Source organism: Alteribacillus bidgolensis (assembly GCF_002886255.1).
In the GTDB taxonomy this organism is placed as follows: domain Bacteria; phylum Bacillota; class Bacilli; order Bacillales; family Marinococcaceae; genus Alteribacillus; species Alteribacillus bidgolensis.
In genome coordinates this window covers 173,015-360,369 of record NZ_NJAU01000003.1, presented here as the reverse complement: position 1 = coordinate 360,369, position 187,355 = coordinate 173,015, and the positions used below count along the sequence as shown (strand labels likewise).

Genomic DNA, 187,355 nt, shown 5'->3' with positions numbered 1-187,355 from the left:
TTGCTGATACCGAGTATTTGTGACGGTTGTTTCGGATCACATCTACTTTCGTCCCATGATCAGCGCGGCCTGCTTTAAAATATCATTCTCCATGGCAAGTTTTTGGTTCTCTTTCCGTAGTCGGATCAGTTCTTCCTGTTCGGGTGTGCGGTTGTCTTTCTCTTCAAAGGAACCAGTGGCCTGGGATTGGCGAACCCACTTATCAAAGGCAGATGGCGTCAACTCGTATTCTTTGATCATTTCAGCTCTGGGTTTTCCTGAAGCGTGCAGCTGGACGATTTGTTCTTTGAATTCTTTCGTAAAGCTTCTTCTTGCTCGTCTAGTCATATTCATTCTCCTCAACGTTTATTTGATCTAAGTCTATATGAAGAAATAATCCTTCTTTATCGATCCATCTCTGTAGTAATAAATGATAACCCAGTATAACAAGGGGAAGGTAATGTTTTTACTTTTACGAATGGATGGAAGGATGGATCTTTTTGCTGTTACCTGGCAAAGTCTCTAAAAAAATTTAAAAATTCATGCCTATTTTTTTTTTAATAAAAGCCCCATTTATTCTTTTGTTGAATAGGGTAGAACGGAAGGACCAAAAGAGGGAATCTCCTAAAAAATGAGAAGTAACTTTATGATTTCTTTTTACCAAAAGGGCTGAACAAATAAAAAAACAATGAAGAAAACGACGAACTACCCCTCTAAAGGTATTATGGCACAACTATTAATTTTATAAGTCGGGGGTATTAAAATGGATAATTTCAAAAAAGAACTCCAAGATTTGAGTGTTAACGAGTTTAAGGGAAGTAATGTGAGATCATGCGAAAATCAAGGCCCGTACATTTCACCATACAGTGGAGGCCACTGCCATCACTGCCATCACTGTCATCACTGTCATCACTGCCACCACTGTCACCACTGTCATCACTGTCATCACTGCCACCACTGTCATCACTGTCATCACTGCCATTGTTAAGGTGACAAAAAGTAAAAACGATCGTTTTTCAAAGAGAAGAGTCAGCCCCTGCATAAGTGCAGGGGTTTATCTCTGCTCAAATGATGAAAGTGGACAAACATGCAGTACATAAGATAGTGGAGGTGAGGTTTAGACTTAAGAATTATATTCATGGGTTAGGAGGAACGGAATGACAAATTTGGCCCCTTCTATGCGTCTAAAAGTGAAAAGGGACACTTTTTTCATCCCTGATTCAAATGATAGTGTGTATTTTCGAAATAACTCATGTTCGTTCCGTATAGAAGGGAGGACGATCAATCAGTGGGTTGAAAAACTCTTACCCATGTTCAATGGAGAACACACACTGGAGGACTTAACGAACGGATTATCGGTTGAGCATCGAGACCAGATATATAAGATCGCTGAACTGTTGTACCAAAATGGATTTGTACGGGATGTAAGTAAAGACCTTCCCCACCAAATGCCAGAACAGGTACTAAAAAAGTATGCTTTTCAAATTGAATTCTTGGAAAATGTAAGCGATTCAGGTGCACATCGTTTTGAGTCCTATCGTCAGGCTAAAGTGTTGGCTATCGGATCTGGCCCCTTTTTTGTTTCGTTGATAGCGGCATTGTTAGAATCTGGATTACCTAAAATCCATATGTTGATGATGAAGTCGGTACCAACAAATCGGCAGCGTTTGGAGGAATTGGCGGCTTATGCCAGTAAAACAGATCCACAGGTCGAGCTGGAGGAGGTTAGTCTAGGGTCAGAGAGCATAGACTCATTGCGGGAGGTTTTACGACCGTTTGATTGGATTTTGTACACCTCACAAGAGGGGGATATCGATGAATTACGTATTCTTCACACGTTTTGTAGAGAAGAGAAGAAAGTTTTACTTCCTGCCATCGTTCTACAGCAGGTTGGTTTAGCGGGTCCGTCGGTTCATCCAGATTCTGAAGGATGCTGGGAATCAGCATGGCGTCGACTACATCATTCTGCACTTTCTCAAGATTCGCAGTCATATGGCTCTTCATCAACAGCAGTAGCAACATTGGCCAATGTCATCGTATTTGAATTGTTCAAAAAGGTAACAGGTGTAGCAGAATCAGTACGAAATAATCAATTTTACTTACTGAATTTAGAAACGTTAGAAGGAAATTGGCATTCCTTTATTCCTCATCCATTGATAACCGAAACGTCAGCTAAACGGGTTCAGGATCCCGATCTGCTACTTGAACGACATTCAGGCAGAAATGAGTCGAGTGGATTGCTTTCCTACTTTAGTTCATTAACTTCCGAAATATCGGGGATTTTTCATATTTGGGAGGAGGGGGAGTTGAAGCAGCTTCCATTAGCTCAATGCCGCGTCCAGGTAGCTGACGCTTTGTCGGAAGGGCCGACTCCGCTTTTGACGGATATCACATGCACAGGTATGACGCATGAGGAAGCACGTCGGGAAGCGGGATTGGCCGGAATTGAAGCATATGTTTCACGAATGACCGAATTGCCCATTACGTCCCCTCAAAAAGAAGTAAATATCACGGTAGATTCACAGGAATTTGTGGGTGTGGGAGCGGGGGAAACGGTTGCAGAAGGCATAGCTCGTGGGTTGCAAAAGTGTTTGACCGAGGAGCTGGAAAAACAACGGGTGAATCAAAAACTTCGGGTTTTTCGTTTCCAATTAAATAAAGTAGAAGATGAACAGTGTCTATTTTATTTACAGGCCCTAACCACGATGAAAGGAGCACCGAAGCTCGGGATGGGAGAGGAAATGTGCGGTTTCCCTGTGGTTTGGGTTGGTACAGGAGAACACTGGTATAGCAGTGTAGGGTTGAATGTAACAATGGCATTACGGAAGGCGCTGCAACAAGCACTGTCGACGGAACAAAACAAAGCAGCATACCTCGAGACAAAAGAGTTAAAAAAGACTTCCGTTCTTTTGGAAGAAAAGGACTCGAAAAGTCTTGTCATACCAGCATGTGAAGAGACGCCCTCACGGGAGATGTTAAAGTCCGCTATGCAGGTCTTAAAATACCACCACAAGCAGCTGTTGGTCTTAGATCTAGCGCTGGAACCATTTTTGAAAAAACAACTGGCAGGTGTATTTGGTGTGTTGTTTCAAAAGGAGGAATCGAAGTGAGTGCTGTCGTGGTGATTGTTGGAGAAGGATTGTTGGCCAATTTCGTGTGCGGAGAACTGTCTTCCCAATACCAGGTCATTCGTTATACCGATTTGAAAGAAGAAATACCAGACACTACAGATTTAGCTTTGGTATTGCATGATGCCTGGCACCCCTCTGTTCACTGTGAGGCGGAAGAGGTGTTTCAATCGGCTGACATTCCTTGGCTGCGAGGGTTTGTTTCATTGGGCGAAGGTGTCATCGGACCACTGGTTCGTCAGGGTATGCCGGGATGCTCCCAGTGTGCGGACTTACGGCGCCTTATGGCAGGAATCGATAGGAAGGAGATGCGGGGACTGAAACAGAGACTGGCGTCTCACGGGGGAATCCCACATGATGCTTGGGCATCGCGTACGGGTCTTTTGCATATGGTTCACGTCATTGTGGCAGAGTCACAGAGAGTGCTGCAAGGTGAACGTCCTCACTTGGAAGGACGAATATTTTTTATCAACCTAAAAACATTAAAGAGCTCACGACACTTCTTCCTCCCCAACCCGCTATGTACGGTTTGTGGCCAATGGCCTAATCATTCATCCATAAATGTCCGAATTTCACTTCAACCAATTCCGAAGGTAAGCGAAGATGTCTACCGCAGCCGTTCGATCGATGAATTGAAAGAAGTATTAGTGAACGATTATCTAGATGATCGGACTGGTATTTTAAATCAGCAAATGCTTGATCTCTCATCACTTTTTGCTGATGCAGGTGTAAACCTGCCGTTATTTTCAGGTGATGTGGGAACAGGGGGGCGGACTCATTCCTATGAGGAAAGCGAGGTGACGGCTATTTTGGAGGGATTGGAGCGATACTCCGGTTTAGCCCCCCGTGGTGGGAAACTACCAGTTATCCAAGATAGCTTCAACAATCTCTCCGATCAGGCGCTCCATCCTGTCGAAGTCGGGGTTCATACGAAAGAGCAGTATGAACAGCCGGGTTTTCCATTTCGTGAGTTTGATCCTAACCGTACCATGGATTGGGTGTGGGGTTATTCGTTCTTGCATGAGCGTCCGATTTTGGTTCCTCTGTGGCTTCCCTATTATGGGCTAACTAATGAGGCAGGCTTTGTATTTGAAACTTCCAACGGATGTTCGTTAGGAGGAAGTTTGGAGGAAGCCATTCTTCATGGCATATTAGAAGTAGTGGAACGAGATTCCTTTTTAATGACCTGGTACGCCAAATTACCTGTCCCACGTCTTGACCCTTATTCTGCAAATGACACGGAATTGCGATTGATGGTCGACCGTTTGAAGATGGTGGCAGGATTCGATTTATATTTGTTTAACACGACGATGGAGAATGAGATTCCAAGTGTTTGGGCGTTAGCAAAAAACCGGAAACAACAGGGAGTGAATCTGATCTGTGCGGCCGGTGCTCATCTGGATCCGATACGAGCGGCAAAAAGCGCGATTCATGAGTTATCCAGTACAATGCTGATGCTTGACAAGAAATTTGATATAAATCGGGAAAAAGCGGAACGAATGTTTCACGACCCGTCTTTGGTACGACAGATGGAAGATCACTCCATGTTGTATAGCTTGCCGCAAGCAGAGGAGCACCTGAAATTTTTGCTAGATGAAAATTGTCCATTACAAACGTTTGATGAGCAGTTTAAGCGGAGGGAGGGGCATACGGATCTGACTGAGGATATAAAGAAGATTCTGCAACTGTTTCGACGCTTAAACCTCGATGTGATTGTGGTCGACCAGACGAGACCAGAAATAGGCCGGAATGGATTACATTGCGTGAAAGTACTCATTCCGGGGATGTTGCCGATGACATTTGGGCATCACTTTACCCGTCTGGAAGGACTAGACAGGGTGCTAAGGGTACCAGTAGAGCTTGGTTATGTAAAACAACCACTGACGCTTGAACAGCTCAATCCACATCCGCATCCGTTTCCATAGGCAGCGAAGGAGGAAAAGGATGAATTTAGAAGGATTTCTACACAATCTGCATTTTAATTCTGGTAAGATTAGCCCGCCGGACTGGGAGGTGGATTGGGAAGACGCACCGCTTCCATATAAGATTTATAGAGACTTGCCAGTATTTCCACTCTCTCAAGAAGTACCTCTAACGCTAAAAGAGCGGCAAGTGATAGTGAAACCAGACCTTCGTGAAATTGGCCATTTCCTCTGGTATATATTCGGTCTCACTCAATGTTGTCAATCCGTTGATGCCTTAGATTCTACAGAACAAACGGGTCTGATGCAATGGTTACGGAGATTTGTGCCCTCTGGTGGAGCGTTGTATCCAAATGAATTATACGTCTACCTAAAAATGGAGGATACACCTAATGGAGTCTATCATTATGATGTAGCGCATCACCAATTGGTATTGTTGCGCGAAGGTAATTTCGATTCATATCTATCTCAGTCCCTTGGGAATCGCTGTGATATGTCGGCTTGTTTTGGTACCGTTTTTGTTTCGACGATATTTTGGAAGAATTTCTTTAAATACCATAATTTTTCCTACCGCCTGCAAGGCCTGGATACTGGAGTAGTAATCGGTCAGTTGTTAGAAGTCACGAAAAGATTTGGCTTTTCATCGGGAGTATACTTCCAATTTCTTGATCGAGCCGTTAACCACCTGCTCGGGTTATCTGAACAAGAGGAAAGCGTGTATGCTGTTATTCCAATGTCATTGAAGCCCGAGACCACTTGGCGTGCTACAGAGAATGACAAAAACGGCACTGTCTCTAGCGCCGAATTGTGCCAGGAGCTAACACCGATTAGACATAATCACTATACCCGTTCGGAAAAGATCAAAGAGTATCCAATGCTTGTCAAAATGAACGAATCATGCCTGATGGAATCAACGGAATCGTTTCTTCAGATAGAGGAGAAGGAGAAAAGCATTAACCGTAAGGAGCAAACACTAACCCTTCCTAACGTGAAACGGTTCTCATATGATTTTGCATCGGTTTGCCGTAAACGCTATTCCCCGGGAATGGATTTTGTTCTGGGCAAAATAAGTCAACAGCAATTAGCCACTCTGTTGCAAGAAGCAACGGCTTCCTTCTCGTATCATAATGATTTGGATAGAGGACAAAAAAATTCCGGATATCGTGTCTCGTTATATGGCTGTTTTTATGGTGTTGAAGGTATTCCAGATGGTGCTTACCACTATGACAGCGCTACTCATGTGTTGCGACAGAAACGTCTTGGGGATCATCGGCTTTGGATTCAACAAGGAATGTCTCTGCAAGATGTGAATATGTTCCAAATTCCGATCTGCCTACATGTAGTAGGAAATCAAGACCACCTCAAAATGGAACTGGGGTACAGAGGGTATCGCATTCAACAGATCGAAGCGGGCATGCTCGTACAGCGTTTATTACTGGTATCGTCTGCTATTGGGTTAGGGGGACATCCGCTCCTTGGATTTAGTGCCAGTCTATGTGATGAGATCTACGGGATTACTTTGGAAGAAAAAACCAGCCTTATCCAAATTCCGATTAGTAGCTATCGTTTTCCTCACCGATTACAGGGAAGCTTACATGGATAGGGGGGAGAGAAGCAAGCTCTAAAATATTTTTAAAAGCTGAATTCGGTTATATTTTCTATATAAAAAACTATGAAATGTATCTATAAAACTTAATCAGTTACGTCCTTTTCAGAAATAGGTAATGGAAGTGGTATCAAACGTTCCATCCTTTTAAAAGATTGCTCTTTTTTCTGGGATATACTTTGATCGTTTTTTTCTTCTAACATGGCAGAGTCGTCCACGGAAATCCTTAAATGGTTACCGATGATTTCTAGTTGGATTTGGTCACGCTCGCAATCAGGCAGCGAAGATTCCATCAATATATCAGATTCCGTCTCATATACCTCTATCTCAAACATTTGTCTATTAAACAAAGAGTGGAAGTGTTGAAAAGATTCATCAACGAAAGATTCCATATGCTTCATCAAATCATAGAATGCAGATTCATAAAAAGACTTTGGTAGTTTGTCGTTATTTGACCCCACTTTCTTCACCTCTTTTTATTAATGTAATATACAACTGATTAAACAAAGAGTGGTTACCGCGCTTTTATGTCCTCTTTATGATGAATTGAATTTCCAATGTTTCTCATTTGTCGTTATTGTTTTCTTTGTCTTGATATTTCTTTGCCGAAGTAGGAAGAGTGGGGCTTCTCCCAAACAATAATTCTGTCCACGGATATCGGCTTTGCTGTTCTTCCGTCTTTTCAACTTCTATTTTTTCTTCTTTGTTCTCAGGCTTGTTTTCATTCTGGGATTCTGCCTTCAGATAAGGGGAAGAATAAGAGTCATTATTTTTTCTATTCATTGAAGATCACCCTGCTTTCACCTAAATTTACCCCTTTCGTTATATGTAAGGTATGTGACGAGGAAATAGGCGTGTAGGCGGAGTCTAAAGGAATTGTCGTTCATATCGGAGGACTTAGGGGGGAATTACCAATCGAAGCAATAAAAAGTAATCTGCTACGAGAGCTTATCAGAATAATGAAGATGAGCATATGATTGTTGCATGATATTGGGGATGAATTGGCACCACACACTCATGGTGAAATGGTGCAGCGATCCTCAAGCCATGTTGTCAAGCTGTAGCATGACATAAAAACGCCTTCAGGCGAATAGACTGCTAACTTATTTTCTCATATCCTTTCTGTCCAATCATAATAATAAGTGTCAGAACACGGAGGGGAAAAATATTGGTTTGGGTATTATTGCTTTATATTATCTCCATGCTATTTGTTGTTTTTTTTATACGAGAATACAGGGGGAATAGCTCCCATACGCACCATATGGTCATGACCATGTCATTAAGTATGACTTTTGGTTTTACCCTAGGGATTATAATAGGCATTCAATTTCAAGGGAATCTTTTCTTCTCCACTGTAAGCAGCATTACTCTTACTGGTCTCATTGGAGCATTCATCGGTTATTTTTTTAGTCCTTTGGCGTCTATTGAAGGTGTTTTTAACGGGGCAATGGCTGGAATGATGGGAACTATGATTTCGGAAATGTTATCGCCCGCAGAGGGTCAGAAATTATTGTTTATTAGTTTTTTATTTATTATTTTATCTATTACATTTTGTTTAAGGTATTTTATTATCACCCAAGAACCTCAAAATAAACGTATGTTTTCGTTCTTGTATGCTGGAACATGCGTATGGATTCTCATTGTGTTCTTAACATTTTTGCCTATAGATTTTGAGGATAAAAGCCATTATCCATCAAATCACGCAAGTGAAAATAAATAAGTGTAAACATAACTTTTTAGAGTGCCTTCCTTGAAATTTTCACTTCTTTTTCTTTTTGCTTCATCGTTTTTTCATATTATTTTATAAAATAATAGAAGCGATAGGGCAGGAGATGTCTTGGACAAGGAGGTGAAAAGGAATAGTGTCTAAAAAAAGGAAACGACTATATTTTCGGGTGTCAACCCTAAGTGTAATTGGCGTTTAGCTTGGTTATGTTTTTTACTCCAATTTTTTTCAAAATGAAAACACATTAGTTATGGAGGGGGATATTGAGCCTAATTTTCAATTGGAAACACTTGAAGGAGAAACCGTTGAATTAAATGATTACCGAGGCCAAAGTGTTTTTCTGAATTTTTGGGGTACATATTACCCTCCTTGTGAAGAAGAAATGCCTTACATGGAAAATCAATATCAGGAATATAAAGACAAAGGGGTAGAGATTCTTGCGGTGAACGTGGGGGAATCAGAATTAGCAGTAGAACGTTTTGTGGACCGCCATCCATTGTCTTTTCCAACGCCGTTTTAGATAGTTATGGGATTGGTCCGTTGCCAACAACCTTTCTCATAAACAAAGACGGAAAAATTATTGATATTCTAACGGGTGGAATGACAGAAAAAGATATACAAGGGTATATGGAGCGAATCCAGCCTTTCTAGAAATATATTTGGAGGAATAGAAATGAATGAGGTAACGATTTGGCTGGCATTAGGAGCAGGAGTAGTTTCTTTTTTATCTCCATGCGTTTTCCCATTAGTTCCAGCTTATCTAGCTCAGTTAACCGGTACCGCCGTATCCCAAAATGAAATTAAGGCCGATCAACGTTTGATTCTTTTAAGAAGCCTTGGATTTATTTTGGGATTTACCATTATATTTATGCTACTAGGCGCCTCCTCCACTTTTTATTGGTCAATTGTTCAGCCGGTATAACAATCTAGTAGCACAAATCGGTGGTATTATTATTGTGTTATTTGGCCTGCAGATGGCCGGAGTGTTGTCCATTCGCAGTTTAATGTCAGAGAAGAAGATATCTTCCAAGCCAACGAAAACAAATAGTTTCGGTGGTTCCGTGATGTTTGGTTTGCTATTTGCAGCGGGCTGGTCTCCTTGTGTAGGGTTAGTACTTGGTTCTATTTTAACGCTCGCAAGTCAAAGTGAAACGATGATCTCTGGTATGGGGATGCTCTTTATTTACTCTGTTGGGATGGGGATACCGTTTTTATTAGTCGCTATTTTTTATTCAAAATCTCTACATAAGTTAAGACGCTTTCATAAGCTGATGCCCCGTATTCAGAAAGCTGGCGGTATCGTAATGATAATTATGGGCGTCATGCTTTTTTTCGGGTACTTTCAGATGCTTTCCAGTTATCTCGCCCAATTCGTCCCGTTTAGCATTTGAATAAAGAATGACGGAAAGGAAGGTCTCACATGATCTTCCTTTTTGAGCGTCCATATGATGTTTCACATTACAAAACTGACCTAGGGAGAGATGACAAATGAGCACGTTGTTTTCTAAAATATACGATCCGATTATGAGACCACTTGAAAAAATGCGAATGGGAAACATTCGCGAGCGTTTAGTTTCCCAACAAGAAGGAGTGATATTGGAGGTTGGGTCGGGGACAGGAGCCAATTTTTCCTACTATAAAAACGCAGAAAAAGTTGTAGCAATAGAACCAGATTCATCGATGAGAAACCAGTCGTTTCCCAAAGTGAAAAATGCTCATGTTCCTGTAGAACTGGTGGATGCTTCTGGTGAACATTTACCCTTTGATGACAATACCTTTGACACTGCTATTGGAACGTTAGTTCTCTGTACCATTCCCAATCCGAATCGTGCCCTGCAGGAAATCCGGCGTGTATGTAAACCCGGGGCCCCTATTTTGTTTTTAGAACATGTCAGAGTAGATCGCCCACTTCTCGGTCGTTTACAGGATTGGCTCACACCATTTTGGAAAAGACTGTGTGATGGCTGTCATTTAAACCGCCGTACGCTTGACCTGATAAAACAAAATGGTTTTCGAGTGGAACGAATCGACAAATATTATAAAGATATTTTTCTTGCAGTTGACGCGAGAAATGAAAAATAATCTGTTTGTAAGGACAACTGAGTTTTTAAACATATTGTAGTCTTGTGATCATCCCACCCGGGGTTTTACCGTTATTTGTTTGATGGAATGTTTTCGTACCGTTAATCGGCCACACTCCAGGATTGTTCGCGTAAAATTCGACATCCCACCTTTGGCCAGAGGCAACACTTATTGTATCGTCCATGGTCGTTCTAGGAAATCCATCTACTGACACTACATGGAAATCATGCCCATGAGTATGCATGGAATGGGAAGCGTTTGTTTTATTAATGAAGCGAAGTCTTATCCTTTCTCCATATTTCGTATACATAGGAGATGTTTCCGGGAAAGCTTTCCCATTTATAGTGAAAAAATTAGGTTGTTGTGCAAATTTATTTGGCTTATAGGTACCTGGAAATACCTCTCCTAGTTCCGGCTGCTCAATCTGCCACTGCTGGATCAACAAAATGTAATCACGATCTGGAAGACAAAAGGGATGGATGTTTTCCTGTCTCGGCAAGACAATAAAAGCTCCTATAAGCCCCTGTGTAACTTGGAGAACAGGGCCGGCATGATAAAAAAATGAACCTTCCTGCCATGCTTGAAACTGGTAGATATACGATTCTCCCGGTTGAATAAAAGGCGTAGGTTCAATCTCAGGTATGCCGTCCTGTGAATTAGGTTTAGATAAGCCGTGAACATGAAGAGAGGTCGGTTCGTCTAATCGGTTTTCTACTTCCAGTTGGATCCACTCTCCTTGTTCCATAACAATGAGCGGACCCGGAGTAGTACCGTTATAACCTAATGCTTCGAGCATTATATCTGACAAAATGTTGTGGTGAATTGGCTCTGCAATTAACTTAAAATATCTCGTATTGTTACCCCTTTGATAAGGAGCGATTGTTACATCAGGCATTGATACTCTTTGCTCCCAGTTCATAAACAACCTCCACATGGAATTATTTTTTTACTTCATCTATATGAAACAAATGATTCCATGTAGTCCTAGTATTTTTAGGAGTTCCATCTTTTGAAGTGTTGCATGATTAGTGATGCATCGATGAATGGTCATGTTTAGGAGGATGGGCGGTTAAAAAGTACTTTTCTCCAACGAAAATAAGCAAAAACATAATGAGAGAAATAATAACGACTAATAAATCAGAGTTTATTTTAATCCAAAGAAATCCACCTAACACGATGACGTCCAACATAATGGCTGTTCCTATCACATAAGCGTTTGCTTTGATCTCCTTTCGTAAGTGACGTAACACTCCCCAGTGAAACATAATATCCATCACCAAGTATAGAATGGCTCCCATGGATGCAATTCGGCTTAAGTCAAAAAATACAGTCAACGTGATGGCTATCACTACAGTATAAACAAGCGTGTGTTTTTGAATGTTTCCCGGCATCCCAAAGTGTTTATGGGGAATAAGTTGCATATCGGACAACATGGCTAACATACGAGACACGGCAAAAATACTGGCGATGACGCCAGAAACGGTCGCAATAATGGCGATAAGCACGGTAAACCATACTCCATAGGAACCAAATGCCGGTCGTGCTGCTTCAGCCAATGCATAATCCCTGGCTTGAATGATTTCACTTATGGAGAGGTTACTGGAGACAGCCCAAGCTACCAGGCCATAGATGACTGCACAAATGAGTATCGAGATAATGATGGCTCGTCCAATGTTCTTATGCGGATTTACAATTTCTGATCCACTATTGGTTATGGTGGTGAAGCCTTTAAAAGCTAAAATGGTTAAAGCTATACCTGCAATATGGCTTACGATTGTTGGATCAGATTCACTAGTACCAGTTATACCTAAAGAGAAGTTGGCAACCCATAAGCCGGCAATGGCAAAAAGAGCAATACCGCCGATTTTAAGGGCTGACATGACAAAAGAGAACGATCCAATGATTCGGTTATTGGTGATATTAATGATAAAAGCAAATGCCAGCAGCAAGACACCTAGAGCAGGAACTAGAAACGTGTTGTTGTCTATATTAAAAAGCTGTAAGGTATAGGTGCCAAACGTACGTGCAACTAAACTCTGGTTAATGACCATTGTTACAGCCATCAAAAGAGAAGCCACAGCTGTTATGGTGCCTTTCCCATAAGCCTTCACGAAAAACATACCTATCCCTCCGGCATCCGGATACGTATGAGACATTTGCACATAAGAGTAGGCACTAAACCCAGTCACGATAGTACCTAAAAGAAAAGTAATGGGAAAAAAAGCTCCTGATAATTCAGCCACCTGACCTAAGAGAGCAAAAATGCCTGCTCCGATCATGACTGCCGTCCCTAAAGCAACAGCACTCGTAAGTGTTAGACTGTTTTTTTTGTAGTTTTCCATGGTCCATAGCCTCCTTATCAAATCCATAACAACTTCTTACCTTTGAATTTTCTTATCCTTCCACCGAGTTCTCTTTTCTTTTTTCTAAATGAAAAAGCCTGGAAGGGAAAGGCATGTTCTCTTCCAGGCCTACATGAAATTTAAGCTGTTGCCATCTCACGGCACACTTTTGCACAACGGTGACATGCTTCTGCGCAGTCTTGGCAATGCTTTTCATCATGCTTAGCACATTCATCTCCGCAAGCCTGGCAAATGTCAGCACACAAGCTGCAGATTTGTTTGGCAAATGGACTGTTGCTCTGCATCGCTTTCGCAGCAAAAGCACAGATGTCTGCGCACTCCCGGTCGAGTCGGATACACTCCGCCATCATTTTTATATTGTCTTCGTTCAAGCAGTCATTAAAACACCGGTTACACTGCTCCATACAGTTTAGACATTCCTTAATACACTCTTCGTAAGTCATGACACTCATCCTTTCTTCTCAGAATATGGAAGTCACGGTCTTTATGGATATGTTCCCTTATCCCGTGCTCACCAAACGAATTCGGAATGCCTAACGAGAATATGGATCCCATGATGGAGATGATGCTGCAACACATGCAGTTAAACGAATGAAATCAAACGGAAAGTAGACAGTATAGATGAACGTTTACACAGAATGGAACAAAGTATGATGAGTTAAGGGCATGGATTTAAATAGGATATAGGACGTAGAATTCTTGTTTTGCTATATGAGTAAGGCAGAATTCTACGACTGTTGAAAAAGCAGACAAGCATGAATAGGTTACATATATTGCATAAGAATATACAAGCTAATGCTATATTGTTTTTATACAGAACGGAGGACATGATCATGCAAATGGAACTATGGCTATCCATTGCTCCACCACTTGTAGCCGTTATTTTTGCGATGTGGACCAAACAGGTGATTCCATCTTTGCTTGTTGGTTTGTGGGTTGGAAGTTGGCTTTATACTGGTTCTTTGACGGAGTCTTTGAATCAAACGCTGGTCTACATTACAGGGGTGTTAACAGACATAGGAAATCTGGATGTGTTGCTTTTTTTATATATATTTAGTGGCTTAGTTGCTCTAATACAGGCCGCTGGTGGAGTACAAGCTTTTGCTCAGTGGATCTCTACGTTTATTAAAGGACCTAATCAGACACTTCTTGCTTCCTGGGGATTACTGCCAATCACATTTATGGATTGCGGGTTCCGAGTAGTAGCAGGCGGGGCCATTATTAAACCATTGGCCAAACGGTATGGTGTCGCTCGGGAACGATTGGCATACATGCTTAATAACTCATCTAGTCCGGTTATTGTCTTAATCCCTTTGGCGACCACTTTTATCGGTTATATTATTGGTGTGTTAAATAAGGGAATGCAAGCTGCCGGGATAAGTGGTGATCCGTTGGCTTTGTTTATTCAATCACTGCCATTCCACTTTTTTAGTTATATCTCCATTCTAATCACTCTATTATCGCTTATCCCAGCCTTTAATATTGGAATGATGAAGCAATGGATAAAAGGCAAACAAGAGGAGACCACAAAAGCTGATATAGGAAACAGTGGGGTTTTTGCCACAGAGTTTTCCAAAGAATTCGAGGAAGGGAAAAGAGAAAATACGGAAAAAGCAGACAGTGCTAAAGATCAAACAGGGACTGCCATGAAAGGAGAAAAGAAGGGGAAGGGGATGGGGATGAAAATGGGGATGGATAACGAAAAACCGGAACTGCGTCCTCGTCTTTTCAATATTTTCGTTCCAATTATTCTTTTGATCGCCTTAAGCTTTTTTCTCATGATTGGCAGTGAGGAACCATCAAGAATGATGCTGCAGGCGTTGATCATTACATTAGTGGTGTCCATTCTTCTCTTTCTTGTACAGGGATTATCTTTAAAAAAGATGACAGATCGTTTTATCAAGGGCGGAAATAAGCTCATGACGACCATTATTATTTTACTTTTAGCTTGGCCTATTTCTGATGTCTCACAGGACCTGGGGTTAACTCAGTTGATTGAAACAACATTACAAGGAAATATATCACCAATTTGGGTGCCTTTCCTTGTGTTTGTTGTTACGGCAACCGTCACTTATTTTATTGGTTCTTCTTGGGGAGCGTGGGCTTTAATGATGCCTGTAGCCATTCCTCTGGCTGTGACAACGGGAAGCTCCATTCCATTAGCAGCGGCGGCCGTGTTTTCGGGAGGTACATTTGGAGATGTAACTTCTCCTGTTTCGGGAATGACAGCGATGTCTGCAGGCATTGCCGAGGCTGACCACATGAAGTATGTCCAGGCCATGGCTCCTTATAACATAACAGCAGCCGTGGTATCTTCGCTCTTATTTTTAGGGGTGTCTTTTCTAATCATTTAAAAAAGATGTTAGAAAATCAAAAAGGATTAAGGGCCTATTTTGAAAAAAGTTAATCAAAATAGGTTCTTATTTTAATTCTTTTAACTTTAGCTCGCCTTTTCAAGATACCTAACATTTGAAAGCCCTGCTTTTCGTCGATAAACTAGAAGAATAATGGCAACGACAATCAAAAGAAAAGAAAGGACCTGGGCCGTTCGCAGGGATTCACCGATCATTAAACTATCCGTGCGCATTCCCTCAATGAAAAATCGGCCAACCGAATACCAAATAAGATAGCTTAAAAACAGTTCTCCTCGTCGTAAATTAACTTTCCGCAAATAAAGAAGGAACAACACTCCCGCCAAGCTCCAAAGTGATTCATACAAGAAGGTTGGGTGGTAGTAGATGCCATCAATATACATCTGATTAACAATGAATTCAGGCAGCATCAGTCCTTCTAGAAACTCTCTTGTCACCGGACCTCCGTGTGCTTCCTGATTCATAAAATTTCCCCAGCGCCCAATGGCCTGTCCGAGGAGAATACTTGGCGCCGTAATATCAGCCAGCTTCCAAAAAGAAATCTTCTTCGCTTTCGCAAAAATAACGGCGGTGATCACGGCTCCGATTAATCCACCGTGTATGGCCAAGCCTCCTTCCCATACGGCAAGAATTTGAGAAGGGTATTGCGAGTAATACTCCCATCGAAAAGTTATATAGTAAAGCCTCGCACAAAGAATCGAAATAGGAATAGCAAAAATGAGCAAGTCGGCTAAAATGTCTTTTGGCATTCCTCGCCTTTGTGCTTCTTTATTGGCCAGAAGAAAACCTAGTAACGCTCCCATTCCAATAATCACCCCATACCAGTAAACCGTGAAAGGTCCCAACTCCACAGCTACCCGATCCATAGCTGGAACGGAATACAACATAGCGTTTCACCTCCAGGTAGATAGATTACATTCCCGTGGGGAATTTTTTAATACAATTACTATAAAAAAAAGATGTGTTCAATATGTGAAGACTTTTAACGAATAAAAATGTTTTTCTACACACTTTTATCAAAATTCCTAGTTATAGTCATCTTATGACAAGAACAAGGAGGCATTTAAATAACTTACTGTTTTTAACTTCAGGAAAAAGCGGGTATGGAGGACATCTTTTAAATTTGATCATAGTTTCCTCACATTTTTTTTAAGATAACAGGAGAAGAGTTTCCAAACGGAAAGATCTATTATAAAAATGACTGGAGAGATGAAAATGGAACAGTGGCTGTATTATTTAGCTTTGTTGGCTTGCCCAGTGATGCTTATTGTCATGTTTTGGATGATGAAAGGTATGATGAATTACGAGAAAGATTGTTCCTCCTCATCAAACGCAGACCTTGAGAAAAGCATGCATGACCTTTCAGAGAAAAACAAACAGTTAACAGCAGAAATAGAAAACCTAAAAAAGAATTCACGATAAGCATAGGGATGATGAAAAAATGGATGTTCCGACGGGTGGAGGAAAGTAAGTCGCTTTCTATTAAGAAGTCGCAAAGAAGGAAACGGGATAAAAGAGAGCTTTTTTGTACCGTCGGGATATTCCTATTACATAAAGCAAGGTTGGAGTGCGGTGGTTACATGATAGAGATACAAAATAAAAATATTTGGAAGCATGATTCAGGCCGATTTTTGCTTGGTGTTATTTTTCTAGTTAGTCTTCTTTTTCTTTTTTTTGAATTGCCCGTGGAAGGTCATTCTTCCATTGAAAAGTCTTCTCCGGAAGCAAAAAGCAAACTAGAAGACCCCCCGGAAAAGATTGACATCTGGTTTGCCGATACGGTAAACGTACATGGTGAGTCCTTTATTGTCACAAATGAAGAGGGAGAGGAGATGAATATCGCTTCTCCCTTTAAAAATCAGGAAAACCAACGGCATATAACCATTCCAATTAAAGATAAGCTGCCACCGGGGCAGTATACAGTTGATATTGAAGTAATTGGTTCGGATGGCCATCCTTTAAGAGAGACCTACGATTTTGAGATTGCTACACCAAAAAATCAGGTGAAGGAAGGCCTAGAGAACCTTTCTTTAAAAGCTTCTAATCCAGAGGACGGAGCCATCATTGCTTCTTCCCCGAACCAGATTGAACTATGGTTGTCACAACCGGCGGATATATCGGCTTTTGCTCTCTACAATGATAAGCAGAGTCTTATAAAAACCGGGGAACCGGAAGTTGATCCAGAGGACCCCACGCATTATACCATTGAAGTGGAAGAGACGTTGGACAGGGGAACCCACAGCGTAGATTGGTATGCATCCGTAGAGGAGGGCAGCAAGAATGGCACGTTTTACTTTGCGGTGGGAGAAGTCACTTCTTTTGCTTCAGAGAATGGGGATGCTATCTCTATTCCCTCCCTTTCCTTAGAAAAGGCAAGTACATCCCTAAAATATTGGCTTGCATTTACTGGCTTGCTGACGCTCTTTGGAGGAACATGGTTTAAAGTTTTTATTGCCAAAGGAAAAGGCCGAGGGAAGAGCTGGGAAAAAACCTCCATTGCTCTGTATGTGGTAAGCATCACCGGATTGATGTTGCTACTTATTCAATATCGGACAGAATTTTCTCAGCTTTCCTGGAAAGAATTCTTTTTGCTGCCTTTTATATGGGTAACCGGCCTTCAAATGATCTTACTTGTGTCTGCTTTCTGGGTTAAAAAAAGCAAACCTCTTTCTCATCTAGCTTTACTTGGTGTGGCCGTGGTCTTGTGGTCATTTACCGGGCATTCGGTTTCTTCGTACCATAATCTTTTGTGGGGAGTGGGTTTGGACGCCTTACATTTATTTGGAGTCTCCATCTGGATGGGTGGACTCGTTGGCCTTATCATCCTCTCTCCCAGAGAAGAAAAGGTGACATGGTTGAAAACGACTGGTCTTTCTTATGCCAAGTGGGCGTTTTTCAGTATTCTTTTAATCATTATTACAGGCGTATTGATGACCGTGGAATACATACCGTCCTTTACGTTCAGTAGTCTGATCTCCAGCGAGTGGGGGATGGTGCTTGGAATAAAAGTCAGTTTAGTGTTGGTTATTTTGGCTTTTGCCATCGGTCAGCGGTTATCCTTAAAACATTTATCAGCATCCAGTATATTTCTCTTCTTTTTCCGAGCAAGAATGGAAGTGGCGGTAGGAGTCCTTCTTCTATTTGCAGCAGCCATTTTAATTGAGTTGCAGCCAAAAGAAGCCGAACAAGGAATTTATCCTTCCATGGCGGAAAAAGAGGATGTAGAAGTATCCGTTGACGTCGAACCCTTCCGGATTGGTAAAAATGATATCACCATTCAATTTGAGGAAGAATCGGAATTTGAAGAAGTGCGAGCCTCCTTTTTTATGTTTCCATCCTGGAATATAGAACATACTGCTTTCCCGCTTGGGAATGGAGCCTACCGACTCACCGGAAACTTTATTCATGGGGCCGGCACCATTCAAATGACGGTAAAAGCAGTGAAGAAAAACGGAGAGACAGTAAGTATCCCGTTTCGCATACAAGCTCCTGGAAAAATGGCAACAGATTATACAGAAGAGCAATAATGTAGTATTTACTCCTTAATCAAGGCCTTCCCTCCTTCTCCATGAAAAGGGAAGGCTTTTTTATTTTCTGTTACTAAATTTAAATTTCATAGTTTTACCATACATTTATCATATTTCTAACAACCCCAATATTTAGGATTATATTTGTAATCAGCGTGAAGTTCCGCTAAACCGAAAAGGAGGCATTATATATGGCAGATTTTACACCGGTTTGTACAACCGAATTTGTTGCTTTTCAGGAGATTTATCTGCAATTAAGAAATCGGAATTGCGAATTACTCGGGTTAAGTGTTGATAGTTTGCCAGCGCATATTGCCTGGATCCGTAACATTGAAGAAAAACAGGGAGTGAAGATCGAGTTTCCGGTCATTGCAGATTTAAGTAAAGAGGTCGCCCAAAAATACGGCATGATCCACCCCGGGGAAAGCATCACTGAAACAAATAGGGCTGTTTTTGTTATAGATGACAAGCAAGTGATTCGAGCACTAATCTACTATCCGTTAACAACGAGTCGGAGCATGGAGGAAATTCTTCGGTTAGTTGAAGCCATTCAAACAACGGATCAACATCAAGTAGCAACACCTGCGAATTGGAAACAAGGAGAAAAAGTGGTCGTCCCACCCCCTGCTTCCCAGCAGTCGGCCGAAGAGAGAGTAAAAGATGAAAGTTTAGAAGTCACCGATTGGTATTTGAGTAAAAAAGATTTATAAAAAATAGGGGTGACGCTATGCCGTGTGTGGAACCAAACAGCACTTTACCAGAATCGAAAATAAAACTTATTTTACAAGTCATCCATTTCCAAGAACAAGATCCAACCATTGAAGAGATTGTTAAACAAACCAATCAACCTTTGTTTGAAATAAGAAGTATTTTACGTGAGACTATTCGACTGGGATATATCACAGCAAAAAACAATAGGTACATGATCACTTAAAGTGGAGAGGCATTGATGAGAACATAAAGAACTATTTAACCATATAAAAGGAGTTCCTTCATTTAAAAGGGACTCCTTTGTATATGGTAAGGATATTTTCCCTCCGCCTTTTAAAGTTTATAACTGTTTCGGTTTTGTGTCCTTTCCATAGCCATATATTTTCATCACAGTTTTAACACATTTCATTTTTACAATAACATGGAGTCCTTAGAAACGCCGTTTGAGGGAGTCTTAAGCGGTTGATTAGGACAAAGAAAGTATTGCTTTATTTTGAAAAAAGGAGGATCGAATGATCAATGAAAAATAAAAAGAACAAAAATAAGAAAGCAACACGAAAGAATACCGAAAGGAAGAAAAAGCCAACTAAAACGTTATGGTTTGCAGGCAGTATTATAGTCATTATTCTTGCAGCTCTTTTTGTTATACAAATGACAGTAGAAGAAGATAAAAATGTTGCTGGACTTCCTGCAGGGACCACAGCTCCTAATTTTACTCTTTCGTCCACCGAGGGAGAATTCTCACTGTCAGATTATAAAGATAAAAACGTCGTTATTTATTTTTATGAAGGAAACACCTGAGGAACCTGTATTGATCAACTCGTGGAGTTGAATGAGAATTTATCGTCGCTTGAGGAAGAAAATGCTGTTGTAGTTGGTGCGGTTACCGATCCATTAGAACAGTCTAAGGCCATTGCGGAAGAATATAATATCGATTTTCCCATCACATATGATGTCGATCATAAAGTTGGCAGTAAATATGGTGTTCATAATGTCCCAGGAGGCATGGATATGGGGCCAGTGAATACACATTCTATTTTTGTCATTGATGAACAGGGAACGGTACGCTGGCATGACATTTCACCACATGAAATGTATGTCCCGTTAGAATCAATTTTAGAGGAATTGAAAAAATTATGAGGTTTCCTATGATTCGCGATCCAAGAAGTTTACAGATTATCATTTTGACGTTTTTTACTTTATTGGGGCAATTATACTTGAAGTTTCAAGTAACTCCTTTACAAATCATCGTGACCTTGATTACGTGTACGGTTTTGGAACTGCTGCTCACCTATATGAAGGACGGTAATATTGGATTTCCAAAAAGTGCAATAATTACAGGATTAAGTATAGCTCTCCTGCTGCGAGCAGACACTTTTATTCCATTTTTGATCGTTTCTTTTGTGGCAATAGGTTCAAAACACTTGCTTCAGTATAAAGGGAATCACATTTTTAACCCTTCCAATATTGGGATTGTAGCTATTATCCTTTTATTTCCAAAAACGGTTGCTACAGCTCCTTTGCAATGGGGGTTTTATGTAGCTTTATTATTTATTATAGCTATTGTTGGAACGTATATGGTTTATAAAGTGAAACGATTCTCTACTATTCTTTCTTTTCTAGGTGGGTTTACCGTTGCTGGCTCCGCGCGAGTTTTTTTCTGGGATCAATCATTCCGTACTATCTTTAATGAGTTTATGTGGGGCGGATTATTAATTTTTACGTTTTTTATGATTACAGATCCGAAAACTTCCCCGAAAAGTACAAAAGGTCAAATCAGTTATGGGTTAGTCATAGCAATACTGGGACAGATTATGATTCATGTGGAAGTTAATGGTGCTTTATTTATAAGTTTAGCTCTCATTTGTTTAGGAAGGTTCTTATGGATATGGGGTAAGGATCGTTGGAACAGAGAGTACCAAACCCTTGATGAACCCAATAATTTAACTCCTTAAGATCTAACCATGCTTATCAGCTATAGCCCTCTTTTTAGTATAGGTTCAATAAGATATAACACTTTCTATAAAATTTTTCATGGATAAATACGGAAGAAAGGAGAAGGGATGGAAAGACTTTTTGATTCATTTTCGTTTTGGACATTGTGGACACCTGAAATAATTGTTGTTCTATTAGGAATTGCTTTCTTTTTTTACTGGATCACTGTTAAATGGCGCCATAAATTTATTGGGGCAGAAGACGTCCCTTTGCATCAAAAAATATATTTTGGACTAGCTCTTATATCGTTATACCTAGGATTAGGAAGTCCTCTTTATACCGCTGGACACTCCATTTTTACTTTGCACATGACTCAAATGGTACTGGTTTACTATGTGGCTATCCCGCTACTTATCTTGGCTATACCAAAATGGTTATTATATTCTGTACTTCATAAATGGAAACGAAAATCTTTGAGATCGTATCGTATTTTAATGAGTCCTATTATGGGTTTAATTGGATTTAATACTCTATTTTCCATTTACCATCTCCCTTTGGTATTTGATTTTATGATGCAGGCATCAGTACTACCTAACTTTTACCAGGCCGTTTTGTTTGCTGGAGCTTGGCTTATGTGGTGGCATATCCTGGATCCAGCACCTATAGAAGATTTTTATTTATCCGATTTACGACGTATTGGTTATATCTTTTTAAACGGTATTCTCATTACTCCTGCTTGTGCCTTAATGATATTTGCAGGCAGTCCTATGTATGAAACATATACAAACCCAAACATGATGATGCACGGAGGAGACGTAGCACTATCTTTTCTCAGTGATTATCGAGATCAACAGCTAGCAGGTATTGTGATGAAGATTTGCCAGGAAATCATTTTTGGTTTTGCCATGGGTTATGTTTTTAAACAGTGGGTTTCAAAAGAAAAACAACAGGATGGAGAACTAACTATTAGTGATATTCCGACTAAAAGCTATGAAATAAAACCTAAATAGAAGAGTTTTATTTATAGATTTACCCTGAACTAGAGCAGAACAAAAAAGTCATCCTCCCCCCTTTTGACACTCAGAGACTGAAAGGCAATGAAAACCTTGTTACATATTCATAACCGGGCAAACGTTATGCATGATTCTTTCTTGGCAAAGATGGTTATATGAAAAAAGACTCTAGATGATCCTCTACCTCCCTGGTTTTTCCCCATACCTAATGAAACCATAGAATTTATTTATTTTATTCATAGTTTTAACACATTCTTTTACTATATTGGTGATAACAGATTAGTAATAGCTGTCCAATAGGGAAAAGGGAGGTTTTTATATAATGGTATCTACCTATCTACTGATTGGGGTGTTGTTGCTTTTGATGATTCCTTGCTTTCGGGGATTGAACAAATCAGGAACATATAAAAGTACTTGCAGTATGTTGGGAAGGAAAAAAGAATCTTGCCATACTAAAAGGAAAGCAGGAAACTTGTCATCAAATCAGATGTTGTCTGAAGACTGGGAGAAGATCCGTGCTCAAATGGATGAAATAGAAAAGGAAAACCACACCCTTATGAATGAATTAGAAAGTTTAAAAAGGAAACAACGATTCTAGAGGAAAAGAGGATATATCATGGATGCTATCTTAATAGCGTTAATCGCTTTTAAAGTCGTGTGTCTGTTCTTTTGTGGAAAGGGAATATGGATGGCCCGAAAGGAAAAGAAAAACAAAGCTGACAAGGGTCAACCGGCAGATACCTCACGGGAATGGAAGAAAGCCCAGCATAGAATGAATCAATTAATCGAGGAAAATCAAAAGCTCTCACAATCCGTTCAGGAAATGAAGAAAGCTGCTTCACCGAGTCCTAAACAAAATAGAAACTCTGTAGGAAGATGAAATAAGAATGGAGACAGAGATTGTAGATTGGGTAAGGAATGTTGTTATCATTGGTTCTTTACTACTTTTAGGGAGCATTTGGGGAACCTTTCTTTATGTTGGTGTACGTCATAAACAGGGAAGAACTGTCATGCGTTCGATTACAATCATCGGCCTTTTCCTGGTATGGCTCTTTATTATTTGGATTCAGGAATCCCTATACTCCAGCGGCAGCGTGGTGAATATCGCTTCTCTTCCTTTTTATGCTGGTTACTTGGTTTTCCCTTTGACGCTGGTGGCTTTATGGCGGATTGTTTATTTACACATAGGGATCTATATCCACTATTTATTAACCTTTCCGTGGTACCGAATCGTGGTGGGAAGCACCACCCTCGTCTATGGAGCATTTTACCTCTTTGCGTCAGGGATGCTTACGATTGCTGACCCTAATACTTCTAAAGTATTGGAACAAGGGTACATAAAAGTCTCCCAAACCTACGGACCTTTGTCGATCTGGCCAAGTATTGAGTTTTGGTGGCCACCCCTTCATTTGTTTGGGAATATTTCTGTTGCCGGATTGTTTCTGTTTGCGTCTTTCGTTGGATTAGTTGGAGTAGCGCTTGGTTTTGTTATCTACCAATGGCGGCTGAAGAAGAAATGGGATATGAAGACGATGGGGAGCACGATGGGTTCTAGTGTTGCTGTGACGGCAACTTGCTTTGTGAGCTGCAGTTTGCCGGCTATCTATCCTTTGCTTCTTGTGTTATTTGGGTCTGCTACCGCAGATCCACTATCTCGATTGTTGACAAATGAATCTGGCTGGCTAGTCAATTTGGTACAAATGGCAACATTATCGTTAATGGCAGCTAGTGTCATCTACATCGGTCAACGCTTAAAAGGGATGGAAAAACAAACGAGTAATAAATGTTCTTCTTGTAATAGATAACAGTTATCCATGTTTTTTCAATATTAACTAGCAATATTCCCTTCCTTATAAATGTTCCATGACGAACAGACTTTCATTTTCAATAAATGAAAAAAGATTGGCATGACAGCCTTCCATTTTAATAGGAAGAAAGAGAGGATATACCATGAAAAAATTTCATTCTCCTAAAAAAAATACATTGAAACATTATAAATGGCCTTTGTTCATCTTTGCCGCTTCTATTTTTCTTTTGAGCGGATGTAATAGCAATGCCGACAGCATTGATAGTGAGGATATTGAATTCCCTCATATGCATGGGATAGGTTTTACTGAGGATGGTGAACAGGCTTACGTTCCCGCTCATGACGGACTTCGAGTGTTGGAAGACGGTGAATGGAAAATGGCGGAAGGAGAAAGACATGACTATATGGGATTTTCTATGGTCGATGATGGGTTTTACAGCAGTGGACACCCATCGGCAAGCTCAGATTATGGCAATCCTTTTGGTATTATAAAAAGCACGGATAATGGGAAATCCCTAGAAATATTAGACCTGTACGAAGAAATTGATTTTCATCATATGGATGTGGGATACAACACCCATACCATTTTTGTGTTTAACCCCGAACCCAACTCTAGAATGGAGGCCCCTGGTCTTTATTACAGCACCGATGAAACCGAAACATGGGAGCGTTCCGCCCTACAGGGAATCCAAGAAGAAATGACCAGTCTCGCCGCCCATCCAACAAAGGAAAAAGTCCTCGCCATTGGCACGAAAAGTGATGTCTACTTGTCTGAGGATTTTGGCGATATGTTTGAACCGCTGGGAGTGGATACAAGAATTACAGATGTTTTGTTTGGTCATGACGGAAGCCTATTTGCAGCCGGAACGGGGGAGAGCGTGCAATTGCTACAGATAGATCCAGAGACGAGAAATATCGATGAATGGCAGCTTCCAGAGCTAGAAACAGATAATTCTATTTTGTATATTGCTCAGAATCCTGCTGAGGAAAATACGGTCGTGTTTGTGACCGAGCAAAAAGACATTTATTATACCGAAAATAGCGGAGAAACATGGAACCTGTTAGCGGAAAAAGGAGAAAGCACTCTATAAAAGAAGGGAGGAGACCAGTAAATGATGTCGATGATGAATGGCGGGATGATGATATCCAATCTACTTGCTATTGTGCTGGTGGGACTTCTTATTTACGGACTGTTGAGTCTGGTGATCAAACCGTTTGAAAAGAGAAAAGATTCCTCCCTCGAACTCCTTCGAGAACGTTTTGCTTCGGGGGAGATTGATGAAGAAGAATACCAACGAAGAAAAGAGTTCTTAAAAAAAGAATAGGTATAAGGATGCCCCACAAAGAGGGAAGGAGGGAAGACGATCATGAATAAAAATCGCCGCCGTCTGTACATCCGTTCGAGTATTTTAGGAGTGATTGCCGTGCTCATCGGTTACGTGTTCTATTCCAATTTTACCGGGGAAGACACTTTGGTAAAAGAAGGCGAAACAGCTCCGAATTTTAAACTGCGGACCCTGGAAGGAGGAACAGTAGAATTAGAAGATTACCGTGGGCAGGGTGTCTTTTTGAATTTTTGGGGAACCTACTGTCCACCCTGTGAAAAAGAATTTCCCTATATTGAAAATCAGTATGCGGATTATAAAGAAAAAGGGGTAGAAGTGCTAGCTGTCAACGTCGGGGAATCTGATCTGGTGGTAAAGCGCTTTGTTGATCGACACAGTTTATCCTTTCCGATTCTGATGGATGAACAGAAAGCAGTCCTTGACCGGTACGGTGTCGGCCCTTTACCCTCCACTTTTTTGATTAATAAAGAGGGAGAAGTCATCGATATCCTGACAGGCGGTATGACGGAAGAAGATATTCAAGAGTATATGGAACGGATCAAGCCTTCCTAAGAAGGTGGTATGCATTTTTGGAGGAATTGATCATGAATGACATAACGATTTGGCTGGCATTAGGGGCAGGGATTCTTTCCTTTTTATCCCCATGTGTTTTTCCGCTCGTTCCGGCTTATTTAGCACAATTGACCGGTACTTCGGTAGCAGATGATGCCATTCAAGCTGATCAGCGTCTTATTATTCTAAGAAGCCTCGGTTTTATATTGGGAATCACCATCATTTTTATGCTGCTCGGTGCTTCTTCCACGTTTGTCGGCCAGTTGTTCAGCCAATACAACAACCTGGTGGCACAACTCGGAGGAATTATTATCGTTCTCTTTGGTCTGCAGATGACCGGCTTGTTAACCATTCAAAGTTTAATGACCGAAAAAAGGGTACACTCCAAATCAAAGAAAGCCAACAGTTTTGGCGGCTCTGTTTTATTTGGCCTTCTTTTTGCCGCAGGCTGGTCTCCATGCGTAGGCTTAGTCCTTGGTTCAATTCTCGCGTTAGCCGGACAAAGTGAAACAATGGCCGCGGGGATGGGGATGCTTTTTATTTATTCCATGGGAATGGGCTTACCGTTTTTGCTCGTGGCTATTTTTTACTCCAAGTCCCTGCATAAACTAAGACGATTCCATAAGCTCATGCCCCGTATGCAGAAAGCTGGCGGAGTGGTTATGATTATAATGGGAGTCATGCTGTTCCTTGGGTATTTTCAAATGATCTCCAGCTATTTGGCACAATATATCCCTTGGAATATTTGAGGAAGCAGTAGAGTTTTAAAAATTTCTTTATTTCATCACAGTTTTATCAAAATTAATAGGTAGGCTAAGAATGTAAGATAATAAGAAGGAGGAGGTCTCTATGAAAAACAAAAAACTTTTAATGATTCCATCGTTTGCTATTGCAGCTGCTTTGGTTGCAGGCCCCATCAATATCGGAGATGCTCATGAAGAACACGAAAATGGCGGTATGATGAACGGAATGATGAGTGGAGAGGCCATGGGAAATAGTAACATGATGCACGGAGAAGGCATGGATCAAATGATGGAAGCTATGAATTCTCCCGAAGGACAAGAGATGATGAATGCCTGCGCGAACTTTAAGAATACTCAAGGGGAAGAAGAGACTACGGAATAAACAAAGGTGAGAGGAAGACCCTATGGAGGTCTTCCTTTCCTTATAAGTGATAATGTTAGATATTAGAAAGATTGAAAGGGAAGAAAAGGGATGAGTACATGGTTTTCGAAATTATATGATCCATTAATGAGTCCGCTTGAGAAAAAGCGACTTGGTATAATTCGCAACCGTCTTGTTTCCCAGCAACGAGGAGTTATTCTTGAAATAGGATCGGGAACAGGAGTGAATTTTGGCTATTATCAACAGGCAGCAAAGGTGGTCGCCGTTGAGCCAGACTCCGGGATGAGGGAACTGTCATCCAACAAGACGAAAAAAGCCAAAGTACCAGTGGAGCTAGTGGCGGCCTCGGGAGAATCCCTGCCATTTGAAGACAATACGTTCGATGCTGCTGTTGGAACGCTGGTTTTGTGTACGATTCCCGATCCAGTACGTGCTCTTCAAGAGATCCGGCGTGTCTGTAAGCCAAATGCTCCCCTTCTGTTTTTTGAGCATGTACGGGTAGATCGGCCTCTCCTTGGACGGTTTCAGGATTGGCTGACACCCGTCTGGAAACAACTGTGCGATGGCTGCCACTTAAACCGCAATACACTGATGCTTATGGAACAAAGTGGAATAAAGATCATTGATGTGGAGAAACATTTTTATGATATTTTTCTTAGGATTGAAGCGATAAATCAAAAGGGAGAAATCATGAAAAGTTAGAAGGCATGCATGCTTCCTCCGGAAAAGAAGCCATTTCTTACAGTCTTCTCTAATTCAAATTCATTGTTTTTGGTAATATAGTAAAGCAAACATTTATTAAGTTGAGTTCTAAATGAGGGATGTACATGAGCCGATACAGCATATTGGTGGTAGATGACGAATGGAACATGAGAAACCTGCTTCGTGTGTACCTTAGTCAGGAGGAGTTTGAGGTAACCGAAGCGGTAAATGGCGAGGAAGCGTTAGCAAGGCTTGCTTCCCGAACGTTTGATTTGGTGATTTTGGATCTCATGATGCCGGGAGTGGACGGTTGGGAAGTATGCGCACGTATCCGCCAAACGAACCAGGTTCCGATTCTCATGTTAACCGCCCGTACAGAGACAAAAGACAAAGTCCAGGGGTTAAACTTGGGAGCAGATGATTATCTCACCAAGCCCTTCGAATCCGAAGAACTGGTTGCCCGGGTGAATGCCTTGTTAAGAAGGGTTTCTATTGACTATTCTGAACATACCTCATCCGATATCCTTACTTTTCAGGATATCACGATTGACCCGGAAAAGCGTGAAGTATTTGTCCATGACCAAGTAGTGGATCTTACACCAAAAGAGTTTGACCTGTTATATGTGTTGGCGAAACGTCCAGGTCGGGTGTTTGCTCGGGAAGTTCTTTTGAATCAGGTGTGGGGAGACGATTATTTCGGTGATTTACGAACAGTTGATACCCATGTGAAAAAGGTACGGGAAAAAGTAAGAAAAGCCGGCGCTGTTTCTAATCCTATTGAGACTGTCTGGGGCGTGGGTTATAAAGTCAAGGAGAAGGAATCAGGGAAATGAGATGGAATCGGATATCCATAAAAATGGGAGCATCGATCATTTTTTTGCTGCTCACGATTCTACTGCCTCTTGGGTTTGTTATCGACCAAGTGGTCTATGGTTTTTATGTTGATGAAGAAAAACAAGAAATGGAGAAACTATCTTCTCGTTATGCATCGGCGATTGCCCATTCTAATAATCGAATGATGGTACAGATGGTGTCCACCATGGCGGATTTTTCTCAAATCCCTTTATATGTCACGAATGAAAAAGGACAGGTTATTGCGAATGCAAGTGTGCCCGGAATAACCGTAGGATCCTATATCTCTGAAGAAGATCAGATGGCTTTATCAAGAGGGGAAACAATAACAACAGAATATAGAGCAGGGGATGAGGGGGGACGGTTTCTTGTTTCCGGCCAGGCGATTGAGGGAGAGGACACTTTTATGGGCGGGGTGTTTGTATTATCATCGGTGGAAAGTATTGATCAGTCCATTCAGCAAATTCGTCTGATGCTGACTCTTTCCGGAGCAGGGGCTTTTTTTCTCGCTCTTGGCTTGACACTCGTGTTATCCCGGAAGTTATCTGACCCTCTCGTTCATATGGAAAGGGCTACCAGACATATAGCAAAAGGAGATTTAGAAACCCGCGTCGATGTCTCCACAAGAGATGAAACCGGCTCGCTCGCTCAAGCTATTAATGATTTAGCTGTGGATTTGAAAAGATATCGGGATTCACGAAGGGAATTTTTTGCGAATGTTTCCCACGAACTAAGAACACCGATCACCTATCTGGGGGGATATGCCCGTATTGTGAAAGAAGGCTTGTACCAAAGTGAAGAAGAAAAAAAGCAGTACTTAACGATTATGCATAAAGAAGCAACGAGACTAAAACGTCTTATTGAGGATTTGTTTGATCTTGCTAAAATGGAAGAGGGTAAAATGGACCTGGAAATGGAAGCAATAGATATAAAAGAAGTGTTGGAAAATGTGGTGGAGCGCATGCAATTACGTGCAGAAGAAAAGGGAATAGATATGATTTCAACATTGGAAAATAATGTGCCATTTCTGTACGGTGACGGAATGCGCTTGGAACAAATCTTTTATAATCTGCTGGAGAATGCACTTTGCTATACGGAGAAAGGGACTGTAACTGTCGACTTGAAATTGGAAAGCGAGGAAAGGGTGTTGATTTCTATTGAAGATACGGGGATAGGAATCCCGGCAGAAGAACAGCCTTATATTTTTGAACGATTTTACCGCGTGGAAAAATCGCGCGCCCGAAAATATGGCGGTACAGGGCTTGGCCTTGCGATCACCAAGGAACTCATAGAATGGCAGGGTGGAAGTATTGATATGTCGAGCCAAGAAGGCAAAGGAACCAGGTTTGACATCCGGTTTCCGATAATACCAGATGAAAAGGAAGAACAAACATGAAAGGCATGGACTGGGTGATAGCTGTATCTCTGATGGCAATTGGGTTGTCGTGTCTGACAATGTCTGCTTCCTGGTTGTTTAATCCGGATACACTAAAGGAATATCTCGACACGTTTTTAGTTATTTGTCTGTTTGCGGGCATCCCTGCATTTTTAGGAGGGCTCCTTTATTGGATCTTTAAAAGAAAATAAGACAAAAATTTGCACTTATCGAATGAATGATCCTAGGAATGTTTCACTGTTTATCTCAGCATTTCACAGGAAATTATAAAGAAGACAAAAAATAGATAGGAATGATAAATAAATAATAGTTTGTTCTTTAAAAAACTTCGAAAAACTTCGAAGGAGGAATATCTTTATGATGATGAACAGTGGAATGGGTTTTCTCTGGATGATACTCTGGATCGTCGTCCTAGGGCTCGTTATCTATGGGGGACTCAGACTGATCCTCAGCAAAAAAGAAGAGGAAGATCCTGCCATACAAATCTTGAAAGAAAAATTTGCCCGGGGAGAAATAAGTGAAGCAGAGTATAATAGGAGAAAAAAAGTGTTACTAAAAAGTTAAAAACAATGAATAGTTCAAATCGAATCTTTGTTACTTTTTAGCGATTGGTGTTCACCTCTTTCCAATACAGCACCTTTTTGTTCTTATTAATTTTTTGATGTTTACCCTTCACACCTACGAGATGAAAAGCCGGTTAAACAACCGGCTCTGCTTGCCTTTAAGCTACATCATACCCTTGATCATCGACCGCTTCATTGGAAAGGAATGCGCAGTCTTTGGCTGAGGAAGGGAAAACTCCTATGTATGTGGCTATCAACGAACAACCAGCTGGTATTATTGCGGTAGCCGATACGTTAAAAGAGGATACAAAAAAAGCCGTCCGCATGCTTAAATCAATGGGAATGAATGTGATTATGCTGACAGGGGATCATGAACGGACCGCCCTCCCGGAACATAAAGCAGAAGAAGTTGAGAAATTGCAAAAAGAGGGAAAACTGGTCGCCATGGTCGGCGATGGAATCAATGACGCTCCTGCTTTGGCACAGGCAGACATTGGCATAGCAATTGGCACAGGCACAGACGTCGCCATGGAAACGTCCAACATTACGTTAATGAGAGGAGAAATCATGGGTATCGTAACTGCTTTGCGACTTTCCAAAGCAACGATGCGGATGATCAAGCAAAATCTTGGTTGGGCATTTGGTTACAATGTCGTACTGACTCCTGTGGCTGCTGGTGTACTGTACACATTTTTCGGCATCCTTCTTAATCCGATGCTGGCCGGAGCTGCAATGGCGTTCAGCTCCGTATCGGTCGTCTTAAATACACTCCGATTAAAACGTTTCGAGAGTCTTCCTCCTTCCTAATGGGGAAAATATATAATTCTTATATGCTATGAGAAATTACAGCCTGTTGAAATATAAAATTTTTTAGTAATGGTACAATAAAACCTTTTATGTTTGTATGGCTTTAACTTGTCCAATACCTATTGCAATCATTACGGCTAAATAATCAATGATTAAATTGTTTCATTAAAATCATTAAAATAATCCCACCTAAACGACAATTTATGCTCAATTGTTTATACCGAAAGAAACCGAGTTGGGAAATTTGCCACTCGGTTTCTTTACGTTCTTAAATTATATGTCTCCCTTTTCAGGTTTCGGTGTTGGTGTTGCTGGGGCAGCACCACCCTCATATTTAGAATCAATTGAGTTTCGAATTTCAGGTAGTGGGGTTCCTTTTTCGAATTCGGATTTAGCCTCACGGGCTATGTCTACGCAAATTTGTCAGCCAAATCCCATTGTATCAAGTTGTACCGTTGTCCCCTCAATTTCATCGACAAAGCAATTTTTATTGCTTTCGTGCCCTGCTTCTTCGTAACAGCCGCAATAACAAGGGATGTAATCAAGGACCTCTGGATGTTCTACGGCAAATTGATAAGCATCTAAGGTTTCAAGGCTATCCGTATTTGTGGTGACAGCTTCCCAATTATCACTTCCTAGTTCATAGGTTAAGGAAGAGGGTTTATTGTTATGACTATTATGTGAGCTGTCTTGCTGCTGAAGTCCGGAGCACCCAGTAAGCACGAACAGAAAAGTCATCAAAAGAGCAAGTCTTTTTTTCGTCATATTCACTTCCTCCTTCACGCTGTTTTCATCAGTCAATATTAAAACTTTTATGTAGTATTTGCTAGTTTTTCTTCCACTGATTCTTCCTCGAAGAAGGGTATTCCAAAGTTGTATGGGAAGAAGCAGAAATAAGTGCCCTCAATCAAGATGAAAAAATGTCATCCATTTTCCTCTCACATCTTCTTTTTTAACGCGACAAACCCATCTTACCAATACTTTTTCCTTTTTTACATTTGTATTTGAGCAAAGATCTTACAAAATATCAACAGATACACTTTTTTTATTCAAACGTATATTATAATGTTATAATCAAATATATATTTGATTGATGGAGGGGAACATGGATGAAAATAAAAAACAAGTTACAAGATATGTGTGAAGTCACTTGTTGTGATCCCGAGAAAATAGATCAAATCAATGAACAAATGGATGATGATCATATAAAGAATATGTCGGTTATGTTCAAGGGACTAGCGGAACCGAATCGTATGAAAATAATGCAAGCGTTAACAGTTGAAGAAGAATTATGTGTTTGTGATGTGGCGTATTTACTAGGCTGTCCTGTTGCCAATGCATCGCATCATTTACGATCCCTGCGGAAAATCGGAATGGTAAAATTTCGCAAAGAAGGAAAACTTGTCTGGTATTCTCTGGATGATGAACACATTCGTGACATTCTTTCCTTGGCCATGATCCATCAAGAGGAGGTGACCGAAAGCCATGCTGAACAATAATCAAAAAGAAGTGTATCGCATCAAAGGCTTTACCTGAGCAGGCTGTGCAAAAACATTCAAAGAGAATGTGCTACGCCTGGACGGCGTAGTCGATGCCAATGTTAACTTTGCTGCGTCAAAAGTTTCTATAGAGGGCGAAACAACAATAGAAGAGTTAGAAAAAGCCGGGTCTTTTGAAAATCTGGAGGTCGTACCGGAAAACCAATCATTTGAACCTAATTCCGAACCTTTCTGGAAAAGACATTTTTCTGTTCTTCTCTCTCTGGCATTTCTTATCGCTGCTTTTACATCTCATATAGTGGTTGGGGAAGATTTCCCTTTGACTACTTTCTTTTATCTGGCTTCGATTGTCGTTGGGGGAACGTCTCTATTTATTACCGGTTTTAAGAACCTGATACGGTTAAAATTTGACATGAGAACTTTAATGACTATAGCGATTATAGGTGCAGTTATTATTGGAGAATGGGGAGAAGGCGCAGTTGTTGTTATTTTGTTTGCCATTAGTGAAGCTCTTGAAAGTTATTCCATGAATAAAGCACGTAACTCCATTCGATCTTTAATGGATCTCAGTCCAAAAGAAGCACTAGTTCGCCGGAATGGCGTAGAGCAAACAGTCCACGTTGATGACATTGAGATCGATGACACGTTAATAGTGAAACCGGGGGAAAAAATAGCAATGGATGGTGAAGTGATTAAAGGACACTCCACCATTAATCAGGCAGCGATTACCGGAGAATCCATGCCCGTAGAAAAAAAGGTATCAGATGAAGTGTTTGCCGGCACGTTGAATGAAGAAGGCGTTTTGGAAATCAGGGTAACGAAACGAGTGGAAGACACTACATTGTCGAAAATTATACACCTTGTAGAAGAAGCCCAGGATGAACGGGCACCTTCACAGGCTTTTGTCGATCGTTTTGCCGCCTACTACACACCAATGATCATATTAGTTGCTATATTTGTAGCGATCGTTCCCCCTTTATTTTTTCAAGCGAGCTGGGAGGCATGGGTTTACCAGGGGCTTGCCGTGCTTGTAGTGGGATGTCCTTGTGCATTGGTTATCTCCACACCCGTATCGGTGGTGACAGCAATTGGAACAGCTGCTCGAAATGGGGTATTGATCAAAGGCGGTGCCTTTCTAGAAGAGGCAGGAGCTCTGAAAGCTATTGCCTTTGACAAAACCGGAACATTGACAAGGGGAGAACCTGCTGTAACTGATGTCTTAATCTCTAATGGGGAAAGAGATAAGATATTTGCTATTGCTGCTGCATTAGAAAGAAACTCTCAGCATCCATTAGCTTCAGCTATTGTAAAAAAAGTAGAACAAGAAAAAGTTCCATTTCATGATATAGATGTCCTAGATTTTCAATCCCTTACTGGAAAAGGTGTTAAAGGTCTCATTGATGAAGTCGTGTACTATATGGGCAGTCCTGGTCTTTTCAAGGACATTAGTACGACTTGGTGGGACGATAAACAGGAAAAACAAGTAAAATCCCTTCAACAGGAAGGAAATACGGTCCTTCTTCTTGGCACGGAAGAGAAATTACTCGGGATTTTTTCGGTAGCCGATCAAGTCCGTGAAACAAGTGCGCGTATGATTAAAGACCTTCATAATCTCGGTATGAAAGAAACAATTATGCTGACAGGTGACAATCGAGAGACGGCAGAAGCAATTGGTCGCAAAATCGGTGTTTCGTCGATTCAGGCCAATTTAATGCCCGAAGACAAAGTCACATTTATGAAAAAGTTTACCACCCGATATAAAAAAGCGGCTATGGTTGGAGATGGGGTAAACGATGCCCCGGCATTAGCCAGCAGTACAGTGGGTATTGCGATGGGGGGAGCTGGTACAGACACAGCTTTAGAAACAGCTGATATTGCTTTGATGGGGGATGACTTAGACAAACTGCCCTTTACGATCCAACTGAGTCGTCGATCCCTAAATATTATTAAACAAAACATTGGTTTTTCCCTTGCAATAAAAGCACTGGCATTACTGTTGGTCATTCCTGGGTGGCTCACATTATGGATTGCAATTTTTGCCGATATGGGAGCGACACTACTTGTGACATTAAACGGTCTTCGATTACTAAAAACCAAGAAATAAATATGCTAAGAGGGCAAGGAATTTACATGCCCTCCTATCAGAGAATCAAATGGTGGGGTACTTCTTACCATGTAAATCGTGGTTTATGATGATGAAGGGACAATAAAAATTGGACTGCCAAAACCAACGGCTTTGATTGAAATGGTTAACGACCCCTCTATTAAAGATTTTACCCAGGATATTGAAGAGCGCTTAATTGCATGTATGGACCGGGTAGTGTAATGGTATAGTGTGGTGCAAGAGCTCTCTTGCTATAAAGAACCCTTAGGGAATGGTGCTTCTCCGTTTCAAGGGTTCTTCTTTTTTCATAGGTGAAATTTATTTCAAAAGAATATGATCTGCTTCACACAAATTCCATAATTATTCGCTACAATGTAATGGCAAAAACGAAAGGGAGGAGCAGCTGTGGCACATATACTCATTGTGGATGATGAACAACAAATGCGGCAGTTGGTCCGTGTTTATTTAATGGGCGAAGGATATGTCCTGGATGAGGCAAGTTCTGGGGAAGAAGCGATACAAAAGCTGCAGGATCATTCCTATGATGCTCTTATCCTTGATATTATGATGCCTAGTGTAGATGGGTGGGAAGTATGCAGACAAGCTCGTCATATCGGTGCAGAGACAGGAATTCTCATGCTTACAGCAAAAACCGAAGTGGCCGACCGAGTAAAAGGACTCAATCTTGGTGCCGATGATTATCTAATGAAACCATTTGCCCCCGAAGAACTTGTTGCTCGGACGAAAGCATTACTTAGAAGAAGCACTCATGTTGTAAACGAAGACATTCAGGAAATAACGATGGGGGATTTAACTATAAATCCAGAACGGCATGAAGTGAGAGTAACAGGGACTTCTGTTGAACTGACATCTAAAGAATTTGATATCTTATTTTTAATGGCAAAGCGTCCGGAACGCGTATTTACACGGGAGCATGTGATGGAGCAAGTTTGGGATGTAAATGAGTGGCATGATCCGCGGACCATTGATACCCATATCAAGAATATTCGAACCAAGCTAAAGAATCATGAGCTGTCGTTTAATCCGATAAAAACTGTGTGGGGAGTGGGGTATAAATGTAACTCCCCAGATGGTAGGAACCAATGAATACCATCTTTTATAAGCTTGGCGGTTCTATCGTGATCTTGTTTCTTGTTGTTCTGCTTCCACTTGGTTTCGTTATGTGGGAAATCTTCCACAATTATAATCAGGCCCATCTAAAGGAAGAAACAGAAGAAATGGCAGCGCAGTATGCCGCAATGTTTAAAACAATGGATGAACTAGACGTAGAGTTATTTACGGATTCTATCTCTGCAGAAACCGTTAGAGAGATCGTTGTGTTTGATCAAACAGAAGAGATAATAGAAACGTCTGGAATTTATGGTTTTAAACCAAACGATACTTTGCCAACACAAGGAGAAACAGGAACTTATACCGATCCAACCAATAATCAAACATACTTTTATGCCGGGAAAACGATTTTTGATGTTTCTTCTGATATGGTATCCATTTATGTTTTTTCTCCATCTGGTATCATGAGAAACTCGGCATATCAAGTACAAAATGCTTTATTGTTGTCAGGTTTGGGGGCCCTTCTCTTAGCTATTGGATTTACTTTTATTTTTTCACGAAAACTAACAATTCCTCTTCAGATGATGGAAAAAGCAGCCAGGCAGCTGACGCGTGGAGATCTGGAAGCGAAAGTTCCCGTAACAACAAGGGATGAAGTAGGGTCACTTGCCCGGACTATGAATGAACTGGGGCGTGAATTAAAAAGGTATCGAGACAGCAGAAGTGAATTTTTCTCTAATGTCTCTCACGAGTTTCGCACCCCGTTATCCTATATACAAGGGTATAGCCATGCTTTGAAAAATAGTTTATATAAAAACCAAGAACAAAAAGAACAATTTATTCATATCATCCATGACGAAGCAAACCGTATGAACCGGTTGATTGATGACTTATTTGAATTGTCACGGATGGAAGAAGAACGTTTCCCTCTTGAATTGGAGCTCGTGAACCTAGGGTACATCGCACGAAAAGCAGCCGAAAAAGTAAGATCTAGTATTGAGGAGAAGGCAATCACCCTTGTTACAGAAATTGATGAAGATATCCCTAACATCGTGGGAGACAGCTTTCGTTTAGAACAGATTGTTATGAATTTACTGCAAAACGCCATTCGGTATACAGAGCATGGCACCGTTCGAGTCAAGGTACTGGCGGAAGATGGGAAAGTAATAGGAATGGTCTCAGACATGGGGCCTGGCATCGCTTCTGAGGAAATCCCGTATATTTTTGAACGATTCTATAGGATCGAAAAGTCAAGGGCACGTGATTTCGGGGGAACAGGTCTAGGGCTGGCCATTGTGAAACAATTGACGGAACTTCAATATGGAACGATAGATGTAGAAAGCCGTGATGGTAAAGGAACAACCTTTACGTTGTGTTTTCCTGAAGCAAGGGAGGTTGACGAATGAAAAGAGTAGAGTGGGTGATTGCCTCGATTTTTATTGCTTTGGGCCTTCATTGTCTCGTCATGGCTGGTACTCTCTTGCCAGGAACAGCAGGAGATTCCGCCTATTTTTCTCTCTTACTTCGCGTTAGTTTTTGGATGGGAATCCCCATCTTGGGGGGGATTGTCATTTATATGATCATCATGGTAATAAAAAAACAGAAAAGAAAAGTATTATGAAACCTTTAAGTATCTTTGTTATAAGTTGTTAACTGCAGCAATTATTGCTGGATGTGGAACAGATTCAGCTGAACCAGATGCTTCGCAAGAAAAAACAGAACCAGAAGCACAACAAACAGATGACACAGAGCCAAAGACAAATATAGAAGAAATCGAATTTCCTCACATGCATGGCATTGGTTTCACATCAGATGGAGAAAAAGCATTCATTCCAGCTCATGATGGCCTCCGAGTGTTTGAAGATGGGATATGGAAGAGAGTAGAAGGACCTAGACATGATTATATGGGATTCTCGATGACGGCAGATGGTTTCTATAGCAGTGGACACCCCTCCATGCAGACGGATTATGAGAATCCACTCGGTATAATCAAAAGTACGGATGGAGGAAAATCTATTGAAGTTCTAGGGTTAGAAGGAGAAGTAGATTTTCATCTCATGTCGGCAGGATATAACTCTGGCGCGATCTATGTAATGAACCCGCAACCAAATTCCGATATGGAGGATACAGGCCTATATTTAACCAACAACGAAGCTAAGGATTGGAAAAAAAGGGACATGAACGGGGTGTCTGGAAGTATCACATCCCTTGCTGCTCATCCTGATCAACAAGGAATAGGAGCTGTAAGTACAGAAGAGGGGGTCTTCCTATCACAAGATTCAGGAGACACATTTGAACAATTATTGGAAAGTCCTGTTCCAGCTTTAACATTTACTCATGACGGCGAGATGCTTGCTGCCAAAGGGATAGGAAAAGAGACGACACTACAAGCGATTGATTCGTCTGGAGAAACCTAAGAAAAACCGGCTCCGGAAGTGAATGAAGAAGATGCTATTCAATACATAGCACAAAACCCTGAGTCGTCTAAAACAATAATGGTTACCACCATGGAACGAGATATCTTTTATACAGAAGATAAGGGGGAAACATGGGAGCAAACAGCAAAAGACGGAAAAAGTCAAAATAATTCATAAGAAAAAGCTGTTCTGGAATTTATCTTGATAACCTAGGCCAGCGGGGATCTACAATTAGTTATACAATCAATCAAATATGCTACCAAAAGATTGGGGAGAGACAGTATAGGTATCTTTAAAAATACATGATATTCCTATTACCCAATCAAGAAGAATTAACCGAAACGAACTTTTTTCTTCACTCCTTCAAGAATTGAATTCTTCTGCTGGGGGTTCTGATATGACAAATGTCGAAGGTGGTTGATAATTTCCAACTAAAAAGGGATAGGTTCTATAAAGAACATGGATGAATACAGGGAGTTATTATTTTGAGAAAAATAGATAGGAGGATAAAAATGACAAGAAACTACATCCGTAAAGGGTTTATTCTTATTTTCTCTACATTACTCTTGGCAGCATGCGGCAATGGTAATGAAGAAACAAATCCTGAAAATAATACAGATATGGAGACAGAGTCCGGCTCCGAAGGCCAAGATCATGAAGATATTGAAATAAACGAAGAGACGGGGGGCCATACCGAAGAGAACATGCATGGCCATATGTCTAGCTCTGGTGAAGTTCCAGAAGAGCTGGAAGAAGCAGAAGATCCTACCTATGATATTGGAGATGAGGCAATTATTCAAGCTGAACATAGCGAAGGGGGCGAGGAAATGATGAAAGGAGCTAAAGCAACCATTGCAGGAGCTTTTGATACGACGGTCTATTCTGTTTCCTTTACTCCAATTCATGGCGGAGACCCAGTGGAAGACCACAAGTGGGTTATCCACGAAGAGTTAGAAAATCCTGGAGACTACCCATTAGAACCAGGAACTGAAGTCACTTTGGATTCCTCTCATATGGAAGGAATGGAAGGGGCAACAGCTACAATTGATTCAGCAGAAGAAACGACGGTTTATATGGTTGATTTCACCACAATCACTGGTGGTGAAGAAGTAGAAAATCATAAATGGGTTACTGAAGAGGAATTGAGCCCTGTAGAATAACAATTTAAATAGTTAATATGAGTTGTGATAGAGAGTTTATTCTTTTATATAGCTCTCTTTTTTTATGCACGAATGGAATGTCTTCCTAAAAGTGCTCAGAAAAACTCTAACGTTAAGTCTTCAAATCGCGTACACGGAAATTTAAAAATTTGTTTTGTTTTTTTGATTGCACAATGAAGCCCCCTTTTTCCATGTCTATTTTCATCATATAAATTCTAAAGCAGTGTTTGGTCTAGAAGATGAATCGTCAAAATGGAAGGCTCGATTTTTTTATGTTTTTATTGTTCTTCATTAAATCTTCACATTGAACGGGAAGGGAGTAAACGGTGGCGAAGTAAAGCCATAATTTTCATAGGAAAGGGGGCTGCAATGCAGAACGATCAAGAAATATCTTTTTTATTCTGTGACATTGGAAGAAAGGTCTCCCGTTTACAAACTTTTATAGGAGGATGTACTGTGTATATCAGAATTACAAGAATGGCAATAACAAGTTTAGTAGCGACGGGATTAATTTTTTCTACTGGACAAGCTGCCGTAGCTAAAGCGGAAGTAAACGAGTCTAATAGCGAAAAGGTTTTGGAGAAAGTAGAACAAAAAGTAATGGCTGTGCAATCTGAGTTAGATCAAGCAGAAGAAGTACTTACGAATCCAGAAGAATTGAGTGAGAAAGAGTTAACTATGTATGAAAACCAGTTAGTCTCTCTGCTTAATCGCCTAGACGCAACAAACAAACATTTGGATGCCACCACGAAGCACACTTCGGAAAATCCTGCTGTGCATGAAACCGAAGAACTTATTAATGAAGTACGTGCGAGTATTTTTGATATAAAAGAGGACATTGATTCTAACTTGGCCAATGTACCGGATGACCTAGAGGTAGCACCAAATCCAAAATTTAAAGTTGGAAGCCAAGCGATTATTGAAGCAAACCACATGGAAGGTATGGAAGGAGGCACAGCAACAATAACAGGAGCCTATGATACCGTTGCTTATTCAGTGTCCTTTACGACTACGACAGGGGGAGAAAGAGTAGAAGACCATAAATGGGTAATACATGAAGAGCTGAAAAATTCTGGCGAAGATTTCCTGGAACCAGGAGAAAAAGCAATAATAGAGGCCTCTCACATGGAGGGTATGGAAGGAGCTGAAGCGACGATAGAGTCTGCAAGGGATACTACTGTTTACATGATTGATTTTAAGCCAACCACTGGTGGAACTGAAGTTGAAAATCACAAATGGGTAGTAGAAAGTGAGTTATCTACTAAGTAAAAACCCAAATTAATAGAGAAGCGTTTAATAGGCTTAGCTAGGTATTTTTAGGAGTTAAGTCTATTTTACTGTCTGGTGGAGAAAAATAATGATTCAAATGGAGGAGAGTTCTTTCTATTGTTCAACAAAAGTACACCCTGTATGAACAAATGGGAATACAGTTGAGTTTTTCGATTTCCAGTAAAAAGAAAAAGTAGTTCCTTCTTATCTCTTCTTGTTAGTCCCATTTGCGGAGACAGTGACAAAATATATTCTTGCTTTTGAAGAATTAATCGAAACTCCGAATATCAATCAGATAGATCGGTTGCAAGCATTGAAACGATATACAGAAAAATTAGAAGAGATGTTCCATGCTTATTGCTACAATTATATTCTAACAAAAAAATGACTTTTGATGTAATCGAATGAACATGAAGTTTTATATTTCTTCCGTACTTATCGAAGCTGACCCTATTGGTTAGGATGAATCAGTGTTCTCAACGGCTTCCTAGAATAAAAGAAGAAACATAGTGATATAGATGCTTACTCTCTTTAATATGGTACTTATTTATCCTTAGGACACATTCCGACTGTCCTAAATTTAAACCATTAGTGGGAAAGTCATCGGTACAATGAGAAGCAATTTGCATTTTCATCCTCCTATTTATTATTCCGGAAATAGAACTTCAAAACATCCAGCTCAGCTGATTGTTTATCGAGCCACCTACATAACGGATAAAAAACGGCGGTAACCCAAATATCAGGAACATCACACGAACGCCTCACATCATGCTCCCTCCCCTATTCGTTTATTTTTTCTCAATCCAAGAAATAATGACTTTAACTATTGTACCAATTCTCCCAATAGATGTATATAAAGAACAGTCCATCAGAAACATACATATTATCTTCTTCTCCCTCTCCTTTCCGTTCTTTCCTTCTTACTCCAGCCATCCTTGTCATTTCTTTTCCTTTTTAACTATGATTTTTTTCGGGCAAACCGTCGGGCAATCAAACTATTTAATTAGTACGTATCTATTAAATTAAAACGTAAGAATAAAATAAATACGTTGGAATCAAGTGCACAGTTAAAAAAGGATAAAGGGAGGAGAACGAAAATGCAAGGAAAAAATCGGAATTTTATATGTTGCTAATGGACTGTATGGTATAATCAAAGGTGTAGTTGCTGTGGTTTGCTGTTTACATATAAAGTTGCGTCCACTTGTCATTTTATAATGATCAAGCGCCACGTTATCCTTTATCCGCTAAACAAGAAAGGGGGGATGCTGCATGTCCAAAGAAAAAGGCTTATCGCAAAAGCGGATTACACAAATGATTATGAGCAAAGCGGCTTATTTTACTCACCGAAATAGCCGAGAACTTGTACAAACTGTTCGCTCGGTATTAGAGAGACAACAACCTAATGAACGCTATATCATGACCGCTTTAACACATATGCTACGTGAAAAGTATTTTTATGTATCGTTCCATGAAAAGAAAACGCCCTATTATTCGCTTACCGACAATGGCAGAAATGTCTATAAAAAGGAAAAAAAAGTGGTACCATCTCGTGTACGAGCGGTTCAAAAGGTCGCCCAAACCATTCTTTATGATATTACCAAAGATGGAGAAAAGCCTTCTACCGTAGAAGTACTACCTTCTGGGGATCGCACGTTTTTTAGTTCGATTGTTTCTGCTCAAGATGTTTTCCGTTACTACGTGCTTCGAGAAGCAATGAAGCAGCCGGATCTTGTCATGGCCGATATTCAAGGAAGTATTGAGAAACAATTTGGCTGGAAACCTTCTAAATCCTATATTCATCAACTTGCCTTAGCAATGGAAGAAGATAAAACCAATGGCCCCTTGTTAAAAGGAAAATGGACAGACCCTCGTATTCGACACAAACGGTACTGGCGTATCACCAAAGCGGGACATGATTTTTTTCCTCGCCTGGAACAAGATACAGTGGATCGAGTTCGCAATACCTACTACTACTTGCAAGATATTCTTTCTTATATAGAAAAGAAAGAGTAGGAAGGGAGTGAGGCACATGGATTTGAACCGTACCGTGGTGCATGGTCGGCTGACCGTCCATCCTTCCTTAAATTACACTTCTACAAATATTGCTGTCACTCGTTTTCCGATTGCCTGTGAGCGAAAATTTGTTGGGCATGATGGCAGCAAACAGGTGGATTTTATCCCAATCATTGTCTGGCGCTCCTATGCCGAACGTGTAGCAAATAATTTAACTAAAGGACAGGAATGTGCCATCATCGGAAGGCTACAATCTCGTGTTCGTACCGATTACAACATCAATACTTACGAGGTGCTCGCACAAGATGTTATTTTTGGCCAACAATACCGCGGGCTTTCGGTGGATCTCAACCAAATCTTTTTTACTGGCCGTTTAACCATAGATCCCGAATTACATTATGTAGGCAAAAATTCCGTCGCTTTGTGTCGCTTCATGGTTGCCGTAAAACGGAATTATAAACCTTCCGAAGCGAAAGAAGCAGAAAATGATTATATCCCTGTACTGGTATGGCGTTCTTATGCTGAACGGATAGCCAATGATCTAAAAAAAGGTATGGTGGTTGCCGTTATCGGACGAATCCAAGCAAGAAAACACCATCAACACCCCACGAATATACACGAAGTACATGCCGAAGAAGTACAGTATGGCTAATCTACAAGTGGATGGTAGACGACATGTATCTTCATTTTATGGACAAGGAGTGTAGCAAACATGGACCACAAACCACTTAGACAACAATTCTTTTAATGATATTCTCCGTTCCTTACAGGCTCCGTTTCCTACAAAAACGGTGAAACAACGGAAGGTCAATGATCAATTAACTACTTCTCATATTGAATTGAAACAAGGGATGCTTGTAACGGTTATGGACAAATTCAAGAGAGGAAGCATCATATTCATAAGGTTTCTGTCCATGAAATCCATGTGGAAGAAGGGAAATATGGCTGAAAAGGATAGGTGTTCATGGAAGGTCGTACATTTGAGTCCATTCTTCAACAATTACAGGAAGCTTTTCCTGAAGAAGTGGTCCGAAAACGAAAAATAAACGATAAAGTAACGTATTCATATATAGAAGTTGATCATTATGTCGAGCGATTAAATCATGTAGCTGGTAACACATGGAGCTGGCTATTACAAAAAGAACCTGTGTTGTATGATAAAGAAGTGTTGGTTATCGGTACGTTAGACATTATGGGAGCCAAAAGGGATGGAATTGGTACAGCTCCATTAAAAAAACAGAATGGGGCAGCAACGAACTTGAAGTATGCGATCCGTTCTGCTTCCCAGGATGCGTTAAGAGACGCCTGTGATCTATTTGGAATGGGATGGAAGAACTTAAAGCACGTGAAAAAACCTCGAGAAGGCACTACACTATCAAGCAATAGCCCTACCTGTCAAAAATGTAAAACTCCCATACCAGACAATCAATTGGAATGGCTGCAAAAAAATCGTATTAATCTTTACTTCTGTGAAAATTGTGTGCCAGCTCATTTGAGGAAATAAGAAAAGATATATAATATGGCTTTCGAGAATACGGAAGCGTCATTGAAGAACTAAAAAAACAGTTATGGGGGCAGAAACTAAATTAAAAACTAAAAGAAAATCCTCTATATCAAAGACAATTTTTTATTTCAGAAGAAATTAATAAAAAAGGAAAAGTATGCTAGAATGATAGACAAACAATAGCAAAAATGCAAGATGGGCGGTTGAGCCTCCTCATTGTCATTAGGGCAATGGAGAAAGGGGGTGAAGCCGAAATGATTACAACAGATGTAGCAAACGTGATACTAGGTTTTGGAACACTGCTTCTGACGTTGATTATGGTTGTGATCATGATTATAAACCTAAAAAAGTAAACCCATCCTTGCGTTTTTGGCAGAACCAGGATGGATTTACTCCGTCTTTAGCCAACCGTTCTTCATGCGGTTGCTATTGTTTTGGCCAGTGCGTGGCAGCGCACTGGCTTTTTTTATATTGGCTTATTCTTATACATATCATACAACATTAAGAAGTATTCGTAAATATTCAGGTAATTTAAGAATAAATTGTTTTTCTTATAAATATCTTTCCACTTTTTAGTCCCTTTAAAACACTGTATTCTTGGATAATGTGTATTTTTTCGCGCAATTCAGATATTTTATAAAGTCCCATTCCCTAAGTTAAATTGATGTAAGGTATAAGGTAAATAATTATAATTTAATTCTATTAGGTTTGTTCAAGCTAAAATTATCTGTGAGAAATCACTTTAAAGATATAGGTACTAAGCAATATATTCTTCTTCTGGGATATCGTCAGTCTCTTTGCTAACATAATATTTCCCTTTTGTCGCAATTGCCATAATTATGGTAAGAATAAACGCCAAGATCATGGCAAAGAATGCTGCTGTGTTTTGTAAAAACTGACCCATATATCCAAAAGCTGCAATGGTTCCTACAATAGCCGGTATGCTTAAAGACACGACACCAACAGGATTCCATTTACGCAAATTAGATTGTCTGTGTTCATAATATTTAGGACCAATTTTTAATATTTTCTTAACCACTAATGCATCGGCGATTAATATTGCTGACCAGGATAGAAGAACAACACCTTGGAACGTTAATGCGGCAGTTAAATGATCTAAAATACCACCAAGCATTAATAAAATAGCAATAACGCCTGTAACGACAACCCAGAACGGTCTACCTGGTTTAAATTTAAAAATATTTTCAAAGAAGTTTGCTAATGATAAAGAACCACTATAAAGGTTCGTAACGTTAATTCTAATTTGCGTTAAGATGGTAAACGCTACTCCTCCAAATGCAATCGCTTGTACTAAATAAACACCAGGATTTGCTTCTTGCATACGAACACCAAACCAGATACCAATAAGACCCATGATACCAAAACAAACGATTTGTGGAATAAACCCAATAGCGATCGAACCGACTGTTCTTTCATCTTTTTTGAGGAATCGTGCATAATCGGATGCAAGCATCGTCATAAGACCTAAGATACCATTTTGCATTCCGATACAAAGAAGTAGAGCGGTTCCGCCAACTTGAGCACCTTCAGGCATATACGTCCAAAAAGCCCCCTCGTATTGAGAAGGTGTCATAAATAAAACAATCAAAGATGCCGCTAAAAATATAATGAATATCGGTAAGGAATATTTTTGGATTTTATCCAATTGTTTAATACCAAACCAGTTTAATGGAATAACAACGGATCCGAAGAAAATCATTAATGCCCATTTCGGAAGGACTGGGAAAAACTCATGCACTGCATATACCATAATGATTCCTTCAAATGCACAGTACATAATCCAGTTTGATGCATAAATGAGTGAGGTTAAGGAGGCTCCGATATAGCCAAACCCTGACCTAGACATAAGGTTTACGTTCATTCCTGTTGTTGCTGCCAAATAAGCAATAACCGTTGCCATAATACCTGCAACAACCACGGCATAGCCGGCTGATATTAAAGCGTTTATCGCTCCAAATTGTATGGTCATGGCACTACCCATTTGCATATAAAAGATTGCAGTTGCGATCCCAACAGCGATATTTGATATACTTACCCAACCCATATTCCGCTTATCTAGCGGTACTTTTTCTAGTGAGTGGTCATCTTTCATTTCTTCTCGCTTACTTTGCTTATCCATTGACATTGAACTTTCAGCCATGTACTCATCTCCTTTATATTGTTTTTCACTCAAACAGTTTTCCAGTTGTTTTACTAAAAGTAATACCTGAACCATTTGGGTTATACAGATATCGCTTTTTAGTACTGTTTCACTGTTTTATTCCGTTTTCAAAGCTTTTAAGGCTCTACAAATAAATAACAGTATATTCTGATTATTCAGAATAATATTTTCTTATTGAAGTATTAGGCCTTCACTTCTAAACGAAGGGCGGGATTTTCGATCTGATAGAGTCTCTCCCTAATTCCCTGATGTTCCAGGATAGCTAAGATGTAGTTCACATTACCAACTATCAAAAATATATTGTAAAGATAACCTTTTGCTCATTAATAAATTCGATGCTTACATAATTAGCTAGGGCTCTTTACCAAGATGTCGTTAAAAATTTGGGGTCATTACCTAAAACATCCAAGTAACTGCGTGTGGCAGATCCAAATTCAGTAGAAGGGGTAAGCTTCTTAATAGCATCGGCTGGCTCAATCCGACGATACGTTTCTACTGGACGATCATCAACAAGAAGAGCATCGCGATTCTTTTGTAACTGATCCTTTATGTCGGATAGCTCTTCTGACATATGCATTGTAGCCATAACGTTTTTTTCTGACTCTGCGCAACCTTTGATTGTAATGTCAGCCTGATCGACACGACCAGTAGAAGAGTATGCTAAGGCACTGACAATTCGACGTTTCGCGCTGCTAACTGTCTCTCTTAAGAACGTTGGTGATGTTGGTGGGATATCTTCCACGACTAAACGTGTGATACCGCGATCGTTAATAGCTTCTAGTATTTGTTCAGGATCATCTTCTTCTACAACAACATCCTTGTGCGGTGGCCAAACATCTATCATCGTATGGTTCATATAGCGTTTTCCCACATGCAAAACAAAGTAATCAGGATAGATTCTAAGTTTACCAGGATCATCACCTAATTCTGGGCGAAAAAAATCATAGAACCGTGTTAATGCTGACATGATTAGGGCATTTGCACCCATGCTTCCTCCCGGTGTCCGTGTTACAATGCCAATGCGATCGTTCTCATTAAAACCGGGGAATATTTCTTCCAAGGAAGCTTTTTGCCCATTAATTTCGAAATCATAATCTGCATAACTCATAGCATGTACCGTATGCATTGTTTTAACTCCTTTCTTTTTTTTAAAAGTGGGCAATGTTGCTTCATCTTATTAAAATCTGAATATTTGGATAATACTACATTCTATAAGGTTTATCACGCTATAGAATGTAGTATCTACTAAGTTATGAGCTTGTCTTTTTTCTGGACAAGTCACTTATCGTATCGTCTTACAAGTATTTTGAACTATTATTCTTAAAATCATGGAGTTAAGCAAACGTAGGGTCTGGTAATCTATGTGCTACATAAATTGCTTCACCATCACTCTCGCTATGGAAAGTAACCGTAGTACCAGAGTTGATAATTACAACATCTCCCGCTTCTGCTACAAAATGGTTCCCTTGGTCATCACTTAAAACAAATTTCCCACTGATAACAGCTTTTATCTCTAAGTAGTCATACTCAAAATCAAAACCTTTTGTAGCTTTTTGCATTGAGTACAACCCTAATGTTGCTGCTTCTTCATTTGCTGTAATTGGCACGTCAAGGATTTGGCTTCTAACTTCTGGAATCCCTAATATTGAATTTAATTCTTTCTTTTCATAAGAACCTGCTTTGATTAATTGTAATCCTGGTTTTTGGCTTAAGTAAGTGTAATTATCTTTTGTCTCCGTTCTGCTCATTTTTTTCCCCTCCATTAATTTTTAAGTTTTAACATTGTTTCCGCTTTCAATTTAATTCTAGCATTAATAGTTGACATTTAAGTGCCCTAGTTCCATCGGTTTTGTCGTATTCATAATGCGACAAAACTGGTTCTAGGGGGTAAATAGTTTATCTAATGAATTACTTGGGTTGGATACAGATTTATGTAATAACACTTCGGCGCAATTTAAACTATATTGTTTAGATTTGTAAGCTGTTTTACCCCAAAATAAAAAATAACCTCCTAATTGAGAAATTAGAAGGTTTCATGAAAAACACTGTTAATTTAGTTTTGCCAATAACAAAGTAAGATGCCAAAATATATTATATAAGAGGGGAATACCTATTTTTTGTTTTATTTCCAACTAAAGAGCTTTAGCGAACATAGAGACATTAAAAATAACAATCTATTTCTATTATCGAACTTAAGTTGTAGAGGGGATCATACAGAGTTTTTTATTCGCTCCACTATTTCATCGTAACCTTTCATATCCGTGAAAGATTTAAGAGGAAAACAAGCTTTATTTGGTACCGTTTTTTGTATAACGGGAAGGAATCTTTGGTGGCAGATGATGAGATCTGCATACTCAGGAATTTCACTAACCGATGAATTTTCGACTTCAATAGTCGTAAGATTTGCTTGTGCAAGCTTCTTTTTTAACATGGAAGCGCCCATTGCACTGGAACCCATTCCTGCTTCACAAACAAAGAGGATGTGTTTAACCTCATTTATATTGGTAAATGCTGAAACATTTTCTGTATCTGCTATTTCTTTTTTCTCCGTTACATCTTTTGTGATTTGTTTTTCATCATTGCCTGTACGGTAGAAATTTATATATTCACGGTTTTCCTGCAAAGCAGGGGAACCTGATACCCGCTTTAAAAGAAGCATACTGCAAAAAAAAGTTGTAATAGCCGAAAGGAATATACCTAAAAGGATGAATATAATATCCTCTTTTGGCGCCAGACCGACAAACAAGAAGATACTGGCCGGCGATGGAATGGCTACAAGACCGATATCAAACAATTGGAATGTAAACACCCCCACCATCCCACCTAAAATAAGGGCAATAATCAGAACGGGTTTCATTAAAACATAAGGGAAACAAACTTCATGTATACCACCAAAAAAATGGATAAAGACTGCTAGTTTTGCTCCCTTTCTTTGCTCAGCCTTCATTTTTAGCCAATAGGCAAGAAGAACACCTAATCCGGGACCTGGGTTTGCTTCCAACAAGAAAAAAATTGATTTCCCAAGCTCTTTGGTCTGTTGAATCCCAAGTGGTCCTAATACCCCAAAATTGATAATATTATTAAAAAATAGGATCTTAGCTGGTTCAATGATTGCTGCTGTTAATGGAAGCCAGCCAGAATAAATAATCGTTTCCAATAACTTAGTTAACCACTCCACGACAGTAGAAAATGATTGTCCAACATAAAGGAAACATAAAATCGTGAGTACAGTAGAAATGATAGCAGCTAATGCATTTCCAATAAGCAATTCATAGCCAATACCGGTCATCCTCTTTTTTACAACTTGATCAAGCTGTTTGACCACCCAACCTGTCAATGGTCCGACAATCATTGCACCTATTATGAAAGGAGTGGAACTTGAAAGTGTTAATCCATATGTCACAATGGAGGCAACAACAGCCCCCCGTTGTCCCCCTATTAATCTACCACCAGTATAGCCTAATAAAATAGGCAGCAAAATATTATAAATAGGATTCAATAATAGTAAAATTCTATCGTTATACCACCATCCATAAATTCCGAAGATTCCGTTAATAATTCCAGCAGTTAAAATGACAGCAATATTCCGGTAAACCATCGCGCTAAGCAATTGGCCTAGTTTCATCATTGAGCCCGATTCCCCTTCAAGAAACGTGTCGCTTTCATTTCATATGCCTTTGACAATACAACCTCCAACGAACTTCTCACGACGTCAGCAGGAGATTCTAACAAAACGTTAACAAACGATTCCTCTATTAACATTGAACTGATTTCACTTAACATTTCTATATGCTCTTTTGGAGACTCCTTAGGTGCTACCAATAAGAGTACTGTATGAATAGGCTGTTCTTCATCATCAAAAGGCCACACAATAGGTTCTTTTATTCGAAAAATGCCAACAAGCAAGTTATTTACTCCTTCTGACGTAGCGTGAATCATCGCTAAATTACCTAATACAAACCCTCCTTGCTGCTCACGTTTTTCAAGGTCTTTAGAAAGTTTCCAAAAATCGCTTATTTCTTTAACATCCTTGACTGGACTAAGAATACTGGAAATCATAACAGGAGGCCGTACATCAATATCATGATAGATTTTTAGATTGTTCAAAATTTGAATCATACCTTCCCCATATTTTGCAAGGGACATGACGGAAGATGACTTTCCATCGACATTTACTCTCTTTTGAAATGACTGTGGTTTATTAATTTTGGAAAGGGAATTTTGAATTCTTGATAGATCCTCCTGTTTGAGAAAAGGGCTTACAATGACGACATTTTTATTTTTCACAAAAGGAAGATTTATTGTTGAAATCAAGATATCCACTTCCATCTTTTCCCGTAGATATCCTTCAAGCTGATTCATCGAGACAACCGCTTCTACTTTAAGATTTGGCATCTTAGTATGCAGACTTGAAGCAAGATATGTCGATGTTCCAAGTCCACTAGAACATACAACGATCGCTTTATACTCGTTCTTTAAAGTATCATTCTTTCGAATAAGCGCAGCTCCAATGTGCATCGCCAAATAACCGACCTCATCGTTTGGAATGGGATAACCCGCTTTTTTTGATAATAACTCACACGCTTGCTTACAAGCAGCAAAAACTTCCTGATACCTTTCTTTAATTTCTTCAAGCATCGGATTATGGATTTGAAGACCATATTTTAAACGGTTAAAAGCAGGAGCAAAGTGAGAAACTAACCCTTCAAGAAGTAATTCATCACCTTCAAATGATTCTGTTAGATGAAATTCCACTGCACGAATAAAGCTTTGCGCTAATTCAACCCAAGCAAATTCTTCTATTTCATAGTTATCCATTTTCTTTTCATTCAAAAGACGAGCCCCAGATAAATGCAGTGCAATATAATTCACTTCAATGGCAGGAATCGAAATGGAAAGAACTGTTTCAAGTCGGTCAACAATTCTTTCTGCAATTGAAAAGATTAGCCTATCAAATTCATAATCTTTAGATAAATTTGGTGTTTCAATAACCTCACCGCTTTTTATTCTCTGAACCGCAAGTATTAGATGAACGATCAGGTTTACATAGTTCCGGTCGGTCAATTCGATCGTTGTTTGCTCTTTTAAGACTTGGTTTACAACCCGCTCAACAGCCAAGATTTTGTCAGTTTGAATAAAATTTAGCAAACGACTTCGAATCACCATACCCAACCGGCCTTGAACTTCTCCCTCTTCTGTTTCCGTCTTGTTATGAAAAAGTTCAAGCCATTCTTCAAACGTTATATCCTTATGAAGCAGTTGCGATAGCATCGTTCTACGATGCTTTTCCTGTCCATCGATATATACTCCAATCCCTGGTGTCCGAATGAGATGAATCCCTCCCGTTTCAAGCCAAATGGCCACCTTGTCCAAGTCGGAGCTAACGGTCGTTTCCGCAACTCCGTACTTATTACTAAATACAAATTGTTTAATCGGTTCTTTAGACAGCAATAAATCATAAGTAATACCATCCCGACGTTCTTCTGGAGAGTATACGGACAACGTTTTTGCCTGTTCTATATGTTCTTTTAACGTTTTTTTTCCTTCCTCTGAACCTTTTAATTCAAAACCATCCCCCAATTTTTTCTCTATTTTTAATTCATAAACATCCAAGATATTTTTAAGCACTTTCATTTCCCTTTGAATCGTTCTTTTACTTAATTTAAATAGTTCCGATAGTTCTTTATGTGAAACAGGAGTGTTAGCAATCAACAATGTTCTTAATAGCTCTTTTTGGCGGGAATATAATACAGGATATTGCTGCTTCATTTATTTTTCTCCTCCTTCTAAGGTAAGTATTGTCATTTTATAGATTTTTCGCTTTTCCACAATTTCGTAAACAGTTTCTAATAAGAATTTTTAATCTTTCGGCATTTTAATGCATTCATTTTTTGCCGCTGATTTTGGAAATAATCTTCTATCTGGCATGTAAAACTTCTTTCATATACTTTCCAATTTTAAAGTAGCACGAGTCAGGGAAACGATTCGGATTGTACTTCTTTTTTTACATTTTAAACAGGACCTGACTATTTGTTATTATTTAAGCTTTGCTTTTACTTTTTCACTTATGTCACTCGGAACCCAGGTAGTCCATACCTCTTCATATTCTTTTAGAAACCATTCAGCCGCCTCATGTGGAGTTGCATCGTTTTTCTCCATATAAGCTAAAAAGTTAGTCGTAATTTCACTATTTGTAGAATAGTTGCTTAGAAATTCATAAACTTTTGGTACTTGTTCTGGTAGCTTTTTGTGAACTGCAATCGTTAATCTTTGCGAAGGGAACTCTGTACGATACCCATCTAACCAATCTTTGTGGTTGTATGGTTCGTCTTTTAATTTGGTCATATCATACAATCCAACAATCCATGACGGTTCCCATTGGTAGCCTACCCATGGTTTGCCACTTTCATAGAGTTTAATGAGTGATCTATTTAACGCTGTTTGAGAATCTGGTTCATAATAATTAAAAGTCTTGAATAATCCGTAGTTTTCCATTTTTTCTTGGAAGACTTTATGAGCATTCCATCCTGGAATCGCACCATAAATACGTCCTTTGCTTGGGTTATCTGGATCTTTAAATAGTTCCCAATATTCAGGCAAATCATGAATTGATTCTAAATCAGGAGCAATAGGTTCAATACCACGCTCTAGATCCCCTTCAATAACATAAGTGGGAACATATAGGCCTTGTTGTGTATCATCTAAGTTTACAGATGCTTCTATAATTTCACTATTTTCAATGGCCGATCCATATTGGTCTGGGTAACTTCCTGTCCAAATCTCCATAAAAACATCCATACTTCCCGTGCTTATCGCAAAAAGTGAAGCTGTTTCAGATCCTGGACGTACTTCTGTTTTATACCCATAACCTTCTTCAATAATAATTCTTGCGATCTCGTTGTGCACCCTAATACTATCCCAACCCGGATCAGCAAACTTAATTGTCCCAATAACTCTAGTGTTTGCTATGGAACCACTACCATTGCTGCAACCTACTAAGATCAACGATGAAGTAAGAGTCACTGCAAGAATCAAGCAAAAAAATCTTTTCATGAAAGTTCCTCCGTTTATTTTTTCACTTAATGATAGTTCTCTCATAGTTGAAGGTGACACAAGGCTGTTAAGATACCCCCTGTCACATTGAGGTGACATGCCTTATCAAGTTTCACTTATCGTTTTAAACTATTATAGCTTTAATCACCAGCATTGCATAATTTTTACTAACTTTTTTAAATATTCGTTCAATTATGGTTAATTCTCTTTTCCAACCATATTTCATTCGCCCTTTAGAAGGTCGTATAGGTTGTCGGAAAAGAGAATAAACAAAGGTATAAAAGGGAAAAGGATTTTTTCAACGTTCTTTTCAGCCCTAACAAGTTTCCATCATGACCGACTTTTAATTGAAGGAGGCAACTTTAGACAATATGTGATTTTATTCGATCAATGGTATTCGGAATTTTTACTTTTTCCGTAGAAATATTTTATTTTTAGGTGTTGCTTCATCCACTTGACAAAGATTTCAATCTTATAGCAATACCTCTATAAATCACCAATTTCTTTTGGCAGAAAGGTCAAAGTAGCTAGTGACGATGATCACGGAATTCTCTTCACTTTCTTCCGTTCTTAGTGCTCCAATATAAAAATTGAAGGGGAACGGATGCTAAAGAGTGTTACAAATTTCCTGGAAGATGAACTCAAGCTAAATCGGGAAAAGAGTGCTGTTTGATATATAGTCGGGGAAAAATGGAGTACGGTGCCGTCCTTATTGGAAAACAAGAGCACAATGGAAACAAAAACTGCGGGAGGTAACGTCAAGGAAACAGCAGGGAGGTATCCGAGGCATACAACATAAAGGAATATTTCGTAAATATTCGCGTAATTGTTTTTCTTTTTCTTTATTTAAAAATAAAACAATCAAATCTATTAACTTAAGTGCTGTTTTAATGTTTTACTAATTGTTTATACTTGTTTTAAATGTTTTAATGTTTTCAGTATAACTCTAACTACTAGTTTAATAGGAATTCCAAGACTAAATTATTACAAATTTGGTTCTAACAATTACACTTTTGGTTTTAACTGTTACAAATTTGGTTTTAGTTATTACAAATTCGGTTTTAAATTATTACAAGTTTGGTTTTAAAAAATACACTTTTGGTTTAACTGTTACGGATTTGGTTCTAACAATTACACTTTTGGTTTCCCCTTTGTATTCGATAAGGAGGAGAGGATAAACTATTACAAATTTGATTTCCGGCTTTGGATTCGGTAAGGGGTAAAGGATGAACTATTACAAATTTGGTTTTCCTCTTTGTTATCGGTAAAGGGTAGAGGATGAATTATTACGAATTTGGTTTCCGGCTTTGGATTCGGTAAGGGGTAAAGGATGAACTATTACAAATTTGGTTTTCCTCTTTGTTATCGGTAAAGGGTAGAGGATGAATTATTACGAATTTGGTTTCCGGCTTTGGATTCGGTAAGGGGTAAAGGATGAACTATTACAAATTTGGTTTTCCTCTTTGTTATCGGTAAAGGGTAGAGGATGAATTATTACGAATTTGGTTTCCGGCTTTGGATTCGGTAAGGGATAAAGGATGAACTATTACAAATTTGGTTTTCCTCTTTGTTATCGGTAAAGGGTAGAGGATGAATTATTACGAATTTGGTTTCCGGCTTTGGATTCGGTAAGGGGTAAAGGATGAACTATTACAAATTTGGTTTCCCCCTTTGTATTTGGTGAAGGGTAAAGGATGAACTATTACGAATTTGGTTTCCCCCTTTGTATTTGGTAAGGGGTAGGGGATGAACTATTACAAATTTGGTTTTCCTCTTTGTTATCGGTAAAGGGTAGAGGATGAATTATTACGAATTTGGTTTCCGCCTTTGGGTTCGGTAAGAGATAGGGGATGAACTATTACGAATTTGGTTTCCGCCTTTGGTTCGGTAAGGGGTAGGGGATGAACTATTACAAGTTTGGTTTTTGGCCATGAATCCTTTGAATATAATGGGGTGAACTATTACAAATTTGTATTTTTATTTGGCTTTAGAGTAATGTTTAAATTAACTATTACATAGAAAATTATTGTAATTTTTCCTTTTATTATTGATAATGGAAGTGTGGAGGGGATGATATTGTCGAATCTTGAGCATAGAGAGTTAAAGTCTATTGTTACAAAAAGTAACGAGTTGATTCAAGCTTCCTATAGACTTGGTTTAACCGAGCAGCGCATTATATTATATTTAGTTAGTAAAATTCAGCCAACGGACGAAGAGTTTAAAACATACACTCTATCAATAAAAAGCCTTCACGACATATTAGGATTGAAAGGAAATCCCAAGTATAGCGAACTTAAAGAAATTACGAGAGATCTTATGAAAAAAGTATTTCAAGTACATATGAATGGAAGTTTGTATCAAATGAGTTGGTTATCTTCTGTTGTTTACAATGATGATAAAGGCACAGTAAGTCTACGTTTTGATCCAGTGTTAAAACCGTTCCTATTAGAATTGAAGAAAAATTTCACTAGTTATAAGTATGAAAACATAGTAAAGCTTCGTTCCTCTTATTCTATTCGAATTTACGAATTATTAAAGCAGTATGAGCGTCTTAAAGAAAGATATTTTACCGTTGAAGATTTTAGAAGTATTTTAGGTTTGGAAAACCAATATAAAACTTATGGAAACCTAAAAAACCGGGTGATAAAACCTGCAAAAAAAGAATTAGAAAATTTTTCAGACCTAAGATTTGATTTAGAGGAAGTTAAGACAGGAAGAAAAGTAACAGGAATAAAATTTCTAATCGAAAAAAATGATATGGGTACAAATCCTTCTCCTCAAAATTTAGAAACTAGTTTATTTATAAATAAGGTTGAAACGTTTGCACAAAAATATAAATTTAAAATTAGTGAAGAAGAGATATATCATTGGTTGATTTACAAAGAGAAAGTACTTGAATTAATGGAACAAATCGACAATAAAAAAGACGTAAAAAGCCCATTACACTACATAAATAAAGTAATAGGTTATACAAAAGATAGAAAGTCAAATACGCCAGCGGATAAAGCTATACCATCACATTCGCAGTTGATTTCAGATTTTGTTAATAGGTATAAAGGAGAGATGGGATCTGTACCTAAATGGTCCATCGAAGAGGAATTCAAGAAATTTATGAAAGACGCGGGAGTTACTGATGAAGATCTTGACCTCTTACTGGAAAAACAAAGAAATGAAATTATAGAACTTACACAAAATACAATAGCTCGTAATAGAAGAAAGAGGGCTTAAAAAACTACAGCTAATAGAAAGATAAGATATACATTACTTATGTATAATATAAATTTTGGTAACGAAAGGTTTTTCTTTGGGTTCACAATACATGAATGCACAAATAGGCGTGTCCAAAAATCATTCATTTTATTTTTGGGTGCGCTTTTTATACGCCCCGAATAATATAAAAAAATACCCATATAACCCATAAAAAGTTTAATAGTTTTCTTAAAAAACTAATTATTAAAAGAACAGGAAAATGATTCTTGTTTTTCTATGTGATAAACTTAATATAGATTTACACTTATGAGTAGTTGGGATGTTATGATGACGTTTTTTTCTAAAATAATCGACTATTATGCCTTGAATAAATTACATAAAGACCGGAGCCTAGAATTTCAATTTTCTACTTCTCAATCAATTCCTGATATTACCGAGAGGGAATTTTTTTATAAAACTCACCCTATTGAGTTTTCTTTAAATCTTCATGTATCAAAAAAAGGGTATAGAATTGGAACATTCGAATCCCAAAGTTTAATTTATTCTGAAGACGAGTGTAATGATTATATAACTGGAGAGGCTTTTATAAATAGAAACGAAGAGGCTCCAAATGTCATCTTTGTACATGGATGGCGGGCCGATTCTTGTTATTGTAGTATTGTCGCATAATAATCTCGATGACTACCACTATTGCAGCATTTCAATCCACGCACCCATATAGGATACGACTTCAAGTTTTTTTATTTAACTAGCAAACTTCTACTTTTCCCCTGGTGACAGCTTCGCCGGTACTACCCCTAGTAGTGTGATGTAGAACACACTGGATGGAGTTGACCAGGAACCTCAGCGTGGTAGAGTGGTTCTTGTCCACAGGGGAAACCCTGAAACACTCGAAGAAAGAGGAAGCATGGGTAAGAACCAGAAGCGCAAGGATGGCGACCTCGGTAGCCGTTTCAATATGGATGAGAAGACCTTCAAGAAGCTAGCCGAGAAGGCCAAGGACAACAAGAAAAAGAAGTAAGGGATTTCTCCCTAACCTTCGCCCTCACCCTCCTCAGGGTGAGGGCCTTTTTGGATAGGTTACACTTAGCTGGACAGATTTGATAAGGTCATATAGACTTCGTTCAAATAAACGCTGAGGAGAATAAACATGACCAGACGAGAAAGAAGAAACTTTATTAAGGAATTCAAGCTGGTTGAATATCGGTTAGCAGAGTGGAACAAGTACAGCCTTTATTGCTCATTGACCATCCTCCTTTCTTTTTATGAATAAACACAAAAAAAATTCACTTATTGCTATTCAGGTACTAACTCTCTTATGGCACAAGGGTTCAATTTATGAAATTGATTCAACTAATAAACAAAAAGAATATTTGTGCATATAAATAAAAAACGACCTCTATAAAATTCTGGAGGCCGTCATAATTAATAGTGAAGGAATAATATCGGCTATGACCGGATAATGATTTCTTAGAAATTGAAATGTTTAATCTAATTATCGGATTAATGTTATTGGCCTAGCTTTATTGTTTAAAAAAATTCAAAAAATGTGTTGCAATCCAAGAAAGAAGAAGCTTTACCTATTTATTAATAAAAAGGAGGATACTGGTGTTTTCAAAAAAAAAACAAGAAGTCATTAAAAGGCTAATTACCCACACACTACCATTATGTTCGAAAGAAGAATTACCGTTAATATTTTTTTGGACTCCAAAGAGTGGATGTACGTCACTGATAAAGTGGTATTTTTTCCAATTAGGATTACTTCAACAAGCAATTGATTATAATGATGCCTATTCCATCCATCAATATAGAATAAAAGTATTTGAAACACAAGAAGATTATAAGGTTAAAATTGCCGAGCAACTTTTAAGGGGAAAAAAAGATGTCTTTAAACTTGTTCGTAATCCTTATAAAAGAACAGTCAGTTCTTTTTTATCTACGTTAAATAATAAAGTTTTAATGAGTCAAGTCGCTCCCGGGGCACATAACGGTTTATCTTTTAAACAATTTTTATATCAGATTAAAAAATTGGGAGTCGGAAAAGGCTCAATAAATCTTCACATTGCCCAACAATATATTGAAGAAGAAGAATTATTTATTAAAAATTATATACCATTAGAAAATTTCGAGAGTGAAATAAAAGCAATTGAAAAAAAATATAACCTATTAGATTCTCCTATTCTAGACATCATGCAGTCCCCGCATCATAGAGCACAAAAAATGACCAATAAAAACAATAAGATATTCGCTGAGATTAATATGTCCCAAGAATCATTAAAGAAACCTTTACCGGATTATAAATATTTTTATGATGCTGAAACTATAGATCTAGTGAGAGAACTATTTAAAAAAGATATTATAAATTATGGATATGATCAACATATCTTGAATTAACTAACAGACCTAAATCCATTCATTAGTTCTCCTTTTTGTTATAGGGTATACTCTTTTTCATCCAGTGTTATACAAAAAGGGGATGTGATTACAGCATAACTACCTACTACATATCACAAGGTGATGTAAGACACAAAAGCATTGATCAGGCCCATCAACGTGGTAGAGTAGTTCTTGTCAGCAGGGAGAAACCCTGAACCTCAACGGGAAGTAAGGAACGGACGATGGCTAAGCAGAAGTGTCCAGGATGCGGTGAGACCAAAAAGTTCAAGGGAACGGCGTGTTCTCCGAAGTGTGCAAAGGTAGTGGCGAAGGACTATCCGAACTTGCATCTCAGCTGTGGGTGTAATAAGCATAACCTATTCCAAAAACTGTGCTGACAATATGGAGAGCGTACCTAAATAACAAGTAGCCAAGAGCCCTCGCGTGAATGCGGAGCTCTTGGCTATTTATCCCCTTCCTATTTCTTTCTATTAGTAAATCATTTTCTTCTTGAAGCAAGTGAATGGATCGTGGATTGAGCTGATACAGTGAAACATGTTCGATTTATCCCTTGACGAAGTCGGGGGATAAATCAGGACATGTCGGATAAATGCGGATATGTCCATATCCGTATTTATCCAGTGCCAACAGTTCTAACGGAGAGTGAACAATGTCACTCTCCGTTAGAGCCTTTTTCTTTTTATGCCGCGAAAGCCCCTTGATATGGAGGGGTCAGAGGCTCCATGTCAAGGGGGACCGTAGAATAAAAAGCCCCCTGTCGGAAGGGGACGCACAGGGGACATGTTCGATTTATCCCTTGACGAAGTCGAGGGATAAATCAGGACATGTCGGATAAATCCTCGGATTTATCCTAAACTCATTTGTTTAAATTTTTATCTTTAGCCTTCATTTTCATTTTGCTATTTTACATTTTTACAAATAAAAAACGTTTATTCGTTTCTTCTTTTATTTATTTCTATAAATAAACATTTCTTCAAAAAGACAGAGGAATTCTGTAATCTTCTCTACATTTTTTCTTGAGTTGCTCTAATAAGAAAAGTGTTACATATAAAGAACACTTTTCTTATGGAGAGAACTTTACTAAAAAGTATTAAATCAACTCATTGGTTAGGATTAACTTACTTTGTAATTTTTAAAGCCAATTCCTTTCTTTTACCAGGATGCACTGTACTCCCCGATACCGATCGAAGGGGTATGGTATCTGTTAGTTTTAAGGTTCTGCCATGTAATGTTACCGTCTTCGTCTTTTAAGAAAACTTGAATGCGTATAAGCGATCAGCAGCTGGGATTGGCTTTTTTGCTAATTTCATATAATTAAATTTTTATGTTAACTAAAAATGCATATTAGATAATCAATCAAATTCCCGTCTCTCTGACACAGTCTGCAAATGCAGCGAACGTTTTGCTATGAAACTGTTCTTTTCGGGAAACCAGTCGTGTTGTTGCGAATTTGTACTGTTCCGGAACCGGATGAGCCCGTAAGCGATCATCGTTCACAGCAGCGGCCGATTTAGTTAGAAGCGTGTACCCGATTCCTGCTCTTACGCAGTTCAGCATCGTCTCTAGCGTGCTGATCTCAACGATGTTCGTGGGGGTTGCACCGACACCGTGAAGCCAATCTTCGATGGTTGCACGTAAAGGGCAGCCCTTCGAAAATACAACCCATGCTGTATTCTCAACGTCCGGAAAAATTGCAGGTTCATTTTCATCAGCGGCAGTCAGAAGTACGACTTCTTCTCGAATCTCATAGGCGACTTGCAACTGGGATAAGTCGAATTCGCCCGTAAAGAATGCTCCATCCAACTGGCGATTCAACACTTTCTCGTAATTAACCGGCGACGTCCCAGTGATCAGTGATAACGCAACTTCGGGGTATTTGCTTTGAAACTTGGATAACGCACGAATAAATGGCCCAGAGGAAGCGACCGTCTCCACAACACCGATCACAAGCGGTCCGCATGGGTAATCTGGTTCTTTTACAGCCCTGATGGCCTCGTCCATCCTAAGCAAAATATCCGAGGCATAATTACTGAAGACGAGCCCCTTCTCAGTTGGTATTACGCCTTTCGGATTTCTCTGAAAAAGCTGGGCGCCAAGCTCCGACTCCAGCTTGCGAACCCGCATTGTAATGTTCGACTGAACGTAGCCCAGTTTCTCTGCCGCACGGGTTATGCTGCCCTCCTCTATGATCGCCATATACATTTTTAAATCGGTTAACTCCATAAAAAAACCTCCAATTATGCATCAATAATTTTGATGGAGATATCAATATTGATCATTTTAATATATGGAGTTGATGGCATACAATCATATTAACAAAACAAATCGCGTCGGTGACAAAAAATTGCGCTGCCACGGTAAACTAAAGGAGGAATTCAATATGAGTAAATATTCCAATCTTTTTTCTACATTCCAATTAGAGTCCCTGAAATTGCCGAATCGGGCGGTACTATCGCCGATGACCCGAACAAGTGCAGAACCGTCCGGGCTCGCAAATGAACGTATGGTCCGTTATTATACTCGTTTTACGAAAGGTGGGTTCGGTCTCATTATCACGGAAGGCATCTATCCCGATACAGTGAACAGTCAAAGTTATGAGAACCAACCCGGCATAGCCAATGATGCACAAGCTGAGTCGTGGAGACCTGTCATTCAGGCGGTTCAACGCGAAGGAGGAAAAATTGTCGCACAGTTAATGCATGCGGGTGCACTTGTTCAGCATGACAGATTTACGTCAATCGCTCCGTCAGCAGTAAAACCTGTGGGTAAGATGCTCGAAGATCATGGAGGGAGCGGAGAGTTCGCTGTTCCGAAAGAGATGACCCAAGAGGAAATCCGAAAAGCAATCGACAGCTTCGCACAAGCTGCTCTCCGTGCTAAACAGATTGGCTTCGATGGGGTGGAAGTCCATGCAGCGAATGGCTACCTGCTCGATCAATTCATCACCGATTATACGAACCATCGAACAGATGAATATGGCGGTTCAACGAAGCGACGAATCCGCATCGTTGTGGAAGTGCTGGAAGCCATTCGTGCTGTTGTCGGCCCAGATTACATGGTAGGTGTTCGTATCTCACAAGGGAAAGTAAACGATTTTCATCACAAATGGGCAAACGGAGAGACGGATGCGAAGATTATTTTTGAACAATTAGCAGCTGCATCCCCAAGTTACATCCATACGACCGAATATAAGGCGTTTGTCCCAGCTTTCGTGGAGGATGGACCGACGCTTGCCAAGCTAGCTAAGCGATACAGTGGCCTTCCCGTTATCGCCAATGGCAAATTGGGAGAACCGGAGGCAGCAAAGCTCCTCATTGAGTCGGGAGATGCTGATCTTATCGCAATCGGAACGAGTGCATTGGTCAATCCGGACTGGGTGAACAAAGTACAAGAAGGTAAAAAGTTAATCCCTTTCGACCATCATTTCTTGCACCCTATAGCGACACTGAAAGAAGAAGAAGTTATAGTCTGAGAACTTGAAGACGCCGTCCGGGCGGAATTCTAAATTAGTAACATCAATTGTCCAACCTTTTAGACCCCACCAGTTCAGAGGTGTTCTTCTTTAGTAAAAGCTTTAAACACAAGTTCACGTGGAGCATCGAAGGTACGAGTGATTTCGATTTTCGCAGACATTTTAATCCTCCCAAAAAATGTTTTTCCATAAGGTTTAATCGAACGATAAAATCTTATTAGGTAGTATTGAATGTTTTGTTGACACTTATGTTTCATTTATTTTTATCTTTTGCAACTCCTGCAAACAACGATCCAAGCTGTCGAATTTTTCTTCCCAAAGTTCACGATATTGTTCCAACCAAGCATTTAATACTTGGGAAGACTCCGAACGTAGAATGTATATGCGGCGATTCGATTCAGCATAACAACAAACGGGCACCTATCTTGAATAAGGTAGGTGTCTTAATTTCTGTGAAAATAATTGATCCGAATCACTTGTTTTGACATAATTTGTATTGAACAATAGGGCAGGATTAGTGGAATAAAAAGGTTGGAGGAGGGCTACATATGAATTTTAATCTAAACGAAGCGATTGAGATTCTAGAGCGAACGCCAAAAACATTAGAAAGCTTCTTATCTGGTTTATCGGACGATTGGCTGAAATGCAACGAAGGGGAAGGAACATGGAATCCGTCACAGGTGGTTGATCATTTAATTGAGTGTGAGAAAAATAATTGGATCCCAAGATTAAAAACGATTGTTGAGGAAGGTGAAAATAAGGCATTTCCTCCATTCGATCGAGATGCTCACATAAACAATCCGTCTCAGACCTCAATCAGTCAAAAGCTGAATGAGCTTAAATACCTGCGAGCACAGAATATCGAGATTGTAATGGGACTGATTAAATCTAATGCACAGTTTGAATTAACAGGGAAACACCCGGCATTTGGTAAGTAAAGTTAAGAGAATTGCTCTCGACATGGGTGGTTCACGATTTAACACACATATCTCAGATTGTAAGGGTGATGTCAGAAAGGTACAGGGAGGATGTCGGACCCTGGGAAGAGTATTTGGGTGTGCTCAGAAGCTAAATTACCCTTATAACGAGCCTTCAACAATACCAGCTAATAGGAGGTTAATAGGTAGGGATAAAAAAGTTAAAAAAGTCATGTTATAATAAAATTGCACATGTCAAATAAGCTTCAATTACGCTAATGTGAAGTTTTTTCCTTAATTGGTTTTGGATAAAAGATTCCTAGACTTTGAAAGCCTCTTTACGTATTAATAGTGCAAATGAGCTTGTTGGAACAAGCAATGATAGCTACTTTATGTGGCTTTCCCTCTTCATGTTGTTTATCATAGTAAACTTTTAGTTTGGGATTACGATTTTTTGTGATTCCACATTGCACAGCGGTATAGAGGGTTTGCTGAAGGCGAGAAGATCCTCTCTTTGTGATTTTGTTAATGGTTGCTCTAAACTTGCCCGACGACTCGTGAACACTGGGATCGATTCCGGCATAAGAACCAGTTTTTTAGGTGATTAAACTGATCGATTTCCCCAATTTCGGAAATGATTGTGGCGGCAATCTTTCCGCCAATACCGGGGGTTGATCGGATCATTTTATATTCTTCAAATTCTTCTGCCACGGCATCTATCTCTTTGTCTAGTTTGGATAGGTGCTTTTGGTATTGAAGAAGAAGGTTAATGTACATTGTAAGACTAACGATGTGACTCGTATATAAGTTTTGCGTTTAAAAGGGTCTCGATCAGCTGCTTCTGTTAGCTTATGAGCTTTCTCTAAAGCCCATTTGTAAGAGCGTTTAGCCCTTTGTTTAAAACTCACTCCAGCGATTTCATCACTCCTTACCTTTAGGTTCCAACCAACAGGAGGTAGGGGGGCATTTGTGCCGCTAAAGCCCACTTGACATGGAGGGGTCCCCTCGAAACAGACTCGCCGGAGTCAATCCCCCCTTTTCGAGGGGATGTGCAAAAATACTCAATAAATATTTTTTGTTTAATCTGTTGACAATAATAAAATCACATCATAAAATAAAACAAAAGATGTTAGTTAGTACTAACATACAAAAGGATGAGGTATGTGAACGTCGGAAACGGTAAACTTAATACAAGCGATAAAATTTTATTAGTTGCAATCGATTTAATGGCTGAGAAAGGGTTCAAAACGGTAACCACGAAAGAAATAGCCACTGCGGCAGGTATAAGTGAGATGACCTTGTATCGCCATTTTGGGAGCAAGAAAAATCTGTTGGAGCAAGGAATAGACCGGTTTCATTATACGTGGGAGATGCAAAAATTATTTAAAGAAAAACTGGTATGGGATTTACAAACTGATTTGCTTCTCATCAGTAAAACGTATCACGAGGTCATGAGTCGCAATGGAAAAATGTTTCTTATTACACTAAAGGAACGTCACAATTTACCTGGTATACAAAAGAAAATGAAGAATTATCCGCAGCAGCTAAAAGAAATGTTAACGGATTATTTTACGAGAATGCAAGTACGGGGCAAAATGATCCCAACGAATCCGGAGACGCAGGCTATGTCGTTTATTTGGATGAACTACGGTGCGTTTATGACAAATCTAATTGCCGACGAACCTTTTACAGACGTGTCAATGGAAGAATTTATGACAACGAGTGTCGCTTTATTTGCTAGGGGATTAACCCCCTAGTTTTTAAAAAAACATGTTGTTAGTTAGTACTAACTAAATATAATTGAATCAGTTGAATCTTTATTTTGGGAGGAATAACAAATGGAAACCATTAAAAACATTTCGAACGCTTTGAACCTATCGAAACCCAGCCTAAAAAAATGTGTATTTGGAGGATTTATGGCAGGAATTGTCGCAGCAATATTAGCCAATATAGGCAACCTGTTGCTCGGAAGTTTAACGGGTCAATCTTATCCTCAACTAAACCTGATGTCGATTACCCTATCTTCACTGGTAACAAATTTAATTGGATCTATGGTTTATTTCGGTTTTACACGACACACAAAACATCCATTTATGAATTATTCGGTTTTAGCTCTAGTTGTTGCTACATTAGATTCTGTCTTCGTTGCAGTAAATCCCCCTGTACCGGGATTTAGTAACATTGCTAACCCGCTGCATTATGTTGTTGCTGTAACATCGATCCTTTTAATCCCTTACGTTGCAAGAGGGAAAAAGGATTGAAACTTAAATGAATACGCCGCTCATGGTAAAAAATGAGTGGGCTTGTCCTCAGTTCTGTAAGAACCTCATGCATTCATTGATAATGCCGTAAGGTATGAAATTGTCAATAAAAGAGGGAGGAATGAACGGTATGAACTTAAATCAATATTTAAAGCGTATTGGTGCCAGCAACCCTTCAAAGACTGAATTATCCTACCTTTCCCATCTCCAACAACAACACGTCCGAAAAGTGCCCTTTGAAAATCTGGATGTAATCAGTCATTATCCGTTGTCATTGCAGATTGCGGATCTCTATCATAAAATTGTCGTTCAAGAACGAGGTGGTATTTGTCATGAATTAAATGGTCTCTTTCATCATTTGATCACAAATCTGGGCTTTCAAGCACATCTGCATGCGGCAACCACGCATATTGGGACTGGATGGTTCCCCATTGAAAACACCCATGTGTTTAATCTCGTTTTGTTAAACAATAAACATTATTTGGTTGATGTTGGCTTGGGTGGTAAATCACCAGCCAAACCTGTTCCATTAACAGGTGAAGAAATAAAGGATGTCGATGGTTGGTATCGTGTGATTCGTGAAGAGGATGTGTTCTATCTTCAGAAAAAAGCAAATAAGGATTGGAACATTTTGTACTGCTTTACAACTGTGAAAAAGGAGTTACAAGATTTCGAGCCAATTTGCCAATGGATGCAAACGTCTCCTGAGTCACCTTTCAACAAGCGATTGCTTCTATCAAAAGTTAATGAAAAAGGTCGAGTAACACTGGCCGGAAATTCCCTGACGATTGTTAAGGAGAACGAAAAAACAAAAAAGAAATTGAAGGTTAATGAGATAAGGGATAAGATAAAACATTACTTTGGACTGAATGATAGTTTTCAATTAAATGATGCAATCGTTGAGTAATGATATTAGCAAAAGCTTTTTTGAGACATTAATTTTAAATGGGAGGAATGAAAAATGAACAAGATAGCAATAATTATTGGAAGCACACGCCCGGGTCGCAAAGGTAAGGTTATCGGGGAGTGGGTATACGAGATAGCAAATCAACGCAGTGACGCCGATTTCGAAATTGTGGACATAGCAGACTATGATTTACCATTACTTGACGAACCAATGGGGGCAGCTTCAGGCCAGTATACAAAGCAACATACTAAGGATTGGTCCAAAAAAATAGATACTTTTGATGGTTTTATCTTCGTCAAACCCGAATATAACCATGCAACGTCTCCCGCTCTGAAGAACGCCCTGGATTATTTGTATAAGGAATGGAACAATAAAGCAGCTGGCTTTGTTGGGTATGGATCCGCAGGGGCTACAACTGCGGTTGAAAATCTACGTATGATTATGGCTGAATTGCAGGTCGCCGACGTTCGTGCTCAGGTTCGACTTTCGCTCTTTACCGATTTTGAGAATTTTAACGCGTTTAAACCAGCTTCATATCAGGAAAAATCAGTTCATGCCATGCTTGATCAGGTCATTGCCTGGAGCAGTGCATTGAGTGTTCTGCGATGAAACCTAAATAATCTCCTATGTGGCCACATTCATTGTATGAGGATGTGGCTTTTTTTACATGTCAAAATTAAAACTTTAAAGGAAAACATTATTAAATCTTTATTCAAGAAAAGGGCGCGATTGTTTAGTAAACCCTTCAACGATACTTCTAGGAGGTCGATGGGTACTGTATGCCAAATGATGAGGGAATAGCGACAAAAGCCAGTCAAGGATATCGTGTAATGAAACGTACAGGTAAGTATCAAGTATTGGTGTTGCTTAATACTCAACCTACAACAAATGAGCTTGACCCTGTGGTGAAACTGGAAAAACTAGCAAAGTTAAAAGACCTAGGGATTCTTACGGAAGAAGAGCTTCAAATTCAAAAACAAAAGCTATTACATTCATGAGAATGTTTTTTCAGGATGAGAGTTTAACAAAAGGGTTAGTTTGTTAAATTAACAGCTCTTATTAGGACTGCATAATTTAAAATTAATTCATCCCTTCCTCACTTTTATTTACTAACGGTGAAGATGTCTATATTTTCTCCAAATTACTTTTTAATTACGACTTTCATCTTAACAAAGTATCTTTTCTAGTTTATTTATGAAAAATATTCTAAATCTTATTCCATTACTCTGCTGAACAACAATGATTTATCCCCATAGTTTATACCTATTTTACAGCATAATGGTTGATACTTTTTCTTATTTATATTAAATTTGCACAAGGTAAACATTATTTCTCTAATGTAAATTTAATGAGTAGGAGAAAAATTGTCTTTGTTTGCATTGACTAAGCTTCCATATGATTATGATGAGTTAGAACCATTTATCGATGCCCAAACATTGGAAATTAACCATAGTAAACATCATGCAACTTATGTGAACAACCTGAATGTAACATTGGAAAAGTATGATGATTTAAAATTAAAGCCGTTGGAAGAATTGCTAAGTAATCTTGATAGTTTGCCAACTGAAGAGAGGACAAGCTTCCAAAATAACGGCGGTGGGCATTATTGCCATAGCCTTTTTTGGGAGTTAAAGAGTCAAAGAGGTAGAGGCGAGCCGACAGCTGATATTTTAAAAGCGATTGATCAATTTTATGGATCAACTATCAAAGGTAGCTATAAGCAGGTTCGGAAGTGGATATGGGTAGCTCGTGCTTGATGGAGAAGATGGGTTACGCCAAAAGAACAAATATTAAGGAATTGTTTTATGATGTAGCTGAGCGGTGGGGGAAAACAGCAGTGAAATTCATTCATTGGAAGTGACGAAGCTTTTGTTCATGAAGTTCGTGAAAAAACATTACCCTTTATGAGTTGCTTTTATATCGAATTAATGAATATGACGGTGGATTTTATCTAGTAAAAGCAAGTATTGTTTCTCATGATCCATGTGAGCCAAATGATTTTAATAAACAGAATGTAGGAATTTATCGTTTGAAGGTTCATAGACCAGACTTGTTATTGTTAATGTCCGTCCCTAGTCACGATATTGGAAGACAAATTGCAGCGCTCCTTTGGTGTTTTAGGAATAAGGATTCTAGAAGCATTAAAATGGGCGAAGACGACGGTCATTCTTGAAAGAAACTATACGGTTTCTGTTGAAAGAACGTTAGATCAATTTAATATCAATAATAACTTAACAAGACGTTGGAAAGAACCGGCATACCCTTTATTTCAGGGTAAAGTTTATTATCAGTTATATCAATGAATGAAAGGGAGGAATGATTATGAAATGGTCAATGGCAACTGTTTCGTTTCGGTATAGTCTGTATTCTTTTGAAGAGTTATTAGAGCTTGCAAAAGCGAGTGGTTTTCAAGGAGTTGAATTATGGGAACCGCATTTGTTAAGAAGCGAACAAGACTTTGATATCCCCCAACATCACCAAAAAGATATTCATATTTTGGTTTTAAGTGGCTATATGGATTTAACAAACTTCTCGAATAGTTATTCTTATAACTGGTTAAATGACATAAAGAAGAAGTTAGAACAGTGTCAGTCCCTTCATATTCCCCTTTTGCGTTTGTTTAGCGGTTCTTTATCAAGCCACGACATGAATTGGATGCAATGGAAACAATGGCTTGATAGAGTGAACCAGATTGACACTCTGGCTAAGGAATATAATGTCCAAGTTGTTTTTGAGACCCATCCTAATACCCTTCTAGATGATTACTACAGTGTTTGTTACTTCGTTGATGAAATCGAAAAAAATCAATGGAATCATATCGGTATTAATTTTGATACTTTCCATGTTTGGGAATTTGGAAAAGACCCATTAGATTGCCTCAAGCAGTGGTACCCTCACGTTAAACATGTTCATTTAAAAAATGCAAAACAACAAACCAACGATTTTGTCTTTTCAAACATTTATCATCCAATAGGAAATTATCGTGATCTTTGTTCAATTAGTGAAGGAATTGTCGACACTGAGCCTTTAGTCAAATATCTACAATCGCAATCATACGACGCAGCCGCTACATTAGAATGGTTTGGACATCCAGATTTAGAATTTATGAAAAATGAAATTCGTTATCTAAATGAAATTATTGAGCAGCAGGAGAAACTAGTTGTTCAGTTTGCTAACTATTATAAATAGGTGAAGCACATAAGTAACTATTAAGCTGCAGGTTTCTTTTGTATAAAAACTGGAATGAATGCGTTTTTCCTTTCGAATCAATTTCATAAGTCACTCTTTTAAAAATGTCAAAAGTTCCAGAATTTCTGTTTTTGTGATTTTTAAGCAGCTGTTTGTTTTTGTTTTATTTTCAAACGAAAACTTGCTAATTTCATGCTGTTGTAAACCAGAGTTACCATATCAACGTGAGCTTTTGCTTTTTGTCCTGTATGGCATTCATCAGGTAAGAAAGTAAAATGTTCAAATGAGTTCTTCATCAGTCCAAACTTGTTTCATGCGTGTAAGGCCCTCCCTTATGTTAAATTATTCTGATAATGCGACTATAAGGGAGGACCTATTATCGGACAATAGATTAAATGGGGTACAGCAGCGAAATGAGAAAGGAGTAGCATAGGCTATTCCTTTCTCATTTTCAATTTTAGCGTTTCTCTAAACCAAGTCAAATCACTGAATCTCTCCTATTCTATCAACTTTAGTAGAACTTATGAGAGATGTTATCTACAGACTTCAATTATTCAAGAAACGGGTCATTTTGTGGAAGAAAATTTTTTACAGTAGGTACGTAACCCTACCAACTTCTTTTAGTATAATCCCTAGAGAAAATAAAGGGGGGTTCTATGAGAGTTAGAAAATAAAACCTATCTACTCTTAGAAATAATAGTGCGGAATGTCTCACCATTATCCTGTACAACCCAAGAGAGTCGTCTTCCTGATTAACAGTTTGAACTTGAGTATTATAACGTAAGTCAATTCAGGATCAGCTTCGGCTTCTGTCCTTAAGATAAAAATAAAACCTCTGTTACTTGAATTTTATAACCTCTATTATTTCCCTTCTTTTTAGCCCTTAATCCTCTTACCTATTCAAAGTTATTTCGATTTACATACTGTATATTAAGGAGGTGAAATTTATGGAGAAATTTATCGCTGAGTTAAGAGGGCAAAACGAAGTACCTCCAGTAAAGACAGATGCTTTTGGAGTAGCTAAATTTCTCGCTAATGAGGATGGTACAAAAATTAAATTTGAGCTAGAAGTCAACAATATTAGAAATTTCATTCAAGCGCATATTCACTTTGGAGCCCGCGATGAAAATGGACCCGTTCTCGTCTTCCTTTTTGGGGCTGACCTAGCGACTTTAGAAGATCAAAATGGGATAACCACTCGCCGAGGAGTAGTTACGGGAGTTATTACAGATAAGGATATCGTTCCTAATGACGCAGGTGTAAAAAATGTCAATGACTTACTAATACTGATGCGAAAAGAATTGACGTATGTAAATGCTCATACCGAACAAAATCCTGGTGGTGAAATTAGAGGGCAAATTATTCCCCTTCGCAACAGATACTAAGTGTCAATTGTGCCTGTGCTCCACCTCTTAATGGGGTACAGGCTCTAGATTTGATATATTTTAATAGATTTTGATTTTCCGCAATACCAGAAAATAGGAGGTCAATAGGTAGGGCTAAAAAAGTTAAAAAAGCCATGTTATAATAAAATGCACATGCCAAATAAGCTTCAAATACACTAATTTGAAGCTCCTTAATTGGTTTTGGATAGGAGATTCCTAGACTTTGAAAGCCTCTTTACGTTTTAATAGTGCATAAATCCAATGAATGAGCTTGTTGGAACAAGCAATGATAGCTACTTTATGTGGCTTTCCCTCTTCACGTTTTTTATAATAGTAAATTTTTTGCGTTTTAAAACCCTTGAGCCGCAAAGGTTAAGAATTATGAAATTCATTCAATATGAAATGAAAAATTGTTTTATATAAGAAGATTTATCTCAGAAGTAATAGAAGCCTAATTCCTCAATGTTGAGAAAATAGGCTTTATTATATTTATGTTTTCTTAAAATGTTGGCGAGACCCTTTATGGCTTAGATTCAAGATGACTATGGTGATGGGAAAAACTCATATAAAGTGCTAAATCCGTAAAACTTAAAATCGAAAAGACCCCCTAATTGCCGTTCAAAGCTCAAGGGGGTCTATTTCTCGATTCTTTATATTAATTTTTCTCACCTCTTTTGGGATTTATTAAAAACTTTTAAAATAAGGACTGCGCTAAAAAATAGGACTGGTATCCCTATAACAAAATAAAGAACACCTTTTGGCATAAACATATCATAAAAGTATAAAAATAATACTACCCAAAGGAATAGGACAACATATTTGCTTAGATTTTTCATTACTCATCTATCATCCTTAAATTTAATAAAGATCTATCCAGCCATTATTAGGTCTCTTATCTCTTTTATCAAGTTCTTTAGCAATTTGAGTTCCAACATCTAAATAATTTAGGGCAACAGTAACACAAGCACCTACAGCTAAAGCTAATTTTGGTGCTCCCCAAGCCTTCAAACGACTAGCTACAGTTTTTGTAAATAATCTTTCTGCTTCTTTCTTACCCTTTTTAATAATAAATGATTGAATAGCTCCAATGGAGTGTTATTCGGACCTGTTTGGCTGCCGATGTTGTTTGTTGTCCCAGGATTAATCTTAGGTACCTTTATTCGCTTTCTTCTATTAAAATATATCCATTATAAGAGCGTGATAAACAATTAGAAACCATGTGACAACTAGCTGCTCCAGCTTCGGAATCAGCTGCTACTAACATAGATAAACAGGAAAAAACCAAGAAAAGCTTTTGGTCGCGCCTGTTTGGATAGATCAAATAATAGCCGTTTTTTCTTTTTCCCTATGAAGGAACATTCCCTATAAAACTCATCTTTAATATTGATATTTCGTCATACCTCCAAGTGATGATTCTATTATTTTTTTCCTAGTTAGTACGTACAAGCAGATAGAAGTTTTTTTGCATATATTTTGTACAAGGACTTAAAACAAAGGAGAATGATCACTGAGATGAGTAATAACAGTTTTACGTTTAATATAAGAACACAATTTTTCTTTGTAGTAGATGATCGTACTCTAAGTCGTATTTTAAGTGGTATTGCTGAGGAAGGAGTCAATATTAACGGTTATCTACAAACAAAGTTTAGTTTTAAAAATCACAATCTTGTTAGACTTGTAGTTGGTAGTACTGATTCTGAAAGTAATCATGATATTCGTGTGGTAAGAGGTGTACTTATAAAGCTTAGTGTTAAGTTGCAGGAGAAAAAAGTTATTCAAGTACTCGAAATTACATCTGGTGTTCCAGGGCAAGTTAATTCTATATTTGGCGCACTATGGTGCAAGTTAAATGTGGAAGCAATATACGTTGGGGAGGATACTAAATTATATCTTGATGTATTAGATATTAATGAAGCTATACAAATCTTGTCACAAGAAGACCCTGAACAATGTCTAAAAGATTGTTAAAAAGTAGGAATTAACTAAAGCCTAATTTTTCGCTTACATACGAGAGACTAGGCTTTTTTATATTTAGAATTTCTTAAATAAAGTTGTTTACTTTAGACACTCGAAAGTCGCATTCCTCCGTTGAAAAGTGCGTCCGTTTTAAAAAATAGTTGTTTATGTATAGCTTAAAACTAACAATCGGACACAGATTCATGCACTCCCTGCCAAGCCTTCTGTATGAAGGATATTACTTCGAGTAGACTAATCCCTGGAGAACCAACCCCTTTTACTGTTGACGATTGTTAGGGTGTTGTACCACAAAAATACCGATTCTACGAGGCCATCGCTGCGGTGAATTGAAAAATATCTTGTTGGATAGGTATTTTTATGGATTTTATAGGTATTGATCTCGCTGACAAGAAACACGACATTGTATTTTAGACCCCTTGGGAAAGTCTTAAATGAATTTATTGTTTCTCATTCCCCCGAAGGGTTGAAGTGATCTCCGGCTTTTCCCCTGCTCCACGCCATGGATGTGCTAGTTTCCCAGCATCCGGTGCTCCATCTAACAAAATGTACTAGAAGAAGTGCTAAAAGAACAATTACTAAAAGGTGCGAAGGCAGGAGACGTTACTCAAATCGTTTGGAATCAAGATGGATCTGTGTAGACGGCTACATTGAGAAAAAGAGAAATTGCTAAGATTAGGTATAAGGCATTTTTAAAGAAATTGAAAATTAAAAAGAAGTAATATTAAGCCTCTCTCATATCGTTTGTATAAAAAAGTACAGAGATCACCCCCTTGGACATGCTTATGATCGTCATATCTTCCCTATTTAGACGAAGGGTCTTTCCTCTCGAATCACTATCTTTCCATAATAATATTCCCCTAAAAAATTTTCGTAAGGACAAGCTTCTTTCTGCAAGGCATAAATGTAAAAACCTCCCTCCATCAAATGATGCAATGAGTCTAGGAATTAGGGATTATTTTTAGTTATATCCGAAGAGTTATCATGGTGAGTGTATATTATCAGTACCTTTTAGGCATGTTACGGAAAGAAAAAGAAGGGAGGTTTTTTCCATGAATAGAGGACAGACAAGAAATGAAAATCATAAAGATAAGGCTAGATTAGCGCAGACACCAGATAGGGGCATCGATAATAACGATATAGAGAGTAATTATGCCCAAGAACCTGGTGATATTGCAGCGGTAAACACAGAGAGCAAAGAGGTGGAAGAAATGAATCAAAGTAATCAACGTCCCGATTGACAAATAAAGGAGAAAGATGATTGCGGAAATCAAAATCCAACAAGTCTTATATTAATATGAAGAGGCATTTGGTGCTGATAAGTTAAAGGAAAGAGTTAAAAAGTATTTTGCTGAAAAGGAGTAAAAACCTTCCGTTTGAACTGCCATAGCTAAATGAGACAGATATAAAACACCTGCTAGGCTGCTTTGATTCCAAGATTTCTCTTACAAGCATCGTCAATTCTTCATCCTGGTCATCACGGGCTTGGACTTCGTAATAGTACGTGCTTCTTGGAATTTGTAGGACGTCGCACATTGCTGATACCGAGTATTTGTAACGGTTGTTGCGGATCACATCTACTTTCGTCCCATGATCAGCGCGGCCTGCTTTAAAATATCATTCTCCATCGCAAGTTTTTGATTCTCTTTGCGTAGTCGGATCAGTTCTTCCTGTTCAGGCGTACGGTTGTCTTTCTCTTCAAAGGATCCACGGGTCCGGGATTGACGAACCCACTTATCAAAGGCAGATGGCGTCAGCTCATATTCTTTAATCATTTCAGCTCTGGGTTTTCCTGAAGCGTGCAGCTGGACGATTTGTTCTTTGAATTCTTTCGTAAAGCTTCTTCTTGCCCGTCTGGTCATATTCATTCTCCTTAGTAATTATTTGAACTAAGTCTATATGACCTTATCAAATCTGTCTAACTAAGTGTAACCGATCCAAAAGCTGCTAGATTGCCCAAGTGTTGTTTTTATTCTAACTCTTTTACAGTTACGCCTTCTATTAACACTGGTTGATAATAGGTTTCGTTTGGTAAATCCTTGTTTCCCTGTATTTTTTTAATGACCCAATCTGCTGCGTCACGCCCCATTTGTTCTTGTGGGTGTGTTAATGTTGTTAGTTTGATATTAGCGTTTCTGGCAATATAAGAGTTGTCCTGTCCAATTATTGACAATTCATCAGGGATCGAAATTCCAAGTTGTTTGCATACATTTACTACTTCTAATCCAACTTCGTCATTGTAGCAAACAATTGCAGTCAACTCGTCTCTATTCTCGGTTAGAAACTCCTTTAAGTTAGTGTATAAGTCCAGTTTTGTTTCTGTATCGAAAGAAAGCACATGCTCTGGTTGAAACCGTAATTTTGTTTCTCCAAGTGCTTTGATATAGCCCTTCATTCGATACTTTCCTTGTAAATCATCTATTTTTGAAATAAGTCCAATGTGTGTGTGACCTTTGGAAATCAATTCTTTTGTTGCGATATAGCTAGACTTTACGTCATCAAGACAAAAGAAAGGCACCTCTAATTCTTCATAATAAGCATTAATCATGGTGAAAGGAACATCCTGTTCCTTGAACGATAGGTAATAAGCAATATTAGGATTGTATAGATTGCTTTTCGTAGGTTCAACAATCAAACCATCCACTCCGAATGACAACATCATCTCCAGAGCCTTCTTTTCTTGTTCTACATCATTATTTGTACTGGCTAACAGTAACGAATAATTTTCCTCGTTCAATCTTCCTTCAATACCACGAATGATAGAGGGGAAAATGTAATCCGAAATATAAGTGGTGATTACACCTATTGTTTTATTATTGGATTTCCCGCTGGATTTTGACTGATATTGATTACTTACATAAGTCCCTGATCCCTTTTCACTTTTTAAGAATCCCTCATTTGATAGTTCTAAAATAGCTTTTCGAACTGTTTGTCTACTAACACTATACATTTCCTGCAGGGCGGATTCCGTAGGGATTCGTTCTCCTATGTCGTATTCTCCTGAAAGAATTTTACTTTTTATATCATCAATGAGGATCTGATATTTTGGTTTCATTTCAATCACCTTTTTCATATTTGTTCGCAATCAATTTTGTTAATTTTAATTATTAGTACGTACGTATTATATCATGATTTTGAAAGGATTTATATGTTCCCTCATGTTTTAGAACAGATGGTGTTATTAACTGCATTTTTAAAAAATTAAGATACAGAGTGTTGCTGATATTAACGAGGGAATAATAGAACTATCACTCAATTAATTGTTAGTACATATTATTTTAATATTGACATATGTACGTACAAAAATTATACTGAAGCTGTAATTAACGTTAATTAAAAACAGAAAGCGCCTCCTTACTATTAAATTAAAGAAATTGAAACCGCTGCCAGAGAGGGGATTACCTTGAAAAATAATCGAGCAGACATTAATCAAAAGATTACTAAAGGTGAGACATCACTTGGAATCGAATTCGGGTCGACACGTATTAAAGCGGTATTGATCGATAAGGATTTTAAAACGATTGCAACTGGTAGTTATGCTTGGGAAAACCGATTGGAAAACGGATTTTGGACGTACAACTTAGTGGATGTTATCACTGGATTGCAAACAGCTTATAGTGAAATGAAACAAGAAGTTGAACGGATTTATGGAATAACTATTCGGAAAATCGGTTCAATTGGAATTTCTGCAATGATGCACGGCTATATGGCTTTTGACAACACAGGTGAGCTACTAGTGCCATTTCGGACATGGCGTAACGGAACAACCAGTGTTGCTGCCAATGAATTAACGGATAAATTTCAATTCAATATTCCGGAACGTTGGAGTATCGCCCACCTTTATCAAGCGATTTTAGATGAAGAGAAACATTTACCACGCGTTGATTATATCACCACATTAGCTGGATTTATTCACTGGTTACTGACTGGTAATAAAGTAATCGGGATTGGAGATGCTTCGGGAATGTTTCCGATTGATGAATTAACACAAGACTACAATGAATCGATGGTTAAGCAGTTTGATGAATTAATCGCGGCCAAAGGTTATTCCTGGAAGCTAGAAGATATTCTCCCTAAAGTTTATCTGTCAGGCGAGGAAGCTGGTGAATTGACAGATATCGGAGCGAAAATTCTAGATAGATCAGAAAATTTACAACCAGGTATTCCATTTTGCCCGCCTGAAGGTGATGCGGGGACAGGCATGGTTGCTACTAATAGTGTGAGGAAACGTACAGGAAACGTTTCAGTAGGAACCTCAGTTTTTGCCATGATTGTGTTAGAGAAGGAGCTTTCAAAAGTATATCCGGAAATCGATTTGGTAACTACTCCAGACGGTAGTCCAGTTGGAATGGTTCATGCGAATAACTGTTCAAGTGATATCAATGCCTGGATGGGATTGTTCCATGAATTTTATGAGGCAATGGGACAAAAGGTGGAAACGGATGAGTTATTCAATGTGATGTTCAATCAAGCGTTGGAAGCTGATGCGGATGGTGGTGGATTGCTTAGCTACGGTTATTTCTCAGGTGAGAATATCACTGGATTTGAGGAAGGGCGTCCACTATTTGTTCGTTCGCCTGAGAATAATTTTAACTTAGCAAACTTTATGCGAACCCATCTATTTACCGCTTTTGGTGCTTTGAAAATTGGAATGGACATTTTGATAAAGAAAGAACATGTCATAGTTAATAGCATCCTAGGTCATGGTGGTTTGTTTAAAACCCCTATTGTCGGACAAAAAATTGTGGCTGCTGCCATGAATACCCCTGTTTCCGTTATGGAAACAGCAGGAGAAGGTGGTGCCTGGGGAATTGCTATTCTTGCTTCTTACATGACGAACAAAGAGCAAGATGAAAGTTTAGAAGATTTCCTCGATAAAAGAGTTTTTTCCGGAGTTGAGGTACAAGAAATTCACCCAGATCGATTTGATGTTGAAGGGTTTGAAAAATTTATCGAACGATACAAAGAAGGATTAGTGATTGAGCGGACCGCTGTAGATAATCTAGTGGAAAACTGGAGGGGTTGACGTGTTAGAAAAACTAAAAGAAGAAGTGTTTCAAGAGAACTTAGAATTACCAAAGCAGGGACTGGTGAAATACATGTGGGGAAATGCAAGTGCGATTGATCGTGAAAGCGGCCTATTCGTGATTAAACCAAGTGGTGTTGATTATAAAACCATGAAAGCAAGTGATATGGTGGTGGTTGATTTAAAAGGCAATGTGGTGGAAGGAGAATTAAATCCTTCATCAGATACACCGACTCATGCAGTACTTTATAAGCATTATTCAGAAATCGGTGGTATCGCACACACACACTCAACCTGGGCGACAACCTGGGCTCAAGCAGGCCTTGATGTGCCAGCGATGGGAACCACTCATGCAGATACATTCTATGGTTCCGTCCCATGTGCACGGTTCTTAACACAAGAGGAGATTGATCGTGGTTATGAAGCTGAAACTGGCAAAGTAATCATCGAAACGTTTGAAGAGCGAGGCTTAGATATTTTAGCTGTTCCCGGTGTCTTACTTCATGGACATGCTCCGTTTACCTGGGGAAAAGATGTAAAATCAGCGGTTATTAATAGTGTGGTACTAGAGGAAATTTCGAAAATGAATTTATTTGCACGGGAATTAAATCATTTTGCTCAAGAGTTACCACAGCGTATTTTAGATAAACACTATTTACGAAAGCATGGAAAAAACGCCTATTACGGGCAAAAGTAATATAAATTTTTAAATAAAGAAAAGAGGAGTACTATGTCAGCAATAGAAAACAAAGAATTTTGGTTTGTCGTAGGATCGCAACATCTTTATGGGGAAGAAGCATTAGCAGAAGTCAAAGCACACGCCCAAACAATGACAGATGCATTAAATGAAAGCGGTGTTTTACCTTACCCGGTTGTATTGCAAGATTTAGCTGTTAGTGCAGATAAGATTACAAATATAATGAAAGCAGTTAATTATCGCGACGAGGTTGCAGGTGTTATTACCTGGATGCATACTTTCTCCCCTGCGAAAATGTGGATTCGCGGAACAAAACTATTACAAAAACCATTACTCCATCTAGCAACACAATTCAACGAAAGTATTCCTTGGGAATCGATAGATATGGATTTCATGAACCTTAACCAATCTGCTCATGGTGATCGGGAGTATGGGTTTATCAATGCCCGTTTGAATCAAAAAAATAAAGTGGTCGTCGGTTATTGGGAACGGGCGGAAGTCCAAAAGCAAATTGCAGAATGGATGGACGTAGCAGTTGCTTTTAACGAGAGTTTTAACATCAAGGTCGCTCGCTTTGGTGACAATATGCGTTACGTTGGAGTGACTGAAGGGGATAAAGTTCAAGCACAAATTCAATTTGGATGGACCGTTGACTACTTCGGCATTGGAGATCTTGTTCAATACGTGGATGCTGTTAAAGACGAGGAAGTTGATGCTCTGTTTGAAGAATATTCAGAACTTTATGAGTTTCATTATGGTGTTTATAGTAAAGAAGATTGGGAAGCCAGTGTAAAAGTACAAGCAAGCTATGAAATCGCGATTAAACGTTTTCTTGATGAAGGCGGTTACAATGCCTTCACTACTAACTTTGAAGATTTGTATGGGATGAAACAACTTCCCGGCCTTGCAGTTCAACGTTTAATGGCACAGGGATATGGTTTTGCTGCTGAAGGAGATTGGAAGACGGCAGCGCTCGATCGTTTACTAAAAGTGATGAGCCATAACCAATCAACTGGCTTTATGGAAGATTACACATATGAGTTAGCAGTTGGTCAAGAATCAATTCTTCAATCACATATGCTTGAAGTGGATCCAAGTCTCGCAAACAACAAACCAAAAATCATCGTATCTCCTCTAGGTATCGGTGATAAAGAAGATCCAGCACGTTTAGTATTTGACGGTAAAGCAGGGGACGGCGTAGTTGTTTCAATGGCTGACTTTGGTACTCATTACAAACTTTTGATCAACGAGGTTTCTGCATTTGAGCCAACTGCACCAGCTCCAAAGCTTCCAGTAGCCCGTGTACTCTGGGATGTTAAGCCAAACTTTCAGGATGGGGTGAAAGCCTGGATAGAAAATGGTGGCGGCCACCATACAGTTGTTTCATTAAATCTGACAACAGATCAAATTATTGCTTATGCAAAACTGGTTGATCTGGAGTACGTAATAATCAAGTAAAACTTCTAACCTCCGAGGGGGTTCTGCTGCTTCCTTGGAGGTGAACATAGGTATTCCAGCAGTTGAAGAATGGAAATAGAGGCCATTAGCAAAACAATCAAGATCCTTTTATTTGTGAGCGGGATCATATTTTTTGGAAAAGTTGAAAACGCTTAATAAATCGGTATGAATCTATGTTTTAGCAGTGGGGTTTTTAAACAATATAATTTTTAAAACCTTGAGGGTTGAGGAGGGAACTATATTGCTTAATGAAAAGAAAATTTCAAGTCGCTTCATATATTTTTTTGGTGCTTTTGCAGGCATTCTCTTTGGCTATGATATCGGCGTTATGACAGGTGCTTTACCCTTTTTGCAACATGATTGGAACCTTGAAAACAGTGCAGGGGCTATTGGTTGGATTACCTCTTCGGTGATGTTAGGAGCTATTTTTGGAGGTTTCCTGGCCGGAAAACTTTCTGATCGGTTAGGGCGGCGCAAAATGATTTTGATATCTGCTGTTATTTTTGTTGTTGGATCCATTTTGTCAGGAATAGCTCCTCATAATGGGATACTTTTTCTGGTTGTTGCTCGTATTTTATTAGGATTGGCCGTTGGTGCTGCTTCTGCGTTGGTCCCAGCCTATATGTCGGAAATGGCTCCAGCACGTTTACGAGGACGACTGTCAGGAATTAATCAAACAATGATCGTTTCTGGGATGTTGCTTTCATACATTGTTGATTATTTATTAAAAGATTTACCAGTAACAATGGCATGGCGGTTGATGCTTGGTATGGCTGCTGTACCTGCTTTGATCTTATATTTTGGCATGTTAAGGTTACCTGAATCACCACGTTTTTTAATCAAGAACAATAAACTTGATGAAGCTCGTAAGGTGTTGGGCTATATTCGCTCTAACAAGAAAGAAATTGATTCTGAAATAATACAGATTCAAGAAACTGCCAGAGAAGAAAAAAAGGTAAATCAAAAAGTATCATGGGGTACACTCTTAAGTAATAAATACCGTTATTTAGTAATTGCCGGTGTAGGCGTTGCTGCTTTTCAACAATTCCAGGGTGCAAACGCAATTTTTTATTACATTCCATTGATTGTAGAAAATGCAACAGGGCATGCAGCTAGTTCAGCGTTGATGTGGCCAATTATTCAAGGAGTTATTCTCGTACTAGGTTCATTACTATTCCTAGTGATTGCTGATAAATTTAATCGCCGTACTTTATTAACAGTAGGCGGAACGATTATGGGGCTATCCTTTATTTTGCCGGCAATATTGAATTTATTACTTCCTAATGCAAATTCGATGATGGTGGTTGTTTTTTTAAGTATCTATGTAGCACTTTATTCATTCACGTGGGCTCCTTTAACTTGGGTGATAGTTGGAGAAATTTTCCCATTGGCCATTCGCGGGAGCGCGTCAGGATTAGCTTCATCATTTAACTGGATCGGTTCTTTCTTGGTTGGATTGCTATTTCCAATCATGACCGCTTCGATGGCTCAAGAAGCTGTTTTTGCAATCTTCGGTGTTATTTGTTTACTTGGAGTTTTATTTATCCGAACCCGTGTTCCTGAAACTCGCGGTCGTAGTTTAGAGGAAATTGAAAAAGTTGGAGAAGATAGACAAGTTAATGGAAAAAGTGCGGAAATAGGTCTATGAGGTTTGTAATTCAAAGAAACTAACACAAATGCAATAGTTGTTCAGAGAATCATCCTACTACAATCGAACTCCTTTGACTCCCTGACATAAAGTGGCCGGAAATACTATTTCAATCAGGTTTTTCATAATTATGAAACCGTTTATCTGAGAAAGGGGGCGAAGAATGAAAGTATCACAAAGGCCATATAGCGATGAAGCCATCCTGTTTACTATTGAAAATGATAACGGAGTGATTTTGGAAGCCACAAATTTTGGTGCGAGAATCGTCAACCTTTTTGTACCAACGGATTCAGGTCGCAAAAATATTATATTGGGATTCGATTCGATCGAGGATTACAAGAAAGAATCATACTGCGGAGCAACGATAGGAAGGGTCGCTGGAAGAATAAAAAATGGTGAATTTATGATAGATGAATCACGTTACCAAACATCTATTAATCAGTCGGGAAACACTTTACATGGTGGAAACCCAGGGTTCGATTTGAAGTATTGGTCTTATAGAGTGAATGAGACGGATCAAGGTGTATCAATTATCTTTTCGACCAATTCATCTGATGGGGAGAATGGTTTTCCAGGCAATATGAAAATAAGTGTTACTTATACATTGGACAATTATAATGTCTGGTTAGTAAGTTACAAAGCAATTAGCGATAAAGATACGATTTTCAACCCGACAAATCACGTATATTTTAACTTAACAGGACATCCGAGTAAACCGATCGATGATCATTCTTTACAAATAATAGCTTCTAAATTCGCGCCGGTGAATGAAGATACCACAGTAATTGGCGAAAAGCGTAGCGTAACTGGAACACCCTATGATTTCCGATCTCCAAAGAAACTAAAAACAACCTTTGTTTCGGATGATACAGAGGTGAAAAAGGTCCAGGGAATAGATCATCCATTTTTTCTTCCCTGCGCAGGACTTGACCAAATAGCTGCGAAGCTTATTAGCCCTGACAAAAAACTAACAATTGAGGTCCATACAGAAGAACCAGCGATAGTCGTGTATACTGCTAACTTTGTGGAGGAAGTGCCGCTTATGCACGGAGAAAAGTTAGTCCAACATGGTGGAATAACCTTTGAAACTCAGACTGCTCCAGGTGCAATCGAGTTTGAAGATTTTGGAGACATTGTTCTTCGTGCAAATAACACTTACACTTCCCAAACAAAATACAAAATAAATTATTAACGTTAAAGCAACGAAGTGAAATAGAATCAATAAGAGCTCCCTTTGACATTCAATAGTCATACATCGACCAAGATAAAAATTGAAATGATAAGAGAATCCTCTCAGATGCCATACAAAGTCTTTTGAGAGGATTTTTCATGTTCAATTATCTTTGATAACGCCATAGAATTGAAAAGGAAGGTAAGTGTAAATCCCCCAATTATGAATCGACGAGGCCTTGATATTTCCCAGCCGGAAATCCCTCCGGAAAAACTGTGAAAGATGTTCAATCACTATTCTAGATGAAGTCCGACCACGCAAATCTTCTGCAGCCACATCCAGATAATTTTTTTGGCCCTAACTCATGATACTGACAAAAATCGCTACCCCAAGGGCACCGCCGATCGGCTGCAATGTGTTCGCAATCGCGGTTCCATGTGGATACAGGTGTTTTGGCAATACATTCAACGCATTCGTTTGTGATGGTATCAGAGTAGCTGAAATCGACAACATCAACAATAGATAAACGAGGATGAACAACCAGGTCGGTATGGATGGGGAAATGCTGCTAAAGAAAAACATCACACAATACAAATGCCCCTGGAATGATTAATTTCCTCGGGCCGAACCTAACCGATTACAGTATCGAGCTCTTGCGCAGTGGCCCTCTCATAAATGAAGTGAAAAGAAATTAATAATAATATACCCTAAGTTTATTCACTCAGGTTTTTTATGCTCTAAGTTAATGAAGAAAAATTCACTACGTATTTATTCATATCTTTAATTGTAATACTTACACAGTAGTCATCACAAGAAATTAAAATGCACAACAGAAACGGAATAAAAAAACATAATACGTAAACGTAACAGTTTTTCTGAATAGTTAATAAAAAACAATTTAGTTACCCCTTTGAAAAAGGGCCCTGGTAGAAAATACAATGCTGACTTCACCATGCAATAAAAAATCGGCGGAAGGAGAGAAGGAGAAGAAAAGTATAAGATCTGATCATTCTAAAATTTTATCCTTATTAAAGCTTGAATTATAAATCAAGAAGCCGTGGAATTTTGTAATTATGCATGATTTCTTTGAAAATAGATTATTCAGATCCGCTTTCAAATACAAATAGAGTTTTAAGGTTCTTCTGCTAAAGAGGTTTAAGCTTTCGATATCTCAAAAAATTAAGTAATCTTGTGATTTTGATACAAAATAGCTCATTGGCTTTTTACTTTATCTATATAAGTTAGTTTTCTAATAGATAAAATTATATGAAAGGATTATTCCATTAAAGGGCCATATTCTGGAGTAAGGCAATTGAACTAACAGGCAGTACAGTAAAAGAAAAGGTTGTGTTAAAATTAGTAATTATTAAAAAAGGAGATTGGAATGGGATGGACACATTAATAATTAAAGAACTTCAATCACAAAATGAAATTATTGAAGCATTTCCAGTTATGAAACAATTACGGACTCACCTTGATGAAGACACATATCTTGAATTAGTAGTAGAGGCAAAAGAAAAAGATAGATATAAAATTTTTGCTTTAATTGATGGAGAAGAAATAGTTGCCGTAACTGGTTTTAAGCCTATGATAACACTATATTATGGTAGATTTGTTTGGGTTTGTGATTTAGTAACGGATACTAAGAATCGTTCAAAAGGCTATGGTGAAAAACTACTTACATATGTTCATGAATGGGCAAAGGAAAATAATTATGAAAGTGTTGCTTTATCTTCGGGATTACAGCGTACTGACGCACATCGTTTTTATAAAAATAGAATGGACTATGATAAAGTAAGTTATGTATTTAAAACAAATTTAAAATAGTGGGATATTCAACTACAGGGCGGTATTGTAGAGTAAGTCACTGATTATGGAATAGAAACTACCTATACCTACCATTAATTTGACAATCTAAGAGGGGGAAGGCCCATGAAAATATTTGTGGCTGGATCAACTGGTGTGATCGGTCGTTTGTTGCTACCGAAATTGGTACATGCAGGTCATGAAGTATTTGGCATGACTCAAAATGAGGAGAACAAAGATATCATTCAAAAAACAGGTGCGCATCCCCTAATTATTGATGCTTTTGATCGGGAGGCTATCATGTCAACAATACTTGAAGTGCGTCCTGAGGCAATCATCCATCAGCTCACCTCATTAAGTAGTCGAAACTTCCCAGAAAACACTAGGATCAGAATAGAGGGAACCAGAAATCTAGTTGATGCTGCCCTTATAGCAGGCGTTACGCGAATCATCGCGCAGAGTATTGCATTTGCTTATGAACCGGGACAGGAACCCGCCTCAGAAGACGTCTCGTTGGATGTTAACGCGCCAGAGCCTCGTAAGACAACAATTGATGGTGTAACCGCACTGGAACGGACCGTAGCAGAGATACCAAATCACGTTATTCTACGGTATGGAATGTTGTACGGACAAGGTACTTGGTACGATCATAAGGGATTCATGGCAGAAAAGACTCTACTTAAGCAAGTGCCGGCTACCGAGGGAGTTACTTCCTTCCTTCATGTAGAGGATGCGGCCAACGCAGCCCTGCTCGCATTAGATTGGCCTTCAGGTCCGGTTAACATCGTGGACAATGAACCAGCTAAAGGTATCGATTGGCTTCCCGTTTACGCTGACATATTAGGGACACCTATGCCCGATGTCCAACCTGGTAGCAACCGGGGTGAACGTGGAGCATCGAATGCCAAGGCTCGAAAGGATTACGGTTGGAAGCCGCTTTTTCCTTCATGGAGGACAGGGTTTGCGGCAAGTATGGCATCCGAATAGTTATAGAACAATGATAATTATAGAACTTGAATACAGATGTTAATTATCGTTTATGAATTGCATCGTATTGTAAAAAGTTAAACTGAAAAATGAAATGTTAAGAGGGATTTTTAGGTCCCGAATAATTTTTGTTTTTTAAAAATTCAGTTGACAACTCGAGTTTATAGATATAATATTGCATATAATTAAATAACAAAAAGCAAAGATTGGAAATAGTAGAAGGATGTATAAGCTTTTCAGAGAGCCGATGGTTGGTGAGAATCGGTAGTTATTGCCTTTGAACTCATCCAAGAGCTACTCCCTGAACATTATAAGTAGGGGATGTCGGTTTTCTACCGTTATGAGGATAGGTGGTGATAGCTACCGAAAATGAGTGGGTTAATTATGTAATGATTAATCAATTAGAGTGGTACCGCGAGCAATGCCTCGTCTCTATATTTTTATAGAGACGGGGCTTTTTTTATACATTAATACGACAAAGGGGTGTTTCTGAAATGACGAGAAAAATTTGGGTGTTTGATACGACTTTAAGAGATGGCGAGCAAGTTCCAGGGGCTAAGCTGAATCTGTATGAAAAACTAGAAGTAGCACAACAACTAAAGAAGCTACAAGTTGATATCATCGAAACCGGTTTTCCTTCGTCTTCAGCTGGTGATTTTAATGCTGTGAAAGAAATTGCCGCGAAAGTAGGAAACACAGATGAGACGATCATCACAGCATTAGCAAGAGCAGTCAAGGCTGATATTGATGCTGTTTATAATAGTGTGAAATATGCTGAGAAACCGTTAATCCATATCGTTCTAGGCACTTCAGACATACACGTGGAAAAGAAATTTGGGAAATCAAAAAATCAAATTTTGGATATAGGCGTTGATGCAGTAAAATATGCAAAAACATTTCTGCCGGATGTGCAATATTCAACAGAAGATGCGTCTCGAGCTGATTTTGAGTACTTATGGGCGACTATTGAAGCTGTAGTAAAAGCAGGAGCAACTATCATTAATGTACCTGATACAGTTGGCTATGCCGAGCCGGAAGAGTTTGGTGAACTAATCTTTAAATTAAATGATCGCTTGAAAAATTTGAATGATAAAGTGCTTTTAAGTGTCCATTGTCATAATGATCTTGGTATGGCAACCGCTAATACGTTAGCTGCAATTAAAAATGGTGCGGATAAAGTTGAATGTACGATTAATGGCATTGGTGAACGTGCAGGTAATACTGCACTAGAAGAGGTTGTGATGGCAATTAATACGCGCTTATCAGTCTATAACGCGTGCACAAATATTAATACGAAAGAAATCATGAATACATCTAGGTTGGTAAGTAGTTTAATGGGGCTTGATGTACAAGTAAATAAAGCCATTACAGGAGATAATGCCTTTGCTCATTCTTCAGGCATACACCAAGACGGTTTATTAAAATCAAGAGATGCATACGAAATCATTAGCCCGATTGAAGTCGGCTTAGATGATATGGACCTTGTTTTAACCGCGCGTTCTGGACGTCATGCGGTGAAAAGTGCCCTTGAGAAATTAGGCTTTAATCAGTTAACCGATACACAATTTGAAGGGATATTTGAAGATTTCCTTAAATTAGCAGATGTGAAAAAAGAAGTATATAATCATGATTTATATGTAATCGTTGAGAACTATTATGCAAAAAATGATAACCATAATCATGATATGACGCACTATAGTGATAATTTTTATGAACTAATGGACTTGCAAGTGATTAGTAATACAAATTTTCCGTCTGCAAGTGTGAAGATTAAAAAGGGCGATCAAATATTGAAAAACAGTGCAGTCGGTTCTGGACCGGTTGATGCTTTGTATTCTGCTATTACAAAAATTAGTGATTTAGATATTAAATTGATTGAATACACTATTAGCAGTATATCAAGAGGTAAGGAAGCATTAGGGAAAGTGAAGATTCAAGTGGAATACAGAGGAGAAAAATATGTTGCCAAAGCAACAGATACGGATATCATGAAAGCAAGTGCATTTGCGTATATCAGTGCTGTGAATAGTATTGTGGTTGATACTTTACTTCCGGTTGAATAGATAATACTTTTCTATTTGCAATGATCTTCTGTTAGATTAGGTAGAAATTCAAATGTTTTACTGTTTGAATGACTAAGCTATTGTGCCCCATGTCTCTTTGGGGTATTTTGCGAATAAAGAATTAGCTGAATTATCCACTTCCATGAGGCCATATTCTTGAATGAGGAAAAAAGATAATTCACCTTGAAATGTAAAAGTTATGTAATAAAAAGAGAAACTTATTGGAAAAAGGTAAATTATCTATTAAGATGATATCTTAAAACAGTGCTATTTTTTTAACAAAGGTAGGAGATTTTGGTGTCAATTAAATATGCTCACACAAACATTGTTGCAAAAGATTGGCGTAGATTGTCTGATTTTTATGTTAAGGTTTTTGATTGTAAGCCTGTATTTCCCGAAAGAGACCTTTCAGGCAAATGGATAGAAAAAGTAACTAATATAGACAATGTTAGTATTAAAGGCATCCATCTAACCTTACCTGGGTACGATGCAGGACCAACTTTAGAGATTTTTCAATATTATCCAGAAAACCCTGAGAGGCATCCATCAAATATTAGCTATCAAGGATTTGGACATATTGCATTTGTAGTGGATAACGTTGAAGAAGTTTTGAATAAGTTAATCGAATGCGGTGGAAAGAAATATGGAGCTTTAGAAAAAAAAGAGTACGAATCCCTTGGAGTATTAACAGTTGTTTATGCAGAAGATCCCGAAGGGAATATTATAGAGATACAGAATTGGAAAAAATGAATTGTGGTACTTTCCATCATTTACTCTACAATAGGGCGCCGCTCGACAAGTTCTGCTATAAGCGCTTGGAAGCGTGAAATGCAGAGGATTACTTACTAGTTAATTCTAACTTTACAACCGAGGATGGGAATGACGGAACCACGTTTCCCAAAACCATCCCGTCAATACTCCTGCATGCGTCGTAACTGACAGGTTATGGGGTTTGAAGTACAGGTAGATTCGGCAGAACGAAGGCTGGAGCCACTCGGAAAGAGAAGGTATGCCAACGGATATGCCGCACGGCTGAAAAACTGAATAGGGTGAGAATAGTTTCAACCGTAAGAAACTGACGAATAACCGAATGTACAGGTCTAAAGATTGACCATAGGGAAACCTATGGCCCATCTAACGATGGGGGTGAGTGGCGTGGAGTAAAAATGCGCCCTATGAAACACGCTATACCGGACAATGGCGGTATCCAGCTCACAGGCTTCAAGGGAACACCTAAGTTCAGAAAGGATAGCTAGGTTGTAAGGGACTTGGAAAACAAGGAACGTTGTAACAGGGGCTGTCACCCTAAACGGTTACTATAAGGTATCTACCGAAATGTATTTATCCTTGCGAGGGTAGGGGCATGACTAATGAACCTCCTGTAATGGGAGTGGAGGAACAGCCCCAAGTCTAGCGAAACGAACGATCATTTTCCATACGTGCATTGCACCGATCGGGTAAGAACGTGGGAACATCACTCCGACAAGGAGGGATGCCACAGTGCAAGCTTTAAGATATTGGGATTATTACGATATGACAGATACCTTTACTGATTTGTACGAAAGGAGCTTGGAAAAACAATCATTTTCTCGTCTTTTCGATGTGATCACATCCCGAGAAAATATTTTGTTAGCTTATCGTACCATTAAATCCAATAAAGGATCAAAGACACCAGGAACGGATGGGAAAACCATCGCAGACATGAAAAGGTGGTCAGAAGAAGAATTAATAACGGAAGTCCGGCAAAAGCTAGAAAACTATCGCCCGAAAAAGGTTAGAAGAAAATGGATTGAAAAGGATAACGGAAAGTGGAGACCTCTCGGTATTCCTTGTATGCTCGACCGAATCATTCAACAAAGTTTCAAGCAGGTACTTGAACCAATTGCGGAAGCCCAATTCTATAATCACAGTTATGGATTCCGGCCACTCCGCTCAGCCCACCATGCAATGGCGAGAATCCAGTTCTTGATCAATCAAGCCAATTTTCATTTTGTGGTAGACATCGACATTAAAGGGTTCTTTGACCATATAAACCATACGTTACTGATCAAGCAACTATGGAACATGGGAATTCAGGACCGAAAGGTCCTAACCTGTATTTCAAAAATGCTGAAGGCTGAAATCGATGGAGAGGGTATCCCTACAGAAGGCGCGCCTCAAGGTGGCTTATTATCGACCTTATTATCAAATATCGTTCTCAATGATCTCGACCAATGGATCGCTGGCCAGTGGGAGTTTTTTCCACTTTCTAAACTCTTTCATTCCAAAGTAGGCGAAAGGCTTGCTAAAAAGCGTACCCATCTCAAAGAAGGCTACCTCGTTCGCTACGCGGATGATTTTAAAATCCTTTGTAAGGATGGGAAAACGGCTGAAAAATGGTACCATGCAGCACGTCTGTATCTGAAAGATCGTCTGAAATTGGACATCTCACCGGAAAAATCACAGATAGTAAACATGCGTAAAAGAGATTCAGAGTTTCTAGGTTTCACTATTCGCGCGAATAAGAAGGGTAAAAAGCGAGTAGCCCATACGGGCATCAAAGCAAACAAGAAGCGCAAAATCAAGGAAGAGGCGAAGAAGCTTATACGAAGAATTAAGTCTTCTCCTTCTGCTCTCAATGCCCTCTTATTCAATAGTTTTGTGCTGGGACTCCATAATTATTTCAACAGAGCCACTCATGTCAATCCGGAGTTCGCACGTCTTTCCTATGATCTGGGTGCGTTCATCTACAATCATCTCAGACCAGTTGGCAAATATGGTCATCCGGCCAATCCTCCGCCGGTCTATAAAAAGTTGTATAGCTTGAACTATAAAACGTTCGAAATTGCCGGTGTGTCTCTATTCCCTATTAGTGATGTGAAAACGGTGAATACCATGGGATTTAGTCCAAAGATGACACCTTTCACTAAAGAAGGAAGAGAAGTCATACACAAAAGACTTCGCCCGGACATTCAACGAGAGATCGGGGTCCTAATGAAATCAACTCTTCCAAACCGAAGCGTTGAATATATGGATAACCGAATCAGTCGGTACAGCATGAAAATGGGAAAGTGTGAAATCACAGGCTTTGAATTGCCCGCCACGGAAGTCCACTGTCATCACTATATCCCACTGACCCTCGGAGGAAGTGATCAATTTCATAACCTTCGTATTCTCCATAGGAGAATACACCAATTGATCCACAGCACGGACAAAAAGATGATTGATGAACTCAAGATAAGATTCCAACTTACATGGTCGATGATCGATAAGATCAACCGGTACCGTGAAAAATGTAAGCTTGAACCAATCTAATGATCTCAATCACTGAGTAACGAGGAACTTATGATCAAATAATCTCGTTAGATGGAACGCGGAGTGCTGGGAAACTAGCACGCTCCGTGTGGAGCAGGGGAAAAGCCGGAGATAACTTCAAACGCTTACCTATTGCTGACAAGAATTGAACAACGATGGACTGTATTCAGCAGTCTATTTTTCTTGTTCTTTAATCAGTTAAAGGAGGTTTGTGGAAGTATTGAATACTAACCTAACATCTGTGTGTTAAAATATAAGGCAGAATTAATGAAGGGTTGAGAGACAATGTTAAGAGGAGAACATTTACTTCAAGAACAACATGGAACAACAAAGAAAGCTTCCTCTTTTTATGAAAACCAAATGCTTAATTACCTAAATAATAAGATGACAGAGTTTATATCCAATCAAAGTATGATGTTTATAGCAACAGCTGATTCTAGTGGGAACTGTGATTCCTCTTTTAGAGCTGGCTCTGTAGGTTTTGTACGGGTTATTGATGATAAAACATTAATATATCCTGAATACAAGGGGAATGGTGTTATGGCAAGTTTAGGAAACATCATTGAAAATCCCCATATCGGATTAATGTTTATAGACTTTTTTGAGCATTACATTGGGTTACATGTTAATGGTAAAGCTTCTATTATAGAAAATGGACAACTAACCTCATTCAAAATGACAAAAAAGATAATGAATGATATTAAAGAAAAAGAAGGAAATAGACCAGAACGTTGGGTTATTATTAATGTTGATGAAGCTTATATTCACTGTTCAAAACATATCCCAAAGCTAAAACAGTTGGACAAAAAAATATATTGGGGAACTGATGATGAAAAACAAAAGGGTGGGGATTTCTTCGAAGCAAAACAAAGTAAAAAAGATTAAAATGATATTAAACAATCGGGCGCTTTTCTGAAATAAGGAAAGCGTCTTTCTTCATGAATAGGGCCATTTAATTGAATAAAAGGTTGTATAAAAAAATGGGGTTTTATTCTCCCCTTCCTTATCGATCGTAATAAAGGGCATATATGGGAATTTCCTCGAAACTAATAAGTTTGTCTATATCACCGGTTTTGTTGGAACATAACCTAATAATAGGGTTCTTAATGAGTCTTTTAACAATTTTCATAAGGAAGTGGAAAAATCATGTCCAATGAATGTAATCAAAAATCCGATTGGGGCTTGTTCGGAAGCAGAAGGATTAAGTACAACGGCTAAGGGACAACTTCCCATACGGATGAGGAAGGGACTTTTGAATGAATAGTTCCGTAAAAAACTTTTGTGTCGGTTATTTTTGGAAAGGAGGAGTAATGGTTAATGTCCGATCAGAAAGAGATGAAGTCCAGTGAACATCAGGAGGAAGAGGTTCAAGCCCAGGAAATAGGTACTTTGCAATCTCCAGAACCATGTTGTGCTAATGGGTGTATTATAACAGATGCTACAAACGGATGCTCCGTAGCAGAAGGAACGAATACAACGGCGAGTGGATTTGCTTCTCATGCGGAAGGGCAAGGGACAACCGCGAGTGGAAATGCTTCTCATGCGGAAGGCAGAGAGACAACCGCCAGCGACCTTCGCTCTCACGCGGAAGGGCAAGGGACAACCGCCAGTGGAGTTGCTTCCCATGCGGAAGGTTTTTTTACAACCTCGAGTGGAGATACTTCCCATGCGGAAGGCAGAGAGACAACCGCCAGTGGACCTCGCTCGCATGCGGAAGGGTTAAGTACAACTGCCAGTGGTTCGGCTTCTCACGCCGAAGGGCAAGAAACAAATGCCTTCGGAGTAAATTCTCATGCGGAAGGGTTTCAAACGACAACGGGAGATGAACTCGATCCATCACAAGGTCTGAATGCTCATGCCGAAGGGAGATCAACAACCGCCATTGGATTTACTTCTCATGCGGAAGGAGAAGGTAACACAGCGAGCGGAAGAGCCTCTCACGTAGAAGGCGGTGGTGTAGATCCACTTGGGAACCCAGCTCCTAACCTATCGATTGGATCTTCTTCCCATGCAGAAGGTGTCGGTACCACAGCAAGTGGGTTTGCTTCTCACGCCGAAGGGCAAAATACGATAACAGGAGCTGCAGGCGATCCAACACAAGGCACGAATGCTCATGCTGAAGGGCAAAGTACAACGGCCAGTGGACCTGCTTCCCATGCGGAAGGGAACAGTACAATCGCCAGTGGAGTTGCTTCTCACGCGGAAGGGATCAGTACAACCGCGAGTGGAGTGGGTTCTCATGCGGAAGGACAGAATACAGAAGCCAGTGGAGAGGCTTCCCATGCGGAAGGACAAATCTTTGATGGTAATAGAACCCAAGCGATAGGAACAGCATCTCACGCCGAAGGGCAAGCGACAATAGCAAATGGAGAGGCCTCGCATACGGAAGGAAGAAACACGACAACAAATGTTGGTGCTTTAGCCGCCCATGCGGAAGGACAGAGTACAACCGCCATTAGTCAGGGTTCCCATGCGGAAGGATTTGATACATTCGCCAGTGGATTTACTTCCCATGCGGAAGGAAATAGTACCACCGCCAGTGGACAAAGTTCCCATGCGGAAGGACAAGATACTAGTACAGCAGGATTTCAAAACGCCCATATCATGGGACGTTTTGGTGATGCAGAGGAAGCACATTCCTGGTTTATCGGGAACGGGACTTCTGCATTAGCGAGAGGTTTAGGTGCAAAATGGCTTGCAAGCAGTGGTGAGATGTTTATTGATGGTGCAAATTACAATGCAGGTGGAGCCGATTTCGCAGAGATGTTCGAAACAGCGGACGGCAATAGTATAGATGTCGGTTATTTTGTCACAGTAAGTGAAGGGGATAAAGTTAGAATTGCCACGTCTTCTGATGACTTCATCTTAGGAATTAGCAGTGCTACTCCAAGTTTAATTGGTGACAGTGCAGGATTAAGCTGGCATGGCCGTTACGTGCTTGATGAATGGGGACGCAGAACCTATCATGAAGTTACGGTTCCGGCAGTGAAGGATCCAGATGGGAATGAGCTTATCCCTGAGAAAACGGAGATCCAACCTGTGATTAATCCAGAATGGGATCCGCAACGTGAGTATATCCCAAGAAAAAAACGTCCTGAATGGGTTCCAGTAGGACTGATAGGTAAAATTCTGGTGAGAGATGATGGAACTTGCGAAGAACAAGGTTATTGCTGGCCGAATGACAACGGAATTGCAACAAAAGCTGAGAAAGGATATTTTGTATTAAAACGTACAGGAGAAAATCAAGTATTGGTGTTGCTTAATTCTCAGCCTTCAACAAATGTGCTTGATCCTATTGTAAAGCTAGAAAAACTAGCAAACTTAAAAGAACAGGGCTACCTTACTGAAAAAGAGTTTCAGATTCAAAAACAAAAGCTATTAGATTCATAAGAATATTTTCACAAGATGATGAGATTACCAAATACCTTTACAATAAATTTCCTTCCAGTAAAATAAAATTTAACAAATATTATGGTAGGATCAATTGTAACTGGGAATTGTGTATCCGGATCCTGTAAAAAACTTTCATCTGCTTTAACATCGACAAAAGTCTTTCCATTTTCCCTCACGTATAGAGGACTTTTCTGGAAGATCTGTACTGTCAAAATATCGTAGGACGAATCTTCAGCAATCGGGCGCGATTCTTGAAGAAAGATACCGAATTTTCCTTGTCTTTCAAGGTTTTTTTAGTTCAAGTTAACTACTAAATTCTTAGATTGTTGAATAACTATGAATAGAAATGACTCTCCTTGAACATAATAGAATCTAGATTAATTGGTTCATAACCTGGGAGAGTGAAGAAAGATGTTATTATCTGAAGCTTGGGAGAAATATCAACTAGATAAGAAGATTGAGGGATACTCAGCATTAACAATAAAAACATATTGCTTTCAGTATAATTTGTTATTACGATATTTTGGTAATATTGACATGAATGAATTTACGACAGAAAAATTAAAAGGTTATTTAGTCGATGCGGGAGGACATTTAAAGCCTTCTAGTCTGGGACATAGAGTTCGTAGTATTCGATCCCTATTTAAATGGACATATGATGAAGGCTTCATTTCTAAAAATCCTGCAGCTAAACTGAAGGAACCAAAACTAGGAAAACGAATTCCTAAATTCCTCTCTGAACTCGAAATTGAGCACCTGAGGGAAGCGTGCCATACCACGATGGAAAATGCGGTATTTGAGTTTTTTTATTCTACCGGCTGTCGTATTGGAGAAGTTGTAAAACTAAATCGTGATGATATTAACTTCTCTACGAATTCCGTTATTGTACATGGAAAAGGTGATAAAGAAAGAGAAGTGTACTTTAATACTCGTTGTTCTTTGTGGTTGAAAAGATATTTAGATGAACGAGATGATGAAGATCAATGTTTGTTTATCACTGATAGAAGGCCAAAGAGGCGAATGAGTATTGATCTTATGAGATATATCATTAAGCGTATATCTAGTCGAGCAGGAATTAAAAAGAACATTCATCCACACCAATTAAGACACAGTTATGCGACACATATGATCAACAATGGAGCCCCACTTGAAGTGATCCAGAGCTTACTTGGTCACGAGAAGAGTGAAACTACAAAAATATATGCTCAGCTAAGTGGAAAGCTGAGACAAGATTTCTATAGCAAATACTTTTAAATGAATAATTGATCGTTTTGACATGAAAAGGTTCGTTCTCTATAAAGCGTGCCTTTTCATTTTTTTATGGAGTAAAGGATTGAGTATACTCACATATTTGGAAATAGTTAAAATTGGTTTAAAGGGCCAGATTATAGAGTAAGGATGTTTGATGAAAAGTGCTAAATAATTACAATGGCTCTTTGTATTGCTTTTGGTTGCTTCTCCCTAAATAGATGTGTTCTCAACACTAATAGCCAAGACATGTAACCATTAGCTTTGTGTTTTTCTATTTTAATACTAAAGAAACACAGATTGATACATAAAACTTTTAAAGTTGGAAAAGTTAAAGAAAACAAATGGGATTAGGAGGCTTTTGGATGGGGAGTTCAAACCGAGTACCAATTACATCTTCAGAATTAGCGAACTTGTGGATGACTTATCAAGAAAAAACTATGATGCTTAGAGTATTGGAGCACTTTTTAGAGCACTCCGATAATGAAGAAACACAAATGTTACATTCTTATTATAATGGTGCAACCAAAACCGTTGAAAAGATCAAAAGTATTTTGCAGCAAGAAGGGGCAGTAATTCCTTTGGGTTTTACAGAAAGCGATGTAAATAAAGGTGTTCCGAAGTTATATGATACTTTGTACGATATCATGTATTTGCATTTGATGACAAAAGTGGAAATGAGTCTATTTGCGCTATTTACCGGCATGTCTTACCGAAAGGATATTGAAGATTTTTTTATAGGTTTAACAGCAGAATCCCAATCGATAAACAGTAAATCAACTCAATTCCTTTTAGAAAAGGGAGTGCTTGTAAGGCCGCCTTACGTATCAATGCCAAAACAGGTTAATTTTGTACAGGATAAACATTATATGGATGGAATTCAATGGTTCAGTGAGACGAGATCTCTAAATACAGTTGAAGTTTCTCTTATTCATCATGCGATTGAAACAAACCTTGTAGGTATGCAATTAATGATTGGTTTTGCTCAAGTTGCTGCTAATAAAGAAGTTCAAAATTATCTTGTGAAAGGAATGAAATTGTCAAAAAAAGTTGAAGTTGATTTAGGTGAATTTTTGCGTCAAAGTTATATTGAGCCCCCAGCCACTCATGCTGGTAAAGCAACAGCGTCAAAAACGGCTCCATTTTCTGACAAATTGATGATGTACAACACCGGTTTGTTAGCTTCATTTGGACTCGGAAGTAATGCCTTAGGCGGTGGATTTAGCTTGCGAAGTGACTTGCCGGCAAAAATGGCATTGCTTACAAAGGATATTTTTACTTTTGCTCAAGATGGCGGAAAAATTATGATCAAAAATGGCTGGATGGAAGAACCGCCACAAATAGAAGATCGCAATCAACTAACTAAATAATGTTTTTTAAAAATGAAAAATGAACCTTAAAATGAAGGCACTGCAAAAGTCGATATTTTAATCACGAAAGATTAGTACTTACGATCAGTAATGGTTCACCAAATAATGTCTTAGCGTATATTTTTCGCGTTTTTCTGCTGAGACCCCAAGTAGAAAGAGATAACTTTTTTGAAATGTAATTTATTATTGGAAGGCTTCTTTAACTATCGAGGGCTTTTCTTTAAGATCTATGAAGCATGGATTTTCAAGAACGATCTTCCATTAATGGGCGCGATTGTTGGTGCGAAATGTTCCTGGCTCAAATGAAATGTGGCCACACAATTTCGGTAAAGGTCAGGCAGTTTTAGACTTCTAAGACTGAAGGGTTATGTCGAGGAGTCGAATGAGGAGGTAACGCTCTGAAAGGCTCCCCCTGCGTCGAATAGCACGCTGATTAGTAAGGAAAAGAGTGTTATAAGCTCGGCTAATAGGCGTGAGAATTTACCGTAACAGTTCGGCTGACGAAAGCCTACCTGATAGGGTGGTGTAAATCATGGTGCTTGGGTTTAACAGATATGGTGAGAATGCAATGTAAATACAACAAGATACTGTATTGCTGGCGAACTTCTGAAGGTACGGGTCTAGACGCGCATTATATAGAAATGTATTTACTACCAAATGTAGGGTTAGCTATGGATGAGTAAGAATCCGCAATATGAAAATCCATCTTGTGTTACAGGCACATGCAATGCTAACAGGCTCATAGGAAGCACCTAAGTCTGTTCCATAATAGACATAATTCAACGTTGTAAGCTGATAACGTGGAGGGCTTACTCCCAGTGAAGCGTTGAGAAGGAAAACATTCGTGAGAATAGTGACTGTATAACTTTTCTTTATATCAGTGAAAGTGGTGGCACAGTACCGTCGAAGCGTGTAATGAACGTGGAGGGATAGCCACTAGACTAATATAAGATTCATTTAATCATGTAAGGCAAGTCTTTATCGGATAATAAGGTTCTCGTGAGACTAATAGAGGTTCACCTTCCACGGAAGGCACCGACTTATTAAAACGGAAGAATTGAGACACGGAGGATATTAAAATATCAGAAGTGTCGATGATTAAGTTGAATTGGATTAGTTAGGGCGCCGTATGCGATGAAAGTCGCACGTACGGTGCTAACAGGGGGAAAAGGGAGCGATAACGTCAAACCCTTACCTATCTATATAATAATATAACAATTTAAGAACCCCAGAATATACAGATTTTTCATTTATAACCTTGTATATCTGGGGTTACTTTTTCTCTATTCTTTAAAAGGGGCATTCATAACCCAATCTACAAAACCCATACGAAGCATAGAAGAACTCAAATTATTTGGTTGTTGCTGAGCATTTTTAAGATTAGAATCATATTTAATGAGTTCAATCATAGATTTTTTGAAACCTAATCGAGGATAGGTTTCAATTATGAAATTAAATGTTTCCTCCGAAATATCTTCTATACGTAACCCAACTACATCCATTCCTGCTCCGAAATGAACTAAAGCAATTTCTGGCTGTTTTTCTTCAGCAATTTCCGATGTATGCAGAATAATAGCTTCACGTACCACATCAATTTTGTCTTGGGAAAAACTGTGAGAGCGAAGGAACTCCTCAGCATGATCAGCACCTTCATATTCAAATGAATGTTTACAACAAACATGCTCTGTAAGACCAATATCATGTAAGACAGAAGCGAGATAGAATAACTCCTGATCATATTTGAATCCATATTTTTTTCCCAAAGCATCACCAAAAGCATATGTTCGTAAACAATGATTATAAAGAAATTCCGGAGAAATCTCGTAAACTAATTGAGTTGCGTCCTTTGCTACTTTACTATCAGGAATAATAATGTTATGCATATATTTCCTCCTTAGTTTAATTAATTTTTTCAAGACGATTTCATAACGGGTTCAATGACATGATAAGGATGTTACATGCTTATCAAATAGTATTTCTCACAAAATCTCCTTTTTAGCGTCTTCTTTTTTAAAGAGACTGTTCGGTCTCTTATAAGATAACTCATCATATGTTAATGTACAACTAAAATGTGTTACAATTTTTCAACAACAATAATGGAGGATATTATGCGAAAAGGTGAGCAAACACGGAGACACATTGTCCAAAAATCAGCAGAGTTGTTTAATCAGAAGGGGTATGCTGGCTGTTCAATGAATGACATTATGGAGGCTACAGGTCTACAAAAGGGTGGAATTTACCGCAATTTTAAAAGTAAAGATGAGATTGCTTTAGAGGCGTTTGATTACGCTATTGACACTGTCAATCAACACTTTTCTGAAGCGATGCTTCATGCTAATACAGCGTTAGAAAAAATTGGTTCTTTTTTTGATGTGTATGAAGATGTGATAAATAATCCACCAGTAAAAGGGGGATGTCCGTTACTGAATACTGCCGTAGACAGTGATGATACGAATCCACTGTTAAGGAAAAAAGCACTTGTAGTTTTCCATACATTTCTCAACATTATTGAAGAGATTATAGAAGAAGGTATTCAAAACAGAGAGTTAAATCCTGATATCGATACAAAGGCGGTGGCTTCCTTTATTGTTGCAATTCTTGAGGGAAGTATTATGACTAGTAAACTAGAAAGAGATAATAAACACGTTTCTTACAGTAAGCAGCAGGTACTGCGTTATTTACTTATGCTATAAATTGACAGAGGGATATAAAGGTTTTGATGTTTTTGTTCAAAACTGGAATAAAATTAAGTGCAGTGATTTGTTATATGATCAAATACCCATTTTATGCTTTTTACCCCTCTACTAGCCCAATTAAGATCTTTTAAAATTGGGGACGTGGATACATAAGTTTAATGGATTTAGTGTACAATTCTAATTCTGCTTTTTCAATTATACCAGCTAATATAAGTCAACCTATCATACTAAAATAAATTAAATAACCATGTTATACTAAAATTGCGCATGGCAAATAAGCTTCAAACTTCTTGTTTGAAGTTTTTGGTTTTTATGGATTTTGTTGGATAAGCATTAAATCTTAAATGCCTCTTTACGTTTCAGAATGGAATCGAAGGAGGTTCGACTTCCCACTTGCGAAATAAGCTACATGCCTGATTTTTTAAGTAGTCGATATCATGAGTAAACTGAACTTGTCCGTGTGACCACTCTGTCAAAAGTTCGTTGTCTTTTGCTGTAAGTTCTCGAAAACCGTAGAATTCTCGAATTTGTTTTCGATGATAAGTAAAGTTTCTTTCATCTACGCCCCAACGATATTCCTCAAAGAGCGATGAAGCTAACCCCAATTGCTGTGCTATAAATTCAACTACCACTTCGGGAATATCTTGTTTCTTAGAAGGAAATCTAGCCTCTTGTTGAAAGTACTTTAATAATACTGTAAATCCTAAACGACTTGCCCCTGTTTTATTACCAATCAGTTTTTGGTACTACTACAAAATATTCTAGCAGCTCATCTTCATTCCAATTTCGTTTCATAAATATCCATCCCCTAATATTAGAATAGCCACTATTTTGAGTGTAATCTATTGAATAGAGGATGAAAACTCTACTTTGCGGTCTACAGCAGCAACCCTGTGATTACCCCTTAAAGGGTAGGTTTGTGTAATAAGAAAATTGTATAATAAAATAAACTTGTACATATTAGGGGGATTTGTTATGAAAAGAATTGCAATTGATATGGATGAAGTAATTGCTGATTTTATTCCTAAACATTTAGCACTTACGGATATGCCGCACGGCTGAAAAACTAGATAAGGTGAGAATCGTTCTTTGAGATAGGAACTGACAAACTTCCGAATGTAAGGGTCTACAGATTCGAACATAGGGAAACTTATGTCCCATCGTACGATGGGGTGAGTGGTGTAGAGTAAAATTGCGCCCTCTGAAATACGCTATATCGAACAATAGCGGTATCCAGCTCACAGGCTTAAAGGAAGCACCTACATCTAGTAAGGATAGCTACGTTGTAAGGTACTTGGAAAGCAAGGAACGTTGAACCAAGGGCTGTCACCCAAAACGGCTGCTATAAAGTTATGCTGAAAAGCATTTATCCTTGTGAGGGTAGGGGTACGACCGAGGAAGTTCCTGTAATAGGAATGGAGGAACAGCCCCAAGTCTAACGAATGAAACGATTATTTTCCTAAGGTGAATGGAAAATCAGCAACTATCCAACGTCCTTCCACTTTCATCAATTCCATGGAGAAAGGGTATAACATTTTCGTTTGGCTGTTTGCTTCAGACATGATCACATCGGCATGTACCTTATACTGCTCATCCTCCTCATATATATCAATCTCTTCTATCTCTTCAAATTGCAATACATCATCTAACGTTTGCAATTCAAGTCCATCCGTATAATAGGAGAGCTCTTGTGTACTTCCTTCGGTGTAACCTAAAAAGAAGGTATCTAAGAAGCTCGTAATCTCTTCTTCTAGTTCTGGATCATGTTCAGCATCATCTCTGTCTTCTTCTGTATCTACTGCAATATCTGGTTTCTTTGGTTCGGCCACAAAATAAGGTAATTGATGAACAACAAAACCTTCTCCATCACTTTTCACGGGAACCACGAAATATTTAAATAAATGAACCTTTATCATCCTCCTCGTCGTTTGTTAACCGATGTTGTACCCGTAACGTAATTTCAGCCGATTGCTCACCAGTTTCTTCTACATCCCAAATTTGAGATTTGATCATTTGTGACTCTGCTCCAGCACCATCCTCTTCGTCATTAGCGGAGGCAATGGACTATCATACAAAGGAAATCATTCCTCGCTCCTTTTTAACCTCAGAAATTAAAAGGAAATGGAAACCTGGTTAAATATTGATCAGCAGGAAAACTCTGTGAAGTATGGTACTTCCCGAGAACAGCAGATGAAAAAAGTGCTCAACCCTTCAGGCTTTTCCCGCACACCATAAAACCACATAATTTATTTATTTTATTCATAGTTTTAACACATTCTCTTGCTACATTGTGGATAACAGATTGGTAACCAGCTATCCAATGTAGAAGAGGGAGGTTTTTAAATGGGGATATTCACTTATCTACTAATTGGGATATTGTTGCTTTTGATGATTCCTTGTTTTCGGGGAATGAATAAATCTGGGACACGTGAAAGCCCTTGCAATATGGTGGGAAGGGGATCTTGTCATGGTAAAAGGGAAACAGGAAATCCTTCTTCAAAGCAGATAGACTTGGAGAAGATCCATGCTCAAATGGATGAACTAGAAAAGGATAACCAAAAACTTAGGACTGAAATGAGAAGTTTAGAAAAGAAACAAAGACTCTAGAGGAGAAGGAGATTTAAGGTGGATGCTATCTTAATAGCGTTAATCGCTTTTAAAGTCGTATGTCTGTTCTTTTGCGGAAAGGGAATATGGATGGCCCGAAAGGAAAAGAAAAACAAAGTGGGCAAGAGTCAACTGGCAGATACCTCACAGGAATGGCAGGCAACCCAGCATAGAATGAACCAATTAATCGAGGAAAACCAAAAACTGTCACAAACCGTGCAGGAAATGAATAAAGCTGATTCATCAAGTCCTAAACAGAATAGAAACTCATTAGAAAGATGAAGGAAGGATGAAGACAGAGATTGTATATTGGGTAAGTAATGTTGTTATTATTGGTTCTTTACTGCTTTTAGTGAGCATTTGGGGAACCTTTCTTTATGTTGGGGTTCGCCGTAAACAGGTGAGAAGCGTCATGCGTTCCATGACGGTCGTCAGCCTTTTCCTGGTATGGCTCTTCATTATTTGGATACAGGAATCCCTATCTTCTAGCAATAGGGTAGTGGATGTAGCTTCTCTTCCTTTTTATGCTGGTTATGTTGTTTTCCCTCTGACTTTAGTGGCTGTATGGCGGCTTATTTACACGTAGGAACTTACCTCCATTATCTTTTTACCTTTCCATGGTACCGAATCGTGGTGGGAAGCACGTCCTTTATCTATGGAGTATTCTATCTTTTTGCATCAGGGATGCTTACTATATCTAATCCTAATGCGTCTAAAATATTGGAACAAGGGTACATAAAAGCCTCCCAAACCTACGGACCTTTGTCGATCTGGCCAAGTATTGAGTTTTGGTGGCCAAACCTTCATTTGTTTGGGATTATCTCTGTTGCCGGATTGTTTCTGTTGATGGCTTTCGTTGGATTAGTTGGAGTAGCGCTTGGTTTTGTTATATACCAATGGCGGCTGAAGAAGAAATGGGATATGAAGACGATGGGGAGCACGGTGGGTTCTAGTGTTGCTGTGACGGCGACTTGCTTTGTTAGCTGCAGTTTGCCGGCTGTCTACCCTTTGCTTCTTGTGTTATTTGGGTCTGCTACCGCAGATCCACTATCTCGATTGTTGACAAACGAATCCGGCTGGCTAGTCAATTTGGTACAGATGGCAACCTTATCGTTAATGGCAGCTAGTGTCATCTACATCGGTCAACGCTTAAAAGGGATGGAAAAACAAACGAGTAATAAATGTTCTTCTTGCAATAGATAAGGGTTATTCTCCATGTTTTTTCGATATTAACTGGCAATATTCCCTTCCTTATCCTTACAAATGTTCCATGACGAACAGCCTTTTCTTTTCAATATATGAAATAAAGATAGGCATGACAGCCTTCCATTTTAATAGGAAGAAAGAGAGGATATACCATGAAAAAATTTAATTCTCCTAAAAAAAATACGTTGAAACATTATAAATGGCCCTTGTTCATCTTTACCGCTTCTATTTTTCTTTTGAGCGGATGTAATGGTAATGCCGACAGCATTGATAGTGAGGATATTGAATTCCCTCATATGCACGGGATAGGTTTTACTGAAGATGGTAAACAGGCTTATGTTCCCGCTCATGACGGACTTCGAGTATTGGAGGACGGTGAATGGAGAATGGCAGAAGGAGAAAGACATGACTATATGGGATTTTCCATGGTCGATGATGGATTTTACAGCAGTGGACACCCATCGGTAAGCTCAGATTTGAGCAATCCTTTTGGTATTATCAAAAGCACGGATAACGGGAAATCCCTGGAGATATTAGACCTGTACGAAGAAATTGATTTTCATCATATGGATGTGGGATACAACACCCATGCCATCTATGTGTTTAACCCCGAATCCAACTCCAGAATGGAGGCCCCTGGTCTTTATTACAGCACCGATGAAACCGAAACATGGGAGCGTTCTGCCCTACAGGGAATCCAAGAAGAAATGACCAGTCTCGCCGCCCATCCAACAAAGGAAGAAGTCCTCGCCATTGGTACGAAAAGTGATGTCTACTTGTCTGAGGATTTTGGCGATATGTTTGAACCGCTGGGAGTGGATACAAGAATTACAGCTGTTTCGTTTGGTCATGACGGAAGCCTATTTGCAGCCGGAACGGGGGAGAGTGTGCAATTGCTACAGATAGATCCAGAAACGAGAAATATCGATGAATGGCAGCTTCCAGAGCTAGAAACAGATAATTCTATTTTGTATATTGCTCAGAATCCTGCTGAGGAAAATACGGTCGTGATTGTGACCGAGCAAAAAGACATTTATTATACGGAAGATAGCGGAGAAACTTGGGACATGTTAGCGGAAAAAGGAGAAAGCACTCTATAAAAGAAGGGAGGAGCCAGCAATGATGTCGATGATGAGTGGCGGAATGATCATATATAATTTGCTTGCTATTGTGCTGGTCGGGTTTCTAATTTATGGGCTATTGAGTCTACTGATAAAACCGTTTGAAAAGAAAAAAGATTCCTCCCTCGAACTCCTTCGAGAACGTTTCGCTACAGGGGAAATTGATGAAGAAGAGTACCAACGGAGAAAAGAGTTCTTAAAAAAAGAAAAGGATTAAGGATGCCCTATAACAAAGAGGGAAGGGGGGAAGACGATCATGAATAAAAAACGCCGCCGTCTATACATCCGTTCTAGTATCTTGGGAGTACTTGCGGTGCTCATCGGTTACGTGCTCTATTCTAACTTTACCGGTGAAGACACTTTGGTAAAAGAAGGAGAGACCGCTCCGAACTTTGAATTGCGGACACTCGAAGGAGGAACTGTAGAATTAGAAGATTACCGTGGGCAGGGTGTCTTTTTAAACTTTTGGGGAACCTACTGTCCGCCTTGTGAAGAAGAATTTCCTTATATTGAAAATCAGTATATGGAGTATCAAGAAAAAGGGGTGGAAGTGCTAGCTGTCAATGTTGGGGAATCCGATCTCGCAGTAGAACGTTTTGTCGATCGACACAACTTATCCTTCCCGATTCTAATGGATGAACAGAAAGCGGTACTTGACAGATATGGGGTAGGCCCATTACCCTCTACTTTTCTGATCAATGAAGAGGGAGAAATCATCGATATTCTGACAGGCGGTATGACAGAAGAAGATATCCAAGAATATATGGAACGGATAAAGCCTTCCTAAGAAGGTGGTGGTATGCATTTTGGAGGAATGGAAATGAGTGACATAACGATTTGGCTGGCATTAGGGGCGGGGATTCTTTCGTTTTTATCGCCATGTGTTCTTCCGCTCGTTCCTGCTTATTTAGCACAGTTGACCGGCACTTCGATAGCAGATGACGCCATTCAAGCAGACCAGCGTCTCATTATTCTACGAAGCTTCGGTTTCATTTTAGGTATAACCATTATTTTTATGCTTCTTGGTGCCTCTTCCACGTTTGTCGGCCAGTTGTTCAGTCAATACAACAACCTGGTGGCGCAACTCGGAGGAATTATTATCGTTCTCTTTGGACTGCAAATGACCGGCTTGTTAACGATTCGACATTTAATGTCCGAGAAAAGGATTCGCTCCAAACTAAAGAAAGCCAACAGTTTTGGAGGTTCTATCTTATTTGGCCTTCTTTTTGCCGCAGGCTGGTCCCCTTGTGTTGGTTTAGTCCTTGGCTCGATTCTCGCGTTAGCCGGTCAAAGTGAAACAATGGTCACAGGGATGGGAATGCTTTTCGTTTATTCGATGGGATTAGGTCTGCCTTTTTTGCTCGTGGCTATTTTTTACTCCAAGTCCCTGCATAAACTGAGGCGTTTTCATAAGCTTATGCCCCGTATTCAGAAAGCTGGTGGAGTGGTTATGATCATTATGGGCGTCATGCTTTTCTTTGGGTATTTTCAAATGATCTCCAGCTATTTGGCTCAATTTATTCCCTGGAATATTTAAGGGGGCCCCTTTAAGTGAGGTTTATAAAAAGTTTTCTTTTTTTCATCACAGTTTTATCAAAATTAATAGGTAAGCTAAGAATGTAAGATAAATAGAAGGAGGAAGTCTCTATGAAAAACAAAAAACTTTTAATGATTCCATCGTTTGCTATTGCTGCTGCTTTGGTTGCCGGTCCAATCAACATCGGGGATGCTCACGAAGAAGATGGAAATAGTGGTGGCATGATGAATGGAATGATGAACGGAGAAGGAATGAGTCAAATGATGGAAGCGATGAATTCTCCCGAAGGGCAAGAGATGATGAATGCCTGCCAGAACTTTATGAATGCTCAAGGGGAAGAAGAGACCACGGAATAACAAAGGCAGGAAAGGAAGACCCTATTAGAGGTCTTCCTTTCCTTATAAGTGATAATGTTGGAGATTTGACTTTCGTTTCTCGCTCTTCCAGGATTTTTGGCTGGTGTTCCCAGACCTCGGGCTATCCTGATATTGCTAACTATCAAAAAATTAAAACGATAGAAAGGGAAGAAAGGGAAGAAAAGGGATGAGTACATGGTTTTCGAAATTATATGATCCGTTCATGAGTCCGCTTGAAAAAAAGCGATTCGGTGCGGTTCGCAACCGTCTTGTTTCCCAGCAACAGGGAGTTATTCTTGAAATGGGGTCGGGAACAGGAGTGAATTTTGGCTACTATCAACAAGCAGAAAAGGTTGTTGCTGTCGAGCCAGATCCGGGGATGAGAAAACAGTCAACCGACAAGGCTGAAAAAGCCAAAGTACCGGTGGAACTAGTAGCAGCCTCGGGAGAATCTCTACCATTTGAAGAAAATATGTTTGATGCTGCTGTTGGAACACTGGTTCTGTGTACGATTCCTGAACCGACCCGTGCTCTTCAGGAGATCCGTCGTGTCTGTAAGCCAGATGCCCCGCTTCTATTTTTTGAGCATGTGCGAACAAAGTGGAATAAAGATTACTGGTATAGAAAAACATTTTCAGGATATTTTTCTTATGATTAGAGGGACAAATGAAAAATAAGAAAACATGAATAGAAAAAGAAAGCAGTCTTTTTTTACCAGATTTTGTTACACGTGGTAAGATAGGAAGCAAACATTTGACTAATTGAGCTTTTAAATGAGGGATGAACATGGGCCAATACAGCATATTGGTGGTTGATGATGAATGGAACATGAGAAACCTGCTTCGTGTATACCTTGGCCAAGAAGATTTTCAGATCACCGAAGCGGCAAATGGGGAAGAAGCATTTGCAAAACTTGCTTCCCAAGCCTTTGATTTGGTGATCTTGGATCTCATGATGCCTGGAGTCGACGGTTGGGAAGTCTGTGCGCGTATCCGCCAAACGAGCCAGGTTCCGATTCTCATGTTAACCGCCCGTACAGAGACAAAAGACAAAGTTCAGGGATTAAATCTGGGAGCCGATGATTATCTTACAAAGCCTTTCGAACCAGAAGAATTGGTTGCCCGGGTGAATGCCTTGTTAAGAAGGGTTTCTATTGACTATTCTGAACATACCTCATCCGATATCCTTACTTTTCAGGATATCACGATTGACCCGGAAAAGCGTGAAGTATTTGTCCATGACCAAGTAGTGGATCTTACACCAAAAGAGTTTGACCTGTTATATGTGTTGGCGAAACGTCCAGGTCGGGTGTTTGCTCGGGAAGTTCTTTTGAATCAGGTGTGGGGAGACGATTATTTCGGCGATTTACGGACGGTTGATACCCATGTAAAAAAGATACGGGAAAAAGTAAGAAAAGCCGGCGCAGCTTCTAATCCGATTGAAACCGTATGGGGTGTGGGATATAAAGCCAAGGAGAAGGAATCAGGAAAATGAGATGGAATCGGATATCCATAAAAATGGGAGCATCGATCATTTTTTTGCTGCTCACGATTCTACTGCCTCTTGGGTTTGTTATCGACCAAGTGGTCTATGGTTTTTATGTTGATGAAGAAAAACAAGAAATGGAGAAACTATCTTCTCGTTATGCATCGGCGATTGCCCATTCTAATAATCGAATGATGGTACAGATGGTCACCACCATGGCGGACTTTTCTCAAATCCCTTTATATGTCACGGATGAAGAAGGGCAGATCATTGCTAATGCAGGCGTCCCCGGAATAACCGTCGGATCTTCTATCTCTGAGGAAGATCTGGTAGCTTTATCCGGTGGAGAAACGATAACAAAAGAATATAAAGCGGGAGAAGGAGGAGAAAAGTTTTTGGTTTCCGGGCAGGCAATGGAGAGCGAGAACACCTTTATGGGCGGGGTATTTGTGCTGTCATCGGTGGAGAGTATCGATCAGTCTATTCAGCGGATTCGTCTCATGCTGACTCTTTCCGGGGTGGGGGTTTTTTTTCTCGCTCTTGGCTTAACCCTTGTGTTATCCCGAAAGTTATCTGACCCGCTCGTTCATATGGAAAGAGCTACAAGACATATAGCAAAAGGAGATTTAAAAACCCGCGTCCATGTCTCCACAAGAGATGAAACCGGTTCGCTCGCACAAGCTATCAATGATTTAGCTGTGGATTTGCAAAGATATCAGGATTCACGAAGGGAATTTTTTGCGAATGTTTCCCACGAACTAAGAACACCGATCACCTACCTGGGAGGATATGCTCGTATTGTAAATAAGGGCTTGTACGAAAGTGAAGAAGAAAAAGAGAAATACCTAGCGATCATGCAGAAAGAAGCAACAAGGCTGAAACGTATGATTGAGGATTTATTTGATCTTGCTAAAATGGAAGAAGGTAAAGTCGATCTGGAAATGGAAGCGATCGATATAAAAGAAGTGTTGGAAAACGTGGTGGAGCGCATGCAATTACGGGCAGAAGAAAAGGGAATAGATATGATTTCAACATTGGAAAATAATGTACCGTTTCTATACGGTGACGGAATGCGGATGGAACAAATCTTTTATAATCTGCTGGAGAATGCACTCCGCTATACGGAGGATGGGACTGTGACTGTCGACTTGAAATTGGAATGCCAGGAAAGAGTGTTGATTTCTATTGAAGATACGGGGATAGGAATCCCGGCGGAAGAGCAGCCTTATATTTTTGAACGATTTTACCGAGTGGAAAAATCGCGGGCCCGAAAATATGGTGGTACAGGGCTGGGCCTTGCGATCACCAAGGAACTCATAGAATTGCAGGGCGGAAGTATTGCTGTGTCAAGCCAAGAAGGTAAAGGAACCAGATTTGACATCCGGTTTCCGATAATACCAGATGAAAAGGAAGAACAAACATGAAAGGCATAGACTGGGTGGTAGCTGTATCTCTCGTAGCAATTGGGTTGTCGTGTCTGACAATGTCTGCTTCCTGGTTGTTTAATCAGGATACACTAAAGGAATATCTCGACACGTTTTTAGTTATTTGTCTGTTTGCGGGCATCCCTGCATTTTTAGGAGGGCTCCTTTATTGGATCTTTAAAAGGAAATAAGACGAAAAATTGTACTTATCGAATAAATGATGCTAGGAACGTTTCACTGTTTATCCCAGCATTTCATGGGAATATTACAAAGAAGACCAAAAATAGATAGGAATGATAAATAAATATTAGTTCGTTCTTTAAAATCATTAAATAATCCCACCTAATGCTCAATTGTTTATACCGAAAGAAACCGAGTTGGAAAATTGCCACTCGGTTTCTTTACGTTCTTAAATTATATGTCTGCCTTTTCAGGTTTCGGTGTTGGTGTTGCTGGAGCGGCACCACCCTCATATTTGGAATCAATCAAGTTTCGAATTTCAGGTAGTGGGGTTCCTTTTTCGAATTCGGATTTAGCCTCACGGGCTATGTCTACGCAAATTTGTCAGCCAAATCCCATTGTATCAAGTTGTACCGTTGTCCCCTCTCTTTCATCGACAAAGCAATTTTTATTGCTTTCGTGCCCTGCTTCTTCGTAACAGCCGCAATAACAAGGGATGTAATCAAGGACCTCTGGATGTTCTACGGCAAATTGATAAGCTTCTAAGGTTTCAAGGCTATCCGTATTTGTGGTGACAGCTTCCCAATTATCACTTCCTAGTTCATAGGTTAAGGAAGAGGGTTCATTGTTATGACTATTATGTGAGCTGTCTTGCTGCTGAATTCCGGAGCACCCAGTAAGCACGAACAGAAAAGTCATCAAAAGAGCAAGTCTTTTTTTCGTCATATTCACCGCCTCCTTCACGCTGTTTTCATCAGTCAATATTGAATGCAGTGTTTTCTAGTTTTTCTTCCACTCTTCCTCGAAGAAGGGTATTCCAAAGTTGTATGGGAAGAAGCAGAAATAAGTGCCCTCAATCAAGGGATGAAAAAATGTCATCCATTTTCCTCTCACGTCATCTTTTTTAACGCGACAAACCCATCTTACCAATACTTTTTCCTTTTTTACATTTGTATTTGAGCAAAGATCTTACAAAATATCAACAGATAGATTTATTCAAACGTATATTATAATCAAATATATATTTGATTGATGGAGGGGAACATGGATGAAAATAAAAAACAAGATACAAGATATGTGTGAAGTCACTTGCTATGATCCCGAAAAAATAGATCGGCTCTACGGGGGTTCTGGATCAGCCTGTTTATATCAGTCCTAATCGTGCGGCACAGTCTATTAAAGGGGCTAAAACCAGTGCTTTGTCCGCGAGTTTTACTGGATCGTTAGGGGGAGGGAAATCCTTAGTTCTAACTTCATAACGTATCTCTCAGTATTGGCTGGAGGAAAAGGACTCATCATTGACCCGAAAGGAGAGCGCGGGAATTGGGGCAATGATCTTCAAGATTTGGGTGGTGAAGTCAATATTATTACTTTGTCCAGTGATGAAGAAGATCGTGGAAAGCTTGATCCGTATTCCATTTTAAGCGACAAAAAAGATGCAAAGACGTTAGCATTAGATATTTTAACGTTTCTCACTGGAGTACAGATCAATGATTCAGAGCGTTTTCCCAAGTTGTCTAGAGCTGTCAATGAAGTAACAAACAGCGAGAATCCGTGCATGAACGCCATTGTGGAGCACTTGCTTTCCCAAGAAGATAAAGTGGCTCATTCGTTAGGAGAGCATATTCAGTCTTTTCAGGAGCTCTCTTTTGCACAGCTGTTATTTGGGAACGGTCAGGTGAAAAATCCTATTAGCCTAGAAACAGCCATGAATGTCCTTCAGATTCAAAATCTGCAACTCCCATCAGCTGATAAGAAAACGAATGAGTATAACTTATCGGAAATGCTTTCTGTGGCTATGATGCTTCCGATTTCGAGCTTTGCGCTTGAGTTTATCCATATGGATCGAGGACTGTTTAAAGTGGTCCTGCTGGATGAAGCTTGGGCGATTTTAAACACGATGCAAGGGAAGCACTTAGCATCTAAGTTGGTTCGGGAAGGACGTTCGATGCAAGCTGCTATCTATCTAGTCACCCAAAATGCGGATGACCTTTTAGATGAAAAGATGAAAAACAACATTGGAATGAAATTTGCTTTTCGTTCGACCGATCCAAACGAACTTAAAAACATCTTAGAGTTCTTCAATCTCAAAGATACGGAATATAATCGATCTACTTTACAAGAACTTCAACCTGGTCAATGTCTGTTCCAGGACATTCATGGTCGTTGTGGCGTCGTAAGCATAAACGTCTTGTTTCAAGATATACACGATGCCTTTGATACAAGACCTCCAGAACAGAAAGAGAAAAAAGAGAAGAAGGAGGTTTTGGTATGAGGTTCCAACTTCTTATTTTGGGTATAGTTATAGTCTTACTTTCAGCTTGCGGGGATTCCGAAGCAGAAGATCGTAGGGAAGTGCCTGTTCAGTGGGCAACATCATATGTTCAACAAGATCAAGCAGTTAGACGTGAATTGCAAGTAGATCCACCTGATAGCTTAGACGCTGATCAGGGGCCTCAAAACAATTATGAAGTTACCGATTATAAATTAACGGAATGGAAGTATGATGATGAAACGTATTTTTATGAGATTGTCTATTATAACGAACGTAATAAGAAATTCCGATTTTAACATTATCTTTCTTGAACTCTTACCCGTGTAAATCAATCAATTCGTATCCTAATTGTTCAATTTGGCTCTTAAAAATATTCCATTTTTCCTCTAAAAAGGTTAAAGGAACAAGAATATCAATGTCTTGTGGGGAAAATTTAACTCCAGTTACTTTCTCCAATCCTAATGAACCATATAAAACGGGAATGATATCTAACTCTTTATTAAAATTCTTAGCAATTTTAATAAATTCATCATATAAAATCATTATTTACCCCCTAGGTTAAATATGTACTCATTATTAAACTAACCTGCCTTTTAACGGCATAACTTACAGTTTCCAGGTGAACCAATTAATTTCCTGTTAACATAAAGCAACTTATCGGCAATCAAAAATCCTTAGATTCCATAGAATCCAAGGATTTTTGAATGAAACTTTCTGTTTGAATTTCTTTTCCTAATAAAAGAGTTGGAAATGGTTGTAAGGTAATGAGTTTTTTCATACAAATGTGTTGTTGAACAATAAACGTATTAATGGGATTCTTAACGAATCTTAAACCATTATTAAGGAAGGAGAAAAATCATGTCCAATGAAAGTAATCAAAATCCGATTGGGGCTTGTTCGAAAGCAGAAGGATTAAGTACAACGGCTAATGGGACAACTTTCCAGGATGAGGAAGGGACTTTTGAATGAATAGTTCCGTAAAAAACTTTTGTGTCGGTTATTTTTGGAAAGGAGGAGTAATGGTTAATGTCTGATCAGAAAGAGATGAAGTCGAGTGAACATCAGGAGGAAGAGGTTCAAGCCCAGGAAATAGGTACTTTGCAATCTCCAGAACCATGTTGTGCTAATGGGTGTATTATAACAGATGCTACAAACGGATGCTCCGTAGCAGAAGGAACTGGCACAACAGCGAGTGGATTTGCTTCTCATGCGGAAGGAAGAGATACAAGAGCATTTGGGAGAAATTCTCATGCGGAAGGGTTTCGAACCACAACAGGAGATGAATTAGATCCAAATCAAGGCACAAATGCTCATGCGGAAGGCAGAGATACAACTGCTAGTGGAATCATCTCTCATGCGGAAGGGTTAGGTACAAACGCTAGTGGATTTGCTTCTCATGCGGAAGGAAGAGATACAACTGCTAGTGGAAATATCTCTCATGCGAAAGGGTCAGGTACAAACGCTAGTGGAAATATCTCTCATGCGGAAGGAAGAGATACAATTGCTAGTGGAAATATCTCTCATGCGGAAGGAAGAGATACAACTGCTAGTGGAAGTATCTCTCATGCGGAAGGGTTAGGTACAAACGCTAGTGGAAATATCTCTCATGCGGAAGGGTCAGGTACAAACGCTAGTGGATTGGCTTCCCATGCCGAAGGGCAAGGAACTGTTGCAAATGCAAACTTTGCTCATACAGAAGGCCTTAATACAACGGCTAACGGTTTGGAAGGGGTTCATGTGATGGGCCAAGATGGCGGTCCAGATCCTTTGAATGATTTGGATTTTTCCTGGTATCTCGTAAATGGTGGATTAGGTGGGGTTGTTGCTAAAATTTTAAATGACGGTTCTGGTTTTTTTGATGGCGATTTAACGGTCAATGGAAATACAACACTAGGAGATAACGTAGCAGATACAGTCAACACGAGTGGAGATCTAACCGTTGGCGGTAATGAAACCGTTACTGGCAATGAAACCGTCCAAGGCGATTTAACGGTTAATGGGAATACGACTTTAGGTGATGCTGCAACGGATACAGTCAACACGAGTGGCGATCTAACCGTTGGCGGTAATGAAACCGTTACTGGCAATGAAACCGTCCAAGCCGATTTAACGGTTAATGGGAATACGACTTTAGGTGATGCTGCAACGGCTACAGTCAACACGAGTGGCGATCTAACCGTTGGCGGTAATGAAACCGTTACTGGCAATGAAACCGTCCAAGCCGATTTAACGGTTAATGGGAATACGACTTTAGGTGATGCTGCAACGGCTACAGTCAACACGAGTGGCGATCTAACCGTTGGCGGTAATGAAACCGTTACTGGCAATGAAACCGTCCAAGCCGATTTAACGGTTAATGGGAATACGACTTTAGGTGATGCTGCAACGGCTACAGTCAACACGAGTGGCGATCTAACCGTTGGCGGTAATGAAACCGTTACTGGCAATGAAACCGTCCAAGCCGATTTAACGGTTAATGGGAATACGACTTTAGGTGATGCTGCAACGGCTACAGTCAACACGAGTGGCGATCTAACCGTTGGCGGTAATGAAACCGTTACTGGCAATGAAACCGTCCAAGCCGATTTAACGGTTAATGGGAATACGACTTTAGGTGATGCTGCAACGGCTACAGTCAACACGAGTGGCGATCTAACCGTTGGCGGTAATGAAACCGTTACTGGCAATGAAACCGTCCAAGCCGATTTAACGGTTAATGGGAATACGACTTTAGGTGATGCTGCAACGGCTACAGTCAACACGAGTGGCGATCTAACCGTTGGCGGTAATGAAACCGTTACTGGCAATGAAACCGTCCAAGCCGATTTAACGGTTAATGGGAATACGACTTTAGGTGATGCTGCAACGGCTACAGTCAACACGAGTGGCGATCTAACCGTTGGCGGTAATGAAACCGTTACTGGCAATGAAACCGTCCAAGCCGATTTAACGGTTAATGGGAATACGACTTTAGGTGATGCTGCAACGGCTACAGTCAACACGAGTGGCGATCTAACCGTTGGCGGTAATGAAACCGTTACTGGCAATGAAACCGTCCAAGCCGATTTAACGGTTAATGGGAATACGACTTTAGGTGATGCTGCAACGGCTACAGTCAACACGAGTGGCGATCTAACCGTTGGCGGTAATGAAACCGTTACTGGCAATGAAACCGTCCAAGCCGATTTAACGGTTAATGGGAATACGACTTTAGGTGATGCTGCAACGGCTACAGTCAACACGAGTGGCGATCTAACCGTTGGCGGTAATGAAACCGTTACTGGCAATGAAACCGTCCAAGCCGATTTAACGGTTAATGGGAATACGACTTTAGGTGATGCTGCAACGGCTACAGTCAACACGAGTGGCGATCTAACCGTTGGCGGTAATGAAACCGTTACTGGCAATGAAACCGTCCAAGCCGATTTAACGGTTAATGGGAATACGACTTTAGGTGATGCTGCAACGGATACAGTCAACACGAGTGGAGATCTAACCGTTGGCGGTAATGAAACCGTTACTGGCAATGAAACCGTCCAAGGCGATTTAACGGTTAATGGGAATACAACTTTAGGCACTGGTGGAACACCAATTGTAACACATTTAAGCGCTACTGAAAGTATAATCTTTCCTGATATTCCTGCTAACTCAACGGAAGATCAACCTATTACGGTAACAGGTGCGGCACCTGGTGATAATGTTTATGTATCGCCAGCAGCTGACCCAGGAGCAGGGTTAGTTTGGTCTGCCTTTGTAAGTGCGGCGAATACTGTGACGATTCGGTTGGCAAATGTTACAACAGCCGTTATTACTCCAAATGTCACGGATTGGCGAGCAGATGTATGGAAGCATTAAAACCCAACCAATTGTCGGAAGCAACTAACCAAAAATATAACTGGGAAACTTGGTAATACAGCAGCCTCTACGGAACTAGAAAAGTATTAAGAAAGGAACGCCTAAAAAAAGAAGTAACCAACTTCCAATCCATTACGTAAGTATCAAATAGATTCTTAAAATGTACCGTGTAAAGGACAGCTTTAATAAAGGTTACGCCACAGGGAGAAGATGATTTCTGTATTGAACAGGGGTCATCTTCTTTAAGTTCCATTGATATCTGAAGTTGTTATAGTATCCCATATAACTTCTCATTTCCTTTTTAAGTTCTTCTAGAGAATGACACTGTTTTATATTAGTTTCATCCTTAAAGTGACCAAAGAAGGACTCTTGTGGGGCGTTATCCCAACAGTTTCCTCTTCTTGACATTGATTGATCTAACCCTAGTTTTTTTACATGTTTTTGAAAAGTAGGACTCGTATAGTGTACTCCTTGATCAGAATGAATAAAGGATCCTTCCGAAAACTTTACTTTTCCATTCTTCTTTAACTTTACTAATGTGTCAGTAGCTAAATCTAAAGTAAGTCGATTGGACACGTTATAGGCCAATATTTCATTTGTTGAACTGTCTTTAATAGTTGATAAATAAGCTTTCTTTCCCTTACCGTAATATAAGTATGTAATATCAGTAAGTAATACTTTACCTGGGATTTATTGTTTAAATTCCCGGTTTAATAAATTAGGCCCTACCGAGTGTTCTGATGTAGCTTTCAACATTTTTTTATAAGGATTGGCTCTTGTAATCGGGCATACAATGTTGTATTTTTTCATAATTCTTCGAATTCGCTTTAAGTTGTAAGTAATATGAAACTGTCTTTCTAACGTCATCTTAATTTGCCGTGCACCTTTATGACGCCGTTTAAAGTGAAAGGCTTTCAAGATATTGTCTTTTAGTATCAAGTCCTCTTTTTCTCGTCGTTTTCTTCTTTCTTGAGACTCTACAGAAAAATAATTATAATAACCTGAACGAGAAACTCCCGAAATTTCGCATAAGAAACTCACCGCATTTTTAAGTGCGTACTTTTCAATCACTGAACGTATTAACCGAAACTTCTGTTTAACAGTGACATTTACTCGTTTCCCTCTAACCCCCTTTCCATCATATCTAACTTTTTTAGTAACTCATTCTCAGCTTTCAAAAATTGAATTTGTGCTTCTAATCTAGCATTTTTTTCTTCTAAGGTAAGCTCTCTCTTAGTTGGCCTACCTGAATTATCTTTACGCCTATCCTGCAGTCCTAAAGAGATTTTTATATCTGAAAATAGGAATGGAAAACTACCACGACAGATTTTTGAGGAGAATGGTTTTGAGGTTGAAGTCCTTGGTATAGTTAGAGTTAATAGGGCTGCTTCTAGATGGCGTGCGTCTTATAATAAATTAGAAGGTAAAGGGTAAGAGAGAAGGCCCAAAAGAGGGCCGTTTTTATTCACAACCAATTCCATCCCCGTCACGGTCAAGGTGTGATGCATACTCAGGATCTCCTTCCCGAACAGGGGCAGCTCTTGCATCTCTAGCAGCAGTACAGTTTTCATAATGTACATTTTCTTCAGAAGAACCTGAAGAAGATCCTGAGTCATTTGAGGAAGAGCTTCCTGAAGAACTGGAGCTACCAGAAGACCCTGAGTTATTAGAAGAGCTTTTTTCCTCCGCAAAGCCATCATCAGTTACATAGCCATCAATGCTCCAGATACCCTTATTTTCCTCTTTTGCTTGATCTTCAGCAGCCTGTAGGGTATCTGAATGTGTGTAAGGAGGGTCGTATACAAAGGCATAGCGAGCCAGCCCTTCTTCTAATAGCATTTCATTGAACAATTCACCATCTACCCAAATATAAGCAAGAAGACGGTCATAATGATCACGTTTTGGACCATCATATTCGAGCTCAACGTCTTTACCACTTAATTCTTCTTTAGCAAATTCGGTAGCCTCTGGTCCATATTCTTGAACAGGGAGGTTTGGATGATTGGTCTCTGGTGTATCGACTAATAGGAGTCGTATACTTTCTTCCTCTCCATGGACATTAACTTTAATAGTGTCGCCATCTACAATGGATGTAACTTTAGCACTTTCATCCTTATTAACAGACTGTTCTTGTGGTTCGTCCTCGGATGTGTCTGTGTTTTCTTCTTCCTCATCTGCTTCATTTTCTTCCTCTGTCTCTAACTCTAACTCTTCTTCCTCTTTTTCTTCTTCAGACTCTGTATCATCATCTTCTTCAGTGTTACTTTCATTCTGCTGTTCTTCACTTGTATCATCTTCGTCAGATTCTACACTGGCAGTTTCAGAAGTTTCTTCTTGTTCTTGGGAAACTTCTGTTTCTTCTGTAGAGCCTATAGTAAAGCTACCTATAACTAGAATTAGACCCAGAGATATTATGATTCCGGGTTTCTTAGATTTAGCCCCCAAGTCTCTATTAATCATCAATTCATATGCTCCCCAGACAGCAATAGCTAATCCAATACTAAATAGTGGAAAGTTAATTACAAATGCTATAAATAAAATCAAAATAATAATTCCTAAACAACCATTCAAAATTCTTTAACCTCCTCGACGGTCTTGAAACCTTTAGTTTTAAGAAACTTTAGGTTATGTTCAAAGGTCTTTATAACTTCCAAAAAATCTATTTGTGTAAAAGAGAGTTGTTCTAAATCACTTTTTTTTATTAAAACAGATAGAATACAGCCATTGGTTTCTTCAGCTTCTCCATAAACATGAAGAAGGACCGAATCCAATGGAAGTAAAGAAAAGAATTCTCTCCCTATTCGAAGGGCACAACTGCAAACATATTCTTGATACAATTGAAAATGCTTCCCTTTTGGCATATTTTTTTGTGATAGTTTACCAGTTTTGGTGAGAGAGATTTCTTTGGCAGGGACAGCACTTTTATCAATGTGAAGATTAACAATGACAATGTTTCTATTTTCCTCAAAAGAGAATTTAATTGAACCACCTAATTCTGCTATATCTTCAAAAGGATTTTGAGTTTTAATTACCTTGGTCCAAGCTTCTCGATCACCAGCTAAAACCTTATATGCTTGGTCTACATCGTTTTCCCACTTTTTATATAATTCAAGGTCTTTTTCTTTAGCTTCAGGTAACTGAGATTTCATTTTTTCTATACGGCTTTGGGACCTGTTAAAAAATCGATCTCGAAAGGTTGGTTTGAAATTTTCAATTTGTTTATTTAGTTTTTTAACATGTGTTCCGTCCTCAGGAGGCGTAAAAGGAGCAGCAGAGAGGGAGACTTCCTTCCAATCAATCCCATCCGTTACCTCTTCGTGTAAGGATGTAAGCATAACAAGGTGATCTTCATACTGTTTTACTTGTTGTTCTGGTTGATTTTGCTGATGTTCTTCTTCCTGGCCTGTCATTCCTTGATGCTTGTTTTTATTACTTTTCGATCGGACATTTTTAGAACCAACCTGTTTATGATAAGAAACACCAGTGCCAGGTACACTGGAGCCAACAGAAGTTCTGCGTGAACTAGAACTTACTCTAACTGATTTTCCACCAACAGTTGTACTTACTCCACGTTTCCCAACATTCAACTTTACTCCTGGTGCTACTTTTACACTTTTTCGAAACCTAAATGCCATCTTCTTTCGCACCTCCTAACTATAATTTCAAGACTTTGTTATCTTTCGAAATTTTGTCTCTTATAAAAATACTTAATTAACTCTCCTTTGCTCCCGATTGGACTGTTTTTCCTTTTTATATTTATCTAGCAATACAATTAAATTTTCAAATTCACCGCCTAAAGACTTGAACCTATAAGACCAAAACTATACTAAATATTACAGATTTTGTGTGATGTTCGACAAAAAAAGACAAAAATCCTTTCGAGCATAAGGTAATTCTTCTTTCGAAAGAAACGTAAAAAAATCTGTCTGTTAAAAAATAGGAGATATTGATTTAAATGCAAAAATCATTGATTTGCAAAGTGAAGTATATGACATGTTAGAGGAAAATCAAAAATTAAAGGAAGAAATAAAAGAATTAAAGCGTGAAGAAAATATGATAAAAGCCTTTTTGTGAAGGGACATTTCTATTTCTCATATACGACAAAGGGCAAGAAGAGGGTCCTTTTTGTACTTCATGTTGGGATGACAACAAAAAATTAATAAGATCGCATATTTCTGACAGTTATGGTGTTGATATAGCTTCTTGTCCAGTGTGCAATTTTTCATCGTCATATATTGAGTAGCATTCTAAGGGATGATTTTTCTGTTGTTCCAAAACAAACAGATGTAAAGTGGTAGAAAAACATATTAGAGCGGAAAAAAATTACATCAAAGGCCTGTGAAATATAAAGAGATTGCGGAGAAGTATGATGTCTCAATTAATACGGTCAAATCATGGAAAAGGCGGTACGGTTGGAAACGAAAAAAGGGTGCACCCAAAGAAAAAAGTGTGCACACAAAAAAGCAGCACCGAAAGGAAATAAAAATGCCAAAGATAGAGTTTATCCTAATCAATATCTTTATAAATTGTCGTGGAAGAGAGAGAAGATGTATAAATCTTCATTATTATATGTTTAAATTTTAAATTAGTTTACATAAGATATATTATCAGTAGTAACAAACCCATGAGCTATTTTGTCTCAAAATCATAAGATTACTTGATATTTTGAGATTTAGAAAATCTTAAACCTCTTTCTTTAGCAGAAGAACCTTAAAAATGTATTTGCATTTGAAAGAAGATCTAAATAATCTTTTTCAAAGAAATCATGCAGAATTACAAAATTCCACGGCTTCTTGATTTATAATTTTAGCTTTAATAAGGATAAAATTTAGGATGATCAGGCCTTATACTTTTCTTCTCCTCCTCTGATTTTTTAAAAGATTGCATTCCCCCTAATTCGCTATTAAATACGACACGTCCTCTCAGGCATCCATGTTGCGTACAACCGTCCAATAATGGCTTCCCCTTCCGCCGATTTTATTACATGGTGAAAGCAGTATTGTATTTTCTACCAGGGCCTTTTTAAAAGGGTAACTGAATTGTTTTCTATTAACTATTAATAAAAACTGTTACGTTTACGTATTACGTTTTTTTATTCCGTTTCTGTTTTACCTTTCAATTCCTATAATGACTACTGTGTAAGTAATTACAATTAAAAAGATATGAATAAATACGTAATAAATTTTTCTACATTAACTTAGAGCATAAAAACCTGATTGAATAAACGTAAGGTATATTATTATTAATTATGAGAGGGCCACTGCGCAAGAGCTCAATACTGTAATCGATTAGGTTCGGCAAGCGCTCTCAACGTGATCGTCTTCATTTCCCCTTCCAATTCAGGGAAAATACCTTTCAGATTTTTCTCTAAATACCTTTGTGATCTTTAAATTTTGACCGTAATACATTTAATTAGTTCTTCGTGTATGTGAGAGTTACTCATTCCTTCTCCAAATTTATTCCTATATTATTATGAACAATAATCCTGTTTAAAGAAAAAGAATATAGTCAAGTCAGGCGAACAAAAATCTAAGGTGGACAGTATCCCGTCGTTGTATTGGACGCATCATGCAAGAACATTTCAGCCGGCGTTAAGTAATCTAGTGATCCATGAATTCGAATATGATTGAACCAATATGCACCTTTAAAAATTTGTCCAGTTTAGTGTTGACATACCAATGAGCAGCATTTAAACGTTTTATGCGACTTTTTGATCTTTTTTAGATGTTTGTGTTCGAAAAGCCTTTGGAAAAATTAAGGCTGAATTCCTTTATTTGAATGATATTGAAAGCTTTATAACACTGGGGTTTTTACTTTAATTTAACTTAAGTGAGGATTATGAAATCGTATTTAGTTATTAAACTTCACCTTGTGTTAGTACGTACACATTTACAAAGACTAACATGGATTGACTTAAAGTGAAGATTACTGCTACAAACGTCATTTCAATAAACAGGGGCGAACACATATAACAGTAAAAAAACTTTAATTATTTGAAACAGTGTAAGAAAAAATATTGGAAAATATTAGTTCAACAACACTCCCATATTGTTTGTACTCAATCAAACATTCAGCATTTAAAGTTAGAGAAGGGTTATTAAAGAATTAACATAATAAAAGAATCCAGCGTACCGCATGCATAATTGCAGTGGTACGCCAGATTCTTTTTCTTCCGTAAAAGCGTCCTTTAGTTAAGTAAGTTTTACTAATGCTGTCATACTCCTCCTGAACCAATTGTTAATTCACATTTTTTATAAAAATTCGTTTTAAACAAAAAAGGCTTTACCCCTATGAGGTAAAGCGCCAATTTGTAGGTAGAATAAAATAAGGCTAAAATCCGTTAACCTACCCTCTTCATTCCTTTAAAAAGAATTTCATTCTCTTCTAAAATCATATGTCCCATTTGGTATTTTTATTGAATGACCGTTTATTATAACTTCATCTTCACTTTGCCATTCAATATCTACACTATCCTTATCTTCCCAGTAAATGGTTTTTTTACGATTTTTATTATTCCACTCCAGTTCCCCTCGAATAGCATATGGAGTTGTAGCACCTCCATTAGTAATATAGGCATTAATCGTATAAGTTTCTTCTGGTGAAACTTCTTTCGTAACAAATTCCCCTTCCGGAAGACGATCTAAGCTAAAAAATGCCCAATAAATGACATAAGCAATTACTCCAGTGATTATTAATACAGTTACTAAGAGGAATAACAAAAGTTTTTTTTTGGTCTTAAGCATTCAAAACACCCCAATCTAAACGACTAACAGCAAGAAATTTTTTAAACCAAACAAAAAATTACCTCCAATTTCCACAGCTTTCCATGATTATATGTAAACATATATATTTACAACTTGAAATGCTCACAAAGTACGAAAAATAAAAACCCTATACAAATTAATATTATGAATAATTACGCTTTCTATAGCCTTTTCTAGTATCAACATTAGTACAAAAAATTGTTAAAAATAGCATTGTAAATTATTAGCAAAGTCCTTCTAGAATTTTTAGTTAATATTTATTGTTTTAGTTATGCAGTAATACAAATTTTTGTAAAATATTGAAAGAAAATGGAGATTCAAATACAGTAGTATTAGATTGCTAAAAGGAGGAATTATATGAAAAAATTATTTTCTACTTTATTAGGTGTTGGTATATTAATAGGTTTTAGTAGCAATACTGATGCTGCAACAGATATTACTTCTAGTTTTTCACAAACAACACTAGAAAATGCAGCAGTAATAGCTTACTATGCCTACAATGAAAAGGAGTATGGTTCAACATATCCTCTTGGTACAGGGGAATTTTTTGCAGAAAAGGTGCGATCTGGCGGAGATTGGGACTATAAACGTACATATTTAGGTAGCTTTACTTTTGATGGTAAAACTGTAGATGGAGAATACTTAGGGAACATGCATTATGGTTATACAGGAAGAGCAGCAGGATTTTCATCTGCTTTATTAAGAACAGCTGCTGGAGCTTATCAGATTTATTCAGGTACTTCTTATCTTGGTTGGTATAAATCATATTTTGATGATCCTGATGATCAAGAGGCCATTAATGACGGTATAAGTTATTGGAATTTAAATACACTTCCCATCTCTTCCTTTTCACAAACTAATACTTACACAATCATGAACGAAGGTGAAAATCCTTTGTTTGATCATTTAACAGAAGAAAAGAAAGATGAAATTGAATCTCAAGTTGAAGAGGATGTAGAGGAATTAGAAGAAAATAATCACGAACAACGATAGATTTTTTGATACACATGTAGCCATTAGGATATGTAATTTATCACGAGTAATATTTAAACATAAGCCCCGTCTAAATATAGGACGGGGTTTATTCTTGTTAAAGAAATGTAAGATTTCGTTTATGATATCTTTCTCATTACTAATTTATTTTGTTGTGATTTTTAATCACGTACATTCCTTCCTCATTTGTATCAACAGAAACATTAAACTCATCCCAATTTAGAGGTTGCATCTGTTAGCCAGGGAAAATACCTTTCAGATTTTTCTCTAAATACCTTTGTGATCTGTAAATTTTGACCGCAATACATTTAATTAGTTTCTTCTGTCTGTGAGAATTACTTATTCCTTCTCCAAATTTATTCATATATTATTATGAACAAAAATCTAAGTTCGGCTGACTTTGTTTTTAACAAAATATATCCCTTGAAGATTTCTTTTTACTAACTACTAAACGAAAAACAACACCTTAAAAGCTATTAATTTGTTATTTTCACCCTAACCCCATCCAAAAATTACAACGTTTCAATAAAACTGGATAACCCTTGTCCCACCTATTTCCTCTAATAAGTTTCAGTAATTCTGGTACTTTGTGACCTGAAAACAACATGTTGATTAACATGTTTTATTTCACAAATATACCCTCTTTAAGCTTTACTGTCTTTATTTCATAAGAATGAAATAAAGGGTGATCCGGCCTTCAACCTTTCTTTTCTCCTCCTCTAGTTCTTCTTGTATGATTTCTCCCTCAAATCCATCACCTTTGTAGGGATACAAGCTGTAAGTTCCATAGGCTTTTTTTTGACACCTGATGGTGAAATCGACATTGTATTTTCCTGAGCAAGAGCCCTTTTTAAAAAATAACTGAATGGCTTTTTCACTTTTCAGAAAAACTATTATGTTTACCTATTATAATTATGTTTTTTTATTCCGTTTTTGTTTTACCCTTCATTCTTTCTATGATGACTACTGTATAGGTTTTACAGTTGCAAAAGATGAATACGTAATAAATTTTTTCTTTCGCATCATCTCTGGTTGCTGCATGTTCGAACCCTTCTCGTGACCCCCACTGCTCTAAAGCAGTGGAGATCATTCATTTCAATCACTTAAAGGCTTGGATGTTGATGTCTTCTGCTTTTAATGCTTCTCTCAGTTGACGGGTAAAACGCAAAGCCTCTGGGTTATCTCCATATATACATAATGTGTCAGCCTGGAGAGGGATGGTGGTACCATCCCTTGACAATTTTTTAACAACTGGAATACAATATAACCAAATGACAGTCAGTACTGACAGTCTATAAGAATAAACTACAGTTGGCAGCGATTGACCGTTTTCATTATGCCGAAGAGATAACAAAACTTTTTAACGAGAAGCTCGTATGGGATTTGCAAACAGATTTGCTCCTGATCAGTCGAACATATCATGAAATTATGAATCGTAACCGGAAAATAATTATAATCAGCATCAAGGAGGAAGGTAATTTACCCGGGTTTAGAGAAAGAACACAAAAACATCCTCGACAATTGATATAAATTTTGACCAATTACTTTATGGCTATGAAAAAGGAAGGCTGATTCGAACGGCCCCAGAGCTACAGGCGTTGTCGTTTATGATGCTGAATTTCGGCGCCTTTATGAACAACCTGGATAATGATATGAATTTTCCAATGTTTCACTTGAAAGGTTTATAAAGTACTCAACTATTCAACAGGGCTTTAACCCCCTTATATTATTTAAAGAAAATGTCAGTCATTACTAACTGTCATTTTGTAGCAGACTTTTAATGGAGGTGTACTTTTTGCAAAAGAAAAGATCATATTAAAAAACTATGAAAGAAATATTAAGATTTAACCAAAATCACTTGAGATTTTGCGTTTTTTATCTAATATTAACAGAACTACAAGCAGGAAAGATATTTTTAATTTAAGGAGGTTTTTTAAATGAATAATAAACCAATAGTGTGGATTAATGTATTTACTGCCAAACCAGGTAAACTAGATGAATTGGTCGCTATCCAATCTGAAGAATTATTAAACTTTAAAAACAAAAGTGTACCTGGTTGGATCAGTAGTCGTTGGCATCGTTCAGTCGATAATAACAAGGCAATTATGGTGACTACCTGGGAGAGTATTGAATCTCATAAAAGTTGGTTAGAAAGATCTCGCTTTACAGAACATCTAAACAAGATCCAACATCTGATTGAAGGAACAGAAGGTGGGTACTACACGTTGGTGGAAAACATTGAAAACTTATAAACTCTTAAATTATAGACCTTTTGATTTAATCAGTGATCTCCTTCTGGCTACTACACTATTTAAGCAAGTTAATTGATGTCTTAAAAAATGACATGTTTAAAGGAGAAATGTTTTTATGACTAAAGAAAAAGTAGCAATTATTACAGGCGCTGGACGCGGAATTGGCTCGGCTACAGCGAAAGAGTTAGCAGGCATGGGTATAAAAGTTGCAATTAACTACTTATCTGACCATAAAAGTGCAGAACAAGTGGCAAATGAAATTCGATCGCATGGAGGAGATGCTGTTAAAATTCAGGGAGATGTTTGTAGTGCTGAACAAGTAACCCTTATGACCAATCAGATCCTTGAACATTGGGGACGGATTGATATTTTAGTTAGTAATGCCAACATCCCTTTTGTTATAAAGCCTTTTCTTAATATTACATGGACGGAATTTTCACAGAAACTAAATGATGAAATCAAAGCTGCTTATAATCTATCGCAAGCAATTTTACCGGTCATGAAGGAAAACAGATATGGACGGATCGTCTATATAGGAAGTGCAGCTGCGAAAATTCCAGGAAAAAACTTTATTACTCATGGAACAGCAAAAGCAGCACTTGTCCAATTTGCCAAACAGATCGCCCAGGAATTTGGAGAATTCGGAATTACTGCTAATGTGATTTCACCAGGATTAGTAGAAACCAATGCTTCAAGAGAGCAAGTGAAACAACTTAAGTCAGAGTTTACTGCATTGACACCGCTGAAAAGGATAGCTCAGCCTGAAGATGTTGCTAAGGCGATTGCGTTATATGTTAGTGATCGATCACAATTTATCACTGGTTCATATATACCTGTAGATGGCGGTATGTATATGCTTTGACATTTTTGCCCACATCAATTGAATAGCAGATATGGCTCAAGGATGTATTATTTTTTTGGTAAATCACAATCGTTAGCCATGTGCCTCTATTCTCAAATAAAAAAATGTAAGTGCTTAGCTCCCTCGAGGAACAGAATGAAACCGTATTGCAACTAATCTACAATTTCGTATTGTTTTTTGCAACCAATATGGCTTTGTGGGGGTAGTGACAGGATATTGCCATCACCCCCTTCAGCCTAAGGTTATTCCCAATTAGTCATAAAACCATACAAATGATTCTCCACCTGAGTATTTTTTTAAATAAAACTCGGCTTGATCCCCATCTACATATTTACCAATATCTTTGAAGACATGACAACCATTTGAATCGAAATCATTACTACCTGCTGTTTTAAAGTAGAGACCTTTAACACCATTAGAATATACGACATCATCTCTATTAAATGGATCTTCTTCATATAGCCGATAATAACCTGGTTGACTATCAGAACTGAGGCAAATTTTAAAAGCGCCTCCACCAGATAGCCAGATGTCTGACTCATCGCTAAATCTGTCTCCCCCTAGTAAATCCCATTCTCCTGCTCCAGCAGATGCTGTCGAAAACGGAATAATGAAAGCAAACGTTAAAACGAGAAAATACCTCTGGATCCTTTTCCCTTTCATCATGAACTCCTCCTTTTTTTAAATATTCATATGTTTTACGCTACTCATCAAGCTGTATTTTACCATGTTTTTCCTATCAAATCTTCCAATAAAATACAGGATTAAGATATAATGTGAATTTTAGTGATAAATGGCGTATTATTTTCAGGATTATTTGTCGTAAAGAGTTAATTATCTGGATAGTTCCAGCGAAGCTGTCACCAGGAGCAAAATGATGGATTGTATTACAAGCGATCTTTTCATCATGGGGTACCGCCAACATTTTAACGAAAATATACGCTAAAACAATATTTGGAACATACCTTTTTATATTCTTGTGTAGAAACTAAGCAGTCATAGCCTTGACATGGTTAATGATCTACTTATTCTTAGCAATCTACCAATAACTAAACGTCCACCTAGCTTTAGCGGTGGACGTTTAGTTATTTAACAAGGTAATGTGGAGCAGCAGCATCAAAAATTTCTTCGCGATTTCCTGACAAGGGCGGATAAATCTTTGATTGGTTCGTGTTCCGTTTGGTTCTTTTCGCTTCTTCTCCTTGATACTGAGGAATTCGATCCCAACCATTCGTAAACAGAGCTCCCCATTGACCTAAATCAAGACAAGTCACATAACGTTCTTGTTTGTATGGAATTCCTGTCAATCCAAGCAAATCGCATACAACGTTATGGCCGGCAAATTTCCCCTGAGGCATTGCATGCTGACAAGACATCAATGATATATGATTTTCATCGGTTTGTGCTCGAGCGGTATCTCCAGCGGCAAAAACGTACGGCAAACCCTCAATTCGTAAATATGAATCAACTGGCAAACGTCCCTGTTCATCCTTTTCTACTGGAAAGTATTTCGCTAATGGACTCGGCTTTATTCCGGCTGCCCAAATTGTTGTTAGAGAAGGTATACGTTTCCCTGATTTTAAGGTTACTCTATCTGAACCAATGGATGTAACTGTTTCATTTACATAAATTTCTATATGCATATCACCTAAAGCCTCTTCTATAATGGGTCGTGGATTTGCTCCCATGTCAGGACCTACGACAGATTCTCTTTCAATTAAGACTATCCTTACTTCTGATTCTTTATTTTCCTTCCTAGCAATTTCTTTTAAGCGAGAAGTCATCTCCGCAGCTATTTCAATTCCGGTAAATCCACCACCAACAATGACGGCAGTATATTTACCCTCTACGTAAGGTAAATCGGGTAACCCGTTAATATGTTTATCAAGATCAATAGCATCCTGATAGGTATCCGTAGAAAATGCATGTTCATACAATCCAACGATGTTAGGGCGAACTAATTGGCTGCCAGCAGCAAAGACTAATCGGTCGTACGTTAAGTCAATCTGCTCCCTATTTTGATGGATCATTACTTTTTGTGAATGAGTATCTATTTGTCCTACTTCTCCTTCGATCAAGCTGACGCCAGCAGGTTCAAGAACTTGACTAAGAGGGATCCGATAATGGTGTGGATCTTTTTCATAAAAGCGTGGACGTAAGCCTAAAAAGGAATCCCGGTTAATTAAGACCACTTCAACTTCATTTCCTTCGATTTGTAATTCATGAAGTTTTCGCGCAGCACCTACTGCACTCCACATACCGGCAAAACCTCCACCAATAATAACAATTCGTTTCACTTGAATTCCTCCTTTAGGTGTAGTCAGAATTTATTTGATATTTTTACTTCTCAGGATCATAATCAACATTTTGGAATCTGTTTTGAAATTTTTTAGTAGGGTGGATAGCTATGTTGCCCGAAAGTAATAATTCAGTTACCACGAATACTGTCGCTGTAATATCAAAAATAGTAACAGATTCATTTTAAAAAACAGCAGCTAATATATATCCATAAATTGGAGTCATGAATAACCAAGTGTTAGCCCTTACCGTATCCTGTTTCAACAGGTAAAACCAAAGTAGCATCGTACCAATTGAAGTAATAAACACTAACCAGATTAACGATCCTAGTAAATTAAAATCCAATTTTAAAAAGTAATTTTGTTTTTCGAGGATATAGGTTATAGGGATTAAAACAACTCCACCAATAGAAACTTGCCAGGTATTAATGACAATACTCGGAAGATTTAAATTGATTTTTTTAAAATAAACACTTGCAATCGCCATTGATACCATTCCTAGTCCTAAAATAATCAATCCATTTACACTTGCCTCACTGCTTGTGATAGATGGCCGCGTAGCGATTAACAATCCAATAGCTGCAACGATCATCCCTATCCATTCTTGTAAAGAAATTTTTCGTTTTAACCGTATATAGGACAAGAAAGCAACCACAAAAGGATTTGTTGTCACAAATAAATTAAATAAGCCTGCCGATACATTCCTGTGGCTTAGGCCATGGATATTTTTTATGAAACAAATAAACATAAATAAATAGCAAACCTCCAGCAATCAAAAAACGAGTGGTAGCCAATACCAAAGGGGTGGTAGAGTACAAGCCAAACTTTGTGGCTATCGCCGCAGATGACCATAAGAGTGTAAAAAATAAGCCCAATATTGTCTTCATCTTTTTGCTCCTTAAAAAAGCTATTGAAAAAATAACTGTGATTAAAGTTAGATCCACAGTTATTAGGGGGAACTTGGTCTATAACCAAAGTCTATATTTAAATTTTACATACACTGGATTAGAGTTTTTTACTGAAAATCAGAATCTTTTGACCAAATATCATTTGTTTGATTTGCTTTTAAATGTTTGTCTTTTGAACGACTTTTGAAGGCTCGTAAAATGAAATAACCTAAACCACCCCAAATTAAAACCATACTAAAAATCATCACAACGATGGCATCCATTGACATCAAAGTCATCCCCTTTCTAGGTTTAACCCGATTGTAATGGATTTTGAAGTCATAGTTTTTACCGATTGATAGGGATTATTTTTCTAAAATTGATTTTTTCGAAAATGGCTTGGTGTTATTCCCTCATATTTTTGGAATAAACGTGTTAAGGAAGATTGATGTTCTAAACCCACTTGGATAGCAATGTGTAAAATAGGTAAATCTGTATTACGTAGTAATTCTTTTGCTTTATTCAAACGTACTTCCTGTATATAGATTGAAGGGGATTTCCCGGTTTCTTTTAGAAACCAATCCGAATAATAGGAACGATTGTAGTGTTCAAGTGAAGCTAGTTTATTTACCGTAATGTTCTCATTATAATGATCATGGATATACCTAATAGATTTAGGTTGTTGTTCTTGAAGTAAATAATGTGAAATATAAGGATAGAGCTCCGTAAGAGCGGATCGATGTAAAGAATGTTGATCGATTTCATTCAGGATAAGATATCGAATCCCTTTCCATTGATTATTTAATTTATAGGAAACTCCCCTATTATGTAACTTGCTCTTAGTTAGCATAAAATGAGGGATATCTAAAATCAGAAACTCGTTACGTACAACTGAATGAAAAGTATGATCGCACTCGGGAGGAACAAAAAATAATGTTTGGTCATCTAGTTGGAGATTCTGTTCCCCTGCCTTTATCAAAAGTTCTCCTTGAAGAGGCAAGATTAACTGAGCATAACAATGAGAATGAGTGTCTTGAGTAGCTGTATAAGTTCTTCGTTCTGCTACAATTTTTTTGATGGTTTCCATTTTCAATCCCCCCAGTATGAAACTATTCTCTAGAGATTTAGATTTAAATAAACATCATCAAGATCATCTTGTGTCATTCCAATATAGGCTAGCGTAAACGCTTGGGGCCGAGTGATTAAATAATTTCTGTAGGATCGCAAGATCTGGAGGAGCACTTGCCATAAGTGATTATAGCTTTATCGGGGTATTGAAGTATTGTAGCATAAAAACCAGATAAGATGAAAAAGATGCCTTATTCGAGGGGACGGGCAAAAACACCCTAAATGTTTTCCATTGTATTTTCATTCTAAGGAAAAAAATGTAAGATATGAAATGAAGGGGGAATAAATGATGTGGAAAAAAACAATTCCTTTCTTATTAGCTATCCTTTTATTAACGGCATGTTCTGCAGATGCTGAAGGAAAAAGCCGTGATGTATTGTCTCCTATGAATGTCGATGGAGTTTCTTGGGAAACGGAAAAAGAAACATATACCTCTAGCGAAGTTATTTCTTTATCCCTGAAAAACGAGACATCCCATGTTATTTCATTTGGGACTCCTTACGCTGTTGAAAGATATGAGGATGGCAAATGGGTAAAAACGTCATTAACAGAAAACCTTCATTTTACACAGCAACTTATCACACTTCAACCAGGAGAGACTTATCAAACTACTGTTGATTTAAACGCTTTTGAAGATAAAATTTCCCCTGGTATTTATCAGGTTGTTAAAAACATTGACATCAACGGCGAAAAATTTAAAATAGGGGCAGCGTTTCAAATTGTAGAAACAAGTCGAAACGATGAATGTAAAGTCTGTGTCTTTTTGAATATTTAATTATAATAAAATAAAGAGCGTCCGCACTGATGGTTCACGTTCTCTACTTAGGATATAGATGTAGCTTTAATAAAGTTTGATTAAAATAATGCTAACAACCTTGATAAACGAACAAATAGTAAGAGCGTGTTTTGAAAAAAGATTGATCAAAACACGCTCTTATTGTATTTAATTGGGTATTTGTACACGGATTCACTTATCCTTGATATGTATGAGGTCGTAACAGCAAAACGCGGAAATGTAGCTTTGAATTAAAGTTTGATCAAAAATAGCGCATAAACCTGCATTGTATGGAAACTTCAAAGAATACATTTTGAAAAAAGATCGATCAAAATGTATCCTACAATTTTGAATACAGATGGAATTTTTATAAAAAAGTTTGATCATTTATAGCTGTGATCTTCCACAATATCGACCCTATTACAGAAAGAAGGTTATGTTAGATGAGCTTCCAGGAAAGGGTTCATAACCATTTTAACTGGAATCCAAAGCACCTGTTTTTGGTCTTTTCTTTCTATTTCAAAAATAATTGTTGTAAAAAAGTGAAGGAAGCCTATCGCCGATTGGGAATAGTAAAGATTAGTTGAATTTTGACCCTTTACCATTGATACATTTTCTTGTTATATAATTTTTATATTCCAAGGCATCCTTTTTTAAATCGTCATCACGCATTTTTCCTACGCCATGTAGCACAAATATAGGAAGATAAACACCTTTAATTTTGTTGACTGTCGTCTCGAAAGGAAAGGTAAGTTCTTCTATTGTATGGCCATTTAAGCCAGATTGCTGATAATGTTCTTCAGGGGAAAATGTTGAAACGGCTAACCCAAATTCTTTGTCCTTTAATTCATTTCCGTTTCGTCCATATGCCCAACCCTTTGTAAAAACTAAATCAAACCATTTCTTTAATAATGGTGGCGAACTATACCAATACATAGGAAACTGGAAGATAATTCGGTTGTGATTTTTTAATAGTTCCCGCTCTTCTTCAACATTTATTTCTTCATTTGGATATCTTTTATAAAGTTCATGAACCGTGATTCTATTATCTGTTCCCAACTCATTTTTCCTAGCCTTATTGATTCGTGATTGTTCAATATTTGGATGCACTACGATAACTAATATTTTCATGATATATCACTCCGTTTCTTACTTAGTTGGGATGCTTTTAAAATTATCCATCTGAAGCTGTGTATGAACAAAAATCGCTGCAACTCCGGCTATTAAAGACAGGACGGCAGTGAAGGTGGTCGCCCCAAACGCCAGTCCTGTATAATCGATGACGTAGCCAGCGCATACAGGCAGGGTGGCAGCTGGGATGTAACCACCGATATTGAGAATCGCGTTGGTCTCAGCCCTGCGATGCTCCGGAACATGAAGGCCGATGAGTGTCAGACCACCAAGTTGCCCGAGACCCTGACCAACACCAGCAAGAACGGCAGCGATCACGAGTAGCAGGGCAACAGAGGCGTTGACAGCTCCTGCCATACTGAGCATAGACAGGATTGTTGACGTTGCACCAATCAAGAAAATGGTACGCACGGGCAGCTTCTTGAGCATGAATTGTACACCGGTTGCCGCAAGGAACATGACACAGGCTGTGCCACCCGCAACAAGAGGGCTTGTTACATTCAGAAGCTTTGACAAAAGCGAAGGACCAAGGGATAAAACAAAGGATGTCGCAGTAATGCCAGGTGCGAAGACGGCAATCCCGAAAGCCAGATGCAAGCGATTTGCTGACGGCACACTTGGCATACGCAAACGCCATCTGCCCTGTTGAGGAGAGTCAATACGTCTTTTTGGAAGTTTACCCACAACAAGGTAGGCGATCGCCAAGATAACAAGTTCGACCGTGAAGATCGGAACCACTGGGCGGGTCATGACCTCAGCCAAGACACCCGCAAGCAGTGGTCCTAAACCCGCCCCCAACACCATTGTGACGGATGCGGCAAGCGAAGCTAGAGGCTTCCGTTCGGATCCGCCGACATCCATGACCGAGGCCATCCCCGCCGAGACGATGACTCCTACAGCAATGCCCGACAGAAAACGGGCGACGACAAGGGCGACCACCGAGGACGCTGTAGCAAACAGGATGCAGGCGAGGAGAGCTGCCGTCAGACCCGGGTACAGCACAGATTTGCGCCCGAACCGATCAGAGAGCTGGCCGGCGACAAGAAGCGTCACAAGTAGGCCCGCGATATAGGCCGAAAAAACCAGAGTAAGTGTACCATTGGAAAAGTCCATTTCCTTCTGCCAGTACACATAGAGCGGAGTGGGTAAGTTTGAAAGTATGAAGACCGCCGTTACCATCCAGGCGGTTACCCATATACGCTGGAGTTGAGTTTTTTCGTACTTCGTTTGATGCATTTCGCATGCCTCCTTTGAGATCCAGTTTGAGTAACCGGACGTTTAACGTTTGATACTTTTCGCAATCCGTGTATGTCCCCAAACAAGAGTAAAAGAAATTATCCCTAAGAAACTTTGAACAGATCTTAAGGATTTACTATTTGTTTTCATAATATGTTATATTGATATATAACTGAAATACACTTTTTTAATAAGGGGTATAACCAAATGGTTATGAATATGAACAACCTAAGAATATTTATGAAAGTTGCCGAAAAAATGAATATTACTGAAGCTTCTGATGAGCTGTTTATATCACAACCAGCGGTAAGTAAAGCAGTGAAAAATTTAGAAAAATCCCTGAATATTAAGTTGTTCATTAGGGATAAAAAAAATGGATTAATACTTACTGAAGTGGGGAAAGAAATTCTGATCCTGACGAGAAAAATGAAATTTATTGAGAACAAAATATATCAAGTTGCCAATAGGGAAAATAAACTTTTAAGCGGTAAAGTTAAAGTGGGGTCTTTTCCTGCTGTATCAACAAACATCTTGCCTAAGACCCTTGCTTTATTTAGGTCAAAATATCCACTAGTTAATATAGAACTCGTGGAAGGCACCTCCAATCAAATAAAGGAATGGGTAGAGGATCGAACGGTTGATATGGGAATCGTTTCATCTCCTTTTGATCCATATGAATTTAAAATATTAAACAAGGATTACATGGTCGCCATCATTCCAGAAGATCATGAATTAAATCAAGAAAAACAGATTCACCTGGAAAAGTATCAGAATGAAATGATCTTCTGTAAAGGTGGACACGAAATTGCTATATCAAAAATATTCCAAAAAAATAATATTGAATTTAAAGAGAACCTAACCGTCCAAAATGCGGAAACGTTGATTAATATGGTTAAAAATAACTTAGGTATAGGTATTGTTTCAAACTTTACACTTTCTTCTGTGTCACATCATTTAATCATAAAGGATATTAATCCAAGGATAACTCGTGATATCGGTATCATTACACACTCATTTGATGAAGTCACACCTGCAACAAAAGAATTCATTAACGTTATGAGCCAATATCATAAATCTGAGCCTTTTTCGACTGAAGAAATTGATGATATTAACGAATAAAAGCCAACTAGAAAAATAAATTTTCCGGTTGACCTTCAATGACCAACAACTCTTATTTAACATCCGGCCCGATTGGGGAACAAAAAATTCCTGCATATCAATACAGGAACTTTAATCAAAGTTTATTTTAAATCAACACTTAATTCCACCAACATCACTTAAGTACTTAAGTCACCTTTATGTTGACGAACAATAAAGTTGTTTAATTTTCTTGGCATAAACCTACAAAGATCCCCATTCTAAGTAGAATGGGGATTAAAATAGTTGTTTGATTTGTAATAGTATATAATTTATTGTGCTTACAAATTGTTGTGTCTCATCGGTGCATTTGGAGCTCGGCGACAGCCTAGCAGCATGCCAACCGAGGGGAGGCAAGGGGAAAAGGGGAGATTTTTAAGTGGTTTTCTTAAAAATACGACCCGGCCCTTACCGAACCGAGAGCCTTCCTGATTCCAATTGAAGAGATTTTTCTCGTTTTTGCTTCGCTATTTCCATACTTTTCTTAGCAGCTTCTTCAAATACATCTTGAAGCTCATTTACATCAATTCCCTTTGCAGATACTCCAGACGTTTGAAATAATGTTAGTGTTATCAACAAGGTTGCAACAAGTAATTTTTTCATTTTTGTCGCCTCCATTTTTTGAATTCACTCCCATTATACATTTTTTACCATAAGCATCAAGTATCCAAAAACGTTCGTTTTTGAGACAAGTTGTATGATCATTTGAAACCCCCCTGTGAATTTTAGAGATAAATGGCGTATTATTTTCAGAATTATTTGTCGTAAGGAGTTAATTTCTGGACCGTTCCAGCGAAGCTGTCATCAGAAGCAAAAGATATATTGTATTAACAAACGATCTTTTCATTGTTTTACTCTAAGTGGTAGCATCAGGCGGGACTTAAAATTTAAGAGTCACTAAATACAATAAAGCCTAATTTCTCCTTTAAAATGTTGAGAAATTAGGCTTTTATCACTACATAATCGCGCCCGCTTGGGATTGTGCTGATGTATGTACGTTAACAGCAAAGTACCTCGCACGTTGTAGCAAGTTTTCGAAATCTATGGCCTCATTATGGGGTACAAACAGCAAAACGCGGAAAAACAACGTTAAGAGTTACTTGTAAAAAAAGATTAAATTGTAGGTCGTATAAACCTTCATAAATTTACATAACACGTGTATGCTTCATGTGATAAAATCCCTTTTATTTATGCTATTTAAATTCATAACGTGGTAAATCCGCATTTTGTTGGCGATACCCCATTATGTGCAGAAATTTGTGAAATTTGCGGTTATAACTGTTTACAACATCCCGATAAACCATCACAACGATGTGGTCAAGTTTGCTTACATTGCGCTCAAGCATGTCGCAGCTTTGCTATGGCTTAACTGGTTGTTGAATAACTGTGAATAGAAAAGCAGGTGACGACATCCACCTGCTTTTTTCTAATTTATGAAGCCATTTTACGGCATTCCTCTGCACATTGACGACAAAATTTCGCACACTCTTGACAATGAGCATCTTGGAACTTCTCACATTCCGTTGCGCAGTCATCACAAATGGTCGCGCAAAGTTGGCAGAACTGTTTCCCATACATGCTTCCGCGAGACATCCATTGAGAAGCCATTGCACAAATGTCTGCACAATCCCTTAACATGTTAATACAATGTGCCCGTGCTTGCACGTCAGGTTCTTTAAAACAAGAGGTTAAACATTCTTCACAAGCTTGCATACATTGATTACAAGCATTGATACACGTTTGAAATTGTTGAACAGATGAATCGACAACACTTGGCATAAAGCAATTTCCCCTCCCTTCTATTTAACCCTCGTTTTTTAAAATTTGCTTATTTCGCATCATATATACATTGGGGGGATTAGACGAAGAAAAAAGAAACACCAATAAACAAAATCGCAGATAATACAGCTGCAGTCATATTGTAAGGCGTCATGGCACGTACATACTTCATATGATCAGCATCTGCAATCCCAGCAGACATGGCTGTCATTCCCGAAACAGGGGAAGTGACATCCCCAAATGTTCCACCGGAAAATACGGCTGCAACGACTAACGGAACGGAGCTTCCTGTCGTTACGGCCAATGGAATAGCGACAGGCATCATAAGGGCCCAAGCTCCCCAGGAAGAGCCAATAAAATAAGTCACAGCTGCTGTCACAGCAAATACGAGAACAGGTACCCATACGGCTGGTAAATTTCCTTCCAATGTTCCTTGGATTAAGGAAGTAAGCCCCAAATCTTGTGAGACATCAGAAATAGGCCAAGCTAAAAGTAAAATAATAATGGTTGCCATAAGTTTATTGCCGCCTTTTATGAAACGGTCCGTCATTTTTTTAAGCTTTAATCCCTGGACAAGATACAACCCAATGGAAGCAGCAAGAGTGACCAATAAGGATAAAAGCATCATTCTTGATGGTTCATCGCTCCCCCACATGAGGATAAAACTAAGTGAAATAAGAGTGATGATCGGGGCAAATAGATTTAAGAGACGAGGTTCTAATACCGGTTCTTCATGGTCCATCCCCATCTCCATCTTCATGCCGTGCTCTTTTTTCTCCCCTTTCATGGCTACCCCCATTTGGTCTTTTGCGCTTTCGGCTTTATCTTGATTTTCATCTCCGAATTCTCGTGAAAATTCGGTAGCAAATGCAGGTTTGTCCGGAACCCGACCTGTTCTATTCTTTGCGGTATCTTTTTGATCGATATTCATTAGGTTTTTCATGGTTCCAAAATTAAAGGCTGGTATTAAAGATAACAAGGCAATGGCAATCGAGAGATAGCTAAAAAAGTGAAAAGGAAGGGAACGGATAAACAAAGCTAGAGGATCACCACTTATCCCCGCAGCCTGCATTCCTTTATTTAACACTCCAATGATGTAGCCAATAAACGTCGTGGCCATTGGAATAAGAACAATCACAGGACTTGAAGAATTGTTTAACATGTAGGCTAAACGTTCTTTGGCAACGTGATACCGTTTAGCTAATGGTTTAATCATCGCACCACCAGCAACAACACGAAACCCACAGTCCATAAACGTAATCGGTAAGAGTCCCCACGATGTAAGCAGCGTTTGATTGGGTCCTTTAATGTATTGGGCGATCCAGCGAGCAAACGCCTGAACTCCACCAGATGCTTGAATCAAAGCGACTAATCCACTAAAAATATAGAGAAATAACAAAACATCCAAATTACCTGTATCGGTTAAAACACCCATTATGTATGAAACGGTTTGATTTAAGGATTCTACCCAAGAACCTGTGTATAAAAGGCTTCCGACCCATAACCCAATAAGTAAAGACGGGATGACTTGTTTTGTCCACATGGCAAAAATGATCGCTACAACAGGGGGAACGATCGATAACCATAGTTCAGTAGGCATAAGTACAATCATCCTTTCTAAAGGAACAATGACATGTTTGTATTATGCTCTACTGAAATAAAAAAATTCCCTCTTTAAGAACTCAAAATATAATTTTTAAAAAATACACGCTGTGAAATGTATTTTTGGCTAAAGATGATTTATATGATATTTGCGGATCATCTATCTAAAACGGTTAACCCTCTCTAGACATTTAAAGTGTCTTAATTATATTAGCGTTTTACTCAAGTAAAATGAATGCGATCACAACGAATTCACTGGATAACTCACTATTAGTGAAAATACATTCCCTAGACATCGTGCATAGGATATTTTGTAAATCTGTGAAAGGAATGATCAAAATGTACTATGTTCCTTATATGTATCCATACTATGTTAACGTACCTATTTATAACTATGGAAGACAGCCTGTGTACTGGACGACACCAGAAGAGATTGAACATGTAAACAGATTTGGTGATTGCTATTGGCAATCACCAGTCATGGGAGGAAGAATTGAATTAAAAGATTATGGAACGGAACCATTTGTGGTAAATATTGATGAGGTTACAAAGCAAAACAATACATTTCGTACCGCGTTATGGACCGGAGATCACTTACAAGTTACTGTGATGAGTATCAATGTTGGGGGAGATATCGGTTTAGAAGTCCACCCCACCGTTGATCAATTCTTGCGTATTGAAGAGGGGCAAGGAGTCGTTCAAATGGGGGATACGAAAGACCATTTAGATTTTGAAAAAAGAGTGTATGATGATTATGCCATCATGGTACCTGCAGGTACATGGCATAATATAACTAATACGGGTAATAAACCACTTAAACTTTATACTATCTATGCACCACCTGAGCATCCATTTGGTACGGTTCATCAAACGAAAGCAGACGCAATGGCAGCTGAAGAAAACTATGAATAATGGTTCAGTATTTTAATTCAAAAAGTATTATGGTTCAAAAAATCATCTTTCCTCATCGGGCGCTATTCCTGAAACAGGCATAAGCGCTCATTTTTCATTCTAGGGACAGATTCTTGGTGCGAAATGTTCCTGACTCAAATGAAATATGGTCACACAATTTCGATAAAGATCAAGAAGTATTAGGTTTCTAAAACTGAAGGGTTATGTCGAGGAGTCGAATGATGAGGTAACGCTCTGAAAGGCTCCCTCTTCGTCGAATAGTATGCTGTTTAGTAAGAAAAAGCGTATTATAAGCTCGGCTAATAGGTGCGAGAATTTACCGTAACAGTTTGGCTGACGAAATCCTCCCAAATGAACGGCGGGGGTTGATGGATATAAAATCTTACAATCCTAAAAAATCCCTATATGGAAGTGATTATAGCCTACTATTCAAGTAAACCTAACTTAATATAGTCTCGATCTAAAAAGTATCCAGTTACAGGCAACTTCTCACTCCTTTGGAATTCTTTAACTACAGCAACCATATATTTATCGTATAAACCATTACATGGTTTCCTATAATACCCAGCTGCTTTTAACCGGTTTTGTACAAGAAAAACTAAACTTCCATGTGATCCTTTAGCTAAAGTAGCAAAATGTTCTCCATTTGGGCCTGTAATAGGACCAACAATATGAACGGTAGTACCAAGGCTTACCTTTTCATAAATCCATTCAATATCCTTATTTTCCATACGAATGCATCCTGCACTAACATCTTTTCCTATTAAATGAGGTTTATTTGTTCCATGAATACCATACATCCCCCACGGAACATTTAATCCAAGCCAACGGGTACCAAATCCACCTCCCCACCCTCTTCCTTTCTGGTCGATTTCAAACGTTCCTACTGGGGTAGGTGTTCGTTTTGAACCTGGAGCAATTGGAAAAACCTTGACCACTTTTCCATCTTCTATGAGCTGAAGGTGGCGGTTCCATAAATCTATTTGAATGTTTATTTCTGCTTTTTCCTCACTATATCCACTACCCATACATAATAGAAGTAAAGCAATAAAAAGGATAGGTTTCATACGTCTCATCATTTCTCACCGGGTTTCTAATGGTATTATTGCTTAAAAAAATCCTATAAACGAATCTCCAACTAGTTGTCATTACTTATCGGAAATTTTTTGGTGACTAATCCCTCTCTTCTATTTCAAGAAACTTATTATTTTCTATCTTGTTTTTCCCATGATTTTAAAGATGAATAAGGATCAAAAGACCATTCACTGTAACCATTATCTCTATACATTCCGTAATGAAGATGAGGGGGAAATTTCCCTTCTGTACCAGGTTTGCCATAACCAGAACTTCCTACGTACCCAATTACATCTCCGGGGGCTACAATATCTCCTTTTTCCACCCCGTCTTCAAATCCACTTAAATGAGCGTAATAATTATACGTATTCGATAAGTCTCTAATACCAATCCGCCATCCACCAAACTTATTCCATCCTTTTAATTCAATAATTCCATGAGAGGTAGCTCGAACCGGGGTTCTATAGTCAGCAAAAATATCGGTTCCTTCATGGATACGGCGGCCTCCCCAACCGCGTTTATCTCCCCAAGTACTTCGATAGCTGTAATTATAATTTAAAGGAACCGGAAACGCATGTTCATCGTCTAAATCAATTCTGTTATATTTCCTGAAAATACGAGCATGACCCGTAATAATATTGATGGCTTGATCTCGATGATAATATTCCCAGAGGCCGATTTGGATGTTATCGTCATCGTGCCCATAACCTGAAAGGTAATTAGCAAAAGTATATAATACATCTGCGTCTTCATTAAGAGAAGCTTTTCCATTCTCGTTGCCATCCAAGCCAATTCCTTCAAATAGAGAATTGGCAAAAGGATCCTCAGAATCTAAATCGGGATTTAAAGGCCCTGCCCATTCTTTAGGTGAGAAATAAATATTTATAACGCCTTGTGACTCATCCCGGTCTTTTCTAGCACGGCGTAGCCCTCTTTCATATGCATCTACACCGGCCAGCCAGTACCAGGGGACTTGGGTAATAGCCTCCATGTCTTTATATAGTGACATACGTTCTTTATAGATGTCTTCTGATGATTTTTCTGCGGCTGTTATTTCTTGAATAGGAAAAATAAAAATTGTCATAATTAACGTACAAAAAATAAGACTTATTTTTTTCATGCCCATCTGATCCTTTATTGTTTTTTTCTACGCTTTAATTTTGTCTTAATCATTCATTTTAATAACGTCAATATCTGGAAACAAACATAAGATTTAGCATAGCAGCTTTAGAGCATATTAAAGTTTGTTTAATACTTTTCTACATACGGCTTTGGATCTGTTTGTAAAAGTACACCTTTACGAACATTGCACAAATCTTTTAAATCTATGAATTTAAACGTTCATAAAACTACAAAAAAATATTGCGAACGTTCGCATTTTTTCATATACATTTACGAACGAAAACAGGTATACTTGAGGGAGAAAAACCAAATGAAAGAGAGGTTACCCTTAAATGGAAAGTCGGCAGTACGGATATATACGAGTGAGCAGCAAAGACCAAAGTGAGAAACGCCAGGTAGCTGCAATGAAAGAACAAGGGATCAACAAACGTGATATCTTTATTGATAAAGTGAGTGGCAAAGATTTTCAACGGGATCAGTATCAGCTCTTAAAACGAATCCTACGCCAGGGGGATGTGCTACACATTCATTCCCTCGATCGATTCGGTCGAAATAAAGAGGAAATTGTGCAGGAGTGGAATGCCATAACAAAGGAACTTCAAGCCGACATTGTAGTGTTGGACATGCCACTACTCGATACCACCCAATACAAAGATAGCATGGGGACCTTTATAGCTGATCTCGTTTTGCAAATCCTTTCTTGGATGGCACAGGAAGAACGGGACCGGATTCGAAAACGACAGCGTGAGGGAATTGATGTGGCCATGCAAAAAGGAGTAGCTTTTGGCCGTCCTAAAGCAAGGATTACAGATGAATTCATGGAAGCTTATTATGAATGGAAGAGTGGCAAGATTACAGCGACGCGGGCCATGAAGCAAGCAGACGTTAAAAAGACCACTTTTTATAAATTGGTCAAACAACTTGAGGAAAAATAGTTGTAACAGTTTTTGCAAAAACATGGGAGGATTTAAAAACAACATTTATAACGAAAACCTTCATTATAATAGTTGCTAAATGAATTAATGATCAAGACGATTCCCCTTGTTTAACAACACAATAGGTCGGGGAAATTCCATAGATTCGATATGACATAAAAGATTCTCCTCGTATATAAACAGGACTTCAAAACCTCTTTCTTTGGCTTTGATCATTTGGTGGATAGCATTTTTCCCGGCCAGTGTCGTTTCAATCGAAAAGCTCTTCTCTTCCTCAATACACTCATAGACTAATTTTACTGCTGCTTTTCCTGCTGCGAATTGTTTGGTCTCGGGTGCTTGCGGATTCAACCTGCGAGCAATGGAATCCGGATCAATATTGATGTCTATACCTAACTTATCGATTAGCAGGTTACGTAACGTGCTTTTTCCACTCCCGTTGTTTCCAGCAAAGATATACATCATGGGAGGGAGCTTGGCGGACCTCATTAATTATCACCATTTGGCTTTTTGTCAAAATTCACAATGGTTCCATCCGGATATTCTTTCACGAGTCCGTTTTCTGTTTCGTAAACAATATATGTGTTGTTTGCTTTAGCATCGATTTTTGCTCGATCACCCGTCATCTTTACCCATTTATCTACCCAAGCAAATTTCCTTCCTTGGGATTCGCCTTCACGTTCTAGCATATAAAACACCACCTTTGTTTTATATATAAATTATATCAGACGACAGTACTGCTGTCATAAGTGTTCGTTTTTGAGACAAGGTCTATGATTATTTGAAACGCTTAAAAGATCCTAGTTTATCGGCTTAACCTAAGTTTCAAAACTCATATCAAAAACAAAGTCCCAATATGTACTTATTTTATCCTTTTTGATAACATGAAAATAACGAAAATCAAAAAGGGAGTTACAAAAAATGTTATTTGGCTATGCAAGAGTCAGTACCAAAGATCAAAATCTACATATGCAGTTTGATGCGTTAAAAAAATATGGGGTCGAAGAGAAAAATATCTTCTCAGAAAAAATCACAGGAACCAAAAAAGACCGGCCAGCATTTAACGACATGCTCAAGTATCTCCGTAAAGGAGATACCGTTGTCGTTTACAAACTCGACCGTATTGGCCGAAGTACAAAACACTTAGTGGAGTTAATCAATGACTTCCAGGAAAAAGGAGTTAATTTTGTCTCCATCAACGAAAACATCGATACCACGACAGCCATGGGAAAGCTTGTGTTCACGATATTTAGTGGACTAGCTCAGTTTGAACGGGACATTATTTCAGAAAGAACAAAATCCGGATTAGATGCGGCAAGAGTTCGAGGAAGAAAAGGCGGAAGACCAAGAAAAGACCAATCCAGGCTGGAATTGGCCTTTAAGATGTACGATAGTAAGGGATATAGCATTCAGGAGATATTGGATGCTGCTGGAGTAAGCAGAGCTACTTTTTATCGGTATTTATCTGAACGAAAGTAAAAAAATAAACCTATTGGATAGTTTTGATTCAAGATTTTCAACTCAATATTATAGAAGATGCTTTGCTACATAAATTACTATGAGGCGTTCTAGGGTTGAATAGACAGATTAAAAAGTGTGGAAATTCATTAAACTTAGATGATCCCTATATTACAGAAGATGAACTTAGATTTTTATGATAGTATTTACACTCATACTATTGAATGGGCGATTATAGGTAAAGATGAAGCAAAGGCTAATACTCAGAACAAAAAATATAAACATAACGTAGGTGAGATGTTAGATGAATTCACCACCCTATCTGAGAATAACTTTTTCTGTTAGTTCCTTGCTCCTCCAAGTTCAATGACACGTTTCATTTCTTCTATTTTTCCCATATGGATGGCCTCATGAACGATTGCAAAACCTGCTAATTCTCCAAAAGTTTCAAGTCCAATAAATGGTTCTTCTAGATTTTCATTTAACTGTTTAGCAGGAATTTGTTGGATACGATCCCACTGATCCTTCAGTTGTGTGATAAGTTCATCTACGGGAGGTACATCCCCTCCCCAATCGGCCGGAGATGTACCTCTTTCAAATAGTTTTGTATAAACTGCTGGAAGATGGAACTTTTTGTGATGAAAACCAAACATTAATTGCTCAGAGGCCGTAAGTACATGTCCGATATGCCAATGGATTGTATTGCTAAAACCTTCTGGCTGTACACTTGCAATTCCCCTTGGAACTGATTCTGCACTTTCAATAAACCAACTTCTCGTCAATTCAAATTGTTTAAACGTTAAATGGTTCATACATTCCTCTCCCTTTATTTTTTTACTAAGTTATGTCTATTTTACACTAAATCGAATCAAAAGATTTCTTTTAAATTGCTAGTTTTCTAGACCTCAGACAGATTTAAGTTTGGTTTTTATAAAAAAGTTTGATCATTTTCTACCTACGTTGTTCAACAATCGCGCCCTTTTCATGAAGACTTGAATTCAAGATAACTTTATAACAGTCTTCCGTTCTTGCCTCCGATTGTTGAAATACTAAGAATTGCGACTTGACTTAGAGTTTACTCTAACAGGTACAATACGTGTAATCCAATTTGAAGGGGGACTGATTATTCCATGTACTCAATCGGAGAGGTATCGAATCTAACAGGGATTACGACGTATACGCTAAGATACTACGAAAAGATTGGCGTGCTTCCTAATCCCAATCGTCAAGACGGAAAACGACGTTATAGTGACCATGATCTTAGGTTTATTCGTTTTATTCATGGATTAAAGCAGACAGGGATGAATTTGGAAGATATCGCGGCTTTTACAAAGGATGGCTGTCTTTTAAACCTTGACGATCAAGATATAGATACAAATGCTACGATACAAAATAGAATAAACATGTTAGCTCAACACATCGACCAATTAGAGCATCAAATCAAACAGTTAGAAGCGATAAAGGAGATTGCACAAGAGAAAAGTGATTTTTATTTAGCTATGTTGAAAGAGCAGACATTTAAAGCACACGATTAATACCATTGTCTTCGATTCAAACAAAGGAGGCATTTAGAATGAGCAATCAGACAATACGTATCGGTATCGTTGGGGGATCCGTAAACAACCAATGGGCCAGTCGGGGGCATATTCCTGCTTTACAACGTCTCTCGGAATATAAAATTACTGCCATCGGAACCACCCGAATGGAAAGCGCAGAAAAAAGTGCGCGGCAACTTGGGGCTACACATGCTTTTGCAGATTCAAACGAAATGGCCAACCATCCAGATGTAGATTCAGTAATTGTAAGCGTAAAAGTCCCCGGTCATTACGATCCAGTCATGTCGGCTCTCAATGCCGGTAAGCATGTTTATTGTGAATGGCCTTTGGGGTTAAACACTGCTCAATCCATTGAGATGAATAAATTAGCTAAAGCTAAAAAACTTCACCATGCCGTTGGTTTACAAGCCCGTCAATCTCCCGAAGTCAACTTTGTGAAAGACCTGGTTGCTCAAGGATATGTGGGGCAAGTTCTGTCATGTCATATGAAAGTCTTTACCACAGCAAAGGGCGGTACAACGAATGAAACGTATAAATATTTATTAGATAATACTAATGGTGCAAGCCTATTGACAATTAATTCAGGACATGCTATCGATGCGATGTGTTATGCTCTTGGTGATTTTGATGAGTTGTCAGCTACGATGGCAAATCAATACAAACAGGCAAAAATGCAGGAAACCGGTGAGATCATTGACAAGACAACTGATGATCAAATCTTAATTAATGGCACTTTAAAGAGTGGAGCAACCGCATCTATACATGTACAGGGTGGGGTGTCCTATCGAACAGGGGTTTCGTTAGAAATATTTGGTAATAAAGGTGTTCTTGTACTGTCCAAGGAAAGTACTCATGCTCAACTTCAGTTCGGAGATTTGAAAGTAGAAGGTGCGCAGCTTTCCATCGGTGGGAATTCTTCACTTACTGAATTAACAATCCCAAATAGATACCGTTGGGTCCCGGACACAATCCCTAAAGGACCTGTTTTAAATGTTGCTCAAGCACATAGGAAATTTGCCTATGACATAATGGAGGAAACCTTTCGTATTCCTAATTTTGAGGATGGAGTCAAATTGCACAAACTGATTGATCGTATACAAAAAGCTGCTGACACCGGTGAACGTCAGGTTCTCTAAAGAACACAAGCAATATTTCGGTTCACGTAGCAGTCCAAAATATAAAACCTGAATCTGAACTGTCACTATTTTATTTATCCTGTTGTTCGGGGTAGTACCAGCGAAGCTGTCACCACCCACAATAAGGAAATGTCAAGATTACAATAAGTTGTTTAAGTTTAATACTTCCAACACGCATATCCCCGTCCTGTTTTGGATGGGGGTAAAATAAAGTTGTTAAATTTTTTAATAAGGATAGATGCCTTAGCAATACAGTTATTTAAAAATATTAATTTTCTTCAATAATCGTCAGCAATAGGTAAGCGTTTGAAGTTATCTCCGGCTTTTCCCCTGCTCCACACGGAGCGTGCTAGTTTCCCAGCACTCCGCGTTCCATCTAACGAGATTATTTGATCATAAGTTCCTCGTTACTCAGTGATTGAGATCATTAGATTGGTTCAAGCTTACATTTTTCACGGTACCGGTTGATCTTATCGATCATCGACCATGTAAGTTGGAATCTTATCTTGAGTTCATCAATCATCTTTTTGTCCGTGCTGTGGATCAATTGGTGTATTCTCCTATGGAGAATACGAAGGTTATGAAATTGATCACTTCCTCCGAGGGTCAGTGGGATATAGTGATGACAGTGGACTTCCGTGGCGGGCAATTCAAAGCCTGTGATTTCACACTTTCCCATTTTCATGCTGTACCGACTGATTCGGTTATCCATATATTCAACGCTTCGGTTTGGAAGAGTTGATTTCATTAGGACCCCGATCTCTCGTTGAATGTCCGGGCGAAGTCTTTTGTGTATGACTTCTCTTCCTTCTTTAGTGAAAGGTGTCATCTTTGGACTAAATCCCATGGTATTCACCGTTTTCACATCACTAATAGGGAATAGAGACACACCGGCAATTTCGAACGTTTTATAGTTCAAGCTATACAACTTTTTATAGACCGGCGGAGGATTGGCCGGATGACCATATTTGCCAACTGGTCTGAGATGATTGTAGATGAACGCACCCAGATCATAGGAAAGACGTGCGAACTCCGGATTGACATGAGTGGCTCTGTTGAAATAATTATGGAGTCCCAGCACAAAACTATTGAATAAGAGGGCATTGAGAGCAGAAGGAGAAGACTTAATTCTTCGTATAAGCTTCTTCGCCTCTTCCTTGATTTTGCGCTTCTTGTTTGCTTTGATGCCCGTATGGGCTACTCGCTTTTTACCCTTCTTATTCGCGCGAATAGTGAAACCTAGAAACTCTGAATCTCTTTTACGCATGTTTACTATCTGTGATTTTTCCGGTGAGATGTCCAATTTCAGACGATCTTTCAGATACAGACGTGCTGCATGGTACCATTTTTCAGCCGTTTTCCCATCCTTACAAAGGATTTTAAAATCATCCGCGTAGCGAACGAGGTAGCCTTCTTTGAGATGGGTACGCTTTTTAGCAAGCCTTTCGCCTACTTTGGAATGAAAGAGTTTAGAAAGTGGAAAAAACTCCCACTGGCCAGCGATCCATTGGTCGAGATCATTGAGAACGATATTTGATAATAAGGTCGATAATAAGCCACCTTGAGGCGCGCCTTCTGTAGGGATACCCTCTCCATCGATTTCAGCCTTCAGCATTTTTGAAATACAGGTTAGGACCTTTCGGTCCTGAATTCCCATGTTCCATAGTTGCTTGATCAGTAACGTATGGTTTATATGGTCAAAGAACCCTTTAATGTCGATGTCTACCACAAAATGAAAATTGGCTTGATTGATCAAGAACTGGATTCTCGCCATTGCATGGTGGGCTGAGCGGAGTGGCCGGAATCCATAACTGTGATTATAGAATTGGGCTTCCGCAATTGGTTCAAGTACCTGCTTGAAACTTTGTTGAATGATTCGGTCGAGCATACAAGGAATACCGAGAGGTCTCCACTTTCCGTTATCCTTTTCAATCCATTTTCTTCTAACCTTTTTCGGGCGATAGTTTTCTAGCTTTTGCCGGACTTCCGTTATTAATTCTTCTTCTGACCACCTTTTCATGTCTGCGATGGTTTTCCCATCCGTTCCTGGTGTCTTTGATCCTTTATTGGATTTAATGGTACGATAAGCTAACAAAATATTTTCTCGGGATGTGATCACATCGAAAAGACGAGAAAATGATTGTTTTTCCAAGCTCCTTTCGTACAAATCAGTAAAGGTATCTGTCATATCGTAATAATCCCAATATCTTAAAGCTTGCACTGTGGCATCCCTCCTTGTCGGAGTGATGTTCCCACGTTCTTACCCGATCGGTGCAATGCACGTATGGAAAATGATCGTTCGTTTCGCTAGACTTGGGGCTGTTCCTCCACTCCCATTACAGGAGGTTCATTAGTCATGCCCCTACCCTCGCAAGGATAAATACATTTCGGTAGATACCTTATAGTAACCGTTTAGGGTGACAGCCCCTGTTACAACGTTCCTTGTTTTCCAAGTCCCTTACAACCTAGCTATCCTTTCTGAACTTAGGTGTTCCCTTGAAGCCTGTGAGCTGGATACCGCCATTGTCCGGTATAGCGTGTTTCATAGGGCGCATTTTTACTCCACGCCACTCACCCCCATCGTTAGATGGGCCATAGGTTTCCCTATGGTCAATCTTTAGACCTGTACATTCGGTTATTCGTCAGTTTCTTACGGTTGAAACTATTCTCACCCTATTCAGTTTTTCAGCCGTGCGGCATATCCGTTGGCATACCTTCTCTTTCCGAGTGGCTCCAGCCTTCGTTCTGCCGAATCTACCTGTACTTCAAACCCCATAACCTGTCAGTTACGACGCATGCAGGAGTATTGACGGGATGGTTTTGGGAAACGTGGTTCCGTCATTCCCATCCTCGGTTGTAAAGTTAGAATTAACTAGTAAGTAATCCTCTGCATTTCACGCTTCCAAGCGCTTATAGCAGAACTTGTCGAGCGGCGCCCAATTGTTGAATATCCTTTTTCTATTGAATAGTATCTTTGTACTGCGCAGCAAATGACTTTGTTTGGTTAGTTGTTCTTCTTCAAAATAAGCGCCTGTTTTTTAAATACATTATTTCACTAACAACCTTTGTTTGATGTATCATTTATTAATAACAATCGATAATTTATAACTCACATAATTGCTCATGTCTGTCAAAAATTCATCTAATATTTCATTGGATGGAAACTTACATTCAAGAAGATAACAACTTTCTCCACTGACTTTGTAGTTGTTTATGACACATTTATCTTGTTTTTTTATGAACGATAAATAAGGTTGATGATTTGTGCTTTTAGTAAAAATATGTATAATTGCGTGAACAGAATACCCCATTTTTTCTTTGTTAACTTTAATGGTATAACCTTCAATAACTCCACTATCTTCTAATTTTGCCACTCTTGCCGATGTAGCTGGTCCAGTCAAGTGGACTTTCTCGCCTAATTCCTTCATTGTAATCCGACTGTTCTTGGATAGTTCATCTATGATAAGAATATCCGTTTTATCTAACATTTCTTTAACTCCTTTCATAAATAAAGTCAAAAGGACAAAAGACTTTAATTAATCTATGTATCCCTCTATAGGTCATTGTTTAGAATATACATTGTTCAAAGGAATTTTCAAAGAAAAGGAGTTATTTCATATGAATATACAACACATTCGAAATGCAACAATAGTTGTAGAATACGCAGGGAAGAAGTTTTTAATCGATCCAATGTTAGCGGAAAAAGGAGCTTACCCACCTTTCCCTAATGCACCAAGACAAGATCAGAACAACCCTTTGGTAAGCTTGCCAACATCCATTGAAAATATTATTCAAGATATTGATGCGGTCATCGTCACTCATCTGCATCCTGACCACTGGGATGATGCTGCAAAGGAAGCATTACCAAAAGAAATTAAAATATTTTCCCAAAATGAAGAAGATGCGACAGAAATTCGAAACGCTGGTTTCCAAAATGTAGATGTTTTACAAGAGGATACAGTCTTCGAAGGTATCGAATTAATTAAAACTAAAGGCGAGCATGGAAGAGGCGAAATCTTAAAAATGGCTGGTCTGGTATGTGGCATTGTCTTCAAACACTCATCGGAGAAAACATTATATGTTGCTGGAGATACGGTTTGGTATAATGCAGTTCAAGAAGTAATCGACACACATAAACCGGAAATTATTGTCGTAAATGCTGGAGATAATCAATTCTTAGTAGGCGGTTCTTTGGTAATGGGTAAGGATGATGTCTATGAAGTACATAAGGCTGCTCCTAACGCAAAAATTATTGCTGTACATATGGAAGCGATAAACCACTGGACATTATCAAGAGAAGAACTAAAAAACTTTGCTAATGAAAAAGGAATCTCCTCTAATGTTTTAGTGCCGGATGATGGAGAATCATATACATACTAATTTAAAGAGGAGAGATAAGCAATGTCAGTTGAAGCCAACAAGGAGTTAATTCGTCGTTTTTATGAAACGATTGAACAAGAAAACTATGAGGCACTTAAAGATTTCTGCCATAAAGACTTTGTGTTTTATCCACAAATTGATACACCATTTCGAGGCGTAGAAGGTCTTAATCTGAAAAGAAAAACTTCGATGCCTTTCCGGGCTTTAAAATGCCAATTGAAGCAATGGTTGCTGAAGGGGATCAAGTAGCCGTTTATTTTATATTTGAAGGTAAACATACAGGTATCCCATTTTTCGGTATCCCTGCAACTGAAAAAAACGTTAGATTTTCACTTATGATGCTTTTGCGTATTATTGACGGCAAGATTATTGAAAAAAGATCTCACGTTGATGTACACAACATTCTTCGGCAACTTGGAGTTAATTCCTAAATTTTAATGAGACCTTATAAAAGACCCATTAAGGGTCTTTGATTTCTTTCATAGCCTATCTAGTTGTCAATACACTTTATTTTCATACCATCTTTAACTAAGGGGCTTTTTTCTTAAGTACATTCTTTCACAAATGCCTCTAAAATAGAAGTTATTTGTTGCGCAGTAATGGTCTACTACGTAATACAAGAGTTAATCCACAATCTGGCCCTTTAATTGAAGATTATATATATGAAACTTTTTTATCTATTAGTAAACTAGCCCATAGAGACAAAACAGATTAATAATTATATAAAATGTATGCTTTTAGATAAAAACTTACATTTTGTGTAACCAGAATGATATAGCGTGCAAAAATAAAAAAGGAAGCTATTTGTGATAAACGACTTCCTTTAAATCAACTGTCTTTTTTCTTTTTGGAAATGGATCGAATCATTAATATTCCAGATACGATTGCTAAGATCGATCGGTTATGTATAGATAATAGCAGATCGCCAAATTGAGGTATTAAAGGAACGGTGTTTATTAATGAAAAATAATACACACCAGGAATTAATGCAACGATTAAAAACAAAATAGGTAATAAAATATTTACATTCACTTGTTTTCATACAGCTAACCTCCAGTATAAAGCTTATACAAAGGCGTTTAAATAACCTTTATCGGAAGAGATTGCTCATACAAACTTGGATATAGTATCTCTGGATCCCTTATCTTCTAACATTTTTGAGGAACGGGTTATATTTTTCTCGGAAATGCTCCAAAAATACCTGCCAAATCGTTCGTTGTTAAAGAACATTATGGATAGTAATCATAATAGAGTTTTGTATGCTCGTGTAAAACAGTTGGGTAACATGTTGGACAAAATTTCCGGTTGAAACGAATTGGTTCGTTGGGCAGTAACGAGTTGACTTTTCCAAAAGTATCTTTCATAGGAAGTACAGATCTCCGTCAAAGGAACAACTCCTTATCATAAAGGCAGAATGTTGTTACAGCTTTCGTTTAAGCTATGCTCTGGTTTTGTCTTAGGACCGGGGGGTTCGCCTAATACAACGATAATGGCACATACTCGAATTTTTCGAATTTATTTTTTTACGACATAATAAACCGTCTTTGAGACATTCTAGAATACGAAGTCAAAACTCAATGGGAGGGAATAACCATGACAGTAGCAAGTGATCTAAAAACAACGGTAGCCAATCTAAAGAGTGCTCAAGCCAGCTTTGAATCGTTTGCGTTGGCAACCGAAAACGAACAAGCGAAACAAATGTATCAAAATGCGGCACAACAAGCACAACTACTGGTAGATAGTGTATCTCCACGCGTCCAACAAATTGAACAAGAAGAGCCTCAGTATAAAGAATAGAAAAAAGTTGTGGAAGAAAGGTTGACTGAACCAACCTTTCTTCCTGTTTATTGTATGGTAAATGAAAAATAAAAAGAGTGTTAGGAATGAAAATATTAAATATGTTGCTTTTAACCATCGAAGTCCCTCATAACAATTTTCTTTAGCAATTTATTTCCATAACGTATACGCACGTATTTATTATACGGAAACATTTACTAATGATAATGTAAATTTTACATATATCTGGACTTACTCCATTGTCAATTCTCCCCCATTATAAAACAGAGGTGGTAGTATGCTTTCATTTATAGGTATGTTACTTTTATTATTTGTTGTATCCATTATTGTTGTTCGATTTATGGGAAAGTCAGCATTAGCTCAATTTACACCCCATGACTTAACAGCTATATTTTTTATTGTTGCGATCGCTATGGCCCCGATTAAAGTGGAAGGGATTGTCCAATCATTGATAGGGATTGCGATCGTGGTTTTTGTGCATGTTTCCCTTTCGAAGTTAAGCCTTTACAATCAACTGAATCGATTTATAATCGGAGAACCTACTATCTTAATTAAACATGGGAAACTGATCAAATCAAATCTAAAAAAAAGTCATTTTTCTTTGTCTGAATTATTGTCAAGCATTAGAAGCAAAGGCTATCCAGATATACAAAACATTCAATATGCGATTCTTGAACCCAATGGGGATATTAGTGTAATGCCAAAAGAGGAGGAATTGCCAGCAACGCCTAAAATGTTAGGTCATGAAATGGAGTATCGGGGATTTCCTATTCCTGTCATCGTTGAAGGGAACATTCAACATGAAAATTTAAAATTAATTCATAAAGACCAACAATGGTTAATAAATGAAATCAAAGCAGCAGGTTTTACAACATGGAACAACATTTTTTACGCTTCGGTAAGAGATACCAATCATTCTTTAATAGTGGATGAGGGAAAAGGGTAACCTTAGGTTGTAAGTTTATAGCGAGATAACGGATAATCAAATGGTAATGTCTCCAAGTGATCATTTAAAACATAAAAATTTTCACAAATCTTAGCAAGGTTATATAGTGATTTACAAAAGATAAATATTGGGATGTGCAACACAAAAATGCTTTATTCGTTATTAAAACCAGTCCTAAAACTATTCATCCAGTTAAAATTTCGAATTGAAATCGTCGGCTTGGAACACGTCCCTACTCAAAACGCACTGATTGTAGCTGCGAACCATATCAGTAATTACGACCCCCTACTTCTATCTTGTGTGATGAAACGAAACATTCACTTTATGGCAAAAGCCGAATTATTTCGTAATCGTTTTTTAAAATGGTTTTTTACCGCTGTTTATGTGATTTCAGTTGATCGTCAAAGTAAAATTGTTATTCGTCCTGTACGCCAAGCTTTAAGAATTATTAACAGTGGGGAAGTTTTTGGTATTTTTCCAGAGGGAAAAAGGTGTAAAAATGGAGAATTGGTTCAGCCTAAAAAAGGAGTAGCTTTTATCGCATGTAAAACGAATACCCCTATTCTTCCAATTGCCATTATTGGAGTGAAAAAAGGGATTCGAACACCTATAAAGGTTGTGATTGGACCACAAATTAATGTTGGTCATTTAGACATAACAGATTACTCATCTCTTTCACGATATGTTATGAACAGGATTAAAGAGTTAGAAAAAAAGCATTCAATGAATGACTAACTAATTAAAAGTTGTTTTTAATAATGTGTGATAAACAGTCTTTTATCGTTTTTAGCGGTGCGTTCCTTACCGCCATCATTTACGATGAAAAAATAAAAGGAAGTGAAATTGATATAGAAAACATGGAGCCGAATTATAATTTCGATCGTTCAATTATTTGGAACTTGAACAAATCAGAAGAAAAACTACAAAGAAAAAAGACTAGAAATAAAATAACTAAAAGAATTCAGCCAATATTAAAGGTCTTATAAAAAAATAAACGTAACGAAAGTGAAACGTTTTTAGTGAGGATTTCATGATGGATATTACTTCCTTATTGCCCTGGCTAGTTATTGTATTAAATATTTTTTTTGCAATTATTGTTATTTTTCGGGAAAGACGAGATATTGGTTCCTCATGGGCTTGGTTATTGGTTTTATTTTTTATTCCTTTGCTTGGATTTGTCTTGTATCTTCTTTGCGGACAAAATCTTAGACGTTATTACCTCTTTCAATGGGAGGACCGTAAAAAGATTGGAACCGAAAAAACGTTAGGAACTCAATTGTCACAACTTAGGTCCCCTCATTTACAATTTCATAATCAAGCTGTAAGAGAAAGTAGAGATTTAATATACATGCATTTAATGAACAGTAGTGCTGTCTTAACTGAAGATAATTCGGTTGAATTATTTATTGATGGTCAAGAAAAGTTTGACAGGTTATTTAAAGATATCGAAGGGGCAAAGGTCCATATTCATTTACAATATTTTATCATCAAAAAAGATCAACTCGGTAAAAAACTTATAGAAGTTTTAACAAAGAAAGCAAAAGAAGGGGTTAGAGTACGGGTTTTATATGATGATTTGGGTTCGTGGAGATTAACCAAACATTTTTTTCAAAAACTTCGTGAATCTGGTGGTGAAGTGGAAGCTTTTTTTCCTTCCAAATTCCGTCTTATCAATCTACGGTTAAATTACCGAAATCATCGTAAGTTAGTTATTATTGATGGAAAAGTCGGTTATGTAGGCGGATTTAACGTCGGCAATGAATACCTTGGCCAAGATCCCAAACTTGGATATTGGCGAGATACACATTTAAGGATACAGGGCACAGCTGTTCATTCGCTTCAGACTCGTTTTATTCTTGATTGGAATCAGGCGTCCTATTATCACAAAAATATCTATATCTCAAATCATTTTCCAGAAGCTGTTTCTCAAGGAGATGTTGGCATTCAAATTGTTACAAGTGGTCCTGATTCTGAATGGGAATATATTAAAAATGGATATATTAAAATGATCTCATTAGCAAAAAAGTCTGTTCTCATCCAAACGCCTTATTTTGTTCCAGATACAAGTTTATTGGAAATCCTTCGAATTGCATGTTTTTCTGGCGTTGAGGTTAAAATTATGATTCCTAATAAACCGGATCACATATTTGTATATTGGGCAACTCTATCCTATATTGGTGAATTACTTAAGGCTGGGGCAACAGTCTATATATACGACAATGGTTTTATTCATGCTAAAATCATTATTGTTGATGGAAAAATATCATCTGTTGGAACAGCAAATATTGATGTAAGAAGCTTCAAATTAGATTTTGAGGTTAATGCCTTTCTTTATAATGAAGAATTTGCTCAAAGACTGACAAAAACATTTGAAGAGGATGTAAAAGTATCTAGGGAACTCACTCTTGACCAGTATCAACAATTTCCACTATGGGTACGCTTTAAAGAATCAATATCCAGGTTATTATCTCCTCTCTTATAAAAGTAAACAGATGGTGTCCTGAAAATTCAAAAAACACATTTTCATAAAATGGATCTTTTGATAGATTATCCAAAAACAAGGAAAAGAACCTTAGCTATTATTATTCTTCCTGACCTAGTACTCTTTTTTACGGGTATTTATCGAAAAAAGAAAAGACTTCAGATCGAGGGGGATAGGTGTTCAAGCCGAAACAATTGATACATTTTTTTGGCATTTAACTAATGTACCAATCGGTCAGTATATTTATTAGTTCTATACAGGGATTATTCATAAACAGTTTGTCGCTTAACATAGATCCACTGCGGATAAATTAAAATGGCAAAAGCAGCAGCAAGCATAACTCGTCCGCCACTCCATGTAAAGCGTAGTGATATTCAAAAAATATACTGCCATAAAATGCATTTCTTAATTGCCGTTTAATGATACAGCAAAACAAGGTATCGATTGCTTACCTCCTATATAAAGATAGCTTTTTCATACCCATATCTCCTCTCTGGTTTTTTCAATCCTTTCCTCACACTTCCAGTGTATCACCTCGTTTATTAGAACATAATAAAACCGAAATTGATGATAAGCCACATTAGTTACAATTCTCTAAGGAATATGGAGAACAATTCCTGAAAAGTGCAGGTGCTTTTAATTGCAATTATCACCTAGAATTTACCACTCGTTTATTCGGCCAAAATGGATAACAAAAGTATATATTCAAAATAATATTCAACAACACTTTAATTTTACAGATAAAAAAGTACTGGATTTTGGAGCTGGTACCGGGGCTAATTGTACCTTATGTTCACCTGTTCATTACCTTGGGATTGACCCGGATTCGCGCAGAATCGACTTTGCCAAACGCAAGTATAACCAATATCGTTTTAAGGCCTTTAAGGGGAATGAACTTCCGGCGGAGGACAATAGCTTTGATTTTATTTTAATCGTCGCTGTATTGCACCATATTCCTCCAGAAATGATCCTTTGTTATATCAAGGAGTTCAAAAGAATTTTAAAACCGCAAGGCAAGATTGTCGTTATAGAGCCTTGCTTTTTTGAAAAATCTCCGATTAGCAATTGGTTCATGAAGTATAATGATAAAGGTGATTACATTCGAAGTGAAAAGGATTATCTCAATTTCTTTACCACTGAAAATTTTCAATGCAATGTGATAAAAAAATTTAAAAAATGCTTTTTTTATAATGAACTTTATTTTACAGCCTTACTATAAAGTTTTCCTTTGTGTTTTTAACTTTAAGAAGATGCATGTTACCTATCCAGTCAATTTAACATTCCAGTATATTTAAACCAGGATAGGTGAACGAAGCTGGTCTACATGGCCAGCCCTCCTCCAAGGATCACCCTACCGTTTTACACAAACTTATTGACACGGTACCGTTCTCTCTAAAGTACTTAGATTTTAATTTATATTTTACATACTTCATATGGAATACTTCCAATTATAGTAATCTTACAAAACAAACTATCCCAATAAGGGTTACCCTATTGGGATAGTTTTTATTCATACCTGGTTTCTAATTACCCAAGAGTGTTGGAACGGTAACAAATTCATAGCCCTGTGCTTGTAGTTCGTCAATGATTTGAGGCAATGCCTTAACAGTTTCAAATTGTTCGGATGAATGGTAGTTATGTTGAAGCATTATAACTCCAGGGCTAGCATCTTGCTTCACTCTTGATACAATTTCTTCAGCAGACACTCCGTTCCAGTCCTTTGTATCGGCCGTCCACATAATCGAACGGTAGCCTTGTTTATTAAGCATTTCTACCTGTCGATCTTCAATTTCTCCAAATGGCGGTCGGAATAAATCTGGTTTGACCCCTATAATTTTCTCAATTTCTGCGGTAGTCGACTGTATGTTTTCGTTAAATTGTTGGTCCGTAAGCTCAGGCAAATGCGGGTGTATCCCAAGTATGGTTGCCTATAGCATGTCCCTCTCTGTAAATTTGTCTTAGTCGTTCTGGATATTCCTTGACCCTCTCTCCTACCACAAAAAAGGTAGCCTTCACACCTTTTCGCTTTAAGATTTCTAAAATTTGAGGGGTATAAGTATCTTCTGGACCGTCGTCAAAAGTAAGGGCAACTCTTTTCTTATTGGGATTCCCCATAAAAATCATTTCATTTTTTATAGGAACATTGATTATTTGTCCAGGATAAATCCAATCAGGATTTTTTATTGTTGGGGTAGATTCTAATAACTCAGGTATAGAGACTCCGAGTTTAATAGAAATTTTATAAAGTGTGTCCCCTTCACTAACTATGTACGAGTTAGGAATTTCTAAGTGTTGACCTGGCTCAATTATAGTAGATACCAGTTTGTTCTGGTTAACAATCTTATCTACTGATGTTCCATACTTGTTGGAAATTTTCGAAAGGGTATCTCCCGATTGAACAATGTGAGTCTCAGCCATTGCAGATTTATCAAACAAAGGCAGACAAACTAAGATAAATGAAATTAAAATGGTCGCTTTTTTAAGCATGATTTCACCTCCTCCTGAACTCACTCCAGTATACTAATTTCTTATCACTACTTAAATACATTCGAAAAGAAGCTTTGTTAAATAGGGTTTTTCTATTTCAACTAAACTTACCCTAATAAATGAATAACTTAGAGCTTCGATTTACTTTCTATTAATTTTCTTCTCATATTCAAGAATATGGCCCCGATTACGAAACAATGTGGTTTTCAGGTTATGCATATAAATACTTGTTCTGTATTTATACTTTTTGAAGTATTTTTGATCTCTCTCCAAAAGAATATTACGAGCAAACAAAGCGCGGTACGGTGCCACAAAGGAGACGGGTGTATCTAAGGCAAAGCTGTACAAAGAAATAAGGGAGAGAAAGGAGATCAGCAAATCATATTAAACAACTTGGTAGTTCTCCAATTCCATTTATTGGACAGATGGCCCCAAAATTAACGGATGCTACCTTTACCCCATGTAAGTAATTTTCCGTAGTTGTAGAAGGAGAAAAATAAATACAGAACGACAATCGACAGCTGGACGCTTTATAAGTGGTACAAGGTTATAGTATACTAACTACGGAGATACATGAATGCATAGAAAATAGGCATTCAGGGAGGCATCTTACATGGGAAAGCTGTCGAAACTAATAAAGCTCGCGAATGATCCAAAAGTAAAAAAATTAATTAGACAGGGAAAAGAAAAAGGTATTCCAATGATCAAAAAAGAACTGGAAAAAAGACAAAACAGATCCAAGTAGGTTTCCCCTAGCATCAGATGCAATATTTTGGCCTTTGTCTATAAGGTTGTGTTTTTATCGTTATTGAGCGATTCATCCCCCACCTCTTAGCGTAAGCGTAGGCGGGGGTAGTTCAAGGTATACGGTCTGACGGCATCTGGAAAAAGGAACATAGACAAACGTGGCGTACGGGTGGTTTGGATAGGCTACACTGGGTTGGACAGACTCGTTAAGGTCATATAGACTTAGATCAAATAAAACGCGGAGGCCAAGCTGTTTGTTTGGCCTGCTTCTCGACATCTTCATCGTACATTTTGGCAGCTTCCTCGGCTTTCATCGTGCTTGAATTTCGTGGAAAGAGCGCATTTCTGACTCCAGAAGCGCATGCTTCACAAAAGCACCATATACAATCGACATTTCTTGTAATTAAAAGCCTGTTTTGAATATGGGCTTACCCTCCTTAATTAATCTTCCTTAATCCCCAATGTCATTCCACCATCAACGACAATTTCTGTTCCCGTGCAATATGAACTTTCATCAGAAGCAAGGAACGCTACAGTTCGAGCAACAACCGGCTGTCCGATACGTCCTAGAGGAACCGAATTGTAAAAATCCGGAACACCCTCACCTTGGGTGGCCATTTCCGTTTCAATTCCACCCGGATGGACCATGTTTACTCGGATTCCTTTTTTTCCTAATTCAATGGCTGCTGCTTTAGACATCGCAACCACAGACGCTTTTGTCGCAGCATAGGCAGAAGATTTACTGATTGGGTCAAACGCAGAGATTGATAAATTATTTATGATAGAACCTTTTTGCTGTTTTTCCATATGCGGAATAACAGCTTGCATCCCTCTGAATACTCCGAGCTGATTTACATTAATCATCTGTTGATAATCATCTATGGTTATGTCTGTGAACGGTTTATGTATCAGGACTCCAGCATTATTAACGAGCACATCTATTTTACCAAATTTATCTACAATTACATCCATAGCTGCTTCCCACTGTGATTCTTTTGTAACATCCAACTGCACTGGATATGCGTGGTCTTTACCTATCGCCACTGCAACTTCTTGAGCATTTTCATAATTTCGGGCACCTATCACTACAATGCCACCTAACGAGACAAGGTGCTCAGCAATAGCTTTTCCCTGCCCACGATTCGCACCAGTAATAAGAATTACTTGTTTTTTTAAGTCAGCCATACTCTCTCCCTTAGTTTTTATGTTCCTCTAATATAGAATGAGCAAATACAAAATTATTATGGCTCACCTGTCTAGAAATCATTAGCTCCGGTATTAGATCGTTTATGTAAATCATATGTGATTCCGTGATCAACCCCCCTTTGGCTCCATAAGATAATTTCCTTTTCCAAGAAATTAAAAGATTCATCAGTTTTTTCAATACATTTATCCATATTAAGTACTCCAGCTTTGATCATTTTCTCTATGTTTAAATAAAGAAAATCCATTGTTTTAGCCTCCGATATTTCTATGTTGATCAAAATTCGAATACTTAGTTGTTATCCACCATTAACCCGAGCTAAAATGATTATTCCTACACCAACGCCGAGTGTGCCATATACATAAAGCCAAAGATATCTATTAACTATCAAGGAGAGAGATAAGCTTATAATAGCTATTCTACAGCAATCTTTCTCTGGACCAGCCTATGAAAAACGCTTGAACCTTAATTAGGTTCAAGCGTTTTTTAGGTAGGACGCCCTGAATTAAATTAATACGAGATAAAAATAGTTAACGAATCATGTCACACTCGTCAAGAACTGCCAATATTTTAATTTGCACCAATACCCAAATGATTTTCAAAAGCGAATCTCCAAAAAGAGGATCAACCCCACAATTGTAGGATTGATTCCTGACTTAACGTAATACAAAGTCTTAATATGAATAAGTTACATTATTTTCAATAAGCGTTCTCTCTAGTTTTTTCAATTTTTTAATTGATTCTTCAGAGGAACGTTTCCCAATTTCAATAACTAATGCCTCTATTAAGGTAATAATTGGTACCACAGAAAATTGTTTTTCACTTACTTCTACTTTTAATGTTACGGAAGCGTATCGAATAATAGGACAAGAAATATGGTCCGTTATCAATATAATCTTGATACCCAGTTGATTGGCCAGCATAGCTGCTTGTATAATTCGATTAGTGTATGGTTCAAAAGCAAATACCAGTAAAACTTCATCCTTTTCAAATTGTAATATTTTATCAAAGAGTACTTCGGTATCATGGCTTAATTGTCTTATCTTAGAATAAAATTCTCCAAGCAACTGTTCAAGATATAAAGCCATGGCCTTATATGGTCTAGTACCTAAAATATTAAGCTGACTTGAATGGCTAATAACATCAATTACAGTTTCGAAATTTTCTATTAAATCTGAGTCTAATGATTTATCCAGTATGTCCATAGATTCATTCCATACTTGTAATATAGTTGGAGCACTCTCTTCTTTATTAGGGATTTCTGAAAAAGACTTCTTTAATGTCCATTTTGATTCAGCAGGCAATGATTCATTAAAGATATCTTTTCGAAAAACATTAAAGTTGTCATATCCTAATGCATTTATCGCGCGCATAACGGTTGAAACTCCAACATTAGCATTATCTGCGAGCCCTTTAACAGTTATCATCCCTATTGATTGATAATTCTTCAAGATATAATCGCATAGTTGTCTTTGTTTTTTTGGTAGAGAATCCTTAATATTAATTATTTCAGTAATTAATGATTGGTTATGTGAGCTCATTTGAATCTCCTTTCACCTTCTGGCGACAGGTAATCTCAAAATTATGACCATCATTAATATATTATATCTCATTACAGAAGATGTATAAATCAAAAATATAGAGAGGACAACTCTAGGTTGTTCAGTTTACTTTGATTATTAAGACAATCAATGAATTTCATACTGTTTCATGTCAACTGTTTTCTTTACCCTACTCCGTTTCTTGGCAACCAGAATTGCTGAATACAAAACCAATGCAATTCCTAATACTTGCCATGGTCGAAGATTCTCCCCAAGAAAAAGTACTCCAGTTAATACTGCAACAATAGGCTCTATTGTCGCTAAAATAGAAGCCTTGCTAGCTTCAAGATATTTCAAACCTGAAGAATACAAAAGATAAGCTGCGACTGTTGTCACTAAAGCCAACAAAACGGCATATACCAAAACATCTAAATGTTGAAATTGACTAGTTTTCTTCATTATATCACTTGTCAATAACATAAAAATACTTGTATAAAGAAACGTATACATAGTAATGGTTAACGCAGAATAACGTTTTGTTATAGGCTTACTAAAAATACTATACAATGCATAACAAAACCCTGAAAGAATCCCCATTAACAAGATATTCATAGGTATACCTTCTTGGCCAAAAGGTAACAAACCCACAACAAATGCACAACCTATAACAGCAAGAGCAAGTGCTATGCCTTTACGAATAGTCAAAGATTCTTTAAAAAAAAGTCGTGAAAGAATGGTTACGAACAGTGGCCCCGTATATAATAGTGTTACTGCAAGGGATAAACTTGATTGAGAAAAGACTTCAAAGTAAAAATAATTAAAAAACGCAATACTAAAAATTCCTGCACCACCGAAATAAAAGTGATCTTTAACTCTGGTGCGTAACTGGTCACGATAAAATATAGTCATAATTAGGATGAGAATAACAAAGGAAAAAATTCCTCGAATGGCAACTACGTCCCATGGTGTAAAGCCATGAGCATACAATGGAGCAATAAATAAACCAATTAGTCCCCAACATGCCGCGCCAGCAATTGTGACAAGGTAAACTCTAAGATTTAATATTCTTTTTTTCACAGCATCCACTCCAGTAAGTCCCCTGGGTACCCCCATCATGTATTTAGGACATATAGGTTTCTCTATTTAACCTTTTTCATCTTTTTGCTTAGTGTAGCGCTTTCATTAGGAAGCCTTCCAAGGTAATTCTTTTTCTGCAGCAGATTGCCACCAATACGGAAGTTTTCAAGGAACAACCACAGCATTGGGATCGTCATCAGCAATCCTCCCAGATTCAACAGACCCTTAACGGAATCAGAACCTCCAGAAGCCACTAGAAGGTAAGAGACTGTAGTTACAATACTTCCCATTAAAATTTTAATCTTGGTAGGTGGTTCATCATCAATCTGCTGGTCATGAACGCACAGAGTAGCGAGTACAGAGCTCATAGGGTCGGCCAGAGTTACAAAGGAAAAGATAACGGTTACAAGGAAAACTATTTGAATGAAAGTACCACCGGGCATATTACCAAGAACCTGGTAAATTGTAGTCTGCATTCCTAACTCCTGTACAGCAGCCCAGACATCTATTAGGCCAGAAGACTGTGCTTTCATAATCAGGCCGGCAAAAACCCCAATCCATATGATACAAAAGGTAGATGGTACAAGTATATTAAACAACAAAAATTGGCGTACAGTTCGCCCTTTTCCCAGGCGAGCCAAAAACATTCCTATAACAGGAGCAAAGATTATAAAGGCGTTCCAGTAAGTGATCGTCCACTCATTCGGCCACTGATCCTGGGGCACCATCGTATTATTATACGTAATCTTGCTCCAGAAATTATCCATGATAGTGCCAAAAGCTTCCGTGCTGATTTTACTGATAAACCGAGCGTCTCCGAAAATCAGCACATATCCTAACAAGAAAAATAATAGTATCATGGTGATGGACGAAATTTTAGTCAGTCCCTTAGAGATACCAGTAACAGAGGAGATAATAAAAAATGCTCCAACAAAAACCGCGATGAGCAGCCAGACCATATTGCCTTGTTCTATATTAAATACACTTTCAATACCAGCACCTATCTGTAGAAGACCAGCTCCCATAGAGTTGGAAACTCCACTGGCAAGAGCAAAAACAGCGAATATCTGTACCACAGTGGTCAGCCAAGAAATTTTACGATTGAAACTATGCTCTACAAGTGAACCAAAGGAAAGACTTTTATTGGAATTATAAGTTAGCAGAGCGAATGCGAGACCGCAAAAAGAATACATGGCGTACTGAACGAAAGACCAGTTAAACATTGTTTGACTGACTGCGAAAATTGCAGCCTCCCGTGAACCGGCCTCTACACCGGGAGCTACAGGCGGTGTCATAAAGTGGTAAATTGGCTCTCCCATGGCCCAGAACAGCAGGCCAACGCCAATGCCTCCACAGGTGGTGATGGAAATCCATTGCCAGGTAGTGTACTCCGGCTTTGCATCCGCACCTCCGATACGAACGTCCCCATACTTAAAAATGACGAAACAAATGGCAAAAATAATGGCCAACACAGATAAAATATTAATCCACCAACCAAAATTATCTCCTACCCAATAAATAGTATTAGTAAGGACCGTACCAAACTTTTCTGTAAAAAACATACCGAAAAGCATTTCTACCGTAAGAATAATTATAGCTGGGATAAATACTGCCTTATAAAGGCTATATGTTTTTTCATTTTTTCTCATAAATTTTCTTCTCCCTCCCTATATTCTATCAATCTAATAATGAATCTAATATTCTTGTTGATTATATAGATTGAAAACCCCCATTAACCCCCGTCATTTATAATCAATGATGTGATTTTATAAGGGGATCCCTAGAACTTTTAGGTGATAGAGTACGAAAAGTCCTCAGTCTATTTAACATACAGTCTTACACTATTTAATTAATAATCTTATCTACAACTTTAATGAATATAATACATGGAGAAAAGTGAGGGGCAAATTCCTCAACTTCGGAAAATGGAAACGCTCACCCTGAAAAAGTGATTATCAGTTCTACCAATTTCCACATTTTACAAACCGGGAAGTGTTTTCCTATGCCGGTAGGATTTATGAAAACGTTTACATTATAATTAACCAGGGTGTCAATGTTTTATATTTCCGCTTGGACCTTAATGTTTTTTTATATTGAAATAAGTGGGTAAGGGATGTAGAAACTTTCACTGCCTCCCTCACACAAAATCAATTAACTAATTAGAAACCACAGTCTTGACTTTCTTTTCTTTTTGAGATTCAAGAAGCCCGAATTCCAGTAAGCTATTAATATTTTGTGCTGCATTAAACCCCGTTTGAATAGCTGTTTCAGTATAAAGGGTGCCTAAATAGTCACCTGCTAAGAACAATCGACCCGCAGATTTTGTTAAAATTGGCTGTATTTTTGCACGACCGGGGAAAACATAAGCTGACCCTAATGGAAATTTGTTTACATGAGCCTCAACTACATGATCACTAAAACCAGGAAATATTTCATTTAAATCTTTCAAATATATTTGAATAATCTCCTCATCAGATTTATCTAAAAGCTGGCGGCCACGTTCAGCTGGTGAAAAAGTCATAAAACTACTTCCTGGCTTTCGTTCCTTTGAAAATGAATGAACAAGGTTAGAACTATGAATAAGAATATCGAATGACCTTTTAGGTGTAGCAAAAGAATATACATCATCCCAAACTTGAGGTCCTGTTTCATTTGTTAAAAATGCTGCACTAACATGTGGACCGTAGGTCACCTGATCAAGAGCGTTTGCGATTTCTGGGTCAATGTTCACCGCTATTTTTTTTGTAATTGGAGCGGGAGTCGCGAGGACTGCATAACGTGCTTCCTCCACATGCTTCACCCCATCTTGAATATAGTGGACGACAACCGAGTCTTCTTTCTGAATAACTTCTAAAACTTTAGCATTTAGTTGAACTCGTTCGCCTAATGTTGTTGCAATAGTGTTCGTAAGCGTTGATGGGCCCCCAACAATATTTCTCGTCAGCCCTTCACTTTTGTTCCATATCATGTGGAAATATCCTACACCTGCCCCCGCAGATATTTGTTCAGGATCTCCAGTAGATCGACTAACGGTAGGTCTAAAAATCGCATCAGCATCTTCTGGTAATACACCTGAAAAATCAGTAAAAGTTCGATCATTCATAAATTCTAAAACTCGTTGTTGGTAAACTTTATAGTCCTCTGTCGGACGTCTTTTTGCTACTTTGCTATATTTGATAACAGCTGCACGCACTTTAGCCCCTGCAAGTAGTAGAGCAAATCTAGATTTCCATGACATAGGGACCCTAAATGGATACAGTTCAACTCGACCGCCTAAAAGCAACTTCCCATTCAAAGACATTGCAGATAAAATACCAGGTACAGGTAATGCAGTTATTTCAACAGATTTAAATAATTCATCTGTAGCTGAACCAGCTCCGGCAAATACATGTCCACCCCAATTTAACCAATAATCTCCTCGCCGTTCAGAACGTACACGCCCACCAACACGATCATCAGATTCTAGAAGTAAAATATCATGTTGTTTAAGGCGCCAGGCAGCAGACAAACCAGCAAGTCCGCCGCCTATGATAATTACATCTTTCATTGGATTTCCTCCCATCCCTTGTGTATTTATAATTCTTCTAATTCAATTAATGTTGTTTCACCCTTAGTTCCCCTAATTCACTTAATATTGTTTTAATCTTTGACTTGAACTTTTCGGAAGCAGGCACTAATGGCAATCTACTTGATCCTCCCGATAATCCTAGTGCTTCCAATCCTGCCTTTACTGTTCCTGGAATGGTTTCTTCTTCGATAGCATTGTATAACTCTAGCAGTTCCTTATTTAATTTAGTTGCTTCTTTTAAGTTGTTTTCATTTACGACTAAATCATATAGTTTTGCTATTTTTTTCGGAGCCAAGTTGTGGGCTACTCCAACAGCACCATGTCCCCCTAAGGCTAAGGTAGGTAAGATTAAATGCTCAAATCCAGTAAGTACCGCGAAGTTCGGATTTTCTTTTGTCAATGCAATAAGTTTAGAAGTATGCTCGCCATCAGCCGTATTTTTAATACCAACAATTCCATCTATTTGACTTATTTCATTAATTAGTTCTGGATCCAGTTCAACACCTGTAGCATCTGGATAATGATAGATTACGATCCCAATACTAGAGTTTTCTGCTACTGCCTTGTAATGATCAATAATTCCTTGTCTACTAGTTGGCATATAATATGGATTTATTACCAAGGCACAATCTGCACCAAATTCAGCTGCGTATTTCGTAAGTTCAATTGTTTCTTCTGTTCGATGACATCCTGTACCCGCCATAACAGGTATTCTACCTTTTGATGTTTCACACACAAATTTAATTACTTCTTTTCGTTCTTCCATGCTCATTAGTGAGTATTCTCCAGTACTTCCTCCCACTAAAAGACAGTTCATTCCTCCATCTATTGAATGTTGGATAAGTTGTTCAAGACCTTTATAGTCAATACTATTATCTTCTTTCATAGGTGTAGGTAAAGCTGGAATCATTCCGAAAGGTTTATACATATAGATCCTCCTCAAAAATGTAAATTAAATAAAATTTCTACCGGTTTTGCATAATTTTTCAGTTCTGTTATTGTTTAATATTCACATACACACTTTTCACTTCTGTGTAATTCTCCAAGCCATACTCTCCACCCATTTCACGTCCAATGCCAGATTGTTTGTATCCGCCGAATGGCATTGACTCCCATTCAAGTCCAACATCATTAATCCAAACGGTCCCTGCTTGTAGTTTACGGGCAATATAGTGGCCGGTTTTTATATTTTCTGTCCAAATACTAGCTGCTAAGCCATAATTGCTATCGTTTGCTCTTTCAATAACTTCTTCTACGGTATCAAAAACGAAAACCGACATTACTGGACCAAAGATTTCTTCTCGTGCAATAGTCATGTCATCTTCTACATCCGCAAAAATTGTTGGTTTGACAAAGTACCCTTTATTAAATACTTTTTCGCCTCCCGCTACAAGACGAGCACCTTCTTTTTTTCCTTGCTCGATATAGCCAAGAACAGTTTGTTTTTGTTTTTCTGAAACAAGTGGCCCCATGTCTGTTTCTGAGTCCATTCCTGCACCTAATTTCACCATGCTTACATGTTCTGTCAATGCTTGAACTACTTGATTATAATGTTTTCGGTGAACATAAACTCGTGTACAGGCACTACAATTCTGGCCATGGTTATACATCGTACCGTTAAATGCCCCTTCTATAGCTTCTGTTATGTTTGCGTCTTCTAAAATAATTGTTGGTGACTTACCACCTAACTCGAGAGTAATGTTTTTGATTTGATCTGCAGATTTTTTCATCACCTTTTTTCCAACAGCTGTGGATCCAGTGAAAGACACTTTGTCAACTAAATTATGAGTAACAATAGCTTCACCAGCTTCTCGACCCGATCCTGGAATGATGTTGACCACACCGTCAGGAAAACCAGCTTCTTGGAAAAGTTTAGCTACATAAAGTAGTGAAAGCGGTGTTTCACTTGCAGGTTTAATCACAACTGTACAGCCAACAGCTAGAGCAGATCCAAGCTTCCAAGCAGCCATCAAAAGAGGGAAATTCCATGGAATAATTTGGCCTACAACCCCAACAGGTTCGTGCTCAGTATAATTCAAATATTCTGGCGATACTTGTGTTGTTTTTCCTTGTATTTTGGTTGCGAAACCCGAATAGTATCTGAAGTGTTCGATTGATCCATCAACATCATCTGTTAATGCAACTTTATATGGTTTACCGTTATCAAGGGCCTCTAGTTGTGCAAGCTCTTCACGGTTTTCTTCCAGAAGATCTGCGAACTTGTAGATGAGACGCGATCGTTGAAACGCTTTCATTTTTGACCATTCACCATCATCAAAGGCTCTTCTTGCAGCTCTCACGGCATTATCAACATCCTCCGTTTGTGCTTCACTAACTTCGGCAATTGCTTCTTCAGTTGCAGGATCAATAACATCAAATGTTTTCCCATTGACCGCTTGTACGTATTCTCCATTAATGTAGAGACCTATATTCCCTTCCAAGAACTCTTGTACCTTAGGTTTTAATTCGTAACCAGTTGCTTTCATTAGTATTACCTCCCATGTTCGCTCTTTAATTTGGAAAACAAATTTTTAAACTTGTATGAAAACAATGTATCAGATGGATGAGTTTTTGTAAACCCTTTTAAAAAAAACGGAATAAAACAATTCTTTTAACGAAAATTCAAAATATTATTTCATTTAAAGTAATTGATATAGAGTAAACTCTAAGTCAAAATCCACTTTTATATAACTTAAAAATCAAGCGCCAAGCAATTTTAAGCAAAAAAAAAAAGAGACATCACTTTAAAAAAATGATGATTCTCTAACTAGAAGTTAAAATTATTGAGTTCTTATTTAACTGACTTCCAATTAATTTAGTGAGCTGAAAGGTTCATTAGATTAAATCAAGATAATAAGAATTTCATTTAATAAAGTGGCGGGTGCACAAGGTAAAAAAATTGCATCCCCGGTTTTATAATGTATTAATAACTATCGTTTAGTTACATTTTTATTAAGGAAAAGAGTGGAAGCAGAGAAAACTTTTCGCTGCCACTCTTATTTTTTAAGTCAAGGTTCTTTTTCAGTTTTAATTAGATACAGGGTAAATATACTCACTCCTAACCCAACCTATAAAAGAATTACTGCGCGAAATGCCGACACCAAGACAAATCGAAGCATTTCATAGCAAGGAGATCGGCATCGGATTTGTAAGACCATTTATTGCGGATTCGTCTATATCCTTTATGTCAGTTCATCAAGAGACATGTGTTGCTGTCATACCAGAGTCGCACCCATTGGCACAACGTTCTTCTATATCAATGAAAGATTTAAGCAAGGAACAATTTATTCTAGTAGAACGAGAAATTTGGCCAAGTTGGCATGATGACATCCTTTCAAAATGCCACAATGCCGGATTCAATCCTATCATCCGGCAACATGTAAAGGAAATACAAACAGTAATAGGGTTAGTCGCCTCAGGTTTAGGGGGCAGTATTGTACCTAAACCAACTGCTGAATTTCATCTATGGGATGTTTCTTATTTAACCATCTATCAAGACTCCCCTCATATAGAAATGAATCTTTCCTGGAGATCAGATAATAATTCTATTTTGGTGAAACAATTTTTGGATTCAGCTGCACAGATTAATTATTGGACAGTCAAAAAATAATTAGTCCCAATTCAGTTAGATGGCGTTAAATAGGGTGTACCTCATTGCCGGTCACAACCGTTCCGCCGATATTATTATAATAAAGAAATTGTCCCTTCTCGTTTGTAAAGCTGCTCGCAGCGTAAATCCGTTTTATAACTTTTGTGGCAATACTGCTTCTTTCCCCTAGCCATACAGGTGTTCCAATGAGAAGAACTTCTGCTTTCTTGATTTTTTCAAAGATATGGGGCCATTCGCCCCCTTCGCCTACATCTATAGATAACATTGTTATCGGCTACCCAAAGAGATTGCTCATTAAGAGGGTTACATTACTTCTAAATAGTGCACACTAAACCATTGATTCTTGTCCATAAATACTTCCACTGGCTTAAATCCACACCACAAGCAAAGTTTTTGGAAAGAATCAATCGAGTATTTATAGGAATTTTCGGTATGAATGGTTTCGTTTTTAGTGAATGCAAATGTTTGGTCTTGGAATTGGACCGTTTGATCAATTGTACTGATCAAGTGCATCTCGATTCTGCTTTTGCTCGTGTTGTAATAGGCATGATGTTGAAAGTTTTCCACCTTAAAGTCACACTGTAACTCTCTATTGATACGGGTTAAGACATTCTTATTAAAGGCAGCCGTAATTCCTTTTTCATCATTATAAGCTTTTTCTATAATGTGCTGATCTTTTTTTAAGTCTACGCCGATGAGTAGGCCATCTTCCTTATTAAATGTTTGGGATAGCTGCTTTAAAAACATAGCTGCTTCTGATGGTTCAAAATTCCCGATGGTGGACCCCGGGAAAAAGGTCACTTTTTTATTGCCGCCTAATGCAGGTAAAGAAAACGGTTTCGTGTAATCGGCTACCATACCGTGAATCGTAAGGGAAGGATACTTTTCTTTTAATTGATCGACTGTATTAGTAAGCATTGATGTGGAAATATCGATGGGTATATAACTATTTACTCTTTGTTCATCTAATAAGATGTGTGTTTTCTTGCTGCTGCCACTGCCTAATTCAACTAAATCTACGTGTTCTCCTATTAATGTAGAAATCGTAGAATAGGATTGATGGAGAATATCAATTTCTGTTCTTGTTTGGTAATACTCATCTAATGATGTGATTTTTTCGAACAATTTGGAGCCTAACTCATCGTAAAGATATTTAGCGGAAAGCATTTTGGGGTTCGATGATAATCCCTGAAGGACATCGGTTAAAAAATCGTTCGGCTCAAGTGAAAGGTCGGTAATGTTATGGTGCTGTTGATTTATAGTCCTCATTCTACATCATCCGCTAAACGTAATCCGCTAAATTGCCATCTCATTTGTGGGTAGAAGAAATTACGATAAGTAAGGCGTATATGAGAGTGAGGTGTTGCACAAGAACCCCCTCTTAAGACTATCTGATTGGCCATGAATTTGGCATTGTATTCCCCTAATGCTCCTTTTAAAGGTTTATTCCTGGGATAAGGGGAATAAGAGCTCCTTGTCCATTCCCAAACATCACCAAATCCTTTGGAAAAGGGGTAGTGTGGCCCTATATTTTCTGCAATCGGTTGAAAATAACCTCGTTCTGCAAAGTTCCCCTCGATAGGAGTATGCCGTAATGCATGTTCCCACTCTTCTTCCGTAGGAAGGCGTTTGCCAGCCCATCTCGCATAAGCATCGGCTTCATAAAAACTTATATGACTAACTGGTGCATGTTCGTCGATAGGTACAAGTCCTGATAGTGTAAAAGCATACCATTGTCCGTCATGTTTTTCCCAGTATTGAGGGCACTCCCATTGATAACCTTGAACGGCATTCCATCCATCGGACAGCCAATATTCTGGTTTTGTGTAACCCTCATCTTCCATAAATTGGATATACTCGCCATTGGTAACTGGCCGATTGGCTAAGCGATAAGTATTCAGCCATTTTTTATGGCGAGGACCTTCATTATCAAAAGAAAAACCTTTCGCGTCATTGCCAATTTCTATTAACCCGCCTTTTATTTCAATAAAGGATAAATCTGTTGAATGGGAGGTACCAAAAGTATCATTAGCAATATAAACAGGGTGAAGGGGATTAAAAGAGAAATTATATTTTAAGTCTGTGAGCAGTAACTCTTGGTGCTGTTGTTCGTGATTCAATCCAATTTCGATCAATTGTCTTAGTTGTTCATTCTCTATGTAATTTCTGTTTTCTAATAATGACAAGATATGTTCATCTACATGTTTTCTGTAGGAAAAGGTTTCTGAAACAGTTGGTCGAGAAATGAGACCTCTGGCCTTTTGAGGATAAAAAGATCCAACAGATTCATAATAAGAATTAAACAAATAATTGTAGTTTTGATGAAAGACCAAATAGTTTGAAAGAAATTTCTTTAAAATGAACGTTTCAAAAAACCATGTGGTATGGGCTAGATGCCATTTCACTGGACTGACATGAGTATCAGCTTGTACGACAAAATCTTCTATTTCCAATGGTTCTGCCAATTGTTCGGTATACTTACGTATTAGATAGTACTCATCTTTTAACGTATCCATGGTGATGGTGGTCATTGTACTTCCTCCTTCCTAAGAGCTATTACCCCTTTACTAACCTTATAAAACCAGGTTTACATTTGCAGTAAGCTTTCTTACATTTATCGAAAAAATGGCTGGTATTTGACGAATGGAAGAAGGATAAAGATGGTGTATTTGAATAAAGAGGAACAGGTTCATGGGAAGTAACTTAAAAATCGGAATTTAGTGAAAAAACAGACACATGTTCTATTATCTGTTATTTATTATGTAAAAGAGAAAGGTCAGAAAAATTTATACCGGTGTCGTGAGCACCATGTGATGAAGACACCGGTTATCTTTTGTTCGAAAAACTTTTGTCTTATTGTAAGTTAACTTACAGAATGTAAATGGAATCTTTGTTATTCTGATTTAATAAAAAGTAAAATGCTAAATGTCTAGCTTTAGCTCGGAATTGAACACCTTCATATTTGAGATCATTTAAAGTAAATGATGCCTGGATCGGCAGTGTTATATTGTTTTGGAAATAATAGTCCTTCTGTATATGGAGTTGAAATATTTTGTTTGCTATACATGTAAGCCGTTTGAGCATAAAACCTTTTTGCTCCTTCAACATCTCGTCTACCAGTAACGATATCATTCAGCAAATTTAAAGATAAAAAGTTCATCGCTTCTTTATGGCACATGGCGCTTGCTTCACCTTTGGTTCTGTCTAAATAAACACTCCCATCATAAGCTGTGACATCGTCATATAAGTGAATAGGTACCCTATAATCAATGACTTGCTCTAAAAAATCAGGATGCGGGGTTGGAAAGTTATGGGGAACTGTCTCGCGATGGACAACAGTGCGTTTCCATGGTCCATTATTATGCCAAATTAACTGACTCATTGTAGCTTCTTGAGGATAGCCATATTTCTGAATCATTGCATGTGCACCTTCTAATGGTTTTCCGCTCCAATTGGATAAGATGTGGTTTACATAGGTCTCCATTTTAATACCTCCAAACATATGCCTAAGAGCATTGTATGTGGGGCTTTTTTGTGTGTTACGTCTTTCCTGCTTCTTTACCGGGGAAGTGATATGGGTGTTCGAGACAAGAGTAGAGTGAAATGGTGATTAAACATGCAGAATTTCTGTCGTATATCATAGCTCCATTTGGGTGTGGAGGACACCAAGATGGATGAACCGGCCGTGGATGATATTTGTTTCTTTAACTGGTACTGCCATCATTGGTTTTGCTATCAATCAATTGTTCTTACTTTGGAAAGCTGGTATGTACTTTGTTATTAATATTGACCTTTATGTGGCTGATAAAATCGAATTTGTCTCCTATCTTAGTTAAGTTATTACTTTCCCACCGTAAGTTCGATCTAGGAGGGAGTTTACTACTCTGAATTTACACTACACAACATGCGTTAAAAGAAGAACAGGAAAAACATCACAAGGGTTATTATAGTGATTGTAGAAATTATTAGCAATGCCAAAGATCTTGGAGTGAGGTAAAAATGAAGGTAAAGAGAATTGTTGCCAATATTGAGATGCAGGACCTTTCCAAAGCAAAGCACTTCTATGAGGAAGTACTTGGACTTGATCAATTAATGAATCAAGGATTTATTGCGACCTACGGTTCACATGTGAAAATGGCCACTCAAATCAGTTTCCTTTCAGAGGGAGGGTCCGGGACACCAGTACCTGATTTGTCAATTGAAGTTGATGATCTCGACGATGCGCTTACTCGAATGAAAAAAGCAGAAATTCCAATTGAGTATGGACCGGCTGAGGAGCCATGGGGGGTTCGACGATTTTATGTAAGGGATCCATTCGGGAAGCTTATCAATATTCTTAGCCATCTGTAAATGAATAAAGGTGTGCTTAATAAGAACGCAATTAAATTAAAGTTCTTCCGGTGATTATCCAATAAAGGTAATCGTCCCTTACTTACTCAAGATTTAGTTTTTCTACAAAAGCGTCTTATTCTTGAATAAGAGAAGAATGGAATTTTATGAGGAAGTATGATTAAACCCTTCTTCAGCCAAAAGAAAAACACCGATTATCAGTGTTTTTCTTTAATACACAAGAAGATTATCTAATTGGTTGTGTGTTCTGGTACTCCACTGGTGTCAAGCTTTTTTGTATGATTCAATAAAACATCTTTATGTTTTCTATGATAGAAAACATAGGAGCCAGCAATTAACGTGTATCCGATGAAGAAAACGACCAAGCCACTGGTAAGGCCATCGACAGATACGGTTGAGTACATGGCGCCCGTCAAATCAAATGTAAAGCCGGCATAAGCCCATTCTTTAATTCGCCAAAAACCAGGGATAAGGATCGCTACTACACCTAATAATTTAGCAATCCCAATAAAGGGCAGAAGGTAAGCAGGGTAACCTAAATGGTTGAATAAAGCAACTGCTTCGGGAGCAGACAAGATATCAGGAATAGAACCGATAAGCATTAATATTGACAACAGCCCCGTAAAAACCCAGTAGGTAATATTGATTTTCTTCATTTTGGGTCCTCCTTGTTTGGCGGATTCTCAAATATAACTTCCTCAAACTTTCGCCAATTGTTCGTCCAGACTAAGTGTCGATTTGGCACCTTCAATGGCGCCGTGTTCTTTGCCGCCTTATCCAGCTCCGCCACTGACTTGAAGACCATCCGCATGGTAAGTTCAGTGTTCGTCAAACGTCATCGTCACTCGAAACGGCTCTTCTTCTCCGTCTCCATGGGAGTAAAGGAGTCGTTCAGGACTCATAACCCCAATGTAATTGTTATAGTCAACACCGTCGAGACTATGCCATACACCTCCTGGCCTTACGTCTATTTTTTGAACCGTGATTGTAAATCCACTTGGTCCCCATCATTTCGGCAAATGTTCTGGATCTGTCAGTTTTTAAAGACAAGATCACGTGAAGCATTAAAGACACGATTGACAATAAGTTCCCTACCTTTTCCAGACGTAAAAGTGTTATTGGTTGTTTGGCCTTCTGCCATTTCCATTTATTCTATAAATTAAAACGAACAATAAAATTGTTATGGGGAGTATTGAAGTTTAAACCGGTTCTACATCATGTAAGAAAAAACTACTAGTTTTTTTTTCATTCTCTTTTTCTTTTGCAGCTCCTGCAAATAACGAAATGGCAACTAAAGCAGCTAAATGAAAAATAAAATCACAATCTTTCATCGCCTCCTTTACCTCATATGGATCACGAATATCGCCTTGGAATACTTCGATCATCAAGCCAGCCCCAGGAATTAAATGAATTGTAATGAACAAATGCACGAACTTTGTAACCGCTTTTAACCAATTTCTCTGTTAGATGTGAACCAATGAAACCATCTGCACCAGTTACAAACAGCTTTTTCCCTCACTTGAGACCCCCTCAAGGTATGACTTTCTCCTTTCATTATTTTATTTTTTTTATTGGAATACAGAACTCTCTAACTAATGTCGAAACATATTTTTTCCATAATTAACGGATGTGACAGCCCTCTTCTTTTGAGCTGTTTTTAAACGTAAAACGCCTGCACACGCTTTTATGACGGTCTGATTACTTAGCAGAAAAACAAAATCCACAAACAGATATAGAAAACGAATAAGGAAACGTATTATTGGAACAAAAAAAGGAAAAGGATGCAATGAATCGTATTTATGAAACGCCTACAGAAACCATTTCATTAATCAACAATACGAAAACTGTTCAGTTTTCTGTATCAGGTAATCATAACAGAGAAATGGAACAATAAAACACAGCCGGACATAGGGTCTGTAAAAGTTATTATCTTTAATGGAAGATTATTACTCCCTATGACTCACTTTTGGTGAATGACCGGAAAATTGATAAGAGAGTCATAGATTGGTGTATGGAGAAAGACCTTATCGTTCAAGACAAGAAAGATAGTGTGGTATTTAAATGGAAAGACATGAAAGGAAACATTATCGGTGCAGATCGGCAAGGGACCCAGCCAATGGATCATAAAAAGCAACATACGTTTAAACAAATTGTTTCCAACTCCACAGAAACAGGCGGTTTTACGATTGATGTAGGGAAAACAATGATAAAGTCGCTATCTTTGAAAGCCCTATTGATCTCCTTTCCTACTGGTCCATGAAAAAGAGAGAAGTGCAGAACACACGGTTGAAAAGCATGATGGTCTCAAAGAAAAATCTCTCAAGGAAGCGATTAAAGAGCTAAATCAAAACGGTCAAGATGTAAAAAAAGTGATTTCGTGCATGGATAATGATGAAGCCGGAAATCATTTTCATGAACGTCTGAGTAGATTGTTGAAAAAAGGAGCTTAGGAAGATCAACGGCCGACACGAACAAAAGGTTGGAACGAAGAATGGAAACAGATCCAAAAAGGAAAAGAGAAGAAGAAGCAGTCTTATGGGATGTGAACTTGCATCCCTTTTTTCTATTAATGTGTTATTGTAGCAATGTCACATAAAAACTCAGAGAACCAAGAGTTCAAAGGCTTAAAAAACGTCAGTCATGCCATTCAACAATCCTACCTATAAACTCTTTTCTCTTTTCCCTTTAAGATAAATACTTCTTTCGATTTTCTCCTCTTTCTTCTCGATGACACACTTTTTGAAAAGGACATACTGGACACTCTTTTTCATTGTATCCCCCATTATATCTTGATGAATCTTCAAGCAGATGTTTTATTAGCTGCAAATAATTGATTCCTTTTTGAACGTCTTCATGGGTTGGAAAAAAGACATGTTTCTTTCCGTCCATTAAGGTAATCACTTCAATGCGCTTTGGAATCCTGTTAAATGCTTTCTCTGAAAAGATAGTTGTTAAATAATGAAAAAGCTTTACCATTTCTTCATCTGCCTCAACTAAGTACTTCTTTACGACAAAAGAAGAACAAGACCATTCGGCAGCATCAAATGTTAAAGAGAGGTCAACACCAATCTCTTGAATGGGTGCTTTAAACTTTTCAAATAAAAACAACGGTGGATTTTTCTTGGATTCAGCAGTCAAATACTGCATTAAGTGATCAGTAACTTTAGCTGCAGCCATATAATAATGAACTTTTGATTCAAATAACCTTGGAGAAATGACTTCCCAATACTGTCCAATTAACTCAAGTACTTTTTCTGCACGCTGGTGTTCCGGCGGTAGTTGATAATAAGCGTCAACAACTTGATTGACAACATATTGAACCCTCTGTCTCCAATCTAGCGGACTCTTTTTCTTTTCAACATGTTGATAATAAAATTTATAGGGACAACGAATAAAATCTCTTAAATGGTGCTCTGTCATTGTCGGAATGGAGATCAGATGGTTTTTCATTTTAACATCCCCCTACTCAATCAAAATGACACTTCAATTGAGTATTTGCTTACAAAATCTTTACCAAACTTTTTACATAATTCCTCATCTTCCCCTATTGGATCGAGTTCAACCTTCAATCCCTCAAGCACAATATCAGCTCCAAGATCCTGTAATTTTTTCATTAAAATATCAACAGCTGCACCATAAGCTGGATACGAAGAATCACATGAACCAAAAACAGCTGCTTTCTTACCCGTTAAGTTTAATCCATCCATTTCATCATAAAAAACGAAAAACTCATCCGGAAGATCACCATCTCCCCATGTATAGGCACCAAGTAAGATTCCATCATATTCTTCAAGATCAGAAGGATCAGCTTCGAGTACATCTGTTACAGTTAAATCTATTCCTTCTTCACGTATTGATTCTGAAATCAGATCTGCCATTTCTTCTGTATTTCCTGACATACTCGCAAAAACTATGATATATTTCTTCATGATATCACCTCTACTATTTAATAATGAACTTTCTTAAACTACTGGTACTTGATATACAGAAGACCATGAGCGGTTTAGCGTAACAAATTGGTATTTCCTGTTCTTTTGCCTTTTGTTTAATCACAGTCGACAAATTATGATTAATGCTTGTCATACCTAACTTTTCCTAATTTTTTAGGAATGTTTCCTAAATATTCAGCACGAATAATTAAAATGGAATGCATCTTCTTTCTCCTCCAACTTTATGTATTCATACCACTTTAGGCCTTCACTTTCCCCACAACATGGACATAAATGAAAATGAATCGAATTCTTTTCCATATAACCACAATCATGACAAACGACTGATACAGCAAGGTTGTCTGATGGAACCATTTCGTTTGATCACACCCACTTATTTGATAACGATTATCATTTTCGATTATCATATTAAATGATAATGATTATCAATGTCAAGTTGTTTTCTTAATTAAAAAGGAGAAATAAAACATCATCAGAATACTAGTAAATGCCGGCGTTTCTAAAGAGAATATTTAGTTAAAGGAATAAGTCATTATAGATCATACAGATAAACCTTATAGGGGTTTCGCCATGTTACTACCCCTAATAATGTTGATTGACAATAATGTCGTTTAAAAATAAATAAAGTTGTTACCATTTACAATAAAGTTATTTAAAAACGTTGTTGCCCATTAGGTTGTTCAACTAAAGGGCTATATTGTATTTGGCATTTAATTTATGTATGAAATGGCAGCATAAAATTTGCATAAAATAAACTCCCATACATACTGAATCATGAATGAGATTTTGTATTATGGGATTCTTTATTTGTTATGCCCTTCGACATTTGCGCTTGCTTGTTTAATTGAGCAATCGCTTTATTCCACGATATGGACCTATTGCTAAAACTGTGTATTTTCAAGGTGTGAATATAAATACTCGTTAATACATTTACTAAAGTGCGTATTTATACTTTTTAGTTAATAAACATACTGCCAAAACATACATCGTATAAATGTCATATACACATATAATGGAGTAACTAATTCTGGAGAAGGTTTAATGAAAATTATCTTGAAAACCCTTACATTATTTATGAGGAGAGGTAGATTGTGGTGGGAGAAGAAATAATGATAGTTAAGTATAATCCGAATTGGGTAGAAGATTTTGAACGAGAAAAATCCCGTATATCCACACTTTTTGGTACTCAAGCTATTGTAATAGAACATGTTGGAAGTACATCGATTCCTGGTCAAGAAGCAAAGCCAGTAATCGATATTTTTGTTATTGTGTCACCTTTTAAAGATTTAGCCTATTACAAATCCTTGTTTAATTTTGAGGTCTATAATTACATTCAGACGGATATGAGCAAAAGATATTTATTTAATAAATACACAAACGGGATCTGGACTCACAACCTACATATAAATCCTTATAACAATGAATTCTATACAAGAAATGAATTGTTATTTAGAGACTATCTAAGAGAACACCCTGAATTAGTTCGAGAATATGGAGAAATTAAAAAAAATGTCGCAAAAAATTTTGCAGGTGAATTCGAAGAATATACTCGTTCTAAAACTGAATTTATACAGAAGGTGATCGATGCTGCAAGAACAAAAAAAGGATTACCTTTACAAAATGTTTGGACTAATGAATTAAAGTAAGATATAGAGAGATAGTTTAAATAATGCACCGTAATTTCAACAATCGGGGCGTATTTCTGGTGTAAGAAATACATTTTCCCCGTACACTTCCACCTTATGTTTTATATGGTTAGAAGGATTTTGGGATGTTAGTCGAACCAAGACGGGCTGTCCTGAAAAAGTAAAGACACGATGATACCCTTCATTATTTACCTTTTCAAGAATTAAGGAAGGGGATATTCGAAGATAAGCCAATGATTGACCAAAAAGGTTGGACAGGAATAATTTCTGCTTTTTTTTCTGCATGTGTACACCTCCGACGTATTTTTTACAAAAAAATCCAATAGTTCAGCGTGTACTAAAATAAGGATTTTATCTGAGATTATTGTGGGTCATTTCGGTTTTTGCATGAATTCAGCTATTTCCCCGTAAGATAAAACATTATTTGTTATTTTATGAATGGTCCCTTGATTAATAATCTCTTCGCTAATTTCCTTCAACAAGGTGACGGTGGTTCTGAAAGGGGCTGATCCACAACTTAGTCTTTCAATCCCAATTTCAGAAAGTTTCATTAAAGAAGGAGTTTCAACATTAACCAAAAGATTAATGGGACAAGAAATTGCATTCCTAAGACATTGGATGATTTTCTGATCACTTAATCCAGGTACAAAAATACAGTCAGCCCCAGCTTCCTGATAAGACTCTGCTCGCTTAACGGTCTCATGAAAACGTAGCGAAGGATCCCCAATGTTTAACCAATACATGTCCGTACGTGCATTGATAAATAATGAAGCATTGATAGAATCTGACATTTTTCTGATGGCTGCTATTTTTTCCTTTTGTAAAGAAATATCGTAGATAGGATGGATAGAATTTCCGGTACCGTCCTCAAGATTGATACCGACGGCCCCGGCTTCTATTACTTTTTTAACTGTTTCTAAAACCTCGTTAACTGTCTGTCCATAACCTGCTTCAATGTCTGCGGTTACCGGCACATTTACCGATTTGGCTATCCTTTCAATAGTCTCGATCATTTGATTAAGAGGCATGTTTTGGCCATCTGTATATCCTAAAGAAGCAGCAATTCCTGCGCTTGTCGTTCCAATAGCTTTAAACCCACTTTCTTCAAACATTTTCGCACTGATAACATCCCAAGCATTTGGGAGTACAAAGGTGGACGACCGATAATGTAGTTCGTGAAAATTTTTTACCTTATTAGGATCATCATATTTTTTCATAAAGAAACCCCTTTCATGGTTGGGATTTTATTGCGTATCAAACATTTCCCTTCCAATCGAAGAATAGTGTGATATTATCCATAGTTAGATATAGGAACGCTAGTAACACAACACCACTTCAAACAATGCTTAAGGTATTAAGTGGCGGATAGTTTAAATTGTTCTACTAAAGAGTCGAAGAAATAAATACAATCACTAATGACATCACAACCAGTAAAATCTATCCCTGATTTTTCAAGTAAGGTCAGTGGATCAACCGATGAGCTGGATTTTAGCAAGTCTACGTACTTATCCTTATATCCATCCTCTGTATCAAGTTTCTTTACAATTTTAGTAGCAGCAGCAAAAGCAGTTGCATATTTAAAAACATAAAAACTAGAATAAAAGTGTGGAACTCTTCCCCATATGGCTCCACTATACTCGTCTAATTTTAGTTCTTCACCGTAGTATTTTTTCAATAATTCTCTGTATTTGTTGCATAGTAATTCAGACGTTAAAGAGTAACCTTTCGAGACATATCCATGAATAGAATACTCGAATTCTGCAAACAAAATTTGATGGAAGAACGATATTCTAAACTTCTCTATAAAGTAATTCAAAATAGATAGCTGCTTCATTCTTTGAGAATGTATCAAGTGTTTTATAACTAACAATTCGTTTACAGTTGCAACAATTTCACTAATAAAAATGGAGGGGGTGGATCTAGGGTAACATTTATCCCTAGAGGAAAAAGAATAATGTGCACCATGTCCTAGCTCATGTGATAAGGTAAATAAATCATTCAATCTGTTTTTCCAATTCAATAGAATAAAGGGATGTGAACCTGGGACATCCATTGCATAAGAAATACTCATTTGATTTGTATTTACGTTGTACCACCTGTTATTAAAAGATTCAGTAATAATTTTTTGATATTCCTCACCCAAAGGTTTTAGGGATTTAAATAACAAATCCTTCGCACTTTGAAAACCAATCTCGAGATTCTCTTTATTTAAGGGGGCTGAAAAATCATACATATGAAACTGATCTACCTTCAAAGCTTCTTTTTTAGTTTGAACGTATTTATGTAACGGTCCTAATTGTTCCTTTATATGACTTATAAGGTTTATAAATATATTCGTGGGAATTCTCTCTTGGCTAAGAGCATATTCCAATGAATCCTTATAATTATTAAGTTTAGCCTCTAAGTAATCTTTCTTTACGCTTATATTTAGTAATGAAGCTAGAGTGTTAGAATATTGTAGAAAAGGTGCATAAAATTCTTTATATGATTTTTTTCTAATTGTTCTAACATCAGATTCCTGTAATTTCCCAAAATTACTATAATTAATTTCATACTCTTTATCTGCATAAGTAAACGAATTAAATTCAAAATCAGCTTGAGTTAATAACTGATATGTATTATATGTAGAAGCAAACAATATTTCAAAATGGTGCGCTGATTCACTTTTCGCCTTGTTAGCGTTGTTATTTTGTTCTTTTAATATATTTTTTATTTCATGTTGATACTTTATTAAATCTGGTATTTCTCGAACATATGTATCAAACCTTTCTAAACTTAATCTAGATATTTCATTGTTTAAAAACGAAGTTTTTTCTTCGAAATCAGATAAAACGTTTTGAACCGTTTCTACCATTTCTTGGCTTTTAAAGTCCATATATTTATCGTAATTAAGATTGGCATAAGCAATGATTTTATTTGCGGTTTCGTTTATAGAGCAAAATAATTCCATAGCATCGTAGAGATTATCAGAGGTGCTGATAACCTTATCCTTGTATGCAGTGAATTCATTAATAGATCCCCTTAGTAGTGAGATGTCTCTTTTCCAATCTAACTCATTTATATATAAATCTTGTAAATCCCATTCAAGTTTTGAGAAAACTTCCATCACAATTAATCCTCCTAAAAAACACGTATTGGAATACGTGTTTTAATTTTGATGAATATCTACTTTCCCATTTAAAGTTTTTTGTCCGTTTTTCACAAACAAAGAAGTTTTCATGCCAATCAAAGAACAAACGATTGCTATGGTTCCAGCAGTAATAAAGATAGGAATTACACTAATAAAGTCAGCTAAAAAACCAGCGATCATAGCACTTATTGGTAATGCCAGAAATGCAGCCATTCGTGTAGAGCTGATAACACGTCCTAATAAATCACTTGGTACTAATTCTTGTCTAAGAGTAAACCAATTTATAGCCAATAACGTAACGGACCCTTTAATGAGGATTTGACATACAATGAGGGCTATTACGTATGACTGAGAAAAAATCAATAATATTTGTGCAATACCTATCAGGATTCCCGAAAAAACTATAATATTTCCTCTCGGTATATGTTTTAATCTCCCAGCCAAATAAACAGCAATAACGGGTCCTATTGCTTGTAGTGAAAATACCATTCCAATTTGAGCCGATGTAAATTGAATGTAGTCTCTTAAGAAAAACATAAAAAGTGACTCCACAGCGCCAAAGCCTATATTAATTCCAAAAATCACAAGTGAACCGGCTAATATAATTTTTGTGCGGAAAACATAGTTTAAACCTTCTTTAATTGGTTTTAACAGTTTTGGAAATTTTCCAACGTTTTGACTTGGGGAGGGTAATTTAAGAAATATGAATATAGTTCCTGCACAAAAAAACGTAGCCCCCGTAACCAATAAAACATTAACATTCCCAAATATTGCAATCATAAAACCAGCAACTGCCGGTCCTATAAAAGTAATAATATTTTCACTTAGTCTAAAGTACGAATTCCCTTGGATTAAATCCTCATGTGGTAATACCTCTGGAACTGCTGATTCAAAACTTGGATGATGAAAAGCAGCTAAACTTGCTAATGCAAAGGCCACAGCATATATGACAAAAAGACTTGAATATTCCATCCAAAACATTAGAGGAACAATTAGTACAATTAAAGCAGATGTATAGTCCCCAAAGACCATTATTTTCTTTTTAGAAACTTGATCAGCAAGAGCTCCCCCAATAAGGCTAAATAGTACCTGTGGTGTAATTTCAATAGCAAAAACAAGTGCCATTTTGCTGGCAGATTGGGTTAAGTCATATACAATCAAAGGAAGAGCTATCGTGAAAAACCACATTCCTAATTTGCTAATCGTCATACCAAAAAAAAGCACTAAATATCTGGGATTTTTAAAAACTTTAGGAATGTTCATTATTGTCATCCTCACTAACATTAGGTGAAATTTTAAGCATATGTAAAAGTCTTATCTCCACAAACTGGACACTCTTCTAACTTTTCCCATCTAGATACTAATTTTTTCTCTAAATTCATAAAATTAATCTCCATTACTTTTCCAATCGATAAGGATTCCCCCATTCCAGTTAGAATTTTTATTGCTTCATTCACTAAAGTACCAGCTAGAATTGCTACATTTGGACTTATAGCGGCGTTTTTTCGCTGGTAATCAATATTACGCATGGCCTCAAATTGATCGTTTTGCTTTTGATTTATCTTTCTAGCATAATCTATATGGCATTGAATACAACCGGTCTCTTTCGGTACCATTGAAAAGAATCGTCCACGAGTATTCAGTATTCCACCAGATACAAGGGGAACATTGCATGTAACTACAGCTTCATTTACCCAATTTAACAAGTGCAGCGTAGGTTTATCAGCTACACAAATAACAAGCTCAGTACCTTCTATATGATTTATTACATCTTGTGTAGATTCGATTTTTTTATTTGTAGTTTCAAGATTTACATTTGGGTTGAATTCGGCAATCCTTTTTTTGGCCATTTCGATTTTGTTTTTTCCGATATCCTTCTCAGAATATAACAACTGACGATTAAAATTGCTTAATTCGATATGATCAAAATCCAGTGCTTTGATATTATGAAAACCTAAAGCCGATAAATGATATAAGATTTGTGTCCCAAGGCCTCCTACACCTAATAAAGATATAGGAGTTTGATTAATTTTTTCTTGTATGGCAAATTTATTTTCTTTATAGGATGTAAATAAAGAAAAGTAATTAATATTCGCTTTATAACGTTCTAATTCATAACTGGTAAGTAGTTTTGGCTCAAGAGAAGCGTTTTCTAGATAGCCTTCATTAGCTAGAACTTCCAGCGCGTTAGTAATTTCTTCATCGCTTATATTAGGGTATTGTTTTTGTACTAGATGAATAATTTCCTCTATATCTTTAGAGCCATCAAGATTCTCAACTAATAATTTAACACTTCCATCTGGATCTTCTAAAAATCCAGCAACCCCTTCTTCTTCCCCAATTTGAATTTCATTATCCAATACAAAAAAAGGTATGGTTTCTTTAAATTTTAATCTCATCTATATGGCCTCCTTGATACTACATTGATATAGATTCCGTCATTTAACTAATTTCCATGACTCTACCGCCTAAACTGCTGTATATTTGATCATGAAAAATAACCAAATATCTGGAGTGTAAAAAGTTCCATTATTATTTCTCTTTAGCATTTGACCACGGGCTTCATGCAGTTATTCTTGTTGTTTGATAAAAGGTGTGCAGGGTATGGAAAACTTCCTCTTTTAAAATTACGTTTTTAATATAATTATTAAAGAACTAACAACCAAGATATAGGGCAATAAATCAATCTACCTATCTTGCAGTACTTTTTCAGATTGTTATCTTTTTGGTTGCATCTGGGGAGTTTTTATCTATTTTGTATCCACACCCATCGAAGAACCGTTTGTATATTCATTATTTACGAGTCATTGATTTGGAGGCACATTGGTATTTTCGAAAATGGATTATAGATAAGGCGTGAAACGATGACTTTTCCCGAATTTTTTACTTCCACGTACTGCCAAGGGAGATTTAAACTGTGTTTTGTGATATTGATTACGCTACGGATCTGGGGTTTTATGTAAAAACTCTCCTTTGAGCGATTAATCACATGAACTTCCCTGC

Annotated in this window: 177 protein-coding genes, 16 pseudogenes and 1 other annotated feature; of the genes and pseudogenes, 121 read left to right on the top strand and 72 right to left on the bottom strand. The window is 38.2% G+C overall.

Translation table 11 applies throughout. The features are described 5' to 3' along the window. Positions 1 to 327 (bottom strand): annotated as a pseudogene (locus CEF16_RS23105) (transposase); the annotation flags it as partial. A gap of 809 nt (positions 328 to 1,136) precedes the next feature. Between CEF16_RS23105 and CEF16_RS23095 the strand changes: the two are divergent. From CEF16_RS23095 to CEF16_RS23085, 3 genes are read left to right on the top strand one after another with little or no spacing between them, the layout of a single operon-like run. After that, a complete protein-coding gene (locus CEF16_RS23095) occupies positions 1,137 to 3,089 on the top strand; it encodes a putative thiazole-containing bacteriocin maturation protein (protein WP_091588176.1) in 1,953 nt (650 codons plus the stop codon). Then, on the top strand, positions 3,086 to 5,032 hold the full coding sequence (locus CEF16_RS23090; RefSeq protein ID WP_091588174.1) for a TOMM precursor leader peptide-binding protein: 1,947 nt from the start codon (positions 3,086 to 3,088) through the stop codon (positions 5,030 to 5,032). Before CEF16_RS23095 ends, CEF16_RS23090 begins: the two co-directional genes overlap by 4 nt. A 19-nt stretch (positions 5,033 to 5,051) precedes the next feature. Further along, entirely contained in the window at positions 5,052 to 6,632 is a 1,581-nt protein-coding gene (locus CEF16_RS23085; protein ID WP_091588173.1) for a SagB family peptide dehydrogenase, read from the top strand. Positions 6,633 to 6,721: 89 nt separating this feature from the next. Here CEF16_RS23085 and CEF16_RS23080 read toward each other — a convergent pair whose 3' ends face one another. Continuing rightward, the gene (locus tag CEF16_RS23080) at positions 6,722 to 7,096 is read right to left on the bottom strand and encodes an Hsp20/alpha crystallin family protein (RefSeq protein WP_091588171.1); all 375 of its coding nucleotides are present in this window, start codon (positions 7,094 to 7,096) and stop codon (positions 6,722 to 6,724) included. A 103-nt stretch (positions 7,097 to 7,199) separates the two neighbouring features. Further along, positions 7,200 to 7,418 (bottom strand): hypothetical protein, encoded by a 219-nt coding sequence (locus CEF16_RS23075; protein ID WP_091588169.1) that lies wholly within the window; start codon positions 7,416 to 7,418, stop codon positions 7,200 to 7,202. Positions 7,419 to 7,803: 385 nt separating this feature from the next. On the opposite strand from CEF16_RS23075, the gene CEF16_RS23070 reads away from it, so the two are divergent. The 5 genes and pseudogenes from CEF16_RS23070 (at position 7,804) to CEF16_RS23055 (ending at position 10,443) form a co-directional block, all read left to right on the top strand. After that, positions 7,804 to 8,355: a hypothetical protein gene (locus CEF16_RS23070; protein WP_091588168.1), complete on the top strand. Its 552-nt coding sequence runs from the start codon at positions 7,804 to 7,806 to the stop codon at positions 8,353 to 8,355. A 142-nt stretch (positions 8,356 to 8,497) separates the two neighbouring features. Beyond that, a pseudogene (resA, locus tag CEF16_RS23065) lies at positions 8,498 to 9,012 on the top strand (thiol-disulfide oxidoreductase ResA). A gap of 22 nt (positions 9,013 to 9,034) precedes the next feature. Beyond that, positions 9,035 to 9,283 (top strand): cytochrome c biogenesis CcdA family protein, encoded by a 249-nt coding sequence (locus CEF16_RS25165; protein ID WP_342750516.1) that lies wholly within the window; start codon positions 9,035 to 9,037, stop codon positions 9,281 to 9,283. Positions 9,284 to 9,317: 34 nt separating this feature from the next. Continuing rightward, positions 9,318 to 9,752 (top strand): cytochrome c biogenesis CcdA family protein, encoded by a 435-nt coding sequence (locus CEF16_RS23060; protein ID WP_367888749.1) that lies wholly within the window; start codon positions 9,318 to 9,320, stop codon positions 9,750 to 9,752. Positions 9,753 to 9,849: 97 nt separating this feature from the next. Next, positions 9,850 to 10,443, top strand: a complete 594-nt coding sequence (locus tag CEF16_RS23055; protein WP_091588166.1) for a class I SAM-dependent methyltransferase — start codon at positions 9,850 to 9,852, stop codon at positions 10,441 to 10,443. Positions 10,444 to 10,468: 25 nt separating this feature from the next. Here CEF16_RS23055 and CEF16_RS23050 read toward each other — a convergent pair whose 3' ends face one another. The 3 genes from CEF16_RS23050 to CEF16_RS23040 all read right to left on the bottom strand — a co-directional run bounded on the left by CEF16_RS23050 (position 10,469) and on the right by CEF16_RS23040 (position 13,258). Beyond that, a complete protein-coding gene (locus CEF16_RS23050) occupies positions 10,469 to 11,362 on the bottom strand; it encodes a multicopper oxidase family protein (protein ID WP_170032400.1) in 894 nt (297 codons plus the stop codon). Between the two features lie 106 nt (positions 11,363 to 11,468). Further along, a complete protein-coding gene (locus CEF16_RS23045) occupies positions 11,469 to 12,785 on the bottom strand; it encodes an APC family permease (RefSeq protein WP_091588163.1) in 1,317 nt (438 codons plus the stop codon). A gap of 140 nt (positions 12,786 to 12,925) precedes the next feature. Beyond that, the gene (locus tag CEF16_RS23040; protein WP_091588161.1) at positions 12,926 to 13,258 is read right to left on the bottom strand and encodes a four-helix bundle copper-binding protein; all 333 of its coding nucleotides are present in this window, start codon (positions 13,256 to 13,258) and stop codon (positions 12,926 to 12,928) included. A 381-nt stretch (positions 13,259 to 13,639) separates the two neighbouring features. On the opposite strand from CEF16_RS23040, the gene CEF16_RS23035 reads away from it, so the two are divergent. Continuing rightward, a complete protein-coding gene (locus CEF16_RS23035; protein ID WP_170032381.1) occupies positions 13,640 to 15,160 on the top strand; it encodes a Na+/H+ antiporter NhaC family protein in 1,521 nt (506 codons plus the stop codon). Positions 15,161 to 15,246: 86 nt separating this feature from the next. Here the strand turns inward: CEF16_RS23035 and lgt are convergent, their stop codons facing one another. Beyond that, positions 15,247 to 16,065 carry a prolipoprotein diacylglyceryl transferase gene (gene lgt, locus CEF16_RS23030; protein ID WP_091588158.1) on the bottom strand — a complete coding sequence of 273 codons (819 nt, stop codon included), beginning with the start codon at positions 16,063 to 16,065 and terminating at the stop codon, positions 15,247 to 15,249. A gap of 328 nt (positions 16,066 to 16,393) precedes the next feature. Here lgt and CEF16_RS23025 point away from each other — a divergent pair, with 328 nt between their 5' ends. The 21 genes and pseudogenes from CEF16_RS23025 to CEF16_RS22920 all read left to right on the top strand — a co-directional run. Continuing rightward, entirely contained in the window at positions 16,394 to 16,600 is a 207-nt protein-coding gene (locus tag CEF16_RS23025) for a DUF2933 domain-containing protein (protein ID WP_170032378.1), read from the top strand. A 158-nt stretch (positions 16,601 to 16,758) separates the two neighbouring features. Next, positions 16,759 to 18,705 (top strand): copper resistance CopC/CopD family protein, encoded by a 1,947-nt coding sequence (locus CEF16_RS23020; RefSeq protein ID WP_170032375.1) that lies wholly within the window; start codon positions 16,759 to 16,761, stop codon positions 18,703 to 18,705. 191 nt (positions 18,706 to 18,896) lie between these two features. Continuing rightward, a complete protein-coding gene (locus tag CEF16_RS23015) occupies positions 18,897 to 19,415 on the top strand; it encodes a peroxiredoxin (RefSeq protein ID WP_091588153.1) in 519 nt (172 codons plus the stop codon). A gap of 17 nt (positions 19,416 to 19,432) precedes the next feature. Continuing rightward, positions 19,433 to 19,639 (top strand): hypothetical protein, encoded by a 207-nt coding sequence (locus tag CEF16_RS23010; RefSeq protein WP_091588152.1) that lies wholly within the window; start codon positions 19,433 to 19,435, stop codon positions 19,637 to 19,639. Positions 19,640 to 19,935: 296 nt separating this feature from the next. Further along, the gene (locus tag CEF16_RS24715) at positions 19,936 to 20,556 is read left to right on the top strand and encodes a peroxiredoxin family protein (protein ID WP_342750514.1); all 621 of its coding nucleotides are present in this window, start codon (positions 19,936 to 19,938) and stop codon (positions 20,554 to 20,556) included. An 8-nt stretch (positions 20,557 to 20,564) separates the two neighbouring features. Continuing rightward, entirely contained in the window at positions 20,565 to 21,371 is an 807-nt protein-coding gene (locus CEF16_RS22995) for an RnfABCDGE type electron transport complex subunit D (protein ID WP_170032369.1), read from the top strand. A gap of 108 nt (positions 21,372 to 21,479) precedes the next feature. Continuing rightward, entirely contained in the window at positions 21,480 to 22,361 is an 882-nt protein-coding gene (locus tag CEF16_RS22990; RefSeq protein WP_091588147.1) for a cytochrome c oxidase assembly protein, read from the top strand. A gap of 325 nt (positions 22,362 to 22,686) precedes the next feature. Then, a complete protein-coding gene (locus tag CEF16_RS22985; RefSeq protein WP_091588145.1) occupies positions 22,687 to 22,962 on the top strand; it encodes a hypothetical protein in 276 nt (91 codons plus the stop codon). An 18-nt stretch (positions 22,963 to 22,980) separates the two neighbouring features. After that, positions 22,981 to 23,244: a hypothetical protein gene (locus tag CEF16_RS22980; RefSeq protein ID WP_091588143.1), complete on the top strand. Its 264-nt coding sequence runs from the start codon at positions 22,981 to 22,983 to the stop codon at positions 23,242 to 23,244. A gap of 7 nt (positions 23,245 to 23,251) precedes the next feature. Further along, entirely contained in the window at positions 23,252 to 24,169 is a 918-nt protein-coding gene (locus CEF16_RS22975) for a hypothetical protein (RefSeq protein ID WP_091588142.1), read from the top strand. A 145-nt stretch (positions 24,170 to 24,314) separates the two neighbouring features. Further along, positions 24,315 to 25,262, top strand: a complete 948-nt coding sequence (locus tag CEF16_RS22970) for a F510_1955 family glycosylhydrolase (RefSeq protein ID WP_096241798.1) — start codon at positions 24,315 to 24,317, stop codon at positions 25,260 to 25,262. A 21-nt stretch (positions 25,263 to 25,283) separates the two neighbouring features. After that, complete coding sequence (locus CEF16_RS22965) at positions 25,284 to 25,496, top strand: SHOCT domain-containing protein (protein ID WP_091588138.1); 213 nt, start codon at positions 25,284 to 25,286, stop codon at positions 25,494 to 25,496. A 42-nt stretch (positions 25,497 to 25,538) separates the two neighbouring features. After that, positions 25,539 to 26,069 carry a thiol-disulfide oxidoreductase ResA gene (gene resA, locus CEF16_RS22960; protein ID WP_091588136.1) on the top strand — a complete coding sequence of 177 codons (531 nt, stop codon included), beginning with the start codon at positions 25,539 to 25,541 and terminating at the stop codon, positions 26,067 to 26,069. Positions 26,070 to 26,101: 32 nt separating this feature from the next. Beyond that, positions 26,102 to 26,818: a cytochrome c biogenesis CcdA family protein gene (locus CEF16_RS22955; protein WP_091588135.1), complete on the top strand. Its 717-nt coding sequence runs from the start codon at positions 26,102 to 26,104 to the stop codon at positions 26,816 to 26,818. A gap of 100 nt (positions 26,819 to 26,918) precedes the next feature. After that, positions 26,919 to 27,194 (top strand): hypothetical protein, encoded by a 276-nt coding sequence (locus CEF16_RS22950; RefSeq protein ID WP_091588133.1) that lies wholly within the window; start codon positions 26,919 to 26,921, stop codon positions 27,192 to 27,194. A gap of 90 nt (positions 27,195 to 27,284) precedes the next feature. Continuing rightward, positions 27,285 to 27,896 (top strand): class I SAM-dependent methyltransferase, encoded by a 612-nt coding sequence (locus CEF16_RS22945; protein ID WP_091588131.1) that lies wholly within the window; start codon positions 27,285 to 27,287, stop codon positions 27,894 to 27,896. A 125-nt stretch (positions 27,897 to 28,021) separates the two neighbouring features. Then, positions 28,022 to 28,729, top strand: a complete 708-nt coding sequence (locus CEF16_RS22940; RefSeq protein WP_170032366.1) for a response regulator transcription factor — start codon at positions 28,022 to 28,024, stop codon at positions 28,727 to 28,729. Continuing rightward, positions 28,726 to 30,144 carry a sensor histidine kinase gene (locus CEF16_RS22935; protein ID WP_091588128.1) on the top strand — a complete coding sequence of 473 codons (1,419 nt, stop codon included), beginning with the start codon at positions 28,726 to 28,728 and terminating at the stop codon, positions 30,142 to 30,144. The genes CEF16_RS22940 and CEF16_RS22935 overlap by 4 nt, the downstream gene beginning before the upstream one ends. Further along, complete coding sequence (locus CEF16_RS22930; protein WP_091588127.1) at positions 30,141 to 30,335, top strand: hypothetical protein; 195 nt, start codon at positions 30,141 to 30,143, stop codon at positions 30,333 to 30,335. The genes CEF16_RS22935 and CEF16_RS22930 overlap by 4 nt, the downstream gene beginning before the upstream one ends. 166 nt (positions 30,336 to 30,501) lie before the next feature. Continuing rightward, positions 30,502 to 30,708, top strand: a complete 207-nt coding sequence (locus tag CEF16_RS22925) for an SHOCT domain-containing protein (protein ID WP_091588125.1) — start codon at positions 30,502 to 30,504, stop codon at positions 30,706 to 30,708. A 200-nt stretch (positions 30,709 to 30,908) separates the two neighbouring features. Further along, positions 30,909 to 31,514 (top strand): annotated as a pseudogene (locus CEF16_RS22920) (HAD-IC family P-type ATPase); the annotation flags it as partial. A gap of 273 nt (positions 31,515 to 31,787) precedes the next feature. Here CEF16_RS22920 and CEF16_RS24710 read toward each other — a convergent pair. Next, positions 31,788 to 32,279, bottom strand: a complete 492-nt coding sequence (locus CEF16_RS24710; protein ID WP_342750513.1) for a PCYCGC motif-containing (lipo)protein — start codon at positions 32,277 to 32,279, stop codon at positions 31,788 to 31,790. Positions 32,280 to 32,623: 344 nt separating this feature from the next. On the opposite strand from CEF16_RS24710, the gene CEF16_RS22905 reads away from it, so the two are divergent. From CEF16_RS22905 to CEF16_RS25160, 15 genes and pseudogenes are all read left to right on the top strand, one after another. Then, positions 32,624 to 33,013, top strand: coding sequence for an ArsR/SmtB family transcription factor (locus tag CEF16_RS22905; RefSeq protein WP_091588320.1), 390 nt, complete (start codon positions 32,624 to 32,626; stop codon positions 33,011 to 33,013). After that, positions 33,000 to 35,117, top strand: coding sequence for a heavy metal translocating P-type ATPase (locus tag CEF16_RS22900; protein WP_091588322.1), 2,118 nt, complete (start codon positions 33,000 to 33,002; stop codon positions 35,115 to 35,117). The genes CEF16_RS22905 and CEF16_RS22900 overlap by 14 nt, the downstream gene beginning before the upstream one ends. A gap of 31 nt (positions 35,118 to 35,148) precedes the next feature. Continuing rightward, a pseudogene (locus CEF16_RS24020) lies at positions 35,149 to 35,339 on the top strand (DUF302 domain-containing protein); the annotation flags it as partial. Positions 35,340 to 35,522: 183 nt separating this feature from the next. After that, positions 35,523 to 36,224, top strand: coding sequence for a response regulator transcription factor (locus CEF16_RS22895; RefSeq protein ID WP_245918039.1), 702 nt, complete (start codon positions 35,523 to 35,525; stop codon positions 36,222 to 36,224). Further along, on the top strand, positions 36,221 to 37,594 hold the full coding sequence (locus CEF16_RS22890) for a sensor histidine kinase (protein ID WP_091588323.1): 1,374 nt from the start codon (positions 36,221 to 36,223) through the stop codon (positions 37,592 to 37,594). The genes CEF16_RS22895 and CEF16_RS22890 overlap by 4 nt, the downstream gene beginning before the upstream one ends. Next, the gene (locus CEF16_RS22885) at positions 37,591 to 37,809 is read left to right on the top strand and encodes a hypothetical protein (RefSeq protein WP_091588325.1); all 219 of its coding nucleotides are present in this window, start codon (positions 37,591 to 37,593) and stop codon (positions 37,807 to 37,809) included. The genes CEF16_RS22890 and CEF16_RS22885 overlap by 4 nt, the downstream gene beginning before the upstream one ends. A gap of 25 nt (positions 37,810 to 37,834) precedes the next feature. After that, complete coding sequence (locus tag CEF16_RS22880) at positions 37,835 to 38,605, top strand: F510_1955 family glycosylhydrolase (RefSeq protein ID WP_091588327.1); 771 nt, start codon at positions 37,835 to 37,837, stop codon at positions 38,603 to 38,605. An 18-nt stretch (positions 38,606 to 38,623) separates the two neighbouring features. Continuing rightward, a complete protein-coding gene (locus CEF16_RS24015; RefSeq protein ID WP_170032361.1) occupies positions 38,624 to 38,782 on the top strand; it encodes a hypothetical protein in 159 nt (52 codons plus the stop codon). 335 nt (positions 38,783 to 39,117) lie between these two features. After that, on the top strand, positions 39,118 to 39,765 hold the full coding sequence (locus CEF16_RS22875; protein ID WP_091588331.1) for a YdhK family protein: 648 nt from the start codon (positions 39,118 to 39,120) through the stop codon (positions 39,763 to 39,765). A gap of 678 nt (positions 39,766 to 40,443) precedes the next feature. Beyond that, on the top strand, positions 40,444 to 41,034 hold the full coding sequence (locus CEF16_RS22870; RefSeq protein WP_091588352.1) for a YdhK family protein: 591 nt from the start codon (positions 40,444 to 40,446) through the stop codon (positions 41,032 to 41,034). A 238-nt stretch (positions 41,035 to 41,272) separates the two neighbouring features. Beyond that, positions 41,273 to 41,422: a hypothetical protein gene (locus tag CEF16_RS24010; RefSeq protein WP_170032358.1), complete on the top strand. Its 150-nt coding sequence runs from the start codon at positions 41,273 to 41,275 to the stop codon at positions 41,420 to 41,422. Between the two features lie 881 nt (positions 41,423 to 42,303). Further along, on the top strand, positions 42,304 to 43,047 hold the full coding sequence (locus CEF16_RS22865; RefSeq protein ID WP_091588333.1) for a hypothetical protein: 744 nt from the start codon (positions 42,304 to 42,306) through the stop codon (positions 43,045 to 43,047). A gap of 16 nt (positions 43,048 to 43,063) precedes the next feature. After that, positions 43,064 to 43,699 carry a single-stranded DNA-binding protein gene (locus tag CEF16_RS22860; RefSeq protein WP_091588336.1) on the top strand — a complete coding sequence of 212 codons (636 nt, stop codon included), beginning with the start codon at positions 43,064 to 43,066 and terminating at the stop codon, positions 43,697 to 43,699. A gap of 312 nt (positions 43,700 to 44,011) precedes the next feature. Then, positions 44,012 to 44,551: a Rad52/Rad22 family DNA repair protein gene (locus CEF16_RS22855; protein WP_091588340.1), complete on the top strand. Its 540-nt coding sequence runs from the start codon at positions 44,012 to 44,014 to the stop codon at positions 44,549 to 44,551. 254 nt (positions 44,552 to 44,805) lie between these two features. Continuing rightward, positions 44,806 to 44,904 carry a putative holin-like toxin gene (locus CEF16_RS25160; protein ID WP_342750509.1) on the top strand — a complete coding sequence of 33 codons (99 nt, stop codon included), beginning with the start codon at positions 44,806 to 44,808 and terminating at the stop codon, positions 44,902 to 44,904. 404 nt (positions 44,905 to 45,308) lie between these two features. On the opposite strand, the gene CEF16_RS22850 is transcribed toward CEF16_RS25160, so the two are convergent. From CEF16_RS22850 to CEF16_RS22825, 6 genes are all read right to left on the bottom strand, one after another. Next, positions 45,309 to 46,712: a purine-cytosine permease family protein gene (locus tag CEF16_RS22850; RefSeq protein WP_091588343.1), complete on the bottom strand. Its 1,404-nt coding sequence runs from the start codon at positions 46,710 to 46,712 to the stop codon at positions 45,309 to 45,311. A 382-nt stretch (positions 46,713 to 47,094) separates the two neighbouring features. Then, complete coding sequence (locus tag CEF16_RS22845; RefSeq protein ID WP_096241796.1) at positions 47,095 to 47,859, bottom strand: hypothetical protein; 765 nt, start codon at positions 47,857 to 47,859, stop codon at positions 47,095 to 47,097. Positions 47,860 to 48,067: 208 nt separating this feature from the next. Continuing rightward, entirely contained in the window at positions 48,068 to 48,481 is a 414-nt protein-coding gene (locus tag CEF16_RS22840) for a cupin domain-containing protein (protein ID WP_091588439.1), read from the bottom strand. A 461-nt stretch (positions 48,482 to 48,942) separates the two neighbouring features. Then, the gene (locus CEF16_RS22835; RefSeq protein WP_091588437.1) at positions 48,943 to 50,361 is read right to left on the bottom strand and encodes a PTS transporter subunit EIIC; all 1,419 of its coding nucleotides are present in this window, start codon (positions 50,359 to 50,361) and stop codon (positions 48,943 to 48,945) included. Then, entirely contained in the window at positions 50,358 to 52,502 is a 2,145-nt protein-coding gene (locus CEF16_RS22830; protein ID WP_091588436.1) for a BglG family transcription antiterminator, read from the bottom strand. The genes CEF16_RS22835 and CEF16_RS22830 overlap by 4 nt, the downstream gene beginning before the upstream one ends. 267 nt (positions 52,503 to 52,769) lie before the next feature. Further along, a complete protein-coding gene (locus CEF16_RS22825; protein ID WP_091588440.1) occupies positions 52,770 to 53,786 on the bottom strand; it encodes an ABC transporter substrate-binding protein in 1,017 nt (338 codons plus the stop codon). Between the two features lie 2,076 nt (positions 53,787 to 55,862). On the opposite strand from CEF16_RS22825, the gene CEF16_RS22820 reads away from it, so the two are divergent. The 3 genes from CEF16_RS22820 (at position 55,863) to CEF16_RS22810 (ending at position 59,390) form a co-directional block, all read left to right on the top strand. Continuing rightward, on the top strand, positions 55,863 to 57,014 hold the full coding sequence (locus tag CEF16_RS22820) for a replication initiation protein (RefSeq protein WP_245918038.1): 1,152 nt from the start codon (positions 55,863 to 55,865) through the stop codon (positions 57,012 to 57,014). A gap of 306 nt (positions 57,015 to 57,320) precedes the next feature. Beyond that, positions 57,321 to 57,665, top strand: coding sequence for a hypothetical protein (locus CEF16_RS22815; RefSeq protein ID WP_139186027.1), 345 nt, complete (start codon positions 57,321 to 57,323; stop codon positions 57,663 to 57,665). Positions 57,666 to 58,604: 939 nt separating this feature from the next. After that, complete coding sequence (locus CEF16_RS22810) at positions 58,605 to 59,390, top strand: sulfotransferase family 2 domain-containing protein (RefSeq protein ID WP_170032357.1); 786 nt, start codon at positions 58,605 to 58,607, stop codon at positions 59,388 to 59,390. 1,359 nt (positions 59,391 to 60,749) lie between these two features. Here CEF16_RS22810 and CEF16_RS22805 read toward each other — a convergent pair. Next, positions 60,750 to 61,616, bottom strand: a complete 867-nt coding sequence (locus CEF16_RS22805; protein ID WP_091588300.1) for a LysR family transcriptional regulator — start codon at positions 61,614 to 61,616, stop codon at positions 60,750 to 60,752. A 157-nt stretch (positions 61,617 to 61,773) separates the two neighbouring features. On the opposite strand from CEF16_RS22805, the gene CEF16_RS22800 reads away from it, so the two are divergent. Together CEF16_RS22800 and CEF16_RS22795 are read left to right on the top strand one after the other, a co-directional pair. After that, entirely contained in the window at positions 61,774 to 62,865 is a 1,092-nt protein-coding gene (locus tag CEF16_RS22800; RefSeq protein ID WP_091588298.1) for an oxidoreductase, read from the top strand. Between the two features lie 548 nt (positions 62,866 to 63,413). Beyond that, positions 63,414 to 63,937 (top strand): annotated as a pseudogene (locus CEF16_RS22795) (DinB family protein). Positions 63,938 to 64,120: 183 nt separating this feature from the next. Here CEF16_RS22795 and CEF16_RS24700 read toward each other — a convergent pair. Then, positions 64,121 to 64,720: pseudogene (locus CEF16_RS24700) on the bottom strand (transposase); the annotation flags it as partial. Positions 64,721 to 64,936: 216 nt separating this feature from the next. Between CEF16_RS24700 and CEF16_RS22780 the strand changes: the two are divergent. The 9 genes and pseudogenes from CEF16_RS22780 to CEF16_RS22740 all read left to right on the top strand — a co-directional run bounded on the left by CEF16_RS22780 (position 64,937) and on the right by CEF16_RS22740 (position 71,524). Beyond that, positions 64,937 to 65,539, top strand: coding sequence for a TetR/AcrR family transcriptional regulator (locus tag CEF16_RS22780; RefSeq protein WP_091588293.1), 603 nt, complete (start codon positions 64,937 to 64,939; stop codon positions 65,537 to 65,539). Between the two features lie 81 nt (positions 65,540 to 65,620). After that, a complete protein-coding gene (locus CEF16_RS22775; protein WP_091588291.1) occupies positions 65,621 to 66,043 on the top strand; it encodes a hypothetical protein in 423 nt (140 codons plus the stop codon). A 130-nt stretch (positions 66,044 to 66,173) separates the two neighbouring features. Further along, on the top strand, positions 66,174 to 66,950 hold the full coding sequence (locus CEF16_RS22770) for an arylamine N-acetyltransferase family protein (RefSeq protein WP_091588290.1): 777 nt from the start codon (positions 66,174 to 66,176) through the stop codon (positions 66,948 to 66,950). A gap of 54 nt (positions 66,951 to 67,004) precedes the next feature. Continuing rightward, the gene (locus tag CEF16_RS22765; protein ID WP_091588288.1) at positions 67,005 to 67,559 is read left to right on the top strand and encodes an NADPH-dependent FMN reductase; all 555 of its coding nucleotides are present in this window, start codon (positions 67,005 to 67,007) and stop codon (positions 67,557 to 67,559) included. 170 nt (positions 67,560 to 67,729) lie between these two features. Continuing rightward, the gene (locus tag CEF16_RS22760; RefSeq protein WP_091588286.1) at positions 67,730 to 67,948 is read left to right on the top strand and encodes an SHOCT domain-containing protein; all 219 of its coding nucleotides are present in this window, start codon (positions 67,730 to 67,732) and stop codon (positions 67,946 to 67,948) included. A gap of 366 nt (positions 67,949 to 68,314) precedes the next feature. Next, positions 68,315 to 68,693, top strand: a pseudogene (locus CEF16_RS22755) (superoxide dismutase); the annotation flags it as partial. 151 nt (positions 68,694 to 68,844) lie between these two features. Further along, entirely contained in the window at positions 68,845 to 69,123 is a 279-nt protein-coding gene (locus CEF16_RS25500) for a UbiD family decarboxylase domain-containing protein (RefSeq protein ID WP_139186028.1), read from the top strand. Between the two features lie 149 nt (positions 69,124 to 69,272). Beyond that, positions 69,273 to 70,139 carry a sugar phosphate isomerase/epimerase family protein gene (locus CEF16_RS22745; protein ID WP_170032354.1) on the top strand — a complete coding sequence of 289 codons (867 nt, stop codon included), beginning with the start codon at positions 69,273 to 69,275 and terminating at the stop codon, positions 70,137 to 70,139. Positions 70,140 to 71,086: 947 nt separating this feature from the next. Continuing rightward, a complete protein-coding gene (locus CEF16_RS22740; RefSeq protein ID WP_091588281.1) occupies positions 71,087 to 71,524 on the top strand; it encodes a CHRD domain-containing protein in 438 nt (145 codons plus the stop codon). An 858-nt stretch (positions 71,525 to 72,382) separates the two neighbouring features. On the opposite strand, the gene CEF16_RS24005 is transcribed toward CEF16_RS22740, so the two are convergent. Further along, the gene (locus CEF16_RS24005; protein ID WP_170032351.1) at positions 72,383 to 72,532 is read right to left on the bottom strand and encodes a hypothetical protein; all 150 of its coding nucleotides are present in this window, start codon (positions 72,530 to 72,532) and stop codon (positions 72,383 to 72,385) included. A 504-nt stretch (positions 72,533 to 73,036) separates the two neighbouring features. On the opposite strand from CEF16_RS24005, the gene CEF16_RS22735 reads away from it, so the two are divergent. Continuing rightward, positions 73,037 to 73,492: a hypothetical protein gene (locus CEF16_RS22735; protein ID WP_091588279.1), complete on the top strand. Its 456-nt coding sequence runs from the start codon at positions 73,037 to 73,039 to the stop codon at positions 73,490 to 73,492. A 1,058-nt stretch (positions 73,493 to 74,550) separates the two neighbouring features. Continuing rightward, entirely contained in the window at positions 74,551 to 74,739 is a 189-nt protein-coding gene (locus CEF16_RS22730) for a hypothetical protein (RefSeq protein ID WP_091588278.1), read from the top strand. A gap of 249 nt (positions 74,740 to 74,988) precedes the next feature. On the opposite strand, the pseudogene CEF16_RS22725 reads toward CEF16_RS22730, so the two are convergent. Both CEF16_RS22725 and CEF16_RS22720 read right to left on the bottom strand, forming a co-directional pair. Continuing rightward, positions 74,989 to 75,360 (bottom strand): annotated as a pseudogene (locus tag CEF16_RS22725) (transposase); the annotation flags it as partial. A gap of 107 nt (positions 75,361 to 75,467) precedes the next feature. Then, a complete protein-coding gene (locus tag CEF16_RS22720; protein ID WP_091588355.1) occupies positions 75,468 to 76,553 on the bottom strand; it encodes a GntR family transcriptional regulator in 1,086 nt (361 codons plus the stop codon). Positions 76,554 to 76,901: 348 nt separating this feature from the next. Between CEF16_RS22720 and CEF16_RS22715 the strand changes: the two genes are divergently transcribed. The 5 genes from CEF16_RS22715 to CEF16_RS22695 all read left to right on the top strand — a co-directional run bounded on the left by CEF16_RS22715 (position 76,902) and on the right by CEF16_RS22695 (position 83,519). Then, entirely contained in the window at positions 76,902 to 78,524 is a 1,623-nt protein-coding gene (locus tag CEF16_RS22715; RefSeq protein ID WP_091588357.1) for a xylulokinase, read from the top strand. A gap of 1 nt (position 78,525) precedes the next feature. Continuing rightward, positions 78,526 to 79,221, top strand: coding sequence for an L-ribulose-5-phosphate 4-epimerase (locus CEF16_RS22710; protein ID WP_091588359.1), 696 nt, complete (start codon positions 78,526 to 78,528; stop codon positions 79,219 to 79,221). Between the two features lie 33 nt (positions 79,222 to 79,254). Then, entirely contained in the window at positions 79,255 to 80,679 is a 1,425-nt protein-coding gene (araA, locus tag CEF16_RS22705; protein ID WP_091588360.1) for an L-arabinose isomerase, read from the top strand. 241 nt (positions 80,680 to 80,920) lie between these two features. Further along, the gene (locus tag CEF16_RS22700; RefSeq protein ID WP_091588362.1) at positions 80,921 to 82,327 is read left to right on the top strand and encodes a sugar porter family MFS transporter; all 1,407 of its coding nucleotides are present in this window, start codon (positions 80,921 to 80,923) and stop codon (positions 82,325 to 82,327) included. A gap of 163 nt (positions 82,328 to 82,490) precedes the next feature. After that, positions 82,491 to 83,519, top strand: coding sequence for an aldose epimerase family protein (locus tag CEF16_RS22695; protein WP_091588363.1), 1,029 nt, complete (start codon positions 82,491 to 82,493; stop codon positions 83,517 to 83,519). A gap of 339 nt (positions 83,520 to 83,858) precedes the next feature. Here the strand turns inward: CEF16_RS22695 and CEF16_RS24690 are convergent. Next, a pseudogene (locus CEF16_RS24690) lies at positions 83,859 to 84,129 on the bottom strand (MFS transporter); the annotation flags it as partial. Positions 84,130 to 84,887: 758 nt separating this feature from the next. Between CEF16_RS24690 and CEF16_RS22685 the strand changes: the two are divergent. From CEF16_RS22685 to CEF16_RS22645, 9 genes and pseudogenes are all read left to right on the top strand, one after another. After that, positions 84,888 to 85,325 (top strand): GNAT family N-acetyltransferase, encoded by a 438-nt coding sequence (locus CEF16_RS22685; protein ID WP_091588365.1) that lies wholly within the window; start codon positions 84,888 to 84,890, stop codon positions 85,323 to 85,325. Between the two features lie 105 nt (positions 85,326 to 85,430). Further along, positions 85,431 to 86,291, top strand: a complete 861-nt coding sequence (locus tag CEF16_RS22680; RefSeq protein ID WP_091588366.1) for an NAD-dependent epimerase/dehydratase family protein — start codon at positions 85,431 to 85,433, stop codon at positions 86,289 to 86,291. Positions 86,292 to 86,484: 193 nt separating this feature from the next. Next, positions 86,485 to 86,728: a binding site (T-box leader), on the top strand. A gap of 57 nt (positions 86,729 to 86,785) precedes the next feature. Then, the gene (locus CEF16_RS22675) at positions 86,786 to 88,354 is read left to right on the top strand and encodes a 2-isopropylmalate synthase (protein ID WP_091588368.1); all 1,569 of its coding nucleotides are present in this window, start codon (positions 86,786 to 86,788) and stop codon (positions 88,352 to 88,354) included. 297 nt (positions 88,355 to 88,651) lie between these two features. After that, positions 88,652 to 89,104 carry a VOC family protein gene (locus CEF16_RS22670; protein ID WP_091588369.1) on the top strand — a complete coding sequence of 151 codons (453 nt, stop codon included), beginning with the start codon at positions 88,652 to 88,654 and terminating at the stop codon, positions 89,102 to 89,104. Positions 89,105 to 89,854: 750 nt separating this feature from the next. Beyond that, complete coding sequence (gene ltrA, locus CEF16_RS22665) at positions 89,855 to 91,648, top strand: group II intron reverse transcriptase/maturase (protein WP_175488399.1); 1,794 nt, start codon at positions 89,855 to 89,857, stop codon at positions 91,646 to 91,648. Between the two features lie 285 nt (positions 91,649 to 91,933). Continuing rightward, positions 91,934 to 92,533, top strand: coding sequence for a pyridoxamine 5'-phosphate oxidase family protein (locus tag CEF16_RS22660; RefSeq protein ID WP_091588525.1), 600 nt, complete (start codon positions 91,934 to 91,936; stop codon positions 92,531 to 92,533). 1,416 nt (positions 92,534 to 93,949) lie between these two features. Then, positions 93,950 to 94,906: pseudogene (locus CEF16_RS22655) on the top strand (peptidase G2 autoproteolytic cleavage domain-containing protein); the annotation flags it as partial. A gap of 546 nt (positions 94,907 to 95,452) precedes the next feature. Further along, on the top strand, positions 95,453 to 96,295 hold the full coding sequence (locus CEF16_RS22650; RefSeq protein ID WP_091588391.1) for a tyrosine-type recombinase/integrase: 843 nt from the start codon (positions 95,453 to 95,455) through the stop codon (positions 96,293 to 96,295). Positions 96,296 to 96,654: 359 nt separating this feature from the next. Next, positions 96,655 to 97,659 (top strand): DUF3231 family protein, encoded by a 1,005-nt coding sequence (locus CEF16_RS22645; RefSeq protein WP_091588392.1) that lies wholly within the window; start codon positions 96,655 to 96,657, stop codon positions 97,657 to 97,659. Between the two features lie 1,283 nt (positions 97,660 to 98,942). Here CEF16_RS22645 and CEF16_RS22640 read toward each other — a convergent pair. Continuing rightward, positions 98,943 to 99,542, bottom strand: coding sequence for an HD domain-containing protein (locus CEF16_RS22640; RefSeq protein WP_091588394.1), 600 nt, complete (start codon positions 99,540 to 99,542; stop codon positions 98,943 to 98,945). Between the two features lie 225 nt (positions 99,543 to 99,767). Between CEF16_RS22640 and CEF16_RS22635 the strand changes: the two genes are divergently transcribed. Then, a complete protein-coding gene (locus CEF16_RS22635; RefSeq protein WP_091588396.1) occupies positions 99,768 to 100,352 on the top strand; it encodes a TetR/AcrR family transcriptional regulator in 585 nt (194 codons plus the stop codon). A gap of 371 nt (positions 100,353 to 100,723) precedes the next feature. Here the strand turns inward: CEF16_RS22635 and CEF16_RS22630 are convergent. Both CEF16_RS22630 and CEF16_RS22625 read right to left on the bottom strand, forming a co-directional pair. Beyond that, a pseudogene (locus tag CEF16_RS22630) lies at positions 100,724 to 101,150 on the bottom strand (DUF4158 domain-containing protein); the annotation flags it as partial. Positions 101,151 to 101,806: 656 nt separating this feature from the next. Next, a complete protein-coding gene (locus CEF16_RS22625; RefSeq protein ID WP_091588398.1) occupies positions 101,807 to 102,271 on the bottom strand; it encodes a conjugal transfer protein in 465 nt (154 codons plus the stop codon). Positions 102,272 to 102,698: 427 nt separating this feature from the next. Between CEF16_RS22625 and CEF16_RS22620 the strand changes: the two genes are divergently transcribed. The 13 genes from CEF16_RS22620 (at position 102,699) to CEF16_RS22560 (ending at position 110,282) form a co-directional block, all read left to right on the top strand. Beyond that, on the top strand, positions 102,699 to 102,962 hold the full coding sequence (locus tag CEF16_RS22620) for a hypothetical protein (protein ID WP_091588399.1): 264 nt from the start codon (positions 102,699 to 102,701) through the stop codon (positions 102,960 to 102,962). A gap of 18 nt (positions 102,963 to 102,980) precedes the next feature. Continuing rightward, positions 102,981 to 103,244: a hypothetical protein gene (locus CEF16_RS22615; protein ID WP_091588401.1), complete on the top strand. Its 264-nt coding sequence runs from the start codon at positions 102,981 to 102,983 to the stop codon at positions 103,242 to 103,244. Positions 103,245 to 103,251: 7 nt separating this feature from the next. After that, positions 103,252 to 103,548 (top strand): hypothetical protein, encoded by a 297-nt coding sequence (locus tag CEF16_RS22610; RefSeq protein WP_091588402.1) that lies wholly within the window; start codon positions 103,252 to 103,254, stop codon positions 103,546 to 103,548. Then, entirely contained in the window at positions 103,527 to 104,165 is a 639-nt protein-coding gene (locus CEF16_RS22605; RefSeq protein ID WP_139186031.1) for a hypothetical protein, read from the top strand. The genes CEF16_RS22610 and CEF16_RS22605 overlap by 22 nt, the downstream gene beginning before the upstream one ends. 155 nt (positions 104,166 to 104,320) lie before the next feature. Continuing rightward, positions 104,321 to 105,268 (top strand): F510_1955 family glycosylhydrolase, encoded by a 948-nt coding sequence (locus CEF16_RS22600; protein WP_096241794.1) that lies wholly within the window; start codon positions 104,321 to 104,323, stop codon positions 105,266 to 105,268. Positions 105,269 to 105,287: 19 nt separating this feature from the next. Then, complete coding sequence (locus CEF16_RS22595) at positions 105,288 to 105,506, top strand: SHOCT domain-containing protein (protein WP_091588491.1); 219 nt, start codon at positions 105,288 to 105,290, stop codon at positions 105,504 to 105,506. A gap of 39 nt (positions 105,507 to 105,545) precedes the next feature. After that, positions 105,546 to 106,076, top strand: coding sequence for a thiol-disulfide oxidoreductase ResA (gene resA / locus CEF16_RS22590; RefSeq protein WP_091588489.1), 531 nt, complete (start codon positions 105,546 to 105,548; stop codon positions 106,074 to 106,076). 33 nt (positions 106,077 to 106,109) lie between these two features. Continuing rightward, a complete protein-coding gene (locus CEF16_RS22585) occupies positions 106,110 to 106,826 on the top strand; it encodes a cytochrome c biogenesis CcdA family protein (RefSeq protein ID WP_091588494.1) in 717 nt (238 codons plus the stop codon). 110 nt (positions 106,827 to 106,936) lie between these two features. Then, on the top strand, positions 106,937 to 107,182 hold the full coding sequence (locus tag CEF16_RS22580; protein ID WP_091588487.1) for a hypothetical protein: 246 nt from the start codon (positions 106,937 to 106,939) through the stop codon (positions 107,180 to 107,182). Positions 107,183 to 107,369: 187 nt separating this feature from the next. Continuing rightward, positions 107,370 to 107,840 carry a class I SAM-dependent methyltransferase gene (locus tag CEF16_RS22575; RefSeq protein WP_245918035.1) on the top strand — a complete coding sequence of 157 codons (471 nt, stop codon included), beginning with the start codon at positions 107,370 to 107,372 and terminating at the stop codon, positions 107,838 to 107,840. A gap of 128 nt (positions 107,841 to 107,968) precedes the next feature. Next, positions 107,969 to 108,676, top strand: a complete 708-nt coding sequence (locus tag CEF16_RS22570; RefSeq protein ID WP_281259229.1) for a response regulator transcription factor — start codon at positions 107,969 to 107,971, stop codon at positions 108,674 to 108,676. Next, positions 108,673 to 110,091 carry a sensor histidine kinase gene (locus tag CEF16_RS22565; protein ID WP_096241793.1) on the top strand — a complete coding sequence of 473 codons (1,419 nt, stop codon included), beginning with the start codon at positions 108,673 to 108,675 and terminating at the stop codon, positions 110,089 to 110,091. Before CEF16_RS22570 ends, CEF16_RS22565 begins: the two co-directional genes overlap by 4 nt. Beyond that, complete coding sequence (locus CEF16_RS22560; protein WP_096241792.1) at positions 110,088 to 110,282, top strand: hypothetical protein; 195 nt, start codon at positions 110,088 to 110,090, stop codon at positions 110,280 to 110,282. Before CEF16_RS22565 ends, CEF16_RS22560 begins: the two co-directional genes overlap by 4 nt. 223 nt (positions 110,283 to 110,505) lie before the next feature. On the opposite strand, the gene CEF16_RS24685 is transcribed toward CEF16_RS22560, so the two are convergent. Continuing rightward, entirely contained in the window at positions 110,506 to 110,997 is a 492-nt protein-coding gene (locus tag CEF16_RS24685; protein ID WP_342750511.1) for a PCYCGC motif-containing (lipo)protein, read from the bottom strand. Between the two features lie 473 nt (positions 110,998 to 111,470). Here CEF16_RS24685 and CEF16_RS22545 point away from each other — a divergent pair. Next, positions 111,471 to 112,546 (top strand): annotated as a pseudogene (locus CEF16_RS22545) (ATP-binding protein). Then, entirely contained in the window at positions 112,543 to 112,842 is a 300-nt protein-coding gene (locus tag CEF16_RS22540) for a hypothetical protein (protein WP_091588503.1), read from the top strand. Before CEF16_RS22545 ends, CEF16_RS22540 begins: the two are co-directional and overlap by 4 nt. 22 nt (positions 112,843 to 112,864) lie before the next feature. On the opposite strand, the pseudogene CEF16_RS22535 reads toward CEF16_RS22540, so the two are convergent. Next, positions 112,865 to 113,089, bottom strand: a pseudogene (locus CEF16_RS22535) (hypothetical protein); the annotation flags it as partial. Positions 113,090 to 113,572: 483 nt separating this feature from the next. Between CEF16_RS22535 and CEF16_RS22530 the strand changes: the two are divergent. Then, complete coding sequence (locus tag CEF16_RS22530; protein ID WP_096241790.1) at positions 113,573 to 116,401, top strand: beta strand repeat-containing protein; 2,829 nt, start codon at positions 113,573 to 113,575, stop codon at positions 116,399 to 116,401. A 192-nt stretch (positions 116,402 to 116,593) separates the two neighbouring features. On the opposite strand, the pseudogene CEF16_RS24675 reads toward CEF16_RS22530, so the two are convergent. The 3 genes and pseudogenes from CEF16_RS24675 to CEF16_RS22510 form a co-directional block, all read right to left on the bottom strand. Further along, positions 116,594 to 117,681 (bottom strand): annotated as a pseudogene (locus tag CEF16_RS24675) (IS3 family transposase); the annotation flags it as partial. 181 nt (positions 117,682 to 117,862) lie between these two features. Then, complete coding sequence (locus tag CEF16_RS24170; protein ID WP_245918034.1) at positions 117,863 to 118,972, bottom strand: thermonuclease family protein; 1,110 nt, start codon at positions 118,970 to 118,972, stop codon at positions 117,863 to 117,865. Then, a complete protein-coding gene (locus CEF16_RS22510) occupies positions 118,969 to 120,036 on the bottom strand; it encodes a DUF4236 domain-containing protein (protein WP_091588226.1) in 1,068 nt (355 codons plus the stop codon). Before CEF16_RS22510 ends, CEF16_RS24170 begins: the two co-directional genes overlap by 4 nt. Positions 120,037 to 120,692: 656 nt before the next feature. Between CEF16_RS22510 and CEF16_RS22505 the strand changes: the two are divergent. Continuing rightward, a pseudogene (locus tag CEF16_RS22505) lies at positions 120,693 to 120,891 on the top strand (RNA polymerase sigma factor); the annotation flags it as partial. 1,884 nt (positions 120,892 to 122,775) lie between these two features. Here CEF16_RS22505 and CEF16_RS22500 read toward each other — a convergent pair. Then, positions 122,776 to 123,144, bottom strand: a complete 369-nt coding sequence (locus CEF16_RS22500; protein WP_091588225.1) for a DUF5412 family protein — start codon at positions 123,142 to 123,144, stop codon at positions 122,776 to 122,778. A gap of 378 nt (positions 123,145 to 123,522) precedes the next feature. Here CEF16_RS22500 and CEF16_RS22495 point away from each other — a divergent pair, with 378 nt between their 5' ends. Then, entirely contained in the window at positions 123,523 to 124,158 is a 636-nt protein-coding gene (locus CEF16_RS22495; RefSeq protein ID WP_091588223.1) for a polymorphic toxin type 44 domain-containing protein, read from the top strand. A 1,099-nt stretch (positions 124,159 to 125,257) separates the two neighbouring features. Here CEF16_RS22495 and CEF16_RS25495 read toward each other — a convergent pair. After that, positions 125,258 to 125,398, bottom strand: a complete 141-nt coding sequence (locus CEF16_RS25495; protein WP_367888751.1) for a LamB/YcsF family protein — start codon at positions 125,396 to 125,398, stop codon at positions 125,258 to 125,260. 697 nt (positions 125,399 to 126,095) lie between these two features. On the opposite strand from CEF16_RS25495, the gene CEF16_RS22485 reads away from it, so the two are divergent. Together CEF16_RS22485 and CEF16_RS22480 are read left to right on the top strand one after the other, a co-directional pair. Continuing rightward, positions 126,096 to 126,410 carry an antibiotic biosynthesis monooxygenase family protein gene (locus tag CEF16_RS22485; protein WP_091588221.1) on the top strand — a complete coding sequence of 105 codons (315 nt, stop codon included), beginning with the start codon at positions 126,096 to 126,098 and terminating at the stop codon, positions 126,408 to 126,410. Between the two features lie 115 nt (positions 126,411 to 126,525). Continuing rightward, the gene (locus tag CEF16_RS22480) at positions 126,526 to 127,272 is read left to right on the top strand and encodes an SDR family oxidoreductase (protein WP_091588219.1); all 747 of its coding nucleotides are present in this window, start codon (positions 126,526 to 126,528) and stop codon (positions 127,270 to 127,272) included. A 252-nt stretch (positions 127,273 to 127,524) separates the two neighbouring features. On the opposite strand, the gene CEF16_RS22475 is transcribed toward CEF16_RS22480, so the two are convergent. From CEF16_RS22475 to CEF16_RS22460, 5 genes are all read right to left on the bottom strand, one after another. Continuing rightward, positions 127,525 to 127,938: a hypothetical protein gene (locus CEF16_RS22475; protein WP_139186022.1), complete on the bottom strand. Its 414-nt coding sequence runs from the start codon at positions 127,936 to 127,938 to the stop codon at positions 127,525 to 127,527. A 419-nt stretch (positions 127,939 to 128,357) separates the two neighbouring features. After that, a complete protein-coding gene (locus CEF16_RS22470) occupies positions 128,358 to 129,569 on the bottom strand; it encodes an NAD(P)/FAD-dependent oxidoreductase (RefSeq protein ID WP_091588216.1) in 1,212 nt (403 codons plus the stop codon). Positions 129,570 to 129,753: 184 nt separating this feature from the next. Further along, positions 129,754 to 130,317, bottom strand: a complete 564-nt coding sequence (locus tag CEF16_RS22465; protein WP_091588214.1) for a DMT family transporter — start codon at positions 130,315 to 130,317, stop codon at positions 129,754 to 129,756. 267 nt (positions 130,318 to 130,584) lie between these two features. Then, positions 130,585 to 130,746, bottom strand: coding sequence for a methionine/alanine import family NSS transporter small subunit (locus CEF16_RS23455; RefSeq protein WP_170032342.1), 162 nt, complete (start codon positions 130,744 to 130,746; stop codon positions 130,585 to 130,587). An 83-nt stretch (positions 130,747 to 130,829) separates the two neighbouring features. Then, positions 130,830 to 131,543: a helix-turn-helix transcriptional regulator gene (locus CEF16_RS22460; RefSeq protein WP_091588213.1), complete on the bottom strand. Its 714-nt coding sequence runs from the start codon at positions 131,541 to 131,543 to the stop codon at positions 130,830 to 130,832. Between the two features lie 327 nt (positions 131,544 to 131,870). On the opposite strand from CEF16_RS22460, the gene CEF16_RS22450 reads away from it, so the two are divergent. After that, complete coding sequence (locus tag CEF16_RS22450) at positions 131,871 to 132,359, top strand: immunoglobulin-like domain-containing protein (protein WP_141395269.1); 489 nt, start codon at positions 131,871 to 131,873, stop codon at positions 132,357 to 132,359. 579 nt (positions 132,360 to 132,938) lie between these two features. On the opposite strand, the gene CEF16_RS22445 is transcribed toward CEF16_RS22450, so the two are convergent. Together CEF16_RS22445 and CEF16_RS22440 are read right to left on the bottom strand one after the other, a co-directional pair. Further along, positions 132,939 to 133,490, bottom strand: a complete 552-nt coding sequence (locus CEF16_RS22445; RefSeq protein WP_091588209.1) for an NAD(P)H-dependent oxidoreductase — start codon at positions 133,488 to 133,490, stop codon at positions 132,939 to 132,941. Positions 133,491 to 133,508: 18 nt separating this feature from the next. After that, on the bottom strand, positions 133,509 to 134,726 hold the full coding sequence (locus CEF16_RS22440) for an MFS transporter (RefSeq protein WP_091588207.1): 1,218 nt from the start codon (positions 134,724 to 134,726) through the stop codon (positions 133,509 to 133,511). A gap of 207 nt (positions 134,727 to 134,933) precedes the next feature. Between CEF16_RS22440 and CEF16_RS22435 the strand changes: the two genes are divergently transcribed. Continuing rightward, positions 134,934 to 135,845 (top strand): LysR family transcriptional regulator, encoded by a 912-nt coding sequence (locus tag CEF16_RS22435; protein WP_091588205.1) that lies wholly within the window; start codon positions 134,934 to 134,936, stop codon positions 135,843 to 135,845. Positions 135,846 to 136,271: 426 nt separating this feature from the next. On the opposite strand, the gene CEF16_RS22430 is transcribed toward CEF16_RS22435, so the two are convergent. Next, positions 136,272 to 136,466, bottom strand: coding sequence for a hypothetical protein (locus CEF16_RS22430; RefSeq protein ID WP_091588203.1), 195 nt, complete (start codon positions 136,464 to 136,466; stop codon positions 136,272 to 136,274). A gap of 356 nt (positions 136,467 to 136,822) precedes the next feature. On the opposite strand from CEF16_RS22430, the gene CEF16_RS25550 reads away from it, so the two are divergent. Further along, a complete protein-coding gene (locus CEF16_RS25550) occupies positions 136,823 to 136,969 on the top strand; it encodes a four-helix bundle copper-binding protein (protein WP_483860550.1) in 147 nt (48 codons plus the stop codon). Positions 136,970 to 137,073: 104 nt separating this feature from the next. Then, positions 137,074 to 137,232, top strand: coding sequence for a four-helix bundle copper-binding protein (locus CEF16_RS25545; RefSeq protein ID WP_483860549.1), 159 nt, complete (start codon positions 137,074 to 137,076; stop codon positions 137,230 to 137,232). A gap of 62 nt (positions 137,233 to 137,294) precedes the next feature. On the opposite strand, the gene CEF16_RS22415 is transcribed toward CEF16_RS25545, so the two are convergent. Together CEF16_RS22415 and CEF16_RS22410 are read right to left on the bottom strand one after the other, a co-directional pair. Next, positions 137,295 to 137,642, bottom strand: coding sequence for a four-helix bundle copper-binding protein (locus CEF16_RS22415; protein ID WP_091588201.1), 348 nt, complete (start codon positions 137,640 to 137,642; stop codon positions 137,295 to 137,297). Between the two features lie 79 nt (positions 137,643 to 137,721). After that, entirely contained in the window at positions 137,722 to 139,242 is a 1,521-nt protein-coding gene (locus tag CEF16_RS22410) for a Na+/H+ antiporter NhaC family protein (RefSeq protein WP_170032339.1), read from the bottom strand. 341 nt (positions 139,243 to 139,583) lie between these two features. Between CEF16_RS22410 and CEF16_RS22405 the strand changes: the two genes are divergently transcribed. Then, positions 139,584 to 140,156 (top strand): cupin domain-containing protein, encoded by a 573-nt coding sequence (locus CEF16_RS22405; protein ID WP_091588198.1) that lies wholly within the window; start codon positions 139,584 to 139,586, stop codon positions 140,154 to 140,156. A 425-nt stretch (positions 140,157 to 140,581) separates the two neighbouring features. On the opposite strand, the gene CEF16_RS22400 is transcribed toward CEF16_RS22405, so the two are convergent. Next, a complete protein-coding gene (locus tag CEF16_RS22400; RefSeq protein WP_170032336.1) occupies positions 140,582 to 141,223 on the bottom strand; it encodes a L,D-transpeptidase family protein in 642 nt (213 codons plus the stop codon). A 137-nt stretch (positions 141,224 to 141,360) separates the two neighbouring features. Beyond that, entirely contained in the window at positions 141,361 to 142,350 is a 990-nt protein-coding gene (locus CEF16_RS22395) for a M23 family metallopeptidase (RefSeq protein ID WP_091588194.1), read from the bottom strand. 334 nt (positions 142,351 to 142,684) lie between these two features. On the opposite strand from CEF16_RS22395, the gene CEF16_RS22390 reads away from it, so the two are divergent. Further along, the gene (locus CEF16_RS22390) at positions 142,685 to 143,287 is read left to right on the top strand and encodes a recombinase family protein (RefSeq protein WP_091588192.1); all 603 of its coding nucleotides are present in this window, start codon (positions 142,685 to 142,687) and stop codon (positions 143,285 to 143,287) included. A gap of 84 nt (positions 143,288 to 143,371) precedes the next feature. Here the strand turns inward: CEF16_RS22390 and CEF16_RS22385 are convergent, their stop codons facing one another. After that, positions 143,372 to 143,776 carry a zeta toxin family protein gene (locus CEF16_RS22385; RefSeq protein WP_091588191.1) on the bottom strand — a complete coding sequence of 135 codons (405 nt, stop codon included), beginning with the start codon at positions 143,774 to 143,776 and terminating at the stop codon, positions 143,372 to 143,374. Then, positions 143,776 to 143,976, bottom strand: coding sequence for a hypothetical protein (locus CEF16_RS22380; protein WP_091588189.1), 201 nt, complete (start codon positions 143,974 to 143,976; stop codon positions 143,776 to 143,778). The genes CEF16_RS22385 and CEF16_RS22380 overlap by 1 nt, the downstream gene beginning before the upstream one ends. A 232-nt stretch (positions 143,977 to 144,208) precedes the next feature. On the opposite strand from CEF16_RS22380, the gene CEF16_RS22375 reads away from it, so the two are divergent. Then, positions 144,209 to 144,766 (top strand): recombinase family protein, encoded by a 558-nt coding sequence (locus tag CEF16_RS22375; RefSeq protein ID WP_091588188.1) that lies wholly within the window; start codon positions 144,209 to 144,211, stop codon positions 144,764 to 144,766. A gap of 320 nt (positions 144,767 to 145,086) precedes the next feature. Here CEF16_RS22375 and CEF16_RS22365 read toward each other — a convergent pair whose 3' ends face one another. Continuing rightward, positions 145,087 to 145,557 carry a DinB family protein gene (locus CEF16_RS22365; RefSeq protein WP_091588185.1) on the bottom strand — a complete coding sequence of 157 codons (471 nt, stop codon included), beginning with the start codon at positions 145,555 to 145,557 and terminating at the stop codon, positions 145,087 to 145,089. A 318-nt stretch (positions 145,558 to 145,875) separates the two neighbouring features. Between CEF16_RS22365 and CEF16_RS22360 the strand changes: the two genes are divergently transcribed. Together CEF16_RS22360 and CEF16_RS22355 are read left to right on the top strand one after the other, a co-directional pair. Beyond that, positions 145,876 to 146,280: a MerR family transcriptional regulator gene (locus CEF16_RS22360; protein WP_091588184.1), complete on the top strand. Its 405-nt coding sequence runs from the start codon at positions 145,876 to 145,878 to the stop codon at positions 146,278 to 146,280. Positions 146,281 to 146,318: 38 nt separating this feature from the next. Continuing rightward, positions 146,319 to 147,437, top strand: coding sequence for a Gfo/Idh/MocA family protein (locus CEF16_RS22355; protein WP_091588182.1), 1,119 nt, complete (start codon positions 146,319 to 146,321; stop codon positions 147,435 to 147,437). 427 nt (positions 147,438 to 147,864) lie between these two features. Here CEF16_RS22355 and ltrA (CEF16_RS22350) read toward each other — a convergent pair whose 3' ends face one another. Beyond that, the gene (ltrA, locus tag CEF16_RS22350) at positions 147,865 to 149,658 is read right to left on the bottom strand and encodes a group II intron reverse transcriptase/maturase (RefSeq protein WP_175488399.1); all 1,794 of its coding nucleotides are present in this window, start codon (positions 149,656 to 149,658) and stop codon (positions 147,865 to 147,867) included. A gap of 856 nt (positions 149,659 to 150,514) precedes the next feature. Continuing rightward, the gene (locus tag CEF16_RS22345; protein ID WP_091588407.1) at positions 150,515 to 150,925 is read right to left on the bottom strand and encodes an Lrp/AsnC family transcriptional regulator; all 411 of its coding nucleotides are present in this window, start codon (positions 150,923 to 150,925) and stop codon (positions 150,515 to 150,517) included. A 130-nt stretch (positions 150,926 to 151,055) separates the two neighbouring features. Between CEF16_RS22345 and CEF16_RS22340 the strand changes: the two genes are divergently transcribed. From CEF16_RS22340 to CEF16_RS24660, 3 genes are read left to right on the top strand one after another with little or no spacing between them, the layout of a single operon-like run. Next, positions 151,056 to 151,817 (top strand): MBL fold metallo-hydrolase, encoded by a 762-nt coding sequence (locus CEF16_RS22340; RefSeq protein ID WP_091588409.1) that lies wholly within the window; start codon positions 151,056 to 151,058, stop codon positions 151,815 to 151,817. Between the two features lie 21 nt (positions 151,818 to 151,838). Then, entirely contained in the window at positions 151,839 to 152,066 is a 228-nt protein-coding gene (locus tag CEF16_RS24665; protein WP_245918033.1) for a nuclear transport factor 2-like protein, read from the top strand. Further along, positions 152,027 to 152,248 (top strand): ester cyclase, encoded by a 222-nt coding sequence (locus tag CEF16_RS24660; protein WP_342750510.1) that lies wholly within the window; start codon positions 152,027 to 152,029, stop codon positions 152,246 to 152,248. The genes CEF16_RS24665 and CEF16_RS24660 overlap by 40 nt, the downstream gene beginning before the upstream one ends. A 397-nt stretch (positions 152,249 to 152,645) precedes the next feature. Here the strand turns inward: CEF16_RS24660 and CEF16_RS22330 are convergent, their stop codons facing one another. Beyond that, positions 152,646 to 152,849 carry a hypothetical protein gene (locus CEF16_RS22330; protein ID WP_091588410.1) on the bottom strand — a complete coding sequence of 68 codons (204 nt, stop codon included), beginning with the start codon at positions 152,847 to 152,849 and terminating at the stop codon, positions 152,646 to 152,648. Between the two features lie 561 nt (positions 152,850 to 153,410). On the opposite strand from CEF16_RS22330, the gene CEF16_RS22325 reads away from it, so the two are divergent. The 5 genes from CEF16_RS22325 (at position 153,411) to CEF16_RS22300 (ending at position 158,261) form a co-directional block, all read left to right on the top strand. Further along, a complete protein-coding gene (locus CEF16_RS22325) occupies positions 153,411 to 153,614 on the top strand; it encodes a DUF1657 domain-containing protein (RefSeq protein ID WP_091588412.1) in 204 nt (67 codons plus the stop codon). A gap of 277 nt (positions 153,615 to 153,891) precedes the next feature. After that, the gene (locus CEF16_RS22320; RefSeq protein WP_091588414.1) at positions 153,892 to 154,560 is read left to right on the top strand and encodes a DUF421 domain-containing protein; all 669 of its coding nucleotides are present in this window, start codon (positions 153,892 to 153,894) and stop codon (positions 154,558 to 154,560) included. A 147-nt stretch (positions 154,561 to 154,707) separates the two neighbouring features. Continuing rightward, entirely contained in the window at positions 154,708 to 155,295 is a 588-nt protein-coding gene (locus CEF16_RS22315; protein ID WP_091588415.1) for a lysophospholipid acyltransferase family protein, read from the top strand. Positions 155,296 to 155,593: 298 nt separating this feature from the next. Then, positions 155,594 to 157,042: a cardiolipin synthase gene (gene cls, locus CEF16_RS22305; RefSeq protein ID WP_091588419.1), complete on the top strand. Its 1,449-nt coding sequence runs from the start codon at positions 155,594 to 155,596 to the stop codon at positions 157,040 to 157,042. A gap of 640 nt (positions 157,043 to 157,682) precedes the next feature. Continuing rightward, positions 157,683 to 158,261 (top strand): class I SAM-dependent methyltransferase, encoded by a 579-nt coding sequence (locus CEF16_RS22300; protein WP_091588420.1) that lies wholly within the window; start codon positions 157,683 to 157,685, stop codon positions 158,259 to 158,261. Between the two features lie 304 nt (positions 158,262 to 158,565). On the opposite strand, the gene CEF16_RS25070 is transcribed toward CEF16_RS22300, so the two are convergent. Together CEF16_RS25070 and CEF16_RS25065 are read right to left on the bottom strand one after the other, a co-directional pair. After that, positions 158,566 to 158,943 carry a polysaccharide deacetylase family protein gene (locus tag CEF16_RS25070; protein WP_281259228.1) on the bottom strand — a complete coding sequence of 126 codons (378 nt, stop codon included), beginning with the start codon at positions 158,941 to 158,943 and terminating at the stop codon, positions 158,566 to 158,568. Beyond that, complete coding sequence (locus CEF16_RS25065) at positions 158,936 to 159,529, bottom strand: LysM peptidoglycan-binding domain-containing protein (RefSeq protein ID WP_091587976.1); 594 nt, start codon at positions 159,527 to 159,529, stop codon at positions 158,936 to 158,938. The genes CEF16_RS25070 and CEF16_RS25065 overlap by 8 nt, the downstream gene beginning before the upstream one ends. Positions 159,530 to 160,142: 613 nt before the next feature. Here CEF16_RS25065 and CEF16_RS25060 point away from each other — a divergent pair. Beyond that, complete coding sequence (locus CEF16_RS25060; RefSeq protein WP_281259227.1) at positions 160,143 to 160,274, top strand: hypothetical protein; 132 nt, start codon at positions 160,143 to 160,145, stop codon at positions 160,272 to 160,274. Positions 160,275 to 160,717: 443 nt separating this feature from the next. Here CEF16_RS25060 and CEF16_RS22285 read toward each other — a convergent pair whose 3' ends face one another. The 8 genes from CEF16_RS22285 to CEF16_RS22250 form a co-directional block, all read right to left on the bottom strand. Further along, positions 160,718 to 161,461 (bottom strand): SDR family NAD(P)-dependent oxidoreductase, encoded by a 744-nt coding sequence (locus tag CEF16_RS22285; protein WP_091587974.1) that lies wholly within the window; start codon positions 161,459 to 161,461, stop codon positions 160,718 to 160,720. Positions 161,462 to 161,532: 71 nt separating this feature from the next. Continuing rightward, on the bottom strand, positions 161,533 to 161,727 hold the full coding sequence (locus CEF16_RS22280) for a hypothetical protein (protein WP_091587973.1): 195 nt from the start codon (positions 161,725 to 161,727) through the stop codon (positions 161,533 to 161,535). A 427-nt stretch (positions 161,728 to 162,154) separates the two neighbouring features. Next, on the bottom strand, positions 162,155 to 163,021 hold the full coding sequence (locus tag CEF16_RS22275; protein WP_091587971.1) for a MurR/RpiR family transcriptional regulator: 867 nt from the start codon (positions 163,019 to 163,021) through the stop codon (positions 162,155 to 162,157). Between the two features lie 147 nt (positions 163,022 to 163,168). Continuing rightward, positions 163,169 to 164,107: a DMT family transporter gene (locus CEF16_RS22270; RefSeq protein ID WP_245918032.1), complete on the bottom strand. Its 939-nt coding sequence runs from the start codon at positions 164,105 to 164,107 to the stop codon at positions 163,169 to 163,171. A gap of 53 nt (positions 164,108 to 164,160) precedes the next feature. Then, complete coding sequence (locus tag CEF16_RS22265) at positions 164,161 to 165,747, bottom strand: BCCT family transporter (RefSeq protein ID WP_091587968.1); 1,587 nt, start codon at positions 165,745 to 165,747, stop codon at positions 164,161 to 164,163. Between the two features lie 506 nt (positions 165,748 to 166,253). Next, entirely contained in the window at positions 166,254 to 167,645 is a 1,392-nt protein-coding gene (locus CEF16_RS22260; RefSeq protein WP_091587966.1) for a flavin monoamine oxidase family protein, read from the bottom strand. 46 nt (positions 167,646 to 167,691) lie between these two features. Then, a complete protein-coding gene (dapA, locus tag CEF16_RS22255) occupies positions 167,692 to 168,594 on the bottom strand; it encodes a 4-hydroxy-tetrahydrodipicolinate synthase (protein ID WP_091587964.1) in 903 nt (300 codons plus the stop codon). 67 nt (positions 168,595 to 168,661) lie between these two features. Continuing rightward, entirely contained in the window at positions 168,662 to 170,152 is a 1,491-nt protein-coding gene (locus CEF16_RS22250; protein WP_091587962.1) for an aldehyde dehydrogenase family protein, read from the bottom strand. 605 nt (positions 170,153 to 170,757) lie between these two features. On the opposite strand from CEF16_RS22250, the gene CEF16_RS22245 reads away from it, so the two are divergent. Beyond that, positions 170,758 to 171,276 (top strand): LysR family substrate-binding domain-containing protein, encoded by a 519-nt coding sequence (locus tag CEF16_RS22245; RefSeq protein ID WP_091587960.1) that lies wholly within the window; start codon positions 170,758 to 170,760, stop codon positions 171,274 to 171,276. 25 nt (positions 171,277 to 171,301) lie between these two features. On the opposite strand, the gene CEF16_RS22240 is transcribed toward CEF16_RS22245, so the two are convergent. The 4 genes from CEF16_RS22240 to CEF16_RS22225 all read right to left on the bottom strand — a co-directional run bounded on the left by CEF16_RS22240 (position 171,302) and on the right by CEF16_RS22225 (position 174,760). After that, entirely contained in the window at positions 171,302 to 171,541 is a 240-nt protein-coding gene (locus tag CEF16_RS22240; protein WP_091587958.1) for a flavodoxin family protein, read from the bottom strand. 38 nt (positions 171,542 to 171,579) lie between these two features. Beyond that, the gene (gene egtD, locus CEF16_RS22235; RefSeq protein ID WP_091587932.1) at positions 171,580 to 172,545 is read right to left on the bottom strand and encodes an L-histidine N(alpha)-methyltransferase; all 966 of its coding nucleotides are present in this window, start codon (positions 172,543 to 172,545) and stop codon (positions 171,580 to 171,582) included. Beyond that, positions 172,542 to 173,807, bottom strand: a complete 1,266-nt coding sequence (gene egtB / locus CEF16_RS22230; RefSeq protein ID WP_091587930.1) for an ergothioneine biosynthesis protein EgtB — start codon at positions 173,805 to 173,807, stop codon at positions 172,542 to 172,544. Before egtB ends, egtD begins: the two co-directional genes overlap by 4 nt. A gap of 437 nt (positions 173,808 to 174,244) precedes the next feature. Next, positions 174,245 to 174,760 carry a hypothetical protein gene (locus CEF16_RS22225; protein ID WP_091587929.1) on the bottom strand — a complete coding sequence of 172 codons (516 nt, stop codon included), beginning with the start codon at positions 174,758 to 174,760 and terminating at the stop codon, positions 174,245 to 174,247. 190 nt (positions 174,761 to 174,950) lie between these two features. On the opposite strand from CEF16_RS22225, the gene CEF16_RS24000 reads away from it, so the two are divergent. Continuing rightward, positions 174,951 to 175,112, top strand: coding sequence for a hypothetical protein (locus CEF16_RS24000; protein WP_170032333.1), 162 nt, complete (start codon positions 174,951 to 174,953; stop codon positions 175,110 to 175,112). A gap of 163 nt (positions 175,113 to 175,275) precedes the next feature. Next, entirely contained in the window at positions 175,276 to 175,626 is a 351-nt protein-coding gene (locus tag CEF16_RS22220) for a VOC family protein (RefSeq protein ID WP_091587927.1), read from the top strand. Between the two features lie 230 nt (positions 175,627 to 175,856). Here the strand turns inward: CEF16_RS22220 and CEF16_RS22215 are convergent, their stop codons facing one another. The 3 genes and pseudogenes from CEF16_RS22215 to CEF16_RS22205 all read right to left on the bottom strand — a co-directional run. Then, positions 175,857 to 176,282, bottom strand: coding sequence for a DoxX family protein (locus CEF16_RS22215; protein WP_091587925.1), 426 nt, complete (start codon positions 176,280 to 176,282; stop codon positions 175,857 to 175,859). Positions 176,283 to 176,444: 162 nt separating this feature from the next. Then, entirely contained in the window at positions 176,445 to 176,597 is a 153-nt protein-coding gene (locus tag CEF16_RS25150) for an SRPBCC family protein (RefSeq protein ID WP_302847087.1), read from the bottom strand. Positions 176,598 to 176,909: 312 nt separating this feature from the next. Then, positions 176,910 to 177,132, bottom strand: a pseudogene (locus CEF16_RS22205) (NAD-dependent epimerase/dehydratase family protein); the annotation flags it as partial. 253 nt (positions 177,133 to 177,385) lie between these two features. On the opposite strand from CEF16_RS22205, the gene CEF16_RS25055 reads away from it, so the two are divergent. The 3 genes from CEF16_RS25055 (at position 177,386) to CEF16_RS25490 (ending at position 178,076) form a co-directional block, all read left to right on the top strand. Further along, on the top strand, positions 177,386 to 177,520 hold the full coding sequence (locus CEF16_RS25055) for a hypothetical protein (protein ID WP_281259226.1): 135 nt from the start codon (positions 177,386 to 177,388) through the stop codon (positions 177,518 to 177,520). 75 nt (positions 177,521 to 177,595) lie between these two features. Beyond that, positions 177,596 to 177,886, top strand: a complete 291-nt coding sequence (locus tag CEF16_RS22200; protein WP_139186017.1) for a DUF3991 domain-containing protein — start codon at positions 177,596 to 177,598, stop codon at positions 177,884 to 177,886. Further along, entirely contained in the window at positions 177,876 to 178,076 is a 201-nt protein-coding gene (locus CEF16_RS25490) for a toprim domain-containing protein (RefSeq protein ID WP_091587922.1), read from the top strand. The genes CEF16_RS22200 and CEF16_RS25490 overlap by 11 nt, the downstream gene beginning before the upstream one ends. 235 nt (positions 178,077 to 178,311) lie before the next feature. Here the strand turns inward: CEF16_RS25490 and CEF16_RS22190 are convergent, their stop codons facing one another. Continuing rightward, positions 178,312 to 179,076 carry a PD-(D/E)XK nuclease family protein gene (locus CEF16_RS22190; RefSeq protein ID WP_091587920.1) on the bottom strand — a complete coding sequence of 255 codons (765 nt, stop codon included), beginning with the start codon at positions 179,074 to 179,076 and terminating at the stop codon, positions 178,312 to 178,314. A 20-nt stretch (positions 179,077 to 179,096) separates the two neighbouring features. Continuing rightward, the gene (locus CEF16_RS22185; protein ID WP_091587919.1) at positions 179,097 to 179,555 is read right to left on the bottom strand and encodes a flavodoxin; all 459 of its coding nucleotides are present in this window, start codon (positions 179,553 to 179,555) and stop codon (positions 179,097 to 179,099) included. A gap of 1,112 nt (positions 179,556 to 180,667) precedes the next feature. Here CEF16_RS22185 and CEF16_RS22175 point away from each other — a divergent pair. Next, on the top strand, positions 180,668 to 181,222 hold the full coding sequence (locus CEF16_RS22175) for a GrpB family protein (protein WP_245918031.1): 555 nt from the start codon (positions 180,668 to 180,670) through the stop codon (positions 181,220 to 181,222). Between the two features lie 36 nt (positions 181,223 to 181,258). On the opposite strand, the gene CEF16_RS22170 is transcribed toward CEF16_RS22175, so the two are convergent. The 5 genes from CEF16_RS22170 to CEF16_RS22150 form a co-directional block, all read right to left on the bottom strand. Then, the gene (locus CEF16_RS22170) at positions 181,259 to 181,507 is read right to left on the bottom strand and encodes a hypothetical protein (protein WP_091587917.1); all 249 of its coding nucleotides are present in this window, start codon (positions 181,505 to 181,507) and stop codon (positions 181,259 to 181,261) included. A gap of 86 nt (positions 181,508 to 181,593) precedes the next feature. After that, a complete protein-coding gene (locus CEF16_RS22165) occupies positions 181,594 to 182,439 on the bottom strand; it encodes an isocitrate lyase/PEP mutase family protein (RefSeq protein ID WP_091587916.1) in 846 nt (281 codons plus the stop codon). A 137-nt stretch (positions 182,440 to 182,576) separates the two neighbouring features. Continuing rightward, positions 182,577 to 184,331: a M3 family oligoendopeptidase gene (locus CEF16_RS22160; RefSeq protein ID WP_091587914.1), complete on the bottom strand. Its 1,755-nt coding sequence runs from the start codon at positions 184,329 to 184,331 to the stop codon at positions 182,577 to 182,579. A gap of 39 nt (positions 184,332 to 184,370) precedes the next feature. After that, positions 184,371 to 185,615, bottom strand: coding sequence for an MFS transporter (locus CEF16_RS22155; RefSeq protein ID WP_091587913.1), 1,245 nt, complete (start codon positions 185,613 to 185,615; stop codon positions 184,371 to 184,373). Between the two features lie 32 nt (positions 185,616 to 185,647). Then, on the bottom strand, positions 185,648 to 186,751 hold the full coding sequence (locus tag CEF16_RS22150; RefSeq protein WP_091587911.1) for a ThiF family adenylyltransferase: 1,104 nt from the start codon (positions 186,749 to 186,751) through the stop codon (positions 185,648 to 185,650). Positions 186,752 to 187,355: the final 604 nt, after the last annotated feature.

What these genes read in the sequence shown, in the direction of transcription:
- CEF16_RS23095 (WP_091588176.1), top strand. Translation starts at nt 1,137, where the DNA reads ATGACAAATTTGGCCCCTTCTATGCGTCTAAAAGTGAAAAGGGACACT.
- CEF16_RS23085 (WP_091588173.1), top strand. Translation starts at nt 5,052, where the DNA reads ATGAATTTAGAAGGATTTCTACACAATCTGCATTTTAATTCTGGTAAG.
- CEF16_RS23075 (WP_091588169.1), bottom strand. Translation starts at nt 7,418, where the DNA reads ATGAATAGAAAAAATAATGACTCTTATTCTTCCCCTTATCTGAAGGCA.
- CEF16_RS25165 (WP_342750516.1), top strand. Translation starts at nt 9,035, where the DNA reads ATGAATGAGGTAACGATTTGGCTGGCATTAGGAGCAGGAGTAGTTTCT.
- CEF16_RS23055 (WP_091588166.1), top strand. Translation starts at nt 9,850, where the DNA reads ATGAGCACGTTGTTTTCTAAAATATACGATCCGATTATGAGACCACTT.
- CEF16_RS23050 (WP_170032400.1), bottom strand. Translation starts at nt 11,362, where the DNA reads ATGAACTGGGAGCAAAGAGTATCAATGCCTGATGTAACAATCGCTCCT.
- CEF16_RS23045 (WP_091588163.1), bottom strand. Translation starts at nt 12,785, where the DNA reads ATGGAAAACTACAAAAAAAACAGTCTAACACTTACGAGTGCTGTTGCT.
- CEF16_RS23040 (WP_091588161.1), bottom strand. Translation starts at nt 13,258, where the DNA reads ATGAGTGTCATGACTTACGAAGAGTGTATTAAGGAATGTCTAAACTGT.
- CEF16_RS23035 (WP_170032381.1), top strand. Translation starts at nt 13,640, where the DNA reads ATGCAAATGGAACTATGGCTATCCATTGCTCCACCACTTGTAGCCGTT.
- lgt (WP_091588158.1), bottom strand. Translation starts at nt 16,065, where the DNA reads ATGTTGTATTCCGTTCCAGCTATGGATCGGGTAGCTGTGGAGTTGGGA.
- CEF16_RS23025 (WP_170032378.1), top strand. Translation starts at nt 16,394, where the DNA reads ATGGAACAGTGGCTGTATTATTTAGCTTTGTTGGCTTGCCCAGTGATG.
- CEF16_RS23020 (WP_170032375.1), top strand. Translation starts at nt 16,759, where the DNA reads ATGATAGAGATACAAAATAAAAATATTTGGAAGCATGATTCAGGCCGA.
- CEF16_RS23015 (WP_091588153.1), top strand. Translation starts at nt 18,897, where the DNA reads ATGGCAGATTTTACACCGGTTTGTACAACCGAATTTGTTGCTTTTCAG.
- CEF16_RS23010 (WP_091588152.1), top strand. Translation starts at nt 19,433, where the DNA reads ATGCCGTGTGTGGAACCAAACAGCACTTTACCAGAATCGAAAATAAAA.
- CEF16_RS22995 (WP_170032369.1), top strand. Translation starts at nt 20,565, where the DNA reads ATGATTCGCGATCCAAGAAGTTTACAGATTATCATTTTGACGTTTTTT.
- CEF16_RS22990 (WP_091588147.1), top strand. Translation starts at nt 21,480, where the DNA reads ATGGAAAGACTTTTTGATTCATTTTCGTTTTGGACATTGTGGACACCT.
- CEF16_RS22985 (WP_091588145.1), top strand. Translation starts at nt 22,687, where the DNA reads ATGGTATCTACCTATCTACTGATTGGGGTGTTGTTGCTTTTGATGATT.
- CEF16_RS22980 (WP_091588143.1), top strand. Translation starts at nt 22,981, where the DNA reads ATGGATGCTATCTTAATAGCGTTAATCGCTTTTAAAGTCGTGTGTCTG.
- CEF16_RS22975 (WP_091588142.1), top strand. Translation starts at nt 23,252, where the DNA reads ATGGAGACAGAGATTGTAGATTGGGTAAGGAATGTTGTTATCATTGGT.
- CEF16_RS22970 (WP_096241798.1), top strand. Translation starts at nt 24,315, where the DNA reads ATGAAAAAATTTCATTCTCCTAAAAAAAATACATTGAAACATTATAAA.
- CEF16_RS22965 (WP_091588138.1), top strand. Translation starts at nt 25,284, where the DNA reads ATGATGTCGATGATGAATGGCGGGATGATGATATCCAATCTACTTGCT.
- resA (WP_091588136.1), top strand. Translation starts at nt 25,539, where the DNA reads ATGAATAAAAATCGCCGCCGTCTGTACATCCGTTCGAGTATTTTAGGA.
- CEF16_RS22955 (WP_091588135.1), top strand. Translation starts at nt 26,102, where the DNA reads ATGAATGACATAACGATTTGGCTGGCATTAGGGGCAGGGATTCTTTCC.
- CEF16_RS22950 (WP_091588133.1), top strand. Translation starts at nt 26,919, where the DNA reads ATGAAAAACAAAAAACTTTTAATGATTCCATCGTTTGCTATTGCAGCT.
- CEF16_RS22945 (WP_091588131.1), top strand. Translation starts at nt 27,285, where the DNA reads ATGAGTACATGGTTTTCGAAATTATATGATCCATTAATGAGTCCGCTT.
- CEF16_RS22940 (WP_170032366.1), top strand. Translation starts at nt 28,022, where the DNA reads ATGAGCCGATACAGCATATTGGTGGTAGATGACGAATGGAACATGAGA.
- CEF16_RS22935 (WP_091588128.1), top strand. Translation starts at nt 28,726, where the DNA reads ATGAGATGGAATCGGATATCCATAAAAATGGGAGCATCGATCATTTTT.
- CEF16_RS22930 (WP_091588127.1), top strand. Translation starts at nt 30,141, where the DNA reads ATGAAAGGCATGGACTGGGTGATAGCTGTATCTCTGATGGCAATTGGG.
- CEF16_RS22925 (WP_091588125.1), top strand. Translation starts at nt 30,502, where the DNA reads ATGATGATGAACAGTGGAATGGGTTTTCTCTGGATGATACTCTGGATC.
- CEF16_RS22905 (WP_091588320.1), top strand. Translation starts at nt 32,624, where the DNA reads ATGAAAATAAAAAACAAGTTACAAGATATGTGTGAAGTCACTTGTTGT.
- CEF16_RS22890 (WP_091588323.1), top strand. Translation starts at nt 36,221, where the DNA reads ATGAATACCATCTTTTATAAGCTTGGCGGTTCTATCGTGATCTTGTTT.
- CEF16_RS22885 (WP_091588325.1), top strand. Translation starts at nt 37,591, where the DNA reads ATGAAAAGAGTAGAGTGGGTGATTGCCTCGATTTTTATTGCTTTGGGC.
- CEF16_RS22875 (WP_091588331.1), top strand. Translation starts at nt 39,118, where the DNA reads ATGACAAGAAACTACATCCGTAAAGGGTTTATTCTTATTTTCTCTACA.
- CEF16_RS22870 (WP_091588352.1), top strand. Translation starts at nt 40,444, where the DNA reads ATGTATGAAAACCAGTTAGTCTCTCTGCTTAATCGCCTAGACGCAACA.
- CEF16_RS22865 (WP_091588333.1), top strand. Translation starts at nt 42,304, where the DNA reads ATGTCCAAAGAAAAAGGCTTATCGCAAAAGCGGATTACACAAATGATT.
- CEF16_RS22860 (WP_091588336.1), top strand. Translation starts at nt 43,064, where the DNA reads ATGGATTTGAACCGTACCGTGGTGCATGGTCGGCTGACCGTCCATCCT.
- CEF16_RS22855 (WP_091588340.1), top strand. Translation starts at nt 44,012, where the DNA reads ATGGAAGGTCGTACATTTGAGTCCATTCTTCAACAATTACAGGAAGCT.
- CEF16_RS25160 (WP_342750509.1), top strand. Translation starts at nt 44,806, where the DNA reads ATGATTACAACAGATGTAGCAAACGTGATACTAGGTTTTGGAACACTG.
- CEF16_RS22850 (WP_091588343.1), bottom strand. Translation starts at nt 46,712, where the DNA reads ATGGCTGAAAGTTCAATGTCAATGGATAAGCAAAGTAAGCGAGAAGAA.
- CEF16_RS22845 (WP_096241796.1), bottom strand. Translation starts at nt 47,859, where the DNA reads ATGCATACGGTACATGCTATGAGTTATGCAGATTATGATTTCGAAATT.
- CEF16_RS22840 (WP_091588439.1), bottom strand. Translation starts at nt 48,481, where the DNA reads ATGAGCAGAACGGAGACAAAAGATAATTACACTTACTTAAGCCAAAAA.
- CEF16_RS22835 (WP_091588437.1), bottom strand. Translation starts at nt 50,361, where the DNA reads ATGATGAAACTAGGCCAATTGCTTAGCGCGATGGTTTACCGGAATATT.
- CEF16_RS22830 (WP_091588436.1), bottom strand. Translation starts at nt 52,502, where the DNA reads ATGAAGCAGCAATATCCTGTATTATATTCCCGCCAAAAAGAGCTATTA.
- CEF16_RS22825 (WP_091588440.1), bottom strand. Translation starts at nt 53,786, where the DNA reads ATGAAAAGATTTTTTTGCTTGATTCTTGCAGTGACTCTTACTTCATCG.
- CEF16_RS22815 (WP_139186027.1), top strand. Translation starts at nt 57,321, where the DNA reads ATGATGACGTTTTTTTCTAAAATAATCGACTATTATGCCTTGAATAAA.
- CEF16_RS22805 (WP_091588300.1), bottom strand. Translation starts at nt 61,616, where the DNA reads ATGGAGTTAACCGATTTAAAAATGTATATGGCGATCATAGAGGAGGGC.
- CEF16_RS22800 (WP_091588298.1), top strand. Translation starts at nt 61,774, where the DNA reads ATGAGTAAATATTCCAATCTTTTTTCTACATTCCAATTAGAGTCCCTG.
- CEF16_RS22780 (WP_091588293.1), top strand. Translation starts at nt 64,937, where the DNA reads ATGAGGTATGTGAACGTCGGAAACGGTAAACTTAATACAAGCGATAAA.
- CEF16_RS22775 (WP_091588291.1), top strand. Translation starts at nt 65,621, where the DNA reads ATGGAAACCATTAAAAACATTTCGAACGCTTTGAACCTATCGAAACCC.
- CEF16_RS22770 (WP_091588290.1), top strand. Translation starts at nt 66,174, where the DNA reads ATGAACTTAAATCAATATTTAAAGCGTATTGGTGCCAGCAACCCTTCA.
- CEF16_RS22765 (WP_091588288.1), top strand. Translation starts at nt 67,005, where the DNA reads ATGAACAAGATAGCAATAATTATTGGAAGCACACGCCCGGGTCGCAAA.
- CEF16_RS22760 (WP_091588286.1), top strand. Translation starts at nt 67,730, where the DNA reads ATGCCAAATGATGAGGGAATAGCGACAAAAGCCAGTCAAGGATATCGT.
- CEF16_RS22745 (WP_170032354.1), top strand. Translation starts at nt 69,273, where the DNA reads ATGAAATGGTCAATGGCAACTGTTTCGTTTCGGTATAGTCTGTATTCT.
- CEF16_RS22740 (WP_091588281.1), top strand. Translation starts at nt 71,087, where the DNA reads ATGGAGAAATTTATCGCTGAGTTAAGAGGGCAAAACGAAGTACCTCCA.
- CEF16_RS22735 (WP_091588279.1), top strand. Translation starts at nt 73,037, where the DNA reads ATGAGTAATAACAGTTTTACGTTTAATATAAGAACACAATTTTTCTTT.
- CEF16_RS22730 (WP_091588278.1), top strand. Translation starts at nt 74,551, where the DNA reads ATGAATAGAGGACAGACAAGAAATGAAAATCATAAAGATAAGGCTAGA.
- CEF16_RS22720 (WP_091588355.1), bottom strand. Translation starts at nt 76,553, where the DNA reads ATGAAACCAAAATATCAGATCCTCATTGATGATATAAAAAGTAAAATT.
- araA (WP_091588360.1), top strand. Translation starts at nt 79,255, where the DNA reads ATGTCAGCAATAGAAAACAAAGAATTTTGGTTTGTCGTAGGATCGCAA.
- CEF16_RS22695 (WP_091588363.1), top strand. Translation starts at nt 82,491, where the DNA reads ATGAAAGTATCACAAAGGCCATATAGCGATGAAGCCATCCTGTTTACT.
- CEF16_RS22685 (WP_091588365.1), top strand. Translation starts at nt 84,888, where the DNA reads ATGGACACATTAATAATTAAAGAACTTCAATCACAAAATGAAATTATT.
- CEF16_RS22680 (WP_091588366.1), top strand. Translation starts at nt 85,431, where the DNA reads ATGAAAATATTTGTGGCTGGATCAACTGGTGTGATCGGTCGTTTGTTG.
- CEF16_RS22675 (WP_091588368.1), top strand. Translation starts at nt 86,786, where the DNA reads ATGACGAGAAAAATTTGGGTGTTTGATACGACTTTAAGAGATGGCGAG.
- CEF16_RS22660 (WP_091588525.1), top strand. Translation starts at nt 91,934, where the DNA reads ATGTTAAGAGGAGAACATTTACTTCAAGAACAACATGGAACAACAAAG.
- CEF16_RS22650 (WP_091588391.1), top strand. Translation starts at nt 95,453, where the DNA reads ATGTTATTATCTGAAGCTTGGGAGAAATATCAACTAGATAAGAAGATT.
- CEF16_RS22645 (WP_091588392.1), top strand. Translation starts at nt 96,655, where the DNA reads ATGGGGAGTTCAAACCGAGTACCAATTACATCTTCAGAATTAGCGAAC.
- CEF16_RS22640 (WP_091588394.1), bottom strand. Translation starts at nt 99,542, where the DNA reads ATGCATAACATTATTATTCCTGATAGTAAAGTAGCAAAGGACGCAACT.
- CEF16_RS22635 (WP_091588396.1), top strand. Translation starts at nt 99,768, where the DNA reads ATGCGAAAAGGTGAGCAAACACGGAGACACATTGTCCAAAAATCAGCA.
- CEF16_RS22625 (WP_091588398.1), bottom strand. Translation starts at nt 102,271, where the DNA reads ATGATAAAGGTTCATTTATTTAAATATTTCGTGGTTCCCGTGAAAAGT.
- CEF16_RS22620 (WP_091588399.1), top strand. Translation starts at nt 102,699, where the DNA reads ATGGGGATATTCACTTATCTACTAATTGGGATATTGTTGCTTTTGATG.
- CEF16_RS22610 (WP_091588402.1), top strand. Translation starts at nt 103,252, where the DNA reads ATGAAGACAGAGATTGTATATTGGGTAAGTAATGTTGTTATTATTGGT.
- CEF16_RS22605 (WP_139186031.1), top strand. Translation starts at nt 103,527, where the DNA reads ATGGCGGCTTATTTACACGTAGGAACTTACCTCCATTATCTTTTTACC.
- CEF16_RS22600 (WP_096241794.1), top strand. Translation starts at nt 104,321, where the DNA reads ATGAAAAAATTTAATTCTCCTAAAAAAAATACGTTGAAACATTATAAA.
- CEF16_RS22595 (WP_091588491.1), top strand. Translation starts at nt 105,288, where the DNA reads ATGATGTCGATGATGAGTGGCGGAATGATCATATATAATTTGCTTGCT.
- resA (WP_091588489.1), top strand. Translation starts at nt 105,546, where the DNA reads ATGAATAAAAAACGCCGCCGTCTATACATCCGTTCTAGTATCTTGGGA.
- CEF16_RS22585 (WP_091588494.1), top strand. Translation starts at nt 106,110, where the DNA reads ATGAGTGACATAACGATTTGGCTGGCATTAGGGGCGGGGATTCTTTCG.
- CEF16_RS22580 (WP_091588487.1), top strand. Translation starts at nt 106,937, where the DNA reads ATGAAAAACAAAAAACTTTTAATGATTCCATCGTTTGCTATTGCTGCT.
- CEF16_RS22575 (WP_245918035.1), top strand. Translation starts at nt 107,370, where the DNA reads ATGAGTACATGGTTTTCGAAATTATATGATCCGTTCATGAGTCCGCTT.
- CEF16_RS22570 (WP_281259229.1), top strand. Translation starts at nt 107,969, where the DNA reads ATGGGCCAATACAGCATATTGGTGGTTGATGATGAATGGAACATGAGA.
- CEF16_RS22565 (WP_096241793.1), top strand. Translation starts at nt 108,673, where the DNA reads ATGAGATGGAATCGGATATCCATAAAAATGGGAGCATCGATCATTTTT.
- CEF16_RS22560 (WP_096241792.1), top strand. Translation starts at nt 110,088, where the DNA reads ATGAAAGGCATAGACTGGGTGGTAGCTGTATCTCTCGTAGCAATTGGG.
- CEF16_RS22540 (WP_091588503.1), top strand. Translation starts at nt 112,543, where the DNA reads ATGAGGTTCCAACTTCTTATTTTGGGTATAGTTATAGTCTTACTTTCA.
- CEF16_RS22530 (WP_096241790.1), top strand. Translation starts at nt 113,573, where the DNA reads ATGTCTGATCAGAAAGAGATGAAGTCGAGTGAACATCAGGAGGAAGAG.
- CEF16_RS22510 (WP_091588226.1), bottom strand. Translation starts at nt 120,036, where the DNA reads ATGGCATTTAGGTTTCGAAAAAGTGTAAAAGTAGCACCAGGAGTAAAG.
- CEF16_RS22500 (WP_091588225.1), bottom strand. Translation starts at nt 123,144, where the DNA reads ATGCTTAAGACCAAAAAAAAACTTTTGTTATTCCTCTTAGTAACTGTA.
- CEF16_RS22495 (WP_091588223.1), top strand. Translation starts at nt 123,523, where the DNA reads ATGAAAAAATTATTTTCTACTTTATTAGGTGTTGGTATATTAATAGGT.
- CEF16_RS22485 (WP_091588221.1), top strand. Translation starts at nt 126,096, where the DNA reads ATGAATAATAAACCAATAGTGTGGATTAATGTATTTACTGCCAAACCA.
- CEF16_RS22480 (WP_091588219.1), top strand. Translation starts at nt 126,526, where the DNA reads ATGACTAAAGAAAAAGTAGCAATTATTACAGGCGCTGGACGCGGAATT.
- CEF16_RS22475 (WP_139186022.1), bottom strand. Translation starts at nt 127,938, where the DNA reads ATGATGAAAGGGAAAAGGATCCAGAGGTATTTTCTCGTTTTAACGTTT.
- CEF16_RS22465 (WP_091588214.1), bottom strand. Translation starts at nt 130,317, where the DNA reads ATGTTTATTTGTTTCATAAAAAATATCCATGGCCTAAGCCACAGGAAT.
- CEF16_RS23455 (WP_170032342.1), bottom strand. Translation starts at nt 130,746, where the DNA reads ATGTCAATGGATGCCATCGTTGTGATGATTTTTAGTATGGTTTTAATT.
- CEF16_RS22460 (WP_091588213.1), bottom strand. Translation starts at nt 131,543, where the DNA reads ATGGAAACCATCAAAAAAATTGTAGCAGAACGAAGAACTTATACAGCT.
- CEF16_RS22450 (WP_141395269.1), top strand. Translation starts at nt 131,871, where the DNA reads ATGATGTGGAAAAAAACAATTCCTTTCTTATTAGCTATCCTTTTATTA.
- CEF16_RS22445 (WP_091588209.1), bottom strand. Translation starts at nt 133,490, where the DNA reads ATGAAAATATTAGTTATCGTAGTGCATCCAAATATTGAACAATCACGA.
- CEF16_RS22440 (WP_091588207.1), bottom strand. Translation starts at nt 134,726, where the DNA reads ATGCATCAAACGAAGTACGAAAAAACTCAACTCCAGCGTATATGGGTA.
- CEF16_RS22435 (WP_091588205.1), top strand. Translation starts at nt 134,934, where the DNA reads ATGGTTATGAATATGAACAACCTAAGAATATTTATGAAAGTTGCCGAA.
- CEF16_RS22430 (WP_091588203.1), bottom strand. Translation starts at nt 136,466, where the DNA reads ATGAAAAAATTACTTGTTGCAACCTTGTTGATAACACTAACATTATTT.
- CEF16_RS22415 (WP_091588201.1), bottom strand. Translation starts at nt 137,642, where the DNA reads ATGCCAAGTGTTGTCGATTCATCTGTTCAACAATTTCAAACGTGTATC.
- CEF16_RS22410 (WP_170032339.1), bottom strand. Translation starts at nt 139,242, where the DNA reads ATGCCTACTGAACTATGGTTATCGATCGTTCCCCCTGTTGTAGCGATC.
- CEF16_RS22405 (WP_091588198.1), top strand. Translation starts at nt 139,584, where the DNA reads ATGTACTATGTTCCTTATATGTATCCATACTATGTTAACGTACCTATT.
- CEF16_RS22400 (WP_170032336.1), bottom strand. Translation starts at nt 141,223, where the DNA reads ATGAAACCTATCCTTTTTATTGCTTTACTTCTATTATGTATGGGTAGT.
- CEF16_RS22395 (WP_091588194.1), bottom strand. Translation starts at nt 142,350, where the DNA reads ATGAAAAAAATAAGTCTTATTTTTTGTACGTTAATTATGACAATTTTT.
- CEF16_RS22390 (WP_091588192.1), top strand. Translation starts at nt 142,685, where the DNA reads ATGGAAAGTCGGCAGTACGGATATATACGAGTGAGCAGCAAAGACCAA.
- CEF16_RS22385 (WP_091588191.1), bottom strand. Translation starts at nt 143,776, where the DNA reads ATGAGGTCCGCCAAGCTCCCTCCCATGATGTATATCTTTGCTGGAAAC.
- CEF16_RS22380 (WP_091588189.1), bottom strand. Translation starts at nt 143,976, where the DNA reads ATGCTAGAACGTGAAGGCGAATCCCAAGGAAGGAAATTTGCTTGGGTA.
- CEF16_RS22375 (WP_091588188.1), top strand. Translation starts at nt 144,209, where the DNA reads ATGTTATTTGGCTATGCAAGAGTCAGTACCAAAGATCAAAATCTACAT.
- CEF16_RS22365 (WP_091588185.1), bottom strand. Translation starts at nt 145,557, where the DNA reads ATGAACCATTTAACGTTTAAACAATTTGAATTGACGAGAAGTTGGTTT.
- CEF16_RS22360 (WP_091588184.1), top strand. Translation starts at nt 145,876, where the DNA reads ATGTACTCAATCGGAGAGGTATCGAATCTAACAGGGATTACGACGTAT.
- CEF16_RS22355 (WP_091588182.1), top strand. Translation starts at nt 146,319, where the DNA reads ATGAGCAATCAGACAATACGTATCGGTATCGTTGGGGGATCCGTAAAC.
- CEF16_RS22345 (WP_091588407.1), bottom strand. Translation starts at nt 150,925, where the DNA reads ATGTTAGATAAAACGGATATTCTTATCATAGATGAACTATCCAAGAAC.
- CEF16_RS22340 (WP_091588409.1), top strand. Translation starts at nt 151,056, where the DNA reads ATGAATATACAACACATTCGAAATGCAACAATAGTTGTAGAATACGCA.
- CEF16_RS24665 (WP_245918033.1), top strand. Translation starts at nt 151,839, where the DNA reads ATGTCAGTTGAAGCCAACAAGGAGTTAATTCGTCGTTTTTATGAAACG.
- CEF16_RS24660 (WP_342750510.1), top strand. Translation starts at nt 152,027, where the DNA reads ATGCCAATTGAAGCAATGGTTGCTGAAGGGGATCAAGTAGCCGTTTAT.
- CEF16_RS22325 (WP_091588412.1), top strand. Translation starts at nt 153,411, where the DNA reads ATGACAGTAGCAAGTGATCTAAAAACAACGGTAGCCAATCTAAAGAGT.
- CEF16_RS22320 (WP_091588414.1), top strand. Translation starts at nt 153,892, where the DNA reads ATGCTTTCATTTATAGGTATGTTACTTTTATTATTTGTTGTATCCATT.
- CEF16_RS22315 (WP_091588415.1), top strand. Translation starts at nt 154,708, where the DNA reads ATGCTTTATTCGTTATTAAAACCAGTCCTAAAACTATTCATCCAGTTA.
- cls (WP_091588419.1), top strand. Translation starts at nt 155,594, where the DNA reads ATGGATATTACTTCCTTATTGCCCTGGCTAGTTATTGTATTAAATATT.
- CEF16_RS25065 (WP_091587976.1), bottom strand. Translation starts at nt 159,529, where the DNA reads ATGCTTAAAAAAGCGACCATTTTAATTTCATTTATCTTAGTTTGTCTG.
- CEF16_RS25060 (WP_281259227.1), top strand. Translation starts at nt 160,143, where the DNA reads ATGGGAAAGCTGTCGAAACTAATAAAGCTCGCGAATGATCCAAAAGTA.
- CEF16_RS22285 (WP_091587974.1), bottom strand. Translation starts at nt 161,461, where the DNA reads ATGGCTGACTTAAAAAAACAAGTAATTCTTATTACTGGTGCGAATCGT.
- CEF16_RS22280 (WP_091587973.1), bottom strand. Translation starts at nt 161,727, where the DNA reads ATGGATTTTCTTTATTTAAACATAGAGAAAATGATCAAAGCTGGAGTA.
- CEF16_RS22275 (WP_091587971.1), bottom strand. Translation starts at nt 163,021, where the DNA reads ATGAGCTCACATAACCAATCATTAATTACTGAAATAATTAATATTAAG.
- CEF16_RS22265 (WP_091587968.1), bottom strand. Translation starts at nt 165,747, where the DNA reads ATGAGAAAAAATGAAAAAACATATAGCCTTTATAAGGCAGTATTTATC.
- CEF16_RS22260 (WP_091587966.1), bottom strand. Translation starts at nt 167,645, where the DNA reads ATGAAAGATGTAATTATCATAGGCGGCGGACTTGCTGGTTTGTCTGCT.
- dapA (WP_091587964.1), bottom strand. Translation starts at nt 168,594, where the DNA reads ATGTATAAACCTTTCGGAATGATTCCAGCTTTACCTACACCTATGAAA.
- CEF16_RS22250 (WP_091587962.1), bottom strand. Translation starts at nt 170,152, where the DNA reads ATGAAAGCAACTGGTTACGAATTAAAACCTAAGGTACAAGAGTTCTTG.
- CEF16_RS22245 (WP_091587960.1), top strand. Translation starts at nt 170,758, where the DNA reads ATGCCGACACCAAGACAAATCGAAGCATTTCATAGCAAGGAGATCGGC.
- CEF16_RS22240 (WP_091587958.1), bottom strand. Translation starts at nt 171,541, where the DNA reads ATGTTATCTATAGATGTAGGCGAAGGGGGCGAATGGCCCCATATCTTT.
- egtD (WP_091587932.1), bottom strand. Translation starts at nt 172,545, where the DNA reads ATGAGGACTATAAATCAACAGCACCATAACATTACCGACCTTTCACTT.
- egtB (WP_091587930.1), bottom strand. Translation starts at nt 173,807, where the DNA reads ATGACCACCATCACCATGGATACGTTAAAAGATGAGTACTATCTAATA.
- CEF16_RS22225 (WP_091587929.1), bottom strand. Translation starts at nt 174,760, where the DNA reads ATGGAGACCTATGTAAACCACATCTTATCCAATTGGAGCGGAAAACCA.
- CEF16_RS24000 (WP_170032333.1), top strand. Translation starts at nt 174,951, where the DNA reads ATGAACCGGCCGTGGATGATATTTGTTTCTTTAACTGGTACTGCCATC.
- CEF16_RS22220 (WP_091587927.1), top strand. Translation starts at nt 175,276, where the DNA reads ATGAAGGTAAAGAGAATTGTTGCCAATATTGAGATGCAGGACCTTTCC.
- CEF16_RS22215 (WP_091587925.1), bottom strand. Translation starts at nt 176,282, where the DNA reads ATGAAGAAAATCAATATTACCTACTGGGTTTTTACGGGGCTGTTGTCA.
- CEF16_RS22190 (WP_091587920.1), bottom strand. Translation starts at nt 179,076, where the DNA reads ATGAAAAACCATCTGATCTCCATTCCGACAATGACAGAGCACCATTTA.
- CEF16_RS22185 (WP_091587919.1), bottom strand. Translation starts at nt 179,555, where the DNA reads ATGAAGAAATATATCATAGTTTTTGCGAGTATGTCAGGAAATACAGAA.
- CEF16_RS22170 (WP_091587917.1), bottom strand. Translation starts at nt 181,507, where the DNA reads ATGCAGAAAAAAAAGCAGAAATTATTCCTGTCCAACCTTTTTGGTCAA.
- CEF16_RS22165 (WP_091587916.1), bottom strand. Translation starts at nt 182,439, where the DNA reads ATGAAAAAATATGATGATCCTAATAAGGTAAAAAATTTTCACGAACTA.
- CEF16_RS22155 (WP_091587913.1), bottom strand. Translation starts at nt 185,615, where the DNA reads ATGAACATTCCTAAAGTTTTTAAAAATCCCAGATATTTAGTGCTTTTT.
- CEF16_RS22150 (WP_091587911.1), bottom strand. Translation starts at nt 186,751, where the DNA reads ATGAGATTAAAATTTAAAGAAACCATACCTTTTTTTGTATTGGATAAT.